Origin of the sequence: Gordonia sp. 135 (genome assembly GCF_009720185.1) — a bacterium.
In the GTDB taxonomy this organism is placed as follows: Bacteria; Actinomycetota; Actinomycetes; order Mycobacteriales; family Mycobacteriaceae; genus Gordonia; species Gordonia alkanivorans.
The window spans coordinates 3274110-3504795 of sequence record NZ_CP046257.1 but is presented as its reverse complement, the minus strand read 5'-3'; the positions used below and the strand labels follow the sequence as shown (position 1 = coordinate 3504795).

The 230686-nt window shown below is 67.7% G+C and carries 215 protein-coding genes, 6 tRNA genes, 1 other RNA gene and 2 pseudogenes (2 of these 224 only partly in view); 147 read left to right on the top strand and 77 right to left on the bottom strand.

Annotation, left to right across the window (positions count from 1 at the left end):
- The 3 genes in view from GKZ92_RS15900 to GKZ92_RS15890 are tightly spaced (at most 3 nt apart) and all read right to left on the bottom strand, a layout consistent with a single transcriptional unit that may run on beyond the window.
- A protein-coding gene (locus tag GKZ92_RS15900) for a glycosyltransferase family 4 protein (protein WP_155225413.1) crosses the window boundary here: on the bottom strand, window positions 1-1102 show its 5' portion. It extends 188 nt beyond the left edge of the window; only the first 1102 of its 1290 coding nucleotides appear in the window; the start codon lies at window positions 1100-1102; its stop codon lies off the left edge, out of view.
- On the bottom strand, window positions 1099-2652 hold the full coding sequence (locus GKZ92_RS15895; RefSeq protein WP_155225412.1) for a 1,4-alpha-glucan branching protein domain-containing protein: 1554 nt from the start codon (window positions 2650-2652) through the stop codon (window positions 1099-1101). Before GKZ92_RS15895 ends, GKZ92_RS15900 begins: the two co-directional genes overlap by 4 nt.
- A gap of 3 nt (window positions 2653-2655) precedes the next feature.
- Entirely contained in the window at window positions 2656-3474 is an 819-nt protein-coding gene (locus tag GKZ92_RS15890; RefSeq protein WP_035751233.1) for a class I SAM-dependent methyltransferase, read from the bottom strand.
- A gap of 231 nt (window positions 3475-3705) precedes the next feature.
- Here GKZ92_RS15890 and GKZ92_RS15885 point away from each other — a divergent pair, with 231 nt between their 5' ends.
- The 11 genes and pseudogenes from GKZ92_RS15885 (at window position 3706) to ligA (ending at window position 14571) form a co-directional block, all read left to right on the top strand.
- Complete coding sequence (locus GKZ92_RS15885; protein WP_035751234.1) at window positions 3706-4491, top strand: electron transfer flavoprotein subunit beta/FixA family protein; 786 nt, start codon at window positions 3706-3708, stop codon at window positions 4489-4491.
- Between the two features lie 52 nt (window positions 4492-4543).
- The gene (locus tag GKZ92_RS15880; RefSeq protein ID WP_035751235.1) at window positions 4544-5500 is read left to right on the top strand and encodes an electron transfer flavoprotein subunit alpha/FixB family protein; all 957 of its coding nucleotides are present in this window, start codon (window positions 4544-4546) and stop codon (window positions 5498-5500) included.
- Window positions 5501-5597: 97 nt separating this feature from the next.
- Complete coding sequence (locus tag GKZ92_RS15875; RefSeq protein ID WP_035751236.1) at window positions 5598-6515, top strand: GNAT family N-acetyltransferase; 918 nt, start codon at window positions 5598-5600, stop codon at window positions 6513-6515.
- Window positions 6516-6529: 14 nt separating this feature from the next.
- A complete protein-coding gene (locus GKZ92_RS15870) occupies window positions 6530-7369 on the top strand; it encodes a lysophospholipid acyltransferase family protein (protein WP_035751361.1) in 840 nt (279 codons plus the stop codon).
- 63 nt (window positions 7370-7432) lie between these two features.
- Complete coding sequence (locus GKZ92_RS15865; protein ID WP_006359407.1) at window positions 7433-7912, top strand: DUF4334 domain-containing protein; 480 nt, start codon at window positions 7433-7435, stop codon at window positions 7910-7912.
- Between the two features lie 125 nt (window positions 7913-8037).
- Window positions 8038-9258: a cysteine desulfurase family protein gene (locus GKZ92_RS15860; RefSeq protein ID WP_155225411.1), complete on the top strand. Its 1221-nt coding sequence runs from the start codon at window positions 8038-8040 to the stop codon at window positions 9256-9258.
- Window positions 9258-10376, top strand: coding sequence for a tRNA 2-thiouridine(34) synthase MnmA (gene mnmA, locus GKZ92_RS15855; protein ID WP_035751239.1), 1119 nt, complete (start codon window positions 9258-9260; stop codon window positions 10374-10376). Before GKZ92_RS15860 ends, mnmA begins: the two co-directional genes overlap by 1 nt.
- Window positions 10322-11389, top strand: coding sequence for a hypothetical protein (locus tag GKZ92_RS15850; protein ID WP_006359404.1), 1068 nt, complete (start codon window positions 10322-10324; stop codon window positions 11387-11389). The genes mnmA and GKZ92_RS15850 overlap by 55 nt, the downstream gene beginning before the upstream one ends.
- A 63-nt stretch (window positions 11390-11452) precedes the next feature.
- Window positions 11453-11836 (top strand): MmcQ/YjbR family DNA-binding protein, encoded by a 384-nt coding sequence (locus GKZ92_RS15845; protein ID WP_006359403.1) that lies wholly within the window; start codon window positions 11453-11455, stop codon window positions 11834-11836.
- A 197-nt stretch (window positions 11837-12033) separates the two neighbouring features.
- Window positions 12034-12402, top strand: a pseudogene (locus GKZ92_RS15840) (MmcQ/YjbR family DNA-binding protein).
- Between the two features lie 84 nt (window positions 12403-12486).
- A complete protein-coding gene (gene ligA / locus GKZ92_RS15835) occupies window positions 12487-14571 on the top strand; it encodes an NAD-dependent DNA ligase LigA (protein ID WP_035751241.1) in 2085 nt (694 codons plus the stop codon).
- Between the two features lie 77 nt (window positions 14572-14648).
- Here the strand turns inward: ligA and GKZ92_RS15830 are convergent, their stop codons facing one another.
- Together GKZ92_RS15830 and GKZ92_RS15825 are read right to left on the bottom strand one after the other, a co-directional pair.
- Window positions 14649-15161: an O-acetyl-ADP-ribose deacetylase gene (locus GKZ92_RS15830; protein ID WP_035751242.1), complete on the bottom strand. Its 513-nt coding sequence runs from the start codon at window positions 15159-15161 to the stop codon at window positions 14649-14651.
- Window positions 15162-15176: 15 nt separating this feature from the next.
- On the bottom strand, window positions 15177-15848 hold the full coding sequence (locus GKZ92_RS15825) for a hypothetical protein (protein ID WP_006359399.1): 672 nt from the start codon (window positions 15846-15848) through the stop codon (window positions 15177-15179).
- Window positions 15849-16034: 186 nt separating this feature from the next.
- Between GKZ92_RS15825 and gatC the strand changes: the two genes are divergently transcribed.
- A complete protein-coding gene (gene gatC / locus GKZ92_RS15820; RefSeq protein WP_006438859.1) occupies window positions 16035-16346 on the top strand; it encodes an Asp-tRNA(Asn)/Glu-tRNA(Gln) amidotransferase subunit GatC in 312 nt (103 codons plus the stop codon).
- Window positions 16343-17848, top strand: coding sequence for an Asp-tRNA(Asn)/Glu-tRNA(Gln) amidotransferase subunit GatA (gene gatA, locus GKZ92_RS15815; RefSeq protein ID WP_035751243.1), 1506 nt, complete (start codon window positions 16343-16345; stop codon window positions 17846-17848). The genes gatC and gatA overlap by 4 nt, the downstream gene beginning before the upstream one ends.
- 2 nt (window positions 17849-17850) lie before the next feature.
- Here the strand turns inward: gatA and GKZ92_RS15810 are convergent, their stop codons facing one another.
- Window positions 17851-19029: an alpha/beta-hydrolase family protein gene (locus GKZ92_RS15810; protein ID WP_308218282.1), complete on the bottom strand. Its 1179-nt coding sequence runs from the start codon at window positions 19027-19029 to the stop codon at window positions 17851-17853.
- Between the two features lie 59 nt (window positions 19030-19088).
- Window positions 19089-19802 (bottom strand): hypothetical protein, encoded by a 714-nt coding sequence (locus GKZ92_RS15805; RefSeq protein WP_230461815.1) that lies wholly within the window; start codon window positions 19800-19802, stop codon window positions 19089-19091.
- A 167-nt stretch (window positions 19803-19969) separates the two neighbouring features.
- Between GKZ92_RS15805 and GKZ92_RS15800 the strand changes: the two genes are divergently transcribed.
- The 3 genes from GKZ92_RS15800 to GKZ92_RS15790 all read left to right on the top strand — a co-directional run bounded on the left by GKZ92_RS15800 (window position 19970) and on the right by GKZ92_RS15790 (window position 23068).
- Window positions 19970-21253, top strand: a complete 1284-nt coding sequence (locus GKZ92_RS15800) for a sensor histidine kinase (RefSeq protein ID WP_075863868.1) — start codon at window positions 19970-19972, stop codon at window positions 21251-21253.
- Window positions 21254-21263: 10 nt separating this feature from the next.
- Window positions 21264-21956 (top strand): response regulator, encoded by a 693-nt coding sequence (locus tag GKZ92_RS15795; RefSeq protein WP_075863867.1) that lies wholly within the window; start codon window positions 21264-21266, stop codon window positions 21954-21956.
- 77 nt (window positions 21957-22033) lie between these two features.
- Window positions 22034-23068, top strand: coding sequence for a 6-phosphofructokinase (locus tag GKZ92_RS15790; protein ID WP_155225409.1), 1035 nt, complete (start codon window positions 22034-22036; stop codon window positions 23066-23068).
- Here GKZ92_RS15790 and GKZ92_RS15785 read toward each other — a convergent pair.
- Window positions 23065-23292, bottom strand: a complete 228-nt coding sequence (locus GKZ92_RS15785) for a PspC domain-containing protein (protein ID WP_005197003.1) — start codon at window positions 23290-23292, stop codon at window positions 23065-23067. The genes GKZ92_RS15790 and GKZ92_RS15785 overlap by 4 nt on opposite strands.
- 134 nt (window positions 23293-23426) lie before the next feature.
- Here GKZ92_RS15785 and gatB point away from each other — a divergent pair, with 134 nt between their 5' ends.
- Window positions 23427-24932: an Asp-tRNA(Asn)/Glu-tRNA(Gln) amidotransferase subunit GatB gene (gene gatB, locus GKZ92_RS15780; protein ID WP_006359390.1), complete on the top strand. Its 1506-nt coding sequence runs from the start codon at window positions 23427-23429 to the stop codon at window positions 24930-24932.
- Between the two features lie 138 nt (window positions 24933-25070).
- Here gatB and GKZ92_RS15775 read toward each other — a convergent pair whose 3' ends face one another.
- Window positions 25071-26174, bottom strand: coding sequence for a PQQ-dependent sugar dehydrogenase (locus GKZ92_RS15775; RefSeq protein WP_006359389.1), 1104 nt, complete (start codon window positions 26172-26174; stop codon window positions 25071-25073).
- 104 nt (window positions 26175-26278) lie between these two features.
- On the opposite strand from GKZ92_RS15775, the gene GKZ92_RS15770 reads away from it, so the two are divergent.
- Entirely contained in the window at window positions 26279-27484 is a 1206-nt protein-coding gene (locus tag GKZ92_RS15770) for a DoxX family protein (RefSeq protein ID WP_230461814.1), read from the top strand.
- A 73-nt stretch (window positions 27485-27557) separates the two neighbouring features.
- Here GKZ92_RS15770 and ilvD read toward each other — a convergent pair whose 3' ends face one another.
- From ilvD to GKZ92_RS15755, 3 genes are all read right to left on the bottom strand, one after another.
- A complete protein-coding gene (ilvD, locus tag GKZ92_RS15765; RefSeq protein WP_006359387.1) occupies window positions 27558-29402 on the bottom strand; it encodes a dihydroxy-acid dehydratase in 1845 nt (614 codons plus the stop codon).
- A 277-nt stretch (window positions 29403-29679) separates the two neighbouring features.
- On the bottom strand, window positions 29680-31023 hold the full coding sequence (mgtE, locus tag GKZ92_RS15760) for a magnesium transporter (protein WP_035751250.1): 1344 nt from the start codon (window positions 31021-31023) through the stop codon (window positions 29680-29682).
- 79 nt (window positions 31024-31102) lie between these two features.
- Entirely contained in the window at window positions 31103-31549 is a 447-nt protein-coding gene (locus GKZ92_RS15755) for a PH domain-containing protein (protein WP_006359384.1), read from the bottom strand.
- Window positions 31550-31883: 334 nt separating this feature from the next.
- Here GKZ92_RS15755 and GKZ92_RS15750 point away from each other — a divergent pair, with 334 nt between their 5' ends.
- From GKZ92_RS15750 to ilvC, 3 genes are all read left to right on the top strand, one after another.
- Window positions 31884-33845, top strand: a complete 1962-nt coding sequence (locus GKZ92_RS15750; RefSeq protein WP_006359383.1) for an acetolactate synthase large subunit — start codon at window positions 31884-31886, stop codon at window positions 33843-33845.
- Complete coding sequence (ilvN, locus tag GKZ92_RS15745; protein ID WP_005199381.1) at window positions 33842-34345, top strand: acetolactate synthase small subunit; 504 nt, start codon at window positions 33842-33844, stop codon at window positions 34343-34345. The genes GKZ92_RS15750 and ilvN overlap by 4 nt, the downstream gene beginning before the upstream one ends.
- 95 nt (window positions 34346-34440) lie before the next feature.
- Window positions 34441-35454 carry a ketol-acid reductoisomerase gene (gene ilvC, locus GKZ92_RS15740; protein ID WP_006359382.1) on the top strand — a complete coding sequence of 338 codons (1014 nt, stop codon included), beginning with the start codon at window positions 34441-34443 and terminating at the stop codon, window positions 35452-35454.
- A 162-nt stretch (window positions 35455-35616) separates the two neighbouring features.
- Here ilvC and GKZ92_RS15735 read toward each other — a convergent pair whose 3' ends face one another.
- Window positions 35617-36282, bottom strand: coding sequence for a S1 family peptidase (locus tag GKZ92_RS15735; protein ID WP_155225408.1), 666 nt, complete (start codon window positions 36280-36282; stop codon window positions 35617-35619).
- A gap of 331 nt (window positions 36283-36613) precedes the next feature.
- On the opposite strand from GKZ92_RS15735, the gene serA reads away from it, so the two are divergent.
- Entirely contained in the window at window positions 36614-38209 is a 1596-nt protein-coding gene (serA, locus tag GKZ92_RS15730; RefSeq protein ID WP_035751251.1) for a phosphoglycerate dehydrogenase, read from the top strand.
- Complete coding sequence (locus GKZ92_RS15725; RefSeq protein ID WP_006359380.1) at window positions 38206-39216, top strand: 3-isopropylmalate dehydrogenase; 1011 nt, start codon at window positions 38206-38208, stop codon at window positions 39214-39216. Before serA ends, GKZ92_RS15725 begins: the two co-directional genes overlap by 4 nt.
- Before the next feature lie 94 nt (window positions 39217-39310).
- On the opposite strand, the gene GKZ92_RS15720 is transcribed toward GKZ92_RS15725, so the two are convergent.
- A complete protein-coding gene (locus tag GKZ92_RS15720; protein WP_155225407.1) occupies window positions 39311-40540 on the bottom strand; it encodes an MFS transporter in 1230 nt (409 codons plus the stop codon).
- A 126-nt stretch (window positions 40541-40666) separates the two neighbouring features.
- On the opposite strand from GKZ92_RS15720, the gene GKZ92_RS15715 reads away from it, so the two are divergent.
- The 6 genes from GKZ92_RS15715 (at window position 40667) to GKZ92_RS15690 (ending at window position 44239) form a co-directional block, all read left to right on the top strand.
- Window positions 40667-41440, top strand: coding sequence for a fumarylacetoacetate hydrolase family protein (locus GKZ92_RS15715; RefSeq protein ID WP_006359378.1), 774 nt, complete (start codon window positions 40667-40669; stop codon window positions 41438-41440).
- Window positions 41437-42261 (top strand): alpha/beta fold hydrolase, encoded by an 825-nt coding sequence (locus GKZ92_RS15710; RefSeq protein ID WP_042376377.1) that lies wholly within the window; start codon window positions 41437-41439, stop codon window positions 42259-42261. Before GKZ92_RS15715 ends, GKZ92_RS15710 begins: the two co-directional genes overlap by 4 nt.
- A gap of 44 nt (window positions 42262-42305) precedes the next feature.
- Entirely contained in the window at window positions 42306-43784 is a 1479-nt protein-coding gene (gene gltX, locus GKZ92_RS15705) for a glutamate--tRNA ligase (protein ID WP_040004213.1), read from the top strand.
- A gap of 86 nt (window positions 43785-43870) precedes the next feature.
- Window positions 43871-43942: transfer RNA gene (locus tag GKZ92_RS15700), tRNA-Gln, on the top strand.
- Between the two features lie 49 nt (window positions 43943-43991).
- A tRNA-Glu gene (locus GKZ92_RS15695) sits at window positions 43992-44064 on the top strand.
- A 102-nt stretch (window positions 44065-44166) separates the two neighbouring features.
- Window positions 44167-44239 (top strand) — tRNA-Glu (locus GKZ92_RS15690).
- Window positions 44240-44360: 121 nt separating this feature from the next.
- On the opposite strand, the gene GKZ92_RS15685 is transcribed toward GKZ92_RS15690, so the two are convergent.
- Together GKZ92_RS15685 and GKZ92_RS15680 are read right to left on the bottom strand one after the other, a co-directional pair.
- Complete coding sequence (locus GKZ92_RS15685; protein ID WP_155225406.1) at window positions 44361-44858, bottom strand: PPOX class F420-dependent oxidoreductase; 498 nt, start codon at window positions 44856-44858, stop codon at window positions 44361-44363.
- 67 nt (window positions 44859-44925) lie between these two features.
- On the bottom strand, window positions 44926-45660 hold the full coding sequence (locus GKZ92_RS15680) for an IclR family transcriptional regulator (RefSeq protein WP_155225405.1): 735 nt from the start codon (window positions 45658-45660) through the stop codon (window positions 44926-44928).
- A 95-nt stretch (window positions 45661-45755) separates the two neighbouring features.
- On the opposite strand from GKZ92_RS15680, the gene leuC reads away from it, so the two are divergent.
- The 3 genes from leuC (at window position 45756) to GKZ92_RS15665 (ending at window position 48646) form a co-directional block, all read left to right on the top strand.
- A complete protein-coding gene (gene leuC / locus GKZ92_RS15675; RefSeq protein WP_035751259.1) occupies window positions 45756-47192 on the top strand; it encodes a 3-isopropylmalate dehydratase large subunit in 1437 nt (478 codons plus the stop codon).
- 50 nt (window positions 47193-47242) lie between these two features.
- On the top strand, window positions 47243-47836 hold the full coding sequence (leuD, locus tag GKZ92_RS15670; protein ID WP_006359372.1) for a 3-isopropylmalate dehydratase small subunit: 594 nt from the start codon (window positions 47243-47245) through the stop codon (window positions 47834-47836).
- Window positions 47837-48019: 183 nt separating this feature from the next.
- On the top strand, window positions 48020-48646 hold the full coding sequence (locus GKZ92_RS15665) for an HU family DNA-binding protein (RefSeq protein ID WP_006359371.1): 627 nt from the start codon (window positions 48020-48022) through the stop codon (window positions 48644-48646).
- Between the two features lie 80 nt (window positions 48647-48726).
- Here GKZ92_RS15665 and GKZ92_RS15660 read toward each other — a convergent pair whose 3' ends face one another.
- From GKZ92_RS15660 to cofC, 3 genes are all read right to left on the bottom strand, one after another.
- Complete coding sequence (locus tag GKZ92_RS15660; protein ID WP_035751261.1) at window positions 48727-49647, bottom strand: NUDIX hydrolase; 921 nt, start codon at window positions 49645-49647, stop codon at window positions 48727-48729.
- A 39-nt stretch (window positions 49648-49686) separates the two neighbouring features.
- Entirely contained in the window at window positions 49687-51882 is a 2196-nt protein-coding gene (locus GKZ92_RS15655; protein ID WP_006359369.1) for an RNA degradosome polyphosphate kinase, read from the bottom strand.
- 136 nt (window positions 51883-52018) lie between these two features.
- Complete coding sequence (cofC, locus tag GKZ92_RS15650) at window positions 52019-52768, bottom strand: 2-phospho-L-lactate guanylyltransferase (RefSeq protein WP_006359368.1); 750 nt, start codon at window positions 52766-52768, stop codon at window positions 52019-52021.
- 125 nt (window positions 52769-52893) lie between these two features.
- Here cofC and GKZ92_RS15645 point away from each other — a divergent pair, with 125 nt between their 5' ends.
- A complete protein-coding gene (locus GKZ92_RS15645; protein ID WP_155225404.1) occupies window positions 52894-53901 on the top strand; it encodes an NAD(P)H-dependent glycerol-3-phosphate dehydrogenase in 1008 nt (335 codons plus the stop codon).
- 36 nt (window positions 53902-53937) lie between these two features.
- Here the strand turns inward: GKZ92_RS15645 and GKZ92_RS15640 are convergent, their stop codons facing one another.
- Together GKZ92_RS15640 and GKZ92_RS15635 are read right to left on the bottom strand one after the other, a co-directional pair.
- Complete coding sequence (locus tag GKZ92_RS15640) at window positions 53938-54576, bottom strand: DUF3515 domain-containing protein (RefSeq protein WP_035751263.1); 639 nt, start codon at window positions 54574-54576, stop codon at window positions 53938-53940.
- Window positions 54577-54585: 9 nt separating this feature from the next.
- Window positions 54586-54879 carry an Lrp/AsnC ligand binding domain-containing protein gene (locus GKZ92_RS15635; protein WP_006359365.1) on the bottom strand — a complete coding sequence of 98 codons (294 nt, stop codon included), beginning with the start codon at window positions 54877-54879 and terminating at the stop codon, window positions 54586-54588.
- A 263-nt stretch (window positions 54880-55142) separates the two neighbouring features.
- Here GKZ92_RS15635 and GKZ92_RS15630 point away from each other — a divergent pair, with 263 nt between their 5' ends.
- The 4 genes from GKZ92_RS15630 to GKZ92_RS15615 are packed head-to-tail and all read left to right on the top strand — an operon-like array spanning window position 55143 to window position 58932.
- Window positions 55143-56216 (top strand): thiamine-phosphate kinase, encoded by a 1074-nt coding sequence (locus tag GKZ92_RS15630; RefSeq protein WP_155225722.1) that lies wholly within the window; start codon window positions 55143-55145, stop codon window positions 56214-56216.
- A 58-nt stretch (window positions 56217-56274) separates the two neighbouring features.
- Complete coding sequence (locus GKZ92_RS15625; RefSeq protein WP_035751374.1) at window positions 56275-57636, top strand: glutamine synthetase family protein; 1362 nt, start codon at window positions 56275-56277, stop codon at window positions 57634-57636.
- A gap of 50 nt (window positions 57637-57686) precedes the next feature.
- Window positions 57687-58208, top strand: coding sequence for a gamma carbonic anhydrase family protein (locus GKZ92_RS15620; protein ID WP_006359362.1), 522 nt, complete (start codon window positions 57687-57689; stop codon window positions 58206-58208).
- A 40-nt stretch (window positions 58209-58248) separates the two neighbouring features.
- Entirely contained in the window at window positions 58249-58932 is a 684-nt protein-coding gene (locus GKZ92_RS15615; protein WP_006359361.1) for a uracil-DNA glycosylase, read from the top strand.
- A 101-nt stretch (window positions 58933-59033) separates the two neighbouring features.
- Here GKZ92_RS15615 and GKZ92_RS15610 read toward each other — a convergent pair whose 3' ends face one another.
- Together GKZ92_RS15610 and rpmB are read right to left on the bottom strand one after the other, a co-directional pair.
- Window positions 59034-59861 carry an enoyl-CoA hydratase/isomerase family protein gene (locus GKZ92_RS15610; RefSeq protein WP_035751264.1) on the bottom strand — a complete coding sequence of 276 codons (828 nt, stop codon included), beginning with the start codon at window positions 59859-59861 and terminating at the stop codon, window positions 59034-59036.
- 117 nt (window positions 59862-59978) lie between these two features.
- The gene (gene rpmB / locus GKZ92_RS15605) at window positions 59979-60170 is read right to left on the bottom strand and encodes a 50S ribosomal protein L28 (protein WP_004023092.1); all 192 of its coding nucleotides are present in this window, start codon (window positions 60168-60170) and stop codon (window positions 59979-59981) included.
- Window positions 60171-60447: 277 nt separating this feature from the next.
- On the opposite strand from rpmB, the gene GKZ92_RS15600 reads away from it, so the two are divergent.
- The 3 genes from GKZ92_RS15600 to GKZ92_RS15590 are packed head-to-tail and all read left to right on the top strand — an operon-like array spanning window position 60448 to window position 65194.
- On the top strand, window positions 60448-62097 hold the full coding sequence (locus GKZ92_RS15600; protein WP_035751265.1) for a DAK2 domain-containing protein: 1650 nt from the start codon (window positions 60448-60450) through the stop codon (window positions 62095-62097).
- Entirely contained in the window at window positions 62094-64349 is a 2256-nt protein-coding gene (recG, locus tag GKZ92_RS15595; protein ID WP_035751266.1) for an ATP-dependent DNA helicase RecG, read from the top strand. Before GKZ92_RS15600 ends, recG begins: the two co-directional genes overlap by 4 nt.
- Before the next feature lie 56 nt (window positions 64350-64405).
- Complete coding sequence (locus GKZ92_RS15590) at window positions 64406-65194, top strand: HNH endonuclease family protein (protein ID WP_035751268.1); 789 nt, start codon at window positions 64406-64408, stop codon at window positions 65192-65194.
- 6 nt (window positions 65195-65200) lie between these two features.
- Here GKZ92_RS15590 and GKZ92_RS15585 read toward each other — a convergent pair whose 3' ends face one another.
- The 4 genes from GKZ92_RS15585 to GKZ92_RS15570 form a co-directional block, all read right to left on the bottom strand.
- Window positions 65201-65371, bottom strand: a complete 171-nt coding sequence (locus tag GKZ92_RS15585; RefSeq protein ID WP_230461813.1) for a hypothetical protein — start codon at window positions 65369-65371, stop codon at window positions 65201-65203.
- A gap of 56 nt (window positions 65372-65427) precedes the next feature.
- Window positions 65428-66033, bottom strand: coding sequence for a mycothiol-dependent nitroreductase Rv2466c family protein (locus GKZ92_RS15580; protein WP_035751269.1), 606 nt, complete (start codon window positions 66031-66033; stop codon window positions 65428-65430).
- A gap of 46 nt (window positions 66034-66079) precedes the next feature.
- Window positions 66080-66484 (bottom strand): DUF302 domain-containing protein, encoded by a 405-nt coding sequence (locus GKZ92_RS15575; protein ID WP_006359353.1) that lies wholly within the window; start codon window positions 66482-66484, stop codon window positions 66080-66082.
- Window positions 66485-66562: 78 nt separating this feature from the next.
- Window positions 66563-68725: an MMPL family transporter gene (locus tag GKZ92_RS15570; RefSeq protein WP_006359352.1), complete on the bottom strand. Its 2163-nt coding sequence runs from the start codon at window positions 68723-68725 to the stop codon at window positions 66563-66565.
- A gap of 179 nt (window positions 68726-68904) precedes the next feature.
- On the opposite strand from GKZ92_RS15570, the gene GKZ92_RS15565 reads away from it, so the two are divergent.
- The gene (locus GKZ92_RS15565) at window positions 68905-69150 is read left to right on the top strand and encodes a metal-sensitive transcriptional regulator (protein ID WP_035751379.1); all 246 of its coding nucleotides are present in this window, start codon (window positions 68905-68907) and stop codon (window positions 69148-69150) included.
- A gap of 119 nt (window positions 69151-69269) precedes the next feature.
- Here the strand turns inward: GKZ92_RS15565 and GKZ92_RS15560 are convergent, their stop codons facing one another.
- Window positions 69270-69506 carry a YgaP family membrane protein gene (locus tag GKZ92_RS15560; protein WP_035751273.1) on the bottom strand — a complete coding sequence of 79 codons (237 nt, stop codon included), beginning with the start codon at window positions 69504-69506 and terminating at the stop codon, window positions 69270-69272.
- Between the two features lie 379 nt (window positions 69507-69885).
- Here GKZ92_RS15560 and GKZ92_RS15555 point away from each other — a divergent pair, with 379 nt between their 5' ends.
- From GKZ92_RS15555 to holA, 14 genes are all read left to right on the top strand, one after another.
- Window positions 69886-71169 carry a glutamate-5-semialdehyde dehydrogenase gene (locus tag GKZ92_RS15555; RefSeq protein ID WP_042376363.1) on the top strand — a complete coding sequence of 428 codons (1284 nt, stop codon included), beginning with the start codon at window positions 69886-69888 and terminating at the stop codon, window positions 71167-71169.
- Window positions 71169-72092: an AAA family ATPase gene (locus GKZ92_RS15550; protein WP_006359348.1), complete on the top strand. Its 924-nt coding sequence runs from the start codon at window positions 71169-71171 to the stop codon at window positions 72090-72092. The genes GKZ92_RS15555 and GKZ92_RS15550 overlap by 1 nt, the downstream gene beginning before the upstream one ends.
- The gene (locus GKZ92_RS15545; protein WP_035751279.1) at window positions 72092-73486 is read left to right on the top strand and encodes a vWA domain-containing protein; all 1395 of its coding nucleotides are present in this window, start codon (window positions 72092-72094) and stop codon (window positions 73484-73486) included. Before GKZ92_RS15550 ends, GKZ92_RS15545 begins: the two co-directional genes overlap by 1 nt.
- Window positions 73487-73516: 30 nt before the next feature.
- Window positions 73517-74206: a nicotinate-nucleotide adenylyltransferase gene (gene nadD / locus GKZ92_RS15540; RefSeq protein ID WP_035751281.1), complete on the top strand. Its 690-nt coding sequence runs from the start codon at window positions 73517-73519 to the stop codon at window positions 74204-74206.
- 21 nt (window positions 74207-74227) lie between these two features.
- The gene (gene rsfS, locus GKZ92_RS15535) at window positions 74228-74590 is read left to right on the top strand and encodes a ribosome silencing factor (protein WP_035751282.1); all 363 of its coding nucleotides are present in this window, start codon (window positions 74228-74230) and stop codon (window positions 74588-74590) included.
- Entirely contained in the window at window positions 74587-75300 is a 714-nt protein-coding gene (locus GKZ92_RS15530; protein WP_006359344.1) for a histidine phosphatase family protein, read from the top strand. Before rsfS ends, GKZ92_RS15530 begins: the two co-directional genes overlap by 4 nt.
- 38 nt (window positions 75301-75338) lie before the next feature.
- Window positions 75339-76046, top strand: coding sequence for a diglucosylglycerate octanoyltransferase (octT, locus tag GKZ92_RS15525; protein ID WP_230461963.1), 708 nt, complete (start codon window positions 75339-75341; stop codon window positions 76044-76046).
- Between the two features lie 59 nt (window positions 76047-76105).
- The gene (locus tag GKZ92_RS15520; RefSeq protein ID WP_006359342.1) at window positions 76106-76966 is read left to right on the top strand and encodes a DegV family protein; all 861 of its coding nucleotides are present in this window, start codon (window positions 76106-76108) and stop codon (window positions 76964-76966) included.
- Window positions 76967-77087: 121 nt separating this feature from the next.
- Complete coding sequence (locus tag GKZ92_RS15515; RefSeq protein WP_075862974.1) at window positions 77088-78095, top strand: ComEA family DNA-binding protein; 1008 nt, start codon at window positions 77088-77090, stop codon at window positions 78093-78095.
- 2 nt (window positions 78096-78097) lie between these two features.
- Window positions 78098-79480: a ComEC/Rec2 family competence protein gene (locus GKZ92_RS15510; protein WP_075862975.1), complete on the top strand. Its 1383-nt coding sequence runs from the start codon at window positions 78098-78100 to the stop codon at window positions 79478-79480.
- Window positions 79481-79539: 59 nt separating this feature from the next.
- Window positions 79540-80286, top strand: a complete 747-nt coding sequence (locus GKZ92_RS15505) for a hypothetical protein (protein WP_075862976.1) — start codon at window positions 79540-79542, stop codon at window positions 80284-80286.
- Window positions 80283-81128 carry a methanethiol S-methyltransferase gene (mddA, locus tag GKZ92_RS15500; protein WP_075862977.1) on the top strand — a complete coding sequence of 282 codons (846 nt, stop codon included), beginning with the start codon at window positions 80283-80285 and terminating at the stop codon, window positions 81126-81128. The genes GKZ92_RS15505 and mddA overlap by 4 nt, the downstream gene beginning before the upstream one ends.
- Before the next feature lie 23 nt (window positions 81129-81151).
- The gene (locus GKZ92_RS15495) at window positions 81152-82708 is read left to right on the top strand and encodes an HD domain-containing phosphohydrolase (protein ID WP_075862978.1); all 1557 of its coding nucleotides are present in this window, start codon (window positions 81152-81154) and stop codon (window positions 82706-82708) included.
- Window positions 82709-82815: 107 nt separating this feature from the next.
- A complete protein-coding gene (gene holA, locus GKZ92_RS15490; RefSeq protein WP_006359336.1) occupies window positions 82816-83784 on the top strand; it encodes a DNA polymerase III subunit delta in 969 nt (322 codons plus the stop codon).
- A gap of 302 nt (window positions 83785-84086) precedes the next feature.
- Here the strand turns inward: holA and rpsT are convergent, their stop codons facing one another.
- Window positions 84087-84347: a 30S ribosomal protein S20 gene (gene rpsT, locus GKZ92_RS15485; RefSeq protein ID WP_006359335.1), complete on the bottom strand. Its 261-nt coding sequence runs from the start codon at window positions 84345-84347 to the stop codon at window positions 84087-84089.
- A gap of 228 nt (window positions 84348-84575) precedes the next feature.
- Here rpsT and GKZ92_RS15480 point away from each other — a divergent pair, with 228 nt between their 5' ends.
- The 4 genes from GKZ92_RS15480 (at window position 84576) to GKZ92_RS15465 (ending at window position 89383) form a co-directional block, all read left to right on the top strand.
- Entirely contained in the window at window positions 84576-85730 is a 1155-nt protein-coding gene (locus GKZ92_RS15480; RefSeq protein WP_006359334.1) for a hypothetical protein, read from the top strand.
- Window positions 85731-85809: 79 nt separating this feature from the next.
- Window positions 85810-87564: a circularly permuted type 2 ATP-grasp protein gene (locus GKZ92_RS15475; protein WP_040004209.1), complete on the top strand. Its 1755-nt coding sequence runs from the start codon at window positions 85810-85812 to the stop codon at window positions 87562-87564.
- Entirely contained in the window at window positions 87561-88538 is a 978-nt protein-coding gene (locus tag GKZ92_RS15470) for an alpha-E domain-containing protein (RefSeq protein ID WP_006359331.1), read from the top strand. Before GKZ92_RS15475 ends, GKZ92_RS15470 begins: the two co-directional genes overlap by 4 nt.
- Complete coding sequence (locus tag GKZ92_RS15465) at window positions 88535-89383, top strand: transglutaminase family protein (protein WP_006359330.1); 849 nt, start codon at window positions 88535-88537, stop codon at window positions 89381-89383. The genes GKZ92_RS15470 and GKZ92_RS15465 overlap by 4 nt, the downstream gene beginning before the upstream one ends.
- 8 nt (window positions 89384-89391) lie before the next feature.
- Here the strand turns inward: GKZ92_RS15465 and GKZ92_RS15460 are convergent, their stop codons facing one another.
- Both GKZ92_RS15460 and GKZ92_RS15455 read right to left on the bottom strand, forming a co-directional pair.
- Window positions 89392-89835 carry a type II toxin-antitoxin system PemK/MazF family toxin gene (locus tag GKZ92_RS15460; protein ID WP_006359329.1) on the bottom strand — a complete coding sequence of 148 codons (444 nt, stop codon included), beginning with the start codon at window positions 89833-89835 and terminating at the stop codon, window positions 89392-89394.
- Window positions 89832-90530: an alpha/beta hydrolase family protein gene (locus tag GKZ92_RS15455; protein WP_006359328.1), complete on the bottom strand. Its 699-nt coding sequence runs from the start codon at window positions 90528-90530 to the stop codon at window positions 89832-89834. The genes GKZ92_RS15460 and GKZ92_RS15455 overlap by 4 nt, the downstream gene beginning before the upstream one ends.
- 50 nt (window positions 90531-90580) lie before the next feature.
- Here GKZ92_RS15455 and lepA point away from each other — a divergent pair, with 50 nt between their 5' ends.
- The 7 genes from lepA (at window position 90581) to GKZ92_RS15420 (ending at window position 99519) form a co-directional block, all read left to right on the top strand.
- Window positions 90581-92467: a translation elongation factor 4 gene (lepA, locus tag GKZ92_RS15450; RefSeq protein WP_035751383.1), complete on the top strand. Its 1887-nt coding sequence runs from the start codon at window positions 90581-90583 to the stop codon at window positions 92465-92467.
- A complete protein-coding gene (locus GKZ92_RS15445) occupies window positions 92468-94519 on the top strand; it encodes a M3 family metallopeptidase (protein WP_006359326.1) in 2052 nt (683 codons plus the stop codon). It abuts the gene before it with no gap.
- Window positions 94520-94532: 13 nt separating this feature from the next.
- Entirely contained in the window at window positions 94533-95438 is a 906-nt protein-coding gene (locus GKZ92_RS15440) for a cation diffusion facilitator family transporter (protein ID WP_006359325.1), read from the top strand.
- Between the two features lie 155 nt (window positions 95439-95593).
- Entirely contained in the window at window positions 95594-96709 is a 1116-nt protein-coding gene (locus GKZ92_RS15435) for a sulfate ABC transporter substrate-binding protein (protein ID WP_075862979.1), read from the top strand.
- Window positions 96706-97587 carry a sulfate ABC transporter permease subunit CysT gene (gene cysT, locus GKZ92_RS15430; RefSeq protein WP_075862980.1) on the top strand — a complete coding sequence of 294 codons (882 nt, stop codon included), beginning with the start codon at window positions 96706-96708 and terminating at the stop codon, window positions 97585-97587. The genes GKZ92_RS15435 and cysT overlap by 4 nt, the downstream gene beginning before the upstream one ends.
- A complete protein-coding gene (cysW, locus tag GKZ92_RS15425) occupies window positions 97584-98522 on the top strand; it encodes a sulfate ABC transporter permease subunit CysW (protein ID WP_035751302.1) in 939 nt (312 codons plus the stop codon). The genes cysT and cysW overlap by 4 nt, the downstream gene beginning before the upstream one ends.
- A gap of 1 nt (window position 98523) precedes the next feature.
- Window positions 98524-99519: a sulfate/molybdate ABC transporter ATP-binding protein gene (locus GKZ92_RS15420; RefSeq protein ID WP_075862981.1), complete on the top strand. Its 996-nt coding sequence runs from the start codon at window positions 98524-98526 to the stop codon at window positions 99517-99519.
- Window positions 99520-99531: 12 nt separating this feature from the next.
- Here the strand turns inward: GKZ92_RS15420 and GKZ92_RS15415 are convergent, their stop codons facing one another.
- Window positions 99532-101559 carry a glycoside hydrolase family 15 protein gene (locus GKZ92_RS15415; RefSeq protein WP_035751304.1) on the bottom strand — a complete coding sequence of 676 codons (2028 nt, stop codon included), beginning with the start codon at window positions 101557-101559 and terminating at the stop codon, window positions 99532-99534.
- 95 nt (window positions 101560-101654) lie between these two features.
- Between GKZ92_RS15415 and GKZ92_RS15410 the strand changes: the two genes are divergently transcribed.
- Entirely contained in the window at window positions 101655-101855 is a 201-nt protein-coding gene (locus GKZ92_RS15410) for a hypothetical protein (RefSeq protein ID WP_035751305.1), read from the top strand.
- A 121-nt stretch (window positions 101856-101976) separates the two neighbouring features.
- Here the strand turns inward: GKZ92_RS15410 and GKZ92_RS15405 are convergent, their stop codons facing one another.
- From GKZ92_RS15405 to GKZ92_RS15385, 5 genes are read right to left on the bottom strand one after another with little or no spacing between them, the layout of a single operon-like run.
- On the bottom strand, window positions 101977-102705 hold the full coding sequence (locus GKZ92_RS15405) for a sirohydrochlorin chelatase (RefSeq protein ID WP_155225403.1): 729 nt from the start codon (window positions 102703-102705) through the stop codon (window positions 101977-101979).
- Complete coding sequence (locus GKZ92_RS15400) at window positions 102702-103997, bottom strand: sulfate adenylyltransferase subunit 1 (RefSeq protein WP_006359320.1); 1296 nt, start codon at window positions 103995-103997, stop codon at window positions 102702-102704. Before GKZ92_RS15400 ends, GKZ92_RS15405 begins: the two co-directional genes overlap by 4 nt.
- A 1-nt stretch (window position 103998) precedes the next feature.
- Window positions 103999-104955 carry a sulfate adenylyltransferase subunit CysD gene (gene cysD, locus GKZ92_RS15395; protein ID WP_372512896.1) on the bottom strand — a complete coding sequence of 319 codons (957 nt, stop codon included), beginning with the start codon at window positions 104953-104955 and terminating at the stop codon, window positions 103999-104001.
- Entirely contained in the window at window positions 104937-105689 is a 753-nt protein-coding gene (locus GKZ92_RS15390) for a phosphoadenylyl-sulfate reductase (protein ID WP_035751308.1), read from the bottom strand. Before GKZ92_RS15390 ends, cysD begins: the two co-directional genes overlap by 19 nt.
- Window positions 105686-107464, bottom strand: coding sequence for a nitrite/sulfite reductase (locus tag GKZ92_RS15385; RefSeq protein WP_035751309.1), 1779 nt, complete (start codon window positions 107462-107464; stop codon window positions 105686-105688). Before GKZ92_RS15385 ends, GKZ92_RS15390 begins: the two co-directional genes overlap by 4 nt.
- 403 nt (window positions 107465-107867) lie before the next feature.
- Here GKZ92_RS15385 and hemW point away from each other — a divergent pair, with 403 nt between their 5' ends.
- Window positions 107868-109079 carry a radical SAM family heme chaperone HemW gene (gene hemW, locus GKZ92_RS15380; protein ID WP_155225402.1) on the top strand — a complete coding sequence of 404 codons (1212 nt, stop codon included), beginning with the start codon at window positions 107868-107870 and terminating at the stop codon, window positions 109077-109079.
- Window positions 109080-109087: 8 nt separating this feature from the next.
- On the opposite strand, the gene GKZ92_RS15375 is transcribed toward hemW, so the two are convergent.
- Entirely contained in the window at window positions 109088-109591 is a 504-nt protein-coding gene (locus tag GKZ92_RS15375) for a type II toxin-antitoxin system VapB family antitoxin (protein WP_006359136.1), read from the bottom strand.
- A gap of 104 nt (window positions 109592-109695) precedes the next feature.
- On the opposite strand from GKZ92_RS15375, the gene hrcA reads away from it, so the two are divergent.
- The 15 genes and pseudogenes from hrcA to GKZ92_RS15300 all read left to right on the top strand — a co-directional run bounded on the left by hrcA (window position 109696) and on the right by GKZ92_RS15300 (window position 124459).
- On the top strand, window positions 109696-110730 hold the full coding sequence (gene hrcA, locus GKZ92_RS15370; RefSeq protein ID WP_006359135.1) for a heat-inducible transcriptional repressor HrcA: 1035 nt from the start codon (window positions 109696-109698) through the stop codon (window positions 110728-110730).
- A gap of 148 nt (window positions 110731-110878) precedes the next feature.
- Entirely contained in the window at window positions 110879-112045 is a 1167-nt protein-coding gene (gene dnaJ, locus GKZ92_RS15365) for a molecular chaperone DnaJ (protein ID WP_006359134.1), read from the top strand.
- Window positions 112042-112791 carry a 16S rRNA (uracil(1498)-N(3))-methyltransferase gene (locus GKZ92_RS15360; protein ID WP_006359133.1) on the top strand — a complete coding sequence of 250 codons (750 nt, stop codon included), beginning with the start codon at window positions 112042-112044 and terminating at the stop codon, window positions 112789-112791. Before dnaJ ends, GKZ92_RS15360 begins: the two co-directional genes overlap by 4 nt.
- Window positions 112788-113582 (top strand): alpha/beta hydrolase family protein, encoded by a 795-nt coding sequence (locus GKZ92_RS15355; RefSeq protein ID WP_035751385.1) that lies wholly within the window; start codon window positions 112788-112790, stop codon window positions 113580-113582. The genes GKZ92_RS15360 and GKZ92_RS15355 overlap by 4 nt, the downstream gene beginning before the upstream one ends.
- 39 nt (window positions 113583-113621) lie before the next feature.
- Window positions 113622-114479: a hypothetical protein gene (locus GKZ92_RS23770; protein WP_230461812.1), complete on the top strand. Its 858-nt coding sequence runs from the start codon at window positions 113622-113624 to the stop codon at window positions 114477-114479.
- A 145-nt stretch (window positions 114480-114624) separates the two neighbouring features.
- Complete coding sequence (locus GKZ92_RS15345) at window positions 114625-115713, top strand: PhoH family protein (RefSeq protein WP_035751387.1); 1089 nt, start codon at window positions 114625-114627, stop codon at window positions 115711-115713.
- Window positions 115710-116291, top strand: coding sequence for an rRNA maturation RNase YbeY (ybeY, locus tag GKZ92_RS15340; protein WP_006356722.1), 582 nt, complete (start codon window positions 115710-115712; stop codon window positions 116289-116291). The genes GKZ92_RS15345 and ybeY overlap by 4 nt, the downstream gene beginning before the upstream one ends.
- 2 nt (window positions 116292-116293) lie before the next feature.
- Complete coding sequence (locus GKZ92_RS15335; RefSeq protein ID WP_006356723.1) at window positions 116294-117721, top strand: hemolysin family protein; 1428 nt, start codon at window positions 116294-116296, stop codon at window positions 117719-117721.
- Window positions 117718-118062, top strand: coding sequence for a cytidine deaminase (locus GKZ92_RS15330; protein WP_035751312.1), 345 nt, complete (start codon window positions 117718-117720; stop codon window positions 118060-118062). The genes GKZ92_RS15335 and GKZ92_RS15330 overlap by 4 nt, the downstream gene beginning before the upstream one ends.
- Window positions 118055-118978 (top strand): GTPase Era, encoded by a 924-nt coding sequence (gene era, locus GKZ92_RS15325; RefSeq protein WP_006356725.1) that lies wholly within the window; start codon window positions 118055-118057, stop codon window positions 118976-118978. The genes GKZ92_RS15330 and era overlap by 8 nt, the downstream gene beginning before the upstream one ends.
- Window positions 118979-119034: 56 nt before the next feature.
- Window positions 119035-120441, top strand: a complete 1407-nt coding sequence (locus GKZ92_RS15320) for a YhgE/Pip domain-containing protein (RefSeq protein WP_155225401.1) — start codon at window positions 119035-119037, stop codon at window positions 120439-120441.
- Window positions 120442-120491: 50 nt separating this feature from the next.
- Window positions 120492-122348 (top strand): annotated as a pseudogene (locus GKZ92_RS15315) (pyruvate kinase).
- A gap of 95 nt (window positions 122349-122443) precedes the next feature.
- Window positions 122444-123259, top strand: coding sequence for a DNA repair protein RecO (recO, locus tag GKZ92_RS15310; protein ID WP_119032744.1), 816 nt, complete (start codon window positions 122444-122446; stop codon window positions 123257-123259).
- On the top strand, window positions 123240-124061 hold the full coding sequence (locus tag GKZ92_RS15305; protein ID WP_006356729.1) for an isoprenyl transferase: 822 nt from the start codon (window positions 123240-123242) through the stop codon (window positions 124059-124061). Before recO ends, GKZ92_RS15305 begins: the two co-directional genes overlap by 20 nt.
- Window positions 124058-124459 (top strand): hypothetical protein, encoded by a 402-nt coding sequence (locus GKZ92_RS15300; protein WP_006356730.1) that lies wholly within the window; start codon window positions 124058-124060, stop codon window positions 124457-124459. Before GKZ92_RS15305 ends, GKZ92_RS15300 begins: the two co-directional genes overlap by 4 nt.
- Window positions 124460-124490: 31 nt before the next feature.
- Here GKZ92_RS15300 and GKZ92_RS15295 read toward each other — a convergent pair whose 3' ends face one another.
- The 6 genes from GKZ92_RS15295 to GKZ92_RS15270 form a co-directional block, all read right to left on the bottom strand.
- Window positions 124491-124922 (bottom strand): Fur family transcriptional regulator, encoded by a 432-nt coding sequence (locus GKZ92_RS15295; RefSeq protein WP_005199285.1) that lies wholly within the window; start codon window positions 124920-124922, stop codon window positions 124491-124493.
- Window positions 124919-125290, bottom strand: a complete 372-nt coding sequence (locus GKZ92_RS15290; RefSeq protein WP_006356731.1) for an ArsR/SmtB family transcription factor — start codon at window positions 125288-125290, stop codon at window positions 124919-124921. Before GKZ92_RS15290 ends, GKZ92_RS15295 begins: the two co-directional genes overlap by 4 nt.
- Before the next feature lie 78 nt (window positions 125291-125368).
- Window positions 125369-126826, bottom strand: a complete 1458-nt coding sequence (locus GKZ92_RS15285; protein WP_419773262.1) for a M28 family peptidase — start codon at window positions 126824-126826, stop codon at window positions 125369-125371.
- Window positions 126827-126949: 123 nt separating this feature from the next.
- The gene (locus GKZ92_RS15280) at window positions 126950-127465 is read right to left on the bottom strand and encodes a MarR family winged helix-turn-helix transcriptional regulator (RefSeq protein ID WP_006356733.1); all 516 of its coding nucleotides are present in this window, start codon (window positions 127463-127465) and stop codon (window positions 126950-126952) included.
- Window positions 127466-127670: 205 nt separating this feature from the next.
- Window positions 127671-129218 (bottom strand): AMP-binding protein, encoded by a 1548-nt coding sequence (locus GKZ92_RS15275; RefSeq protein ID WP_006356734.1) that lies wholly within the window; start codon window positions 129216-129218, stop codon window positions 127671-127673.
- 42 nt (window positions 129219-129260) lie between these two features.
- On the bottom strand, window positions 129261-129692 hold the full coding sequence (locus tag GKZ92_RS15270; RefSeq protein ID WP_006356735.1) for a VOC family protein: 432 nt from the start codon (window positions 129690-129692) through the stop codon (window positions 129261-129263).
- Window positions 129693-129841: 149 nt separating this feature from the next.
- On the opposite strand from GKZ92_RS15270, the gene GKZ92_RS15265 reads away from it, so the two are divergent.
- Entirely contained in the window at window positions 129842-130819 is a 978-nt protein-coding gene (locus tag GKZ92_RS15265) for an NAD(P)H-dependent flavin oxidoreductase (RefSeq protein WP_006356736.1), read from the top strand.
- Window positions 130820-130938: 119 nt separating this feature from the next.
- Here GKZ92_RS15265 and GKZ92_RS15260 read toward each other — a convergent pair whose 3' ends face one another.
- Window positions 130939-131796 carry a MaoC/PaaZ C-terminal domain-containing protein gene (locus tag GKZ92_RS15260; protein WP_006356737.1) on the bottom strand — a complete coding sequence of 286 codons (858 nt, stop codon included), beginning with the start codon at window positions 131794-131796 and terminating at the stop codon, window positions 130939-130941.
- 116 nt (window positions 131797-131912) lie between these two features.
- Here GKZ92_RS15260 and GKZ92_RS15255 point away from each other — a divergent pair, with 116 nt between their 5' ends.
- The 17 genes from GKZ92_RS15255 (at window position 131913) to GKZ92_RS15175 (ending at window position 149072) form a co-directional block, all read left to right on the top strand.
- Window positions 131913-132305: a Zn-ribbon domain-containing OB-fold protein gene (locus GKZ92_RS15255; protein ID WP_006356738.1), complete on the top strand. Its 393-nt coding sequence runs from the start codon at window positions 131913-131915 to the stop codon at window positions 132303-132305.
- A complete protein-coding gene (locus GKZ92_RS15250; RefSeq protein WP_040003884.1) occupies window positions 132302-133510 on the top strand; it encodes a thiolase family protein in 1209 nt (402 codons plus the stop codon). Before GKZ92_RS15255 ends, GKZ92_RS15250 begins: the two co-directional genes overlap by 4 nt.
- Window positions 133511-133550: 40 nt before the next feature.
- Window positions 133551-134696, top strand: a complete 1146-nt coding sequence (locus GKZ92_RS15245; protein WP_006356740.1) for a CaiB/BaiF CoA transferase family protein — start codon at window positions 133551-133553, stop codon at window positions 134694-134696.
- A complete protein-coding gene (locus GKZ92_RS15240) occupies window positions 134693-135868 on the top strand; it encodes an acyl-CoA dehydrogenase family protein (protein WP_155225398.1) in 1176 nt (391 codons plus the stop codon). The genes GKZ92_RS15245 and GKZ92_RS15240 overlap by 4 nt, the downstream gene beginning before the upstream one ends.
- 13 nt (window positions 135869-135881) lie before the next feature.
- Window positions 135882-136835 (top strand): acyl-CoA dehydrogenase family protein, encoded by a 954-nt coding sequence (locus GKZ92_RS15235; protein ID WP_006356742.1) that lies wholly within the window; start codon window positions 135882-135884, stop codon window positions 136833-136835.
- Between the two features lie 67 nt (window positions 136836-136902).
- Complete coding sequence (locus GKZ92_RS15230) at window positions 136903-138120, top strand: acetyl-CoA C-acetyltransferase (protein ID WP_006356743.1); 1218 nt, start codon at window positions 136903-136905, stop codon at window positions 138118-138120.
- A gap of 29 nt (window positions 138121-138149) precedes the next feature.
- A complete protein-coding gene (locus GKZ92_RS15225) occupies window positions 138150-138938 on the top strand; it encodes an enoyl-CoA hydratase/isomerase family protein (protein ID WP_006356744.1) in 789 nt (262 codons plus the stop codon).
- 104 nt (window positions 138939-139042) lie between these two features.
- Window positions 139043-140638 carry a class I adenylate-forming enzyme family protein gene (locus tag GKZ92_RS15220; RefSeq protein ID WP_006356745.1) on the top strand — a complete coding sequence of 532 codons (1596 nt, stop codon included), beginning with the start codon at window positions 139043-139045 and terminating at the stop codon, window positions 140636-140638.
- 3 nt (window positions 140639-140641) lie between these two features.
- Window positions 140642-141778 carry a hypothetical protein gene (locus GKZ92_RS15215; protein ID WP_155225397.1) on the top strand — a complete coding sequence of 379 codons (1137 nt, stop codon included), beginning with the start codon at window positions 140642-140644 and terminating at the stop codon, window positions 141776-141778.
- Complete coding sequence (locus tag GKZ92_RS15210) at window positions 141775-142785, top strand: phosphotransferase family protein (protein ID WP_006356747.1); 1011 nt, start codon at window positions 141775-141777, stop codon at window positions 142783-142785. Before GKZ92_RS15215 ends, GKZ92_RS15210 begins: the two co-directional genes overlap by 4 nt.
- The gene (locus GKZ92_RS15205) at window positions 142782-143168 is read left to right on the top strand and encodes a hypothetical protein (RefSeq protein ID WP_006356748.1); all 387 of its coding nucleotides are present in this window, start codon (window positions 142782-142784) and stop codon (window positions 143166-143168) included. The genes GKZ92_RS15210 and GKZ92_RS15205 overlap by 4 nt, the downstream gene beginning before the upstream one ends.
- A 115-nt stretch (window positions 143169-143283) precedes the next feature.
- Complete coding sequence (locus GKZ92_RS15200) at window positions 143284-144489, top strand: acyl-CoA dehydrogenase family protein (protein WP_006356749.1); 1206 nt, start codon at window positions 143284-143286, stop codon at window positions 144487-144489.
- Window positions 144490-144550: 61 nt separating this feature from the next.
- On the top strand, window positions 144551-145474 hold the full coding sequence (locus GKZ92_RS15195; RefSeq protein WP_006356750.1) for an SDR family oxidoreductase: 924 nt from the start codon (window positions 144551-144553) through the stop codon (window positions 145472-145474).
- Entirely contained in the window at window positions 145471-146727 is a 1257-nt protein-coding gene (locus GKZ92_RS15190) for an FAS1-like dehydratase domain-containing protein (RefSeq protein WP_006356751.1), read from the top strand. The genes GKZ92_RS15195 and GKZ92_RS15190 overlap by 4 nt, the downstream gene beginning before the upstream one ends.
- 9 nt (window positions 146728-146736) lie before the next feature.
- Window positions 146737-147864, top strand: a complete 1128-nt coding sequence (locus GKZ92_RS15185) for an acyl-CoA dehydrogenase family protein (RefSeq protein WP_006356752.1) — start codon at window positions 146737-146739, stop codon at window positions 147862-147864.
- On the top strand, window positions 147861-148634 hold the full coding sequence (locus GKZ92_RS15180) for an enoyl-CoA hydratase/isomerase family protein (RefSeq protein WP_006356753.1): 774 nt from the start codon (window positions 147861-147863) through the stop codon (window positions 148632-148634). The genes GKZ92_RS15185 and GKZ92_RS15180 overlap by 4 nt, the downstream gene beginning before the upstream one ends.
- 186 nt (window positions 148635-148820) lie before the next feature.
- Window positions 148821-149072 carry a hypothetical protein gene (locus tag GKZ92_RS15175; RefSeq protein WP_006356754.1) on the top strand — a complete coding sequence of 84 codons (252 nt, stop codon included), beginning with the start codon at window positions 148821-148823 and terminating at the stop codon, window positions 149070-149072.
- Between the two features lie 15 nt (window positions 149073-149087).
- On the opposite strand, the gene GKZ92_RS15170 is transcribed toward GKZ92_RS15175, so the two are convergent.
- Window positions 149088-151361 (bottom strand): ATP-binding protein, encoded by a 2274-nt coding sequence (locus GKZ92_RS15170; protein WP_155225396.1) that lies wholly within the window; start codon window positions 151359-151361, stop codon window positions 149088-149090.
- Window positions 151362-151779: 418 nt separating this feature from the next.
- Here GKZ92_RS15170 and GKZ92_RS15165 point away from each other — a divergent pair, with 418 nt between their 5' ends.
- The 6 genes from GKZ92_RS15165 (at window position 151780) to GKZ92_RS15140 (ending at window position 158571) form a co-directional block, all read left to right on the top strand.
- Entirely contained in the window at window positions 151780-153165 is a 1386-nt protein-coding gene (locus GKZ92_RS15165; RefSeq protein WP_006356756.1) for a glycine--tRNA ligase, read from the top strand.
- Between the two features lie 147 nt (window positions 153166-153312).
- Window positions 153313-153798: a cold-shock protein gene (locus GKZ92_RS15160; protein ID WP_040003886.1), complete on the top strand. Its 486-nt coding sequence runs from the start codon at window positions 153313-153315 to the stop codon at window positions 153796-153798.
- Window positions 153791-155107 carry a deoxyguanosinetriphosphate triphosphohydrolase gene (locus GKZ92_RS15155; protein WP_006356758.1) on the top strand — a complete coding sequence of 439 codons (1317 nt, stop codon included), beginning with the start codon at window positions 153791-153793 and terminating at the stop codon, window positions 155105-155107. Before GKZ92_RS15160 ends, GKZ92_RS15155 begins: the two co-directional genes overlap by 8 nt.
- A gap of 77 nt (window positions 155108-155184) precedes the next feature.
- A complete protein-coding gene (dnaG, locus tag GKZ92_RS15150; RefSeq protein ID WP_075862993.1) occupies window positions 155185-157110 on the top strand; it encodes a DNA primase in 1926 nt (641 codons plus the stop codon).
- Window positions 157111-157186: 76 nt separating this feature from the next.
- Window positions 157187-157732, top strand: a complete 546-nt coding sequence (locus tag GKZ92_RS15145) for a dihydrofolate reductase family protein (RefSeq protein ID WP_035751317.1) — start codon at window positions 157187-157189, stop codon at window positions 157730-157732.
- Between the two features lie 38 nt (window positions 157733-157770).
- The gene (locus GKZ92_RS15140; protein WP_155225395.1) at window positions 157771-158571 is read left to right on the top strand and encodes an alpha/beta fold hydrolase; all 801 of its coding nucleotides are present in this window, start codon (window positions 157771-157773) and stop codon (window positions 158569-158571) included.
- A gap of 97 nt (window positions 158572-158668) precedes the next feature.
- Here GKZ92_RS15140 and GKZ92_RS15135 read toward each other — a convergent pair whose 3' ends face one another.
- The 4 genes from GKZ92_RS15135 to GKZ92_RS15120 all read right to left on the bottom strand — a co-directional run bounded on the left by GKZ92_RS15135 (window position 158669) and on the right by GKZ92_RS15120 (window position 163922).
- A complete protein-coding gene (locus GKZ92_RS15135) occupies window positions 158669-159814 on the bottom strand; it encodes an acyl-CoA dehydrogenase family protein (RefSeq protein ID WP_035751319.1) in 1146 nt (381 codons plus the stop codon).
- A 48-nt stretch (window positions 159815-159862) separates the two neighbouring features.
- Window positions 159863-161260 carry an MFS transporter gene (locus tag GKZ92_RS15130; RefSeq protein ID WP_051405851.1) on the bottom strand — a complete coding sequence of 466 codons (1398 nt, stop codon included), beginning with the start codon at window positions 161258-161260 and terminating at the stop codon, window positions 159863-159865.
- Between the two features lie 90 nt (window positions 161261-161350).
- Window positions 161351-162925, bottom strand: coding sequence for an AMP-binding protein (locus tag GKZ92_RS15125; RefSeq protein ID WP_035751320.1), 1575 nt, complete (start codon window positions 162923-162925; stop codon window positions 161351-161353).
- 325 nt (window positions 162926-163250) lie between these two features.
- Window positions 163251-163922, bottom strand: coding sequence for a TetR/AcrR family transcriptional regulator (locus tag GKZ92_RS15120; protein WP_230461810.1), 672 nt, complete (start codon window positions 163920-163922; stop codon window positions 163251-163253).
- Between the two features lie 119 nt (window positions 163923-164041).
- Here GKZ92_RS15120 and GKZ92_RS15115 point away from each other — a divergent pair, with 119 nt between their 5' ends.
- The 5 genes from GKZ92_RS15115 to GKZ92_RS15095 all read left to right on the top strand — a co-directional run bounded on the left by GKZ92_RS15115 (window position 164042) and on the right by GKZ92_RS15095 (window position 168672).
- Window positions 164042-164845 (top strand): alpha/beta fold hydrolase, encoded by an 804-nt coding sequence (locus GKZ92_RS15115; protein ID WP_042378798.1) that lies wholly within the window; start codon window positions 164042-164044, stop codon window positions 164843-164845.
- Between the two features lie 70 nt (window positions 164846-164915).
- Complete coding sequence (locus GKZ92_RS15110; protein WP_035752757.1) at window positions 164916-165674, top strand: SDR family NAD(P)-dependent oxidoreductase; 759 nt, start codon at window positions 164916-164918, stop codon at window positions 165672-165674.
- Window positions 165667-167052 carry an amidase gene (locus tag GKZ92_RS15105; protein ID WP_042378795.1) on the top strand — a complete coding sequence of 462 codons (1386 nt, stop codon included), beginning with the start codon at window positions 165667-165669 and terminating at the stop codon, window positions 167050-167052. The genes GKZ92_RS15110 and GKZ92_RS15105 overlap by 8 nt, the downstream gene beginning before the upstream one ends.
- A 10-nt stretch (window positions 167053-167062) precedes the next feature.
- On the top strand, window positions 167063-167869 hold the full coding sequence (locus tag GKZ92_RS15100; RefSeq protein ID WP_051405891.1) for an enoyl-CoA hydratase/isomerase family protein: 807 nt from the start codon (window positions 167063-167065) through the stop codon (window positions 167867-167869).
- Window positions 167866-168672, top strand: coding sequence for a MaoC/PaaZ C-terminal domain-containing protein (locus GKZ92_RS15095; RefSeq protein WP_035752755.1), 807 nt, complete (start codon window positions 167866-167868; stop codon window positions 168670-168672). The genes GKZ92_RS15100 and GKZ92_RS15095 overlap by 4 nt, the downstream gene beginning before the upstream one ends.
- Window positions 168673-168755: 83 nt before the next feature.
- Here the strand turns inward: GKZ92_RS15095 and GKZ92_RS15090 are convergent.
- Window positions 168756-168829, bottom strand: a tRNA-Ile gene (locus GKZ92_RS15090).
- Window positions 168830-168966: 137 nt separating this feature from the next.
- Between GKZ92_RS15090 and GKZ92_RS15085 the strand changes: the two genes are divergently transcribed.
- The 8 genes from GKZ92_RS15085 to GKZ92_RS15050 all read left to right on the top strand — a co-directional run bounded on the left by GKZ92_RS15085 (window position 168967) and on the right by GKZ92_RS15050 (window position 176752).
- Window positions 168967-169662, top strand: coding sequence for a GntR family transcriptional regulator (locus tag GKZ92_RS15085; protein ID WP_035752752.1), 696 nt, complete (start codon window positions 168967-168969; stop codon window positions 169660-169662).
- 64 nt (window positions 169663-169726) lie between these two features.
- Window positions 169727-171148, top strand: a complete 1422-nt coding sequence (locus tag GKZ92_RS15080; protein ID WP_035752750.1) for an allophanate hydrolase — start codon at window positions 169727-169729, stop codon at window positions 171146-171148.
- Window positions 171149-171181: 33 nt separating this feature from the next.
- Complete coding sequence (locus tag GKZ92_RS15075) at window positions 171182-171880, top strand: cysteine hydrolase family protein (RefSeq protein ID WP_035752748.1); 699 nt, start codon at window positions 171182-171184, stop codon at window positions 171878-171880.
- Window positions 171881-171953: 73 nt separating this feature from the next.
- Window positions 171954-173552 (top strand): regulator, encoded by a 1599-nt coding sequence (locus tag GKZ92_RS15070; protein WP_155225394.1) that lies wholly within the window; start codon window positions 171954-171956, stop codon window positions 173550-173552.
- Between the two features lie 217 nt (window positions 173553-173769).
- Window positions 173770-175281 (top strand): IS21 family transposase, encoded by a 1512-nt coding sequence (gene istA / locus GKZ92_RS15065; RefSeq protein ID WP_075863973.1) that lies wholly within the window; start codon window positions 173770-173772, stop codon window positions 175279-175281.
- Window positions 175278-176063, top strand: a complete 786-nt coding sequence (istB, locus tag GKZ92_RS15060) for an IS21-like element helper ATPase IstB (RefSeq protein ID WP_006361228.1) — start codon at window positions 175278-175280, stop codon at window positions 176061-176063. The genes istA and istB overlap by 4 nt, the downstream gene beginning before the upstream one ends.
- A gap of 176 nt (window positions 176064-176239) precedes the next feature.
- Window positions 176240-176312, top strand: a tRNA-Asn gene (locus GKZ92_RS15055).
- A 167-nt stretch (window positions 176313-176479) separates the two neighbouring features.
- A complete protein-coding gene (locus tag GKZ92_RS15050; RefSeq protein WP_127962788.1) occupies window positions 176480-176752 on the top strand; it encodes a hypothetical protein in 273 nt (90 codons plus the stop codon).
- Between the two features lie 171 nt (window positions 176753-176923).
- Here the strand turns inward: GKZ92_RS15050 and GKZ92_RS15045 are convergent, their stop codons facing one another.
- Together GKZ92_RS15045 and GKZ92_RS15040 are read right to left on the bottom strand one after the other, a co-directional pair.
- Window positions 176924-177295, bottom strand: a complete 372-nt coding sequence (locus GKZ92_RS15045; RefSeq protein ID WP_006356768.1) for a hypothetical protein — start codon at window positions 177293-177295, stop codon at window positions 176924-176926.
- Window positions 177296-177395: 100 nt separating this feature from the next.
- A complete protein-coding gene (locus tag GKZ92_RS15040; protein WP_006356769.1) occupies window positions 177396-177785 on the bottom strand; it encodes a winged helix-turn-helix transcriptional regulator in 390 nt (129 codons plus the stop codon).
- Between the two features lie 106 nt (window positions 177786-177891).
- On the opposite strand from GKZ92_RS15040, the gene GKZ92_RS15035 reads away from it, so the two are divergent.
- From GKZ92_RS15035 to GKZ92_RS15015, 5 genes are all read left to right on the top strand, one after another.
- Window positions 177892-178752: an SDR family oxidoreductase gene (locus GKZ92_RS15035; RefSeq protein WP_127962789.1), complete on the top strand. Its 861-nt coding sequence runs from the start codon at window positions 177892-177894 to the stop codon at window positions 178750-178752.
- A gap of 81 nt (window positions 178753-178833) precedes the next feature.
- Window positions 178834-179481, top strand: a complete 648-nt coding sequence (locus GKZ92_RS15030; protein ID WP_127962790.1) for a dihydrofolate reductase family protein — start codon at window positions 178834-178836, stop codon at window positions 179479-179481.
- 52 nt (window positions 179482-179533) lie between these two features.
- Complete coding sequence (locus tag GKZ92_RS15025; RefSeq protein WP_127962791.1) at window positions 179534-180286, top strand: isocitrate lyase/PEP mutase family protein; 753 nt, start codon at window positions 179534-179536, stop codon at window positions 180284-180286.
- Window positions 180287-180342: 56 nt separating this feature from the next.
- Complete coding sequence (locus GKZ92_RS15020) at window positions 180343-180786, top strand: pyridoxamine 5'-phosphate oxidase family protein (protein WP_006356773.1); 444 nt, start codon at window positions 180343-180345, stop codon at window positions 180784-180786.
- Window positions 180787-180828: 42 nt separating this feature from the next.
- Window positions 180829-181659 carry a hypothetical protein gene (locus tag GKZ92_RS15015; protein WP_006356774.1) on the top strand — a complete coding sequence of 277 codons (831 nt, stop codon included), beginning with the start codon at window positions 180829-180831 and terminating at the stop codon, window positions 181657-181659.
- Here GKZ92_RS15015 and GKZ92_RS15010 read toward each other — a convergent pair.
- Complete coding sequence (locus GKZ92_RS15010) at window positions 181598-182872, bottom strand: TetR/AcrR family transcriptional regulator (protein WP_006356775.1); 1275 nt, start codon at window positions 182870-182872, stop codon at window positions 181598-181600. The genes GKZ92_RS15015 and GKZ92_RS15010 overlap by 62 nt on opposite strands.
- A gap of 199 nt (window positions 182873-183071) precedes the next feature.
- Here GKZ92_RS15010 and GKZ92_RS15005 point away from each other — a divergent pair, with 199 nt between their 5' ends.
- The 5 genes from GKZ92_RS15005 to GKZ92_RS14985 all read left to right on the top strand — a co-directional run bounded on the left by GKZ92_RS15005 (window position 183072) and on the right by GKZ92_RS14985 (window position 188386).
- Complete coding sequence (locus GKZ92_RS15005; RefSeq protein ID WP_155225393.1) at window positions 183072-183872, top strand: enoyl-CoA hydratase/isomerase family protein; 801 nt, start codon at window positions 183072-183074, stop codon at window positions 183870-183872.
- Between the two features lie 87 nt (window positions 183873-183959).
- Window positions 183960-185564: a fatty-acid--CoA ligase FadD5 gene (fadD5, locus tag GKZ92_RS15000; protein WP_035752746.1), complete on the top strand. Its 1605-nt coding sequence runs from the start codon at window positions 183960-183962 to the stop codon at window positions 185562-185564.
- Window positions 185565-185742: 178 nt separating this feature from the next.
- Window positions 185743-186873: an NDMA-dependent alcohol dehydrogenase gene (locus GKZ92_RS14995; protein WP_006356778.1), complete on the top strand. Its 1131-nt coding sequence runs from the start codon at window positions 185743-185745 to the stop codon at window positions 186871-186873.
- Window positions 186874-186921: 48 nt separating this feature from the next.
- Window positions 186922-187740, top strand: coding sequence for a serine hydrolase domain-containing protein (locus GKZ92_RS14990; RefSeq protein ID WP_006356779.1), 819 nt, complete (start codon window positions 186922-186924; stop codon window positions 187738-187740).
- Between the two features lie 127 nt (window positions 187741-187867).
- Entirely contained in the window at window positions 187868-188386 is a 519-nt protein-coding gene (locus GKZ92_RS14985) for a DUF3145 domain-containing protein (RefSeq protein WP_006356780.1), read from the top strand.
- A 333-nt stretch (window positions 188387-188719) separates the two neighbouring features.
- On the opposite strand, the gene GKZ92_RS14980 is transcribed toward GKZ92_RS14985, so the two are convergent.
- The 6 genes from GKZ92_RS14980 to aceE form a co-directional block, all read right to left on the bottom strand.
- Window positions 188720-190171 (bottom strand): acyl-CoA carboxylase subunit beta, encoded by a 1452-nt coding sequence (locus GKZ92_RS14980; RefSeq protein WP_006356781.1) that lies wholly within the window; start codon window positions 190169-190171, stop codon window positions 188720-188722.
- Between the two features lie 70 nt (window positions 190172-190241).
- Window positions 190242-191510 (bottom strand): KasA/KasB family beta-ketoacyl-ACP synthase, encoded by a 1269-nt coding sequence (locus tag GKZ92_RS14975; RefSeq protein ID WP_006356782.1) that lies wholly within the window; start codon window positions 191508-191510, stop codon window positions 190242-190244.
- Window positions 191510-191812 carry a meromycolate extension acyl carrier protein AcpM gene (acpM, locus tag GKZ92_RS14970; RefSeq protein WP_005200177.1) on the bottom strand — a complete coding sequence of 101 codons (303 nt, stop codon included), beginning with the start codon at window positions 191810-191812 and terminating at the stop codon, window positions 191510-191512. The genes GKZ92_RS14975 and acpM overlap by 1 nt, the downstream gene beginning before the upstream one ends.
- 124 nt (window positions 191813-191936) lie before the next feature.
- Window positions 191937-192845: an ACP S-malonyltransferase gene (locus GKZ92_RS14965; RefSeq protein ID WP_006356783.1), complete on the bottom strand. Its 909-nt coding sequence runs from the start codon at window positions 192843-192845 to the stop codon at window positions 191937-191939.
- 195 nt (window positions 192846-193040) lie between these two features.
- The gene (locus tag GKZ92_RS14960) at window positions 193041-194315 is read right to left on the bottom strand and encodes a PucR family transcriptional regulator (RefSeq protein WP_006356784.1); all 1275 of its coding nucleotides are present in this window, start codon (window positions 194313-194315) and stop codon (window positions 193041-193043) included.
- 74 nt (window positions 194316-194389) lie between these two features.
- A complete protein-coding gene (aceE, locus tag GKZ92_RS14955; RefSeq protein ID WP_139319590.1) occupies window positions 194390-197284 on the bottom strand; it encodes a pyruvate dehydrogenase (acetyl-transferring), homodimeric type in 2895 nt (964 codons plus the stop codon).
- 141 nt (window positions 197285-197425) lie between these two features.
- On the opposite strand from aceE, the gene GKZ92_RS14950 reads away from it, so the two are divergent.
- The 3 genes from GKZ92_RS14950 to GKZ92_RS14940 all read left to right on the top strand — a co-directional run bounded on the left by GKZ92_RS14950 (window position 197426) and on the right by GKZ92_RS14940 (window position 199127).
- Window positions 197426-198046 (top strand): hypothetical protein, encoded by a 621-nt coding sequence (locus GKZ92_RS14950; RefSeq protein ID WP_040003887.1) that lies wholly within the window; start codon window positions 197426-197428, stop codon window positions 198044-198046.
- 173 nt (window positions 198047-198219) lie between these two features.
- A complete protein-coding gene (locus tag GKZ92_RS14945; RefSeq protein WP_005200172.1) occupies window positions 198220-198648 on the top strand; it encodes a DUF3052 domain-containing protein in 429 nt (142 codons plus the stop codon).
- Window positions 198645-199127 (top strand): peroxiredoxin, encoded by a 483-nt coding sequence (locus GKZ92_RS14940; protein ID WP_006356787.1) that lies wholly within the window; start codon window positions 198645-198647, stop codon window positions 199125-199127. Before GKZ92_RS14945 ends, GKZ92_RS14940 begins: the two co-directional genes overlap by 4 nt.
- A gap of 46 nt (window positions 199128-199173) precedes the next feature.
- Here GKZ92_RS14940 and GKZ92_RS14935 read toward each other — a convergent pair.
- The 4 genes from GKZ92_RS14935 to GKZ92_RS14920 all read right to left on the bottom strand — a co-directional run bounded on the left by GKZ92_RS14935 (window position 199174) and on the right by GKZ92_RS14920 (window position 202262).
- A tRNA-Val gene (locus GKZ92_RS14935) sits at window positions 199174-199248 on the bottom strand.
- Between the two features lie 150 nt (window positions 199249-199398).
- On the bottom strand, window positions 199399-200106 hold the full coding sequence (locus GKZ92_RS14930; protein ID WP_042377151.1) for a CPBP family intramembrane glutamic endopeptidase: 708 nt from the start codon (window positions 200104-200106) through the stop codon (window positions 199399-199401).
- 40 nt (window positions 200107-200146) lie between these two features.
- Window positions 200147-201223, bottom strand: a complete 1077-nt coding sequence (locus tag GKZ92_RS14925) for an NAD(P)H-binding protein (protein WP_075864044.1) — start codon at window positions 201221-201223, stop codon at window positions 200147-200149.
- A 55-nt stretch (window positions 201224-201278) separates the two neighbouring features.
- On the bottom strand, window positions 201279-202262 hold the full coding sequence (locus tag GKZ92_RS14920; protein ID WP_155225392.1) for a helix-turn-helix transcriptional regulator: 984 nt from the start codon (window positions 202260-202262) through the stop codon (window positions 201279-201281).
- 157 nt (window positions 202263-202419) lie between these two features.
- Between GKZ92_RS14920 and GKZ92_RS14915 the strand changes: the two genes are divergently transcribed.
- Window positions 202420-203244 (top strand): maleylpyruvate isomerase family mycothiol-dependent enzyme, encoded by an 825-nt coding sequence (locus GKZ92_RS14915; RefSeq protein WP_155225391.1) that lies wholly within the window; start codon window positions 202420-202422, stop codon window positions 203242-203244.
- A gap of 68 nt (window positions 203245-203312) precedes the next feature.
- Here the strand turns inward: GKZ92_RS14915 and GKZ92_RS14910 are convergent, their stop codons facing one another.
- Both GKZ92_RS14910 and GKZ92_RS14905 read right to left on the bottom strand, forming a co-directional pair.
- Window positions 203313-205337, bottom strand: coding sequence for a protein kinase domain-containing protein (locus GKZ92_RS14910; RefSeq protein ID WP_035752737.1), 2025 nt, complete (start codon window positions 205335-205337; stop codon window positions 203313-203315).
- A 104-nt stretch (window positions 205338-205441) separates the two neighbouring features.
- Complete coding sequence (locus GKZ92_RS14905) at window positions 205442-206269, bottom strand: spermidine synthase (protein WP_127962808.1); 828 nt, start codon at window positions 206267-206269, stop codon at window positions 205442-205444.
- 40 nt (window positions 206270-206309) lie between these two features.
- On the opposite strand from GKZ92_RS14905, the gene GKZ92_RS14900 reads away from it, so the two are divergent.
- Window positions 206310-207287, top strand: a complete 978-nt coding sequence (locus tag GKZ92_RS14900) for a cobalamin biosynthesis protein (protein ID WP_035752734.1) — start codon at window positions 206310-206312, stop codon at window positions 207285-207287.
- Here GKZ92_RS14900 and GKZ92_RS14895 read toward each other — a convergent pair.
- Window positions 207265-208317 carry an SURF1 family cytochrome oxidase biogenesis protein gene (locus tag GKZ92_RS14895; protein WP_230461809.1) on the bottom strand — a complete coding sequence of 351 codons (1053 nt, stop codon included), beginning with the start codon at window positions 208315-208317 and terminating at the stop codon, window positions 207265-207267. The two genes, GKZ92_RS14900 and GKZ92_RS14895, sit on opposite strands and share 23 nt — an antisense overlap.
- 36 nt (window positions 208318-208353) lie before the next feature.
- On the opposite strand from GKZ92_RS14895, the gene GKZ92_RS14890 reads away from it, so the two are divergent.
- A complete protein-coding gene (locus GKZ92_RS14890) occupies window positions 208354-209358 on the top strand; it encodes a zinc-binding metallopeptidase family protein (protein WP_006356796.1) in 1005 nt (334 codons plus the stop codon).
- A 23-nt stretch (window positions 209359-209381) separates the two neighbouring features.
- Here the strand turns inward: GKZ92_RS14890 and GKZ92_RS14885 are convergent, their stop codons facing one another.
- Window positions 209382-209861, bottom strand: a complete 480-nt coding sequence (locus GKZ92_RS14885; protein ID WP_035752730.1) for a low molecular weight protein-tyrosine-phosphatase — start codon at window positions 209859-209861, stop codon at window positions 209382-209384.
- Between the two features lie 52 nt (window positions 209862-209913).
- Window positions 209914-210600, bottom strand: a complete 687-nt coding sequence (locus GKZ92_RS14880) for an HAD-IA family hydrolase (protein ID WP_196222009.1) — start codon at window positions 210598-210600, stop codon at window positions 209914-209916.
- Window positions 210601-210630: 30 nt separating this feature from the next.
- Between GKZ92_RS14880 and cobC the strand changes: the two genes are divergently transcribed.
- The 6 genes from cobC (at window position 210631) to GKZ92_RS14850 (ending at window position 216292) form a co-directional block, all read left to right on the top strand.
- Window positions 210631-211725, top strand: coding sequence for an Rv2231c family pyridoxal phosphate-dependent protein CobC (gene cobC, locus GKZ92_RS14875; RefSeq protein WP_035752728.1), 1095 nt, complete (start codon window positions 210631-210633; stop codon window positions 211723-211725).
- Window positions 211703-212842, top strand: a complete 1140-nt coding sequence (locus GKZ92_RS14870) for a Nif3-like dinuclear metal center hexameric protein (protein WP_035752725.1) — start codon at window positions 211703-211705, stop codon at window positions 212840-212842. The genes cobC and GKZ92_RS14870 overlap by 23 nt, the downstream gene beginning before the upstream one ends.
- Window positions 212843-212944: 102 nt before the next feature.
- Window positions 212945-213682: a zinc ribbon domain-containing protein gene (locus tag GKZ92_RS14865; protein WP_035752722.1), complete on the top strand. Its 738-nt coding sequence runs from the start codon at window positions 212945-212947 to the stop codon at window positions 213680-213682.
- Window positions 213683-213687: 5 nt separating this feature from the next.
- Window positions 213688-214338, top strand: a complete 651-nt coding sequence (locus GKZ92_RS14860; protein ID WP_075864045.1) for a histidine phosphatase family protein — start codon at window positions 213688-213690, stop codon at window positions 214336-214338.
- Between the two features lie 63 nt (window positions 214339-214401).
- An RNA gene (gene rnpB / locus GKZ92_RS14855) (RNase P RNA component class A) lies at window positions 214402-214817 on the top strand.
- Between the two features lie 56 nt (window positions 214818-214873).
- Window positions 214874-216292, top strand: coding sequence for an RNB domain-containing ribonuclease (locus GKZ92_RS14850; protein WP_075864046.1), 1419 nt, complete (start codon window positions 214874-214876; stop codon window positions 216290-216292).
- A gap of 182 nt (window positions 216293-216474) precedes the next feature.
- Here GKZ92_RS14850 and GKZ92_RS14845 read toward each other — a convergent pair whose 3' ends face one another.
- The 3 genes from GKZ92_RS14845 to panB form a co-directional block, all read right to left on the bottom strand.
- Window positions 216475-217968, bottom strand: coding sequence for a CYTH and CHAD domain-containing protein (locus GKZ92_RS14845; RefSeq protein ID WP_006356804.1), 1494 nt, complete (start codon window positions 217966-217968; stop codon window positions 216475-216477).
- Between the two features lie 69 nt (window positions 217969-218037).
- A complete protein-coding gene (gene pip, locus GKZ92_RS14840) occupies window positions 218038-219003 on the bottom strand; it encodes a prolyl aminopeptidase (RefSeq protein WP_035752715.1) in 966 nt (321 codons plus the stop codon).
- 78 nt (window positions 219004-219081) lie between these two features.
- Window positions 219082-219930, bottom strand: coding sequence for a 3-methyl-2-oxobutanoate hydroxymethyltransferase (gene panB / locus GKZ92_RS14835; RefSeq protein ID WP_006356807.1), 849 nt, complete (start codon window positions 219928-219930; stop codon window positions 219082-219084).
- Window positions 219931-220257: 327 nt separating this feature from the next.
- On the opposite strand from panB, the gene glnA (GKZ92_RS14830) reads away from it, so the two are divergent.
- From glnA (GKZ92_RS14830) to GKZ92_RS14815, 4 genes are all read left to right on the top strand, one after another.
- Entirely contained in the window at window positions 220258-221598 is a 1341-nt protein-coding gene (gene glnA, locus GKZ92_RS14830) for a type I glutamate--ammonia ligase (protein ID WP_040003901.1), read from the top strand.
- Between the two features lie 66 nt (window positions 221599-221664).
- On the top strand, window positions 221665-224676 hold the full coding sequence (locus tag GKZ92_RS14825) for a bifunctional [glutamine synthetase] adenylyltransferase/[glutamine synthetase]-adenylyl-L-tyrosine phosphorylase (protein ID WP_155225390.1): 3012 nt from the start codon (window positions 221665-221667) through the stop codon (window positions 224674-224676).
- Between the two features lie 27 nt (window positions 224677-224703).
- Window positions 224704-225654, top strand: coding sequence for an endonuclease/exonuclease/phosphatase family protein (locus GKZ92_RS14820; RefSeq protein WP_035752711.1), 951 nt, complete (start codon window positions 224704-224706; stop codon window positions 225652-225654).
- Complete coding sequence (locus GKZ92_RS14815) at window positions 225651-226310, top strand: biliverdin-producing heme oxygenase (RefSeq protein ID WP_081474291.1); 660 nt, start codon at window positions 225651-225653, stop codon at window positions 226308-226310. Before GKZ92_RS14820 ends, GKZ92_RS14815 begins: the two co-directional genes overlap by 4 nt.
- A gap of 22 nt (window positions 226311-226332) precedes the next feature.
- On the opposite strand, the gene GKZ92_RS14810 is transcribed toward GKZ92_RS14815, so the two are convergent.
- From GKZ92_RS14810 to glnA (GKZ92_RS14800), 3 genes are all read right to left on the bottom strand, one after another.
- The gene (locus tag GKZ92_RS14810; protein ID WP_006356812.1) at window positions 226333-226518 is read right to left on the bottom strand and encodes a hypothetical protein; all 186 of its coding nucleotides are present in this window, start codon (window positions 226516-226518) and stop codon (window positions 226333-226335) included.
- 79 nt (window positions 226519-226597) lie between these two features.
- Window positions 226598-226753: a hypothetical protein gene (locus tag GKZ92_RS14805; RefSeq protein ID WP_006356813.1), complete on the bottom strand. Its 156-nt coding sequence runs from the start codon at window positions 226751-226753 to the stop codon at window positions 226598-226600.
- A 62-nt stretch (window positions 226754-226815) separates the two neighbouring features.
- On the bottom strand, window positions 226816-228249 hold the full coding sequence (gene glnA / locus GKZ92_RS14800) for a type I glutamate--ammonia ligase (protein ID WP_006867852.1): 1434 nt from the start codon (window positions 228247-228249) through the stop codon (window positions 226816-226818).
- A gap of 322 nt (window positions 228250-228571) precedes the next feature.
- Between glnA (GKZ92_RS14800) and GKZ92_RS14795 the strand changes: the two genes are divergently transcribed.
- A complete protein-coding gene (locus tag GKZ92_RS14795) occupies window positions 228572-229075 on the top strand; it encodes a transporter (protein WP_006356815.1) in 504 nt (167 codons plus the stop codon).
- Between the two features lie 82 nt (window positions 229076-229157).
- On the opposite strand, the gene GKZ92_RS14790 is transcribed toward GKZ92_RS14795, so the two are convergent.
- Together GKZ92_RS14790 and lipA are read right to left on the bottom strand one after the other, a co-directional pair.
- On the bottom strand, window positions 229158-229901 hold the full coding sequence (locus GKZ92_RS14790; RefSeq protein ID WP_006356816.1) for a DUF4191 domain-containing protein: 744 nt from the start codon (window positions 229899-229901) through the stop codon (window positions 229158-229160).
- 66 nt (window positions 229902-229967) lie between these two features.
- Window positions 229968-230686: the 3' portion of a lipoyl synthase gene (lipA, locus tag GKZ92_RS14785; RefSeq protein ID WP_006356817.1), read on the bottom strand. Its footprint extends 379 nt past the window's final position; 719 of the gene's 1098 nt are visible here — the last part of the coding sequence; its start codon lies beyond the right edge, outside the window — the gene reads right to left on this strand; its stop codon occupies window positions 229968-229970.

The window sequence follows — 230686 nt, the reverse complement described above, 5'->3', positions numbered from 1 at the left end:
CTGCGGCGCCGGGGTCCGACAGTGTCGCGCGTACTGCGGCAGCGAGCCCGGCGACGTCGGCCGGTTCGAAGGTGAGGCCGGTGTCGGGTTCCTGCACGGCCTCGCCCAGGCCGCCGGCGGTCGAGACGATCAGCGGGATGCCGGTGGCCGCCGCCTCGAGGGCGACGATGCCGAACGGCTCGTAGCGGCTCGGCAAGACGATCGCGTCGCAGCGGTGCATGAGGGTCACCAGCTGGTCGTGGTCGACGGCGCCGATGAACCGCACCGCCTTGCTCACACGATGCTTGCGGGCCTGCTCCATCAGCCACTCTCGCTGGGTGCCGTCACCAGCGATGGTGAGAGTGGTACCCGGGTGGCTCCGACGGATACGGGGGAGTGCGGCCAGCAGGTCCTGCACACCCTTCTCGTACTCGAGGCGACCGGCGAACAACAGTTCCGCCGGTCCGATGGTCCGCGTGCGGGCCGCGAACGGCCATGTGCGGATGTCGATTCCGTTGTGGATCACCGCGATGTCGGCGGCGTCGTAACCGAAGAGTCGGTTCACCTCGTCGCGCATGGATGCCGAACAGGTGATGAGAGCGTCGGATTCGGCGACGAGCCACCATTCGACCGAGTGCACCTGCCGATTGGTGCGGCCGCTGACCCAGCCGCTGTGCCGACCGGCTTCGGTGGCGTGGATGGTGGAAACCAGTGGCACGTCGAAGAATTCGGCCAGCGCGATCGCCGGGTGGGCGACCAGCCAGTCATGCGCGTGCACGACCTCGGGGATCCATCGTGCGGTGGAATCGGCGAAAGCCCGTTCGCCGGCCAGGATCCTGAGCCCGGCACGGATGAACGAGTGTCCCATGGCGAGAGTCCAGGCCATCATGTCCTGACCGAACTCGAACTCCGGCGGGTCCTCGGCGACCGCGATCACGCGCACGCCGTCGACGACGGTGTCGGTCGTCGGATGGCTGACCGCATCGGTGCCCGACGGGCGTCGGGTCAGGACCGCCACATCGTGTCCGGCGGCGGCCATCTCGGTGGCGAGGTGATGCACATGCCGACCCAGTCCGCCGACGACGACGGGTGGGTACTCCCACGACACGAACAACACTTTCATCCGATGCTCCCCTCGGCATCCGCGGTCAGGATCGCGTGCAGACGGCGCGCGTCGAGTGCGGGGAAGAGATTGTCGGCCCGCGCCCAGTTCTGCGCGAGCGCCGCCGCCGCGTCGTCGCGACCACGGAGCGCGGCGTCGCTGATCTCCCGCGTGGCGTGCGCGTGCGTGTGCGCACGGGAGACAGCGTACTGCGCGGCAGTGTCCTTCGACACCATGAAAGGCCAGTCGGAGGACACCGTGAGCAGCGTCTCCCGGACGATCTGATCGGCGACACGGCTGCGCTCTCCGCCACCGGCGAGGAGTTTGGCCACGGCGTCGAGGGCGGTCTCGGTCACCTCCTCGTTGAGGGTGACGAGATGCTGCACCTGTGGACCGTTCCACACGCGCCAGTCCTTACCCGACCCCCACGACGACGCGGGGAGATCGACCGGCTCGCCGACGAGTCCGGATCGCGTTGCGCCGGCGAGGGTTCCGACCTTCACCCCGACCTCGGGCAGGCGACGAAGGACGCGTTCGAGCCAGATCGGACCCTCATGCCACCAATGCCCGAAGAGCTCGGTGTCGAAGGCCGCGACCACCAGGGCGTCGCGGCCGATGCGCGTCGACTCCACGATGAGGCGCTCGCGGACATGCCCGACGAAATCCTCGACGTGTCGGTCGATCACTGCGTCGACGTGTGCCGGGTCGTAGGGCTTCTTCTCGTCGCCCGGCACCGAGCGACCCGTGACGCGGAACCGCTTGAGTCCCGATTCGTGGTCGTAGGTGTGGAAGTCGCGGTAGGCGGCGTGGCCGGGATAGCCCGACTTCGGCGACCACACGCGGTAACTCACCGTGAGGTCGCGTCCATAGGCGATGACACCGCTGTCGCCGACCGGGCGGCCGAGTGCGGTGTCGCCGTGGAGGGTCGGGCCGTCGACCATGAAGTGCCCGACGCCGGCGCTGGCGTACTCGGCTTCCATGCCCGGCGCGAAGGCGCATTCGGGCGCCCAGATGCCTGCGGGGTCGAAACCCCAGCGCGCGTGCGCGTCGTGGAGACCCTCACGAAGGAAGAAGGTCCGCAGGCGTGGATCGAGCAGCGGAGCGAACGGATGCGCGAGCGGTCCGCCGAGGATCTCGGCGACCCCGCTCGAGGCGACGCGACGGATCAGCGGCGAGGCGCCGTGTCGCCACTTCGTCTCGAAGGTCTCCAGTGCTCGCTGGGCTTCGAGGTACTCACGGCGACCGGCGTCGGCGCGGTCGGCATCGTTCGACGTCGCGGCCTCGGTCGCCCGCAGCTGCCAGTCGGCCAGCCATTCGTACATCGACGACGCACAGTGAGGGTCGTCGAGCTGCGCGGCCAGGACCGGGGTGATCCCGAGGGTCAACTGGTCGGTGAGACCGTCGTCGGCGAGGCGCTCGAGGACGTCGAACAGTGGGATGTACGACGACGCCCACGACTGGTAGAGCCATTCCTCACCGACCGGCCAGCGACCGTGATTTGCCAGCCAGGGCAGGTGGGAGTGCAGGACGAAGGTGAACTGTCCCGGAACCTCGGGGGTGCTGATGGTCATTGCTCAGGCCCGGGTCGCCACCGCGAACAGGTCGAGCGAGGCATCGATGTCGGAGTCGCGCGCGTCGAGCACGGCGAAGTCCTCGGCGGCCACCCCGGCGACGTCGTCGACCAGGTCGGCCGGCCACGGTTCGCCGGCGAGGGCACGCTCGATCTGGGCGTCGATCAGCGATCCGCCCCACTTCTCGTCGAGCGCGGTCAGCCGCGGTCCGTGGTGCACGCCGAGCATCGCGTCGAGGGCGAACCCGCCCTCGACGATCAGTGCGGTGAGTTCGGCGGCGTTCAGCTCACGGGTGTGGAACGGGTTGAGAGGGGTGTCGCGGCCGGGGGAGAAGGTGATCCGGTTGGGCGTCGAGATCAGCAGCTCGCCGCCCGGACGCAGCACGCGTCGGCATTCGGCGATGAATGCGGCCTGGTCCCAGAGGTGTTCGATCACCTGGAAGTTCACCACGAGATCCACCGAGGCGTCGGCCAGCGGAAGATCGATCAGATTGCCCTGGTGCACGACGAGCCCGGGGTAGCGGCGACGGGTGTGTTCGACCGCCGAGGTGTCGTAATCGACGCAGACCACCGACGACGCCCCGGCGTCGGCGATCATCGCGGCCCCGTAGCCCTCGCCGGATCCGGCTTCCAGGATCTCGCGTCCCCGGCAGCGGTCGAGGATGTGGCGGTAGGCGATCTCGTGGCGGCGGAACCAGTAGTTCTCCGCGGGGATGCCCGGAACCGTCCGTTCACCGGTCAGCGCCAGCTGTTGGTCGGCGTCGAGGGACTCCAGACCGGTCATCCCGGCCGTCGGCGGAGAACCGAGGTCTGCGTCAGTCATCTGCAAGAGCGTAGGGCATGGGGTCGCGGCCTCCCGGTTCGTCCCGGCGGCGCGACCGACCGAGCGATCGTGCGTGATCGCTGCAGGGTTCCCTGTCCAGGTACGACGCCGGTCCAAAGTGTGAGGTAGTCAATGTTTAGTGAGAACATAGGAGACGCTAAAGTGGTGGAGACCCATGGCCTTACCCGCCGGTAAGTTGCCGAACCCGACGCAGGAGGTCGACGTAGACCAATGACAAACATTGTCGTACTGATCAAGCAGGTTCCCGACACGTGGTCCGAGCGCAAGTTGTCCGACGACGACTACACCTTGGACCGCGAGGCAGCTGACGCGGTTCTGGACGAGATCAACGAGCGCGCCGTCGAGGAAGCGCTGAAGATCAAGGAAGCCGACGGCGGTGAGGTCACCATCCTGACTGCGGGTCCCGACCGCGCCACCGACGCCATCCGCAAGGCTCTGTCGATGGGCGCCGACAAGGCGATCCACATCAAGGACGACCAGCTCCACGGCTCGGACGCGGTCCAGACCGCCTACGTCCTGGCCCGCGCACTGGGCACCGTCGAGGGCGTCGAACTCGTCATCGCCGGCAACGAGGCCACCGACGGCCGCGTCGGCGCGATCCCGGCCATGATCGCCGAGTACCTCGAGCTCCCGCACCTGACCCACCTGCGCAAGCTGACCCTCGAGGGCGAGACCCTCAAGGGCGAGCGCGAGACCGACGAGGGCATCTTCCACGTCGAGGCACAGCTCCCGGCGATCGTCTCGGTCAACGAGAAGATCAACGAGCCCCGCTTCCCGTCCTTCAAGGGCATCATGGCCGCGAAGAAGAAGGAAGTCACCGTCGTCTCGCTGGCCGAGATCGACGTCGAGCCGACCGACGTGGGCCTGGAGAACGCCGGCAGCGTCGTGAACTCCTCCACCCCGAAGCCGCCGAAGACCGCGGGCGAGCGCGTCACCGACGAAGGCGACGGCGGCACGAAGGTCGCCGAGTACCTGGTCGGCCAGAAGATCATCTGATCTTCCCCACCAGTCCATCCGGCGAACCCCAGACATTCAGGAGAAAACCAACATGGCAGAAGTACTCGTGCTCGTGGAGCAGGACGCCGAAGGCGCCCTGAAGAAGGTCACCAGCGAGCTCATCACCGCCGCCCGCGCTCTCGGTACCCCGTCGGCTGTCGTCGTCGGCAAGCCCGGTTCGGCCGACGCGATCATCGACGGCCTCAAGGAAGCCGGCGCCGAGAAGGTCTACGTCGCCGAGTCCGACGACGCGGCCGGCTACCTGATCAACCCGCAGGTCGATGTGCTGTCCTCGATCGCCGAGAGCGCTGCTCCGGCAGCGGTCCTGGTCGCGGCCACCGCCGACGGCAAGGAGATCGCCGGTCGTCTCGCCGTGCGTCTCGGCTCGGGTGTGCTCGCCGACGTCGTCGACGTCAAGGAAGGCGGCGTGGGCATCCACTCGATCTTCGGTGGCGCGTTCACCGTCGAGGCGCAGGCCAAGGGCGACACCCCGGTGATCTCGATCCGCCCCGGTGGCGTCGAGGCCGCTCCGCAGGCCGGTGCCGGCGAGCGTGTCGACGTCGAGGTCCCGGCAGCTGCCGAGAACGCCGTCAAGATCACCAAGGTCGAGCCGAACATCGGTGGCGACCGTCCCGAGCTCACCGAGGCGTCGATCGTCGTCTCCGGTGGTCGCGGTGTCGGTAGCGCCGAGAAGTTCTCGGTCGTCGAGGAGCTCGCCGACGCGCTCGGTGCCGCTGTCGGCGCCTCGCGCGCCGCCGTCGACTCCGGCTACTACCCGGGTCAGTTCCAGGTCGGTCAGACCGGTAAGACGGTGTCGCCGCAGCTCTATGTCGCCCTGGGCATCTCGGGCGCCATCCAGCACCGCGCCGGCATGCAGACCTCGAAGACCATCGTCGCCGTCAACAAGGACGAAGAGGCGCCGATCTTCGAGATCGCCGACTACGGCATCGTGGGCGACCTGTTCAACGTCGCCCCGCAGCTGACCGAAGAGGTCAAGAAGCGCAAGTGATCCGGTAGATCACGCAGTACCCCGGTGGCCCCTGACGTTCGCGTCGGGGGCCACCGTGCGTTCGCGGCCCGTTCACCCGAGGTCGCCGGAGCGGCACGTGTTCATCCGGATCGCCCCGACACGTCACGCGGCCGTGGTCGTGGCGACGCCGGCGGTGGCTTTCATACGGGGCATGAACGCTCTACAGTCCATCGCCACCGCCGCGGCAACCGATTCCGCCGTCTCGGCCACCCTGCTGACCGCCGGACCCGTGCGGGTGCTGGTGTCCGACGACGCGGCCGACATCCTTGCCGCCCAACGACTTCGCTACCGGGTCTTCGCCGATGAGCCCGGCTTCTCCGACCGTATCGGCGACGCGACCACCGGCTGCGACGCCGACCGGTTCGACGAGTTCTGTGAGCACCTCGTCGTGCGGCACGACGACCACGGCGTCATCGGGTGCGCACGGCTGCTGGCACCTCCGCGTGCGATCGCCGCCGGCGGCTGGTACTCATCCACCGAGTTCGACCTGAGTCGATTGGCCGACATCTTCTCCGAGACAGTCGAACTGGGGCGCGCCTGCGTGGACGGCAGGCATCGTGACGGATCGGTCACCGCCCTCATGTGGGCGGCCCTGCTGCAATACATGGATCTCGCGGGCTACCGGTACCTGATGGGTTGCGTGTCGGTGCCGCTGCACAGCCCGGGGGAGTGGATGCCCGGGTCCGTGCTGCGCGCCGTCCGCGACCGCCTGCGCGAGGAATATGCCGACGCCGATCGACGAGTCACCCCGCTGACGCCAGCACGCATCGGTGGGCGGCTCCTCGACGACATCACGCCGTCGGACACCATCGGGATGCCGCCCCTGATGCGCGGATACCTGCGGATGGGCGCCCGTATCTGTGGTGAGCCCGCCGTCGACGACGTCTTCGATGTCGCGGACTTCCTCACCCTCATCGACCGGGAGGGCGCCAACCGGCGCTATCTCGACCGCCTGCGATCGAGTGCCCAGCGTCTCGGCTCGGCAGGGGCCTGACCGCGGTGACCATCATGCCGGTGGAGCGTCACCCGTGGTTCCCGGTGAGCACCTGCGGGCATGCCTGCCTCGGTCCGCGGGCCGAGAGGCGGGCAGCCGACGCCGTGGTCACCGGTGGGCGGTTGTGTCGTCTGGCCGCGATCGCCGGCTGGATCGTCGCGACACCCATTGCCGACGGGACGATGGCGCGGCTCCGGAGGCGGCCCCGACGAGCCCTGCGTGCGCGGGCCGCGGGTCCGCTGCTCGCCGCGCTCGGCATCAGGGTCGTCGTCGACGACCGGCGGAGGGATCCGCGCGCAACCGGACTCATCGTCGCCAACCACATCTCCTTTCTCGACGTCCTCGCGCTGGCTCTCGTCAGCCCGGCACCGGTGGTGGCGAAGTCCGACGTCGTCGACATGCCGGTGGTGGCCGGGCTCGCGCGCCGGTTCGGGGTGATCGCGGTAGACCGTGGGACGCTGCGCGGACTCCCGGCGGCAGTGGGTGAGGTCTCCGCGCGCCTGGCAACCGGATCGTCGGTGATCGTGTTCCCGGAGGGGACAACCTTCTGCGGCCGGACCGGCGGTGCGTTCCGGCCCGCGTTCTTCCAGGCGGCGGTCGACGCCGGGGTGCCGGTGTTCCCGGTTCGCCTACGGTTCCTCGGGCCCGACGGGCGTGCCGCGACGGCCCCGAGCTTCATCGGCGACGACTCACCGCTCGACACCTTGCGCCGGGTGCTGCGGGCCCGCGGACTGACGGTGGTCGTCCGCCTCGAACACGCCGAGGTGCCGGGCGCCGACCGTCGCGAACTGGCCCGGCGTTGCGAGCGTGTGTTGAGCGCCGCGGAAAGTGACATCGAACGTTCTCTGATATAGGTTCCTTCGCAAGCGGCCGCGCACGCGGCCGAGGAGATCGCCGTATGTCGAAGGAGTCCGACGATGACGTCCACCCTGACCCGAGAAGCGGCCCGCGCCAAGTTCTTCGAACTGCGGGAAGCGGAAGGGCTCGTCGACGACGCGGTCCTCGACACCGTGTGGGCAGGACTGGCGACGCTGCGTCCCGAGGAGATGCTCGGCGCCTGGAAGGGCGGTGAGTTCACCACCGGCCACGCCATCAACGGGATGCTGGCGAAGGCCAACTGGTTCGGCAAGACCTTCACCTCGCGCAGCGATGTGCAGCCGCTGGTCTGCCGTGACGAGAACGGCAAGCTGTTCTCCAACGTCAAGCTCGGCAAGGGTGAGGCGAGCCTGTGGGCGGTCGAGTTCCGCGGGGAGATCACCGCGTCGATGGTCTACGACGGCCAGCCGGTCATCGATCACTTCAAGCGCGTCGACGACACCACCGTCATGGGCATCATGAACGGCAAGGGCGGCGTCATCGACGGACGGCACCTGTACTTCTACCTCGAACGCGTCTGAGACGTCCGAGAAGGCGGCCGCGGGGTCTGGTCGGGTGGTCGGGCGCCCGATGACCAGCGCGTGCACACAGCGCTCACAAGTCGCGGAATTTGTCGACGTCCGCCGCGCGTTTATCCTTGCTAGCGATGCCCCTGTCAACCCGAGTGCCGCCGCGCACATCCGTCTACCTCGACCACGCCGCTTCGACGCAGATGCTGCCCGAAGCCGTCGAGGCGATGACCGCTGTCTTCGGTGCCCCGGGCAACGCCTCGTCACTGCACGGTTCCGGCCGAACCGCCCGACGCCGCCTCGAGGAGGCGCGCGAGGCGATCGCCGCGGCCGTCGGTGCACGTCCGTCGGAGGTCATCTTCACCGGCGGCGGCACCGAATCGGACAACCTCGCGATCAAGGGCATCTACTGGGCCCGTCGCCGCGCCGATGAGCAGCGTCGCCGCATCATCGTGTCGGCGGTGGAGCACCACGCGGTCCTCGATCCCGCCCAGTGGCTCGCGGCCGACGCCGGCGCAGAACTCGTGGTGCTGCCGGTCGGCGCCGACGGCGTGGTCTCACCCGCCGAGCTCCGGGCCGAACTCGAGGCAAACGCCGACCAGACGGCCCTCATCTCGGTCATGTGGGCCAACAACGAGGTGGGTTCCATCCAGCCCATCGCCGAGATCGCCGCGCTCGGAGCCGAGTTCGGCGTACCGGTGCACTCCGATGCCATCCAGGCCGTCGGCCACCTGCCGGTCGACTTCGCCGCCAGCGGACTGTCCGCGCTGAGCCTCGCCGCCCACAAGTTCGGCGGTCCGCAGGGCGTCGGCGCGCTGCTGCTCGGCCGCGAGGTCGCCTGCGTCCCGCTGCAGCACGGCGGCGGCCACGAACGGGACGTGCGGTCGGGAACCCAGGATGTCGCCGGCGCCGCCGGCATGGCCGCCGCGCTGACCTGGTGCGTCGAACACCTGGAGGAGAACACCGCCCGCGTGCGCGCCCTGGCGTCGCGGCTCTCCGAGACCCTGCTCGGTGTCGAAGGGGCGGTACGCAACGGCGCCGCACCAGATGCACGGCTTCCGGGAAACGTCCACGTCTCCTTCATCGGCTGCGAGGGCGACTCTCTGCTCATGCTGCTCGACGCCAAGGGCATCGAATGCTCCACCGGTTCCGCCTGCACGGCGGGTGTCGCGCAGGCCAGCCATGTGCTGCTCGCGATGGGGCTCGACATGGCCGACGCCCGGTCGTCGCTGCGGTTCTCGCTCTCCCACACGACCACCGACGCCGACATCGACGCGGTGGCGCAGGTCATCGACGAGGTCGTGGATCGAGCTCGCGCCGCCGGCCTCGTCTCCGCACCCGGCGGAAAGGTCTCGTGATGCGCGTACTCGCAGCAATGAGCGGCGGCGTCGACTCGGCGGTCGCGGCGGCACGTGCCGTCGACGCCGGGCACGAGGTCGTCGGCGTCCACCTCGCTCTCTCCACCGCGCCCGGAGCCCTGCGCACCGGATCGCGCGGCTGTTGCTCGCGGGAGGACGCCTCGGACGCCCGCCGCGCCGCGGACGTGCTCGGAATCCCTTTCTACGTCTGGGATTTCGCCGACCGGTTCAAGGACGACGTCATCGACGAATTCGTCGAGGCCTACGCCGCCGGACGCACCCCCAACCCCTGCCTGACGTGCAACGAGAAGATCAAGTTCGCCGCGCTCGCCGACAAGGCGATCGCCCTCGGCTTCGACGCCCTCGCCACCGGTCACTATGCGCAGCTCGTCGACGGCGAGCTGCGTCGCGCCGTCGACCACGACAAGGACCAGTCCTACGTGCTGGCCGTCCTGACGCGCGAGCAGCTGTCCCGCGCGCTGTTCCCGATCGGTGACACCCCGAAGGCCGAGATCCGGGCGGAGGCGGCACGCCGCGGTCTCGCGGTGGCCGACAAGCCCGACTCGCACGACATCTGCTTCATCCCCAGCGGCGACACCCGCGCCTTCCTCGGTGCCAAGATCGGCATCCGTCCGGGCGCGGTCGTCGACGCCTCCTCCGGCGAGCGCCTCGCCGACCACGAAGGAGTCCACGGCTTCACCATCGGACAGCGCAAGGGCCTCGGCATCGATGCGCCCGCAGCCGACGGCAAGCCGCGCTACGTCACCGAGATCGACCCGGCGTCGGGCACCGTCACGGTCGGCACCGCCGAGGACCTGCAGGTCTGGGGCATCACCGCGACCCGTGCGGTGTGGACGTCGGGCATCACCCCCGACGAGCCGTTCGAGGCCGTGGTCCAGGTGCGTGCACACGGCGGGCTCGCACCCGTCACCGCGACCCCGACCATCGTCGCCGGCGAACCCGCGATCGACATCGCCCTGCACGAACCGCTGACCGGCGTCGCACGCGGTCAGGCCGCCGTGCTGTACCTGCCGGACGCGGAGCACGGCGACCAGGTCGTGGGATGCGGGCGGATCGCGTCCACCTCGTCGCAGCCGACCGCCGTCGCGACTCGGTGACCACACCAGGCCTGCCCACCGGTGTCGGAACCGGCGTGGGCTCGATGCCCGGCACCGATCCGCGCGCGGCGGCCGCCGTGGTCAACGGTGAGCTCGACCTCGCACACCTCGTCGAACTCCCCGGTCGCGGGGCGGGTTCGGATCTGATCGGCCGGATGGCCGCGATCCTCGTGGACCTCCCGATGGACACCGCGACCTGGGGATACCGTCTGGCGCAACGGGAATCGCAACTGACCCGCCGCGCCCGCGACTTCCTCAAGGAGGATCTCGACGTCGTCGAGGAGCTATGGGAGACAGCGGGATTCGTCGGTACCGGGCGTCCGTTCAAGGTCCAGGTCGCCGGTCCGTTCACCACCTCGGCTTCTGTAGAACTGCCGAACGGCCATCGCGTGCTGAAGGATCCGGGAGCGGTCCGCGACATCGTCGCGTCGACTGCCGAAGGGCTCCGTGAACACGTCGGCGAGATCAAGCGCCGCCTCGGCGCACAGGTCGTCGTCCAGATCGACGAGCCGATGATCGGTCGAGTCATCGACGGAACCGTCAAGCCCCTCACCCGGTTCGACCCGATCCGGGCGGTCCCCGCCGTCGAGGCGGCGCGGGCCCTCACCGAACTCATCGAACACGTCGACGCGCCGGTGGTGCTCCACGACTGCAACCGGCCCCGCTGGGACCTCCTCGAACACCTTCGGGGCGTGGCGTACTCGATCGACGTCACCGCACCCACCGACGCCGACCTCGACGGCATCGGGATGCTCATCGACCGCGGGGACATCCTCGTGGCCGGCCGAATCCCGTCCACCGCGCCGAAGCGACCGGTGAACGCCGACACCGTCGCGACCGACCTCGCCGCCATCACCGATCGCATCGGCCTCAGCCGAAAAGTGTTGTCCGAGAATGTTATCGTCACACCGACCTGCGGTCTCGCCGGGGCGTCGGAGAGCTGGGCGAAAAAGGCTCTCGCGGTGACCGCCGAAGCGGGTCAGCTGCTCGGCACCGACCCGACCGCGCTCTGACCTCCTGGAGCCGGTGCCCTGGAAGCTCTGCGGAACGCCGCCTGCCGGAACTATCCTGCGAGGGTGCCGCATCCGATCATGTTCGACGACGCGGACCCGATCCTGGGTCGCGTCCGCGAGATCGCGCTCGCGCTGCCCGACGCCACCGAGGTCGTCGCGCACGGTCGCCCGACGTTCCGGTGCGGCAAGATGTTCGCCAACTACGGCGGCGGCCTCAAGGGTGGCAAGGTCCGCTATGACCAGTCGATCCTGTTCATTCCCGACGAGTCGGAGAAACCGGCCCTTGAGGAGGACCCGCGGTTCTTCGTGCCCGCCTACTACGGCCCCTACGGCTGGCTGGGCCTGATCCTCGAGGACACCACCGACTGGGACGAGGTCGCCGAACTCCTCGACGCGAGCTACCGGCAGGTCGCGCCGAAGCGCTCCCTGGCCAAGCTCGACGGCTGAGGTTCTGTGGATTTGAGGGCATGCCCCGAGACTCTCCCGTGACCGGCGGCGAGGTGCTCGGAAGACTCAGACCCACACATACCCCCGGATTCTCGTCCCCGTGACAGGCACCCGAGGGCAAGTTGCCCTCGACAGTCACTGAGGGGGACGAGATTTCGCGTCCGGCGGAACTATCCTGCGAGGGGCCGCATCCGATCATGTTCGACGACGCCGACCCGATCCTGGGTCGCGTCCGCGAGATCGCCCTCGCGCTTCTCGACGCCACCGAGGTCGTCGCACACGGCCGCCCGACGTTCCGGTGCGGCTAGATGTTCGCCAACTACGGCGGCGGTCTCAAGGGTGGCAAGGTCCGTCACGACCAGTCGATCCTGTTCATTCCCGACGAGGCGGAGAAACCCGCGCTCGAAGAGGACCCGCGGTTCTACGTACCCGCCTACTACGGCCCCTACGGGTGGCTCGGACTGATCCTCGACGGTGACACGGAGTGGGACGAGGTCGCCGAACTCCTCGATGCCAGCTACCGGCACGTCGCGCCGAAACGGTCCCTGGCCAAGCTCGACGGCTGACCCTTCGAGACGCCCTCCGCAGGCTCCGGGCTCCTCAGGGAGCAGAGAGGCGAGCCTGTCCGAGCACTCCGATACCCTCGGGACGTGGCAGAAACAACGGAGTCGGGGGCCATCGAGCAGTCGGGACCCGAGGCAGACCTGCGCGAAGAGTGGGCGGCTCTCGCCGAGGAGATCCGCGACCATCAGTTCCGTTACTACGTGAAGGATGCGCCGGTCATCACCGACGGCGAGTTCGACGAGCTGCTGCGCCGCCTGCAGGATCTCGAGGAGCGCCATCCCGAGCTCGCCACCCCCGATTCGCCGACCAAGCTCGTCGGCGGTGGTTTCTCGACCGCATTCTCCCCGGTCGACCATCTCGAGCGGATGATGTCGCTGGACAACGTCTTCGACTACGAGGAGATGACCTCCTGGGTCGAGCGGGTCAACTCCGACGCCAGCGCCGAGGCCGAGTTCCTCTGCGAACTCAAGATCGACGGCGTCGCGCTGGCGCTGGTGTATCGCAACGGTGTCTTGGAACGCGGCGTCACCCGCGGCGACGGGCGCACCGGCGAGGACGTCTCCCTCAACGCCCGCACCATCGAGGACATCCCGCAGCGCCTCACGGCCTCCGACGAGTACCCGATCCCGGACGTCCTCGAGGTGCGCGGCGAGGTCTTCTTCCGGGGGGAGGATTTCGAGGCGCTCAACGCGTCCCTGGTGGCCGACGGCAAGCCGCCGTTCGCCAATCCCCGCAATTCGGCGGCCGGTTCGCTGCGTCAGAAGAACCCGCAGGTCACGGCTCGTCGCAAACTGCGGATGATCTGTCACGGTATCGGTCACACCGAGGGCTGGCGGCCGGAGTCGCTGCATGATGCGTATCTCGCGCTCGGTGCATGGGGGCTACCGGTGTCGACGCACACCACCAAGGCTTCGGGCGCTGCCGAGATCCTCGAGAAGATCTCCTACTGGGGCGAGCACCGTCACGACGTCGAGCACGAGATCGACGGCATCGTGGTCAAGGTCGACGACTTCACCCTGCAGCGCCGCCTCGGTTCCACCTCGCGTGCACCGCGATGGGCGATCGCCTACAAGTACCCACCGGAGGAGGCCACCACCAAGCTGCGCGACATCCAGGTCGGCGTCGGACGCACCGGTCGCGTCACACCGTTCGCGGTGCTCGAACCAGTCCTCGTCGCCGGCTCGACCGTCTCCCGGGCCACCCTGCACAACGGCTCGGAGGTCAAGCGCAAGGGCGTCCTCATCGGCGACACCGTGACCATTCGCAAGGCCGGCGACGTGATCCCCGAGGTCCTCGGACCGGTCGTCGACCTGCGCGACGGCTCCGAGGTCGAGTTCGAGATGCCCGAGCGCTGCCCGGAATGCGGTACGCCGTTACGTCCGGAGAAGGAATCCGACGTCGACGTCCGGTGCCCGAATCAGGAGAGTTGCCCGGCACAGTTGCGGGAGCGGCTCTTTCACCTCGCCGGGCGCGGCTCTTTCGACATCGAGGCGCTCGGCTACGAGGCGGCGACCGCGCTGCTGTCGGCCAAGGTGATCCGCAACGAAGGAGACCTGTTCTCCATCACCGCCGACGATCTCGCCCGCACCGATCTGTTCACGACGAAGGCCGGCGCGCTGTCGGCGAACGGAAACCGTTTGCTGGCCAACCTCGACAAGGCCAAGGACGTCGCGCTGTGGCGGGTGCTGGTGGGTCTGTCGATCCGCCATGTCGGTCCCACTGCCGCGCGCGCGCTGGCCACCGAGTTCGGCTCGCTGGAGGCCATCGAATCCGCCGACGTCGAACAACTGGCCGACGTCGAGGGCCTCGGCATGACCCTCGCACAATCGATCCACGACTGGTTCACCGTCGACTGGCATCGCGAGATCGTCGAGAAGTGGCGTGCGGCAGGCGTTTTGATGAAGGACGAGCGTGACGAGTCGATCGCGCGAACGCTCGAGGGCAAGACCATCGTCGTGACCGGATCGCTGGTGGACTTCTCCCGTGACGGCGCCAAAGAGGCGATCCTGCAGCGCGGGGGCAAGGCGTCGGGTTCGGTGTCGAAGAAGACCGACTACGTGGTCGTCGGCGATTCGCCGGGAAGCAAGGCCGACAAGGCCGAACAACTCGGCGTCCCGGTACTCGACGAGGACGCGTTCAAGCGACTGCTGGAGACCGGCAGTCCTGAGTAGACGGGGTCACCGCCAGACGCGGCCGGCAGATCGGTGATGCGTTCGCTTGGTAGCACTGCCACGAAGAGCAGGCAGCGTCAACCGTTCAGCGCCTTGTCGAAGGCGCGATATGCCCGCGGGTCGAACAACACGAACCGGATCTCCGTCATCATGGTGTCGGCGGACCGGACCGTGTCGACCGCCCGGCGTGCGCCGTCGTCCATCGGCCAGCCGTAGACGCCGGTCGAGATGGCCGGGAAGGCGATCGTCGATGCACCCAATTCGTCTGCGACACGCAGAGATTCGCGATAGCAGGAGATCAGGAACTCGGAACGGTCCTCGTCGTAAGAGTGCACCGGCCCGACGGTGTGGATGACCCAGCGTGCGTCCAGATCGCCCGCAGTGGTGGCGACCGCCTCGCCGACCGGTAGACCGCGCTTGTAGCGACCGGCCCGGAGGTCCTTGCACTCGGCGAGAATCGCGGGACCCCCGCGACGGTGGATGGCCCCGTCGACCCCGCCGCCGCCGAGCAGCGTCGAATTGGCGGCGTTGACGATCGCGTCGACCGACTGAAGGGTGATGTCTCCCTGCACGAGCGTGATGGAGGTCATGGCTCCATCATCGCGCTATCCGTCGGCGCGCAACACCGTACTGACGATGCCTGCCAGGTAGCCGAGCCGGGCGACCTCGGATGGCCGAAAATCGGGTCCGCCGATGCGGCCGAGCAGGACCGCCTTGTCGTTGGAGCCGATGGGCGCCGCGGCGAGTCGGGTGTCCATGTCCTGCCAGGCATCCGGTACCCAGTCGCCCTCCGCGTCGAGCTGTGCCGCATGCTCCAGCGGGAGCCAGTCGGCCCGGGTGAGCGGGGTTTCCGGCGCCCCGGAGGAACCGAACAGCTGCAGTACGCCGCCGCTGGCCTTGGTGATGACCATCGCCCACGACACCCGCAGTACGCGCGGGGCGTTGTCGACGAGGACCTGGAGCCGGTCGTTGCGCTTGGCGGTGGCGACCTGGTCGACGAGTTCGAGTTCACGATGGGTGTCGAGCACACCGGAGTACGGGCGGATGGAATCCACCCGGACGCCGTTGACCTTCTCGGCGGCCGTGATCAGGCTGTCGGGCAGTGAGCCCGGCGGGACCTCGACGACGAGGTCGTCGACGGCGTAACCGTTGCCGCGTTCGACCACCTCGAGAGACAGGATGTCTGCACCGACCGAACCGAGTTGCACGGCGAGCACGCCGAGACTGCCGGGACGGTCCTCGAGGTAGACGCGCAACAGGTAAGACACGTGGGCCATTCTCGCACTCGTGAGGGTCGGGCGCGCACCGCCGGGGAGGGGCGGACCGAGCCCGGGCGTGCAAACGGTGGCTGAAGTGAGTCGGATCGGCGCGTTCCCATAGGCTGGAGAGGCACATCTGCGTCGCGAAGGCGCCGCGGTGGGCATTCATTCCCGAGCAAGTGATGGTGAGAAAGGGCGATGACGGTGGCTGGCGAACCGAAGTCCATATCGCGAGAAGAGGTCGCGCACCTGGCGCGATTGTCGCGACTGGCGCTGAGCGAGGACGAACTCGATGTCTACGCCAAGCAGCTGGACTCCATCCTGACCCACGTCGCATCGGTGTCCGAGGTGGCTGCCGACGACGTGCCCGGCACCGCCCATCCGGCCGAGCTCGCCAACGTGCTGCGCCCCGACGTCGTCGTGCCCGGTCTGAGCACCGACGCCGCGCTGTCCGGTGCGCCGGCCGTCGAGCAGGACCGTTTCGCCGTTCCGCAGATCCTGGGAGAAGAGCAGTGAGCCCCGCGTCGCACGCCGCAGCGCCTCGTCCCGCCGGTGACCTGACCGGTCTGTCCGCCGCCGAACTCGCCACCAAGATCGCGACCCGCGAGGTCAGTTCGGTGGAGGTCACGCAGGCACACCTCGATCGCATCGCCGAGGTCGACGGTGAGCTCGGTGCCTTCCTGCATGTCAGCGGCGCCGAGGCGCTCGTCGCCGCCAAGGCTGCCGACGATGCGATCGCCTCGGGCGACGCGGTGTCGTCGCTCGCCGGTGTGCCCATCGCGCTCAAGGACGTCTTCACCACCACCGACGCCCCCACCACGTGCGGTTCCAAGATCCTCGAGGGATGGGTGCCGCCCTACGACGCCGCGGTCACCGAACGTCTCCGCGCCGCGGGCATCCCGATCCTGGGCAAGACCAACATGGACGAGTTCGCCATGGGCAGCTCGACCGAGAACTCCGCCTACCAGCTGACCCGAAACCCGTGGGACCCCACCAAGATCCCGGGTGGCTCGGGTGGTGGCAGCGCCGCGGCACTGGCCGCGTACGAGGCGCCGCTGGCGATCGGCACCGACACCGGTGGCTCCATCCGTCAGCCGGCCGCGGTCACCGCGACCGTCGGCGTCAAACCCACCTACGGAACCGTCTCGCGCTACGGACTCGTCGCCTGTGCGTCGTCGCTGGACCAGGGTGGCCCGTGTGGTCGTACAGTTCTCGACACCGCGATGCTGCACGAGGTCATCGCCGGGCACGACCCGCGCGACTCGACGTCGATCAACGTCCCGGTGCCCGACGTGGTCGCCGCCGCCCGCGAAGGTGCCGAGCAGGACCTCAAGGGTGTCAAGATCGGCGTCGTCACCGAACTGCAGGGCGAGGGCTACCAGTCGGGCGTGCTCGACTCGTTCCACCAGGCCGTCAAGCTCCTCACCGAGCGCGGCGCCGAGGTCGTCGAGGTCAGCTGCCCGCACTTCACCTACGCGCTCGGCGCCTACTACCTGATCCTCCCCTCGGAGGTGTCGTCGAACCTCGCACGCTTCGACGCCATGCGATACGGCCTGCGTGTCGGCGACGACGGTTCGCATTCGGCCGACGAGGTGATGGCACTGTCCCGCGAGGCCGGGTTCGGACCAGAGGTCAAGCGCCGCATCATGATCGGCACCTATGCGCTGTCGTCGGGTTACTACGACGCCTACTACGGTCAGGCACAGAAGGTCCGCACCCTGATCTCGCGCGACTTCACCAACGCCTTCGAGAAGGTCGACGTGCTGATCTCGCCGACCACGCCGACCACCGCCTTCCCGATCGGGGAGAAGGTCGACGACCCGCTGGCGATGTACCTGTTCGACCTCTGCACACTGCCGGTGAACCTGGCCGGGATCGGCTCGATGTCGGTGCCGTCGGGTCTGTCCGAGGACGACGGCATGCCCGTCGGCCTGCAGATCATGGCGCCCGCCCTCGCCGACGATCGGCTCTACCGCGTCGGCGCGTCGTATGAGGCGGCTCGCGGCGCGATCATCTGAGGTCATCGCGGCAGGCCGGTAACCCAATGCGCCTGCTCCACCCCGTAGCGGTGTCCGACGCCGGTGGGCCCGTCGAGTGCGGCCAGCAGGTCGACGCTGGTCTGCAGGAAGCTGATCACCGGCAGCCAGGGGACCTGGGGCACCCTCGGTCCGCCGAGTACGGTCCCGTCCGGCGTCGTCGCGGGACGCCACAGCGAGCTGAGCGACCACCGGATCACCGGATCGGTGCGATTGGCCACGACGACCCGCGGTGAGTCCGACTCCGCGGCCACCGTCTCGGCGGGCGGTGCGGTCAGCACGGTCTCGGCGAGCAGTCCCGGGTGGCGGTCCTCGAGCCAGGTGCGGGCGGCGTCGGCGCCGACCGCGCCCAGGCTCTGGCCGTAGAGCACCAGCAGGGGCCGGTCACCAGCGGGTCGGCCCTGCAACACCTCCGCGACCTCGCGAACCAGCGCGATCGACGACTCCGTCGCCGCGGCGTCGTCGGAGATGAACGCCTGCCACGACGGGACGTCGGCGTAGGGGAGCACCAGGATTCGGACGTCGGCGCCGAAGCGGTCGACGAAGCCGGTGACCGCGGCCGGGTCGACCCAGCCCGATCCGGTGGGGACGGCCACGATCACCGCCCGCGCCGACAGTCCGTCGGCGCCCAGCCACGTCTTCACCAATCGTGTTGCCGGACGCTCGAATTCCGGTGCCGAGAGCTCCCCGCGCAGCAGTGTCCCGGATTCGGAGACGGTACGCGGCAGCGGTTGTCCTTCGTCGGCACCCGCAGAGGCTGGGGTGAGGAGGCCCGCGGTGAGCGCGACCGCCGCCGCCGCGATGACCGCGGTGACACGAGGGACGACCACGGTTGCGGCAACGACCGCGACGGGTGCGAGCGTGGCGCCCGCCCACCAGTCGGGGCCGACCGGCAGTGCACCGACGGCAGCACGGATCAGGTTCTGCCACCACACTGCCAGTCCCGCACCGCCGGCCGCGACCAGCACGCCGACACCGAGGACGTCGCGTCGTGTCTGCCCATCCGGTTGCCCGTGGCGTCGGGATACCCATCGCGCCAACAGCATTCCGATGACCGCGCCCAGTGCCGTGACGCCGGTCGTCACGACCGTGGTCGTCATCGCATCGCGCGGAAGTGTGCCAGGGTGGAGGGCGACGAGATATGCGACGACGACGCTGATCACGAGGACAGGGTGAGGCAGGTGTCGCCCGGTGTGCGCCGACGTTGGTGCGGGCGAGGCCATCACGAGAGCTCCTCGGTGGTGGTCCCGGTGCGGGGGTGCCGGTCGACGAGTGCGCGTTCGACCGTGGTGGACACCAGTTGCGGGATCGATTCGTGCCGGGTCGGCGGTCCGCCGAACTGACGCCAGGTGTTCCAGGACAAGCCGATCCGGGCGACGCGTGCCGCGGCGTCGCACGCCGGGTTGCTGCACGAGCGCTGCATCGCGTCGATCAGCATGCGGTCCAGGGCGAACCGCGCCCACGAGCCCAGTGGACGACCGTCGGTGGCCGCCGCGCGCAGCAGGTCGTAACCGAGATCATGTGTGCGGCAGAGCGGTGTGAACCGGTCGGGGAGCGGTACCGGGGAGGAGCAGTCGCCGTTCGGGTCGCTGGGCACACCCGCCACGACGGCCGGCGTGTAACCCATGTGCACGTCGAAGGTCGCGGGCAGGACGCCCATCGTCGTGGCCGGGGCAGGCCCCGTCAGCGCCACGACGGCGGCGGCGTACGGGTTGTCGGCGTCCTCCGGGTCGGGGACGACCACACCCATGGTCGAAATGACGTCACCGGCGACCGCGTGCGCCGTCGACATCCACTGTCCGGCAAGGAGAAAGGTCAGTGTCAGTGCGGCGACCAGCCAGCGGTGCGGACGTCGTGGGCGTGTGCGACCGGCATGATCGGTGAGTTGAGAAGTGTTGGCCGAAGGACATTTCCGCAGTGGACCTGGAGGGTTCATGGGCATTGACGCTAGGGAGCGCAACCGCCTGGCCACATCGCTCCGACGGGCGGTTCCCGCTCACCGGTCGGGGCGGGGATCCGGAGTGCGGACACTACTCGGGAACGAGTGCATCTCCCCCGAAAGTATGAGGACTGCCGGTCCTCACCGGGCCTAGGGTGAACCTCATGTTCGGTTTACGCAAGCATCTGCGCGCGGCCGGCGGCGACTTCGTTGACTGGGCGTCCACCGCGCCCGTCGCCCAGGACCCCGCGGTGCGTGCCTACTTCTCCAAACGGGTCAACTGGTTCTTCTTCGTCGTCGCCTTGATCATGTACTCGATCGCCTGGCCGACGCTGCCCGTCACGCATGCCGTGCCGGTCTTCCTACTGCCTCTTGTCGCGGCGTTCGCGGCACTGCCGATCGCGCTCGCCTGGTCGGCGCCACTGGTCGGCTGGGCGATCTCGGTGGTCTCGGCTCAGGTCATCGGCTTGATCGTGCCGACGCACAGCGGGTGGGAGCTGACCATCCAGGTCACTCACTTCATCGAGTTGCTCGTGCTGACCTTCATGGTCATGCTCCGCTGCCAGTTGCGGTGGATACCGGTGGTGTGGCTGACGACCTCCCTCGTCGTCGCCTATGCGGTTCACCCGGCGTGGATCGTCGGGATCTCGGTGCTCGCGGTGGTCGTGACACTGCTCCGCGGACTGATGGCGTCACGACGGCAACTCGCCGTGCGCACGAAACAGACCGAGGAGGCGGAGGCGGAATCCGCAGTGTTGCAGGAGCGTGCACGCATCGCCCGCGACCTGCACGACGTGGTGGCTCACCGGATGTCGATGGTCGTCGTCATGTCGCAGACCGCGCGGTACCGGATCGACGACGTCTCACCCGCTGCGGCAGCCGAATTCGACGCCATCGCCGACGCCGCCCGGACCTCGCTCGACGAGGTGCGGCAGCTGCTCGGGGTGTTGCGGATCGAGGGTGCCGAGACCGTCGCGGCCCCCAATCCGGGACTGGCGCAGGTCGAATCGCTCGTCGCCGAGACCCGTCGGGCCGGCTCCGAGGTCACCGTGAACCGGGAGGTCGACGATGAGATGGTCGGTGAGTCGGCAGCACTCGTCATCTACCGGATCGTCCAGGAGTCGCTCGCCAACGCCACCCGGCACGCGCCGGGCAGCCGCACCCTGGTGAGCGTCACCCCGGGGGAACGCGGCACGGTCGAGGTGGCCGTGGTCAACTCGGCTCCGACGGCGGCGCCCCTCGGGATCGGCGGTAACGGCGTCGGCATCCCCGGAATGCTCGAACGTGCTCAGGCAGTGGGCGGTTCGCTCCTCGCGGCACCGACGGTCGAGGGCGGGTTCGCGGTGCGCGCGCGTATCCCGGCGACACCGCCACGGGACGGCATCCTGCCCGACGCGGCCCGGTCCGTAACGACGCCGAAGGTCCCCTCACCGGCCTCCGACCAGTAGCGTGTCAGGCGTGCCGATCAACGCGGAACCGCTACAAGCACAGGGCAGCTCCCGCCCGATCACCGTCGTCATCGCCGACGACCAGGCGATGGTCCGACAAGGCTTCTCGGCCCTCCTCGCCGCTCAGTCCGACCTGTCCGTGCTCGGCGACGCCGCCGACGGCGTGGAGGCGGTCGAGGTGTGCAAGCGGGTGCGGCCCGACGTCGTCCTGATGGATGTGCGGATGCCGCGCAAGGACGGACTGTGGGCCGCCGAGCAGATCCTGTTGGCCGGGCTGGAGCCGCCGACCCGCGTGCTGATGCTCACCACCTTCGACATCGACGACTACGTCTACGAGGCGTTGCGGATCGGCGCGTCGGGGTTCCTGCTCAAGGATGCCCCGGCCGACGAGCTCGTGCGCGCGGTGCGGGTGGTCGCCGCCGGTGAGGCCCTGCTCGCGCAGTCGATCACCAAGCGGCTCATCACCGAGGTGACCGCCCGACGTCGACGCCCCGCCCGGAACCCGGCGCTGGAACATCTCACGCCGCGGGAGCGGGAGGTTCTCGACCTGGTGGCCGACGGCAAGTCGAACGCCGAGATCGGCGCCGACCTCTTCGTCACCGAGCAAACCGTCAAGACCCACGTGAGTAGTCTGCTGGGCAAGCTCCGGCTGCGGGACCGCGCTCAGGCGGTCGTCTTCGCCTACGAGAACGGCATCAAGTGAATTCGTGCTCAGCGGGGAGGACACCCGCGCACTAGATTGGGTGTGTTCGTCGCGTTCGAGAGGGAGGGTCTCACCACATGGCCAAGAGATTCGGCATTCTCACCTCCGGTGGTGACTGCCCCGGTCTGAACGCCGTCATCCGCGGTGCGGTGCTCAAGGGTGAAACCGTCTACGGTCACGAGTTCGTCGGCTTCAAGGACGGCTGGGCCGGTCTCGTCTACGGCGACATCATGGAGCTGAACCGCTCCACGGTCCGCGGCCTGTCGCACGAGGGCGGCACGATTCTCGGCACGAGCCGCTTCGGGCCCTACACCGAACCCGACGGTGGGCCCGACACCATCAAGAAGGTGCTCAAGAACCTCGGTATCGACGGGGTCATCGCGATCGGCGGCGACGGCACGGCCGCGGCGTCGAAGCGTCTGTTCGACGACGGCATCAACATCGTCGGCGTGCCCAAGACCATCGACAACGACATCGACGCCACCGACTACACGTTCGGGTTCAACACCGCCGTCGAGATCGCGACCGAGGCCATCGACCGCCTGCGCACCACCGGCAACTCGCACAAGCGATGCATGGTGCTCGAGGTCATGGGCCGCCACGCCGGCTGGATCGCGCTGCACTCGGGTATCGCCGGCGGTGCGCACGTGATCCTCATCCCGGAGAACCCCGAGAGTCTCGACCAGATCTGCGCCTGGGTGACCAGCGTCAAGGCCCGCGGCCGTTCGCCGATGGTCGTCGTCGCCGAGGGGTTCAAACTCCCCGAGATGACGGAGGCGTACTCCACCAAGGGCCTCGACGGCTTCAACCGTCCGCGGCTCGGCGGCGTCGGCGAGGTGCTGGCCCCGCTCATCGAGGAGCGCACCGGCATCGAGACGCGGGCCACCGTGCTCGGCCACATCCAGCGCGGCGGCGTGCCGTCGGCCTACGACCGCGTCCTCGCCACCCGCATGGGTATGGCGACCGCCGACCTGGTCGCCGAGAAGGGCTGGGGTCAGATGGTCGCCCTCCACGGCACCCGGATCGACCGGATCACCTTCGACGAGGCGCTCGGCGAGCTCAAGACCGTCCCGCTGGATCAGTACAAGGAGATCCGGGTCATCTTCGGCTAGACCGGCACGACTGCCGCCGGTTCGCGCGGGATGATGATCCACAGCGCGAGGTAGATCAGGACCTGCGGGCCGGGGAGCAGCATCGACAGCACGAACAGGACGCGGACCAGGGTCGGGTCCCAGCCCCAGCGTTCGGCGATGCCGCCGCAGACGCCACCCAGCCAGGCGTTCGAACGGGAGCGCGTCAGTCGCGGGGCGGACGAAGCGGGCTGTGCGGTGGTCATCGGGGTCTCCCTGCTGATCGAGGTGATGTGGGTCGGTGAACTGATGTCTACGACGGTAGGTCCGTCGACCCGTTCCCGGCATCGGTGATCACCCTGAACGTTCCCCTGGGATATCGCCGCATAAACTGGCAGCCATGACTTCCGCCGCCGTCGAACTGTTGGAGTACGACGAGGTCATCGCCGCTTTCGATCCGGTGATGGGCCTCGAGGTGCACGTCGAGCTGGGTACCGCGACCAAGATGTTCTGCGGATGCCAGACCGACTTCGGCGCCGAGCCCAATACCCAGGTGTGCCCGGTGTGCATCGGCCTGCCCGGTTCGCTGCCGGTCGCCAACGCCAAGGCCGTCGAGTCCGCGATCCGCATCGGCCTGGCACTGAACTGCTCGATCCGGCCGTCGAGCAAGTTCGCGCGGAAGAACTACTTCTACCCGGACCAGCCGAAGAACTACCAGATCTCGCAGTACGACGAGCCCACCTCATACGACGGCTACCTCGATGTCCTGCTCGCCGACGGCACCACGTGGCGCGTCGAGATCGAGCGCGCACACATGGAGGAGGACACCGGCAAGTCGCTGCACATCGGCGGCGCCACCGGTCGTATCCACGGTGCGAGCCACTCGCTGCTCGACTACAACCGCGCAGGCGTCCCGCTCGTCGAGATCGTCACCCGACCCATCGTCGGTGCGGGGGACCGTGCTCCCGAGGTCGCACGCGCGTACGTGACCGCGCTGCGCGACCTGCTCAAGTCCCTCGACGTGTCGGACGTGCGAATGGACCAGGGCTCGATGCGCTGCGACGTGAACCTGTCCCTGATGGCCAAGGGCGCGAGCGAGTTCGGGACCCGTACCGAGACCAAGAACGTCAACTCGCTCAAGAGCGTCGAGATCGCCGTCCGCTACGAGATGCGCCGTCAGGCAGCGATCCTGCAGGCCGGTGGCGAGATCGTGCAGGAGACCCGCCACTTCCACGAGACCGACGGCACCACGTCGGCCGGTCGTCGCAAGGAGACCGCCGAGGACTACCGCTACTTCCCGGAGCCCGATCTGCCTCCGGTGCAGCCGGATGCGGCGTGGATCGAAGAGCTGCGCGCCACCCTGCCCGAGCTGCCGTGGCTGCGCCGTGCCCGCATCCAGGAGGAGTGGGGTGTCTCCGACGAGGTCATGCGCGACCTGGTCAACGTCGGCGCCGTAGACCTGATCATCGCCACCGTCGACGCCGGTGCCTCACCCGAGGCCGCCCGCGGCTGGTGGGTGTCGTTCCTTGCGCAGCAGGCCAATTCGCGGGGCGTCGAACTCGACGGTCTCGCCATCACGCCGGCGCAGGTCGCCGAGATCATCGGACTCGTCGACGAGGGCAAGCTGACCACCAAGCTCGCCCAGCAGGTCGCCACCGCGGTGCTCGACGGTGAGGGCGAGCCGAAGCAGATCGTCGCCGACCGCGGCCTCGAGGTCGTCCGCGACGACTCCGCACTGCAGAAGGCCGTCGACGACGCACTCGCCGCCAACCCCGACATCGCCGAGAAGATCCGCGGCGGCAAGGTCCAGGCCGCAGGCAAGATCGTCGGCGACGTCATGAAGGCCACCCGCGGACAGGCCGACCCGGCGCGCGTCAAGGAACTCGTCCTCGCCGCCTGCTCGTAGACGCCACCTCCGCTGCGAGGCGTGAGGAGCGACAGCGACGACCGGCAGACGTCAGCTCCACCGGCAGACTTCGATCGAAGTCTGCGAGTCGAGATGAGGTTCGCCGGTCATCAGCGCTCAGGGAGCGGTGGCGCCCGGTCAGGTCCGGTCGTTGCCGCCGCCCTGCGGGAGGAAGCGGAACACGCGGTCGTCGGTCGGCTTCGGATTGCCGGCCTGCTTGTTGACCGTGGCCACCTGCAGGAGTCCGTTGGGCAGGGCCGCCATTCGGCCGAGCGCGCCGTAGCGCTTCTCGAGCGCGACGACCGGCGGCGTGATCGTCGGGTCCTCGAGGGTGGGTTCGCGGATGCCCTCGATGCGCTGGGTGCGGGTCGTCGAGACGAAGATGCTGCCGCCCGCGACACCGCATCCGGCGATCTGCGGCTTGTCGGGCCACGTCCACAGGACCTTGGGGCCGCCCTCTTCGATGACCTGCACACGGTCCTCGGTCGCCGTCTGGTCGGCGACATAGATGGTGCCGGAGGACTCGTTGGGGCACAGTGCGACCGATGATCCGAAGCCGGAGGCCAGGATTCGCGGGCGCGGACTGACACCCGAGGTGAACGAGGTCACCAGCAACAGCTTTCCGGCCAGCGACGACGGGTCGTCGGCGGCCGCGGGGTTCCCGGCGTCGCCCGTGGCCACCACGAGTTCGGTGGGCGTGCGGAAATACATCGAGCCCATGTTCCCGGTGGCGCCCTTGGGGATTCCGGTCAGGATCGGCTTCGGCACATCGTCGGGGGCCAGCCGCACGATCCGGTTGTCCGACGGCGTCGTGATCAGTGCGTATATCAGACGGTCCTGGGAGTAGGTGGGGGAGAAGGCGAAATCGATGAGTCCGCCGTCGCCCGAGGCGTCGACGGGTGCCTGACCGAGGACCCGTTCGGGGCCATAACGCTTGGTGGTGATGATCTTTCCGGTGGTGCGTTCGGCGACCACCGTGACCTCGCCCTGCTCGTCACCGGGCATCACCCCGCCCGTCGACGCGAGGCAGGTCGCGATCACCGCGGGGTCGGGGTCGACGCACGGACCGGTGGGCGGTGGCTGGGTGTCCCGCGGCGTCTCCGGCGGCGGCGTCGGCTCGGCCTGACCGCTCGGACGGTTGTTGGGACTGAACGCGCCGGCCTCCCGCTGACGGTCCTGTTCGGTGAAGTTCGCGCAGCCGCCCACGGTGAGCGCGATCACCGCCAGAACGGCCACCAGCATTCGGCCTGTCGGCCGCCCCTTCCACATGGCGTCCACAGTAATGGTGTGCCGACACCCCGCCGGGGTGCGGGGACCGCACCCCGCGAGCCTCTAGAGTCGGGCTTGTGAGCGAACGCGACACGCCGAGCGCCAGGGAGCCCGATACGTCGAGCCCGCCCGCGATGAGCCCCTACGACGAGCCGACCGGCCAGATCCCGGTCCAGGATCATCCGCCGACCCCCGCACCGCGGCCCGAGGTCGATCGCGATGACTTCTACAACCGGCACGCGCGGCGGCCGGCACCGTATGCGCGGGTCGACGACCTGGACGACATCGACCCCGGCGACGTGGAGACCCGACAGACCAAGGGGAGTGCGGACAAGCCGCCGGCCACACCCCTCCCCGTACCCCCGCGCGTCCCGGAATCCTCGAAGGCCCCGGAACCTCCCCGCACGCCGGAAGCCCCGCACGCGTCGGAGCCCGATGTCGAACCGACCGTCGCATTCGAGCGTCGCGCGGCAGCCGGTTCCGACGCCGGCGACATCCCCGCCGACGACACCGCGACCCGGCCCGAACCCGCGTTGCCGCCGGTCGGCGCCGCTCGCTACGACTTCCTCGACGAAGACGACACCGCCGGCCGCCACAGCGCGAACCCGGCCGATTCGAGCGCCGCGGACACCGCCCTGCTCGACGAGGAGCCGGAGCGCAGGAGCCTGTTCGGTCGTCGCCGGAACCGGACTCCCGAGGACGAGTACGAAACCAAATCGGTCGCCGACGACGACCTCGAAGACGCGCTCGCGAAGTCCCGACGCGGCACCCTCGACCTCGGCCTGTTGCTGCTGCGCATCGCGCTCGGCGGTTTCGTCGGCGCGCACGGACTGCAGAAGCTGTTCGGACTGTGGAACGGGCCGCGCCTCAGCGGTTTCGAGCAGATGCTCGTCGACGGCGGATTCAACGCCGACTATGCGCAGATCCTCGCCATCGTCGGCGCACTCGCGGAGACGGTCGGCGGGCTCATGGTCATCCTCGGCCTCCTCACCCCGATCGGCGCCTCGGCCATCCTCGGCACGATGCTCGTCGCCGCGGCGTACCGGGTTTCCGCGGCCGGCGGCTTCGAGTTCTTCGCCGCCGCACAGGGAGCGGAGTACGAGCTGTTCCTTGCGGCCACCGCGGCCGCGGTCATCCTCACCGGGCCGGGCCTGTACTCACTGGACTACCCGCGCGGCTGGGCACGCCGACCCTTCGTCGGGTCGTTCGTGTGGCTGATCGTCGGCATCGGTGCAGCCGTCGCCGTGTGGATCCTGGCGAACGGGACCAACCCGCTGAACTGAGCTCCGCGCACAGACAACAGTGCGGGGTGCGTACCGACATCCGGTACGCACCCCGCACTCTGTGGTTCAGTGGTCAGTCGACCTGACGGACCGCGCCCTTGTCGGCCGAGGTCGCGAGCTTCGCGTAGGCGCGGAGCGCGGTGGTGACGGTGCGCTCGCGGTCCTTCGGCTGCCACGGACGCTCGGAGGCCTCCATCTTCGCGCGGCGCTCGGCGAGCACCTCGTCGTCGACGAGCACCTCGAGGCGACGGGTCTTGACGTCGATGAGGATCTGATCGCCGTCCTCGACGAGTCCGATCGCACCACCCGACGCCGCCTCCGGCGACATGTGGCCGACCGACAGACCCGACGATCCGCCGGAGAACCGGCCGTCGGTGATGAGGGCGCACTTCTTGCCCATGCCGGTGCCCTTCATGAAGGCGGTCGGGTGCAACATCTCCTGCATGCCCGGCCCGCCCGCGGGGCCCTCGTAGCGGACGACGAGCACCTCGCCGGCCTGGATGGTCTTCGACAGGATGACCTGAACGGCCTCTTCCTGGCTCTCGACCACGCGGGCCGGACCCTCGAAGTGCCACAGGTCCTCGTCGATGCCCGCGGTCTTGAGCACGGCGCCGTCGGGAGCGAGGTTGCCGCGCAGGACGCACAGCCCACCTTCGACGGTGTACGCGTGCTCGAGGTCGCGGATACAGCCGCCGGCGGCGTCGGTGTCGAGCGAACTCCAGCGGTTGGCCGTGGAGAACGGGGTCGTGGTGCGCACGCCACCCGGCGCGGCGTGGAACAGTTCGACGGCCTCGTCGGTCGCCTTGCCGCCGCGGATGTCCCAGTCGTCGAGGGCCTGGGCCAGGGTCGGGCTGTACACGGTCGAGGTGGTGTCGTCGAGCAGTCCGGCACGGCGGAGCTCCCCGAGGATCGCGGGGATTCCGCCGGCCCGGTGGACATCCTCCATGTGGTAGTCGGAGTTGGGGGAGACCTTCGACAGGCAGGGAACGTTGCGGCTGATCTCGTCGATGGTCGACAGATCGAAGTCGGCGACCTCGCCCTCCTGCGCCGCGGCGAGGATGTGCAGCACGGTGTTGGTCGAGCCGCCCATCGCGACGTCGAGCGCCATCGCGTTCCGGAAGGCGGTCGGGGTCGCGATGCTGCGCGGCAGCACCGATGCGTCGTCCTCGCGGTACCAGCGGTTCGCGGCGTCGATGACGACCTTGCCGGCGCGCTCGAACAGCGCACGACGCGCCTCGTGGGTGGCCAGCGTGGACCCGTTGCCCGGCAGGGCGAGTCCAAGGGCCTCGGTGAGGCAGTTCATCGAGTTGGCGGTGAACATGCCCGAGCACGAGCCACAGGTCGGGCAGGCGGACCGCTCGACCTCGCTCAGCCCGTCCTCGTCCACGTCGCTGTTCGCGGAGGCGGAGATCGCGGTGATCAGGTCGGTGGGGGCCTGGGCGACGCCGTCGACGACGACTGCCTTGCCGGCCTCCATCGGACCGCCGGACACGAAGACGGTCGGGATGTTCAGGCGCATCGCGGCATTGAGCATGCCGGGGGTGATCTTGTCGCAGTTGGAGATGCACACCAGCGCGTCGGCGGTGTGGGCGTTGACCATGTATTCGACGGAGTCGGCGATGATCTCGCGGGACGGCAGCGAGTAGAGCATGCCGCCGTGACCCATCGCGATGCCGTCGTCGACGGCGATGGTGTGGAACTCACGCGGGACGCCGCCCGCGGCCCGCACTGCGTCGGCGACGATGTCGCCGACATCCTTGAGGTGCACATGGCCCGGCACGAACTGCGTGTACGAGTTGGCGATCGCCACGATGGGCTTGCCGAAATCGTCGTCGGTCATACCGGTGGCGCGCCACAGGGAGCGTGCTCCGGCGGCTTCGCGGCCGACGGTGGTGGTGCGTGACCTCAAGGCTGGCATGGGTTCCTCAATATCGATCGTCGGGTCGGGCAGAGTCGGCGTCGCCGAACGGCTTCGGGCGCTGCTGGGCCGAAGTCGTTCTCCGCGTCGGACTCTTGGCGTCAACACCGCGATCCCGGGGGTTTGTCTCACTCGGGCTGTGTGGTCCCGGGACCTGGGTTGAACGGCGTCGCACGCTGAGGGTGGGCGTCGCGAGTCGCCGAGAGACCAGGCTACTCCGCTGTGACATGCGGAAACAAAACGATTCGGACGTGCCCCCGGTGCTCCGGTGGTGACCTCAGATTCCCAGAACCGCCTTGGCGATGGAGAAGTAGACGATCAGGCCGGTCGCGTCGCAGAACGTCGAGATGAACGGGGTGGAGAAGACGGCGGGGTCCACCCGGATGGATTTCGCGACGAGCGGCATCACGCCGCCGACGGTCGCCGCCATCGTGCAGATCGACACGATCGTCAGCCCGATCACCCCACCGATGTCGACGCCGTAGACCAGTGCGGCGACGGCGAACCCGACGACGCCGAGCAGCGATCCCATGGTCAGCCCGACCCGGACCTCCTTGGCGGCGACCCGGACGACGTCGCGAGTGGTGACGTCGTCGGTCGCAAGGGCACGAGTCACGGTCGTCGCGGCCTGCGATCCGGTGTTGCCGCCGATGCCGGTCAGCAGTGGGATGAACAGCGCGAGGGCGACCTTCTGCTCGAGGGTGCCCTCGAAGATCTCCAGGACGTTGACGGTGAGGATCGCCGACACCGCGAGGACGAACAGCCACACGATGCGGGCGCGGGTGATCGACAGGATCGATGCATGGAGGTACGGCTCGCGGAGCGGCTCGCGGGCGCCGGCACGGGCCTCGTCGGTGTCGCGGGCCTGTTCGACGACCTCGACCGCGTCGTCGATGGTGAGGACGCCGACCAGCCGGTTGTCGCGATCGACGACCGGCATCGCGAGAATGCCGCGGTCGACGCATCGTTGGGCGGTGGCCTCGGCGTCGTCGTCGGCGTGCGCGAACATCGGCCTGCTCATCAGGTCGGCGATGGGTTCGTCGGGTTCCGCGAGGAGAAGGTCGCGGAGGCTGACGACGCCGCACAGGGACCGCGCGACGTCGAGGACCGGCACGGTGTAGATCGTCTCGGCGGCGTGGCCGCGGTCCTTGACCCGGGTGAGTGCGGCACCCGCGGTCTCGTCGCGTCGGGCGTGGACGAACTCGGGACTCATCCGACGCCCGACCGAACCGCGCGGGTAGCCGAGCACGACGGCGGTGACGTCGCGTTCGGCGGGGGTGAGTTGCTGGATGAGTGCGCGGGCGACGCCGGCGGGCAGTTCGTCGAGGAGTTCTGCACGGTCGTCGGGGTCGAGGTGGTCGAACGCCGCCACCACCTCGGCCGTCCCGAGATCGTCGATGAGCCGACGCTGGGAGCCCGCGGAGAGATCGTCGAAGACCTCCACGGCGAGATCCTTCGGGAGGAGACGGAAGGCCACGCCCCGCGCCTGGTGGGACAGACGGTCGAGGAGCGCGGCGATGTCACCGGCGGGCAGTGCGGACAGCGCGGTCGCGGCCGCTCCGAGTTGACCGTCGGAGATCAGGTCGTCGAGTTGGTTCGCGTCGAGCATCGCGTACGTCACCCGACGAGCCTATCGGCTGGTGTCGGTGTCAAAGCCGTTCGCGCAGCGACGATTCTGTGCCGCCGGGGACGGGTCGGGCCTACTTGTCGCGGTTTGCGGCGGCCTCGAACGGATCCGGGATGCGGCCCTTGCTGACCACGTTCAGCACCGGGAGATCGCGAAAACCGATGGCGGGCAACTTGACCCGCTCACCGTCGGGGCGGACCGCACGCACCGAGCTCCACTTGGGGAACTGCAGGCCGGCGATCTCGGACCAGGGGAGTTCGGTCGTGGACAGGGCGCCGACCGCGCGCACTCCGTCCTCGGTGACGACCGTGCGGAGGCGGTGGATCCACATGTACAGAGCCACCGGGGCGACGAAGAGGAAGGCGAACCAGTACGACGCGCCGAGCAGCAGGACCACCACGAGCGCGACCATCGGCACCGTGAAGTAGGCGACACGGTTGATGCGGAAGACCACGGGATAGGGGATCTCCGCCGAGTCGTCGGGTGTCGAGGCGGCGGGGTCGCTGGAATCAGTCGGCACACATCCATTGTGCCAACACGGCCACGGTGAACGCGGCGTCGGGTCTACCGGGCAGTAGTCGGTGAGACGTCCGTCACCACCTGTGCGTTCCCATGATGTGGGACGGCGTGGTCCGGAGTTTGACTCAGAACGACGCACGGTCCTACCGTGATCTACGTGATGACGAACGGGATCCTCGTAGTAATCGGCTGGCGCGTCGCCTGACCGGTCACCTCGCAGACCCCTACCGGCATCGACGCGCCACCCTCGAACAGCGGAAGCTGTCGGGGGTTTTTTCATGTCAGGTAGTCACATCACCCCACCACCGAAATACAGACAAGATGAGGATCGTGCAGTGAGCGCACCAACAGCACGCACCGACGCCGGCCGGAATGAGCCGACGCGCAACGCCGGACTGCGTCAGCAGTCTCCCGCGGCGGGCAACCTCCGTGCGGTAGGTCAGCACACCGTCGCGCCGGAGCGCGTCAGCGGTGCGCAGTCTGTGGTCCGATCGCTCGAGGAGCTCGGGGTCGAGGTCGTCTTCGGCATCCCCGGCGGCGCGGTCCTGCCGGTCTACGACCCGCTGCTGGACTCCACCAAGGTTCGCCATGTCCTCGTGCGCCACGAGCAGGGTGCCGGCCACGCCGCCACCGGCTACGCACAGGTCGCCGGTCGTGCCGGCGTCATGATGGCGACCTCGGGCCCCGGTGCCACCAACCTGGTGACCCCGCTGGCCGACGCGCAGATGGACTCCGTCCCGGTCGTGGCGATCACCGGCCAGGTCGGCCGCTCGCTGATCGGCACCGACGCCTTCCAGGAAGCCGACATCTCCGGCATCACCATGCCGATCACGAAGCACAACTTCCTGGTCAGCCGTGCCATCGACATCCCGAAGACCATCGCCGAGGCCTTCCACATCGCCGAGAGCGGCCGTCCCGGTGCGGTCCTCGTCGACATCCCGAAGGACATCCTGCAGAGCCAGACCACGTTCTCGTGGCCGCCGCAGATCGACCTGCCCGGCTACCGTCCGGTCACCAAGCCGCACGGCAAGCAGGTCCGCGAGGCGGCTCGCCTGATCAACGCCGCCAAGGCGCCGGTCCTCTACGTCGGGGGCGGCGTCATCAAGGCCAACGCCTCCGAGGAGCTGCTCGAGCTCGCCGAACTGACCGGCATCCCGGTCGTCACGACCCTGATGGCGCGTGGCGCGTTCCCCGACAGCCACGACCAGCACCTGGGCATGCCGGGTATGCACGGCACCGTGGCAGCCGTCGGCGCCCTGCAGCGCAGTGATCTGCTGATCACCCTCGGCGCCCGGTTCGACGACCGCGTGACCGGACAGCTCGATTCCTTCGCGCCCGACGCCAAGGTCATCCACGCCGATATCGACCCGGCCGAGATCGGCAAGAACCGTCCGGTCGACGTCCCGATCGTCGGCGACTGCAAGGCGGTCATCGCCGAGCTGACCGAGACGCTGCGCGACGAGCGGGCGACCACCGGCACCACACCGGACCTGTCCGAGTGGTGGACCTACCTCGACGGCATCCGGAAGACGTACCCGCTGAGCTACGACCGTCAGACCGACGGTTCGATGTCGCCGGAGTTCGTCATCCAGGCGCTGGGCAAGGCCGCCGGACCCGACGCGGTCTACTGCGCCGGCGTCGGCCAGCACCAGATGTGGGCCGCACAGTTCATCTCCTACGAGAAGCCGCGCACCTGGCTCAACTCCGGTGGTCTGGGCACGATGGGCTACGCGGTGCCCGCCGCCATGGGCGCCAAGGCCGCCGCACCCGACACCGAGGTGTGGGCCATCGACGGCGACGGCTGCTTCCAGATGACAAACCAGGAACTGGCCACCTGCGCGATCGAGGGCATCCCGATCAAGGTCGCGCTGATCAACAACGGCAACCTGGGCATGGTCCGGCAGTGGCAGACCCTCTTCTACGAGGAGCGGTACTCCAACACCGACCTGGCGACACATTCGCGGATGATCCCGGACTTCGTGAAGCTGTCGGAAGCGTTGGGCTGCGTCGCTTTCCGCGTCGAGCGTGAGGAGGACGTCGACGACGTCATCGCGCAGGCACGGGCGATCAACGACCGCCCGGTCGTCATCGACTTCATCGTCGGCAAGGACGCCCAGGTGTGGCCGATGGTCGCCGCGGGCACCGGCAACGACGAGATCATGGCGGCCCGCAACATCCGGCCGCTGTTCGACGACGACGAGGCGGCTTCCGACCCGGTCGACATCCACGAGACCATGACCAAGCCCGATGCAGCGGCCCCGGCCGACGCGCCGGCAGCGAAGAAGGACCAGAAGTGAGCACCACCCACACCCTCAGCGTCCTGGTGGAGGACCGGCCGGGCGTCCTGGCCCGCGTCTCCGGACTGTTCTCGCGTCGCGGGTTCAACATCGAGTCGCTGGCCGTCGGACCGACCGAGCTCAAAGGGATCTCGCGGATGACCATCATGGTCTCCGTCGAGGACTTCCCACTCGAGCAGGTCACCAAGCAGCTGAACAAGCTGGTGAACGTGATCAAGATCGTCGAGCAGGACCCGGCCAACTCCGTGTCCCGCGAATTGATGATGGTCAAGGTCCGTTCGGACTCGACCGTGCGCACCGAGGTCATCGAAGTGGTGAACCTGTTCCGCGCCAAGGTCATCGACGTGTCGCCGGAGTCGCTCACCATCGAGGCAACCGGTACGTCGGAGAAGCTCGAGGCTTTGCTGCGGATGCTCGATCCTTACGGCATCCGTGAGATCGCCCAGTCCGGCGCCGTTGCGCTCGGACGCGGACCGAAGAGCATGTCGGCCAACCGCTGACCTATACACTCCGCTGGAAACAGCGGCGAGAAATTTAAAAGTCCCTCGGCGAGAGAGAAAATCGCGAGGGGCGCCACATATCGAAGGGAAACAAAGTGGCCATCGAACTGTTCTACGACGACGACGCGGATCTGTCGATCATCCAGGGTCGCAAGGTCGCGGTGATCGGCTACGGCAGCCAGGGCCATGCGCATTCGCTGTCGCTGCGTGACTCGGGCGTCGACGTCGTCATCGGCCTGCGTGAGGGTTCCAAGTCCAAGGCCAAGGCGGAGGAGCAGGGCCTCAAGGTTCTGACCGCTTCCGAGGCTGCTGCCTGGGCCGACGTCATCATGGTCCTCGCACCCGACACCTCGCAGGCACAGATCTTCACCGAGGACATCGAGCCGAACCTCTCCGACGGCGACGCGCTGTTCTTCGGTCACGGCCTGAACATCCACTTCGGTCTGATCAAGGCTCCGGAGAACGTCACCGTCGCCATGGTCGCCCCGAAGGGCCCCGGCCACCTCGTTCGTCGTCAGTTCGTCGACGGCAAGGGTGTGCCCGCGCTCATCGCGGTCGCCCAGGACCCGAAGGGTGAGGGCCAGGCTCTCGCTCTCAGCTACGCCAGCGCCATCGGCGGTGGGCGCGCCGGAATCATCAAGACCACGTTCAAGGAAGAGACCGAGACCGACCTCTTCGGTGAGCAGGCCGTGCTCTGCGGTGGCACCGAGGAACTGGTCAAGGCCGGCTTCGAGGTCATGGTCGAGGCCGGTTACGCACCGGAGATGGCCTACTTCGAGGTGCTGCACGAGCTCAAGCTCATCGTCGACCTCATGTACGAGGGTGGCATCGCCCGCATGAACTACTCGGTCTCCGACACCGCCGAGTTCGGTGGCTACATCTCGGGCCCGCGTGTCATCGACGCCGACACCAAGGAGCGCATGCGCGCCATCCTGAAGGACATCCAGGACGGCACCTTCGTCAAGCGCCTCGTCGCCAACGTCGAGGGCGGCAACAAGGAGCTCGAGGGCCTGCGCAAGCAGAACGCCGAGCATCCGATCGAGGTCACCGGCAAGAAGCTGCGTGACCTGATGAGCTGGGTTGATCGTCCGATCACCGAGACCGCCTGACTCTCTCTGCTCTGACCGCGGGCCCGCACCTTTCGAGGTGCGGGCCCGCCGTCGTCGGAGCGCAAAAGGGTGGGATCACGAGAGGTGCGGCGGGGCAGAAGATGTCCCGGAAATGCACAACGCCCCGGGTGTGAACCCGGGGCGTCGCGAGGGGAAGTTCGATCAGGCGATCGTGAATCCCTTGTACTCGGGGACCGAGGCCACCCGGTTGAGGATCGGCTTGATGTTGGTGCCGGTCTCCGGGCCGAAGCAGCCGAGGAAGTAGTAGGCGTTCACCATGCCGACGAGGCGGTCGCCGACGACGACGGGACTGCCGGAGTCGCCTTCGATCACGCACAGCTGGCTCAGGTGGACGTCACCCTCGGAGAACCAGGCGATACCACAGGTGTTGCCGGTGGTGCGGCCTTCTTTGCACGCGATGGTGGGGAAGCCGATCGGCCGGGGATCGACCGATCGGATCGTCACGCCGCGGACGGTGCGCAGCGGAACCACACGCGAGGCGTCCATCTCGATGATCGCCATGTCGAGGTCGGAGAACGAGTGGGTGATGGTGCCGGCCTGGCCGCGGTCCTGGAAGGTCTCCGAATAGACCTTCTGACCTGGGTTACCGCAGTGTCCCGCGGTGATGCCGATGAGCTTGCCGGTCTTGGAGCGGCCGATCGTCGTCAGGGTGCAGGCTGCAGCGGAGTTTCCACCTTTGAGGACAAGAATTCCCGAGCCGCCCCCGAGGAAGATCTTCGCCGGGGCCGCGACCGCGACGCCCGCTCCCCAGCCGGCGAGCACCGTCGCAGCCAAAACCGCCAACAGTGCCGTCAGCTTCTTCGTCATCCGCTCTCCACTTCTGATTCGCAATGCGCCGAAACGCCTGCCGGAACTGGTCGCGGCAGGCGGTCAAAACACACCGTACCGGGACTCTCCGGCTTCGCTCCTGCGTGGGATCGACCCGCGGTCGGTTTGCAACCCTTCCGTGATGCTTGCCGCAGCGCGTCGTAACCCCCGTCACACTCTACCCAGCCGCACGTACACGGCTCCTCTTTTGGGGTAGACCGCCTGTTCGGGGCCACCTACCAGACCTTTAAGGTGTGATACGGAGAGTCCACGACGCTCCGTCCTGCCGAAGGTGAGAAATCGCACCTGCCCCGAACCTGGAGAAAAGACTGTGAGCTCTGCTGGCCGCCCGGTCGTACTCATCGCCGACAAGCTGGCGCCGTCCACCGTGGAAGCACTCGGTGACGGCGTCGAGGTGCGATGGGTCGACGGCCCGGACCGTCCCAAGCTGCTCGAGGCCGTCGTCGACGCCGACGCCATCCTCGTGCGTTCCGCGACGACTGTCGACGCCGAGGTCCTCGACGCCGGCAAGAAGCTGAAGATCATCGCGCGCGCCGGCGTCGGTCTCGACAACGTCGACGTCCCCGCCGCCACCGCTCGTGGAGTCATGGTCGTCAACGCGCCGACCTCCAACATCCACACCGCCGCCGAGCACGCCATCGCGCTGCTGATGTCGGCGTCGCGCCAGATCCCGGCCGCCGACGCCACCCTGCGTGAGAAGACCTGGAAGCGTTCGGCTTTCAACGGTGTCGAGATCTTCGACAAGACCGTCGGCGTCGTCGGTCTCGGCCGCATCGGTCAGCTGGTCGCCGCACGTCTGGCCGCATTCGAGACGCACATCATCGCGTACGACCCCTACGTCTCGCCGGCCCGCGCCGCCCAGCTCGGCATCGAGTTGGTCACCCTCGACGAGCTCCTCGAGCGCGCCGACTTCATCACCGTGCACCTGCCCAAGACGCCCGAGACCCTCGGCCTCATCGGCGCCGAACAGCTGGCCCGCACCAAGAAGGGCGTCGTCATCGTCAACGCCGCGCGCGGTGGTCTGATCGACGAGCAGGCACTGGCCGACGCCATCAACTCCGGCCAGGTCCGCGCCGCCGGCCTCGACGTCTTCGCGACCGAGCCCTGCACCGACTCGCCGCTGTTCGACCTCCCGCAGGTCGTCGTGACCCCGCACCTCGGCGCCTCCACCAGCGAGGCCCAGGACCGTGCCGGTACCGACGTCGCCAAGAGCGTGCGTCTCGCCCTGGCCGGTCACTTCGTGCCCGATGCCGTCAACATCACCGGCGGAGCGGTCGACGAAGAGGTCGCCCCGTGGCTCGAGGTCGCCCGCAAGGCCGGTGTCCTCGTCGGCGCCATCAGCAAGGAGCCGCCGACCTCGCTGGTCGTCGACGTCCGCGGTGAGCTGGCCGCCAAGAGCGTCGACGTCCTCGGACTCTCCGCGCTGCGCGGTCTGTTCTCGGCCGTCCTCGACGAGCCGGTCACCTTCGTCAACGCTCCGGCCGTCGCCGAGAGTCGCGGCGTCACCTGCGAGGTGACCACCGCTCCGGATAGCCCCAACCACCGCAGCGTCGTCGACGTGAAGGCCGTCTTCGCCGATGGTTCGGTTCACAACGTCTCCGGCGCGCTCACCGAGCCGCGTCTGGTCGAGAAGATCGTCAACATCAACGGTCGCAACTTCGACCTCCGCGCCGAGGGCCACAACCTGGTCGTCAGCTACGCGGATCGTCCGGGCTCGCTCGGCAAGATCGGCACCCTGCTCGGCGATGCCGGGGTCGACATCCTCGCCGCTGGTCTGTCCCAGGACGCCGAGGGCGGCGGCGCGACCATGATGCTGCGCATCAGCAGCGTGCTCGCCGACGACGTCGTCGAGGCGATCGGCTCGGCCGTGGGCGCCACTCTGATCGAGCAGGTGGACCTCTCGTGAAACTCGCAATCATCGCCGGCGACGGCATCGGTCCCGAGGTCATCGGGGAGGCACTCGGCGTCCTCGAGACCGTCGTTCCGTCGGTGAGCACCACCGAGTTCGATCTCGGTGCTCGCCGCTACCACCGCAACGGCGAACTCCTCACCGAGGACGACCTCGAGTCGCTGCGCAGCCACGACGCAATCCTGTTGGGCGCCATCGGCGATCCGTCGGTGCCGCCGGGCATCCTCGAGCGCGGTTTGCTGCTCACCATGCGTTTCGCCCTCGATCACCACGTGAACCTGCGTCCGTCGCGCCGGTACCCGGGTGTCACCTCGCCGCTGGCGGGCGACCCCGAGATCGATTTCGTCGTCGTCCGCGAGGGCACCGAGGGTCCGTACACCGGCAACGGCGGTGCGATCCGCGTCGGCACCCCCCACGAGGTCGCGACCGAGGTCAGCGTCAACACCCGCTTCGGCGTGGAACGCGTGGTGCGCAACGCCTTCGGGCGGGCGCAGCAGCGTCGTAAGAAGCTGACGCTGGTCCACAAGACCAACGTGCTCGGCTTCGCCGGATCGTTGTGGAGCCGCGCGGTCGAGGAAATCGGTGCCGAGTTCCCCGACGTCACCACTGACTACTGCCACGTGGACGCGGCGACCATCTACATGGTCACCGATCCGGGCCGCTTCGACGTGATCGTCACCGACAACCTGTTCGGCGACATCATCACCGACATCGCGGCTGCCGTCAGTGGCGGCATCGGACTCGCGGCGTCGGGCAACATCGATGCCACCGGCGCGAATCCGTCGATGTTCGAGCCGGTTCACGGTTCGGCACCGGACATCGCCGGCCAGGGCAAGGCCGATCCGACCGCTGCCATCCTGTCGACGGCACTGCTGCTCCAGCACCTCGGCGAGAACGACGCCGCGGCGCGGATCGAGAAGGCTGTCGCCGACGACCTCGCCGAGCGCAGCGGACCGGTTGTCACCAGCGAGGTCGGCAAGCGCATCCGCGAACGCCTCTCCTGAGGTTCCGCGAACCAGCACCAACGCATCAACCCACCACCCGGCGATCGGGTGGTGGGTTGATCCGTATGTGCTGAGGTCTGAGGTCGCGGTCAGGTCAAACTCTCACGGGCTCCTCGACGAGGCGCTGTGCGTCGCGCGGGACCAGGGGAGTGGCGACCAGCGGTGCGAGCGCGGTGACCGCGAACGCCGCCGGGAAACCGACCGCTGCGATCAGTGCGCCCAGCACGGGCGTCGTCGCGACGGTGACCAGGTACTGGCCCGTGTTCTGCACCGCGAGTCCGCGTCCGCTCCAGTCGGGCCCGGCGAACTCGGCGATGGCGGTGAACGCCAAGCCGTTGTCGGCCACCGAGATCACGCTCGCCACGGCCATCAGTGCGGGGGCCACGGGGCTGTCGAACCAATCCGCCACTGCGAGAGCGCACATCGATGCGATGCCGGCGACCGCGATGATCCGGATCGGGCGCATCCGGGAGAGCCAGGCGTCCGACCATCGACCCGCGGCGATCCGGCCGAGCGCGCCGACCACCTGTGTCACGGTGATCAGGATGCCGGCGCCGGCCGGCGACCAGTCGTGCGCCACGATCAGCCACGTGGGTACGAAGGTCCACATCATCGACTGCGGTACGACGAGCAGCATGCTGACGGTGTGAACCCGGGCGAGGAACGAATTGCCCCGGTAGGGGTTTCGAGTGATCGCCGGAGCATCGTCGTGGCCGCCGGGTGTCGCCCGGCGCGACGGGTCGCTGATGCCGATCAGCACCGCCAGCAATCCGACGGCGGTGATCACGGCCGGGATGGCCAGTGCCGCAGCGGGTCCGTGGGTGGCGGCGACAACCGGCATGGTCAACGCGCACACCCCGATACCCAGAGGTTGCGCCATCTGCCGAATCCCCATCGCGGTGCCACGCTGATGGGCGGGGAACCAGCCCACCACGATTCGGCCGCTGGCGCCGTTGGCGGCGCCGGAACCGGTGCCGCCCACCAGGAGAGCGGCTCCCACAAGGGCATACGACGCATCCGTGGCCGCAGCAACGGCCGCGCCGGTGGCGCCGACCAGCGAGATCGACAGGGAGATCAGCAGAATCCGGCGTTCGCCGTAACGGTCCAGCAGAATTCCCCACAGGAATGTGGCCATCGTGAGGCCGATGGTGGGGACGGCGGCGAGCGTCGACGCCGCGGTGAGGGTCAGCTCCGCATCGGTGTGCAGCGCGGGTATCAGATACGCGACGCCGCTCACGACGCAGGTGGTCGTCAGCGCGGCGAGCAGTGAGCATCCGAGGATGACCCATCTTCTGGTGTTGGAAATGATGCCGATGTCATCCATCCGAACTCACCCCGCTCTCTACTATCTCATACTATGGGACTTGAGGTTCACATTGTAAGAACGGCGAGGTGGTTCGCCAACTCGGCTCTCAACCGATGGGATCAGTCGGTGCGATAGGGTCTGGACATGCGCTTAGGTCGAATTGCGAGTCCCGACGGAGTGGCCTTCGTGTCCGTCGAAGGGGAGGGCGACGACGCTGTCGCCAAGGAGATCGCCGAGCATCCGTTCGGCACCCCGACGTTCACCGGTCGTTCCTGGAAACTGGCCGACGTCCGTGTGCTGGCTCCGATCCTGGCCAGCAAGGTGATCTGCATTGGCAAGAACTACGCCGCACATGCGGCCGAGATGGGTGGTGAGGCACCGGCCGACCCGGTGATCTTCATCAAGCCGAACACCTCGATCATCGGTCCCGAGGTCCCGATCGTGCGCCCGCCGTCGTCGGAACGTGTGGACTACGAAGGTGAACTCGCCGTCGTCATCGGACGTCCCTGCAAGGACGTCAAGGCCGGCCAGGCCAAGGACGTCATCCTGGGTTACACGATCGCCAACGACGTGACCGCCCGCGATCAGCAGAAGGCCGACGGTCAGTGGACGCGAGGCAAGAGCTACGACACCTTCTGCCCGCTCGGTCCCTGGATCGAGACGTCCTTCGATCCGTCCGACGTCGAACTCGTCACCGAGCTCGACGGCGAGGTCAAGCAGCGCACACGGACGTCGTTGATGCTGCACGACATCGGTGAGATCGTCGAGTGGATCACGCGGATCATGACCCTGCTCCCCGGTGACGTGATCCTCACGGGCACGCCCGAAGGAGTGGGACCCATGGTCGCCGGACAGCGGGTCTCGGTGACCGTCAACGGAATCGGCACGCTCTCCAATCCGGTGGTGGACAAGGCATGACAGCTCCCAGCACGGCACGCGTCAACGGCATCGACATCTCCTACAGCGTGGCCGGGAGCGGCCCGCTCGTCGTGATGGTGATGGGGACCGGAAGTCCCGGTCGCGTGTGGAAGGCCAATCAGGAACCGGCGCTGGTGAAGGCGGGCTACACCGTCGTCACCTTCGACAACCGCGGCATCGCCCCGTCGTCGGAGTGTGCGGAGGGTTTCAGCCTCGACGACATGGTCGCCGACACGGCCGCGCTCATCGAGTATCTGGACCGCGGTCCGGCCATCGTCGTGGGGACCTCGCTGGGCGCCCGGATCACCCAGGAACTCGCACTGGCCCGGCCCGACGTCGTCAAGGCCGCTGTCCTCATCGCCACCTACGGGCGCAACACCCCGCTGCAGGAAGCGATCTCGGCCGGCGAGCGCGCGCTCTACGACAACAAGATCAAGCTGCCGCCGGAGTACGAGGCCGCCATCACGGCTCATCTCAACCTGTCTCCGCACACCCTCGACGACGACCGCTCGGCCCGTGACTGGCTCGACATCATCGGGTTCTCGCCGCAGACGATCACCCCGGGAGTGCGTGCGCAGCTCGAACTCCACCACAAGGAGTCCGACCGGCTCTCGGCGTACCGCAACATCACCCGCCCGACGCTCGTCGTCGGTTTCGCCGACGACCGCACATTGCCGCCGAAGCTGGCTCGCGAGGTGGCCGAGGCGATTCCGGGCGCGGAGTACGTGCAGATCGAACGTGCCGGGCATTTCGGCTATCTCGAACAACCGGCCGAGGTGAACCGCGTGCTCGTCGACTTCTGCGGGCGGTTCCGGGACTGAACGCGCCGGTCAGCGCCTGAGGCGGTTTCGATACCCTGAGGGTCATGACCAGTAGTGAAGCCGTACGAGTCCGATTCTGTCCGTCCCCGACCGGTACACCCCATGTGGGACTCGTGCGGACCGCGCTGTTCAACTTCGCCCAGGCGCGTCACGACGGCGGAACCTTCGTGTTCCGCATCGAGGACACCGACGCCTCGCGCGACAGCGAGGAGTCGTACCAGGCGATCCTCGACGCGCTGCGCTGGCTCGGGATGGACTGGGACGAGGGGCCCGAGGTCGGTGGCCCCTACGGTCCCTACCGTCAGTCGGAGCGTCGTGACATCCATGCCGACGTCGTCGCGCGCCTGCTCGAGGCGGGGGAGGCCTACGAGGCCTTCTCCACCCCCGAGGAGGTCGAGGCGCGGCACAAGGCGGCCGGACGCGACCCCAAGCTCGGCTACGACAACTTCGACCGCGACCTCACCGACGAGCAGCGGGAGGCCTACCGCGCCGAGGGTCGCAAACCGGTTGTGCGCCTGCGTATGCCGGACATCGACCTCTCCTGGGACGACCTGGTCCGCGGTACGACGACGATCAAGGCCGGCACCGTTCCGGACTTCGCGCTGACCCGCGCATCGGGGGACCCGCTGTACACGTTGGTCAACCCGGTCGACGACGCCATGATGAAGATCACCCACGTTCTGCGCGGTGAGGATCTTCTCTCCTCGACGCCGCGTCAGCTCGCGCTGTACGAGGCGCTCATCCGTATCGGTGTCGCCGACTTCGTGCCGAAGTTCGCCCATCTCCCGTTCGTGATGGGCGAGGGCAACAAGAAGCTGTCCAAGCGCGACCCCCAGTCGAACCTCTTCCATCACCGCGACCGCGGATTCATCCCCGAGGGGCTGCTCAACTACCTGGCCTTGCTCGGGTGGGGTTTCTCCAGCGACAACGACGTCTTCTCGCTTGACGAGATGATCGCGGCTTTCGATGTGCGACAGGTCAATTCGAATCCGGCGCGCTTCGACCAGAAGAAGGCCGACGCGATCAACGCCGAACACATCCGCCGGCTCGAACTCGGTGACTTCACCGCGCGCCTCAAGGAGTTCCTGATCGGTCACGGCCACCTGTCGGAGCCGATCGACGATGTGAGTTTCGCCGCACTCGCCGAACTCGTCCAGACGCGCATCCAGGTCCTCGGCGACGCCTGGGACCTCATCAAGTTCGTCTACGTCTCCGACGACGACTTCACCATCGACGAGAAGGCCGCGAGCAAGAACCTGGGCGCCGATGCGGTGGCCGTTCTCGACGCCACGATCGCCGCTGTCGAGCCGCTGGCGTCCTGGACCACCCCGGAGCTGCAGGACGCGCTCAACGCGGCTCTGGTGGACGGTATGGAGCTCAAACCGCGCAAGGCGTTCGGTCCGGTGCGTGTCGCCGTCACCGGTTCGCAGGTGAGTCCGCCGCTCTTCGAGTCGATGGAGATCCTGGGTCGCGACAAGACCCTCGCGCGTCTCGCCGCAGCCCGGGAGATCGCCGGGAAATAGCCCTCTGAACTGCGCGTTTGTGGACTTCCGGTAACCCTTTGCTATTGTCTTCCTCGGCACTTTTCCTCAGGGAAAAGGGAAGTCCATGGGGTATGGTGTAATTGGCAACACAGCTGATTCTGGTTCAGCCATTCTAGGTTCGAGTCCTGGTACCCCAGCGAACTGAAGAAGATCGAGACCGCGAGGTCCGATCGCTGGAAGTTCCTTGGCCCCGTCGTCTAGCGGCCTAGGACGCCGCCCTCTCAAGGCGGTAGCGCGGGTTCGAATCCCGTCGGGGCTACAGAAGCTCCCTCTTCCTGCTCAGTCAGGAGGGGGGAGTTTTTCACTGCAAGGTGAGTGCGGCCGGACCCGTGCTAGGGTCTGGTTCGCCGGAAAGTTCCAGGGCCCCGTCGTCTAGCGGCCTAGGACGCCGCCCTCTCAAGGCGGTAGCGCGGGTTCGAATCCCGTCGGGGCTACAGATGCACCCTCCCTCTGTCCAGCAGGGGGAGGGTGCTTTTTTCTGTGCGACAGAGCAACTCGCCCGTATCGCGATGTGATGATCGCGAGACGGGCGAGTCCGTGAGTGCGGGGATTGGGTTACAGGTACTGCGCGGTGCTTCCCGACGCCGGCATCTCCGGGATGCCGAGCTTGCGATGATCCCACGAGCGGACGCGTGAGGGCACCAGGCGGACGGCCACGCGCTTGTGCATCATCTGCTCGACGAAGGGACGCGACTCCTCGGTGTAAGGGGCCGTGTATCGCTCCCAGACGCTGATCCCTATCTTCAGGCAGGAGTCGGGGTCGTCGAGGATCTCGGCGGTTCCCTCGAAGCTGACGCCGCGCAGTGTGTCGTAGGTGTCGCCGTCCTCGATCATCACCGTGCACCGGTTGTTGCGGCGGAGGTTGACCGCCTTCTGCGACTTGGACTTCGTCTCGAACCAGATCTCGCCGTCGATGACGCCGTACCACATGGCGACGAGGTGGATGCCGCCGTCGGGGCCCGTGGTCGCGAGGGTGGCCGTGCGGCTGCGCGCGACGAAGTCCTCGATCTCGGCGTCGGACATGACGATCTGGTTGCGTTGGTTGACTCCCATGTGACGAAGCTATCCGACGGGCCCGTCACACGGAACGGTCACTATCGGGAGCGGCTGTGAAGGTGACTCAGGCGCGGGAGGTCTGCAGGCGCTTGTGGATCGCGTCTGCGGCGGCGAGGAGATCGGCGGCCCACCGGGCGCCGGGCCGTCGGCCCATGCGGTCGATCGGGCCGGACACCGAGATCGCCGCGACGACGTCGCCGTTGCCGTCGCGCACGGGCGCCGAGACGCTCGCCACGCCCGCGGCACGTTCGCCGGCACTCTGGGCCCAGCCGCGGCGTCGGATCTCGTGCAGTGTCCGTTCACCGAAGACGCTGTCGTGCAGCAGTGCGCGCTGCGTCGCGGGGTCGGCCCAGGCGAGCAGGACCTTGGCCGCGGAGCCGGCGGTCATCGGGAAGCGCGTTCCGACGGGCACGGTGTCGCGGAGTCCGGTCGGCGGTTCCATCGCCGCCACGCACACGCGCTCGGCACCTTCGCGGCGATAGACCTGTACCGATTCGCCGGTGATGTCGCGGAGCCGGGGAAGGACCATCAGGGCCGACTCGGTCACGGGATCGTGGGCGGATGCGGCGAGTTCGCCGAGGACCGGCCCCGGCTGCCAGCGGCCGGTGATGTCGCGGGCGAGGAAGCGGTGGGTCTCGAGACCCACCGCCAGACGGTGGGCCGTGGCACGCGGGAGCCCGGTCCGCTCGCACAACTCCGAGAGGTTGCACGGGGCCTCCGCGATGGCATGGAGCACAGCCACGGATTTGTCGAGTACGCCGATTCCGCTGCTGACTCCGGATGCGCTATCCTTTCCCATAGGACGATACTAGCTGTCCAAATAGTGAGATGCACGTTTCATCGCGAGATGGGCGTGCACCGTCCGCCGAACCCGAGAAGATATCGAGTGCAGCCATGAGCAACAGCCCAGCCCAGCCGCTTACTCTTGCCGAGAAGGTCTGGCGCGACCACGTTGTCGTGCCCGGTGAAGCAGATGCGTCCGGAACCAGGAACCCGGACCTGATCTACATCGACCTCCATCTCGTGCACGAGGTCACTAGTCCGCAGGCCTTCGACGGCCTCCGGTTGGCGGGACGTCCCGTGCGGCGTCTCGACCTGACGATCGCGACCGAGGACCACAACGTCCCGACGATCGACATCGACAAGCCGATCGCCGACCCGGTGTCGCGCACCCAGGTCGACACCCTCCGCAAGAACTGCGAGGAGTTCGGTGTCCGGCTACACCCGATGGGTGATGTCGAGCAGGGCATCGTGCATGTCGTCGGCCCGCAGCTGGGTCTGACGCAGCCCGGCATGACCGTGGTGTGCGGTGACAGCCACACGGCCACCCACGGCGCCTTCGGATCGATCGCGATGGGTATCGGCACCAGTGAGGTGGAGCACGTCCTCGCCACGCAGACGCTTTCGCTGCGTCCGTTCAAGACGATGGCGATCAACGTCGACGGCGAGCTGCCGCCCGGCGTCACGGCCAAGGACCTCATCCTGGCGATCATCGCCAGGATCGGCACCGGCGGTGGGCAGGGATACATCCTCGAGTACCGCGGCGAGGCGATCCGCAAGCTGTCGATGGAAGCCCGGATGACCGTGTGCAACATGTCGATCGAGGCCGGCGCCCGCGCCGGGATGATCGCTCCCGACGAGGTCACCTACGAGTTCCTCAAGGGGCGTCCGCACGCCCCGAAGGGTGCCGAATGGGATGCGGCTGTTGCCTACTGGGACAGCCTGCGCACCGACGACGACGCCGTCTTCGACGCCGAGGTCCACATCGACGCCACCGAGCTGACCCCGTTCGTCACCTGGGGAACCAACCCGGGCCAGGGCGCCCCGCTGGGATCGACCGTTCCGAACCCCGCAGAGTTCGGTGACGAGGTCGCGTCGAGCGCCGCTGCGAAGGCCCTCGAGTACATGGACCTGAAACCCGGTACGCCGTTGCGTGACATCAAGGTCGACACCGTCTTCGTCGGATCGTGCACCAACGGTCGCATCGAGGATCTGCGCGCGGTCGCCGACGTGCTCAAGGGGCGCAAGCTCGCCGACGGCATGCGGATGCTCATCGTGCCCGGCTCGATGCGGGTCCGCGCCCAGGCCGAGGAAGAGGGTCTCGGGGAGATCTTCCTGAACGCCGGCGCCGAGTGGCGTCAGGCCGGTTGCTCGATGTGTCTGGGAATGAACCCGGATCAGCTCGCGCCCGGCGAGCGTTGCGCGTCGACGTCGAACCGCAATTTCGAAGGGCGGCAGGGCAAGGGCGGACGGACCCACCTGGTGTCCCCGGCTGTCGCGGCCGCGACCGCGATCCGCGGGACGCTGTCCGCTCCGGCCGATCTCGGTTGAGTAACCCCCAGACCACATTCCAGACAACTTCCGAACAGGGGCTTTGAAAAATGCAGCCGTTCACCGAACACACGGGCATTGGCGTCCCGCTGCGCCGCAGCAACGTCGACACCGACCAGATCATCCCGGCCGAGTACCTGAAGCGCGTGACCCGCACGGGCTTTGAGGACGGTCTGTTCGCCGGGTGGCGCACCGATCCGGACTTCATCCTCAACAACGAGCCGTGGAGCAACGGCTCGGTGCTCGTCGCCGGTCCGGACTTCGGCACCGGTTCCTCGCGCGAGCACGCGGTGTGGGCGCTGTCCGATTTCGGGTTCCGCGTGGTGATCTCGTCTCGTTTCGCCGACATCTTCCGCGGGAACGCCGGTAAGGCCGGGCTCGTCGCTGCCCAGGTCGAGCAGTCCGACGTCGAATTGCTGTGGAAGCGACTCGAAGAGAGTCCCGGGATGGAAATCACGGTGAGCCTTGTCGATAAGACCGTCACCGCCGGAGACCTCGTGGTGCCGTTGGCAATTGATGACTACACGCGGTGGCGCCTGATGGAGGGTCTCGACGACATCGGATTGACGTTGCGCCAGGTAGACGCGATTTCCGAGTACGAATCGAAGCGCCCGTCGTTCAAACCGAGGACTCTCGCGGACTGACCGGAGACCCTTGTCGGCCGCGCGAACGGCCGGGTCCCGCCGAAGCGGAGACCTTGTGAGCTGACATGCGATTTCGCAACACGGCGTCTTAATTGGCGTGGAAGATGGACGTTTTCAAATTCGACGTTTACCGTGTGTTGGTAGCTGGCCGAAAATCGGTCAGATCAGCTTGCGGAGGTACTCATGAACAAGGCGGAGCTCATCGATGAGCTGACCAAGAAGCTCGACGCGGATCGCAAGACTGCGACTGAAGCCGTCGAGCTCGTCGTCGACACGATCGTTCGCGCGGTCCACAAGGGCGAGAGCGTGACGATCACCGGCTTCGGTGTTTTCGAGAAGCGGAAGCGCGCGCCGCGCGTGGCTCGCAACCCGCGCACGGGCGAGACCGTGAAGGTCCGTGCTACTTCGGTTCCCGCGTTCCGTCCGGGCGCTCAGTTCAAGGCCGTCGTGGCCGGTAAGCAGAAGCTTGCTGCCAGCGGTCCGGCTGTGAAGCGCGGCAGCGGCACCACCACCACGGCGGCCAAGAAGGCGGCCCCGGCGAAGAAGACCGCGGCAAAGAAGGCCACCCCGGCCAAGAAGACCGCGGCCAAGAAGGCGCCGGCCAAGACCACGGCAGCGAAGAAGACCACCGCGGCCAAGAAGGCTGCGCCGGCGAAGAAGACGACCGCAGCAAAGAAGACGACGACCGCGGCGAAGAAGACCACCGCGGCCAAGAAGGCTGCGCCGGCGAAGAAGACCGCGGCAAAGAAGGCTCCGGCCAAGAAGACTGCGGCCAAGAAGGCTCCGGCCAAGAAGTCGACGCGTCGCTGAAAACCGGCCCGGTAGGGCAAACCTCTCAGATCAACCCCTGGTGACTTCCCCGCCAGGGGTTGATCTGTGTCCGGGGGTGCTCAGCCCGGGGGCAGTGGACTCGCGATGTGATCGGCCGCCACGAGCCGGCCGTCGAGAAGAGAGCAGACCCATACGCTGCCCTTGCGGTTCGACGCCTTCGGCAGCGTGATCCCGTCCTGCTCGGCCCACCATTCCATGAGCGGCGGAATCACCTTGCCCTGGCTGCACACCGCCAGGGTGTCCGGCATCTCGGACGCCAGCTCCCGGATCCGGCGTTGTGCCGCCGCCGGATCCGCGCGGTAGACCTCTTCGGAGAGATCCGGCTCGCTCCGCGCCTCGACCTCGAGGCGGTCCCGCAGCGGCTCGAGCGTCTGCTCGCAGCGCACCCGATCTGCGGCGTGAACCCGACGGGCGCCGAAGGCCAGCAGAAGGGGGACGAGCGCCGCCGACTGCGTGCGTCCGACGGCGTCGAGCGGACGGAGGCGGTCGTCGCCCTTGTACTGAGAGCGCCGACCGGCCTTGGCGTGGCGCACCAACAACAGGGTGTGCAGATCGGCCGGCAGCCGCGTGAACTCGCTCAGGATCTCGCGATCCAACTCGTGGCTCAGTGTCTCACGCGCCTTCTCGACCGTGAGCCAGCGCAATTCGTCGACCTCGTCGTCCGGGGTGAACGCAGCGTCGCCACCGCGCGCCGACCAGTAGCGCACGTGTTTGCGACCTGCCTCGACGTCGTAGTGGACATCGCCCAGGTGCCGTCCGAGGACGACGTGTTGTCCGGTCTCCTCGGCGATCTCGCGAACCGCGGTGTCGACGAGGGTCTCGCCCGATTCACCCTTGCCCTTCGGGATCGTCCAGTCGTCGTAGCGCGGCCGGTGGACGACGGCGATCTCCACGTCCTCCGTCGCCGTCGAGCCCGACGTCCCCGGACGCCAGACCACGGCGCCCGCGGCCCACACATCCTTCGGCGGGTTCTTACTCATCGGTGATCACCGTCGGGACGGGGCGCCGAGATCGGCCGGTCACGAAATGGTCTCCGGCCGACGACGATTGCGGCGCATCATCTGCCGCTGGTGATCGCGGACCTCTTCGCCGGCGGCGGGTGAGGCCACCCAGCTACCGTCGGTCTGCAGGACCCAGCAACGGGTGCGGGGGTCGAGGGCCGAGTCGAAGATGTCGCCGAGCTCGCCGGCAAGACGCTTGTCGCGTACGTTCACCATCACCTCGACGCGGCGGTCGAGATTGCGGTGCATCATGTCGGCGCTGCCGATCCAATACTCGTTCTGGGCACCGAAATGCAGGATTCGCGAGTGCTCGAGGAACTGACCGAGGATGGACCGGACGTTGATGTTGTCGCTGACACCTTCCATCCCCGGGCGCAGTGCGCTGATGCCGCGGACCACCACGTCGACCGGAACCCCGTTCTGGGACGCGCGATACAGCGCGTCGATCACCTGCTCGTCGACCAGCGCGTTGGCCTTCAGCTGCACGCGGGCACGATCGTCGCCCGCGCGGAACAGTTCGATCTCGCGGTGGATTCGCTCGATGATGCCCGCCCGGATGCCCTGCGGGGCAACGAGGATGTTCCGGTACTCCTTCTTGCGTGAGTATCCGGTCAGCGTGTTGAACAGGTCGGTCAGGTCCGCGCCGATGTCGGGGGCGGCCGTCAGCAGGCCCACGTCCTCGTACAACCGCGCGGTCTTCGGGTTGTAGTTGCCGGTGCCGATGTGGCAGTAGCGCTTGATCGTCGAGCCCTCACGCCGCACCACGAGACACGTCTTGCAGTGCGTCTTGAGTCCCACGAGTCCGTAGACGACGTGCACTCCCGCCTGCTCGAGTTGCCGGGCCCACTTGATGTTGGCCTGCTCGTCGAAGCGGGCCTTGATCTCCACCAGCGCCACGACCTGCTTGCCTGCCTCGGCGGCGTCGATGAGCGCGTTGACGATCGGGGAGTCACCCGAGGTGCGGTACAGCGTCTGCTTGATCGCGAGGACCTGAGGGTCGGCCGCGGCCTGTTCGATGAAGCGCTGCACGCTCGTCGAGAACGAATCGTAAGGGTGGTGCACGAGGACATCACCCTCGCGCAGCGTGGAGAAGACGCTCTTGGGCGTCTCCCGTTCGCCGAACGCCGGGTGCGTGCCCGGCACGAACGGGCGGTCCTTCAGATGCGGCCGATCGAGGTCGTAGAGCTCGAAAAGCGAAGACAGATCGAGCAGACCGGGCACCTGGATGACGTCGGCCGGGTTCACGTCGAGTTCGCGCAGCAACAGTTCGAGCATGTGCTCGCTCATGTCGTCGGCCACCTCGAGTCGGACCGGCGAGCCGAACCGGCGTCGGGCGAGTTCCCGCTCGAGCGCCTGCAGGAGATCCTCGTCGCGATCTTCCTCTACCTCGAAGTCGGCGTTGCGGGTGATCCGGAAGGCGTGATGCTCAACGACTTCCATGCCAGGGAACAGGTTGCCCAGGTTGGCGGCGATGAGGTGCTCCATGGGGAGGTACACCGCCTGTTTGGGGCGCCCGTCGTCGGCGCCGCGGTACGGCACCAGCTGATCGACCCGGATGAAGCGGTTCACATTGTCGGGGACCTTCACTCGCGCGAAATGCTCGCCGCTCTCGTTGATGTCTTTGACGGTCACCGCGAGGTTCAGCGACAGGCCGCTGATGTACGGGAACGGGTGAGCCGGGTCGACGGCCAGCGGCGTCAGGACGGGGAAGACCTCGTCCTGGAAGTAATCGACCATGCGGGCGCGTTGTTCGTCGGTCAGCTGCGACCAGGAGACGACATAGATGTCGTTGGCGGCCAACGCCGGCCGGACCGAGTCGAGGAAGACGCGGGCATGGCGGTCGGCGATGCTCTGCGTGCGGCCGGCGATGCGCATCAGCTGCTCGCGCGGGGACAACCCGTCGGCGGACCGGACCGACAGACCCGTCTCGTCGCGACGCTTCAGGCCGGCGACCCGGACCATGAAGAACTCGTCGAGGTTGGAGGCGAAGATGGCGAGGAACTTCGCCCGCTCGAGGAGCGGCAGCGAGGTGTCCTCGGCGAGGGCCAGCACACGGGAGTTGAAGTCGAGCCAACTCAATTCGCGGTTCAGGTACCGGTCCTCGGGCAGGTCCGCGGACTCGTCGGGGACGAGGGTTGCGGCCGGCGGTGCATTGGGGATCGGCGTGGTCGTGACCGTTGCGGTGGTCGTTGAGGTGTCGTCGGCAGGGCTCACCCGTCAATCATGGCTCAAACTCACCGCGCTTGGGATGGGTCGGAGGCCGGAACCTCACCGTCGGCGGCACGATGTCCGAATCGGCACGGTGCGACAGGCGAAGTCGCGCACCCTCAGACGTGGCGCGGACCGATCGTCACAGACGACGCAGAGCGTCGGCGGTGTGGGGGCCGAGGCCGAGTGCGCGTGCGGCGTCGAGATCGGTTGCGGTGTCGACGTCCGTACGCAGATCGGTCCACCGCGTGTGCGCGGGGTCGAGTTCGACGGCGCCGGCGGCTCGGTGCGCAGCCGCCGATCCCGGGCCGAAACGCGGTGCGTCGTCGAGCGCGCCGGGGTCGTCGGGGGTGAAGGTGCCGTGCAGCAGAACGGTGCCGGTCCCGTCGCGGTCGGTGAGGAAGCTGAGTCGGTGGGCCGGCGCCTCCTGCAGAACCTCGCGCATCGAGTCGCTGGTGGCAGCGGGCAGATCGGCCTGGACGAACACGACCCGCGTCGAATCCGGCCACGTCTCCCGCGCCCACCGTGCACCGTGACCGAAGGCGACGTTGAGTCCCGGGCCTGCGGGCGGGGAGACCACCTCGGGCAGCCCATGGGTACCGGCGCGTTGCGCGGCGGCGAGCACGTCGTCGTCGGGACTGACGACCACCACCCTCGAGACGCCGGCACCGCGCAGCGCCTCGACCGTGTCGAGGAACATCGCCAGGACCAGCCAGCCGCGGGTCGTCGGATCGTCGTGGCCGAAGGCCGACGCCAGCGTGGCCGCCAGCCTCGACTTCGCGCGATGCAGACTCTTGACCGCCAGCACGGCCGCGACCGTCGCCCCGCCGGCCGCGGGGCTCCCCGAGGCGGCGCTGAGGTCGACGCTCATGTCGACGGCGCTGTGGTCCATGCTGACCATCATGGTCCACCACGGGACCGTGGGTGACATTCCGGGTCGGTCAGAAGTGGACTGGCATTAGGGTGGGCAGGTAGTCGTTCGGTCCGGTGAAACGGACACGGGGCAGGAGGAGTGCGGTGCGCGCGGCGGTCATGGGTGCTGGTTCCTGGGGTACGGCGGTGGCGAAGGTTCTCGTCGACGCGGGGACCGAGACGGTCATCTGGGCTCGACGCCCGGAACTGGCCGATGCGATCAACTCCGAACACGTCAATCCGAACTATCTGTCGGACATCACGCTGCCCGGAGAACTCACTGCGACCAGCGACCCGGTGGCGGCCCTGAGCGGCGCCGACATCGTTGTCTGCGGGGTGCCGTCGCAGTCACTGCGGGAGAATCTCAAGCAGTGGACTCCGCACATCGGCTCCGATGCGTCGCTGGTGTCGCTCGCCAAAGGCATCGAGACCAGCACGCTGCTGCGGATGAGCGAGGTCATCGCCGAGGTCACCGGAGTGGCCGACGACCGGATCGCGGTGCTCACCGGACCCAACCTCGCGCACGAGGTCGCCGAAGGGCAGCCCGCGGCGACCGTGATCGCCTGCACCGACGAATTACGCGCGGTCACCCTGCAGAGTGCTTTCAGCACGCGCTACTTCCGCCCCTACACCAACACCGACGTCATCGGATGCGAGATCGGCGGCTCGGCGAAGAACGTGATCGCCCTCGCGTGCGGTATCGCCAGCGGCGTCGGATTCGGCCAGAACACGCTCGCCACGATCATCACCCGCGGTCTCGCCGAGACCATCCGCCTGGGCGTTGCCGTCGGCGCAGAAATCGAGACCCTCGCCGGACTCGCGGGTGTGGGCGACCTGGTCGCAACCTGCTCGTCCCCGCTGTCGCGGAACCGGAGCTTCGGTGCGCGGCTGGGCGAAGGGGCGACGATGGCCGAGGCGCAGGCGGCCACCAACGGGCAGGTCGCGGAGGGCGTGAAGTCGTGTTCGTCGGTACGCGCGCTCGCCGAGAAGCATCAGGTCCCGATGCCGCTCACGGACGCGGTGCACAAGGTGTGCCACGACGGGCAGTCGGTCGCCGACGCCATCAACTCACTGCTCGGCCGCAGTGCCAAGCCGGAGATCTACCGGGACTGAGCCCGGCGGAGCCGACCCGCGGAATCCGGCGGCAGGTCAGCCGAAGTCGAGTGGGCCGCGTTCGAGTGTCTGGTCGATGAAACCCGAGATGTCGGTGATCGGACCGTTCCCGGCATTCGACGGAACCCACAGCGCGACGTAGGGACGGTGGTCGACGCATACGTAGGCCTGGCCGGAGCCGTCGACGGTGTCGGTGATGAACCACTGCACACCGGCCTGGCCCGCGGCGTGGATCTCCTGGAGGTTGCTCGTCGGGGACAGTTCCGCCGGACGGGTCACACCGCAGCGGAGCGTCAGATCGTCGCCGGACCCCTCCGCGGGCCAGGTCGCGCGGTCCCCGGAGATCTCCTTGCTGCCGAATCCCTCGAACGTCTGCGGCACCGCCTCGAGCAGTCGCGTGCAGTCCGCTGATGCGCTGCCGTCCGCGGCATAGGACTCGACGGGATTCACTGTGTCGGGGCGCAGCGCGGCGAACGCGATGAATCCCGCGATCACCATGATGGGGATGGCGACGAGGGTCGCGATGAGCGCAGGACTCAGCCGGGAGTCGGTGCCGTAGCGCTCGTCGGCGACGGGGTCCTCGGTGGCTGTGGCGTCGTCGCCACGGGCCGGGTCACCGGCGACCGGGTCGTCCACGGGATCCTGCGGGGTGTCATCCGAACCTGCTGACGTCACGCCACCACATTAGGAGCCGTGCACGTCTGCGCCGACGCCGGGACCGGGGAACCGTGACCCGCGGGTGTTGCCGACCACCGAGCAGGTCAGGGTGCGGGTGATCCCGTCGACCTTCTGGATCTGAGGAACCACATTCTCGGTGAGTTGCGTCGCATCGGCGGCATCCACCCGGACGATCACGTCATAGGGTCCGCTGACCTCTTCGGATGAGGCGACCCCCGAGATCTCGGCGATCGTCGCCGCCGCCAGGGCGGCTCTACCGACCTCGGTCTGGATCAGTATGTATGCCTGAACCACGGACATCCTCTCCGTTCGTGCCCCATCGCCGACACGGGCTGTCGAATCCGGCGGCAATGGGTGCTGCGCGGCGAACACCGTTCGCCGTGAGCCCAATACACTGTGGCACACATTGTCACCGACAAACCCGCTCGCGCGCGACTCAAAGCGGACCCGACGAGAGTGAGACCCGACAAGTGACCCCCGAGGAAGTCGGTACCAACGGCCCCGACAACGTCGGTATGGACAGGTCCGACAGCGGTGGCTCAGACGGCCCCGACTCCGTCGGTATGGACAGGTCCGACTCCGTCGGTATCGACAGGTCCGACTCCGTCCGTATCGACAGGTCCGACTCCGTCGGTATCGACAGGTCCGACTCCGTCGGGGAGATCGGCGAGCGGGCGGTGATCGCCGCACTCACCGCGGCAGCGACCGCGGCCGGGTCCGTTGACGACATCGTGATCGGCTCGGGCGACGACGCGGCCGTCCTCGACATCGGCGGGTCGGCGGTCATCAGCACCGACACGGTGGTCGAGGGACGGCATTTCCGGTTCGACTGGTCGACGCCGCAGCAGATCGGGGCGCGGGCGGTGGTCCAGAGTTCGGCCGACGTCGCCGCGATGGGTGGTCGGACGACAGGGCTGGTGGTGTCCATCGCCTGCCCGGCTGCGACTCGAGTGGGCGTCATCCTCGACCTCAACGACGGTGTCGTCGGCGCCGCACATGCGCTGGGCGCACGAGTTCTCGGCGGGGACCTGGTGGCGGCGGAGCAGGTGGTCGTGAGCGTCACCGCGGTCGGGGCGCTCGAAGGTCGACGGCCGGTGTCGTTGGGCGGTGCCCGTCCTGGCGACGTACTCGCCGTGAGCGGTCCCCTGGGTGCGAGCGCCGCCGGGCTCGCGGTGCTGTCGACGCCCGGCGTCGACGATGCGCAGTGGACGGAAGTGGTTGCTCTGCATCGTGTTCCGATGCCTGATCTGAGTCAGGGTCCCGTCGCGGCCGCTGCCGGAGCGCATGCGATGACCGACATCTCCGACGGTCTCGTCGAAGAACTGATCACCATGTCGCGGGCCGCGCAGGTGGCGATGGCCGTCGAGGTCGCCGCGGTGCCGCGACGACCCGATCTGGCCCGCCTGGCAACGGAACTCGGAGCGGAAGTGGACGAATGGGTTCTGACGGGTGGCGAGGATCACCACCTGCTCGCGGCCTTCGACGCCGCGTCCGTGCCCGACGGTTGGACCGTGATCGGGTCGGTCCGCGAGGCCACGTCGACGACCCCGGAGGTGTGGGTCGACGGCCGGCGCGTCGGCGGACCCGACGGACCGGACCTGCACGGGTGGCAGTCGTTCGCCGAGCCGCGCGGATGATGTGCCGAATCCGTACGGTTCCGCCACCGGAACCGCCGCGCTCCACGACACTGTGGACATGGACTCGCGATCCGATTCCGCCGGCGACTCATCGTCGTCGATCCTCCTCGCGACCGTCGTCAACCCGGCCGGACTGACGCTGGCGAAGACGGTCACCCCGGAACGCGTCCCGGTGTTCGCGTCGGTGGGGCTCGGCGCCAGTCCGTCGTGGCATGCCTTCGCGATCGACCAGACCGGAATCGCGTTCAGTGACGAGGTCGGGGTGGTGGGGGACCAGCGCATCCGGATCGATCTCGGCGCGCGGGTGGAGGTGGACCCGACGCTGAGCTGGGCGCCCGGCGAGTTCTTCGGCCTCGCCGGGGATCCGGTGCCGCAGTGCGCCCGTGGCACCCTGCGTCGCGTCGTCGCGGAACTGGCGGATGCCGGCCTGCACGCCATGGTCGGCCACGAACTCGAGTTCGTTCTCCTGGCTGCGGACGGATCGCCGCTGCCGTCCGCTCCGTGGACCCCGTATGGCGCGGTCGGGCTGCTGGAGTACGAGGAGTTCGTGCGGGACGTCCTCGTCTCGTGTCGTGCCGCGGGTATCACGGTCGAACAGCTGCATCCGGAGCATGCGCGTTGGCAGTTCGAGGTTTCTCTGGGGCCGGCGGACCCCATCACCGCCGCCGACCGGCTGGTACTCACGCGGCTCATCATCGGTCGCCTTGCCCGCAAACACGGTCTGCGCGCCGGCTTTTCCCCGAAACCCTTCGTCGACGAAGCCGGATGCGGTGCTCATCAACATGTCTCGTTACACCGTGGAGGTCGGCCCCTGTTCTCGGGCGGAACCGGCGTCGCCGGGATGACGCCAGACGGTGCCCACGCGGTCGCAGGCATCGTCGACGCGCTCCTCGAACTACAGGGTGTGCTGTGCGGATCGGTGGTGTCAGGCTTGCGCATGCTGCCCGGTCAGTGGGCCGGCGCGCACGTCTGTTGGGGCGTGGAGAACCGCGAAGCGGCGGTGCGCCTGGTCCGTGCGGACTCGGCAGACGCGAGTGCCGCTGATGCCCGGCGAGATACATCGGACGTCAGGGGACGGGGTGCCAACGTCGAGGTGAAGATCGCCGACCCGTCGGCGAACGTCTACTTCGCCACCGCCGCCATCCTGGGCGCGGCGGCGGCCGGAATCGAGTGGAAGGCCACCCTGCCGCCCGAGGTCGGCGTCGACCCGCGCACCCGTGCAGCCGGGGAACGAACACTGCTCTCCACCGACCAGAGCGAGGTTGTCGACCGGATGGACGTGTCGCCGCTGCTGCGCGGGATCCTGGGCGACCCGGCGGTCGATGCGCTCGTGGCGGTCCGCCGGTACGAGGTCACCCACATCCCCGATCACACCCCCGAAGCACTCACCGAACGGTTCCGGCTGGCCTGGAGCGTGTGACCGGCGCGGGCGGGCACGGACCGCTGTCCGTACGTGGCTAGAGTCTCCGTATGGCGATCTACGCACTCGACGACCGCGAGCCCGTTCTGGGCAACGACACCTATGTCCATCCCGATGCGGTGGTGATCGGAGCCGTCACTCTGGGTGACGGCGTCTCGGTATGGCCCGGCGCCGTCCTGCGCGGCGACTACGGCACCATCACCATCGGTGAGCGCAGCAACATCCAGGACGGCACGGTCATCCACTGCACCGTCTTCGAACCGACCGTGATCGGCGCCCGCTGCGTCGTCGGACACAACGCGCACATCGAGGGCGCGACCATCGGCGACGACTGCCTCATCGCCTCCGGCTCGGTGGTCCTCAACGGTTCGACGGTCGGCAACGGAGCGATCGTCGGAGCCGGCGCCGTCGTCCCGTTCAAGTTCGACGTGCCGCCGCGCCGCATGGCGCTCGGCGTGCCCGCCCGCCTGCGCGAGAACTACGAGGTCCCCGACGGACACACTGACCTCAACAGCGACATGTACTTCCAGAACGCCCAGTACTACCGCAAGTCGCTGCGGCGACTCGACTGACACGAATGACCGCACCGATGGGACCGATGGGGAGACCGGAGTGACCGCACCGACCAAACCGCTCGCCGAGATCATCGACCCCGGCTGGGCCGAGGCCCTCGCCCCGGTCGAGCCGATCATCACCGAGATGGGCCAGTTCCTGCGCAACGAGATCGCCGAGGGACGCCGCTATCTGCCCGCCGGGCAACACATCCTGCGGGCGTTCACCCGGCCGATCGACGATGTGCGCGTGCTCATCGTCGGGCAGGACCCGTACCCGACTCCGGGACATGCTGTCGGACTGAGCTTCTCCGTGGCCCCCGACGTACGTCCGATCCCGCGGTCGCTGGCCAACATCTACACCGAGTACTGCTCGGATCTCGGATATCCGATGCCGAGCAACGGTGACCTCACCCCGTGGGCGGACAACGGAGTGTTGTTGCTGAACCGCGTCCTGACGGTCGCGCCAGGGGAGCCCGCGTCTCATCGCAAGAAGGGCTGGGAGACGGTCACCGAATGCGCGATCAAGGCACTCGTCGACCGCGACGAACCGCTCGTCGCGATCCTGTGGGGCAAGGACGCCGCCTCGCTGCAGGAGTGGTTGCCGGACGTCCCGACCATCGTCTCCGCACACCCGTCACCGCTGTCCGCATCGCGCGGCTTCTTCGGGTCGCGCCCGTTCAGCCGGGCCAACGAAGAACTCGCCGACCTCGGCGCCGACCCGGTGGACTGGCGACTGCCCTGATCTGGGCTCCCCGAGGTGCGAGGAGCGATAGCGGTGAGCGTCGACGGGCCTGGTGAGAGCGACTTACCAGGCCCGTCGAGGCTCGCTTGCAGCGATGAGAGTCAGCGACTCTTGCCGAACTCCGGCGCGCGCTTGCCCACGAACGCGTCGACCCCTTCGATGCCTTCGGCCAGCCCCGACCGCTCGGAGATGGAGCGACCCTCGAGGGCGAGCTGCTCGATGAGCGAGTTCTCCGACGAGACCGAGAGCAGGTGCTTGGTGCCGGAGTCGGCGGAGCGCGGCCCGGCGGCGATCTTCTCGGCGTTGGCGCGCGCCACGGCCTCGACGTCCTCGTCGGCGACGACCTCGGAGAAGATGCCCCAGTTCAGCGCGTCGTCGGCGGAAAGAACCCGGTCGGTGAGGATGATCTGGCGGGCCCGGGCCGCGCCGACCGCACGGGGGAGGGTCCAGGTGAGTCCGCCGTCGGGGGTGAGGCCGATGCCGCGGTACGCGGGACGCAGCTTGGACGAGGTGCCGCCGATCGCGACGTCGGCGTGCAGGACCAGCGACATGCCGGCTCCGGCCGACCAGCCCTTCGCGGCGGCGACGACCGGGATATCGGCCTCGTACAGGGCCGTCACGAAGGCATGGAAGTTGTCGGCGATCAGGCGCAGGTAGGTGGGGCGATCGTCGGCGGCGGCGAAAGCGCGCACGTTGCCGCCTGCACAGAAGTTCTTGCCCGGACCGACGAGCAGCACCGCGCCCACGTCACGACGGCCACGTGCCACCTCGCGCAGCGCCTGGGTGCCGGCGGCGATCCCGCCGTCGTCGAGGGAGTTGCCCGCGCCGGCAGCCGACACCGCGATCGTCAGGACGCCGTCGGCCTCGCTGACGAGTGTGGGGGCGTCGGGCCGAGTGATTTCCGTGGCAGGGGATTGTGTGGAGGTCATGCGCGAAACATTATCCCGCCCACACCAAAGACCCGACGCCGGGGAGCTTGCGCTCGGTGGCATCGGGTCTTGTGCTCTCGGAACCCCAAGTCACCCGCGTGGCGGGTGACGCGGAGGTCAGACAGCTGCGGTCTTGCCGGCCTTCAGGCAGGAGGTGCAGACGTTCTTACGCTTGCGGTTGCCCGGGGCGACCTCGACGCGAACAGACTGGATGTTCGGGTTCCAGCGGCGGTTGGTACGGCGGTGCGAGTGAGACACCGACTTGCCGAAGCCCGGGCCCTTGCCGCAAATGTCGCAGACGGCAGCCATCGTCGAACTCCCTTGATAGATGAATATGGTCTGGTGGTCAGCCTCTCGGATCGGCACCACCGGAAGGTGTGCGCGTGGACCGAAAGGCAACCCTGCAAGGATAACCAGCTCGGGTGGGCGTGACCAAATCCGGGTCGGACCGCCTCGCCTCGTGGTGCGGAGGTCCCCGGACCGTCGGGGACGCCGAGTAACCTGACACACATCCTTCCGGCAGGTCCCGTCGGCCCGCGACCCAGCCCCGTCGTATGCCCACGTCAGAGCGAGAAAGAGTCACCGCGTGATCGCCCGTACAATCAACCCGCAGCTGCTGCGCGACTGGGCCCGTGTCTGTGTCGACCAGCTCGAGGAGTTCCGCGGTGAGATCAACGACCTCAACGTCTTCCCGATCCCGGATTCGGACACCGGCAGCAACATGCTCTTCACCATGCGTGCTGCCGCGGAGGCTGCCGATGCGACATCGGATGAGGCGTCGTTGCCGCAGGTCGCGCGCGCGATGGCCGACGGAGCGGTGGCGCAGGCCCGCGGAAACTCGGGCATCATCCTGTCGCAGGTCCTCGTCGGCCTGGCCGACGGTGCGGAGATCCTCGGCGACACCGACTCCTTGACCTTCGGTGATCTGGCGTCGCTCGGCCTACGGCTGGGATCACTGGCCGCGACCCGTGCGGTCAGCGAACCCCGCGAGGGCACGGTGCTCACACTGGTGCGGGTGGCCGCCGAGTCGGCCGCGGCGCATGAGAAGGAGACCGCCGCCGACATCGTCCGGGCCATCGCCGACGACTGTGCCGAGGCGCTCGAACGCACACCGGAGCAGTTGTCGGTACTCGCCTCCGCCGGTGTCGTCGACGCCGGCGGTCGCGGCTTCCTGGTGATCGCCGACGCGATGGTCCGGGTGATCACCGGCGTGGCCCACCGCCGGCGCCGCTATCGGGGCATCCTCACCGACAGCGCGACCCTCGGACACGGCGTCGACGACTCGTGCGTGGAGAGCAGCGACCAGGACTTCGAGGTCATGTATCTGCTCGACGGCGCGGCCGGTGACCAGATCGCCCGGCTCCGCGAACGGCTGGACGAACTCGGCGACGCCGTGGTCATCGTCGGCGACAGTTCGAGCCGCGAGGATGAGCGCTTCTCCGTTCACGTGCACACCTGCGAACCCGGTGCCGCCGTGGAGGCCGGCGCGGGACTGGGGCGGTTGTCGGATGTCCGCATCAGTTGTTTCGCGCTGGATGCCATTCGCGCACAGTCTGATTCGAATGAGCCCCCGCCCAAGCACAAGCGTGCGGTGGTTGCGGTCGCATCTGGTGAGGGGGCCGCCGACCTCTTCGCCGAGGCCGGGGCGACCGTACTCCGCGCCGACGACGGGCTGACCGCACACGCGTTGGGGCAGGCGATCCGCGACACCGACAGTGCGCATGTGGTCGTGATGGCCAACGGCGCATTGAGTTCTCAGGATCTCGTCACCGTCACCACCGAGGTGCGTTCGACACGACGGTCGGTCCTGATGCTCCCGACGTCGTCGATGACCCAGTGCCTGGCCGCGCTCGCGGTGCACGACCCGAGCGAGATCCCCGACGTCGACGCCTACGCGATGGCGGAGGCCGCCGCCGGTGCGCGGTGGGGATCGCTGCAACTCGCAACCACCAAGATGATGACGCTGGCCGGGATGTCGGAGGTCGGGGATGTCCTGGGACTCATCGGCGACGACGTCCTGGTGGTGGCGCCCGATCAGACCTCCGCGGGGACCGCGCTCATCGACCTGATGCTCGCGACCGGTGGTGAACTCGTGACCGTGCTCGCCGGTACCGACGTCGACGAGGAGGCGCTCGAGGCCGTCGGCGAGCAGATGCGGCGTAACTACCCGGGCATCGAGCTCGCGGTCTATCGGACCGGGCAGCGCAGCGACCTGCTGCAGGTGGGTGTGGAGTGAACGAACTGGCACTGGCGGATTCGCTGTCCGACGCCCTCGGGTCCAAGCCCGCCGACAAGCTCGCGGGACTCGGCGTGACCACGGTCGGGGAGCTGCTGCGCTACACCCCGCGTCGGTACATCCGTCGTGGTCTCGTGGCCGACCACCAACGACCCGAACCGGGCGAGTGGCTCACCATCGTCGGCCGGATCACCAAGTCCGACCTGATCCAGATGAAGAGTCGCCGTGGCCAGTTCCTGAAGGTCAAGGTCACCGACGACAACGAGGTCTACGAGGCGAGCTTCTTCAACCCGAAGTTCATCCGACATCAGCTGCGCCCCGGTGCCCGGGTGATGATGGCCGGCACGGTCAAGTACTTCCGCGAGCAGATCCAGCTGTCGCATCCGGAGTGGATGATCCTGCCCGACGGCGATCCCGAGATCGAGGACCACGTCGTCGGCTCCAAGATGCTGACCGAGATGTACGCCGTCGAGGAGGAGATCGCGAAAGAGGAGGGTGCTCACCCTCTCGTCGCGATGTTCGACCGCGAGATCCTACCGATGTACCCGGCCACCAAAGAGGTTCAGACCTGGGACATCCTGGGTGCGGTCCGGCGGGTCCTGGACCACTGCGCGCCGATCCCCGACGCCTTGACCGATGCGCAGCGTCGGGAGCGGGGGCTCGTCTCGACCGACGAGGCGATCCGCAAGATCCATCTGCCCGACTCCGAGGACGACGTGAAAGTCGCCTCGCATCGGCTGAAGTTCGATGAGGCGCTGGCGATTCAGACGGTGCTCGCGCAACGACGCCTCGCAGGTCGCAGCGAATCGGCGCCGCCGTGCCCGCACGTGCCCGGCGGTCTCGAGGACAAGTTGCGCGAACGTCTGCCGTTCACGCTCACCGAGGGCCAGGTCGCGGTCGGGGAAGAGCTGGCCGAGGACCTCGCGCTCGCGCAACCGATGTCCCGGCTGCTGCAGGGTGAGGTGGGTTCCGGTAAGACCCTCGTCTCGCTCCTCGCGATGCTGCGGGTCGTCGACAACGGATACCAGTGCGCGATCCTCGCACCCACCGAAGTGCTTGCCGCCCAGCATCACCGGACGATGAAGAAGATGCTCGGTGACCTCGCCGAGGGCGGCGAGTTGACCGCGGCCGACGGGGCGACCCGCATCGCCCTGCTGACCGGGTCGATGAAGACCAAGGGGCGGCGCGAGACGCTGCTCGACGTGGTGACCGGCACCGCGGGCATCGTCATCGGCACCCATGCCCTGCTGGAGGAGAAGGTCGAGTTCTTCGACCTCGGCCTCGTCGTGATCGACGAACAGCACCGGTTCGGCGTCGAACAGCGTGACGTGTTGCGCAACAAGGGCCGTGACGGTCGGATCCCGCACTTCCTGGTGATGACCGCGACGCCGATCCCGCGCACCGTCGCGATGACCGCTTTCGGCGACCTCGAGACGTCTGTCCTGCGCGAGCTGCCCCGCGGGCGCCAGCCCATCTCGACCTCGGTCGTGCCGATGGGTCGGCAGAACTGGGTCGACCGGGTGTGGTCGCGTGCCAACGAGGAGATCGACGCCGGCCGCCAGGTCTACGTGGTCTGCTCGCGCATCGGCGACGACGACTCGCCGGAACCCGAACCCGGCCCCGACGGCGAGAAGGGACCGAAGACGACCTCGGTGGTCGAGCAGTACGAGGCCCTTGTGGCCGGTCCGTTCGCGCATCGCCGGGTCGAGATGCTGCACGGCCGTCTGGCGCCGGAGGAGAAGGCGGAGATCATGGACGCGTTCGGTCGCGGCGAGGTCGATGTCCTGGTGTCCACCACCGTCATCGAGGTCGGTGTGGACGTGCCCAACGCGACTACGATGGTCATCGTCGACGCGGAGCGATTCGGTGTCAGTCAGCTCCATCAGCTGCGCGGTCGCGTCGGCCGTGGCCAGCATGCCGGGCTGTGTCTGCTGATGACCAACAGCAACGAGATCTCCCAGTCGATGCAGCGTCTGCGCGCGGTCGCCGGGTCGAACGACGGCTTCGAACTCGCCCGCGTCGACCTCGAACAACGCCGCGAGGGCGACCTGCTCGGTTCGCTGCAGTCCGGTGTCAACACCTCGCTGCGGTTCCTGTCGCTGCTCGAGGACGTCGAGGTGATCGAAGATGCCCGCGGACTCGCGGAGGACGTCGTGGGCGAGGACATCACGCTGTTGCACCACAGCCCGCTGGCCGATCTCGTCGACGGGATTCTGGTCCCGCAGAAAATCGCGTATCTCGACAAGTCCTGACCGGCGGTCGCTACCCGCTTGTGGAACCGTGCGGGACCGCATTACGTCAAAGTCCCATGGTCCTTCACGAGGCGACGTTCCGTTCGCCGACGCTGCGGCGGTTGCGTATGCGTCTGCGGTGGATCGGCCGGAACGGTTCGGCATCCGGGTCGTGGTCGGCGAGGCAGTGGTGGTTGCTGGTCTTCGCGGTGGTCACGGCGATCGTGGTCGCGGTGGGGTCGGGTGGCTTCGGTCCGCGCCCCGACACCGACCCGCGGGTGCGGGCCACGGCGCGAGAAGCACTGGCGCGCTTGGCGTCCATCCCCGTGTACGCGCAGCGTCCGGACCGCGACGACTACGACCGGAGGGCGTTCGGCTCGGCGTGGACGGATGCGGTGGCCGTGGCCGGCGGTGGCAACGGATGCGACACCCGCAACGACATCCTGGCCCGCGATCTGCAGGACATCCGGGCCGGACCGGTCCCGAGTTGCCCGAGAGCGGTTGTCGCCGGGGAGTTCCGGAGTCCGTACAGCGGCGAGTTCGTTGTGTTCCGTCGTGACCGTGGGGCGTCGACCGTGCAGATCGATCACATCGTGCCGCTGGCCTACGCCTGGGACATGGGCGCGTGGTCGTGGGAATTCGGCCGACGACTCGAGTTCGCGAACGATCCGGCCAACCTGGTCGCCGTCGACGGGGCGTCGAATCAGGACAAGAGTGACTCGGAACCGGCGCGCTGGATGCCGCCGGCGCGCGGGTTCTGGTGTCAGTACGCGATCCAGTTCGTGACCGTCAGCGTGACATACGGTTTGACGATCGACGTGGAGTCACGGGAGGTGCTCGCCGACGCGCTCCGTTGCGCCGGTTGACGTGATTCAGGCGGTTTCGCCACCGGATGCGTTGTGCAGCAGATTCAATCCCACGACGCCGACCAGGATGAGTAAGATGCACCCGAGACGGGCGAGTCCGGCGGGTTCGCGGAGGAACAGCTTGCCGTAGAGGGCGGTTCGGCACGTCCGACACTCCTCACCAACCCGGCTCCACACTCGTTCGTCACCCTAAGTGCGGCCGGGCCGGTCCGCTGGCCGAGCGCTCGACCAGGTCAGGCCGAGAACGTCGGTCGCCCACCCGTGGGACGCTTGAGCTGCGAGAACGCTGAGGTGGCACCGATTGTGGTGATCGCGGAGTAGAGCGCCTGCGCCTCGTCGCCGGTAGGGATGTCGGAGAGCACCGGGCCGAAGAAGTGGGTGCCGTTGATGCCGGTGATGGGGCTGCCGCCGGTCTCTCCCAGTGCTTCCTGGCTCCGCTGGTGCGCTGTTCCCAGTGTGTCGTCCCACGAGTCGTCGTCCATGGCGTCGGCCAATTCGGGAGGGAGCCCGGCCTCGGCGAGGATCTCGGCGACCACAGCGGGGGTCATCTCATCACCGGCGTGGTGGATGCGGCGGCCCATCGCTGTGTAGAGCGGCTCAACCGAATCGGCGCCGTTCTTCGCGATGGCGGCCATGAAGACCCGGCCGAGACGGCGCGAGGTGTCCCATTGCCGGCGCTGCTGGTCCGACGCGGGCTCCCGATCCTCGTTCAGGACGGCCAGGCTCATCACGTGCCAGGCGACGGTGTCATCGTGTCTCTCGGCCTGGTCGGTGAGCCATCGCGATGCGGCCCATGCGAAGGGGCACACGGGATCGAAGTAGAAGTCGAAGCGGGTCATGACAACTCCTGTCGTGTCAGGGGATTCTTTTCCGGGGTCGTCGGGGTCAGGACTGATCCGACAGGGCGTCGATCGCGGCCTGCAGCTTCGTGGCGGCGTCGCGCGCGACGGACTCGAGGTCGGGCTCTCCCGAGACCTGAACCATCAGAGCCGGATTCATCGCCTCCACGAGTGTCGTGCCGGGGTGGTCCGGGTCCGACCGGACGACGACATTGCACGGCAACAACAATCCGATCTGACGTTGGACCCCGAGTGCTCGGTGGGCCAGAGGCGGATTGCAGGCGCCCAGGATCAGGTACGGCTCCATGTCCTCGTCGAGCTTCTTCTTCAGGGTGGCCTGGACATCGATCTCGGTGAGGACGCCGAAACCCTGGTCGGCGAGCGCGGCGCGCGTGCGTTCGACCGCTTCGTCGAAGGGGACGCTCATCGTGGTGCTGAGTGCGAGTGACATTGTCTTCCTTTCATATCGGCCCCGTCCCGGGCCACACGGGTTGTCATCCGTTGGCCCGGGACGGAACCGGTTCGGGGGTCAGTGCGCGAAGCTGATCTTCGGGAGGACGCGACGCAACCAGGCGGGTGACCACCATGCGGCGCGGCCCGTGATCCGCAGCATTGCCGGAAGCAGGGTGAGGCGGATCAGAACGGCATCCAGCAGGACGGCGACACCGAGGATGATGCCCATCTCCTTCGGGGGGAGAGGTTCGGCCAGGGCGAAGGTGAAGAACACCGCCACCATGACCGCTGCCGCGGCGAAGATGATCCGGCCGGAATGGGCCATCCCGTCGACCTGGGCACTTGTTGCGCTGTCGGACCGCTCGAAGTGTTCCTTCGTGGTGGCGAGCAGGAAGACCGTGTAGTCCATCGCGATCGCGAAGATCATCGCGAAGAAGAACACCGGTCCCCACCCGTCGAGGAAGCCCTGGGGTGTGAAGCCCAACAGGTCCGCGAGGTGGCCGTCCTGGAAGATGAGCTTTGCCACGCCGAAGGCAGCTGCCGTCGACAACAGGCTGACCACGGTGCCGATCAGGGCGATCAGCGGTGCCTGCAGCGAGACCAGGAGCAACACGAAGCCCAGGATGAGGATGACGGCGACGACCAGCGGGAAGTAGTCGTTCAGGGCCTGCTGGAGGTCGAGGTTCTCGGTGGGTGCGCCACCGACCAGTGCATCGCTCGGCAGGGCGCCGCGCAGGTCGTCGACGATCGTGCCCATCTGCTCATCGGACGGGTCGACTGACGGAAGTGCCTGCATGAGAACGTAATCGGAGCCGTCAGCGGCGGGCATCGGAGGGGTCACCATCTCGATCCCCGGCGACTTGGAGGCGATCGCGGCGGTCTGCTGCGCCTCGCCGGCGGGTGCGACGATCTGCAGCATGCCGGGTGCGCCCTCGCCCATCTGTGACTGGACGAGTTCGTAGCCCTGACGCACCGGCGCGTCCTCGGGGACGACGGTGATCGACGGCATCGCGACCTTCAGGCCGAACACCGGGATCGACAGCGCGATGAGAACAGCGAGGGAGCCGGCGGCCACCGTCCAGGGGTGACGGTGCAGGAAGAGTCCCCAGCGGGCGAACACGGGTGAACGGTGTTGCTGGCGGCGGGCATACGGCAACGACACCGCATTGACCCGGGGACCCAGCTTGCCCAGTGCGGCGGGCAGCAAGGTCAGGGTGGCGGCCAGGACGAAGACGACGGCGAGCATGATGCCCACGGCCATCGTGCGCACCGCGGGTGCGGGAACCAGCAGCACCGCCGACAGGCTCACCAGGACGGTGATGCCGGAGAGCAACACCGCTTTTCCTGCGGTGTCCATGGTTTCGGCGACCGCGGCACGCATGTCGTCGGCGTGGCCGCGGATCGCATCGCGGAAGCGCGACACGATGAACAGTGCGTAGTCGATGCCCAGGGCCAGGGCGAACATCATGGCGAAGTTGATGGCCCACACGGAGATCGGGGTGACCTGGTTGAGGAGGACCAGTCCGCCCGCGGATGCGACGAGTCCGGCGATGGTCAGCAGCAGAGGGAGTCCGGCAGCGACGAGCGATCCGAAGGCGAGCACCATGATGGTCAGGGTGACGGGCCAGGAGAACAGTTCGGCCTTGATCATCGCGTCGTGATTGGCCTTGTTGAAGTCACTCCACAACGCCGACGCGCCGGTCGGATAGACCTCGACGCCGTTGCCGGACAGACCGGTCAGCTCGTCTTTGTGTTCGTCGACCGCCCGCACCATGTCGTCGGTGTTGGCGGCAGCGCCGATGAGGACGATGCCGGTGTGACCGTCGGGGCTGATGGACATCCCCGGTTGTGGTGGCACGACCTGGGCGAATCGGTCATCGGTCGCCGCGAGTTCGGTGATCTGTCCGACGACGGCCTGGACCGTGGGGCTCTCGACGCGGTCACGGTCGGAGTGGACGACCACCTGGACCGCCGCCGAGGAGTTTCCGCCGAAGTGTTGCTGGGCCAGCTCGCGGACCTGGACGGACTCGGACCCGTTGGCCTGCCATCCGGCGCCGGCGAGGGAGGAGAACACCGAGGGTGCCGCCGCTCCCAGGACCACCAGGAGCAGGACCCAGACGCCGAAAACCCAACGGGCGCGACCCGCCATCGTCGCGCCCCAGCGTCCGAGGAGCCCGGCTGTGGGACCCGAGGTATCAGGTGCTGCTTCGTCTTCGGACAAGGCCGAATTCGACGACATGAGAATCCTTTCGTTTTATACCCCTAGGGGTATCCAATCTGGCGTCGAACATACCCCTGGGGGTATCCTTGGGTCAAGGGGCCGATATCGATCGGTTGCGGAAACGGCGGAATGCCGAGACAGGAGAGGTCGGAGTGACCAGTGATGTGAGGGTCCGTGCGGCCGTCGACGACGAGGCTATGGGTGCTGTCCTGAATCGGCTTCGACGCGCTCAGGGCCAGCTTGCGGGCGTGATCGCCATGATCGAGGCGGGTCGGGACTGCACGGACGTGGTCACGCAGCTCGCAGCGGTGTCACGAGCTCTGGATCGTGCCGGCTTCAAGATCGTGGCGTCCGGGATGCGGCAGTGCGTCGAGGCTGTGGACGGTGAGCGGGCCCCGCTGTCGGAGGCGGAGCTGGAGAAGTTGTTCCTCGCCCTGGCATGAGGGGCGGGCCCGGACGCCCGCCGGGTGACGGTTACGGGAACGGAAGAGGGGGGCCGAGGAATCGGCCCTCCCTCTTCGATGATCGTCGGATGGGTGTTCGCGGGTCGGGTGCTGGGCCCTCAGCGTGGACATGAGGCGCGCGGGAGTCCGGCCTTCGCCATGAGCAGGCTGGCCGGGCACCACCCGACCGCGCTGTAGAGCAGCAGATTTGCGGCCACGAAGAGGGTGAGCACGGTCCACCACGGGGACACCGTCAGCACGAGGATGACGCTGACCGTCACCATCACGCCCGCAAGCGCGGGCACCATCCGCTCCACGGTCAATCGGGGCTGGTGGGTCTCGGTTGTGGGGGTCATGGGTTCTTCTTTCTGTTCCGGGGTCGTCTGACTGTCAAGGGACGATAACTCTGACCAATATACCCCCTGGGGTATAGTTACGGCGAGTGCAGACGAAAGGACTCTCAGAACATGTGTCAACCGGTGACCTGTAGAACGTGTGGCAAGACCACCTGGTCGGGCTGTGGTCGTCATGTCGACGCCCTCAAGCGCCGCGTCCCCGACTCCCAGTGGTGCGACGGGCACGCGAAAGAGTCGTCCCGACGCTCGAAGTGGTGGTCCCGCGCCTGACCGGACCGGATCTCTTTGGGGACGTGCGCGGCCCGGCGCTACTCTTGAGAACGGCATATCTCCCGCGACGACCTCGTCGCGGCGACCACCCGCGAAGTCGAGGAAGTTGATGAGCGCACCCACCGCAGAGCCCTCCGTCGCAACAGGCGAGTCCGACACCGAGAAGGTCGTCCTCGGACTCGCCAGAGCTGCGAAATCGGCATCCCGCTCGCTGGGTGGACTGACGACAGCGGACAAGAATGACATCCTGCTCGCGGCAGCCGACGCCATCGAGGCCGCCACGGAGACGATCCTCGCGGCCAACGCCGAGGACATCAAGCGCGCCGAGGAGGCGGACACCGAGGCGAGCCTGCTCGATCGTCTCCGTCTCGATGCAGCCCGGGTCGTCGGCATCGCGAACGGTCTGCGGCAGGTCTCGGTCCTGCCCGACCCCATCGGTGAGGTCGTCGCCGGCAAGACCCTGCCCAACGGACTCCAGCTCCGACAGCTCCGGGTTCCCCTCGGTGTCGTCGGCATCGTCTACGAGGCGCGTCCCAACGTCACGGTCGACGCGTTCGGCATCGCCTTCAAGTCGGGCAACGCGGTGCTGCTCCGCGGATCGTCGTCGGCTCGGTCGTCGAACGCCGAACTCGTCCGCATCCTGCGGGAGACCCTGTCCTCCAAGGGACTCAGCGCCGACGCGGTGTCGTTGCTGCCCAGCGAAGATCGCTCGAGCGTCACCGCACTCATCCGCGCCCGCGGGCTCGTCGACGTCGTGATCCCGCGTGGCGGTGCCGGACTCATCGAGGCCGTCGTCTCCAACGCGACCGTCCCGACCATCGAGACCGGCGTCGGCAACTGCCACGTCTACGTGCACGCGCTCGCCGACCTCGACGTCGCCGTCCGCGTCATCCTCAACTCCAAGACGCGCCGGCCGAGTGTCTGCAACACCGCCGAGACCGTCCTCGTCGACAAGGCCGTCGCCGCAGACGCGCTGCCCCGGATCACCCAGGTGTTGCAGTCCCAGGGCGTCGTCATCCACGGCGACGAACCCGGCATGGAACCGGCCACCGAGGACGACTGGTACAAGGAGTACCTGTCGATGGACATCGCGCTGAAGGTCGTCGACGATCTCGACGCCGCGGTCTCGCACATCGACACCTACGGCACCGGGCACACCGAGGCGATCATCACCACCGACCTCGCGGCCGCGGACGAGTTCACCCGCCGCGTCGACGCCGCCGCCGTCATGGTCAACGCCTCCACCGCCTTCACCGACGGCGAGCAGTTCGGGTTCGGCGCCGAGATCGGCATCTCCACCCAGAAGCTGCACGCGCGCGGCCCGATGGGCCTGCCCGAACTGACCTCCACCAAGTGGCTGGTCTGGGGCAACGGCCACGTTCGGCCGGCCTGATGACGACCCCTGCCGAGTACACCGCCTCCGGACCGCAGGTCGTCCCGTCGTTCACGTCGGTCGACGACGTCGTCTCGAAGCTGCGTGAGACCGGCTACCTCGCCGACGACGCCACCGCGACGTCGACCTTCCTCGCCGACCGGCTCGGCAAGCCGCTGCTGGTCGAGGGGCCCGCCGGTGTCGGCAAGACCGAACTGGCCAAGTCGATCGCCGCGGCCACGGACGCCGAACTCGTCCGCCTGCAGTGCTACGAGGGCATCGACGAGGCGCGGGCACTCTACGAGTGGAACCACGCCAAGCAGATCCTGCACATCCAGTCCACCGGCAACCGCGCCTGGGAAGAGGCGAAGACCGACATCTTCTCCGACGAGTTCCTGCTGCCGCGTCCGCTGCTGAAGGCGATCTCGCGCGAGGGCCCGACCGTGCTGCTGATCGACGAGGTCGACAAGGCCGACGTCGACATGGAAGGTCTGCTCCTCGAGGTCCTCAGCGACTTCGCGATCACCATCCCCGAGATGGGAACGGTTGCCGCGCAGCGTCGCCCGATCGTGTTGCTCACCTCGAATGCCACCCGTGAACTGTCCGAGGCGCTCAAGCGTCGTTGTCTGTACCTCTACATCGACTTTCCCGACGCCGAGCGGGAGAAGGAGATCCTCGCATCGCGGGTACCGAATCTGTCGGCGTCGCTGAGCGCGGAGCTGGTGCGCATCGTCGGCGTGCTGCGGACGCTGGACATCCGCAAGAAGCCGTCGGTGGCCGAGACGATCGACTGGGCCAACACCTTGCTCGCACTCGGTGCGGGTGAGCAGGCCGACACCAAGCGCGGCGGCCTCGACGACGGCCTCATCGCGCGCACGCTCGGTGTGGTGCTCAAGCACCGGCCCGATCTGAAGACGGCTCTCAAAGAACTCAAGCTGGGCTGATGACGACTCCGCTCGTCGCGCACCTCACCGACTTCGTCGACGAGCTGCGCCGTCGCGGGATCGTCGTCGGGCCGTCGGCCCTGATCGACGCGGCGAGCGCGATGGAGGTCCTCGACCTGTTGGAGCGCTCCCGCCTCCGCGAGGGTCTGGCGACGACGCTGCTCGTCGACAATTCGCATCGCGGGGTCTTCGACCGCGTCTTCGATCTGTGGTTCCCGGTGGGCGCGGGGATGCGCACCATCACCGAGGACCTGCCGCGCGACGAGGACGGCAACCTCGACGTCGAGGCGGTACGGGACGCGCTCGCGGAGATGCTGGCCGACGACTCGGCGGCCGGTGACGGTCGACTCGAGCAGGCGATTGCGATGATCGTCGACGAGCTGGGACGCTATGGCTCGACGAAGGGTGAGGCCTTCTCGGCTTACCAAGCGATCTCCGCGGTGAGCCCGCAGACGCTGATCGCCAAGATCGCCGCGGCGATGGCCGGGGACGGCGAGGGCGACGCGGGCCGGCCGGGCACGGAGCCGCTGTACCGGCAGGCCGCCCGGCAGAAGGCCGCCGATCTGCGGGCCGCGATCGAACGCGAGACGCAGCGTCGGATGGCCGACCGCAACGGCCGTGACAAGGTCGGCGCGTACGCGGTGCCGCCGCTGCCGGAGAACGTCAACTTCCTGTCCGCGGGCGCCAAGGAGCAGGTGGAGATCCGCAAGACCATCGAGCCGCTGGCCCGGCTGCTCGCGGCGAAGCTCGAGACGCGACGACGCCGGGCCCATCGCGGTGCGGTGGACGTGCGCAAGACCCTGCGTGCGTCGATGTCCACCGGCGGTGTCCCGATCGAACTCAGTCACCGCAAGCCGCGTCCCGGCCGCCCGGAGCTGATCATCATCTGCGACGTGTCGGGGTCGGTCGCCGGGTTCAGCCAGTTCACCCTGCGACTGGTGTACGCACTCCGGCAACAGTTCTCGAAGGTGCGGGTGTTCGCGTTCGTCGACACCGTCGACGAGGTGACCGAGTTCTTCGACCACGGCGAAGAGGACTTCGGTGCGGCGATGCACCACATGATCTCGACCGCACGGATCTCGACGCGCGACGGGCATTCGGATTACGGGAACATGCTCGCCGGCTTCGTGGGCGACTATGCGGAGACGCTGACGCATCGGGGAGCGCTGCTGGTCCTCGGCGACGGCCGTAACAACTATCACGATGCGCACGTCGATGCGCTCGCCGAACTCGTCGAACGTGCCCGTCACGCCTACTGGTTGAATCCCGAGGCGAAGGAGCATTGGGGGACCGGTGACTCGGCCGCCACCGATTACGCGGAGGTCATCGACATGTTCGAATGCCGCAATGCGACGCAGCTCGGCACGGTCATCGCCGACCTGCTGCCGATCTGAGCGCGGCGTCACCGCGTAGACTGACCGTCCATGTCAACCGACCGCCATCGTGCGCGCCGCATCGGCGTGATGGGTGGCACGTTCGACCCGATCCACAACGGGCACCTGGTGGCGGCGAGCGAGGTCGCTCATCGCTTCGAACTGGATGAGGTGATCTTCGTCCCGACCGGGCGCCCGTGGCAGAAGCTGGGCGAGCACACGACGGTGAGTCCGCCCGAGGACCGGTACCTGATGACGGTCATCGCGACGGCGTCGAATCCGCAGTTCAGCGTGAGTCGCGTTGACATCGACCGGGACGGCGACACCTACACCGTCGACACGTTGCGCGATCTGCGGAAGCAACTGCCGGACGCGCAGCTGTACTTCATCACCGGCGCCGATGCGCTGGAGTCGATCCTGTCCTGGCAGGATTGGGAGGAATTGTTCGACCTCGCTCGCTTCGTGGGCGTGAGCCGGCCCGGCTACGAGCTCGACGCCACCCATCTGGCCCAGCATCTCGCGCAGATGCCGGACGACACGCTGCACCTGCTGGAGATCCCGGCGCTGGCGATCTCGTCGACCGAATGCCGCACACGTGCGGCGCAGGGTCGTCCGGTCTGGTACCTGGTGCCCGACGGCGTCGTGCAGTACATCGCGAAGAGGAAGCTGTATCGTGCGCCTCGGGCGTCGTCGCCCGGGGTGTCCGCGCCGGGAGCGGAGCGAGCGGGTGTCGAGCCCTGAGGGAATTTCGAGAGGACTTGTGTGACTGCGTCAGCTGAAGCGTTGGAGATGGCCAAGGTGGCTGCTCTGGCGGCCGCGGAGAAGCTCGCCCATGAGGTGACGGTGATCGATGTGTCGGAACAGTTGGTGATCACCGACGCCTTCGTCATCGCGTCGGCGGACAACGAGCGACAGGTCAATTCGATCGTCGACGAGGTCGAGGAGAAGTTGCGCGAGGCCGGGCACAAGCCGCTGCGTCGCGAGGGCACCCGTGAGGGGCGTTGGGCGCTGCTCGATTACGCCGAGATCGTCGTGCACATCCAGCACACCGACGAGCGCCGCTTCTACGCGCTGGAGAGTCTGTGGAAGGACTGCCCGGTCGTCGAGGTCGAAGGACTTACGTGAGCGGGGGTCCCGACACCCACGACACTTCGGTCGAGCGTCTGACCCCGGTCGTCCGGCGGCTGATCCTGTTGCGCCACGGGCAGACCGAGTACAACGCGGGCAGCCGTATGCAGGGCCAGCTCGACACCGACCTCTCCGAGCTGGGTGTGCGGCAGGCGAATTCGGCCGCGAACGAACTGGCGAAGCGGCAACCGCTGGTGATCTGGTCGTCGGACCTGAAGCGTGCCCGCGACACCGCGGAGGCTCTCGCACAGCGGACCGGCCTTCCGGTGACAACCGATGTGCGCCTTCGTGAGACGCATCTCGGCGAGTGGCAGGGTCTGACGCATCTCGACGTCGACGAGGTCATGCCGGGCGCACGGGCGGTGTGGCGCGACGACGCGACCTGGACGCCGCCGGGTGGCGAGAGCCGCGTCGACGTGGCGAGGCGCTCCACTCCGCTGGTCGACGAGCTGATCGAGCAGTTGCCGGACTGGGGTGTCGGCGACAATCCCGAGGCGCCGGTGGTGCTGGTGGCCCATGGTGGGGTCATCGCGGCGATGACCGCGGCGCTCCTCGGTCTGCCGGTGGACAACTGGCCGGTCTTCGGTGGTCTCGCGAACACCAGCTGGGTGCAGCTGTCGGGCCATGGTGTGCCCGGCGACCTTCCGCGGTGGCGGCTCGACGTGTGGAACGCGTCGGCCGAGGACTCGGACCCCGCCGTTCAGTGACCGACGTGAACGGCGGCGCCCCCTCGGGAGAGCGCTGCATGATGGTCCTGTCCGATTCGCTGGCCTACTACGGTCCGGTCGGCGGGCTGCCCGCGAACGATCCGCGGATCTGGCCGTCACTCGTCGGCGCCGACGTGGACCTGCCGGTGAAGCTGTTCGGCCGGATCGGCTGGACGAGCCGCGACGTCTGGTGGGCGCTGACCCAGGACCCGAACATCTGGGCCACCGTGCCGCACACCGATGTCGTCGTGCTGGCGTTCGGCGGCATGGACACGTTGCCCTCGCCGCTGCCGACCGCGCTGCGCGAGCAGATTCGCTACGTGCGACCGAATCGGCTGCGGCAGTTGGTGCGTGACGCGTACTCGTGGGTGCAACCCCGTGGCGCGCGTCTGGGGTGGCCGCTGGCGTTGCCGCCGAAGGTGACCGTCGAATATCTCGAGAAGATCCATGAGGCCCTCTCACAGCTCCGTCCGGATCTGCCGATCGTCGTGTGCCTCCCGCCGACGCACAGCAGCCCGTATTACGGCCATGTCCACACGGGCCGAATTCCGACGACGGCGGCGATGGCGCGGTGGGCGGAGCAGCACGGGTTGCCCTGCGTCGACTTCTATCCGGTGACGCGGGACGCCTTCGAGGATCCGGCGGCGGCGATGAACCCGGACGGCATCCACTGGGGCTTCTCCTGCCATCGTCAGATCGCCGATCTGGTGACGCCCGTGGTCGAGAAGAGTCGGGCGAACACGTAGTCGACGGACGTCGCGACTCCCATGTGAGGTCCGACCGGTGAACCGGCTAACGTAGACGGGTGCCTGTCGTCGTCGTCACAGATTCGTCGTCTCGGTTACCGGAGTCGGTCACCGAGCACTACGGGATCCGGCAGGTCCCGCTACATGTCACGATCGAGGACAAGGACTACCGCGAGGGCGTCGACTACATCCCGGAGGATGTGGTGTCGACACCGGGCGTGACCACCTCGGGTGCCAATCCGAGTGAACTGACGGAGTACTTCGAGTCGGCACTCGAAGCGAGCGAAGGTGCCGGCGTGGTGGCGGTGCACATGTCGCGAAAGCTGTCCGGCACGTGGAGCTCGGCGCGGCTGGCAGCCGAGAAGTTCTCCGGGCAGGTCCGCATCGTCGACTCCCGATCCGTCGGTCTCGCAGTGGGTTTCACCGCCATCGGGGCGGCGCAGGCGGCCGCGAACGGCGCCGACCGGGATCGCGTGTACGAGTCCGCGATCCGGCAGGCCGCGACCGTCGACTCGCTGCTGTGCGTCCAGCAGCTCGACAACCTGCGCCAGAGCGGCCGGATCTCCGCCGCCGGCAGGCTCTTCGGTTCGGCACTGTCGATCAAGCCGATCCTGCACATGGTCGACGGCACGCTCCAGCTCAAGGAACGTCACCGCACCTTCTCCAAGGCGCTCGACAAGATGGTCGACGCGGCGGTCGAATCCGCAGGAGGACGCGCGGTCACGGTCGGCGTCCAGCACTGCGAGACCCCGGACGTCGCGGCGGAAGTCCTCGCCACGCTGCGCAACCGTCTACGGATGGTGACCTCCGAGCTGACCGTCGACCTCGGACCGATCCTCGGCTCCCATGTGGGTCCCGGATCGGTCGGTATCGTCATCGCCTCGCACCTCGACCCGATCGAAGGGCTCGAGGAGAGCTGAGCGCGGTCCGGTCGGGACCTGAATCGGGAATCGGTGCACAGTCTGGTTGCTGTCCACAGATCTCTCGGCTGCGCGCCGGGCCACGTCGATTCGGCACTGAACCGCCCTAGCGTGTGGCGCCATGAGCGCATCAGGACGGCGGAATCCGCTGGACCGTCTGGGACCGGTCGTCGAGCCGCCGGCTCGTCGGGATCTGTCTCCGGCCGCTGCCGAATCCGACCCGCCGCCCGGTGTCGGTGACCCGGGCGCGGCTGTCGCAGTCGAGGAGCCCGCGCATCCCGGTTGGGGGATCGGCGGGATGCCGACGTGGCTGGATGCGCCGCCGTCGCCGTCGCCGTCGCCACCGCGGCGTGGTCGGGTCGGGCGATTCGACGACGTGCTCGACCCGGACGCCGACTCTCCGGGCGGGGACTGGGACGAGGACGACGACCCTGTTGCACGCCGACGCTTTGCCGTGGCACCGCCCGCGGCGATCGCGCTGATCGCGGTCGGGGTGATCGCCTGCGTCGTGGCGGGATTCGGACTGTTCCGCGGAACGGATACGACGCCGGTGGTGGACTTCGGTGCACCCGGACCGTCGTCGACGTCAGAGGTGTCGGCGCCGACTGCCGCGCAACCGAGTACGACGCCGGCGCAGTTGGTCGTGAGTGTCGTCGGCCTCGTGAACAAACCCGGACTGGTTCGTCTGGCTCCCGGAGCACGGGTCGCGGAGGCGATCGAACAGGCCGGTGGCGCCCGTAAGGGTGCGGATCTGTTGTCGCTGAATCTTGCTCAGGTCCTGCGCGATGGCGATCAGGTCCTCGTGGGCTACGCCGGTGGTGAGGGGCAGATGTCGATGCGCAGTGCGGTGGTCGGTGCGGAAGGTGCTGCGCCGGCGCCCGGTCCCTCGGCGGGCCCGGGCAGTCCGCCACCGGCGTCGTCGGCGGCGGAGGCCGGCGGTCGGGTCAACCTGAACACGGCGACCGAGACCGAACTGGATGCGCTGCCCGGGGTCGGGCCGGTGACGGCGAAGGCGATCCTCGACTGGCGAGAACGCAACGGCCGCTTCATGTCTGTGGGTCAGCTCGCCGAGGTGGACGGGATCGGTCCGGCGCGGCTGGCCAGACTTCGTGACCTCGTGACGGTCTGAGGATGGACTTTCGGCTGCTGGTGCCGGCGGTGGTGGTGTGGTCGGTGACGGCGTGCGGTCTGATGGCCCCCGTTGGTGTCGGCGTCGGCATGGCGATCGTCGCGTCACTGGTGGCCGTCGTCGGTGTGGTCGGTTCCCGCCGGTTCGGCTGGGAGTTGGTGGGGCTCGTCGTCGTGGGAGCCGGTCTGGCCGCCGCTTGTGCGGCATCGCTCGCGCTCCGGCAGGAGGCGCGCGCCGACCACCCGCTGGCACACGTGTCGGGCAAGGCGACGGCGGTCATGACCCTGCGCAGCGATCCGACCCCGATCGGACCGGCGAGGCAGGGGCGGATTCGCGTACGCGTAGGCGTCGAACAGATTGGCGGTCAGCGGGTTACGTCCGCGCCCGCGGACCTGCGTGCCGCGGCGCGGGCATGGTCGGGGTTGCTGCCCGGCCAACGGGTTGTCGCGGTCGTGAAGGTACGGCCACCGCCGAGCCGAACGCTCCTCGTCGCATCGCTGACCGCCTCGACTCCGAAGCTGATCGGCGGCCCGCCCGCGTATCAGCGAGTCGCCGGATCGATCCGGCAACGCCTGCAGCTGGTGGCCACCCGCGGCCTCGATCCGGAGGCCGCGGGTCTGCTGCCGGGTCTGGTGCTCGGCGACGAGAGTGGCGTGCACGAGGATCTGCGCGACGACTTCCGCGCCGCCGGACTGAGCCATCTCACGGCGGTGTCCGGGGCGAACTTCGCGATCGTCTGCGGCGCTGCGCTTCTCATCGTCCGGAGCATCGGGGTGCCACCGCGTGCCGCGGCGGTCGTCGGGCTGGTGGTGATCCTCGGATTCGTGATGCTCGTCCGACCCACGCCGAGCGTGTTGCGGGCAGCGCTGATGGGTGCGGTCGGGGTGCTGGCGCTGTTCGCGTCGCGTCGGTCGCAGTCGATGCCGGCTCTCGGGGCCGCGGTGATCGGTGGTCTCCTGTGGTGGCCGGAACTCGCTCTGCAACCAGGCTTCGCGCTGTCGGTGGCGGCCACCTGCGCCATCGTGCTGTGGGCACCGCGGCTGCGGGATCGGTTGCGGGGGTGGCGGTGTCCACCGGGGTTGGCGGAGGTGATCGCAATGGCGGTCACCGCGCAAGTCGTCACCGCTCCGATCGTCGTGCTGGTCACCGGTCAGCTGTCGGTGGTCGGGATCGTCGCCAATCTGCTCGTCGCGCCCGTCGTCGCGGTCATCAGTGTGGTCGGTACCGTTGCTGCCCTCGTGGGTGCGATCGGTCCACCGGATGGGGTCGGCGCGGGGATCGCGGAACTGTTGGTCCGTGCGCTGGGGCCGGAACTGTGGTGGATGATCTGGTGCGCGCACACCCTCGGCGGTCCGGGGTGGGCCAGTGTCGAGGTGTTCGGGTGAGGAGAAGTTGAGGCAGATGCCCCACGCGGGTGAGGCGGGTCGCGGACGACGCTGGGGTCATGAACACACATACACCCCGAGAAGTCGTCACCGAAGCCCGCGCTCACCCACGGCTCGCCGACGGCGATGACGAGCGATTCGCCGGGTACGGCGTCATGGGCCTGCCGTTTGCGTCGAGCCACTATCTGGCCCTGCGCGACATGGTCGCCAGTTCCATCGGACCCGCGTATCGGTCCGTCTGGCATCGAGATCCGCACGGCCTCTGGACGCTTTACACCACAACCGAGCCGGACCAGAGTTGCCCACGCTACTTCGGCGCGGGCGCGACCACACGGCGCGTTCCGTCGATCAATGTCGGATGGGCCGACGACCAGACGTTCGAGGTGACGATGGGCGACACGCTCCGCTGGACGGTGGAGCTGGCCTCGTCACCGGCGACCCGGCTGATGACCACGCTGAGCGGTGCGACGCCCACCGCAGCGTGGCGCAGCCGGACCATGCTGCACGCCGTCGGGCCGATGGCGACGCTCATGCTGCGCGCCGGCCGAATCCGCATGTGCGCCCGGACCCCCAACGGGCCGCAGTTCCGCGGGACACCGCTGTACGTCTGGCGCGTCGCCGACAGCCGGGCGTGGCTGGACGGTGAGACTTTCGGTTCTCCCGCACCACTCGACGAACAGATCAGCATCGGCGACATCCCCCTCCCGCAACGCGGACTGTTCTTCGTCGGCCGATCGGCTTTCGATGCACCCGACGCCGCAAACGACACCACGCACGCCTTCACCGACACAGGAGTACAGACATGACCACGATGGAATCGCCGTCGCCAACGGACACCGCCCCGGCGGCAACCCTTCTCACCCGCACCGTCTACCTCGCCTATGGGGTGACTGCCTACGTCGCCTTCCTGGTGGTGTTCCTGTGGGCGATCGCGTTCGTCGAGAACGCCTCGATCGTCATCGGCGGCGTCGATATCGTGCCGCGGACCATCGATCGTGGCGGGCCGTCGACGGGGGTCGTGGCGGCGGTGGTGGTCGACCTCGGACTGCTGACGCTGTTCGCCGCGCAGCACAGCGTCATGGCGCGCGACGGGTTCAAACGTCGGTGGACGCGCATCGTGCCCCAGCCGATCGAGCGCAGCACCTACGTCCTGGCGGCGACCGCGTGCCTGGCAGCTCTGCTCTGGTGGTGGCATCCGATCACCACCACCGTGTGGGACGTCTCCACATCGGCCTTGCGGTGGGTCCTCGTCGCGGCGTCGTTGTTCGGCTGGGTCCTCGTCCTGACCTCGACGTTCCACATCAACCACTTCGACCTGTTCGGTCTGCGACAGGTGGTCGCCAACGCGCGTCGGCGGCCGCTCCCGCCGTATCGGTTCATCACACCCCTCTGGTACGGAATCGTGCGACACCCGATCTACCTGGGCTTCGTCATCGCGTTCTGGGTGGCCCCGACGATGACCGCCGGACATCTTCTGTTCGCCTGCGCGACAACGGGATACATCTTCATCGGTATCCACTTGGAGGAACGGGATCTGATCCGGGACTTCGGGAACGACTATGTCGAGTATCGGCGTCGCGTCCCGATGCTGGTGCCCGGGCTGCGTGCGCGTCGAGCGTCGGGGCCGGCGCACGCGCGAGTCGCCTGACACCCGAGGCGATGAGCGCGACAATGAACGTCATGAGCCCGCAAAGGGTGCTTCCGCGTCGAGTCGAGGTGCTGGCCGGCCTGTCCGTCGCCATCGACCTCGGACTCGGTCAGCCAGCCGAGCACATGCTGCGGTCGGCGGTCATCGCCACGCGATTGGCGCGCCGGCTGGGGCTCGACCGATCGCAACAGGACACCGTCTACTACGCGACGCTCGTGATGTGGATCGGCTGTCACGCCGACTCCGCCGAGTACGCGCGCTGGTTCGGCGACGACATCGCGGTGCGCCGCGACGCCTATCTCGTCGACTGGTCGGGACTTCCGTATCTGCGTTTCCTCATCGGCAATCTCGTTCGCGGAGAATCACTTCCGCATCGGATGAAGATCATGGCCGAACTCTTCCGGGATTCGCGCGGCAATATCGCGGCACTCGTGCACTCGCACTGCCTGTCGGCGGCTGCGCTGGCCGGCCACATCGGACTGGGTCCCGACGTCGAGCAGGCGATCACCTACACGTTCGAGCGCTTCGACGGGGGAGGGCTTCCCGGCGGGGTGTCCGGTGTGGAGATCCCGATCGAGATGCGGGTGGCACAACTGGCCGACATGGCCGAGGTCCACCAGCGCACGTATGGCGTCGACGGAGCGGTCGCGATGGCGCGGAGCCGGCGGGGAGGGCACTTCGATCCCGACGTCGTCGATGCCTTCGTCGACGATCCCGCGACTCTCTTCCCGGCTGACTCCGACGATCCGTGGGAGCTGGCGTTGGCGATCGCGCCGGATGCCGAGCTCCGTCTCGACGATCCGGGACTGGACCATCTGCTGCTCGCCATCGGAGATTTCGTCGACCTGAAATGTCCCTTCGCGCTGGGGCATTCACGCGGAGTGTCGGCGCTGGCCGAATCGGCTGCGGGGCACCTCGGTGTCGAACGATCGGACATCGACGCGACTCGTCGTGCGGGGTGGCTTCATGACGTCGGGCGAATCGGGGTGTCGAATCAGATCTGGTCGAAGGCCGGGGACCTCACCGCGGCGGAGTGGGAGCGCGTCCGCATGCACCCGTATCTCACCGACCGCGTCCTCACGCGCATCCCGGGTCTCCGGGACGTGGCACGCATCGCCCGGACCCACCACGAGCACCTCGACGGGACCGGCTATCCACTGGGACTCAACGGACCGGCGCTCGGGCAGCCGGAGCGTATTCTCGCTGCCGCAGTCACGTATCGGTCGGCGGTCGAACCCCGGCCGTACCGGGCGGCGATGTCGACGGACGAGGCGGTCGCACGGCTCGAGCGCCGCGCCCATCGCGGTGAACTCGACGCCGACTGCGTCGAGGCCGTTCTCGCCGCCGCCGGACACGCGCGGACCCGGGCGCGGCACAGCGACGCGTTGACGCGGCGGGAGCGGGAGATCCTCGGACTCGTCGCGCGTGGGCTGTCCAACCGGGACATCGCGTCGAAGCTCGTTCTGAGCGAGAAGACGGTGCGCAATCATGTCGAGCGGACGTATACGAAGATCGGGGCGTCGAATCGGGTGGGCGCCAGCCTGTACGCGCTGGAGAACGGGCTCGCGGGGTCGTCGTAGGTCCGTGGTCTGAGAACCGCCCGGCACGGGCCGGGCCGCACGCACGACGCCGGGACCGCCGCCGTAGTCCCCGCAGCCATGTCGGCCCGATCTGGCACGATGAGCACGTGACCGATCGCCTGCACCTGCTCCTCGGAGACGACGACTTCCTGACCGGCCGGGTGATCTCCGCGGTGGCGGAGGCGACGTCGAAGGAGGCGGGCACACCGGTCCCGGTGACCCGGGTGCGTGCGGGTGACGTCAGCGAACACGAGCTCGCCGAGTTGCTGAGCCCGTCACTGTTCGCCGAGGAACGCATCGTCGTCGTCGAGTCTGCTGCCGAAGCCGGTAAGGAGCCGGCGGCGCTCATCGCGACGACGGCCACGTCGCTGCCCGAGGGCATCACGCTGATGGTGATCCACTCCGGTGGGGGACGCGCGAAGTCGATGGTTCCGGCGTTGAAGAAGGCCGGCGCCGTCGAGCACGCGACCACCGCGCCGAAGTGGGCATCGGACCGGATGACCTTTGTCCGCAACGAGTTCCGCTCACTCGGTGTGAAGGTCAGCGCCGACGTCGTCGAGCAGGTCGTCGAGAGTGTCGGTTCCGAACTGCGTGAGCTCGCTGCCGCATGCGCCCAGCTCGTCGCCGACACCGGCGGCAAGGTGAACCGCGAGAGCGTGCAGCTGTACTACCAGGGCCGGTCCGAGGTGACCGGCTTCGAGGTCGCCGACAAAGCAGTCCTGGGGGACCGGGCCGGAGCACTCGAGTCGCTCGCCTGGGCGCTGCACCACGGAGTGCCGCGCGTACTCCTGGCCGACGCCCTCGCCGAAGCCGTCCACGCCATCGCCCGCATCCGGCCGATGGGGTCGATCGACCACTTCGCCGCCGCCTCCGAACTCGGCATGCCGCCGAACCGGGTCAAGAGCGTGCAGGCGAAGGCCAAGGCATGGGACTCGGAGTCGATCGCCCGCGCGGTCGGGGTGGTCGCGAAACTCAACGGCGATGTCAAGGGACAGGCCGCCGATGCCGACTACGCACTGACCTACGCCGTCGCCGCGGTTGCAGATCTCCGGCCGGACGGGCGTCGTCGGAACTGAGTCGGCAGTAGGTATCGGCTACTGCCGACTGGCCGAGTCTCGGTCAGCGGATCGGCGTCGAAACTCGTCCCCCTGACGCGATAGCGGGGGCAATGTGCCCTCGGGCGCCAGTCACGGGGACGACTTCTCACCCAGGCGAGGGGAGCGACTCAACCGCGCGCGGCCGGGCGGACGGTGTCTCTCAGCAGAGAAGAACGACGATCACCCCGGCAACCGCGTGGATGCTACCGGGGTGATCGTGAGTATGAACATATGGCGGCGCGCCATGCGCCGAGGCGACCCGGAGGTCGGAGTGGGTCAGCTCAGAGCTTGTTGACCGCGAGAGCGATGGCCGACTTCTTGTTGGCGGCCTGGTTGGCGTGGATGACGCCCTTGCTGGCGGCCTTGTCGAGCTTGCGGCTCGCAGCCTGACCGAGCTCGGTAGCCTTGTCCTTGTCGCCGGACTCGACGGCCTCGCGGAAGCTACGGATCGAGGTACGCAGGGCCGACTTCACCGACACGTTGCGCTGCCGGTTCTTCTCGTTGGTGCGGTTGCGCTTGATCTGAGACTTGATGTTCGCCACGCGTGTTACCTCTGTCGTTGCTGGTGGATATGTCTGTCTGTTCTGGTCGGGCGGCGGACCGGTTGGCCCGAACTCGCACCGCGCGGCGTCGGCGCGTGAAGGATCTTCACGGCGTCACCGCAACAGCGGACAACTTTACCAGCCGGGATCAGTCAGCCCAAAATCCGTCGTCGGGCCGATGCGCGCCGAAAAGAATCATCGTGGGCAAAAGTCTAGGCTCGAGTCATCATGTCCGTCGTTTACGTACACATCGGCCTCCCGAAGACCGGCACCACGCACCTGCAGGATCGACTCTGGCGCAACCGTGACCTGGCGTTGCAGACGTCCGGGTTGCTCTATCCGGGCAACGTCATCTCCGATCACTTCCACGCCGCGGTCCACCTCCAGCCAGAGCGCTACCTCGACTGGGCCGACCCGGCCTTCTCCGGGGTGTGGCCCAAGCTGCTCGGGCAGATGCGGGCCTGGCCCCAGACCTCGCTGCTGTCGCATGAGCTCTACAGCACCGCGACGAGCGAGCAGATCGAGCGGCTCCTGGCCGATCTGTCGTTCGCCGACGAGGTGCACGTCATCGCAACGGTTCGCGACCTCGCCCGCCAGCTCCCGTCGGTCTGGCAGGAGAACGTCAAGAACCAGCGGCGTGCCTCCTTCGACGAGTTCGTCGACGCGGTCGCGTTCGCGGCGGAATCGAACACGGTGGGTGAGGTGTCCGCGGAGAATGCCGGTCCGCTCGTCGAGGACGAACCGTTCTGGGAGTTCCAGGACCACGTCGGCATCCTCGCCAAGTGGGCGAAGTTCGTCGGACCCGAACGCGTCCACGTGGTGACCGTGCCGCGCGGTCGGCCGGCGCAGGGCGACGCCCTCTGGGATCGCTTCCTCCGCGTCCTGGAGGTCGACGCGGCACCGCTGAACATCCCGGTGCCCAGCCTCAACAGCTCGCTGTCGGCGTCGCAGGCCGAGTTCCTCCGCGGTCTGAACCAGCGCCTGCAGCCGGAGACCATCGAATGGCGCCGGTACGAACGCATCATCAAGGGGCAGGTGATCGGCGAGATCCTGTTCGAGGCGCGCTCGGGCGCGCCCCAGGGGCTGACGGTCAAACACCGGCAGTGGGCCGCCGCGCAGGCGGCCACGATGGTGGAGGCGGTACGCAGCGCGGGATACGACGTCGCAGGCGACCTCGCCGACCTCGAGGTGTCGGCGGACGGTGCCGCCGACGACGCGCCGATGCCCTCCGATCGCGAGGTGCTCGACGTGGCTCTCGACACGATCGCCTCGATGGTCCTCGCCGCGCCGCTGCCCAAGGTCGGACCGCCGATGAAGACGCGCGCAGCCAATGTCCTGCGGCGAGTCAAGCGCCGCGCCCTCGCGATGCGACGTTCGCTCTGAGGCGCCGGCGCATGGCGCGCACGACACGGTCGGCCAACCGTGGTGCCGATTTCGCGGTTATGCGGCACCATGGCAATTTATGACCCCCGCATCGACAAGTGCGCCCGCCAAGAAGGCGCCGCGAAAGTCCGCATCCGCGAAGACAACGACGTCGAGCTCGTCCGGGAAGGCGGCCTCGGGCCGCTCCGGATCGTCGAAGAGTTCGGGGTCAGGAGGCAGATCCCGCAAGTCGAGCGGTGAGGAGAACTTCACCGGGAACTTCGGTGGGTACTCAAAAGGTCCGTACGGCAAGGCATATGACGAGATGTTCGATGCCGCGGGCGATGTGCGCACCCCGTATCGCGGCATCTACAAGGCGATGTCCGACGAGGACTCGTCCGACCTGGTCGAGGCCCGCGTCGAAGCGTTGGGCCGCGCCTACCTCGATCAGGGTGTGACCTTCTCGCTGTCCGGCCAGGAACGCCCCTTCCCGTTGGACATTGTGCCGCGCGTGATTTCGGCCGGGGAGTGGAGCAAGCTCGAAGCGGGTATCACCCAGCGCGTGCAGGCCCTCGAGTTGTTCCTCGACGACATCTACGGTGAGCAGGAGATCCTGCGCGACGGCGTGCTGCCGAAACGGCTCGTCCACTCCTGTGAGCACTTCCATCGGCAGGCAGCAAACATTCGGCCGCCCAACGGTGTTCGCATCCACGTCGCCGGCATCGACCTGATCCGCGACGAGAACGGCGACTTCCGGGTCCTCGAGGACAACCTGCGGTCGCCGTCGGGTGTCTCATACGTGCTCGAGAACCGCCGCGCGATGGCGCGCGTGTTCCCCGACCTCTTCTCCAAACACCGCGTCCGCGCGGTGGCCGACTATCCGAGCCATCTGCTGCGTGCGCTGCGCGCATCGGCGGCGTTCAACGAGGCCGACCCGAACATCGTCGTGCTCACCCCGGGGGTGGCGAACTCCGCGTACTTCGAACACTCGCTGCTCGCACGCCTGATGGGTGTCGAGCTCGTCGAGGGCCGAGATCTGTTCTGCCGCGACAACGTCGTCTACATGCGCACCACCGAGGGCGAACAGCGCGTCGACGTCATCTACCGCCGCATCGACGACGACTTCCTCGACCCGATGCAGTTCCGCCCCGATTCGATGCTGGGTGTCGCCGGACTGCTCAATGCGGCCCGCGCCGGCAACGTGGTCATCTCGAGCGCGGTCGGCAACGGCGTCGGCGACGACAAGCTGATTTACACCTACGTCCCGGAGATCATCGAGTACTACCTCGGTGAGAAGCCGAGTCTGCAGAACGTCGACACCCTGCGCTGCTGGCTTCCCGAGGAGTGCGAGGAGGTCCTCGACCGCATCGACGAGCTCGTCGTGAAACCCGTTGAGGGATCGGGTGGATACGGCATCGTCTTCGGGCCCGAGGCCACCAAGGCGGAGCTGGACACCCTGGCCCGCAAGGTGCGCAACGATCCGCGCGGCTGGATCGCACAACCCGTCGTGCAGCTGTCGACGGTGCCGACGAAGATCGGCAACGAGATCCGTCCGCGTCACGTCGACCTGCGTCCGTTCGCCGTCAACGACGGCGAGTCGGTCTGGGTCCTGCCCGGCGGCCTCACTCGCGTCGCCCTGCCGGAGGGATCGTTGGTGGTGAACTCCAGCCAGGGAGGTGGTTCCAAGGACACCTGGGTGCTCGCCAGCCGGACGTCGGAGGCCGAACGCGAACTCTCCGGCGCGAAGGTGGTCACCACCAGTGGCGTCGCCGCGGCCCGGCCCGCCGACAGCGCCCCCGACCCGGTGCACACCCAGACCCAACAGCAGCAACAGCAGGGCGGTGATCCCCGATGATGTTGGCGCGCAACGCCGAGTCGTTGTACTGGATCGGCAGGTACGTGGAGCGCGCCGACGACATGGCGCGCATCCTCGACGTCGCGATCCACCAGCTGCTCGAGGACACCACCGTCGACGTCGACCAGCAGGCGCGACTGATCATCCAGGTACTCGGGCTCGAGGCGCCGGAGACCGACGAGGAACTCGACGTCTGGTCGCTGACGGAACGCGTGGCCTACGATGCCGACGCGGTCGGGTCGATCGTCGACCTCATCCGCGCGGCACGCGAGAATGCGCGCGGCGCAAGGGAAGTCACGTCGAGCGAGCTGTGGGAGTGTCTCAACACCACCTACAACGGACTCGACGCCGCCGAACGCCGGTCGCGCCGCCTCGGTCCGCACGAGTTCCTCTCGTACGTGAAGAACCGTGCGGCCATGTTCGCCGGCCTCGCCGACGCCACCCTCAGCCACGACGACGGCTACCGCTACCTGCTGCTCGGCCGCTCCGTCGAGCGGGTCGACATGACGATCCGAATGCTGTTGTCGCGAGCGGGGGATCGAACCTCGTCGCCCGCATGGGTCAACGTGCTGGTCTCCGCCGGCGGTCACGACACCTTCCTGCGCACCTACCGCGGCGTCCTCGACGCGGAGAACATCGTCGAGTTCATGCTGCTCGATCGCCTGTTCCCGCGGTCGATCTTCCACGCGCTCAGCGTCGCCGAACGCAACCTCGGGCAGCTCGAGAAGGGTCCCAGCCGCGTCGGAGCCCAGGCCGAGGCCCAGCTGTTGCTCGGTCGGGCGCGGAGCTCGCTGGAGTTCCTCGAGCCCGGCGAGCTGCTCGACGGGCTGCAGGAACGTCTGGTTGATCTGCAGGACACCTGCCGGGCCGTCAACGAGGCGGTCACCAAGCAGTACTTCCATGTGTCGCCGTATGTCTCGTGGGCCGACACCCGCGTCAGCGACGGCCAAGCGATCGAGGAGAGTGAACTGTGAGCTGGCGTCTGCGCGTCGTCCATTCCACCGGTTTCGCGTACAACAGTCCCGTCACCTCCTCGTACAACGAGGCCCGGATCACGCCCCGTAGCGACGCCCGTCAGAACGTGATCGTCAACCGTGTCGAGACCGTGCCGGCCACCAGGTCGTATCGCTACACCGACTACTGGGGTACGGCGGTCACCGCCTTCGATCTCCATGCGCCGCACGAGGAACTCGAGGTGTCGGGGATGTCGGTGGTGGAGACCGAGGCCGGACAGCGACCAGCCGAGGAAGACCAGGTCTCGTGGGAGGACATCCGCAGCGAGGCCGTCATGGATCGCTACGACGAGATGCTCTCCAACACCACCTATGTGCCGAAGAACCGGCAGCTGATCGCGGCGGCCAAGAAGGTCGCCAAGGGGCTCACCCCGGCGGAGACGGTCGAGGCGCTGTCCCGGTTCGTCCATGAGGAGATGGAGTACGTACCCGGCACCACGGGCGTGCACACCACCGCCGTCGACGCCTGGAACGAGCGCAAGGGGGTCTGCCAGGACTACGCCCACCTCACCCTGGTGATGTTGCGCGGCCTGGGAATTCCGGCCCGCTACGTGTCGGGGTACTTGCATCCGAAACCGAATGCGGCGATCGACAAGACGGTCCAAGGCCAGAGCCACGCATGGATCGAGGCATGGACCGGCGGCTGGTGGGGCTACGACCCGACCAACGACACTCCGATCACCGAGCAGCACGTGTCGGTCGGCGTCGGCCGCGACTACGCGGATGTGTCGCCACTCAAGGGGGTCTACACCGGTGGTGGCGCAACGGATCTCGACGTCATCGTGGAGATCACGCGGCTGGCGTAGGGGAGTGCTCAGCGCCAGCCGAAGCGCGACCTGAGTTCGTCGGCGACCGCGTCGAAACGGCGACGGTCGAGGATTGCGCCCTCGCGCCGGATGCCGTCGGCGTCGACGACGAGGACACGGTCGAGGCGGACGAAGCTCGGCCGATTCTGTGAGTCCCAGGTCCCGGTGCCGACGGCGAACCAGTCGTCGTCGTCCCGGTGGTAGTCCTTGCTCGACAGCATCAGACCCAGAACCTCCTCGAAAGTGCCACCGTCGGCGGTCTCGGCGTTGGCGTCGCGGCCCACCACGAGCACCGGGCGGTCCTTGCCCTGGTTGGGGTCGTCCTCGTAGGCGACCCAGGTCCACACGATCTCGCCGGGGTCGGCGTCGCCGTCGAGTTCGGGGTTGTAGCTGATCGTGCGGGCGACCTCGGCGGTGGGACGGAGGCGGGACCGGATGCTGCGGCTCGTCACGGCCGGAATGCTCTCATCAGGAACTCGTCGACCGCGTCGGCGGTCAGCTGCGCGGTCGGCTTCTTCTTCGGGTTGAGGTCGTGACCGACCTTCTCGAGTTCGACGATCCGCGTCGGCGCGTCGATCAGGCCGATCGCCTCGGCCATCTCCTCGGTGGTGCCGAACGGGTCGGTGCTGCCGTGGACGACGAGGGTCGGCACGGTGATCGACGGCAGGTGTTCGGTGCGCAGCCGGTCGGGCTTGCCCGGCGGGTGCAGGGGATAGGAGCTGAGCAGCAGGCCGTCGGCGAGGTCGGTGCCGTCCTCGGCGACCGCCATCGACGCCTGACGCCCGCCGTAGGAGTGGCCGCCGACGAACAGCGGGCCGTCGGACTCCTCGCGGAACGTCGCGCAGGCGGCGCGGATGCCGTCGCGGTCGGCCGGCGACGTCGACGGACTCGGCGGTCCCTTGGGTCGGCGCCGGCGATAGGGGAGGTCGATCCGGGCGACGACGTAGCCGCGCGAACTCAGTTCGTCGGCGAGCGCGCGCAGGATGACCGCGTCGCGGTTGCCGCCCGCGCCGTGCGCCAAGACGATCGTGGCGCGAGGAGTGCCGTCCGGGCGGTGCACGTCGGCGGCGACGTCCTCGGTCTCGACGGTGGCGATGGTGGTCCCTGGCTTTTTCGACTCGGCGGACTCGGCTGTCACGGCTGCCACGGTAGCGCCCCACCATCCGCTTGGGCACCATTCGCGGCGCTCATGAGAACATGGTGGTCAACGTACGTGTCCATCCTCGAGGAGTAGTTCCAATTCCCACCTTCGTCGACACAACCTTCACCGACCCGGCGCGCATCCGGAACTTCTGCATCATCGCCCACATCGACCACGGAAAGTCGACGCTGGCCGACCGGATGCTGCAGCTCACCGGTGTCGTGGAAGAGCGCCAGATGCGGGCGCAGTACCTCGATCGCATGGACATCGAGCGTGAGCGCGGCATCACCATCAAGGCGCAGAACGTGCGGTTGCCGTGGCAGCTCGACGGTGACGACTACGTAGTGCACCTCATCGACACCCCCGGTCACGTCGACTTCACCTACGAGGTGTCGCGTGCGCTCGAGGCGTGTGAAGGCGCGGTCCTCCTCGTCGACGCCGCTCAGGGCATCGAGGCACAGACGCTCGCCAATCTGTACCTCGCGATGGAGAACGACCTCACCATCATCCCGGTCCTGAACAAGATCGACCTGCCCGCGGCCGACCCCGAGCGTTACGCCGCCGAGCTCGCCCACATCGTGGGCTGTGAGCCCGAGGACGTCCTGCGGGTGTCCGGCAAGACCGGCGTCGGCGTCGGCGAACTGCTCGACGAGGTCATCCGCAAGGTGCCCGCCCCCGTCGGGAACGCCGACGCGCCGGCACGCGCGATGATCTTCGACTCGGTCTACGACACCTACCGCGGCGTGGTCACCTACGTCCGTGTCGTCGACGGCAAGATCGTGCCGCGCGAGAAGATCCAGATGATGTCGACCGGCGCGACCCACGAACTGCTCGAGGTCGGCATCGTGTCGCCGGAACCGAAGCCCACCCAGGGACTCGGCGTCGGCGAGGTTGGCTACCTCATCACCGGTGTGAAGGACGTGCGCCAGTCGAAGGTCGGTGACACCGTCACCAGCGCCCGCAACGGCGCGAGCGAAGCGCTGACCGGATATCGCGAACCGCGGCCGATGGTCTACTCGGGCCTGTACCCGATGGACGGTTCCGACTATCCGGTCCTGCGTGAGGCGCTGGAGAAGCTGCAACTCAACGACGCCGCGCTCACCTACGAGCCGGAGACGTCGGTGGCGCTGGGCTTCGGATTCCGCTGCGGCTTCCTGGGTCTGCTCCACATGGAGATCACCCGCGAGCGTCTCGAGCGCGAGTTCAACCTGGACCTCATCTCCACCGCACCCAACGTGGTGTACCGCGTCGTGATGGAGGACGGCTCCGAGCACATCGTCACCAACCCGTCGGACTGGCCGGAGGGCAAGACCCGCCACATCTACGAGCCGGTCGTCAAGACCACGGTGATCGCGCCGAGCGAGTTCATCGGCGCCATCATGGAACTCTGCCAGTCGCGGCGCGGCGAGCTCGGCGGCATGGACTACCTGTCGGAGACCCGCGTGGAACTCCGCTACACCCTACCGATGGCCGAGATCATCTTCGACTTCTTCGACTCGCTGAAGTCGCGCACCCGCGGCTATGCATCTCTCGACTACGAAGAGGCAGGCGAGCAGGAAGCCGACCTGGTCAAGGTCGACATCCTGCTCCAGGGCGAGGCCGTCGACGCGTTCAGCGCGATCGTCCACCGCGACGCCGCCTACGCCTACGGCAACAAGATGGCGCTCAAGCTCCGCGAGCTCATCCCGCGTCAACAGTTCGAGGTCCCGATCCAGGCGGCCATCGGCTCGAAGATCATTGCGCGCGAGAACATCCGGGCGATCCGCAAGGATGTGCTCGCGAAGTGCTACGGCGGCGACATCAGCCGTAAGCGCAAGCTGCTCGAGAAGCAGAAGGAAGGCAAGAAGCGGATGAAGACCATCGGCCGTGTCGACGTCCCGCAGGAGGCGTTCGTCGCGGCGCTCTCCACCGATGCCGCAGGTGACAAACCGAAAGGGAAGTAGATGACGGGGCAGGACAGCGCAACCAATCCGGTACTGGCACAGAGTGATCTGCCCTACGATCTGACGGACTTCGCGTCGATCTCCGACGACGACTTCCTGCCCGCCTTCCGTGAGGCGATGGCGTCGCACCTCGCCGAGGTCGAGGCCATCGCCGCCGATCCCGCGGAACCGACCTTCGGCAACACGATCGAGGCGCTGGAGCTGTCGGGTCGCGACCTGGCCCGCGCGTCGGGCATCTTCTTCAATCTCGTCGGCCCCGACACCAACCCCAAGCGCAACGAGATCTCCCAGGAGCTCTCGACGCTGTTGACCGACCACGGCAACACGATCGCGATGAACCCGGTTCTGTTCGGCCGGATCTCGGATCTCGCGTCCCGCGCCGACGACCTCGACCTGACCGAGCCGCAGCGTCGACTCCTCGACAAGCGGTACCGCGAGTCCGTGCGTGCCGGTGCCGGTCTGCCGGAGGCCGAGCAGGAGGAGATGCGCCAGATCGCCTCCCGGCTCGCGTATCTGACGACCACGTTCTCGCAGAAGATCCTCGACGACACCAACGATTCGGCGGTCCTCGTCGAGGACGCGTCGGACCTCGACGGCTTGTCCGCCGGCCAGATCGCGGCCGCTCGACGCGCGGCGGCCGATGCCGGCCACGAGAGCGGCCACCTGATCACCCTGGAACTCCCGACCAGCCAGTCCGTGCTGACCGAGTTGACGAATCCTGCCGTGCGGCAACGGGTGTTCGACGCGTCGGTGAACCGCTGCGCGCGCGGCAACGACCACGACACCCGGGAACTCGTCCTCGAGATCGTGCGTCTGCGTGCTCGCCGTGCCGAATTGCTCGGGTACCGCGACCACGCCGAGTTCGTGATCGCCGAGCAGACCGCGCCCGACGCGTCCGCGGTCGACGACCTGCTGCGGGAACTCAACCGATCGGCGATGCGTGCCGGGGGTCGGGAACTGACGCGGCTCACCGAGTTCGCCGAAGGCGCCGAGATCGGACCCGCCGACCTGACCTTCTGGCTCGAACGTGAGAAGCAGGCCAAGTCCTCGGTACCGCTCGACGGTTTCGCCGACTACTGCGAACTCGACACCGTCCTGACGCGCGGAGTCTTCCACGCCGCCAACAAGTTGTACGGCCTGACGTTCGTCGAACGGACGGGACTGCCCGTCTATCACCCCGACGTGCGCGTCTGGGAGGTGCGGGACGACTCCGGCACCGGCATCGGACTGTTCCTCGGCGACTTCTACGCGCGGCCGTCCAAGCGCGGCGGTGCCTGGATGAACAACATCGTCGACCAGTCGTCGGTGCTGGAGACCCAGCCGATCATCGTCAACGTCCTGAACCTGACGAAACCCGATGAGGGGCAGCCGTGTCTGCTCACCATCGATCAGCTGACGACCCTGTTCCACGAGTTCGGGCATGCTCTGCACGGTCTGCTGTCGTCAGTGCAGTACCCGTCGCAGTCGGGGACATCGGTGCCGCGTGACTTCGTCGAGTTCCCGTCGCAGGTCAACGAGATGTGGGCCCTCCACCCGGATGTGCTCGCCAACTATGCGCTGCACCACGCGACCGGTGAGGCGATCCCGGCCGAACTGGCCGCCGCCGCACGGGAGTCCGCCGGCGCCGAGACCGCGCACGGGACCATCGAGTACCTCGCGGCGTCGTCGCTCGATCTGGCCTGGCATCGGTTGACGGTCGAGGAGGCCGCGGCCGTCACCGACGTCGAGGCGTTCGAGGCGAAGGCGCTCACCGAGGTCGGCCTGCAGACCGACCTGATCCCGCCCCGCTACCGCAGCGCCTACTTCAACCACATCTTTGGCGGCGGCTACTCGGCCGGCTACTACAGCTACATCTGGTCGGAGGTCCTCGACGCCGAGACCGAACAGTGGTTCCTCGCCTCGGGCGGCCTGGAGCGCGACAACGGGCGACGCTTTGCCGAGGCGACGCTGTCGCGCGGTGACAGCATCGACCCGCTGGTATCGCACGAGGCGCTGATCGGCCGTAAACCGCAGATCGAGCCGCTCCTGCGTCGTCGGGGGCTCGCGGCTTGAGCCGGGTTCGATCATGACAAGGGGACAACGCCACAACCTCGCCCGGTTCGCGGTGCTCAGCATCGTGACCGCGGTGGTCGTGTTCGGCCTCAAGCTGCTGGCCTGGTGGATCACCGGGTCGGTGGGCCTGCTGTCCGACGCGCTCGAATCGATCGTCAACGTCGTCGCCGCCGTGGGCGCGTTCGTCGCACTACGCGTCGCCGCGAAGCCGCCGGACCGGGGGCACAACTTCGGGCACACCAAGGCCGAGTACTTCTCGGCGGTTTTCGAAGGTGTCCTGATCGTCGTGGCGGCGGTGATCATCGTCGTGACCGCGATCGACCGGCTCATCAACCCCCGCGAGCTCGAAGAGATCGGGCTCGGCCTCGGCATCTCGGTGGGCGCCACGGCCCTCAACGCGGCGGTGGGGTTGATCCTCATCCGCGCCGGCCGCAAACACCGGTCGCTGACCCTCGAGGCCGACGGCAAGCATCTGATGACCGACGTGGCGACCACCGTCGGCGTCCTCGTGGGTGTGTTCCTCGTCGCGTTGACCGGCTGGCTGCCCCTCGACCCGCTGATCGCCATCGCTGTCGCGATCAACATCATGGTCGTCGGTACCCGGCTCGTGTGGCGCTCGAGTGCGGGACTGATGGATTCCGCGCTCCCCGCCGAGCAGCGCTCCGCCATCGACGACGTGCTCGACCGGCACCGCACCGACGGCATCGTCTTCCACGACATCCGCACCCGCGAGGCCGGTCACGAACGGTTTCTGCAGCTCCACATGCTCGTGCCCGGCGACTGGTCGGTGCAGCGCGCCCACGATCTCACCGAGGTCGTCGAGGACGACCTGCACGCAGCGGTCCCGGACCTGAACATCACGACGCACGTCGAACCGGTCAACGATCCGCGCGCCTACGAAGACTGGCGGTTGGAGTAGAGGGTCAGGGTGCTCACCGTGTGTGTGCATGGCCTGGGCGGAGTTCAGATCTCGATGATTTCAACTCCGGCGAGGCCCTTGCGGGTTGCTAGCGTGATCCGGTCCCGCCGGTCACCGCCCTGTCCCGACCGGCCCCGCTGAGTCTTGGAGGAAGAGTGAGCGCTGGCCCTGTCACGCCGCGTGGCACCCGGGTGCTGGTGAGCCTTCTGGCGTTGGCGATGGTGTTCGTCGCGGGCTGCGGTGGCGGATCGACCGACGAGCCCGGCGGAGTGGACATCTCCAGCGGCGACCGGCACCTCGATCTGGTCGCCTACGCCGTCCCCAAGATCGGCTTCGACGAGATCATCCCGGCGTTCCGCGACACCCCGGAGGGCCACGGCATCGGCTTCTCGGCGTCGTACGGCGCCTCCGGTGATCAGTCGCGCAAGGTGGCCCGTCGTGTTCCGGCCGACGTCGTCAACTTCTCCGTCGAACCCGACATCACCCGCCTGGTGAAGGCGGGTCTGGTCGACGAGGACTGGAAAAAGCAGGCACCCAACAACAGCACCCCGTTCGGGTCGGTCGTCGCGCTGGTGGTCCGCAAGGGCAATCCGAAGGGCATCCGCGACTGGGACGATCTGCTGAAGCCCGGTGTGCAGGTGGTCACCCCGAACCCCGGCAGCTCCGGGTCGGCGAAGTGGAATCTGCTGGCACCGTATGCCGCGCTCAGCGACGGCGGCCGGGATTCGCAGGCCGGCCTCGACTACGTGGCCAAACTGGTGCGCGACCACATCAAGGTGGTGCCCAAGTCGGGCCGCGAGGCCACCACGGCGTTCGAGCAGGGTCAGGGCGATGTCTTGATCAGCTACGAGAACGAGGCGATCATGCTCGACAAGGCCAACTCCACCGCCGCCCCGAACAGCCAGGTCGAATACGTGATCCCGCCGCAGACTTTCAAGATCGAGAACCCCGTCGCGGTCGTCAACACCTCCGACGACAAAGCGGGCGCACGCTCCTTCGTGGACTTCCTCTTCACCCCGGAGGCGCAGCTGATCTGGGCCGAGCAGGGATTCCGGCCGGTGGACCCCGCGGTCATCGAGGCGACCCGGGATCGGTTCCCCGGTGACATCGCGAAGCTGTGGACCATCGCCGAACTCGGCAAGGTGCTCGGGGAGGGCACCGCCGAGGACAACGACGGCAAGGACCTGACCGGCTGGAAGGCCGTCGACGAGGCGCTGTTCGGCAAGAAGGGCGCCATCACCAAGATCTACGACTCAGGGGGTAAGCAGTGACCTCGGTCGACTCGACGGCCACGGAGACCGGGACACCCGTTCCCGACTCCCGGCCGCCACGCGGGTTCCTCGGACGCTCGCGGACCTTCGCCGGCGTGAGCCCGATGACCATCGGCGTCGCCTGGCTCTGGCTCAGCGTCATCGTGCTGCTGCCACTCGCGGCGATCACCGTGCAGTCCTTCGACGACGGCTGGAGCGGCTTCTGGGAGGCCGTCTCGGCGCCCGCCGCGGTGGACGCCATCTGGATCACCGTGGTCGTGTCCGTCGTCGCGGCGCTGATCAACGTCGTGTTCGGCACGCTGATCGCGTGGGTGCTGGTCCGCGACGAGTTCCCCGGCAAGGGATTCGTCAACGCCATCATCGACCTGCCGTTCGCGCTGCCGACGATCGTCGCCAGTCTCGTGTTGTTGTCGCTGTACGGGCCGAACAGCCCCATCGACATCCAGCTCAACGCCACCAAGCCCGCTCTGGTGATCGCGCTGACGTTCGTCACGCTGCCGTTCGTGGTCCGTCAGGTGCAGCCGGTGCTCATCGAACTCGACGTCGACGTCGAGGAGGCCGCGGCGGTACTCGGCGCCAACAACCTCACGATCTTCCGCAAGATCATCCTGCCCGCGCTGCTGCCGGCGATCCTGATCGGTGCCGGCCTGGCCTTCACCCGCGCCATCGGCGAGTTCGGTTCGGTGGTGCTCATCGGCGGCAACATCCCGGGCGACACCCAGGTGGCCTCGCAGTACATCCAGCAGCAGATCGAGATCGACGCGCCGATCGACGCGGCCGCGATCTCGGTGGTCCTGCTGCTCATCGCCTTCGTCGCACTGCTCATCCTGCGCGTCGCCGGACGGTGGCAGTCCAAGCGGGAGGACGCTGACCGATGAAGGTGTCGAACCCGACCAAGTACACGCTGCGCACCATCGCGCTCGTCTACCTGTTCGTCCTCCTGATGGTTCCGGTCGGCACCATCTTCTACCGCTCCTTCGAACACGGCATCGTCCAGTTCTGGGAGTGGATCACCACCCCGGCGGCCATCTCCGCACTGCAGCTCAGCCTGCTCATCGTCGCCATCGTCGTGCCGCTCAACGTGGTCTTCGGCGTGATCACTGCGCTGGCCCTGGCCCGTGGGCGGTTTCCCGGCAAGGGATTCCTGCAGGCTGTCGTCGACTTGCCGTTCGCGGTGTCACCGGTGGTCGCCGGTGTCGCGCTGATCCTCCTGTGGGGCCACGGCGGCTGGTTCGGCGGCATCGAGAGTCTCGGCTTCCGGATCATCTTCGGCTTCCCCGGGCTGGTGCTGGCCACGCTGTTCGTCACGCTGCCGTTCGTCGCCCGCGAGGTCGAACCGGTGCTCCGGGAGATCGGTACCGAACAGGAAGAGGCCGCCGCGACGCTGGGCGCCAGCAATTGGCAGGTCTTCTGGCGGGTCACCCTCCCGGCGATCCGCTGGGGCCTGACCTACGGCATCGTTCTGACCGTCGCGCGAGCGCTGGGCGAATACGGCGCGGTGACCATGGTGTCGTCGAACTATCCCGGTGTGTCCCAGACGCTGACGCTGCTGGTCCACTCCCGCTACACCGACGACTACAACGAGTTCGGCGCCTACGCGGCCGCGACCCTGCTGATGTTCGTCGCCATCCTGGTGCTCGTCCTGATGTCACTGATCGAGCGCCGCGCCAAGTCCCGTCTCGTCGACGCCAGTGAATCCACCTCGGGCGACGTCGAACTCACCGAGGTCGACCTCACCCCGCCGCACGGGCCGGCATCCGTCGACGCCAAGCAGATCGTCCATCCCAACGCCCAGCACAAGGAAGGCGTGTGACATGTCCATTCAGGTGATCGGCGCAAACAAGCGCTACGGCGACTTCGCCGCCCTCGACAACGTCTCCATCGACATCCCGGACGGTCAGCTCACCTCGTTGCTGGGGCCGTCGGGCTCCGGCAAGTCGACGCTGCTGCGGGCGATCGCCGGCCTCGACACCCTGGACTCGGGCACCGTCCGGATCAATGACAACGACGTCTCGCAGAAGTCACCGCAGAAGCGCGACATCGGATTCGTGTTCCAGCACTACGCCGCGTTCAAACACCTCACCGTGCGCGACAACATCGCCTTCGGCCTCAAGATCCGCAAGCGGCCCAAGAAGGAGGTCGACGCCAAGGTCGACCAGCTGCTCGAGGTGGTCGGACTCTCCGTCTTCCAGCACCGGTTCCCGGCGCAGCTGTCGGGTGGCCAGCGGCAGCGTATGGCCCTCGCCCGCGCACTTGCCGTCGACCCCAAGGTGCTGCTCCTCGACGAGCCGTTCGGGGCCCTGGATGCGAAGGTGCGAGATGACCTGCGCCGCTGGCTGCGTCGTCTCCACGAGGAGGTGCACGTCACCACCGTGCTGGTCACCCACGACCAGCAGGAGGCGCTCGACGTGAGCGACCGCATCGCCGTCCTCAACAAGGGACGCATCGAGCAGGTCGGTACCCCCGACGATCTCTACGACCGTCCGGCCAACGAGTTCGTCGCGTCGTTCCTCGGTTCGACGGTCCGCCTGAACGGCGAACTGGTTCGCCCGCACGACATCCGGATCGGACGCACCCCGGAGATGGCCTCGCCGGCCGCCGACGCATCGCTCGATACCGGTGTGATCAAGGCGACGGTGCTGCGCGTCGTGAACCTCGGCTTCGAGACCCGTGTCGAGCTCGTGGCCGCGACCACGGGCGACGAGTTCGCCGCCCAGATCACCCGTGGCGACCAAAACGCCCTCAACCTGCAGGCCGGGGAGACCGTGTACGCGCGGGCCACCAAGGTCGCCGCGCTGACCGAGGCCTGAGCATCTTGATCGTCAGTGATTCGCCGGCTGGAACGTGTGCTGGTGTTCGGCTTCCTCGGCGCGGATCACGTGCATGACCGCGTTGATCAGCGCGAGGTGGGTGAACGCCTGTGGAAAGTTGCCGAGCTGCTGGCCGGTCTTCGCGTCGATCTCCTCGGCGTAGAGCTTGAGGGGGCTCGAGTAGGACAGGAGTCGCTCGCACAGGGTCTTCGCGCGTGACAGTTCGCCGATCTCGACGAGCGCCGACACAAGCCAGAACGAGCAGATCGTGAAGGTGCCCTCCTCGCCGGTGAGGCCGTCGTCGGTCTCCTCGACCTTGTAGCGCAGCACCAGGCCGTTGTCGGTCAGCTCGTCGGCGATCGCGAGAACCGTTGCGCGGACACGGTAGTCGTCGGGCGGAAGGAACCGCAGCAGCGGCACGAGAAGCAGCGACGCATCGAGCGCGTCGTTGCCGTAGCGCTGGGTGAAGACCCCGCGGTCGTTGACGCCGTGGGCAAGGATGTCGGCCTTGATCTCGTCGGCGATCGCCGCCCACTCGCGGGCGTGCTTCTCCTCGCCGTGCATGGTCGCGAGGCGGGAACCGCGGTCGAGAGCCACCCAGCACATCACCTTCGACGAGGTGAAGTGCTTCGGTTCGCCGCGCACCTCCCAGATGCCGCGGTCGGGTTCGCGCCAGTGCTTGATCGCTTCCTCGACCTGAGCCTTGAGGACGGGCCACAGGGTCTCGGGGACCGCCTCGTGGGACTTGATGTTGAGGTACACCGAGTCCAGCATCGTGCCCCAGATGTCGTGCTGCGCCTGGTTGTACGCACCATTGCCGATGCGGACGGGGCGGGCGCCGTCGTAACCGGAGAGGTGGGTGAGCTCTTCCTCTTCGAGCGTCCGCTCGCCGCCGACGCCGTACATCACCTGCAGGGGATGCCGTTCGCCGTTGGTGATGCCGGAGACGTCGGCGATGAAGGAGAAGAAATCGTCGGCTTCACGATCGAGGCCCAGCGTGTACAGCCCCCACAGCGCGAACGTCGAATCGCGCACCCACGCATAGCGGTAGTCCCAGTTACGTTCGCCCTGAGGGGTTTCCGGCAGCGAGGTGGTCGCGGCGGCCAGGAGCGCGCCGGTCGGGGAGTAGGTGAGTCCCTTGAGGGTGAGCGCGGAGCGTTGCAGATGGGAGCGCCACGGATGGTCGGGGAACGTGCCGATGTTGATCCACTGCCGCCACGACTCGGCCGTGGACCACATCTTCTGGGCCGCCTCGTCCCAGTTCTGCGGTGCAGGAAACCGAGACCAGCTCAACGCGACGAACCGGTTGTCGCCCTCGACGAGACGGGTGCGCGCACGTGCTTCACGGCCCTCGAGTCCGAGACGGAGGTCGGTGGTGAGTTTGAGAGTGGGCATGTCCGCGTCGGACTCGGTGTCCTTGGCGGTCGCGATGGCCTCGCCGTAGGCCGGGCCGGTGTACTCCCACTTGGTCGTACCCCGGTGGTAATCGAACGCCGGTTCACAACTCATGTGCAGTTCGACGGTGCCTGACACACACCGCACCGTGCGGAGCAGGATGTGCTCGGCGTCCCAGTCGGTGGGCGTACGGCGATGAGTGCGGGAGCGTCGCTCGTTGTCGTGCCACGGGCCCATGACCAGGGCATCGCGCACGATGATCCAGCCGGTGTCGGTCTGCCACGTCGTCTCGACCATCAGGCTGCCGGGGAGGTACCGGCGGTCGACGGGCACGCTGACGCCGTACGGCGCGAGGCGGAAGTGGCCGGCGCTCCGATCGAGCACCGCCCCGAACACGCTCGGCGAATCGGGACGCGGCACGCACATCCACTCGACGGAGCCGTTGCGGGCGATGAGGCAGTTGGTCTCGGTGTCGGACAGGAACGCGTAGTCGCCGATGGGGGGAAAGGCGCTCCGGTGCGCCGGGTTGGTCGGCGGCATCGGTGCCGGTCCCGGGACGCTGACTCGTGCGGCGTCGGTGCCGGCGCCCTGTGTGGGGGTCGCGGTTGGCAGGGACGTTACGGTGGAGTCATCTGCAACAGACATGGGATCTATCATTGCGACGGGCGCTGTCCGACGCCAGTCGGCCCGAACGGGGCCGGGCAGACAGATGAACCGAATCGGACGGACGAGGTGATGAGGTGACGGCGTTCTTCGCCTGGTGGGACGGCGTGGAGGAGTGGCTGACCGGCCTGTCCTTCGTTCCGCAGCTCTTGGTCACCGTCGCCGTGGTGATTCCGGTCGCGATCCTGCTCGCCTATGTTCTCAATCTCCTGGTCGACCTGGCGGCAACGCTGTTCGACCGCCGACGCTTCGCCGACGACGATGGGACCGGACTGTGAAACTGATGCGCTCGCCGGTCACCCTCGCGCTGCTGGCGTTGCTGGTCCTCGTCGTGATCGCCTGGCTCGTCACGATGTGAGAAGGCCGTCGGACCCCATCGGGGAACGACCTGACGGGCGGTCAGCGCCCGGCGATCACCGTGCGACGCTGTGCGGCCGTGCGATAGAGGCCGCAGATCCCCTCGACGACGTCGGGGTGCGCGCCGAGCGGTCCGGCCACGAGCGTTTCGTCGGTCAGCGCGTCCAGAGCCGACTCGACCCGCTCGATCAGCAGACCGGCCGACAAGAAGTACGGACTGAGTGCGATGCGCTCGGCACCGACGGCACGGAGTCGACGGACTGCCGTGGCGACGGCGCGGTTGCCCGAACCGAGTTTGGTCGCGAAGACCACCTCGACCGGCCGATGCAGGGACGTGGAGAGTTCGATGGCCCGGCGCCGGACGTGACGGTCGGCGGATTCGTCGGAGGAACCGACCGCCGACAGGATCACGCCGTCGCGCTCGTGAAGCCCGGCTTCGAGCAGACGGTCGGCGAGTGCTGCGGTGAACGACCGGGTGCCGATGACGTCGGTCTGCTGCGCGAACGGCCGGTGCTCGGCGATGATCGCCGGCAGATCGATCTTGTGGTGATACCCGGCGGACAGCAGCAGCGGGACGACGACCGGATCGTCACCGGTCTCGCTCCCGGTCGCCAGGACTTCGCCGACGAGCGGCTCGTCGAGATCGAGGTAGGACAGGACCACCTCGACGCCCGGAAGCCTGACGGCGACGGCGTCGCGCACACGGCGCGCGGTCGCGCCGAAGCGCGGATCGCGACTGCCGTGTGCGACGAGGACGAGAACCGGACTCACACCAACTCTTTGAGGTGCAGCGGCGCGAGTGCGTCGCCCACCAGGCCGGCGGCGAGGGTGTTGCCACCCTGCGGGTCGATCAGCAGGAAGCTGCCCGACTCGCGGTTCACCTGGTAGTCGTCGGCCGGGATGGGCTCGGCGGTCTGTACCGAGATCCGCACGATCTGGTTGAGCTCCACCGATTCCGGGGCCTCCACGAGCGCCAGGTTCTGCTCGTCGAAGAGAGCGTCGAGCCCACCGACGATGGCCTGCGTCGTCTTGGTGCCGTGCTTGAGGAGCAGACGCGCACCGGGGCGCAGCTGCTTCTCGGCGAGCCAGCAGACGGTCGCGGTGAACTGCTGCACCGGCTCCGGGGCGTCGACCGCGGCGGCGATCAGGTCACCGCGCGAGATGTCGACGTTGTCGGCGAGCAGGATCGTGACGCTGCGCCCGGTGTGCGCGGACTCCAGCGGACCGTCGGCGGTGTCGATCTGGCTGACGGTGGTTCGCTGACCCGACGGCAGGACGACGACCTCGTCACCCACCGATACCCGTCCGGCGGCGATCTGACCCGCGTAACCGCGGTAGTCGGGGTATTCCGCGGTGCGGGGGCGGATCACGTACTGCACCGGGAAGCGCAGGCCCACCGGGGCACGCTCGGTGAGGTTGGGGACCGTCTCGAGGTGCTCGATGAGGGTCGGGCCGTTGTAGAACGGGGTGTTCTCCGAGCGGTTCGCGATGTTGTCGCCGTGCAGCGCGGACACCGGGATGGCGGTGACCTGGTCGTCGGACCAGCCGAGCGAGCGGGTCAGTTCGGCGAACTCGGCGGAGATCTCGGCGAACACCGATGCCTGATCGTCGACGAGGTCGATCTTGTTGACCGCCAGCACCAGCTGCGGCACACCGAGAAGGGCCATCACCGCGGCGTGGCGGCGGGTCTGCGAGACGACGCCGTTGCGGGCGTCGACGAGCAGGATCACCAGCTGGGCGGTGGAGGCGCCGGACACGGTGTTACGCGTGTACTGCACGTGGCCCGGGGTGTCGGCGAGCACGAAAGAGCGTGCGGGCGTCGCGAAGTAGCGGTACGCCACGTCGATGGTGATGCCCTGCTCGCGCTCGGCGCGCAGGCCGTCGACGAGCAGCGACAGGTCGGGCCCTTCGAGCCCGCGGTCCACCGATGCTTTGGTCACTGCGTCGATCTGGTCGGCCAGAACGGATTTCGTGTCGTACAACAGGCGGCCGACGAGCGTCGACTTGCCGTCGTCCACACTGCCCGCAGTGGCGATGCGGAGAAGGTCGGGTGCATGTCTCATGTCAGAAATATCCTTCGCGCTTGCGGTCTTCCATGGCGGCCTCGGAGACCCGGTCGTCGCCACGGGTGGCGCCGCGCTCGGTCAGCCGCGACGCGGCCACCTCGTCGAGCACGGCCTCGTTGTCGGCGGCTTCGGAGAGCACCGCGCCGGTCGACGAGCCGTCGCCGACGGTGCGGTAGCGCACCGAGAGACGCTGCAGCTCTTCACCTTCGCGCGGTCCGCCCCAGACGCCGGGGGTCATCCACATGCCGTCCCGCAGGAAGACGTCACGTTCGTGGGCGTAGTAGATCGAGGGGAGCAGAACCTGCTCGCGGGCGATGTAGCGCCAGATGTCGAGCTCGGTCCAGTTCGACAGCGGGAACACACGCACGTGCTCACCCGGGGCGTGACGGCCGTTGTAGAGGTTCCACAGCTCGGGACGCTGACGCTTCGGGTCCCACTGGCCGAAGGCGTTGCGCAGCGAGAAGATCCGCTCCTTGGCGCGCGAGCGCTCCTCGTCGCGGCGACCGCCGCCGAAGACCGCGTCGAAGCGGTTCTCGGTGATGGCATCGAGCAGCGGGATGGTCTGCAGCGGGTTGCGGACGCCGTCGGGGCGCTCGGTGAGCCGGCCGTCGGCGAGGTAATCCTCGACCTTGGCGACGTGCAGGCGCAGGTTGTGACGGTCGACGACGTCGTCGCGGAACTCGAGGACCTCGGGCAGGTTGTGCCCGGTGTCGACGTGCAGCAGCGAGAACGGCAGCGGCGCAGGCCAGAACGCCTTCAGTGCGACGTGGAGGAGGACGGTCGAATCCTTGCCGCCGGAGAAGAGGATCACCGGGCGCTCGAATTCGCCTGCCACCTCACGGAAGACGTGGATGGCCTCGGATTCGAGGGCGTCGAGGGTGGTGAAGTCGTCGGCCTCGGCGGAGACGGTGGTATCGCGGATTGGTTCGGTGACGGTCATGCGTGGAGCCCACATTCTGTCTTGGCGCGACCGGCCCAGCGGCCACTGCGCGGATCGGATCCGGGTTCGGGTTTGGCGGTGCACGGTGCACAGCCGATGGAGGGGTAGCCTTCGTCGACCAACGGGTTGACGAGCACGCCGTTGGAGTCGATGTAGTCCTGCATCGTCTCGTCGGACCACGCTGCGATCGGGTTGATCTTGACCAGCCCGAAGCCCTCGTCGAACGAGATGAGCGGCGCGTTGGCCCGGGTCGGCGCCTCCACGCGGCGGATGCCGGTGATCCAGGCGTCGTAACCGGCAAGGCCCGCCTTGAGCGGCACGACCTTGCGCATGCGGCAGCATTCGCCGGGATCGCGCGCGAAGAGGTTGCGGCCCAACAGTTCATCCTGTTCGGCGACGGTGTGCTCGGGGTTGAGGTTGACCATCCGAACCCCATACACCTGTTCGACGGCGTCACGGGTGCCGATGGTCTCGGCGAAGTGATATCCCGTGTCGAGGAACAAGACCTTGACCGGCTCCCCGTCGAGCAGGTCGCGGTCGATGTTCTTCACCGCGAGGTCGACGAGGGCGGCGTCCTGCATGTTCGACGCGACGACGAAGTTGGTGCCGAAGGTCTCCGCGGTCCACCGGATCAGTTCCTCCGGGGTGGCGTCGGGACCGAGGTCGGCCGCGCCCTTCGCCGCGATCGCCCGGAGTTCGTCCTCGCTGTGGCGGCGGCCGGTGGCCGGTGCCGGGGTGCTGATGGTCATCGGAGAGCCTCCTCGTCGGCGCGAACGGCCCACTGCGCGAACCGTTCACCCTCTTCGCGCTGGTCCACGAAGTTGCGGACCACGCGCTCGATGTAGTCGCCGAGCTCGGTGCCGAGCACCTTGTGCTGGCGCAGCTTGCGACCGAAACCGGAGTCCAGGCCGAGGCTGCCGCCCAGGTGGACCTGGAAGCCGTCGGTCTGGTTGCCGTCGGCGTCCTCGACGAGCTGTCCCTTGAACCCGATGTCGGCGATCTGCGACCGTCCGCAGGAGTTGGGGCAGCCGTTGATGTTCACGGTGATCGGCACGTCGAGGTTCGAGTTGATGTCGGCGAGCCGCTCGTCGAGTTCCGGCGCGAGAACCTGTGAACGCTTGCGGGTCTCGGTGAACGAGAGCTTGCAGAACTCGATACCGCTGCACGCCAGCAGGTTCCGGCGCCACTGCGTCGGCCGGCCGTGCAGGCCGAGCGGCTTGAGCTCGTCGATGAGCCACTCGACCTTGTCGTCGGGGACGTCGAGGACGATCAGCTTCTGGTACGGGGTGAAGCGCACGCGGTCGGAACCGACGGCGGCGACGGCCTCGGCGGTCTTGGTCAGGATCGTGCCCGACACGCGACCGGCGATGGGGGAGAAGCCGATCGCGTTGAGTCCGTTGCGCAGCTTCTGCACACCGATGTGGTCGATCGGGCGTTCGGGCTGCACCGGAGCCGGGCCGTCGATCAGCTTGCGGCCGAGGTACTCGTCCTCGAGGACCTGACGGAACTTCTCGATGCCCCAGTCCTTGATGAGGAACTTCAGGCGTGCCTTGGCGCGGAGGCGGCGATATCCGTAGTCGCGGAAGATCGAGACCACGGCCTCCCACACGTCGGGCACCTCGTCGAGCGGGACCCAGGCGCCGACGCGCTGGGCGAGCATCGGGTTGGTGGACAGGCCTCCGCCGACCCAGAGATCGAGGCCCGGGCCGTGTTCGGGGTGGACGACGCCGACGAAGGCGACATCGTTGATCTCGTGGACCACGTCCTGCTGGCCGGAGATCGCGGTCTTGAACTTGCGCGGCAGGTTCGAGTACTTCGGGTCGCCGATGTAGCGGCGGACGATCTCGTCGATGGCCGGGGTGGGGTCGAGGACCTCGTCGAAGGATTCACCGGCGAGCGGCGAACCCAGCACGACGCGGGGGCAGTCGCCGCAGGCCTCGGTGGTCTTGAGGCCGACGCCTTCGAGGCGCTCCCAGATCGTCGGGACGTCCTCGATGCGGATCCAGTGGTACTGGACGTTCTCGCGGTCGGAGAGGTCGGCGGTGTCGCGGGCGAACTCGGTGGAGAGTTCGCCGAGCGTGCGCAGCTGCGCGACGTTGAGTGCGCCGGCGTCGCAACGCACGCGCATCATGAAGTGCTTGTCTTCGAGGATGTCGATGTTCTCGTCGCCGGTCCAGGTGCCGTCGTAACCCTCGGCGCGCTGTGTGTAGAGGCCCCACCAGCGCATCCGACCGCGCAGGTCCTGCTTGTCGATCGAGTCGAAGCCCTGCTTGGAGTAGATGTTCTCGATGCGGGCGCGGACGTTGAGGGGGTTGTCGTCCTTCTTGACCTGCTCGTTGGGGTTCAGCGGCTCGCGGTAGCCGAGCTTCCACTGACCTTCGGCGCGGCGCTTGGCCGGGCGTGCCTTGCGTGCGGGACGAGCGCGCTTCTCGGTGCCGGCCTCTCCTGCAGCAGCGGGGTTGACGGCATCAGGCTGTGAGTCCGTGCTGGGGACAGCAGCAGGGGCGTCGGTTGTGGACGTCATGAAATCTCCTGTGCCGGCGCACAGGGCCGGCGTTCATTGCACGAAAAAGTGGGCTGAAACGTGCCGGCATCCCTGGGATGCAGGGATCAATCGGGGCCGAGACGTCGCTAGATGCGACAGAAAGCGCTGTTGACGCGCTTGAGATCAATGTGGCGACGCGCTGCGAGCCACACCCCTGGGAAAATCACGAGGTCCATAGTGCCACGATCTCCATCGCCTCGTCTACTTGGGGTTATTTTCCATCATGATGATGGAAACGCCTCTGCGCCGGCGCGACCGAAGGTCTCACCTCGAGTCGGTCGAGGAAACGCGTCGTGGTTGTTCCCGGCCTGAGCCGCGGCGTTGTCCGCCCCGGTCGATCCGGCGATTTCGGTGCTGACGTCGAGGTCGTCATGATGGAACGGTGAAGGTCGACATCGAAGCAGCCACCCCCGGGCTCACCGCGCAGCTCATCGACGGGGCGTGCCGAGACGTCGACCCCGACGTGCCGTTCGGCCTGTACCTGCACGTCCCGTTCTGCGCGACCCGCTGTGGCTACTGCGACTTCAACACCTACACCGCGGGGGAGCTCGGCTCGACGTCGTCGCCGGAGTCCTGGCAGGAGGCGGTCGCCGCGGAACTGGAGTCGGCGGCACGGCTGCTGGCGCCGACCCGGAAGGTGTCGACGATCTTCGTCGGCGGCGGTACGCCGTCTCTCCTCGGCGCCGACGGACTCACCCGGCTGCTCGACGCGGTGCGCGCCAACTTCGACCTCGCCCCCGACGCCGAGGTCACCACCGAGTCGAACCCGGAGTCGACGTCGCCGGCGTTCTTCGAGCAGCTGCGCGGGGCCGGGTTCACCCGCATCTCGCTCGGCATGCAGTCCGCCGCCCAGCACGTGCTCAAGGTCCTCGACCGGGTGCACACGCCGGGACGCGCGGTCGCCGCGGCGCAGGAGGCCCGGGCGGCCGGCTTCGACCACGTCAACCTCGACCTCATCTACGGCACCCCCGGCGAGACGGACGCCGACCTGCACACCACCCTCGACGCCGTGCTGTCCGCGGGCGTCGACCACGTGTCGGCGTACGCGCTGATCGTCGAGGACGGCACCGCGCTGGCGCGTCGAATCCGGCGCGGCGAGATGCCCGCACCCGACGACGACGTGCTCGCCGACCGCTACAAGGTCCTCGATGATCGGTTGGGTGCCAACGGTTTCGGCTGGTACGAGGTGTCGAACTGGGCGCTCGACGACGCTGGTGCGTGCCGCCACAATCTCGCCTACTGGAACAGCTCGGACTGGTGGGGGATCGGCCCGGGCGCGCACTCGCACGTCAACGGGGTGCGCTGGTGGAACGTGAAGCATCCGGCGCGCTATGCGCAGACGCTCGGAGAAGGCGTGTTGCCCGCGGCGTCGTCGGAACAGCTCACCGCCGAGGACCGCCACATGGAGGCGGTCATGCTCACCACCCGACTCCGGACCGGACTGCCGAACGACCTCCTCGACGACGCCGAACGTGCGAACGCCGAAAAGCTCTGCGCCGACGGCCTGCTCGGCTCGACGGGCGGTGCCTATGTCCTCACCGACGCCGGCCGGCTTCTCGCCGACGGTGTGATCCGCCGCGTGCTCTGGGGCTGAGCCGCGGACTACCAGGGCCGCTCGGGGCGCGACGGGCTCGTCCAGCCGGTCGACCGGGCGCCTCGACGATGAGCCCCACCACCGCCAGGGGTTTCGGGAGCGCCACGCGGCGGACGGACCGGTTCGGGCGGGACGTCGACGATGCGGGGACGGGCCGGGATCTCGGCGGTGTCGTCGAGCTGCTCCTCGAGGGGGCGCGCGCCCTCGGAGAGGTCGAGGGCGTCGAGATCGAGGGTGCGGGCGTGGATGATGTTGCGGTTCCGCAGTGCCGAGCGCACCGCGCGGTGGAGTCCGTCCTCGAGGTAGAGGTCGCCCTCCCAGCGGACGACGTGCGCGAAGAGGTCGCCGTAGAACGTCGAGTCCTCGCTGAGCAGCTTGTCCAGGGCCAGCACCTTGGTGAGCGTGATCAGCTGGTCGAGTCGCAGCTGTCGCGGTGGGATCTTGGCCCAGCCCCGCGTCGACAGCTTGTGGTCGGGATAGGGCCTGCCCTCCCGCACCCCCTTGAAGATCATGTGACTCCGCGCCGGTTTCGTAGTATGGACGTACCCAGTATGGGACGTACCCAACTCTATGGCCCAACCCCATGGACCGGGACTCGGATCAGGAGGTGTACCGCGTGTCCACAACGGATGACCGTCGATTCGAGATCCTCCGCGCGATCGTGACCGACTACGTCGAATCGCAAGAGCCCATCGGGTCGAAGGCACTCGTCGAACGGCATCAGCTCGGGGTGTCGAGTGCGACCGTCCGCAACGACATGGCGGTACTCGAGGCCGAGGGGTACATCACCCAGCCGCACACCAGCTCGGGTCGAGTCCCCACGGACAAGGGCTACCGGATGTTCGTGGACCGCATCAGCGAGATCAAGCCGCTCTCGTCGGCGGAACGTCGCGCCATCCTGTCGGTGCTCGACTCCGGCGTCGACCTCGACGACGTGCTGCGACGCTCGGTGAAGCTGCTGGCCCAGCTGACCCGCCAGGTGGCCGTCATCCAGTACCCGGTGCTGTCGGCGGCCCGCGTCCGGCATCTCGAGGTCGTCTCGCTCTCCCGGTCGCGGTTGCTGCTCGTCGTGATCGTCGACAACGGCCGTGTCGAACAGCGGATGGTCGCGCTGAACGAGGACCACGACGAAGAGGACATCAGTCGTCTGCGTGACATGTTCTCCGCGGCGCTGCACGGCAAACGGCTCGCCGAGGCGTCGGCGGCGGTGGCCGAGCTCGCCAACTCGGCACCCGACGACATCCGGGGTGCGGTCCTCAGCATCGCCACCGTTCTCGTCGAGACCCTCGTCGAACGCGGCGACGACCGGCTGGTGCTCGGCGGCACCTCCAACCTGGCGCGGTCGGCGAGCGACTTCACGCCGGTCGTCGGCGGCATGGACACCGTCCTCGAAGCGCTCGAGGAGCAGGTCGTCGTGCTCAAGATCCTCGCCACGACACAGGACATGGGCCAGGTCACAGTGCAGATCGGAGAGGAGACGCAGACCGAGAACCTGCGTGGGACCTCGGTGGTGTCCACAGGGTACGGTGCATCGGGAACCGTGTTCGGCGGCGTCGGTGTGCTCGGCCCCACACGGATGGACTATCCGGGAACCATCGCGTCGGTCGCAGCCGTTGCCAAATACATCGGTGAGGTGCTCGCCGAACGATGACCGCCGCCCCGGCGACGGACGTCAGGTGAGGGCCCCAACCGGTCGACGGCAGAATCGAGTGGTTCCACTGCGTACCGCGCGGACGTGCGTCCACACCGATGGCGCGCACCGCGTGGGCACCAACTGAGACCGAAGGATCACTACAACCGTGGCACGTGACTATTACGCAATCCTGGGTGTGGCGAAGGGTGCCAGTGACCAGGAGCTCAAGCGCGCCTACCGCAAGAAGGCACGCGAACTGCATCCCGACGTCAACCCGGGCATGGAGGACGAGTTCAAGGAGGTCAGCACCGCGTACGAGGTGCTGACCGATCCGGAGAAGCGCCGCATCGTCGACGCCGGTGGCGACCCCCTCGCGGGTGCGGGTGCCGGGGGGTTCGGCGGATTCGGCGGCGGAGGCGGCGGATTCGGCGACGTCTTCGAAGCCTTCTTCGGCAACGGCGGCGCCTTCGGCGGTGGCGGCGGTTTCGGGTCGGGACGCGGTCCCCGCTCGCGCGTCCAGCCGGGTGAGCCCGCGCTCGTCAACCTCAAGCTCGATCTCGCCGAGTGCGCCCAGGGCGTCAACAAGGAGATCACCGTCGACACCGCGATCCTGTGCGACGCGTGCACCGGGTCGGGAACCAACGGCGACAGCAAACCGGTCGCCTGCGACACCTGCCACGGTGCCGGCGAGATCCAGTCGGTGCAGCGCTCGTTCCTCGGTCAGGTCATGACCGTCCGCGAGTGCCCGACCTGCCACGGCGTCGGCGAGGTCATCCCCGATCCCTGCCACAAGTGCGGCGGCGACGGTCGCGTGCGTTCGCGTCGCACCATGACCGTCCGCATCCCGGCCGGCATCGAGAGCGGCATGCGCGTCCGGCTCAGCGGCCAGGGCGAGGTCGGCCCCGGCGGCGGTCCGGCCGGCGACCTCTACGTCGAGGTCACCGAGCGGCCGCACGAGGTCTTCTTGCGCGACAAGGACGACCTGCACTGCACCCTGAAGGTCCCGATGGTCGACGCCGCGCTCGGTGCCGAGTTCGACGTCGAGACCATTCTCGGCGATCCCGTCACCGTCAAGATCGACCCGGGCACGCAGCCCGGCCAGGTGGTCAAGCTGCGCGGCCAGGGTATGCCGCACGTCAGCTCGGGTGTCCGCGGAAACCTGCACGTCCATCTCGACGTGGTGGTGCCGACCAAGCTCGACAGTGCCCAGACCGACGCGCTCAAGAAGCTCAAGAAGGTGGCGCAGGACGAGATCGAGGTGGTCAACACGTCGGCCGCGGCCGCCCCGGGCGGACTCTTCTCACGACTGCGCAACGCATTCGCAGGCAAGTGAGCCCACCGCTTTTCTGGGCGGACTCCGTCCCTGCCCCGGGTGCCGACCTCATCCTCAGCGGGCCGGAGGGCCGGCATGCGGTGACGGTCGCGCGCCTCGGGGTGGGGGAGCGCATCCTCGTCGGCGACGGCGCGGGATCGGTGGCCGGATGCGAGATCCGGGAGATCACCGGCAAGGACACCCTCGTCGCGTCGGTGCGTGAGTTCTCCTTCCAGGCGCGTCCCGCCCCGCAGGTGACCCTTGTGCAGGCCTTGCCGAAGTCCGAACGGTCTGAGCTGGCCGTCGATCTCGCGACCGAGGCCGGCATCGACGTGATCGTGCCCTGGCAGGCGATGCGCTGTGTCGCACGGTGGACGGGCAAGGCGGACAAGGGCGTTGCCAAGTGGCGGGCCGCGGCGTCGGCTGCCGCCAAGCAGAGCCGCCGACCCTGGATTCCCGAGGTCACCGACCTCGCCACCACCATCGATGTCCGCGCGCGGTGCGCCGACGCGGTCGCCGCCGGTGGTGTGGTCGCCGTGCTGCACGAGGAGGCGGCGCGGCCCCTCGCCGAACTGCCGCTCGCCGATGCGAGCGAGATCGTGCTCGTCGTCGGTCCCGAAGGCGGACTCGACGACGCCGAGGTCGCCGACCTGACCGCGCTCGGTGCCCATTCGGTGGTGCTCGGCCCGGAGGTGCTGCGTACCTCGACGGCGGCCGCGGTCGCGCTGGGTGCGATCGGTGTGCTGACCGGACGGTGGTCGCGATGAGTACCGTCCGACGCTGCGCCGTACGACGCACCAAGATCGAATACGGCACCGAGCCTTCCCAATTCGGCCACGTATACCTCCCGCGTGACGGCCTCGACCCCGCGACGCCGGCCCGGGTGGTCGTGCTCGTCCACGGCGGCTCGTGGTCGGTGGAGTACGGTTCGACGATCCAGACCGCAGTCGCCCGCACGATGGCCGAACGCGGTGCGGTCGTGTGGAACATCGAGTACCGCCGCGTCGGGGAACCGGGCGGCGGCTGGCCGAACACCGGGCGCGACGTGGTCGAGGCGATCCGGGCCCTCGACGGCTCGGTGCGCGATGCGCTGCAAGAACAGGACGTCGACCTCCGCGCGATCGATTTCTCCTCGGTCGGCGTCGTCGGGCACTCGGCCGGCGGACAGCTCGCGGTGTGGGCCGTCGGCAAGCTCGGCGCGCGTACCGCATCGACCACCGTCACCACCGTCGTCGCCCAGGCAGCGGTCCTCGACACCGTCTCCGCGGCGGACAAGCAGTCCGTGCGTGACCTGATGGGCCGGCCGTACAGCGAGTCACCTCGTCGCTACGAAGAAGCGTCGCCCATGCTTGCGCCGGTCTTCGACGCGCACGTGGTCGCGATCACCGGTGACGAGGACGACCTCGTCCCCGACGTCGTCAGCCGCCGCTACGTCGACGATGCGATCTCCCGCGGACAGTCGGCCGAACTGATCGTCGTACCCGGTGAAGGTCATGAGGCGTTCGTCGACCCGCGCACCGGTTGTGCGCGGCAGACGATCCGGGTGCTGGGGATCTAGGGATATGGCTTGCCGTCGGAGCGGGCATAGTCACTTGGCATGACCGACCAGTCCACACCGGTACCCGAATGGGCGAGGATTCGCGTCCACACCCGACGGACGTATGTGGCCTTGGCCCTCTTCGGAGCCCTCGGACTGTTCTGGCTGTGGCACCTGGCGCGATCGCTGGCTGACAGTCGCTTTGTGGACGGGGCGTTCTATATGTGCGCGTCGGCGACTTGCGCTGCGGTGCTCTGGGCGTCTGTGCTCGTCTTGAAGAACCGTGCACGGTCCATCGCGGCGCCAGGGACGGCTGATTCGGTTCCGGGTGGGGTTCGGTTCTCGACATCGCGTGGACTTCGCGTGGCCTACCGCATGGCTATGACTTTCATCGCCATCTCGTCCGGCTTGTTCGCCGTCGGTACCTGGCTTGGACAGTTCGACTTCTCGATGAGCTCTGGGCAGAAGTTGATCTTGCCCCTGGCCGCTGCCGCGGTTGCCAGCTACGCGGTTGGTGCGCTGACTTGGTTCGCGGCGGGATTTCTGCGGTATCCCGGCGTTGAGGTTTCCCCAGATGGTCTGTCCACCAACGGGTTTCGGCTGAAACAGACGGTCACGTGGGATGATGTCGCGGACATCGTTCCTCTTGCAGACGGGAAGAACCCGGAGATCGATGTTGTCCTGAAGGATCGTGCACGGGCCGGCGTCGACATTTTCTACCGGGGTCCATTTGCACCGGCGTATCTGCAGGCTCAACGTTCTGTGCGCATCACCGCCGATCTCTTCGCCAGTGGAGCCCTACCCCTGCTGGACTTCCTGGACTACTACGCCTCCAGTCCCGACGATCGTGCCGAGCTGGCCGACGGTCGGGCTCTGCGTCGGTTGGCGTCGATGGGGCAACCGGCAGCGGACCGCTGAGACGGTCCCGAAATATTGCCTGCTGATCGGCTGTTGCATAGCGATACACTGACCACACAACTGCACGTTTCCTTCAGTGAATCCCCACTGTGGGGTGACGGACCCGTGCAGTCCACAACCGCAGACCCCAGGAGTGATTTCATACGTGAGTGACGACAACCCCGACCCGAGCGGGCAATCCAGCCGTACGCAGCCGCGCCGGTCTGGGGTCACATCCAACGTCGAAGTCTCTCCCGGAGTGGTGTTCGGGCTGCTCGGCGCCAGTGACGTCAACCTTCGGACGCTAGAGCAGCTGCTGCCCGCCGACATCCACGTGCGCGGCAACCAGGTGACGCTGACCGGCGAGCCCGCCGATGTCGCCGCCTCCGAGCGTGTCATCGCCGAACTCACCGACCTCGTCGGACGTGGCACCCCGCTCACCCCGGACCTCGTCCGGCACAGCGTGTCGATGCTCTCCGAAGGCGGCCAGGAGTCGCCCGCCGAGGTGCTGTCGCTGGACATACTGTCGCGCCGCGGCAAGACGATCCGGCCCAAGACGCTGAACCAGAAGCACTACGTCGACGCCATCGACAACCACACCATCGTGTTCGGTCTGGGCCCGGCCGGCACCGGCAAGACCTACCTCGCGATGGCCAAGGCCGTGCAGGCGCTGCAGTCGAAGTCGGTCAACCGCATCATCCTCACGCGTCCCGCCGTCGAGGCCGGTGAACGTCTCGGCTTCCTGCCGGGCACGCTGAGCGAGAAGATCGACCCGTATCTGCGACCGCTCTACGACGCCTTGCACGACATGATGGACCCCGAGGCTATCCCGAAGCTCATGGCTGCCGGGGTCATCGAGGTCGCTCCGCTGGCCTACATGCGAGGCCGCACCCTCAACGACGCCTTCATCATCCTCGACGAGGCGCAGAACACGACGAGCGAGCAGATGAAGATGTTCCTGACGCGCCTGGGCTTCGGCTCCAAGGTGGTCGTCACCGGTGACGTGACCCAGGTGGACCTGCCGGGCGGCGCGAAGAGTGGCCTGATGGCGGCGACCGCGATCCTCGAGGGCATCGACGACATCCATTTCTCCCGTCTCACCAGCCAGGACGTGGTCCGGCACCGTCTGGTCGCCGATATCGTCGACGCCTACGGGCGCGCGGAGGAATCCCAGCGGGCCGGTGAACGCATCGACACCGCGATCGGCGGCAACCGCGCGGCGCGTCGTGCGGCTTCTCAGGGGCGTCGCTCATGAGCATCGAACTGGCCAACGAGTCCGGGGTCGAGGTCCCGGCCGAGCTGATCATCGACGCCGCGCGGTTCGCGGTGAACGCGATGGACGTGAACCCCGGCGCGCTGCTGTCGGTCCTCTGCGTCGACGAGGACACCATGGCCGACATGCACGTGCAGTGGATGGATCTTCCCGGACCCACCGATGTGATGAGCTTCCCGATGGACGAGCTCGTCCCGGGCGGCCGTCCCGACGCCACCGATCTCGGTCCGGCGATCCTCGGCGACATCGTGCTGTGTCCCGAGTTCGCCCGGAAGCAGGCTCGCGAAGCGCGGCGCTCCTTCGAGCACGAACTCGCAATGCTCACCATCCACGGCGTGCTCCATCTCCTCGGGTACGACCACGCCGAGCCCGAGGAAGAGCGCGAGATGTTCGGGCTGCAGAACGAGATCCTCGACGCCTTCTACGCCGACCGGCATCGGCGCGCGCAGGATCAGCGCCAGACCGACCGTGATTCGCGGCTGTTGTCCAACATCGGATTCACCGGAACCGAAGCGGGGTCCGGGGACGCGGGGACGACCGGACGGTCCGAGGAGGACTGAGCGTGCCCTCCGACTATTGGTTCATCGTGGCCGCAGTCGTACTGATCGGGCTCGGCGGTTTGTTCGCCGCAGTCGACACCGCGGTCTCGACTGTCTCCAACGCCCGCGTCGACGACATGGTCCGGGAAGGTCGGGCCGGCGCACGCCGCCTCGCGATCATCCTCGACTCCCGCGCCACCTACCTCGGGCTCGTGGTCCTGCTGCGAGTGGCCTGCGAGGCCGCGGCCGCCGCACTGATCGCCGTGGCGGCGACCCGATGGCTCGGCGTCGGTTGGGGTCTCGTCGTGGCGATCACCGCCATGACGGTCATCTCCTATGTCGCCATGGGCGTCGGGCCGCGCACCCTCGGCCGCCAGCACGCGTACACGATCGCGCTGTCGACGTCGTACCTGTTGTCGGCGCTGGGCATCCTGCTGAAGCCGGTGACCCGCCTGCTGATCCTCATCGGTAACGCCCTGACCCCGGGCCGCGGCTTCCGAAACGGCCCGTTCGCCACCGAGATCGAGCTGCGCGAGGTCGTCGACCTCGCCGAGGCGCGGGGTGTGGTGGCCGCCGACGAGCGCCGGATGATCCACTCGGTCTTCGATCTCGGCGACACCAGCGCACGCGAGGTCATGGTGCCGCGGCCGGAGATGGTCTGGATCGAGGCCGACAAGAACGTCCTGCAGGCCACCAATCTCGCGACACGGTCGGGGCATTCGCGTATCCCGGTCATCGGCGAGAACACCGACGACGTGCTGGGGATCGTCTACCTCAAGGACATGGTCCAGCGGACGGTCGCCACGCGGACCGACCCGACCACGCTGCGCGTCTCCGACATCATGCGCGACGCGGAGTTCATCCCGGATTCCAAGCCGCTCGACAAGGTTCTCGCCGACATGCAGCTCACGCGCAACCACATGGCGATCCTCGTCGACGAGTACGGCGGCATCGCCGGGCTGGTGACGATCGAGGACGTCCTCGAGGAGATCGTCGGCGAGATCACCGACGAATACGACACCGACGAACTCGCACCCGTCGAGGATCTCGGCGACGGATCGTACCGTGTGTCGGCGCGCCTTCCTGTCGAGGATCTCGGCGAGCTGTTCGACGTCGAGATCGAGGAGGAAGAGGTCGAGACGGTCGGCGGACTCGTCGCGCTCGAACTCGGCCGGGTCCCGCTGCCCGGAGCCCGGGTCAAGTCGCACGGCCTGCAGCTCGTGGCCGAGGGCGGTCCCAATCGCAAGGGACGCCAACGCATCATCACGGTCCTCGTCACGCGCGTCCCCGGGTCCGGTGCCGACGGCCAGGATTCGCAGCGCCACGAATCCTCCGGTGGGCGAGGGCATTCCGGCCGGCAGGGTCGCCATGACCGCACCGCGGCCCGCGAACACGAGGACGAGGCCCACCGCAACAACCACGAGCAACCGACAGCAAGGATGAATCAGTGACCGAGACCCTCGCCGACGAGGATCAGAAGCTCGTGGTGCTCGCCCGCGGAGCACTCGCGCGTGCCGAGGCGCGTTCCGGAGCGGCCGTTCGTGACGGCGACGGCCGCACCTATGCGGGCGCCGAGGTCCGCACCAAGACCCTCACGCTCAGCGGCCTGCAGGTTGCGGTCGCCTCGGCGATCTCGAGTGGGGCCACCGCCTTCGAAGCGGCGGTGCTCGTCAACGGCGACGCCGACGATCCCGGTCTCGCGACCCTGCACGAACTGAGCCCGCAGGCCTACACGTACGTCACCGATGCCGCCGGCCGGCCGCAGCAGCGACTCGGCGGCGCCGATGTCTGAGTCCGCCCCCGAGTTCCGTTCCGGCTTCGTCTGTTTCGTCGGCCGCCCCAACACCGGCAAGTCGACGCTCACCAACGCGTTGGTGGGGGAGAAGATCGCGATCACCTCCAACCGGCCGCAGACCACACGCCACACCATCCGCGGCATCGTCAACCGGCCCGACGCGCAGCTCATCCTCGTCGACACCCCGGGACTGCACCGGCCGCGCACCCTGCTCGGCAAGCGGCTCAACGAGCTGGTCCGCGACACGTACTCCGAGGTCGACGTGATCGGCGTCTGCATCCCGGCCGACGAGGCGATCGGCCCCGGCGACCGCTGGATCATCTCGCAGGTCCGCGAGATGGCTCCGCGCACCACGCTTCTCGGCGTCGTCACCAAGATCGACCGGGTCGGCCCCGAACAGGTCGCCAAACAGCTCATGGCGCTCTCCGAACTCCTCGGCCCCGACGCCGAGGTGGTGCCCGTGTCGGCCAAGTCGGGCAAGCAACTCGACGTCCTGAGCGACCTGCTCGTCAGCCTCATGGAAGAGGGCCCGGCGTTCTATCCCGACGGTGAGCTCACCGACGAACCCGAGCAGGTCCTCATGGCCGAGTTCATCCGCGAGGCCGCGCTCGAGGGCGTCCACGACGAGCTGCCGCATTCGCTCGCCGTGGTGATCGAGGAGGTCATCGACCGCGAGGACCGGCGACCGGACCAGCCGCCGATGGTCGACGTCCACGCGGTGCTCTTCGTCGAGCGGGACAGCCAGAAGGGCATCATCATCGGGCGCAAGGGAGCGCGCCTGAAAGAGGTCGGTACAGTTGCGCGCGCACAGATCGAGCGGTTGCTGGGGACCAAGGTCTACCTGGATCTGCACGTGAAGGTCGCGAAGGACTGGCAACGCGACCCCAAGCAGCTCCGCCGACTGGGCTTCTAGACGAGAAGATTGACGGCACCGTCCTCGCGGACAAGGGCCGCGGGGGAGGTACGTCGATGGGAACGCACGAGTCGCAGGAGACCTCCGACACAGGTCGCGGAGCGCACGAGGCGCCGGAGGTCGAGGAACCGACCGGACGGACCATCGCCGGGGTGCTCGGATCGCCCCGGTTCTGGCTCGCTCCGCTGATCCTCGTCGCGGTGCTGTTCTCGCTCATGGCCGCGCTGTACATGTCGGCCGTCGTCGACCCGCAGCGCCACCTCCACGACTTCCCGATCGCCCTCGTCAACGAGGACTCCGGCGGCGAGGTGACCGGCGCCGACGGCAAGGCCACCGAGCAGAACTTCGGCGATCAGGTCGCCGACGGCATCATCTCCTCGGCCGCCGACAACGGCATCGTCGTCCGGCGCACCGATCGGTCGACCGCTCTCGGCGAACTGAACAGCGGCAAGGTGTACGGCGTCGTCATCATCGGTTCGAACTTCACCAATCGTGCAGTCGCGCTGGGACGTTCGACGGTGCTCCCGGCGCAGCCGACGCGCCCCGCCATCGACATCTTCATCAACCGCGGGTCCGGCGCCTTCGCGTCGTCGATCACCACGACGTTCGCCGAGCAGGTGACCACGCGGGTCAACGCCGAGGTCGGGCAGCAGCTGACCGCGCAGGTGCGCGAGCAGCTCGACCGCAACGACGTCACGTTCACCGGTGCCGCTCAGCTCGCGCTGGCGAGTCCGGTCGCTGTCTCGGTGTCGGAGCCGACGCCGCTGCCGCAGGGCGCCGGAAACGGATTGTCGGCGTTCTACCTCACGCTGCTCCTGGTGCTGGCCGGCTTCACCGGCGCGATGATGGTGAGCATCGTCGTCGACGGCATGCTCGGTCAGACGCCCATCGAGTACGGCCCGTTCTACCAACTCCGCGAACGTCTCGCGATCAGCCGCTGGGCGACGCTCGCCGCCAAGTGGACCATCATGTTCCTCGTCTCGGTGGTGCTCTCGACCCTGTTCATCGCGGTGGGCTCGTGGGTGGGTACGTCACTGCCGAACGCCTTCGTGCTGTGGCTGATCTCGATCCTCGCGATCTTCGCGGTCGGGGTGAGCGCGAGCGCGATGATGGCCGTGTTCGGCAACGCCGGCCTGCTGTTCAACCTCGTGTTCTTCGTCGTGTTCGGCCTGCCGTCGTCGGGCGGAACACTGCCGCTCGAGGCGAGTCCGCGGTTCTTCGAGTGGATCGCGGCGATCGAGCCGATGCACGTCATCTACCTCGGCGTTCGGTCGGTCCTGTACTTCGACGCCGACCTGTCCGCCGGGCTCGCGCGGTCGGTCGTCCAGTGCTTCATCGGCCTGCTCCTCGGCGTGCTGCTGGGTCTGCTCGGCACCAAGTACTACGACCGCAAGGGTTGGCACCGCTACCCGGGTGGCATGACGCTCCCGCCGAAGCTCGACAAGATCGTCAACGCGGGCTGACCGGGTTCTACGCCCCGCCCCCTTGCGCGGAAACCTGGCACGGTGGATGCATGGGTACGTCGGTGGAGATGTCGATCGCGGAGATGTCGGCCGCTTTGCACGACCTGCGGGACGAGCTCGACCGTGCGGAGGAGCTCGCGGGGCCGCTGATCTCCGCGGTGGCCGAACAGCATCGGCAGAGCGCGCGCAACCTCGTGCACTACGTCACGGTGCGACGGCGGGATCTGCGTCCGCTGCAGTCGTCGATGGCCGCCCACGGGTTGTCGAGTCTCGGCCGGATGGAATCGATCGTCTACTCCTGGATCGAGACGGTCATCGAGACCGTCGACGCCCTCGCCGCAGGCAGACGCAGACACCCGATCTGGGGTGATCTCTCCGACGGGGTACGGGTTCTCGGCGCCAACCGCGACCAGTTGTTGGGCAGCGTGCACCCGGGTGGGGCCGACGACGTGACCGCCGACCGGCCCGGCGACGAGCACGGTAGACGAGCCAGCCGGGTGATGGTCACGATGCCGACCCAGGCCGCCGACGACCCGGATCTGGTGCGACGCATGGGCGAGGCCGGGATGGATGTGGCACGGGTGAACTGCGCCCACGACGGACCCGCCGGATGGGCGCGGATGATCGAGTCGGTGCGCGGACTCCCCGGGCGCGTGCGTGTCGCGATGGATCTGGCCGGGCCCAAACTCCGCACCGGACCGCTCGAGCCGGGACCGAAGGTCGTCAAGGTGAAACCCGTCCGAGCCGACGACGGGACCGTCGAACGCCGATCACGGGTGCGGATGAGTACGACCCCGCCCGATCCCGATCACGCCCTGCCCGACGGCATCGACGCGATCATCCCGGTCGACGACCTCGGCGCGGTGTGCCAGGGCGACCGACTCCGGCTTCGCGACGCACGCGGTCGCCGTCGACGCCTGGACGTCGTCGCGGTGTCCGAGGCCGGGATCGACGGCGAATGCGATCGCACCGTCTACTACCGGACCGGGGCGTCGATCACGGGAAAACGGCTCCGCGGAAAGGCTCTCGTCGTCGGGGATTTGCCGGAGAAGCGCCAGCATCTGCTGATCCGCTCCGGCGACGAGATCCGACTCCAGCGTGACCTCGCGCCCTCACCCGCGACCAGGGTCGGACCACATCGGATCGGATGCGAACTCGGGAACGCCTTCGACGATGTCGAACCGGGGCACCGGGTGCTGTTCGACGACGGGAAGATCGCCGGACGCGTGCGCGAGAGGTTCGACGACGAGATCGTCGTCGACATCGAACGCGCCGGCCCGAAGGGCACCAAACTGCGAGCCGAGAAGGGCGTCAACCTCCCGGACACCACTCTCCACATCCCCGCGCTGACACCGGAGGACCGCGCAGCTCTCGAGTTCGTGGCGACGCACGCGGACATGGTCAACTTCTCGTTCGTCCGGTCGCCGGAGGATGTCGCCGACCTCATCGCCGAACTCGAGCGCCTCGACGCCCGGAACGTCGGGATCGTGCTCAAGGTCGAGACCCGCGCCGCGTTCGAATCGCTGCCGCAGATGCTCTTCGAGGCGATGCGATGGGATGCGGTCGGCGTGATGATCGCGCGAGGGGACCTCGCCGTGGAGGTCGGGTTCGGCCGGCTGGCCGAGGTGCAGTAGGAGATCCTGTGGCTCTGCGAGGCCGCGCACATTCCGGTCATCTGGGCCACGCAGGTTCTCGACGGCCTGGCGAAGAAGGGTGTTCCGTCTCGTGCTGAGGTCACCGACGCCGCGATGAGCCGCCGTGCCGAGGGGGTCATGTTGAACAAAGGTCCGTACATCGTCGAGGCCATCGAGGCGCTCACCTCGATCCTCGACCGGATGGGCGGCCACGTCGAGAAGAAACGGTCGCTGCTGCGTCCGCTCACCTCGTTCGACATCAGCCCGCGCTGACCCACTGCTGCTCGAGTAGACCCGAGCTTGCGAAGGGCGTATCGGAAGGGCATGTCGGGGTCGGCGGTGTCGGTGGACGGTGGGACAATCGGCGGGTGAGGTTCTACCGGGATGAGGCCGTCGTGCTCCGCCAGCACAAGCTGGGCGAAGCCGACCGCATCATCACCCTGCTGACCGCGGAGCACGGGCTCGTGCGCGCGGTCGCCAAGGGGGTGCGCCGGACACGGTCGAAGTTCGGCGCCCGTCTCGAACCCTTCGCCCACATCGACGTGCATCTGTACCCGGGGCGCAGCCTCGACGTCGTCACCCAGGTGCACAGCCTGCACGCCCTCACCGACGCGATCGTCGCCGACTACGGGCGCTACACGACGGCCTGCGCGGTCCTCGAGACCGCCGAGCGGCTGGCGGGTGAGGAACGCGCACCCACCCGCCAGCTGCACCGCCTCACGGTGGGTGCGTTGCAGGCGCTGGCCGAGGACCGTCGGCCGCGGGAACTGATCCTCGACGCCTACCTGCTGCGCGCCATGTACAGCGCCGGCTGGATGCCCGCGCTGGAGGAATGTGCGCGCTGCGCCAACCCCGGTCCGCACCGGGCCTTCCACGTCGCCGCCGGCGGGGCGGTGTGCCTGCACTGCCGGCCACCCGGCTCGGCCACCCCGTCGCCCGGCGTGCTCGACCTCATGGACGCGCTGTTCCGCGGTCAGTGGGAACACGTGGAGGAGTCGTCGAACTCCCTGCGCCGCCAGGCCAGCGGCCTCACCGCCGCGCATCTGCAATGGCATCTCGAACGTCAGCTCCGAACCCTGCCGCTCATCGAACGCACGGCGCCTCATAGGCTGATGGAAACGGGTGTCGAACCAGTGGCGGACGACGGGGTGAGGAGAGTCGACGATGGCGTTGCGGCCGGGTAGTTCGTCGAAGGGACGCAAGCCGACGAGCCCACGTACGGAGGTTCGTGCCCCGGATCCCCATCCCAGCGGTGCTCGGCCCCCGGCCATTCCCGCCCAGTTCGTGCCCAAACACGTGGCTCTGGTGATGGACGGCAACGGGCGCTGGGCCACCGACCGCGGACTGCCGCGAACCGAAGGACACAAGCGCGGTGAGGCCGTCCTGATGGACACCGTCTGCGGCTGCATCGAATTGGGCGTCGGATGGCTGTCGGCCTACGCCTTCTCGACCGAGAACTGGTCGCGCAGCCCCGAAGAGGTGCGTTTTCTGATGGGCTTCAACCGCGACGTCATCCGCCGGCGCCGCGACGAGATGCACGAGATGGGCGTTCGTGTCCGCTGGGCGGGTCGCCGACCCCGACTGTGGCGCAGCGTCATCCGCGAACTCGAGATCGCCGAGGAACTGACCAAGGACAACACCGTGATGACGCTGACGATGTGCGTCAACTACGGTGGCCGCGCCGAGATCGCCGACGCCGCCCGTGAGATCGCCCGTCGCGCCGCACGTGGCGAGATCGATCCCGAGCGCATCACCGAGTCGACCTTCGCGCGTTACCTCGACGAGCCCGACATGCCCGACGTCGACCTGTTCCTGCGTCCGTCGGGTGAACAGCGCATCTCGAACTTCCTGCTGTGGCAGTCGGCCTACGCCGAGATGGTCTACCAGGAGAAGCTGTTCCCCGACTTCGACCGCCGCGACCTGTGGGACGCGTGCCTCGAGTACGCCTCCCGCGACCGTCGCTTCGGTGGGGTGAACCCGTCGTGACCGATGCCGCCGCACTGCTCGAACGTACCGCCGTCATCGTGGCCGAGCTCGGTCCCGTCGACCGACCCGACGCGGAATCGGTTGTGGTGCAGGTCGGTCCGACGCGTGCATCGATCCGGGTGCTGACGCTGTCGGACGGCCTCGACGTCCTCGCCGTGACCCAGATGGTGGCCATGGACCTGCCCAACACCCCGACCCTGCGCGACGACGTGGAGGCCTTCGGCGCTCAGTTGAGCTTCGGGAGTCTGCGTCGGTCCGATCCGGCCGGTGTCACGACAGACGTGTTGCAGTACTACACATTTCCAGCGGGCCGACTCGACGACCTGCCGCTGCTGACGGTCCTGCACATCGTACTCGCCGCCGGGGTCGACGCCGCCGAGCGACTGGTGGCGACGTAGCACTTCCGGACTGAGGTCGCTCCACGCTGCGTCAGTTGCGCTGGCACCCTTGGCAGTTCGCGCACAGGCCGAAGACCTCGACCGTGTGATTGATGTCGGTGAAGCCGTGTTCGGCGGCGATGGTCGCGGCCCACTTCTCGACCGGGTCGGCCTGCACCTCGACGGTGGTTCCGCAGTTGCGGCACACCAGGTGATGGTGGTGTCCCGACGAGCAGTGGCGGTACCGGGTTTCGCCGGACCCGTCCCACAGGACGTCGATCTGACCGGCCTGGCTCAGGGCCTGCAGGTTGCGATACACGGTGGTCAGGCCGATGGACTCGCCTCGGCCCTTGAGGATCTCGTGGAGTTCCTGGGCCGAGCAGAAGTCGTCGGTGCCGGCGAGGGCGTCGGCGATGGCCGCGCGCTGGCGCGTCGAACGGACTCCGGTGACCGGCTGCGGGCCGGATGCCTCGACGCCGGTCATTCGGACACCACCGACGGGCCGCGGTTGGTCTCGTTCGCGTGGACCAGTGCGTCGACGACGATGTGGGCGACGTGGTCGTCGAGCAGTTCGTAGGTGATCTCGCGACCGTTGCGATGGCCGCGGACGACGCCGGCGTCCTTGAGGACGCGAAGGTGCTGGCTGACGAGCGGCTGGCTCAGACCGAGGTGGCCGACGAGTTCGTGCACACACTGGACGCGCTCACGCAGAGAGAGCACGATCGCGACGCGGGTGGGGGAGGCGAGAGCCCGCAACAGATCGGCGGCGGCTTCCCGTGCGGCGGCGTCGGAGTCGTCGGCCGGTCCGGACGCGCCGAACTGCCCGGATCCCTTGATGGGTTCAGCCGACATGTCACTCCTCCCGGAACGCTCGCGTCACAGCACTGCCGCCATTCTAACGGAAATGGTTTTCAATCAGTGACGGCGGAGTCAGCCTTCGGTCCGTTGCCGCCGTTCGACCGACGGAACGCCGTCGGGACCGTTCGTCGCGAGCGCGTAGGCGGCCACCGCGTGGGCGACCGCGGCGGCGTTGACGGCCAGCAGATCGGTGTTGATGTTGTCGATCGTGTCGCGGGGGCTGTGATAGTTCGGATCGAAGGCCACCCCGGCCTCTCCGCCCCACATCTCGGCTTCCTTCTCGCTCTTCTTCCGCTCGGCCCCGGTTGCCACGCCGCCGGCCGGAATACCGACCGCGATGAACGGACCGTAGTCGGATCGACCGTCGAAATCGGCCGCGCCCAGCTGGATTCCCCGGTCGGCGTAGAACTTCGCGAAGACGCGTTCGATGCCGTCGGAACCGGCCGGACCCGCCGCGGCGCCCTTGCGTTCGGAGTCGTCGCCGTCGTAGGTGAAGTACCCGCCGTTGGGGGAGGCGAGCATGTCGAAGTTCAGATACAGCGCGAGGGCGCGTCGTCCGGCGGCGTCGAGACCGCCGACGTACTCGCGGGAGCCGACCAGACCGTCCTCCTCGCCGCCCCAGAACGCGAAGCGCATCCGGTGGGGGACCCGGGGTGACGACCCGAGGCGCAACGCCGTCTCGAGGACCGCCGAACTGCCGCTCGCGTTGTCGTTCATGCCTGGTCCTTCGACGACGCTGTCGAGGTGGGCGCCCGCCATCACGACGTCGTCGGGCGTCCCGGTGCGGGTCTCGGCGATGATGTTGCGGGTCGTGATCGGGGTGGTCTCCGCGTCGACCTCCAGCCGCAGTTGCTCGGCCTCGCGCACCTGGTCGGCGTCGTCGCGTGCCACTGCGAGAACGGGTATGTCCGGCACGTCTTCGGTGCCGAGGGTCAACCCGAACGGCGGCCCGTCCTCGTTGTTCACGATGACGACTCCGACCGCTCCCGCCGACTGAGCGTGGCGGGCCTTGTCCGTGAAGGTGCAGTCACCACGGGTGATCACCGCGAAGGCCCCGCGCGCGTCGGCCGGGAAGTCGGCGGGTGCGCACCCCGCAGCGGCGACGGTCACCGGTTTCGCGGTGACCGGCTCGCGGGTCCCGACCGAGTACTCGAGCACGTGTCCCTTCACGTCGCGGCCGTCGGCGGAGAACTTCACCGACTCGAGGTCGTAGCGCTTGTAGCTGAACTCCGGCGTCGTGACCTCGAACCCGGCGCCGCGCAGTAGTCCGGCTACGTAGTCGACCGAGGCGTCGTAGCCGGGGGTACCCGACGCGCGGGTCCCGCCGTGGTTGTCCGCGATCTGCTGGAAGGCTCGGACGTGCCCCATGACGCGGTCGAGGGTGACCGCGTCGGCCAGACCGGCCGGGGTGACGTCGGTGACCGGTGGCCCGACGGACGGCGTTGAGACCGGGGCCGAGGACGCACTGCGCCTGGGACTCTCCGGTCCGGCGCCGCCGCAGCCGGCGATGGTGACGGCCACGACGATCACCGCCACCAGACGAAGCCCGGCGGACCGACCGGGCCGGTTCCGGTGTCGAGGCGGTGACTTGCTGTGCGCGCTGGGCGCGCACTGATCCGGCCGGGTCACCTTCTGAGCTTCACACCCGGGTTCTCAGGCGTCCCCGGCGCCCTGTCGCATGGCGGTCAGCGCGTCGCGGAGCCGTTTGACGTCTTTCGGAGTACTGCCGGTCATCCCGAAATCGACGCCGGTCAGGCCGCGCGTGGCAGCGGCTACGATCTTTCGGCCCTGGGGGGTGATCGTCACGCAGGTGGCACGACGGTCGGTGGGGTGGGGGCTGCGCTCGAGGAGCTTGCGAGCCTCCAGTCGGTCGGTCGCCAGCGTCGCGGTGGTTGCGTGCACCATGAGGTTGCGCGCCAGGCTGGAGATCAGACGGGTGCCGTGTTCGGATAGTTGCAGTGTCATCAGGAGCAGATAGTCGGTCATGTTGAGACCGTGCTTCTTCAGCTCGGTTTCGACCTCGTCGGCGACGATGCGCTGGTAACGCAGCAAGGAAGTCAGCGTCAGGAAGCGCTGCTCGTCCCCGTCGAGCTTCTGCTGTTCCCAATAGTGGCGTGCCCAATCCACCGGGTCGGTGATCGTGTCCGGCGTCTTCTGCGTGCTCGTCACTGCTCTGCCTCCTGTGGCCTGGTCTCCGCTGTCGGCCGAAAATGAAAGTCTACGCCTTGAGTATCGGAACAGCACAGTGGACGGGTCTGTGTGATCGCGGGAGACGCGACACTCTCGGAGACCCGACCTCCGCGAGGATCGTACGTCGCAGGACCGCGGAATGTCGGGGCCGGCCCGGTCTGCCGGTCACGCCTGGGTGCGATGATCACGATGGGACACGCTGCCGGGCGCCGAGTTCGGTGACGTCGGATGCTTCCCCGGCGGAGAGTCTGCGCATCGCCCGCTTGTCCAGCTTGCCCACCGCCGTGCGCGGCAGCGAGTCGGTGAGATACACCTTTCGCGGGATCTTGTAGCCGGCCAACCGGGTTCGGGCGTGGCGCTCGATCTCCGCCATGCTCAGGGGGTCGCTGGGATCGGCCGGGACGATAAGGGCTGCAAGACTTTCGCCCATCTCCTCATCGGGAACCCCGAAACATGCGACGTCGGCGACGGCCGGATGGTCGGCCAGTACCTGCTCGACTTCGGCAGGGTAGATGTTGACACCCCCGGACACCACCGTGTCCGAGAGTCGGTCGGTGATCCAGACGTAGCCGTCGGCGTCCATGTGCCCGGTCTCGCCGAGGGTGAAGCGCTCCCCGCTGCGCGTTCCGTCGGTGTAGTTGATGCCGTGACCGCTGGTGTCCAGAAACCACAGTGGCCCTTCGGTTCCCGGCGGTGCGGGCCGGCCGTCGGTGCCGGCGACGAACGCTTCGAACGGTGGAACCGCACGGCCCACGGACCCGGGACGTTCGAGCCACTCGGTAGCGCTGATCATGCAGGTGGTGCCGACTTCGCTGGCACCGTAACTCTCCCAGACGATGTCACCGAACCATTCGATAACGGCGCGCTTCACCGGGAGGGGGCACTTCGCGCCGACCTGCAGGACGTGTCGGAGCGAGGCGAGGTCCGCGGCGGCACGACGCTCATCCGGGAGGGCGAGTAGGCGCTGGAAGTGTGTCGGAACCATGATGGTCGAGCCGATCCGGTCGCGTTCGAGGGCGGTCAGTACCGACTCGGCCCGGAACTTGCCGGTGACGGTGACAGGTGTGCCACCCGCGAACAGGCGTGTGCCGGTCAGCGGGCCGGAGTGGTACAGCGGGCCGACCACGAGGTGTCTTCCGAATTGCACCATGTGGTTCCGGCCGAGTCCATCGAGGTGTTCGGCGATGTTGTCGCCGCCGACCCAGGACGTGAACGGCAGTTCGACGCCCTTCGGGCGACCGGTGGTTCCCGACGTGTAGACCAGCGTCCGTCTCGGTGGCATGTCGGTCGGCGGCTCGTCCATACCGTCGCACCAGTCGGACCACGGCCTCACCCCGGCCGGGTGGTCGGCGTCGCCGCCCCACGCGACCACCGTGCGGATCCCGGCGAGACGGGCCGCTTCGGCCGCAACGTGGACTGTCTGCTGGTCGCACAGGATCACTTCCGCCTGTGAATCCTCCAGTATGTGCGCCGTCTCCGTGGCCGTCAGGTGTGAATTCACCGCCACCGCAGACGCGCCACCGAGGATGCACGAGACGTGGGCCAGGAGGGTCTGTGCCGAGTTCGATGCGATGACCGCGACCCGACGCAGCGGACCCAGTTCCGCGCGCGCCAGTGCATTCACCGCCGGCCGCAGCCGCCGGTCGACCTCTGCCCAGGTCAGGGACTCGTCGTCGTCGCGTAGGGCGATCTCGGTGGGTCGTTTCCGGGCGAGCCGACCCGCGAAGGTCACGGCGTCACCGCGGGCGGTCCGGCCACCGATGGCTGGGTTCGGCTACGCGGCGTCATCGCGCTGCACGAACTCGATGGTGTTGCCATCGGGGTCGGTCACGAAGGCGATCCATGTGCCCGACTCGACCTCGAAGGGCTCCTTGAGGACCGACGCGATTCCCGACTCCCGGCAGTCGGCGAGCAGTTCGGCGAGATCGTCCACCGAGATGGTGAGGTAGCGAATCCCGGTGCTCGCGCCGATGCCGCCGACAGCCGCGGTCGAGGCGGGTGCGGTGTCGTACACCAGCATCTTGAGGAGGGCGTCGCCGAGTTGGAAACGGGTGATCGAGACGCCGCCCATGCGAATCCGATCGAGCTCGGGGAGGCCGAGTACGTCGCGGTAGAAGCAGGTCATCTCATCGATGTTCATGGTCACGATGCCGAGATCGACGACTGGTTTGGACAAGGCGGCGGCCATGAATTCCTCTGCTTCCATGAGGTCTGGACTGATCAGTCATACTCCAGTCTACAATAGTAGAGGTATAGAGTACTAGTGGATGCTCGGGAAGCCGTCGGCGGGAGCATCGACCCGCACCCCAAATCGCACGACGGTGTCGTCGAGTCCGTTGTGGCAAGGAGATGTTGATGATGAGAACACGCTTCACCGAGACCTTCGGGATCGATCATCCGATCGTGTGCGGCGGGATGACCGCCGTCGGAAGGGCGGGCCTCATTGCGGCCGTCGCCGATGCCGGTGCTCTCGGCTTCCTGACGGCGCTGACGCAGCCGACCCCCGAGGATCTCGCCATCGAGATCGGCCGGGTTCGCGAGTTGACCGACAAGCCCTTCGGCGTGAACCTCACCATCCTGCCCACGGTGAATCCGGTCCCGTACGACGAGTACCGCGACGCCATCATCGACGGCGGGGTCAAGATCGTGGAGACGGCCGGGGCCAATCCCGAACCGCACATGCCAGCCTTCAAGGCCGCCGGCGTCAAGGTGATCCACAAGGCTGTTGCCGTCCGGCATGCGCTGAAAGCCGAACGTCTCGGGGTCGATGCGATCAGCATCGACGGCTTCGAGTGCGCCGGACACCCCGGCGAGGACGATGTTCCGGGACTGATACTCATCAACGCGGCCGCACGGAAGCTCTCCATTCCGATCATCGCATCCGGCGGCTTCGCCGACGGTGCCGGCCTGGTCGCGGCGCTCGCGCTGGGTGCGGACGCCGTCAACATGGGCACGCGGTTCGTCGCAACCACCGAATCGCCGGTGCATGACAATGTCAAGCAGCAGATCGTCGCCAACGACGAGCGTTCAACCGTCGTCGTTTTCAGGGAGTTCCGCAACACTGCGCGGGTCGCGCGCAACGCGGTCTCGGAAGAGATCGCCGAGATCTCGGCGCGTCCGGGGGCGACGTTCGCCGACGTCGCGCACCTCGCGTCCGGTGAGCGTGGTCGCCGCGAGGTGCTCGACGCCGGGAACATGGATGGCGGGATGTGGTGGGCCGGACAGGCTCAGGGGCTCATCGACGAGGTGCTGTCCTGTCGTGAGGTCGTCGACTCGATCGTGTCGGAGGCCGAGTCGATCATCGGTGACCGTCTGCCGAAGCTGCTGGGATGACCCGGTGGGTCCCGAGGTGATCATGCTGGAGACTTGCTGATCGGCCGTCGGACCGCTCATCACATGACCGCCGCCGGAAGGCTCTTCGCCGGCGGCGGTCACCTGATGTCGTCAGGCTCTCACTTCACGCCTGCGAGGCCGCCGGTGAGCACCTCCTTGTCGTGGCGTCCTCGCATCCGGAAGCCGACAGAGCTCGCGTCGGGACGCCACAGGTCGACGGTGAGCGTGTCGCCGGGCCAGACCGGTCCGGCGAACCGTGCCGACATCGACGTCAGGGTTGCGTCGGGCCCGGCCACGTCCAGAACCGCGCGGCCGGCGAAGCCAAAGGTGCACAGGCCGTGCAAGATCGGCTGGTCCATGCCGGCGCGGGCCGCGAACGCCGGATCCGAGTGCAATGGGTTGTAGTCGCCGGAGAGTCGATAGATCAGCGCCTGATCAGGTCGCGTCTCGTAGGTGAGCGTGGTGATGAGGTCGGGATCGGTGGGGGCCTCGGTGGTCGCCGAGTTCGACCCGGCGAGACCGCGTTCGCCGCCCCAGCCTCCGACGTCGCGAATGAACAGACCGGCTGAGCTGCGCCACAGCGCACGGCCGTCGGTGCCGGTTCCGGTGGTCTGGGCGACAATGAGTGCCGCTTTGCCCTTGTCCCACATCTCGGTGATCTCGGTGACGGCCTGCGCTTCGCCTTCGACGGGGATCTCGTCGAGGATCTCCACTCGCTGTTCGGCGTGCAGCAGTTTCGTCCAGTCGAACCGACCGGCCTTCTTGAGCACGCTGAAGTCGACTCCGAGGGTCACCGGCATGGTCGGCACCATCTGCTGCTCGACACCCTTGGTGTTGTTGGTGGTGAACTGCAGGTCGTCGGTACCGGCGCCCACACCCAGCGCGTACAGCATGCAATCGCGCGAGGTCCACCGGACGGTTCTGGGCTCGCTCGTGGCTCCCAGCGCGTTCGGATCGAAGGGTTGCGACTGCGACATGGCGTCTCCTGATTCGCGGTTGTGGTCGAGATGGTCGTGTAGTAAATACTCTAGTACTATACAGTTTAGTCGGCCAGGTTTTCCTGACCTGGCATCCATCCCTCGAAAGGCGCGAGATGACGCAGACGATTCCGGCGGTCGACTACCTGGTGCTGGGAGACCAACCGCATCTGGTCGCGAACGCATGTGTGCAGTGCGGAGCCCTCTACTTCGACCGTCGCAACGCGTGCGCCAAGTGCTTTGCCACGGACTTCGAGTCCCGGCCGCTCGCCACCGAAGGCGTCCTTCGCGCGTACACGATCGTCCAGCGCGGTGCGAAGAACGGTCCGTTCACCTCTGCGGTGGTCGAGCTGACCGGCGGGGGTGTCGTCAAGGCGAATCTGCTGGGCGTCACCGAGGCCGACGGCATCCGGCCGGAGATGAAGGTCCGGTTGGCGACTTTCGAGGCAGGTACCGATGACGACGGAACCGTCGCCGTCGCTTTCGGATTTGAACCGATCGGAGCATGAGCATGAGTGACAACGTCTGGATCATCGGCACGTCGATGACGAAGTTCGGTCGATTCGCCGACCAGGATCTGCTCGACCTGGCGGCCACCGCGTCGCTCGACGCGCTGGCTGACTCCGGTCAGACCATGGCCGACATGGGAATGCTGGCCCTGGGCAACGTCTACGAGGCGAACTCCCACAACGGCCAGCGTCTGCAGAAGCAGATCGGTCAGACCGGCATCCCCGTCTACAACGTCGTCAACGCGTGTGCCACCGGGGCGACCGCGGTCCGCGTGGCGATGATGGGCATCAAGGCCGGCGAGTGCGACATGGCGCTGGCCGTCGGTGTCGAGAAGATGGGCAAGATGGGCATGCTCGGCGGTGCTGCCCGCAAGGCGGGGGAGAAGAAGATCTTCACTCCCAAGGGCCGCTACGGAGCAGTGGTGAAGACCGAGGGCCTCCTCGGTACCGGTCTGATGCCGGGTGTCTTCGCGCAGGCGGGCACCGAGTACGCGCTCGCCCACGGCGTCACCGCCGAACAGTTCGCGAAGGTCGCGGTGAAGAACCACCTCCACTCGACCCTGAACCCGTTGGCGCAGTACCGAAAAGAGTTCACCCTCGACGAAGTCATGGGCGCCGAGGTCATCAGCCATCCCAACACGCTGCCGATGTGTTGCCCGACCGGTGACGGTGCCGCTGCGGTCGTGTTGGTCTCCGATGCCAAGCTCAAGACCCTCGACCCCGACGTCCGACGCCGCGCGGTCAAGATCAGTGCCTCCGTGATGACCTCGGATCCGTGGGTCGACGGCGGCCAGGTGCAGCCCGACGTCAACACCCTGACCAGGCTCGCGGCCGACCAGGCCTACGAGATCGCCGGCATCGGCCCCGATGATCTCGATCTCGTCGAGCTACACGACTGCTTCGCCACCGCAGAGCTGATCCACTACGACAACCTCCGACTGTGTGAACCGGGTGGCGCGGGCGACTTCATCGACTCCGGCGCCCCGATGCGGGATGGCCGGATACCGGTGAACGTGTCCGGCGGTCTGTTGTCCAAGGGGCACCCCATCGGGGCCACCGGCATCGCGAATCTGTACGAGGTCGCAACCCATCTGCGCGGTGAGGCCGGCGACCGCCAGATCGAGGGCGCCAAGGTCGGCCTGACCCACGTCATCGGCCTGGCATCGGCATGCGCCATCCACGTGCTGGAAGCCCCGGCGGCATGACTCCCGCGACCGTGACCGCCGAAGCCGAGAAGGAGCGCTGATGTCCGGACCGCTCACCGGTGTACGGGTGCTCGAGATCGCCAGTGCGGCACCAGCTCCGTTCGCCTGCATGATGCTGGCCGATCTGGGTGCCGACGTGGTCACTGTGGACCGGCCGGCCAAACCCGGCCGCACCCCGCGGCGGCCCAACGATCCGCTGGTGCGGTCGCGCCGCTCAGTCGTCGCCGACCTCAAGAACCCGGCAGGTGTCGCGACCGTGCGTCGCCTGGCCGCGAACGCCGATGTCCTGGTGGAGGGTTTCCGTCCGGGCGTGATGGAACGCCTGGGACTCGGGCCCGACGATCTCGCCGTCGTCAATCCCGGTCTGATCTTCGCCCGGATGACCGGTTACGGCCAGGAGGGCCCGCTGTCTGCTCGTGCCGGCCATGACATCAACTACATCGCGGTCGCCGGGGCGCTCGAGCCGATCGGGCGAGCCGGTGAACGGCCGCTGCCCCCGCTCAATCTCATCGGCGACTTCGGCGGTGGCGGAATGCTCTTGGCGGTCGGCATTCTCGCCGCACTCCACGAGCGGTCGACTTCCGGTCGGGGACAGGTGGTGGATGCGGCGATGGTCGACGGCGCGGCGTTGCTCACCTCGTTCGTCCACGGGGTGCGGGCGGACGGCCACTGGTCCGACGAGCGGGGTACCAATCTCCTCGACGGAGGTGCCCCGTTCTACGACACCTACCTGACCGCGGACGGCCGCTACATGGCGGTCGGCGCCCTGGAGCGTCGCTTCTATCAGCAACTGCTCACGGGGCTGGATCTCGACGACGATCCGGGCTTGCCGGGCCAGATGGACCGCGACGGCTGGCCGGAGCTGCGCTCTCGGTTCGCTGCCGCATTCGCGACGCGCACCCGCCGGGAATGGACCGAGATCTTCGCCGACCTCGACGCCTGCGTGTCTCCGGTACTCGCGCCGGGAGAGGCGCCCGACGGTGAACATGCCGTTGCACGAACGGGATTCATCGATGTCGGCGGGGTTCGCCAACCTGCCCCGGCACCGCGATTCTCGCGGACGCCTGCCGCGACACCGTCCGCGCCCCGCCTGCCCGGCGAGGACACCGAACAAGTGTTGGCGGACTGGGATGCCGGGGGTCTCGCCGGGGGAATCCTCACCGAGAACGAGGTTGCTGCACCATGACCACCGCAGAGTTGCTGACGGTCCCGAACACCGTCGACGAGGCCCGTACCGGCTTCCGTTCCTGGCTCGACGACAACCGGGAATCCCTGGCGGAGTTCCGCGAAACCGGCGGCGAGCTCACCGAGGTCTTCGAACGGCTCGGCCGACTGCAGCGGATGCTGTACGACGCGGGCTGGATCCGCCTGGGCTGGCTTGAGTCGGCCGGTGGTCTCGGTGGCCGGCCGATCCTGCGCGCCATCATCAGCGAGGAGCTCGCAGCCGCGGGCTACCCGCCGCCGTTCTCCTTCGCCACCCAGGAGGTGCTCGGACCCGCCGTCGCCGAGTTCGCATCCACCGAGCTGGCGGCGACGGTCCTCCCGCGATTGCTGCGCGGAGAAGAGACGTGGTGCCAGGGCTTCTCGGAGCCCGGAGCGGGAAGCGACCTCGCGTCGTTACGCCTCAAGGCCGTCCGGGCCGATGGCGGCTGGCGGGTGTCGGGCGAGAAGATCTGGACGAGCTGGGCACAGCTCGCCGACCGCTGTCTGCTGTTGGCACGGACCGGCTCCCTGGACTCGGGCCACCGGGGCATCTCGGCGTTCCTGCTGGACATGGACACGCCGGGAATCACGGTGAGCCAGTTGCGGAGTATGAACGGTGACGACGAGTTCTGTTCACTGTTCTTCGACAACGTCTTCATCCCCGACGAGCGGGTGCTCGGGAAGGTCGACTGCGGCTGGGCCGTCGCCATGCACGTGCTCGCCGGCGAGCGGGGTGCCGCGGCCTGGCAGCGCCAGATCTGGTTACGCTCCCGACTCGACGCCCTCGCCACCGATCCGTCGGCGAACGTCGACGACGCCGTTCTCGGCGAATCGCTGGAACTGCTCGCCGCACTGAGACTCCTGTCGCGACGCACCGTGCGCCGGCTGTCGGCCGGCGAACCGGTGGGATCTACGACGTCGCTGGACAAGCTGGCCATGTCGACGGCCGAGAGATACCTCTTCGACATCGCGCTGGCCGGAAAGACCGAGGACATCGTCTTCGGCGGTCCAGCGGGCGAGAGTCCGGACATCGAGGTCGATGGGGCCATCTGGCGCAACGACTATCTCTACAGCCGGGCGTCGTCGATCTACGGAGGCGCGGCCGAGATCCAGCGCAACATCATTGCCGAACGCCTACTGGGCTTGCCCCGTTGAGGTTGGAGATTCCATGGACGACGACGACATCAGCCAGATCCGAGAAGCGCTGCTGCAGACGGTCGATGCCGACCCCGCCGCAGCACGCGAAGCGGTCACCGAGTTCGGCTGGGACGAACTGCTCGCCGATCAGGAGGACATCGCGGTAGCTACCTTGCTACCGATCTGGGGCCGGTCGCTGGCCCACGGAAGTCTGCTGACCCCGGTGATGCTCTGTGCCGGAGGTGTCGACTCCCCGACCACGACCCGGATCGTGCTGCCGCGCATCAGCTCGTCCGTCGTGCCGGGCCGATACGACGGTGAACGTGTCGTGGTGGATGGTGTGCTCTCCGCCGGAGACGGGCCCATCCTGGTGCCTGCGGCGTCCGACGGCGACATCGTGTTCGCGGTGTGCGAGACACCAGAGCTGCCGACGGGCGATCCCCTCGACCCGACCGCCGGCTGGACCCGCCTCACCGGGACATTCACTGTGACCGAGCAACTTTCGCCGAGTGGGCACACCCCATCGCAGGCGTGGCCGCTCATGGTGGCGGCGGGCCGGCGTGCCCTGACCTACGAGCTGCTCGGAGCAAGCCGCGCGATGCTCGACATGACGGTGGAACACGTCACGTCGCGGCAGCAGTTCGGTCAGGCGCTCGGTTCCTTCCAAGCGGTCAAACACCAACTCGCCGACGTGCACCTCTGGATCGAGGTCGCACAACTGGCCGCCGACGCGGCGTGGGAAGACCGCGGCGAGGCGTCGGCGGCACTGGCCAAGGCGGCCGGCACGCGTGCCTCCGCCACCGCACGCAAGGTCTGTCAGCAGCTCCTCGGCGGCATGGGTTTCACATGGGAACACGATTTCCATCGCTACCTGCGTCGAGCTCTCACGCTCGAACCGCTCCTCGGTGGAAGTGTCGATCTGCACCGTGAACTCGGTGCCGCCCTCCGCGTCGGCTCGGTCAGTCCCGCGCTGGCGCCCCTGTGACCCCTGATCCCCGAAAACTGAAAGCTGGCAACACGATTGCCGGCTTCCCCGATTGTGAGGAGAACCCATGACCGAAGCATGGATCATCGATGGCGTCCGCACGCCGCGCGGTAAGGGCAAGCCGTCGGGCGCGTTGCACGGCGTGCACCCCCAGGAGCTCCTCGGCGGGCTGCTCCGCGCACTGACCGACCGAGGACTGAACGCCGATGACGTCGCCGACGTCATCATGGGCAACGGCGAACATGCCGGAGACCACGCCAACGACGTCGCACGCTCGGCGGTCCTCACCGCCGGTTGGCCGGTGAGTGTGCCGGGCGTGACGATCAACCGGTTCTGCGGTGGTGGGCAGCAGGCGGTGATGGCTGCGGCCACCGGTGTGCTCGCCGGGTGGCAGAACGTTGCCGTCGCCGGCGGCGTCGAGTCCATGTCGCGGCACAGCTACGGTCAGCCGCTCGATGCGAACAACCCGGTTCTCCGCGAGCGCTACCCGCTCGTCCCGCAGGGGATCTCGGCGGACCTCATCGCCACGCTCGAGGGATTCAGCCGCGCCGACGTCGACGCTTTCGCGGCGCGCAGCCAGGAACTCGCGGCGACCGCGATCAAGGAGAACCGCTTCGCTCGGAGTCTGGTGCCCGTGACCGATGCCGCCGGCACCGTGCTGCTCGACGCCGATGAGCATGTCCGTCCGGGCACGACCGCGGAGTCGCTGGCGTCGCTGCCGGCCTCGTTCGCGCGTTCGGGTGCGAAACCCCGCGACGACCGCAGCCGCTCCTTCGACGACATGTGCCGCGAGGTGTACCCGGAAGTCGGCGAGATCCAGCACGTCCACCACGCCGGCAACTCCTCCGGAGTCGTCGACGGTGCTGCGGCAGTGGTGGTGGCCTCCGACGACTACGCCAAGGCACACGGCCTGACCCCGCGGGCCCGCATCGTCACCGGTGCTGTCCTCGGAGCCGAGCCCGTCATCATGCTCACTGCTCCAGGACCGGCGTCGAAGCAGTGCCTCCGCCAGGCCGGGATGAGCGTGGGCGACATCGACCTGTGGGAGATCAACGAGGCGTTCGCCGCCGTTCCTCTCAAGGTCATCAGGGATCTGGCGATCGACCCCGACCGGGTCAATGTCAACGGTGGCGCCATCGCGCTGGGGCACCCGATCGGGGCCACCGGGGCGATGCTCCTCCAGACCGTCGTCGACGAGCTCGAACGACGCGACCTCACAACAGGTTTGGTGACGATGTGCACCGGCGGGGGCATGGCGACCGCGACCATCGTCGAACGAATCTGAGACGTGCCATACCACCCGCGAGGAGAGTCATGAGTTACCGGACAGTCACCGTCGAGCGGCACGGACATGTCGCCGAGCTGCGTCTAGACCGACCCGACCGCCTCAACGCCTTCGACGACGAACTGGTCAACGAGTTGCCCGGTGTGCTGACCGACCTCGCCCGTGACACCGAGGTCCGCGCGGTGGCGTGGACCTCGACCGGACGGCATTTCTCCGCCGGCGGCGACATGGAGACGATTCTGGCCGGATACGCCGATCTGAACGTGCTGCTGCGCGGCGTCGACGACGGGCGACGGCTGTTCCGCGCCTTCGCGGACTTCCCGAAGCCGCTGGTGACGGCCGTGCAGGGCAGCAGCTTCGGGGTCGCGACCAGTCTGGTCTTCACCTCGGACGCCGTGGTCGTCGCGCCGAAGACGAAGCTGTCCGACCCACATGTCCACATGGGGCTGGTGGCCGGTGACGGGGGAGCGGTGACATGGCCGCTGAGTGCGGGCCTGGCCCGGGCGAAGCGGAAGCTGCTCTGGGGCGAGCCCCTCACGGGACCGGAGGCGGTCGAGCTGGGCCTCGCCACCGACCTCGTCGAGTCCGACGAGCAGCTGCGTCCCCGGGCGTTGGAACTGGCCGGTCAGGTCGGGAGTCTGCCGCCGATCGCCACCCAGCTGACCAAGCGGGCGTTGAACAGGGTCCTGTCCCAGCAGACCGATCAGGTGCTGGACGCGGGCTTCTATCTCGAGGCGTTGTCGAACCGCAGCGATGACGTCGTCGAAGCGGTGAACTCCTTCAAGGAGAAGCGCCCCGGGAACTGGTCGGGAACCTGACTCCGGGCAGAAACGGGCGCGCCGAGCCCAATAGATCTAGTAATAAATACTCTAGTAATCTACTATTGAGTTAGCGCCGGAATGGTGCGGGAGAGTGAGGGAGCATGAGCGCCGAGACCGTTCGGGACCTGGTGTGGGGCGAGGAGGTCGTCGAGGCTGCCTACGCCGGTCATCCGGGGCGTATCTATGCGAAGGCTCCCGGTTCTCTGGTGGACCTTCTGCGTACCGCCGGCCCGTGGAATGAACGCGACTTCCTGGTGCAGCGTGACATGCGAATCGGTCACACCGCGTTCCACGCGGCGATCCCGGCGGCGGCCGCATACCTTGCCGCCCTGGGTGTCTCGCGGGGCGACCGGGTGATGCTACACAGCTACAACCGTCCGGAGTTCGCGCTGGCCACCTGCGCGGTGTGGTGGCTCGGCGCGGTGCCGGTGTACGCCAACCGCTGGTGGAGTGCCGATGAGTCCCGGCATGCCATCGAGGTGTCCGCACCGGTCCTCGTGCTCACCGACACTCCTGAGCTCTTCGGCGACGTCGGTATCGTCGTGCGATCCATCGCCGACCTCACCGCCTGCTGGACGAACCCGGTGCCGCACGAGCCCACCGACGGTGTCGACCTCGACGACCCCGCCCTGATCCTGTTCACGTCGGGTAGCTCCGGTGCCCCGAAAGCCGTTGCGCTGTCGTCGCGGTCGGTGATCACCAACCAGCAGAACCTGCTGGTGCGTTCCCGTCGCCTGCCGCACAACCTCGCGCCGGACACACCGCAGCAGGTTGCTCTGGTGTGCACCCCGCTGTTCCACATCGGCGGGGTGTCCAACATCCTGACCAACCTCCTCATCGGCGGCCGAATGGTCATGACGGCCGGCAAGTTCGACGCCGGTGAGATCCTCCGACTCATCGAAGCCGAGCGGGTGCAGACCTGGGGCGGCGTCCCGACCATGGCCATCCGGCTTCTCGAGCATCCCGACTTCGACGCCCACGACCTGTCGAGCCTGCGCTCGTTCCCGCTCGGCGGCGCACCGCTGCCCCCGGCTCTGCTGGACCGGATGACCACCAAGCTGCCGCAGCTCAAGCGGCGTGGTCTGGCCAACACCTGGGGCATGACCGAGACCGGCGGCTTCATGACGGTCGCCGGCAACGCCGACCTCACCGAACGGCCCGGTACGGTCGGCCGACCGTACCCCGTCGTCGAGGTCCGCATCGACGCCCCCGACGATCGGGGCATCGGGGAGGTGCTCGTGCGTGCTCCCACGGTGATGCTCGGCTACGTCGGTCTCGACGACGGCACCGTCGACACCGAGGGTTGGCTGCACACCGGCGATCTCGGTCACCTCGATCCCGACGGCTATCTCTACCTCGACGGCCGCAGCAAGGACATCGTCATCCGGGGCGGCGAGAACATCGCCTGCGCCCACATCGAGAAGGCGATCCTCGGACATCCCTCGATCGTCGAGGCCGCCGTCTTCGGTGTGCCGCACGACGATCTCGGCGAGGAACTGGCCGCGGTGGTGACCCACCGGGCCGCAGAGCCGGTCAGCGTCGACGACCTGGTCGCGCACTGTCGTACCACGCTCGCGTACTTCGAGGTCCCCACCCACTGGCGGATCGACGACACGCCGCTCCCCACCCTCGCCGGGGAGAAGCTGAACAAGAAGGCCATCAAGGCAGACTTCATCGCCGCCGGCCTGGAAGGATGACCGATGTTCCTCAGCCCGGCTGACGAGTACTTCACCCACCAAACCGCACTGACCCACGCCATGGTGGCGACCAGTGACCCGTCGTGGCGCGAGCGCTACTGGGTCAGCTTCCAGGACACCGAATCAGGCGACACGGTCCTCACCCTCGGGCTGGGGCGGTACCCGAACCAGGATGTCATGGAGGCGTTCGCCTGCTTCTCCAGCGGCGAGCGGCAGACCAACCTACGGCTGTCCCGGACCCTGCTGCCCGACAGCCACGGCATGACCGTCGGACCCCTGTCCTGCGAGATCGTCGAACCCCTTGCGCAACTTCGGTTCACCCTGGACGACAATGATTCCGGCTTGCGTTTCGACATCACCTTCGAGGCGACCTTCGAGCCCATGCTCGAGGGAAGGTTCTTCCAGATCAGTCGCGCGCGTGCGACCTACGACGCCATCCGCTACGTCCAGCACGGCCGGGCGCGCGGCTGGATCGTCACCCCCGACGGCCGCCGTATCGAGGTGACGCCCGACCGCTGGTGGGCCGAACGCGACCACTCCTGGGGGACCCGACCGCTGCCTCGTGCCGAAGGGCAACCGCCGGGGGAGCGGCCGGAGTGGAAGATGCTGATGTTCGCACCGCTGCAACTGCCGGACCTCGCCGTGCACATGTACCTGCAGGAGTCGCGTCCGGGGGAACCGGTTCATTTGTCGGCGAGTGCGATTCGCCCACCCGGCGACAACCGGGAACTACCGCCGATCGTCGCCGTCGAGCACGACCTCAAGTGGGCGGAAGACGCCGCGGCGCCGACCCTGCTCGGCGGACGCGTTGTCCTGACCCTGCTCGGTGGCGAGACCACCGAGCTCGAGATCACCGCGTGCAAGGGGCGGGCTCACCTGCGCGGCGGCGGCTATGAGGGCTGGAACGGCTGGCGGCAGGGTCAGTGGCGCGGAGAACTCACCGCCGAGCACGACGAGTGGGACCTCACCGACCGCGACAACTTCTACCGTTACGCGAAAGCGGGATCGGATCACCTCGTCGAGGTGCGTCACGGCGACGACGTCGGTTACGGCGTCATCGAATACATGGTGCTGCCCGGGTACGGCCGCTACGAGGAGGCACTGCCTCCGCCGCGCGCATCACGGTCGGATTCGCGATGACCGGACTGCGTCCGGGGCTGCTCGAACTCCTCGACGGCACCGGGTTCACCGACGCCGACGACCCGGTCCGCCTCGGCGGTGGCAGTTCTCAGGAGAACTGGGCCTTCGAGGCGATCGCCGCAGATGGTCGCCGTCGCCCGCTGTTGCTGCGACGTGCGCCGCAGAGCGGAGTCGTCGACACCGAACGCGACGTCGAGTACGACCTGCTCCGCCGACTGGCGGGCACCGGGCTGCCCGTCGCCGCCGTCCACGCGCTCGATCCCGACGGCTCACTGATGGGACGTCCGGCGATGGTCGTGGACCGTCTCGTCGGCCGCGCCGACCGCGCGGTGCTGCGCGACCGTGATCCGTTGCGGCTCGGATCTTCCGGACGACTCGCTCTCGCCGAAGCGCTGGCAGATCTGTTGGGTAGGGTGCACCGGCTGGACCCGGTAGCGCTGGGCATACCCGGCATCCTGGAATCGCCCGACGATCCCGGGCGCACTGAACTCGATCGGTGGGAGGCCGAGCTCGACGGCGTCGAACTCGGACCACACCCGGCACTCCGCGAGACGATCGCCTGGCTGCGCGCACACCTGCCGGCTCCGTCGCCGATTCGACTGGTCCACGGCGACTTCCGGCCCGCCAACGTCCTCATCCACGGGTGCGCCATCAGTGGGCTCCTCGACTGGGAACTGGCCCACCTGGGCGACCCGCACGACGACCTCGGCTGGTACACGTGCTCGGTCTACCGGAACGAGCACTTCGTCGACGACCGCTGGGGACTCGACGATTTCCTACAGCGGTGGTCGCAGACCTCCGGGCTGGAGGTGGACCGCGAACGGCTGCACTTCTGGCAGGTCATGACCGCGCTCCGGTTGGCCGTCATCGCACTGACCGGTGTGAAGGCATTCTGCGACGGTGCGACCGACCGTCCGGCCGGACCCACTCGCCGGATCGAGCTGATCGCGCTGCGCGAGACCGGACTGCTCGACGGTTCCGGACATCGGTCAGGAGGACGGTCATGAGACCGCGACCATCAGAGATCATCGCCGGCATCCGTACGGTTCTGAAAGATACGGCCGCCCCCTCGTGCAGCGGCGAACATGCGCGCGCACGTCTCGACGAGATCCGCGCGGTACTGGCGCAGGTCGACTGGGACAACGCAGGATTCGAGCTCGCCCAGCGAACAGATCGACTCGAGGTCGCGTTGCGAGAGGCACGGCGGTGGCTCGACGACGAGCTGCCGCCGAAACCCGAGCAGCGGGAGTACGCCGCGATCGAGCAGCACTACGAGCGGCTCGCGGCGCTCGCGGCGGCGGCCTTGACCACGCTCCGTGAGGCCAGGGATCGCGGCCCGGAAGCCGACGCCGCGACGGAGGCATATCAGGGGTTGTTGCGTTCCCTGTGAGGACTACGGTCCGCCGCCCGAGGGCGTCGGTGTGGTGTCGTCACATCCATATAGTCTAGAACTAAACTATTCGATGATAGTGTAAATCTGAGGTTTCGGTGAAGGTGGTGAGATCATGACTCCGACCATTGATGAGTTCGTCGGTGAGGCAAGGCAATTCCTCGGGGCGGTGACCAGGAAGCAGGGCGGGTCGACACCCGACGCGGCGGCCAAGTCGCGATATGCACTGTTCTCCGGTTCGACCGACGCCGAGTTGACCGCGGCGGTCGACTATCAGCGAGCGGCGTTCGACGCAGGGTTCGGCTGGATCACCGGTCCGTCGGACCTCGGTGGTTCCGGACTGTCGGGTGCCTACGAGAGGGCCTTCGCGGCCGTCGAACGCGAGTTCCCGATCCCTTCGAAGGGGCCGCTGTCGGTGAGCCTGGGCATGGTTGCCCCGACCCTCGCGCAGTTCGGTTCTCCGGAGGCGACGGTTAAGTGGCTCACAGGGTTACGGCGTGCCGACATCATCGGCTGCCAGCTGTTCAGTGAGCTCGCCGCCGGGTCAGATCTGGCTGCGGTGCGCACCAGGGCGGTGCAGGACGAGGGCAGCGGGGAGTGGACGCTCAACGGGCAGAAGGTCTGGACTTCGGGGGCGCACTACTCCGACATCGGGATCGCGCTCACCTGCACGAGCGACGGTCCACGGCACAAGAACATGACCGCCTTCGTCGTGGACATGCGGACCCCCGGCGTCGACGTGCGACCGCTGCGTCAGATCACCGGTGCGGCCGACTTCAACGAGGTGTTCCTGACCGACGTGACGCTGCCCGACTGGTGCCGTCTCGGCGAGGTCGGACAGGGCTGGTCGGTCGCCATCGCGATGCTCATGCACGAACGGAACGCCATCGGGGGATCGTCGAGCGGCGGCAGCGGCTTGTTCCGGATGGACGACCTCGCGGCCTGGATTCGGGATCTCGGTCGCCACAAGGACCCCGCGGTGATCGAGGCCTTCGCCAGGGTCTACTCGGGCGTCACCTCCGCCAAGGCGATGCGCCGCCGAGCCGACGCCAATCTCAAGGCCAACGGCGTTCCGGGTCCGGAGATGTCGCTCGGCAAGCTCGCGCTGACGGCAAATCTGCAGGCGCTCAGCGACCTCGTGACAACCGTGCTGGGTCCGCGCCTGATCGCGGACATCGGCGTACCGCGCACCTATGCCTGGTCGGAGTTCGTGCTCAGCGTGCCGGGGATGCGCATCGGCGGCGGTACCGATGAGATCCACCGCAATACGGTGGCCGAACGCTTTCTCGGTCTTCCCAAGGACAAACCGGCTCGAACCTAGTTGCCGGCAACCGATTTCGTCGCCCCGCATACGGGCGACGACTCACAAGTAAGGAAATTCGATGGGACACCTCGACGGAAAGACAGTCATCGTCACCGGCGCCGGCCGCGGCATCGGACGTGAGCATGCTCTGCTGTTCGCGGCGGAGGGCGCCAACGTGGTCGTCAACGACCTCGGTGGTTCGCAGGACGGCAGCGGCGCCGCAACCGGTCCGGCCCAGGACGTGGTCGACGAGATCGCCGCGGCGGGCGGTCGCGCCGTCGCCAACGGTGACGACGTCGCCGACTCGGCGGGCGCCAACCGGATCGTGGCCACCGCGATCGACACCTTCGGCGGCGTCGACGGACTGGTGAACAACGCGGGAATCCTGCGGGACCGCGTGCTGGTGAACATCGACGACGATGACTGGGATCTCGTACTGCGGGTGAACCTCCGCGGTACCTTCCTCATGACCCGCGAGGTCTCACGCTTCTGGCGCGAGCGGAGCAAAGCCGGCGAGCAGGTTGCCGGATCGGTGGTCAACACCAGCAGCGAATCGGGCGTCTTCGGCAACCCGGGGCAGACCAACTACTCCGCTGCCAAGGCCGCGGTCGCGAGTCTCACCCAGGTCGCCAGCAAGGAACTGGCACGCTACGGCGTGCGGGTGAATGCGATTCTGCCGCAGGCACGGACGCGGCTCACCGAGGGTGCATTCGGCGACGCTCTGGCCGGCAAGGAAGGCGAGTTCGATCGCTTCGACCCGGCCAACGTGTCACCCTTCGTCGGGTACCTGCTCGCGGCGGAGTGCCCGCTCACCGGCGAGGTCTTCCTGGTCGGCGGTTCGCGCGTGCAGCGGATCAAGCCGTGGGCCAAGGATTCGGAGTGGAAGCTCATGACCGACGGTCGGTGGACTCTCGACGCGCTGGCCAAAGCCGTCGCCGACGCCGGCATCCCCAGCGGCGGCAGCACCTGGACCGCCAACCCGGAAAAGGCGGCTGCGAAATGACCACCACCGAAACAACTCCGGCGACAACTGCGGTGTCGACGACGTCTGATGCGGTGGACAAGACCACCGAGGCCAAGATGCCCGAGGCGGTCATCACCGACGAGATGATCGCGTCGATGGAAGCCCGTGCGGGTGTCGACCTCCGGATCGACCACTCGATCAACAACGAAGAAGCCACCCGCATCGCGGTGATCAAGTTCGCCGGCGGGATCGGTGACATCAACCCGTTGTGGACCGACGCCGAGCACGCCGAACGATCCGATTACGGTGCGCCGGTGGCGCCTCCGTCCTTCGTCATCGGGTGCTTCTCCGGCATCCAGTTCGGCTGGCCCGGACTCGGCGCTTTCCACAACGCCACCCAGGCACGTTTCCACCAGCCGGTCTACTGGGGCGACACGATCACCGCGACCTGCCGATACGATGGCTTCACCGGCCCGCGTCCGAGCAAGTTCGCCGGCCGGATGGTGACCGATCACTTCGTCAACACCTACCGCAACCAGCACGGTGAGCTCGTCGCCGAGATCGACTGGCAGGTGGTTAATTTCGAGCGCGGTTCGGCGAAGTCGCGCTCGAAGTCGGCAGTGAAGGACTCGGGCAGGCCGGAACTGGTCCTACCGCATCCGTGGCAGGAGGAGGAGATCCGCGAGGTCGAGGAGCGGGTTCTCGACGAGCAGCCGCGCGGCGCTGAACCGCGCTACTGGGAGGACGTGCAGGTCGGCGACGCGATCCAGACCCTCACCAAGGGACCGATCGGCCTGACCGACGAGGTCGCCTTCATCGCCGGCGGCGGCACCCCGATCCCGCGACTCAAGGCGCACGCCGCCGCACTGGTCGACTACCAGGCGCACCCGGCGTGGTCGTTCCGCGACCAGGTCATGGGATCCAGCGAGCCGATCTACGCGGTCCACTACAACAAGGCGGCCGCCAATGCGATGGGCGTGGCCTTCCAGTACGACGTCGGCTTCCAGCGGCAGTGCTGGCAGACGCAACTGCTCACCAACTGGTGCGGTGACGACGGCTGGGTGCGCGATTGCAGTTCCGAGTACCGGGGCTTCGTTTACCTGTCCGACGTGGTCACCCTCGGCGGCGAGGTCACCGGCAAGTCGGTGGGCCAGGACGGCGAACATCTGGTGGAACTGCGCACCTTCGCACGCAACCAGCGCGGCGCCGATGTCATGCCCGGAACGGCGACGATCGCGCTGCCGACCCGCGACGCGACGTCGCCGGTCGCGCGTCGAGCCCGAACGGACTAGGGGATCGCGATGGCAATCGATGCACAGGAACGTGCGGCTCTGGCCGAGGCGGTGCGCGACGCCTCCTCGGCCGGGCCGCGCGAGTTCCTCGACGATCACGGCCGACCCCAACGGGACGGGCAACTGTGGAAGGTCCTGACCGAGCAGATGGGACTCGGCGGACTGCTCGTCCCCGAGGCTGACGGGGGCGCGGGTGCAGGGGTCGCGGAGCTGGCAGTCGTTCTCGAAAATCTCGGCGCCACACTGGCCGTGGTGCCGGCGCTGTCATCCATCGGCATCGCCGGAACGCTGCTCCGCGTCGCCGGGACCACGCAGGCCCGCGCGATGTCCGTCCGGCTCTCCGAAGACGGGCTGGCCGCGACCGTCTGCTGGCCGGACCCGGCGTCGATGCCACCCGCCGGTGTCTCGGCGACTGCTTGTCGCGCCACCGACAGTGAATCTGTCATCGTCAGCGGACGCGCCGAGTTCGTCCTCGACGGTGCGGACGCAGACGTTGTGCTGGTGCCGGTCACCATCGACGGAACCGACGCGATCGTGGCCGTCGACACGGCGGCGCCCGGCCTCACCCGAACCGCGATGACAGGTCTCGACCTCACCCGGGGAATGGCTGTCGTGGAATTCCTCGATGCACCGGGAACCCTTGTCGCCGACAATGTCTCCCTGGAGACAGCGGCGGATCTGGCGCTTGTGCTCATCGCCGCCGAACAGGTGGGCATCGCCCAGCAATGTCTCCAGGTGGCGGTCGCGTGGGCCAAGGACCGCGTGCAGTTCGACCGTCCCATCGGTCAGTTCCAGGCGATCAAACATCAGCTCGTGGATCTGCTCATGGCCACCGAACTCGCGCGTTCGGCCCTCGATGTGGCGGTCGCGGCTGCCGACGCCTATCTCGCCGCACCATCGGATGCAGTCGCGCGAGAGCTGTCGGTCGCCGCGAGCGCGGCCAAAGCCCGATGTGGTGACGCGGCGATGGTCGTCGCCGACGAGTGCCTGCACATCCTCGGCGGCATCGGGTTCACCTGGGAACACGACGCACATCTGTACCTACGGCGGGCCAAGGCGCTGGAAGTCCTGATGGGCACGCCCGCCGATCACCGGTCGCGATATGCCGTTCTACTGCTGGAGGATTCCGCCCGATGACTGATCCCACTGTCCTGCTCGAGGTCGATGACGCCGGGGTGGCCACCTTGACCTGGAACCGTCCGGACCGCAAGAACGGTCTCAACAAGGACATGGTTGACGAGGCGATCGTCGCCCTGGAACAGGTGTGGGCCGATGACCGCTGCCGCGTGCTGGTGATCACGGGCGCCGGTTCGGCGTTCTGCTCCGGTATGGATCTCGCCGAGAAGATCCTTCCCGACGAGATGACGTTCATGCGTCGGGTCGGTCACCTGTGCACGCTGATCCACGACCTACCGATCCCGGTGATCGCGAAGGTGCGTGGTGGTGCAGTCGGGTACGGCGCGAACCTCGCTCTGTGCGCGGATCTGGTGGTGGCCGGTGAGGACGCGGTCTTCGGCGAGATCTTCGCCGAGCGCGGCCTGTCGATCGACGGCGGGGGCTCGTGGTCGGTTCCCCGGCTCGTCGGGCTCGGCCGCGCAAAGGAGATCATGTTCCTCGCCTCTCGTGTGACCGGGCCCGAAGCGAGGGAGATGGGGCTGGTGAACCGCTGCGTTCCCAATGCCGACGTCGACGCCGTGGTCGGCGACTGGGCGAGGCGACTGGCCGACGGTCCCCGCCGGGCGCTGTCGGTGATCAAGCAGCAACTCAACGCGTCGTTCGAACGGTCCTTCGCCGACGCGATCGAGTCCGAGGCGGTGGGGCAGGCGTACTCGTTCCGCTCGAAGGAATCACGCGAGGGAGCTCGGGCCTTCTTCGAGAAGCGCATCCCGGACTTCCGTTCTTGCTGACGCACGGGCGACGATCCACCGCTGTGGCCGGCTCCGCAATGGAACGATGTGGGACCGATGTGTCGTGATTCACGTGCGCGCAGCGCGTGTGACCCAGCTCATAGGTAGTGACTTAGGTACTTCTGCGAATGGAAACGAGCGTCTCCCGCGACCAAGCTTGTAGGTGGCAACAAGGAGGCCTCAGGAATGAACGCAACGCAGCTAGACGTACTGGAGCGGGTCGCCATCGACGAGTTGGCGGATCGGGTGTGTGGCTCGAACGGCGCGGTGGCCCCGCCCGCCCGGCGGGAATCCATTGGCACCGACATCGGCACGATGCGCCGGCTCGTCGAACTGGGACTGGTCACCGACACTGCGGACGCTGCCTGCGGACGCCGGCACCGGATGACGCCGGCCGGGGTCGAGGCCCTGGCCTATCTTTCCTCGGTGGCCGAGTGATAAACGGCCCAGCAGTCAACCGTCGACGCCGGCGCTGACCCACCGGGCAATCTGGGTTCGGGACCGAAAACCCAGCTTGGTCAGGATGTGGTCGACGTGGGCATCGACGGTACGGGGCGAGATCGTGAGCTTGGTGGCGATCTCCCTGTTCGTCAAACCCTCCGCCACCAATGCGGCGACCTGGTTCTCGCGGCGGGTCAAGACCGACCGAGACGACGCCGTCGAGCGGGTCACGGGAGCGGCACCGGCTCTGCGGGCCAGTCGCACCGCGTCATCGAGCGGCAGGGCCCGGCCTCGGGCGACGGCAGACTCGAAAGTCTCGTCACCGAGGACCCCGCGTAACCGGTTCTCGATGGTGCTCGTGACCGTGCTGAGCGCTGCCTGCGCCAGCTTCATCTGGCTGTGACGGTGCCACACCGTGCGAGCCGCCCCAAGCAGCGTGGCCGCACGTTCGGGCTCGTCCTCGGCCGCGCAGCAACCGATCACCTCGATGCAGACCGCGACCATGCCGGGATAATCGAATGCCTCGTACAACTCGATCGCCGTGAGCATGAACGATTCTGCGGCGACGATGTCGCCCTGATGCCAGCGGAGAATTCCCAGCGGCCCCAGTGCGAGTGCTTTGACCAGATGCGCACCGTGGCGATCGGCGAACTCCAGGCCCCGGATGGCGTACTGCTCGGCCTCGTCGTCCTCGAGGATGAGCGCGTAAAGCGCCGACAGCGGCATGCAGTCGGCGACCACGCCGTCATCCGCCCGGCCCCCACCCGGTTCGACCGCCCGCTCGGCGAGCTCGAAAGCCCGGACATTGTCGTGACGCAGCGACGCCCCCAGAGCGGCCGCGAAACACGCGATGCCGGCGAACCGGCCTATCCCGAGACTTTCAGTCAGGTCGTGATGCTCGTGAAGGTAGGACTCCGCCAGCTCGACTTCGCCGACCAGGAAGCCCAGGACGCTCCCTACGACGAGCGCCTCGGCCCGCGGCTCGGCGGGCTCCACGACCTCCTCGATCGTCCGGCAGGTCCACTGGAAGCCCTCGAGTAGCGTGCCCGACTGCGACCAGTAGGGACGAAGTGCGCGCACCATCGCGGCGGCCGTCGCGGCTTCGGCTGTCTCGCTGAGGCTGAAGCTCAGGGCCTCCCGGAGATTCGCGTGTTCGGCGCGGGTGCTGCGGAACCACTCGATGTCGTCCGGGCTGCAGTAATCGGTGTACGACCGTTCGGCCAGGCGCAGGAAGTAGTCGCGATGCCGGACCCTGATCGCGGGCGCATCGCCGGAGGACTCCAGCTTGTCGAGCGCGTACTGGCGCATCGGCCCGAGCAGCCGGTAGCGTTCTCGTGTGGCATGGTCGTCGACTCGAACGATCATGGATTTGTCGAGCAACCCGATCAACTCGCGAAGCACCCCGGAGCCGGAGCCGGAGCGCAGGCAGACTCCGTCGGCGGTTTCCGCGGTGAAGCCGCCGACGAAAACGGAAAGCTGTTCCCACACCTGGCGTTCTCGCTCGGAGCACAGCTGATAGCTCCAGTCGGCAATGGATTCCACGGTGCGGTGCCGCGGCGTGCGACCCGGTTCGGCCGACGTCAGCAGCGTGCTGTCGCCGAGTCGCGCGGCGATCTCGGCGGGACCGAAGATCCTGATGTTCGCCGCCGCGAGTTCGATGGCCAGCGGCAGTCCCTCGAGCTGGCGGCAGATGTCCTCGATGGCGGCACGGTTGTCGTTCGTGATCCGGAAATCGGGCTGGGCGGCGGAGGCGCGTTCCTCGAAGAGCAACATGGCCTCGCCCAGCCCGCCGGACGATTCGACGGTCAGCGGACTCACCGGAAAGAGTTGTGCGCCTTCGACTCCCAACACGTGCCGACTCGTCGCCAGAATCTTGACGGACGGTGCGGCAGACAGAATCCGACGAACCAGGCCGGAGCAGGCGTCGATGAGGTGCTCACAGTTGTCGAGGACCAGCAGGAGTCTCTTAGTCCGCAGGTGCTCGGCGAGGAGCCCGAAGGCGTCGGCGGAATCGGTGCGAAGCCCGAACATTCCGCAGATGGTCTGGGTCAGCAGGCCGCTGTGGCGGAGGTCGGCCAGCTCGACGACCCAGACGCCGTCCGGGAAATCGCGGCGCACGCTCGCTGCGACTGCCACTCCAAGACGCGACTTGCCGACTCCGCCGACGCCGGTGAGCGTCAACAGGCGTGTGGTTCCGAGGAGCTTCCTCGCTCGGGTCAGATCGTCACGCCGACCGACAAAGCTGGTCAGTTCCACCGGCAGGTTGCCGGTCGGCCGCGAAGTCATCGGCCCAGTATCTCACTTCGCCCGATCGTCCGAGTGGAGCGTCGCGCGCCGAAAACCGGTCCGAGATCCGCGCGCAGCACGGATCGTCCGGGTCGTGGACCCGGTGGGCAGCATGCAGACTTTGTTCGCACGGTGAATAGTTTACAAATCAGATAAATGCGGCCGCGGCGCCGTCGGTCGTCCGGTTGCTGAGCCGACCCGATTCCGGCGGTTGATCGACGCCGTCGACATCGACGTCTACGACCACGGATCGAAGTGTTCTCCGAGGAGGCGTAAACACCACTGCATTCGGGAACAGAGCATGTGCTCGGTAGTCTGTAAGGGTTGCCGTGCGCGCGCCTGACCCCACCCGGTCGCACCGCGCACGAGCAGGACAGTTCAAAAGCCGAATACCTCAACCCGTGGAGAGCAGTTAACCGTGGCCGCCCAGTCCAAAGTGGAATCCGTCGTCAACCTCGCCAAGCGCAGGGGTCTGGTCTACCAGTGCGGTGAGATCTACGGCGGCACCAAGTCGGCCTGGGATTACGGCCCGCTCGGCGTCGAACTCAAGGACAACATCAAGCGGCAGTGGTGGCGGAACATGGTCATCAGCCGTGAGGACGTCGTCGGTCTCGACTCGTCGGTCATCCTGCCGCGCCAGGTCTGGGAGGCGTCGGGCCACGTCGAGGTGTTCACCGATCCGCTCGTCGAGTCGCTGCACACCCACAAGCGCTACCGCGCCGATCACCTGATCGAGGCCTACGAGGCCAAGCACGGCCACCCGCCGGAGAACGGCCTGGCCGACATCAACGACCCGGAGACCGGCCAGCCCGGCAACTGGACCGAGCCCAAGGCGTTCAGCGGTCTGATGAAGACCTTCCTCGGCCCCGTCGACGACGAAGAGGGGCTGCATTACCTCCGTCCGGAGACCGCGCAGGGCATCTTCGTGAACTTCAAGAACGTGATGACCACCGCGCGCAAGAAGCCGCCGTTCGGCATCGCGCAGATCGGCAAGAGTTTCCGCAACGAGATCACGCCGGGCAACTTCATCTTCCGCACGCGCGAGTTCGAGCAGATGGAGATGGAGTTCTTCGTCAAGCCGGGCGAAGACGAAGAGTGGCACCAGTACTGGATCGATCAGCGCTTCAACTGGTACACGAACCTGGGTATCGATCCGGAGAACCTGCGACTCTACGACCACCCCAAGGAGAAGCTGTCGCACTACTCCAAGCGGACCGTCGACGTCGAGTACAAGTTCGGTTTCGCCGGCAACCCGTGGGGCGAGCTCGAAGGCGTCGCGAACCGCACCGACTACGACCTCTCGACCCACAGCAAGCACTCCGGTGAGGACCTGTCGTTCTTCGACCAGGCCACCGGCGAGCGCTACACGCCGTACGTCATCGAGCCGGCAGCCGGTCTGACCCGTTCGCTGATGGCGTTCCTGTGCGACGCCTACACCGAGGAGGAGGTGCCGAACGCCAAGGGCGGCACCGACACCCGAACGGTGCTGCGCCTCGACCGTCGCCTCGCCCCGATCAAGGTCGCGGTCCTGCCGCTGTCGCGCAACGAGAAGCTGTCGCCGAAGGCGCGCGATCTCGCCGCCGAACTGCGCAAGCACTGGAACGTCGAGTTCGACGACGCGCAGGGAATCGGCAAGCGTTACCGCCGTCAGGACGAGATCGGCACGCCGTTCTGCGTGACCGTCGACTTCGACACCCTCGACGACCAGGCCGTGACCGTGCGTGAGCGCGACACCATGAGCCAGGAGCGCGTGGCCCTCGACAAGGTCGCCGAATATCTCGGCGGCAAGCTGCTCGGCGCCTGATCGCCCGCCGCCACACCCGGGTACCGGGTGTGGCGGAACGGTCACGATTCCGCCTGACCTGCTGATGTCTGTCACACTTGATGGCGAGTTGTCGCGCGGAGGAGGGCATGGGGCCGTCATGTGCGCGACGAGAGAGTGAGTGGAGTCGTGTCTGTCAGCGGGAAAGTCGTTCATTACGACGCAAATCGGGGATTCGGGTTCTTGGCGCCGGAGTCGGGCGGTGCCGATGTGTTCCTCCACATCAACGACATCGACATCGACGAGAGCTCGCTGAAGCCGGGTGCCAAGGTGTCGTTCGACATCGAGGAGACCGATCGCGGTTCCAAGGCGATCAACGTCGCCGTGACCGAGGCGGCTCCGGCCGACGATTCGGCAGGTGCGCGTGCGCATCGTCGCGACGAGCACCACGGTCGTGGGGATCGCGGCGATCGGGGCCACCGTCGTGACGATCGTGACGACCGCGGCAGCCGACGCCCGCGCGGCGGCCGCGGTTCGCTCGATGCAGGCGCCTTCACCGAGGAGCTGACCGAGTTGCTCCTCGACGCCGACGACGACCTCACCGCACGCCAGATCGTGGCCATCCGCCAGCGGGTCACCGATTTCGCGGTCGGCCGGGGCTGGGTGCTTGACTAGCACCCAATCCGGTTCCGGCGCTGCCGGCCATGTCCTCCCGGCCGTGGCCGCCTACGGCGACGAGGCCGTCGAACGTTATGTCCCCGAGGGTGCCAAGGTCGCGAGTCTTCCGGGCACCCGAACGGATCATCGCAGCGATTTCGCGCGCGACCGTGCGCGCGTGCTGCACTCTGCCGCGTTGCGTCGGCTGGCCGACAAGACACAGGTCGTCGGACCACGCGAAGGCGACACCCCGCGTACCCGGCTGACTCATTCTCTCGAGGTGGGTCAGATCGGGCGGGGCATCGCCATCGGCCTGGGTGCCGAACCCGACCTCGTCGAACTCGCCGGCCTCGCCCACGACATCGGGCATCCGCCGTACGGGCACAACGGGGAACGGGCGCTCGACGAGGTGGCCGTCGACTGTGGCGGCTTCGAAGGCAACGCGCAGAACCTCCGCATCCTCACGCGGCTGGAACCGAAGCTGCTCGACGCCGACGGCGTCAGTGCGGGCCTCAATCTGACGCGCGCGTCGCTCGACGCGACGCTGAAGTACCCGTGGACGCGGCGTAGTCCCGGCGGAAAGTTCGGCGCCTACGACGACGATGCCGCGACGCTGGACTGGGTTCGCCGGGACGCCCCGGGGGGCCGGAAGTGCATCGAGGCGCAGATCATGGACTGGTCCGACGACGTCGCGTACTCCGTGCACGACCTCGAGGACGGCGTCATCGGCGGTCGTATCGACCTCCGCAGCCTCGGCGACCCGCAGGACCGTCGGGAGATGGCCGAGATCGGCGCCAAGGAATTCCCGGGCCTCGACCCGGAGGCACTCGTCGACGCGGCCCAGCGACTCTACGAGATGGACATCGTGCGGGCGGTCGGCGTCTTCGACGGCACGCTCGACTCCTACGTCGCCCTCAAGCGACTGACCAGTGAGCTCATCGGGCGGTTCGCGTCGGCGGCCATCACCGGCACCCGTGCGGTGGTCGGGGACCGGCCGGTGTCGCGCTACGACGCCGACCTCGAGGTGCCGCCGCTCATCGCCGCCGAGGTCCCGATGCTCAAGACCATGGCGCTGCGGTTCATCTTCTCCAACGAACGCCACAAGTCGACCCAGCAGCGTCAGCGGGAACGCATCCACCGCGTCGCGAACTGGTTCGCCGAAGCCGCTCCCGGCGGACTCGACCCGATCTTCGTGCCCTGGTGGAACGCCGCAACCGACGACGCCGCCCGGATGCGGGTGATCGTCGACCAGATCGCGTCGATGACCGAGGGCCGCCTGGAACGCACCGACAAGCAGAACTCCGGGGCTCAGGCGCACCTGGGGTGAGGTCGGTCGGCCGGGTGCTGTCGGCGTGTGTGAAGCGCCCGGTCATCCCCGCGTCGGGAGGTCACTACACTGGACCCGTGGCAGGCCGAATCCCCGATCGTGACATCACGGCGATCCGTGAGCAGACGAGGATCGAGGACATCGTCGGCGACTACGTCGCACTGCGCCGCGCCGGCGCCGACAGCCTCAAGGGACTGTGCCCGTTCCACGACGAGAAGTCGCCGTCGTTCCACGTCCGTCCCAACCACGGTCACTTCCACTGCTTCGGCTGCGGTGAGGGCGGCGACGTCTACAGCTTCCTGCAGAAGCAGGAGCACGTCAGCTTCGTCGAGGCCGTGGAGCAGCTCGCCGACCGGCTCGGCTACCAGATCAACTACGAGGGTGGCGGCACCGCGATCAAGCGGGACCGTGGCACGCGCGCCCGACTCGTCGCCGCCAACGCCGCTGCTGCGAAGTTCTACCAGGCCGCCTTGCAGACCCCGGAGGCGCAGGCGGCGCGGGACTACCTGTCCGAGCGCGACTTCGACGCCGCGGCCGCCGTCCAGTTCGGCTGCGGATACGCGCCCGCCGGCTGGGACACGATGACCAAGGCCCTGCTGTCGCAGGGTTTCGAGTTCAGTGAGCTCGAGGCGGCCGGCCTGTCCAAGCAGGGCCGCAAGGGCCCCATCGACCGATTCCACCGTCGACTCCTCTGGCCCATCCGCAATCTCGGCGGCGACATCATCGGCTTCGGTGCCCGCAAGCTCTACGACGACGACAACCTCGGAAAGTACATGAACACGCCGGAGACCATGCTGTACAAGAAGTCTCAGGTGTTGTTCGGGCTCGACCACGCGAAGAAGAGTATCGCCAAGGGGCATCAGGTCGTCGTGGTCGAGGGTTACACCGACGTCATGGCCATGCATCTCGCCGGCGTCACCACCGCCGTCGCCTCGTGTGGCACGGCCTTCGGTGAAGACCATCTCGCGCTGATCCGTCGCCTGATGATGGACGACTCGTACTTCCGCGGTGAGGTGATCTACACCTTCGACGGCGACGACGCCGGAAAGGCCGCGGCCCTCAAGGCTTTCGAGGGGGAGCAGTCCATCTCCGGCCAGACGTTCGTGGCCATCGCGCCCGACGGCATGGACCCGTGTGAACTCCGTCAGGCCCGGGGCGACACCGCGGTCCGCGACCTCATCGCTCGCCGGGTGCCGATGTTCGAGTTCGCGATCAAGACACTGCTCACCGAACACGACCTGGACACCGCCGAGGGTCGCGTGCATGCCCTGCGTGACACGGTCCCCGTCGTTGCCCGCATCAAGGACATCGCGCTGCGCGACGAGTACGCCCGACAGCTCGCCGGCTGGGTCGGCTGGGAGGAAGTCAGCCAGGTTCTCGGTCGCGTGCGCGAAGAGGGCGCGAAGATCCGGAAGGCAAAAGGCGGCGGGGATTCCGGGCGCAGTGGCCGGCGCGGTGCTCCGGCACGCAACCGGCCGGAGGCGGAGGCGGCGCCGACGTCCGCACGCCCCCAGCCGAACGACCCGCGGCTGTGGCCGCAGCGTGAAGCCCTCAAGGCTGCGCTGCAGTACCCGGCGATCGCCGGCACCGTCTTCGACTCGCTGCCCGTCGAATGCTTCGACGAACCCGCGTATGCCATTGTGCGGCAAGCGATGATCAGTATCGGCGGCACGTCGTCGGGTCTGGGTGGGGCCGCCTGGGTCGACTCCGTCCGCAACGCCGTCGACGATCCGGTCATCGACCCGCTGGTCACCGAGCTCGCCGTCGAGTCGATGCCCGTCGATGAGGAGAACATCGCGCGCTACATCACCAGCGTCCTCGCCCGGTTGCAGGAGGTGTGGGTCGGTTCGCAGATCGCCGACATCAAGTCCCGTCTACGCCGGATGGCCCCGAGCGACGACCCGGACGGCTACAACGCCGTCTTCGGCGATCTCGTGGCGCTGGAGGCGTATCGCCGCAGCCTGCTGGAGCAGGCACTGGACCCGACGGTCGGCGCCGGCTGAGTCCGACCCTCGACGCGATGAGTTCTCGTCGTTCGCCCGGTCTGTCCATCGACCACGTCTGAACGGAGAACATCACATGGCGACGACGATCTACTCGGCATCAGCATCGCTCGACGGCTTCATCGCCGGTCCCGGCGGCGACATGTCCTGGCTGACCCGATTCTTCGGCGAGGACGCAGCCGAGGGCGGCGACAGCACAGCAGCTCTGCGCCTCCGGGAGGGGACCGGCTCGCTGCTGGTGGGTAATCGGAGCTTCCGGGGCGACGACCCCAACAAGGGCACCGATCGCGAAGGCGCCTTCGAGGGTGAATTCCTGGGGCCGACAGTGGTTCTCACGCACAACCCGCCCGCCGAGCCGGTGGAGGGCGTCACCTTCGTCACCGACCTGGACCGCGCCGTGGAGGAAGCACGGCGCCTGGCGGGCGACGCGTACGTCACCGTCATCGGCGCCGACGTCGCACGCCAGATGATCGACGCCGGACTGCTCGACGAGGTCCTCATCTTCCACGTCCCGGTCTTCCTGGGCGACGGGGTCCGGGTCTTCGATCGACCCGGCGGCGGGGAGGTGCGGCTGACGCGTATCCCCGGCGAGGCCGAGTTCTGGTGCCGCGTCGAGAGGTGAGCGGGGTCGGGTGTCGCGCGGTGTGAGAGGCTGAATTCATGACGACGGTGTCGATCGGCGATCTCACGGTGAGCTACTCGGAACAGGGGGGCGGCGAATCCTCCTCAGCGCCAATTGTTCTGGTGCACGGACTGGGCGAGGACAGCCGTAGCTGGACGCACACGCAGCGCGACCTGGCCGACCTGCACACCTACGCCTACGACCTTCGCGGCTTCGGTTCGACGACGGTCGGGGAGGCCGAGGGGACCCTGGATCAGCTCGGACGGGATCTCGTGGGGTTCCTCGAGACGGTGACCGGTCCCGCGATCGTCGTCGGCTTCTCCGCCGGCGGGACGATCGTGCTCTGGGCCGCTGCCGAACGGCCGGATCTGGTGAGCCGCGCCATCGTCCTCGGTACGTCCTCGGTGGTGGGACGAGCCGCGGCCGAGTTCTACAAGCAGCGCGCCGATCAAGCCGCCGACACCTCGAGCGACGAGTTCCGCACCGCGATGCGCGACGATACCGTCGCCGGTCTGGTGTCCGCTCACGATCGCGTCGACGAGATCACGGCCGGGAGGCTCGAGGCGGTCGGGGACGGTGCCGGCTACGCGAACGCGGCCCGCGCGATGGCGGGAGTGCGCGAGCAGCCCCTGACGCCGAGGCTGTCCGAGATCCGGCAGCATGTCGACGTCATCGCCGCAGACCGAGACGCGCTGTGTCCGGAGAAAGCGGCGAAGATGATCGTCGACGGCCTGTCGGACGTGACCTATCGGGTGATCCCGGATTCCGGGCACCTGATGAACGTCGACAACCCGGACACCGTGACCGCGGCGCTGCGCGAGGCGATCGCCGGCGACTGATCGTCGTCTGGTGGTGGGGAGTGGGGCTCTGACCCGGCAGAGGAGAACGGCGATGCCGTCGAAGCCCGCGACGGATTTCGACGGCATCAGACCGCGGTCACAGACCGAGTGAACGCCCGATGATCTCGCGTTGGATCTCGTTGGTTCCGCCGAAGATGGTGGCACCCAGTGAAACCCGTAGATGCTGGACCATGTCGAACTCGGTCGAGTAGCCGTATCCGCCCATCATCTGCATGCCCTCGATCGACATCGCCTTGGCGACCTCGGTGGCCTTCAGCTTCGCCATCGACGACGCCCGCGACAGGTTGGGGCTACGACCGGGCTCATCGGCTGATTGCGCGACGTCGAACACCATCAGGCGTGCGCACTCGATCTCGGTGGCAAGGTCGGCCAGGCGGTGCTTGATCGTCTGGAACGACCCGACGGCCTGCCCGAACTGACTGCGCTCCCGAACGAAGTTCAGGCAGTCGTCGAACGCGCGCTCGGCGGTTCCGAGAGCCTGCGCGGCGAGGATGAGGCGCTCGGTGTCGAGGCCGGCCATGAGCTGCTTCCAGCCCTGGTCGACCTCGCCGATGACCGCCGAGTCGGGCAGGACGCAGTCGGTGAAGTAGAGGTCGTTGACCTCGGTGCCGTTCATCGTGTCGATCGGCTTGATGTCCAGTCCCTCGGTCCCGGCGGGGACGTGGAACATGGTCAGGCCGTGGTGCTTCTTGTCGCCGCGGGTCGTCCGGGCGACGAGGAGGATGCTGTCGGCGAGGTGGGCGTTGGTGCACCAGGTCTTGGACCCGTTGATGACCCAACCCTGCTCGGTCTTCTCGGCTCGGCAGACGAGTGCCGCCACATCTGATCCCGCACCGGCTTCCGACATCGAGATCGAGAGCGCCACGCCGTCGGCGACCCGACCGAGGACCTGGGTCTTGAGTTCCTCGCTCGCGAACCTGTTGTAGATGCCGGCCGTGATGAGCGTCGTACCGAGCCAGGGGATGGGGGCCATCCCCTTGGCGAGTTCACTCAACAACACGCAGAGATCGACGTGGCTGCCACCAGCGCCGCCGTACTCTTCCGGGACATCGATTGCGGCCCAGCCGAGTTCGGCGACCTTGCGATTCAGTTCCAGGCTGTGGGAGTTCCGGCCGAAGTCGGTGAGCTTGTCGCGCTGCTCCTTCGTTCCGACTTCGCGTCGGCAGAATTCGCGGACCGAGGCTGCCAGGTCTTGCTGCTCGGCGGTGAGAGCGATGGGCATGGGGTCTCCTCGAGATGATCGTGGCGTCGTGGATGATGGCGGGTCGTCTCAGACCCGTTCCGGGGCGGCGGGAGCAGCCGGAACCGTGCGGATCTCGTCCATTTCACCGGAGAGGGGTTCGGGTTCGTTCGCGACCCCGGGCCCGGGCTCCGCGACGGCCTGAGCCCCGCGCCGGGCGGCGGCCGCGGCGACCAGCGAGATCACCGCTGTGACCACCAGGACCGCGGGTAGCGGCCACCAGTGCACCGATCCGTCGGTGGGGACCAGTGCCGCGGCGACGAGCGGTGTCGGAGCGGCCCAAGCGACGCCGGAGAACGCGCTGCACAGTGCGACGCCGCTGTAACGGACCTCGGTGGGGAACAGCTCGGCGGTCATGCTCGAGACGACGGCGTAGGTGGTGGCGTGGCCGAGGACAAGGGCCAGAGTGAAGGCGACCGTCATCAGTGCGACGTTGCCGGTGTCGTAGAGCGCGAAGAGGGGGAAGGCGAACAAGCCGGTGAAGACGACACCTGCGGTGAACATCTTCCAGGCCGAGAACTTGTCGCTGAGCACTCCGACGGCAACCATCGCGAGAAGGTCGACGACCGCGGCGACGAGCAGGATCATCAGTGTGTCGCTACGGGTGAAGCCGTGGGAATCAACCGCCATGGAGAGCATGTAGGTGGTGATCAGGTAGAAGAGCACGATGACACTCGCCTGGAGTCCCACGCCGGCGACAACGCGGCCGGGCATCGTCCGCAACACGTCGAGGACGGGATGTCCCTTGACCTCGCCCTTGTCCTTGACAGCTTCGAACTCCTCCGATTCGGAGACGCCGAGGCGGATGACCATGCCGATCACGACCAGGAGGAATCCGGTGAGGAACGGAATGCGCCAGCCCCAGGACATCAGGTCGTCTTCGGGGAGTTTGGCGACGAAGTACATCACTACGGTCGCGAGGACCAGGGCCAGCGGGCTGGCGATCTGTGGCATGGACCCGTAGAACCGGATTCGCGACTTGGGTGCATTCTCGACGCTCATGAGCACCGCGCCGCCCCACTCGCCGCCGACCGCGACACCTTGCAGGAATCGCAAGGAGGTCAACAGGATCGGGGCCCAGATGCCGATCGCATCCCAGGTGGGCAGCAGGCCGATGAGGCCGGTCGAGCCCCCCATCACGGAGAGCGTGATGATGAGGGTGGTGCGCCGACCGACGCGGTCACCGAGGTGGCCGAAGATGAAGGCGCCGACGGGGCGAGCCAGGAACGCGACGCCGAGGGTGGCGAACGAGGCGAGCAGGCCGACGTTGTCACCCAGGTCGGGGAAGAAGACGGTCGAGAAGACCAGTGACGCCGCGGTTGCGTAGATGAAGAAGTCGAACCATTCGACGGTGGTGCCGACCAGGCTGGCGAGCGCCGCTCGCTTCTGTTGCTTTGTCCCGAAGCTCGGGGAGGTGGTGTCGGTCATCGGTGACCTTTCGGTGGACGACGGGGATGAAGGCCGCGCTGCCGGGGGTGCAGCGGTGCCGGGGGTGGGTGGAGCGGGGGTGGAGCGGGGTCAGGAGGTCGGGAAGAGCGACTTCCGAAGGTCGTTCTTCCGGATCTTTCCGGCGGGTGTCTGTGGCATGGCGTCGACGAGGTGGATGGACTCCGGCCAGAGTCGGCGGGGGACTGACTCCGCACGGAGCCAGTCGACGAGGTCGACGAAAGTGAGGTCCGAACCCGGACGGGGCTCGATGACCGCGCAGATGCGCTCGCCGAGTCGATCGTCGGGTCGTCCCACCACCGCGACCTTGGCGATCAGCGGGTGTTGGATGAGGGCGTTCTCGATGTCGACGGGTGAGATGTTCACACCGCCTCGGATGATGAGGTCCTTGAGACGTCCGGTCAGGCGGAGATAGCCGTCGTGATCGACGACGCCCAGATCTCCGGTGCGGAAATAGCCTTCACGCGTGAAGGATTCGCGGTACAGATCCTCCTGGTTGAGGTATCCGAGAAACAGGGACGGCGTGCGCATGACGATCTCGCCCTCGACGCCGCGCGGGTTGACGACGCCCGATTCCGAGATGGTCTCGAGTTCCACGCCGGGCATCACCCGACCGCAGGTCTCGGCGATGAGTTCGGCGGAGTCGCCGGGCAGGCTCGAGGTGGCTCCGCCTTCGCTCATCGCCCAGATCGATGCGATGTGGGTGTCGGGCAACTCGGTGGTCGCCCGCTCGATCAGGCTCGGAGGAATTGGTGCGCCGCCGCAGACAAAGGTCTTGAGTCCGGCGAGTTTTGGTGTGTCGCCGGTCCATTCGGCGTCGGTGAGGTCCTTGAGGAACGGCGTCGCCGCGACGGTGATACTGCAGGGGTGGGCCTCGACGAGACTCAGTGCGGTGTGGACGTCCCAGTGATCCTGGAGTACGAGTGACGCGCCCGTCAGCAACGACATCCGCGCACCGTGCCAGAAGCCTGTGCTGTGGCCGAGTGGGGACGGCATGAAGATGGCCTCCTCACCGGTGATCCCGTAGCGGTCGATGATCCAGTTGTTGTACGCATCCATGCTCGACTCGGAGTGCGCGATGGCCTTCGACTTCCCGGTGGTGCTGGACGAGAAGAGGATGTGGGCGAGGCCGGCCGGGTACGCCGGCGCGGTCTCCGGTGCTCCGTCGGCCAGGGCCCAGGTGGGGGACTCGTCCTGCTCGCAGAACAGGAACCGGATTCGACGTCCGACGGAACGGGAGATGATGTCGGCCTCGGCGGCGAAGTCACGGCCGCGGTGAGCGCGGGGGAGGGCAACGGCCTTGGCTCCCACCATGTTCGCGACATAGGCGATCGATTCCGGATCGGTTGTCACGGGCAGGGTTCCGGGCACGAGTCCGCAACGGAGCGCGGCCACGTAGGTGACCATCCACTCGGTCCAGTTCGGCAGGCAGATGATCATCACGTCGCCGACTCGCAGGCCTTGTTCATGCATCTCGTCGGCGAGTGCCGATGATGCGTCGGCAAGATCCTGTCGGGTCAGCGTCGCGCCGCGGTCGTCGATGACGGCCGTGCGCTGCGGGTCGCTCGCCACGTCTGCGAGGAACGTGGCAAGGGCGGGTGATCCGGTGACGTGGCGGGAAATGAGAGTGGAAGCGTGGGTGTTCACTGTGTCTCCGTACTGATGGGCTGACGGGGTCATCGGCGGATCGAAAGAGGGGGATGTCTCGATCTTCGATTCCCTCCGGCGAAGAATCAAGAGGGTGACGTCGCTTTTTTGTTAAGAAGTCGTTTCGCGACACTCAACTGCGTAAATCGGGGGATGCGAGAGGTTGGCGTCGCGGTTCACCCATCATGTGACGCAAGCCACGGGAAGTCAAGAGAGTGACGTCGCTTTTTTTGAGACAGCTCCCGAAATCGCTCAAACAACGCGCAGAAGCCCCGGCGGCGGGTGTCCAACCCGGCTCCGGGGCTTCGGTGGGTGCGTCGCGCTGTCAGACCTTGGCTTGGTCGAAAATGGTTGCATACCAAGCAGATGCGGTGATCCGCGCGGCGTCGTCGAGGTCCACGGGGCCGCTGTTGAGTGCTTCCTGGGCGAACCAGACATATGCCGATTGTTCGACCATGCATGCCAGGGCCTCGGTGGCGATGCGTGCGGGGGCTCCGTTGATCTCGGTGATGCCGTGATCTCGCTCCAGGCTGGCGACGAACCTGTCGACGTGTCGGGTCCGCATGAGCCACCAGAAGTCCTGGAAGCGCTTCTCGACGTGCGCGGCCTGGATGAACGCGCGCATGACATCCCGGTTCTCGCTGTACAGGCTCAAATACCCGCGATTCGATTCGACGAGCGACTCCAGGGGACTTGTCCGAAAGCTGTGGTTGCGAGACGCGCTGGCCTCGAACAGTTTCTCGTGCAGGTCCTCGATGACCTGGGCGAAGAGATCCTCTTTGTTCTTGAAGTACCGGTAAAGGCCGCCCATGGAGATCTCGGCCTCGTCGGCGACGTCGCTCATCCGGGCTTCGACGTAACCGACGCGCGCAAAGACGTTGCGGCCGGCGTTGACCAGATGGTCGCGCGTCCGGCGCCCCTTGGGTGTCACGGGTTCAGCGGGCACAGGTGATGTCCTTTGCGTTTGTGCAGGCAACTGACTGTTGAGTACGCCCATGATGACCGATTCGCGACCAAATGAGAAGGACTTACTTAAAAAAGCGACGTCACTCTCTTGACTTTGCCGGGGCCCGAGTGGAGACTTCCGATATGACCACGACGCGAGCAGGAGGACTGATGACCACGGTGCAGATCGGTGACATCACGGTGGCTTACGCGGAGGCGGGGTCCGGCGAATCAGACTCCACCCCAATCATTTTGGTACACGGCCTGGCCGAAGACAGCCGGAGCTGGGCGGATACGCAGCAGGAGCTGGCCGAGTTCCATACGTTCGCGTACGACCTCCGCGGCCACGGCTCGACGACGCCGGGCAACGGCGAGGGATCTCTAGAGCAGCTCGGACGGGACCTGATCGGCTTCATCGAGCAGGTCACCGGCCCGGCGATCGTCGTCGGATTCTCTCTCGGCGGCACGATCGCGCTCTGGGCGGCGGCCGAGCGCCCCGACCTGGTGACCCGACCGATCGTCCTCGGGACGTCGTCGGTGGTCGGTCGGAGTGCGACCGAGTTCTACGCGCACCGCATCGGTCAGGCCTCCGACACCTCGACTTCGGAGTTCCGGGAGGCGATCCGGGACGACACTGCGGCCGCGATCGTGGCGGCGCACGACCGGCTCGACGAGATCACCGAGATTCGCCTCGACGCGATCGGTGCCGGCGCGGGCTACATCAACGCGGCACGGGCGATGGCCGCCCTGCGCGAGAATCCCCTGACCCCCCGGCTCGCGGAGGTCCGCCAGCACGTCGAGGTGATCGGTGCCGACGGTGACACCTTCTGTCCCGAGAAGGCGGCCCGAATGATCATCGACGCCCTGGGCGACGTCACCTACCGCGAGGTCCCGAATGCCGGACATCTCATGAACGTCGACAATCCGGCCGCGGTCGCGACCGTACTGCGCGCCGCCATCCGCGGCGACGAGTGACGTCCCCTCAGCTCTCACGCCCGATCGCTTCATCCCTAGACCAAACGCAGACTCTCAGAGGAGACAGGAAATGACCGAATCCAAGGTCGCCATCGTGACCGCAGCCGCCGGAGCCGGAATCGGTGCGGCGATCGCTCAGCGTCTCGCAACCGACGGCTACGACGTCGTGGTCACCGACGCGCATGAGCGTCGCGCCAAGGAGTTCGCCGAGAAGCTCGGTGAGCAGCATGGACGCGAATTCCTCTCGCTCCCCGTCGACGTCACCAGTGAGGAGGCGATCATCGCCGCCGTGGACCGGGTGATGGCCGACCGCGGCCACATCGACGTACTGGTGAACAACGCCGGTTGGTCCAAGATCGAGCCGGTCGCCGAGATGTCACTCGAGACGTGGCAGAAGTGCATCGACGTCGACCTCACCGGCACCTTCCTGACGATGCGGCATGCGTTGCCGCACATGATCGCCGGCGGCGGTGGCTCCATCGTCAACATCAGCTCGATCTCGGCGTACGAGACCTCCACCGAACACGGCGCTGCCTACTCCGCCGCCAAGGCGGGCATCCTGGCCCTGACCCGTGTCGCCGCAGCGGAGAACGGTAAGGCCGGTGTACGCGTCAACGCCGTCACCCCCGGACTGATCTACAACGACTTCCTGCGCAAGATCTACCCCGACGAGTTCTTCGACGGCTACGCCGAGAACCGCTCGCTCGTCGGTCGGGTCGGCCAGCCCGAGGACGTCGCCAACCTGGTGGCCTTCCTGGCCTCCGACCAGGCCGGCTACATCACCGGTGAGGTCTACGGCGTGAGCGGCGGGGTGCATCCGCATGGCTGATCAGATCATCGAACTCGCCGCCGGCGAACTCACCGCCGCCTACCGGGCGCGAACCCTGAGTCCGGTCGAGGTCACCGAGGCATACCTGGACCGCATCGCGGCGGCCGACAGCGACCTGCGTGCCTTCATCACCGTCACCGACGACCTAGCGCGCGAGCAGGCTCGTGCGTCGGAGGCGCGGTACGCGGCGGGTGCACCGATCGGCCCGCTCGACGGTGTCCCCACGTCGGTCAAGGATGCCTTCTATCTGAGCGGCGTGCGAACCACATTGGGCTCCAAGGTGTATGAGGGTCAGGTCGCGAAGGCGGACTCGGGCGTGGTCCGGCGTCTTCGTGCGGCCGGTGCGGTCTTCACCGGTAAGACCAACACGGCCGAGTTCGGGCAATCGGCGACGAGCGAGAACATGCTCGGCCCGGACACCGTCAATCCGTGGGACGTCTCACGTACCCCTGGAGGATCCAGCGGTGGCGCGGCGGCTTCCGTCGCGGCGCGACTGTCGACGGTCGGCGTCGGCTCAGACGGTGGCGGGTCGATTCGAATCCCGGCTGCGTTCTGCGGGGTATACGGACTCAAGCCCTCGCCCGGGCTCTGCCCGGACGAGAAGGGCTTCCGGGGCATGACCGACTTCGTCAGCGCCGGACCGATGACCAACAAGGTCACCGACGCGCGTGTTGTGCTCGGTGTGCTGGCCGATCGAGAGTACACCCGAAACCAGTTGTCGCGCTTGCGCGTCGGGTACTGCCCACGCCCCGAGGGGCGGGCCGTCGATCCCGGTGTGGTTCGCGGCGTCGCTGCCGTTGCCGTTGCGCTCGGCGAGCAGGGGCACGACATCATCGAGACAGACCTCCCGCTCGACGGATGGAATGAGATCTTCGGGCCGCTCGTTCTCGAGGACGAGCACCGGGAACGAGGACATCTGCTGGCGGATCATGCCGATCAGCTGTCGCGGTATGAACGTTCGTCGCTGCGGGCCGCGCTTGCGCTCGACCCCGCAGATGTCGAGCGCGCCAGGGTCCAGCTTCCCGTCTACCGGCGGCGGATCGCCGCGCTCTTCGAGGAGTTCGACGTACTGCTCACCCCCTCGACGGCCATCCCCGCATTCCCGTTGGGGGAGCGGCCGGCGCAGATCGACGGCGCCGATGTCGACGCGCTGTGGGGCGCATTTCCGTTTGCGGTGCCGTTCAACGTCGCCGGCGCGAGCGCGGCGTCGGTGCCCTGCGGTCTCTCCGACGGATTGCCGATCGGGGCGCAGCTCGTCACCCCGGCCGGTGCCGAGGAACTGTTGCTCGATCTCTCCGAGGACGTGGAGATCGCAGTCGGTTTCGACGGTTCCGCGGTCACCCGGCGATGGACGCCGCAGCCCGCGGCGGCCTTGTGAGGAGGCCGGTATGACCAGCGCGGTGTCGGTAGAGCGGGACGGGAACGCCCTGGTGATCACCATCGATGCGATCGAGCGGCGGAACGCCTTGTCGCGTCCCCTCCTCTACGGCTTGGCGGACGCCATCGCGGGCATCGACGATGACATCACCGGGATCGTGATCACCGGCGCGGGAGAAACATTCAGTGCCGGCGCTGATTTCGCGGAACTGACCGGCACCAGCGCGGATGCCGACTACGACGATGTGGTCGGCGCAGTCGCCGCGGCCGTCACCGGGTCCCCGGTGCCGGTCGCGGCGGCCCTCGAGGGGCCCTGTGTAGGGGCTGCGGCGCACCTCGCGCTCGTATGCGATGTGCGAATCGCGGGGAAGGGTAGCTGGATTCAGGTCCCGGCCGTGCGGCTCGGCCTGCTGTACAGCCCGCAGGCGGTGAAGTGGCTCGCGCGACGCTACCCGTCCGACTCGGTCCGCCGCCTACTGCTCCTCGCCGAGCGTTTCGGAGCGGACGAAGCGCGTCGTGCCGGGTTCGTCTCGACGGTGGTTCCCAACGGCACCGCATGCGATCACGCGGTGACGCTCCTCGGCGCCAACGGAATCGAGAGTCGAGGCGCGATCACGCTCACCAGACAACTCCTCAACTCCGTCGAGTTGGGTGACTACGACGACGCGGTGTGGCAGCAGCGTCGGCGTGAACTGCTCGATTCGCCGGAACGACGCCGCGCCGTGGACGACGCGAAGCTTCGCCACGGTGCCACGAGTCCAGACAACAGTTCTTCTGCCCACAGGCAGGTACACCCCGGAAAGGCGGCGCAACGATGACCTCCACTCTGACTCTGGCGGATCTGGCCGGACTCGACCTCGGCGAACACACCGCGACGTACGACGACACCGCGGCGATCCTGTACGCGTTGTCGGTCGGTGCACGATCGTCCCAGCTCGATCTCGTGTATGAGCGTGACCTGCGCGTTCTTCCCACCTACGGCTGTGCGCTCGGGCTCTGGGCCGTGGAGGCCGCCGGGCGTCTCGGTGCGTACGACCCGAAGCGCTCGCTGCATGCGTCGCAACGACTCGTTGTTCACAAGCCGCTGCCTGCGACCGGGTCCATCACCATGACCGGTCGACTCGCCAACGTCTACGACAAGGGCAAGGCGTCCCTCGTCGAGGTCGAGGTGTCTTCGGAGTACTTCGACGCGTTCTATGGGATCTTCCTGCCCGGAACGGGTGGCTGGGGAGGCGATCGAGGACCGTCGTCGGCTGCGGGGGAGACCCCGGAACTGACGACCGTGACCTCGTTCGAGACGTCGCCGGACCATGCCGCGCTGTATCGTCTCACCGGCGATCGCCATCCGATCCACATCGACCCGGAAGTGTCCGGCGCCAACGGTTTCGAGCGTCCGATCCTTCACGGTCTGTGCACGCTGGGGATCGCGACGGTGGAGATCGCCGGGCACGTCGGTGCACATCCCGCGGAGCTGCGCGAGCTGTCGACGCGCCTCGCCGCTCCCGTGCTGCCCGGTGACACCGTCGACGTCGCCTCCGCCGTGAGCGGTCCGACCGTCCATTTCGAGGGACGGGTAGGCGAGACCAAGGTTCTCGCCGGAGGTACCGCGACGTTCGGCTGAGCCGGCTGATCGCCTGGGGATTCTGCGGCGGCCGCGCCGCGTCGACCGATCGAGGTTGATGCGACGCGGCCGTCTCGAGTCTGTGGGGAGTGCGGGACTTGAACCCGCGACCAATCGATTATGAGTCGACGGCTCTAACCAACTGAGCTAACTCCCCGTGCGGGCACCCGGCCCGCGGGAGGAGATTACCGCACCGGGGATGGGGCACTGCAGCCAACTGCGGCGGAAAACGGTCGACAGTCGACGGCGCTACACTGGCCGAAATCGGACACGGCGCGATGGGAGAGTGTGCGGATGACGGTCGGGGAGGGGTCCCACGGTGGCGGCGAGCTGCCGGAGAGCCTTGTCGACGTGGCCGGCCGCCGTATCCGGGACGCCATCCTCAGTGGCGACCTGGCGCCGGGACAGAAGATCGTCGAGGAGACGCTGTGCGCAGACCTCGGGATCAGCCGGGCCCCCGTGCGTGAGGCGTTGCGGCTGCTCGCGCAGCAGGGGCTCGTCGAGCATCAGCCGCGTCGTGGGGTCCGGGTCGCGGAGTGGTCGCGTCGGGACATCCTGCAGCTGTTCGAGCTGCGTCAGGTGCTCGAGCGGTACGCCGTCGAGGCCGCCCTGCCGTTGACCGATCCGGAGTCGCAGCTCGCACCTCTTCGTGCGGCGATCGACGCGATGCGCCGTGCCCCAGACGATCTCGCACGCGACGACGCCCACCGTCGGTTTCACGCAGCGGTCGTCGGACTCGCCGGGAACCGGCAGCTCGACATCACCCTCGAGCCGATCCTGCTGAAGCTCCAGCTGCCGATGGCGGTCAACCTCCGGACCGAGACCGCCGACCACCACGGACCCGACGACGGGTTCAACCGGCACCAGGCAATCCTCGACGCGCTCGAACGCAACGACGCCGCGGCGGCGATCAGCGCCCTCCATGATCACGGCCACCTCCACTATCTGGATTTGGTGTCGGCGACCGCAGAGCACAAGCACCCTCACTGACCTGCTAACACAATCGACACACGCACGTTCCGCAGACGCCATTATTCTGTCGACAATCGACGGTATGACTCTTTCAGGCGGGCCTACCACAGGTCCCACGGTTGCCGAGATCCTCGACTCGCACCTGCACGGCAGCGGGTCTCCGTCCCGCACCGCGCGCGTGGTCCTCGACGCCATCGAGGCGCGGGGTGACGACGGAATCTGGCTGTCGACGGTGCCGCGCGACGAGGTTCTCGCCGCGGCCGCGGAACTCGAGAACCGACCCGGCGCACGCGATCTACCGCTGTACGGAGTCCCGTTCGGCGTCAAGGACTCCATCGACGTGGCCGGCGTCCCGACCACGCTCTCGTGCCCCGGCTACGCGTACACGCCCGACGCCACCGCGCCCGTTGTGCAGCGTCTGCTCGACGCCGGAGCCCTCTACATCGGCAAGACCAACCTCGATCAGTTCGCCACCGGCCTCAACGGCACACGAACCCCGTACACGATGCCGCGCGGGGTCTACGGCCACGAGATGATCTCCGGCGGTTCGAGTTCCGGCTCGGCGCTCGCAGTTGCACTCGGCGACGTGCCCTTCGCGGTCGCCACCGACACCGCCGGCTCGGGACGCGTGCCCGCCGCGCTCAACGGCATCATCGGATACAAACCGTCGCGCGGACTGATCAGCACCGTGGGGCTGGTTCCGGCGTGCAAATCCCTGGACTGCATCACGGCGATGACCGCGACCGTCGACGACATGGACCGCGTCATGAGCGTGATGATGGGCCGCGACGACGCCGATCCGTGGTCGCGCGACCGGGGGCCCGGATTCGACGGGTCGACGATCACGATCGGTCTCCCGCCGGTGGAGGAGTTGGAGTTCTTCGGCGACGACGCCATGCGGGATGCGCATCTGGCGTTCCGAAACCGCCTGAAGCATCTGGGGTTACCGGGCGGGGTCGAGATCGTCGACGTCTCCCTGGCACCGTTCCTGGCAGCAGGGGAGCTCCTGTACTCGGGTCCGTGGGTCGCCGAGCGGCTCGTCGTGTTCGGGGACTTCCTCGCCGCGAAGCCCGACGAGATCCACCCTGTGGTCCGCGACATTCTCCGCAGCGGCGAGAAGTACACGGCCGTTCACGCTTTCGCTGCGCTGCAGAGATTGCGGGAGCTCAAAGCCGAGGTCGGACGCATCTGGTTGGGGACCGACGTCCTCGTGGTGCCGACGATCGGGCGGACCTTCACCGTCGACGAGGTTCTGGCGCAGCCGATCGCGACCAACACCATGCTCGGCCACTACACGCATTTCGGAAACCTCCTCGACCTCACCGGGATCGCGGTTCCCCAGGGCGTGACCTCCGATGGGCGGCCGCACAGCGCGATGCTCCTCGGGGCCGCGCTCACCGACGACACCGTGCTCCACCTGGCGGCCGCACTGCTCGACGAGCCGCGTGACCGGTCCATGTCATCCAGCGCTGCCCGTACCCCGACCACGCTGCCAGCGTCCTGAAACCCGACAACCACCCGCCCGGGAGGCCACCCGATGTCCGAGACCGTCACCCTCGAGGCACTACCCGGTCCGATCGAACTCGATCTGGACCACACCGCACTGATCATCATCGACATGCAGCGAGACTTCCTGTTGCCGGGCGGTTTCGGCGAAGCACTCGGCAACGACGTCGCGCAGTTGCAGCGCGTCGTCGAACCCCTTGCGGCGCTGCTCGATGCGGCGCGGGCAGCCGGGATGCTCGTCATCCACACCAGGGAAGGGCATCTGCCGGACCTGTCGGATTGTCCACCGGCCAAGCTCCACCGCGGTGCGCCGTCGAAGCGGATCGGCGACCCGGGTGCGTTCGGGCGCATCCTGATCCGCGGCGAGTACGGGCACGACATCGTCGACGAACTCGCGCCGCTCGACACCGAGGTTGTCATCGACAAGCCCGGCAAGGGTGCGTTCTATGCGACGGAACTGTCGAAGGTGCTGGCCGACAACCAGATCACCCAGTTGCTCGTGACCGGCGTGACCACCGAGGTGTGCGTCCACACCACCACGCGTGAGGCCAACGACCGCGGCTTCGAATGCGTCGTCGTATCCGATTGCGTCGGTTCGTATTTCCCCGGGTTCCAGCGTGTGGGTCTGGAGATGATCGCCGCGCAGGGCGGCATCTTCGGCTGGACCGCTCCCGGCGCCGCGATCATCCCGCTGCTGAAAGAGCGGGCGCCCGCGGAACCCGCCGTCTGACATCGACCACTCATCCAGTCGAGACATCGGCGTCTCGTTTTCCCCACCAACCCCCAGTAGCCCGGAGGAATTCATGAGCGCCACCACCGATCCAGCTCCGACCACCGACCCGCCGTCACCGACTCCGACGACGAAGGTCGCCTGGTGGACGCGCGGAGACACCAACGCCTTCTTCGGTCTCGGCTTCAACATCCTGGTCAACGTCCTCACGTTGACCGGCTTGATGATCGGCGTGATCGGCCTCAGTCCCGGCAACGTCCTCGGCACGGTTCTGCCCGCGCTGGGCGTCGCCCTGATCCTCGGCAACCTGTACTACACGTTCCTGGCACGAGGCCTCGCCGCGCGGGAGGGACGCGACGATGTGACGGCCCTGCCGTACGGGCCGAGTGTGCCGCACATGTTCATCGTGGTGTTCGTCGTGATGCTGCCCGTGTATCTGAACACCAAGGACGCCATCCAGGCCTGGCAGGCCGGTCTGGCGTGGGCGTTCATGATCGGCGTCATCGTGATGATCGGCGCGTTCGTCGGACCCTATGTCCGCAAGCTGACGCCGCGTGCAGCGATGCTCGGCACCCTGGCCGGTATATCGATCACCTTCATCTCGATGCGTCCGGCAGGGCAGATCTGGGAGGCCGCGTGGATCGGTCTGCCGGTGCTCGCGATCATCCTCATCGGCTTCTTCACCGATGTGAAGCTGCCGGGCAACGTGCCCGTCGGACTTGCCGCGTTGCTCGTCGGTACGGCGATCGGCTGGGCCGGCGGGTTCATGTCGGTGCCGGACCTCACCGCGGCAGTCGAGGACATCGCGGTCGGCATCCCGGATCAGCGCTTCGACCTGCTGTTCAACGGTCTCGGTGATCTCGCGCCACTTCTTGGCACCGCGATACCGCTGGGCGTCTACAACTTCACGGAGGCGATGAGCAACGTGGAGTCCGCTGCGGCGGCGGGGGACAACTACAACCTGCGCAGCGTGCTGCTCGCCGACGGTGCCGGGGCGTGCATCGGTGCGGCGTTCGGTTCGCCGTTCCCGCCGGCCGTGTACATCGGGCACCCGGGATGGAAGGACGCCGGCGGCCGCGCGAGCTACTCGCTGGCCAGTGGCGTCGCGATCGGTGTGCTGTGTTTCCTCGGTCTGTTCGGGGTGCTGAACTACCTGCTGCCTGTGCCCGCGATCGTGCCGATCCTGCTCTTCATCGGTCTGCTGATAGGCGCGCAGGCCTTTCAGGCCGTGCCGCGTCTGCACGCGGTCGCGGTGGTCGCGGCGCTGCTGCCGAACCTGGCGGAGTGGGGTCGGGGACTCATCGACAACGCGTTGTCGGCAGCGGGTACGACCGTCGACGAGGTGGGCATGGAAGCGATGAACGGCGCCGGCGTGATCTACGAGGGACTCAAGACGCTGGGCGAGGGCGCGGTCCTCGTCGGCCTCATCCTCGGCACGATCGTCACCTTCATCCTGGAGAAGAAGTTCCACTTCGCGGCCATCGCCGCGGCGGTGGGGGCGGTGCTGTCCTTCATCGGGCTCATCCACGCACCCGAGGTGTCGTGGGCGGCCGCGCCGGAGGTGTCGCTCGGCTACCTGTTCTTCGGCGTCGTGTGCCTGGCCTACTGGTTCCTGCCCGGAGCGCGGACGCCGGTGGAGGTCGACGAATCCGACGTCGTGGCCGGTCACTGAGCTCGTAGGATCTGCGGCAGTTGGTTCCGGATATCGGAACCAACTGCCGCAGCTGTCCATGGCCATGAGAAAGTCCCCACTGGTGGCCAGGTCGAGGTCCCCGCTGGTGGCCAGATAAGAGTCCCCACCCTGTGTTCGTCGTGTCGACCCGGAACTGAGGGCCCAGGCGATGACGGTGAAGGTGCCAACCGATCACCATCACCGCCTGGGAGTTCCATTGAAGTCTGCGAAGGACCGTATGGACATCATTTCTGCTTACCGAGAACTCGGAAGCTATCGCGCCGCAGCCGAGGTGTGCGGCACCACCCACAAGACCGTCAAACGTGTGGTCGACCGGTTCGAGGCCGACGATCAACCACCCGATCGCAAGGAACGGGCCCGCAACTACGACACCGTCGCCGAGCTGGTCGCCGAGCGAGTCGAGCGGTCACACGGCCGGATCACCGCCAAACGTCTGCTACCAGTAGCGCGAGCGGCGGGCTATGCAGGCTCGGCCCGCAACTTCCGTCGTCTCGTCGCCCAGGAGAAAACACAGTGGCGCCGTGATCACCATCGTGGGCGTCGCCCGGCAGTGTGGGCTCCGGGTGACTACCTGGTCATCGATTGGGCCGTGATCGGCGGCCTGCACATGTTCTGCGCGGTGTTGGCGTTCTCACGCTGGCGGTTCGTTCGGTTCGCCACCAATGAAACATCCACCACCACACTCGGATTCATCGCTGAAGCCTTTGAGGAGATCGGTGGAGTACCCAACAAGGTACTCGCTGATCGGATGGGCTGCCTCAAAGGTGGAGTCGTCGCCAACGTCGTCGTACCCACCCCCTCGTATGTGCGGTTTGCCACCCACTACGGGTTCGCCCCGGATTTCTGTCACGGCGCCGATCCGGAATCGAAAGGGATCGTGGAGAACCTCTGCGGGTACGCGCAGTCAGATCTGGCGCAACCGTTGTGGACCGAAGCCAAGATCGCCGCTGGTCGTGACGACGTGCAGCTGGATGTGCACGCAGCGAACCGGGCCGCGCGGGACTGGTGTGTCGAGGTCAACACCCGCCGCCACAGCGACACACTGTGCGTGCCTGCTGAGCAACTCGATGTGGAACGAGAAGTGCTGTCGACGTTGCCATCTCTGCGGGCCCAAGTCGGCCCACCGCCGGTCACCCGAAAGGTCGATCGCCTCTCATGTATCCGGTACGCCTCGGCCCGCTACTCGGTACCCAACCGGCTCATCGGCACCACCGTGACCCTCATCCAGGACGGTGAACGGCTCCTGATCGCCGAACCCGCCTCAGGCGAGGTGATCGCCGAACATCTGCTGGCCGCACCCGGAGAGGTCGTCCTCAACGATGACCACTACGGCGGGCCACGCACACCGCCCAGTCGTGCACCACGACCCAAAACCGCAGCAGAGAAGCAGTTCTGCGCTCTCGGTGAGGTTGCTGAGCAGTTCCTGGTCGGTGCCGCCGCGATCGGTAACACCCGCCTAAGCGGTGAACTCGACGACATCCTCGGGCTCGTCACCTCCCACGGCCACGAACAGGTGCTCACCGCCCTGACCAGGGCGGTGGCATTCCGACGGTTCAAGGCCGCCGATGTGCGTTCGATCCTCGATGCCGGAGCCGGCACCCCCAACCCGCGACCGGCCGGCACAGCACTGCTCGGGCACCTGCCTACCGCGCCCACCCGCTCGCTGGATGCCTACAAGCTCGGCGCCGGCGACAAGGAGGTGTCATGACCACCACAACATCGACATCAGTTGCACCAACAGTGCCGCCACTACCGGCCGACCTCGACCAAGCGCTACGCCGATTGAAGCTCGCCTCGATCCGCCGCACCGCACCCGAGGTACTGCTCACCGCGAAAACCCAGCGATGGACACCCGAAGAAGTGCTGCGGACCCTGGTCGAAGCCGAGATCGCCGCTCGTGATGCCTCCAACATCCGCAACCGACTCAAAGCTGCCGGGTTCCCGGTCACCAAAACCCTGGAATCGTTCGACGTGGCCGCATCCTCCATCCCGGCCAACACCTTCGAATACCTATCCTCACTGGAATGGGTTCGAGCCCAACACAATCTGGCCTTGATCGGCCCAGCCGGGACTGGCAAGAGTCACACCCTGATCGGGCTGGGGATCGCCGCAGTACACGCCGGACACAAAGTGCGGTACTTCACCGCCGCCGACCTCGTGGAGACCCTGTATCGCGGACTGGCCGACAACACCGTCGGCAAAACCATCGACACCCTGCTACGCCAAGATCTGCTCATCCTCGACGAGATCGGATTCGCACCACTCGACGACACCGGCACCCAACTACTGTTCCGGCTCGTCGCCGGCGCCTACGAACGCCGCTCTCTCGCGATCGCCAGCCACTGGCCCTTCGAACAATGGGGACGATTCCTGCCCGAACACACCACCGCCGCCAGCATCCTCGACCGGCTCCTACACCACGCCACCATCGTCATCACCGACGGCGACTCCTACCGCATGACACACCGAACGGAGGTACCACCCACCTAGAACATCCCGCACAGGGTGGGGACTTTTACCTGGCCACCAGCGGGGACATCAAACTGGCCGTTGACAGCAGCTGTCTCCTCGTTGACCTGCCGTTTTGTTGTCCGGCGGCGGCATGCGCTAGAGTCTGTCCTCGGTTCAAGTGATGCGCTCACGGCGCTGAACGAGAGCCAGAGCAATCCCCCATAGCTCAATTGGCAGAGCATTCGACTGTTAATCGAACGGTTACTGGTTCGAGTCCAGTTGGGGGAGCAGAACAAGAAGCCCGCCCCTGCGAAAGCAGGCGGCGGGCTTTTTCTGTGGGCTCTCTTGTAGTTTCATGCCGTCGGGTTCCGCACCGCGGTGCAGGTTGCAGGTTGGGTAACTGGTTCGGCTCGCAGTCCAGGTACCCAGTGCGCGATCAGACTAGTCTCAACGGTGTGGCAACGCGTGGGTTCTGGATTGGCGAGATCCGCGCCTCAGATGGTGTCGCTAGAAAGCTACGAACAAAGCACAACCTGTCAGTTGAGGAAGTCCGGGCGGCGTGTGTCCCGAACCAATACGACCGTGCGGGCTGGGAAGTTGACGAGGTGCACGGGGAGAGGCTGCTGGTGGAGACTCATGATGCGGTGGGGTGGATCAGGGTCATACTCCAGCCAATCGATGTCGAAGATGGGATCTGGCAACTACGGACTGCCTGGAGGAGGATGTGAACATGGAGCAGGTAGGCGACGAGTACGACGATGACTTCGAGATGACGGACGAGGAGTTCGACCGTCGGATGGAGGCTGCGGAACCTGTCCGGTTGGTGCCGGGTCCTCGTGAAGTCCGCATCGAGGCTAAATTCCTTGCATCAGGTTGGGGCGGAACGCCGTACCCGCACGCTACCCAAATTGCGGTGCATGAACCTCAATTGGAAGTGACACTGATTCCACAACGATGACGTACTGGCCGGGAACCTTCGCCTCGAAGCCGATCTTGTGAAAGAAGAAACCGGCTCTGGTTCCTGCGGTTGCCACTTCGGGGACGGGGAGCCTGCTAGAGCCGCTCTTTCCGTCAGGTGTGGTGATGGAGACTTCGACGAACTGCGGATTGTGAAGGTCTCCCTCCTCTGCCTGGATAAGCACAATCAGAAGGGTCTCGATTAGATAGCCCCCTGGCGGTTGCCAAAAATCTGTAAGGACGCCCCCGAGTACATATAGCTTGCCGTCAGCGACAGTAGCGGCCTCCGCCAACATCGCACCGGTAACGATCATTCCTCGAGCCTATGGCATATCGGTTGTCCCGGGGTCCATCGCTAGGCATTGTGCCGATAGAACTGCTGCTGCTGCTGCCGGCTCGTTCGCGCTGACCGCCTCAGGCACTCGTCCCGCGCCGCCCGTCGTACTCCGCCTGCGCGTCACGCACCGTCGGCATGTGGCCCTGCAGCAGATCGATCAACCCCTGCAGTTGGTCGGCGACCTGCCTGCCGAGGGGAGTCAGGTCGTATTCGACCTTCGGCGGGATCGCCTCCAGGACCGTCCGCACGATCATGCCGTCGCGTTCGAGGTTCTGAAGCGTCTGCGACAGCATTCGCTCGCTCACACCGTCAACGCGGCGTCGAAGGGCGCTGAATCGATAGTTGCTCTCGCGCAACGCGATCAGGACCAGCGTGCCCCAGCGGCCGGTGACCGTCTGCAGCGTCGACCTCGACGAGCAGTCGCGTGCGAAGACGTCGGCTTCGAGGGTCGGGTCGTGGTCGGACATGACCTCAGGTTAGCGAAGGTCACAGCGACCCGCTAACTGTTCGTATTGCACTTACGAAAAGTAAGTGCGTACAGTCGAGCCCAGTCACGACGAGAGGAAAGACAACATGACCACAGCAGTGACAGGCGCCACCGGACAGCTCGGCGGGCTGGCGATCGGCGAGCTGCTCGCGCGGGGAGTCCCGGCCGCGGACATCGTGGCGATCGTTCGGGACGAGTCGAAGGCTGCCGATCTGGCGTCGAAGGGCGTTCAGATCCGGGTTGCCTCCTATGACGATCCGGAGGCGCTGCGGCGCGCACTCGACGGTGTCGACAAGCTGCTCCTGATCTCGGGTTCGGAGGTCGGACGTCGAGTTCCGCAGCACACCAACGTGATCGAGGCGGCGGAAGCGGCCGGTGTCGGATTGATCGCGTACACGAGCCTCCTCAACGCCGCTACGAGCGGACTCGGGTTGGCGCCCGAACACGTGGCCACCGAGAAGCGACTCGGCGAGTCGTCGATCCCCGCGGTCTTCCTCCGCAACGGCTGGTACTGGGAGAACTACCTGCAGGCCATCAGCCAGGCGGTCTCGTCCGGCGCTTTGTTCGGTGCAGCGGGCGAGGGCAAGGTCGCCGGTGCCGCCCGCGCCGACTACGCGGCTGCGGCTGCCGCAGTCCTCACCTCCGATGCCGATCAGGGTGGCAAGGTCTACGAACTCGGCGGCGATGAGCGACTCACCTACGCCGACCTCGCGAAGGTCATCGGCGAGGTGGCCGGCAAGACCGTTGAGTATCGTGACCTGCCGGAGGCCGACTACGCGAAGGTGCTCGCCGACAACGGCATCCCGGAGCAGTTCGCCGCCGTGCTGGCGGGTTCCGATGCCGGCATCGCCCGCGGCGAACTCGACACCACCTCAGGCGACCTCCAGACGCTGATCGGCCGGTCGTCGACGCCGTTCGCCCAGATCGTGAAGGCCGCCATCGCCTGACGCTGCGCTGCACCGATGAGTCTCGCTGCGGTTTCGAGTCTGTCCTGGTTGGATTGCCCGACGACAACAGGAATGGATGCCATGGCTCAGCTACTCAGGGTGCAGAACTTCGCGGTCTCGCAGGACGGGATCGGTGCCGGTGAAAATCAGACCTTCGAGCGGCCGTTCGGCGACACCGTCGAACCCTGGGAGATGATGTCCTGGGCAGGGGCCACCGCGAGCTGGCCCAACCGCACCGATCCCGGTGGCACCCGCGGACTCGACGACTACTTCACGCGCGACTTCACACACAACATCGGTGCGGAGATCATGGGCCGCAACAAATTCGGGCACCAGCGAGGTCCGTGGGTCGACCATGAATGGCAGGGGTGGTGGGGCGACGAGCCGCCGTTCCACACCCCGGTCTTCGTCCTCACCCACCACCTCCGCCCGTCGTTCACGCTGGGTGAGACCACGTTCCACTTCCTCGACGCCACGCCGGCCGAGGCCGCGGAGAAGGCGAAGGCCGCGGCCGACGGCAAAGACGTTCGGATCGGCGGCGGCGTGAGCACCGTGCGGGAGTTCCTCGACGCCGATCTCATCGACACGCTGCACATCGCGGTCGCACCCGTCACCTACGGAAACGGACTGCGTCTGTGGAACTCGCCCGCCGAGTTGGAGGACCGTTTCGGGCACGAAGTGGTCCCGAGTCCGAGCGGGGTCACCCACCATTTGTTCTGGCGGAAGTAGTTTTTCGCCAACCCCCGGAATGTGCGCGTCGACCGGCGTAGTTGTAGGGGTCATGACGGAACTCGCCGACAAGGCCAAGGCACTGCTCGAACTCCACCGGCCCGGAGACCCGGTGATCCTGCCGACGGTATGGGACGCATGGTCGGCGAATCTGGCGGTGTCCGCGGGATTCACCGCACTCACCGTCGGTAGTCACCCGGTGTCGGACTCGATCGGCAAACCCGACAACGAGGGCATCACCTTCGGGGAACTCACGACGCGGATCAAACAGATCACCGCAGCGGTCGACGTCCCGATCTCCGTCGACATCGAATCCGGCTACGGCGAAGATCCCAAGACGCTGATCGACGGCCTCATCGACGCCGGTGCTGTCGGCCTCAACATCGAGGACACCGTCCACAGTGAGGGCGGGCGACTCCGCGAGGCGCAGGAGCACGCCGACTTCGTGGGCGCCCTGCGTGCGGCGTCGGACGCCACCGATGTCCACGTCGTCGTCAACGCCCGCACCGATCTGTTTCTCAAGCAGGTCGGCGACGAATCCGACCGCGTCGACCGCGCCATCGCGCGGATGAAGCTCTGCGCGGAGGCCGGTGCCGACGTGCTCTATCCCGTCGGTTTCCACGACGACGCCACCCAGAAGCGGCTCGCCGACGAACTTCCGCTGCCGGTCAACGCCATCGGGCACCCGACCAAGAACAACAAGGCGGCACTCGCCGCGCTCGGCGTCGGACGCGTGAGCTTCGGTCCGCTGTTCCAGATGGTGCTCGCCGAACGCGCCGCCGAGGTTCTCGCTCCCTGGAAGTAGGCACGACCGGCGCGAATCGGGCACGAACTGTCGGAGGCCCGGTTTACCGTCGGAATATGGCACTCACCAAGAGCGAACGAGAAGCGTTTCTGGCAGAACCACACGTCGCGGCCCTGTCCGTGGAAGCCGAACCCGAGAGGGCTCCGCTGACGGTGCCGATCTGGTACCACTACGAACCCGGCGGACGACCATGGCTGCTCACCGGCACCGAGTCGCGGAAGCTGAACCTCATCCGGGCGGCGGGGCGGTTCACCCTCATGGTCGACGAGGTGTCGCCGCGCCTCATGTACGTCTCGGTGTCCGGGAATGCCATCGACATGGTCGCCGGAACCCGGGACGACCTGCGCGAGATGGCATCTCGTTACCTTCCGCCGCAGGCCGTCGAACCGTACATCGAGATGGCCGAGAAGGAACACGGTCCGCAGACCAAGGTGTACCTCGACCCTCAGCAGTGGGTGTCGCTGGACCTCGGCAGCCTCGGCGATCTGCCGGCGGTATGACGCCGGACACAGCGCCCACAGCGGCATCGCTACATTGAACCCATGCCGAAGCCCCGTCAGACCTCCGACGCCCCCGACGCCACCACGGTGACGCCCGACGTCGAAGACGGCGTGACCCCGCTCGACGGCGACCACTTCCTGCAGGCCAACCGCACGAACCGGGAGAAGTACCGAGCCGAGGCGGAGGCCAAGGCGGCGAAAGCGGCCCGCAGGGCGGCCCGTCGCGGGGAGGCGGTCGATGCCGACGCCGCGCTCGAGGGCACGATCGACTCCGACGAGACGATCGCGAAGGACCGCTCACCACGCAAGCTCGACCCGGCCGCGGCGTCGGGCAAGAGCGACCGCTGGACCGGTTGGGCGACGAGTCTCGGCAAGAAGACCTGGGCGGTCGTCGCGCTGGTGGCGGTCGCCGTCATCCTCGCGGCGTCGACCGCGGTGTTGGCTGTCGCCTACGTCGATGCCGACCGTCGGGCAGACACTGCGGCCGGGGCGATCGACTCGACGATCCTCGACACCGCACGCAAGTACGCCGCCGAGATCACCACCTACAACTCGGCCGACTACTCCGACCTCGACCGCAGAATCCGCGAGATCTCCACTCCCGCGTTCACCCAGACCTACATCGAGTCCTCGCAGGACGCCCGAAAGGGCTCCACCGAGGCAGCGGCCGTGTCGACCGCGAAGGCCGACAACGCCGGAATCATGTCGCTCGACGACGAGAAAGCCGTCGTGCTCGTGACACTCGACCAGGCCGTCAAGTCGCCGCAGACCGCACAGGAGTTCCCCGACGGGTTCCCGTACCAGACACGCGTCAAGGTGACCCTGGTGCAGCAGGACGGTCGCTGGCTGATGGACGACTTCGCGGTGCTGTAGGGGTTGCGTTCCCGCCCAACAGGATCCGCGCCGACAGCGCCTCGATGCGTTCGGGGGAGGGTTGTGGCCGCAGCCGCGACAGGTCGGTGACGACGTTGAGTGCCGCGTGCACCAGGAATCGCGCGTGGGTGATCGGTAGGTTCGCTCGCTCGCGACTCATCCAGGTCGCCCATTCATCGACGGTGATGCGCTGCTGATGGCGCAGCGCATCCCGGGCCTCGGGGGTGGCGTGTCCGATCTCGGTCTCGTAGACGCTGATCAGATCGGTTGAGCTGCAGGTCAGTCGAACGTATCGGCGCATCATGCCGACGAGTGCCTCGTGCGGCGTCGACGCATCGGCGAGGGCCTCGGCGATGGCGGCCGTGACGCGGTCGGTCGCCCGCCAGAACGCGGCCTCGAGGATCGCGACCTTGCTCGGGAAGTGGCGGTACACGCCGGACGCCGGAAGGCCCGCGGCATGCGCAATGTCCTCGATGGTGACGTCGCGGAAGCCGCGGGCGGCGAACAGGTTGATCGCCTCGGTCAGGATGATCTCGCGCTTCGCCGCCGGTGCGAGGCCGTGAGCGGCGGGAGCCGGCGGTCCCACCGGATCGGGGAGGTCGACGTCGAGCAGGTCGAACGCGGCATCGGAGATGAGGGTGGTGACCTCGCGCGCCGGCAGCGAGGAGTGATGGGTCGTCGGGCTGGCCGCGACGCTGGTCATCGCGGCGACGGTCAGATTGGCGTCGGCATCGCGGAGGTCGGGACGCAGGCGCCGCGCCGCCGCGCGAACACGGCGGTGCTGGTGCACGACGACATCGCGGACGAGGTCCCGGTCGGCCGGTGCGAGGTACCGGGACTCCCACCGGTACAGGCCACCCGTGCGGCGGTTCTCGAAGGAGGCCGCGGTGATCGCCACGAGCAGCTCGCGCAGTTCGTCGTCGCCGCCGGGCTCCACCGCATCGAGCGCCGACCGGAGCGACCGTGCGAGGACAGCGGTGGTCTCGGCGAACAGCGCGTACTTGTTGGGGAAGTGCCGGTAGAGCGCGGGCGCGGAGATCCCGACCGCATCGGCGATGTCGTCGAGGCGAACCGCGTGGTAACCGCCGTCGCTGAACGCCTTCGCCGCAGCGTCGATGATGAGCCGCCTGCGGTCGGTCGGACGGCGTCGTCGAATGCCCGGCGCAACGGTCTGAGACGTGTCAGAGGTCGACGTCCCCGCGCGCACGGTCATGGCGACACACTCTATCCGGATACGATGTTCACACAGGATTTTCGGGGCAATCGTCCGAAAACCCCAGCAAGGGGTATTCAGCGACGCGTATAAGTTAACCAAGATTCTCGTGATCTGCGTCGCACTGTGGTAGTACTCTAGGCGATGGCACAGATCCGAGAATCTGTGTCTATCTGTCCGGTCACGAGTGGGGAGTGCAGTGAGCGACGAGACCAGCCAGGCAATCGTGACCTCGGTCGACGACCGAGGAGTCGCGCGGCTGACGATTTCCCGCCCGGAGAAGATGAACGCTCTCGACACCGAGGCGAACCACGGCATCAAGGCTGCGATGGAGGAGTGGTCGAAGCGCGACGACGTCCGCGTCATCGTTCTCGACGGGGCCGGCGGGAGCTTCAGCGCCGGAGCCGACGTGGTCTCCATCAACTCACAGTCGACAGCCAACGGTTCGTCGGGGCTCGACCCCGACCAGGCTCGCGGGATCATCTCCGTCGGTTCGGAACTCGCCCGCGCGGTCCGCTCATCCCAGGTTCCGGTCATCGCCTCCGCCGATGGACCAGCCGCTGGCATCGGTGCCTCGCTGGCCCTGGCCGCCGACCTCATCTACACGACGAAGCGGTCGTACTTCCTGCTCGCCTTCATCAACATCGGCCTGATGCCCGACGGCGGCGCGTCGATGCTCTTCACCTCTGCAGTGGGCCGGGTCCGCGCCAACGAACTCGCGCTCCTCGGTGAAAAGCTGCGCGCCCCTGAGGCTCTCGCGGCGGGACTGGTCGACGGCGTCTACGACGACCGGCCCGCGCTCGACGAAGTCGTCGACAAGGTAGCCGCGAAGCTCGCCGGCAAGAGTCGGTCCGCACTGCGGCTCACCAAGTCCGCGCTCGACGCCCACACCATGTCGGGCTTCGAGGCCGCGATCGAGCGAGAACTCGAGGGGCAGACCGAACTGCTGCAGTCGCCGGAGTTCCAAGCCGCCATCGCCGCCTTCGCCGGCAAGAAGTGAGCTCGGCACGACGCCGAAACCGCACTCCCGCAGACGCATTCACGACCCACCTTCGTCACGACGACAGACAACAAGGAGACCGATCGTATGACCGCGACCGTCGACACCGTCACCGACCTCGCCACCGAACCGTTGCGCTCACGCCGCAACCACTGGAACAACCAGATCAAGCGCCACGCCTTCATGAACCCCGAGGGCCCGGCCCTGAAGTTCCAGGGCGAGGTCACCACCTGGAAGGAACTCGACGAGCGGACCCGTGCCTTCGCCGCCGCCCTGACCCGTCGTGGCGTCCAGTTCGGTGACCGCATCCTCGTGGTCCTGCTGAACCGCAGCGAATACGTCGAAACGGTGTTGGGCGCCAACCTGATCGGCGCCATCCCGGTGCCGGTGAACATCCGCATGAGCCCGGCCGAGATCGCGTTCCTCGTGAACGACAGCGGTGCCAAGGTGATCGTCACCGAGACGATGCTCGCCCCGCTCGCCGACGCCGTCGCCGCGTCGACCAACGCGATCGACCACATCGTCGTCGTCGGCGGATCGGACAACGACAGCCACCTCGACTTCGAGGCGCTGGTCGCCGAGGACTCCTCGGACCTGCCCGAGATCGACGTCCCCGAAGAGACCGTCGCGCTGATCATGTACACCTCGGGTACCACCGGAAAGCCCAAGGGCGCCATGCTCACCCACACCAACATGCAGGCGCAGGCGGTGACCTGTCTGCAGGCACTGCAGACGCGATCCGACGACATCGGATCGTGCGTCGCGCCGATGTTCCACATCGCGGGACTCGGCGCGATGGCGCCGCTGTTCTACATGGGTGCGCTGTCGGTCATCCATCCGCTCGGTGCCTTCGACCCGAACGACATGCTCGACACCATCGAGAAGGAGGGCACCACCTCGATTTTCCTCGTGCCCGCCCAGTGGCAAGCCGTCTGTGCCGCCCAGCAGGCCAAGCCGCGAGACCTGAAGCTGCGCGTCACCAGCTGGGGCGCCGCCCCTGCCTCGGACACCGTGCTGCGGGCGATGAACGAGACCTTCCCTGACGCGCTCAACGTCGCCGTCTTCGGTCAGACCGAGATGTCGCCGATCACCTGCGTGCTCGAGGGAAAGGATGCGATGAACAAGATCGGTTCCATCGGCAAGGTCGTGCCCGCGGTGACCGCGCGCATCATCGACCCCGAGGGCAACGACGTCAAGCAGGGCGAGGTCGGCGAGATCGTCTACCACGGGCCCAACATGATGAAGGGCTACTGGCAGAACGAGCAGGGCACCGCCGACGCGTTCGCCTGCGGCTGGTTCCACTCGGGCGACCTCGTGCGCGAGGACGAGGACGGCTTCCTCTACGTCGTCGACCGCGCCAAGGACATGATCATCTCGGGCGGCGAGAACATCTACTGCGCCGAGGTCGAGAACGTCCTGTTCGGTCACCCGAGCATCAGCGAGGCCGCCATCATCGGCCGCGCGCACGAGAAGTGGGGCGAGGTGCCGGTGGCGGTCGTCGTCCTGGCCGAAGGCGTCACCGACCTGGCCCTGGCCGACCTCGAGCCCTACCTGAACGAGAACCTGGCCCGCTTCAAGCACCCGAAGGGCCTGGTCATCGTCGACGAGCTGCCGCGCAACGCCGGTGGCAAGGTCGTCAAGCCGACCCTGCGGGCGAGCTACGGCTCCAAGGACGCCGGTCTGGCCGACTGACCGTGTCGAGGTGTCCCGGCGCCGGATTCGGTGATCGGGCGGGTGCCGGTGGCGATGGAACACGGACTAGGACACGTTTCAATTTTGTGATTGAGTGACTACAGTCACAAGCGACGGCAACGTCGCTCGACGGACTTCCCGGGGCGAGTTTGTTGCCGGGTTCGAACGGAGGAGACCAGTGAAGACAAAGGGCGCGCTGCTGCGCGAGCACAACAAGCCGTGGGCGATCGAGGATATCGAGATCGGCGATCCCAAGGCCCACGAGATCAAGATCAAGATGGAAGCGGCGGGCATGTGCCACTCCGACCATCACCTGATGACCGGCGGCATCCCGATGGCCGGGTTCCCGATCCTGGGTGGCCACGAGGGTGCGGGCGTCGTCGCCGAGGTAGGCGAGGGTGTCACCGACTTCGAGGTCGGCGACCACGTTGTGCTGTCGTTCATCCCGTCGTGCGGCAAGTGTCCGTCGTGTCAGTCGGGCATGGCCAACCTGTGCGACTTCGGCGCCATGCTGCTGCAGGGCGAAGCGGTGTCGGACAACACGTTCCGAATCCAGACGGCAGCCGGCGAGAACGTCTACCCGATGACCCTGCTGGGCACCTTCGCGCCCTACATGGTGGTCCACGAGGCGTCGGCAGTGAAGATCGACAAGGACATCCCGTTCGAGGTCGCCGCACTGTGTGGCTGCGGTATCCCCACCGGCTACGGCTCGTCGACCCGCAGCGGTGACGTCCGTCCCGGCGAGGACGTGGCGATCGTCGGTGTCGGCGGCGTCGGTACGGCAGCCCTCCAGGGCGCCGTTATCTCGGGTGCCCGCAACGTGTTCGCCATCGACCCGGTCGAGTGGAAGCGTGAGCAGGCGCTGAAGTTCGGTGCCACCGCGGCATTCGCGTCGGTCGAAGAGGCTGCGATGGCGATCGCGGAGACCACCCACGGCGGCATGTGCCAGAAGGTGATCGTCACCGTCGGCGAGGTCCACGGCAAGGACGTCGATCTGTGGATGGGCATCACCGCCAAAGGTGGCACCTGTGTGCTGACTGGCATGGGCAACATGCTCGAAAGCGACGTGACGCTGAACCTCGCGATGCTGACGCTGCTGCAGAAGAACCTGCAGGGCTCCATCTTCGGTGGCGCCAACCCGAAGCTCGACATCCCGCAGCTGCTGTCGATGTACAAGATCGGCAAGCTCAACATCGCCGACATGATCACCCGCCAGTACCGTCTGGACCAGATCAACGAGGGCTACCAGGACATGCTGGACGGCCGCAACATCCGCGGCGTCATCCGCTACACCGAAGAGGATTGGTGAGCCCTGTGCCCACCGGCCGGTACGCGGGCACGGGTAACGTGACCCGATGTGTCGGTCCTTGAATCTCTGACGGAATGGCCTGTCGACAATGTGTCGGCGGCGATCATCACCCGCGACGGGGTCGCCGAGGAATTCGGCGACCCCGTTCGCGTCTACGAACTCGCCTCGGTCACCAAACTCCTGGTCGCCGAGGCGATTCTGGTGGCCGTCGAAGAGGGAGCGGTCGAACTCGACGATCCGGCCGGTCCTCCCGGGGCGACCATCCGGCACCTCCTGGCACACGCGTCGGGACTCGCCTTCGACTCACGGGACCTCGAGGCCGGGGTGGGGGAGAAGCGCATCTATTCGAGCGCAGGCTTCGAGATCCTGGCCGAGACGGTGGAGCAGGCCGCGGGCATCGGCTTCGCGGAGTACCTGGCCGACGCCGTCTGCGCACCGCTTGGCATGAAGTCCACCGAACTGTACGGGCCCGCCGGGCACGGGGCGCGGTCCACCACCACCGATCTCGCGCATTTCGCGCAGGAACTCCTCGCGCCTCGACTGCTGGCACCGGAGACCCTCGCCGACGCGACATCGGTCCAGTTCCCAGGACTCGACGGCTTTGTTCCCGGCTACGGCAGGCACCGCCCGAACGACTGGGGCCTCGGGTTCGAGATCCGATCGGCGAAGTCCCCGCACTGGACCGGGACGGGCAACTCGCCCCGGACCTTCGGGCACTTCGGTCAGGCCGGCACCTACCTCTGGGTCGACCCCGAGTTGCAGGCGGCATGCGTCGTCCTCACCGACCGGGCCTTCGGGCCGTGGGCGAAACCGTTGTGGAGCGAGTTCAACGACCGGGTCGTCAGTGAACTTTCGTCACAGAAATGAACCTTTCTCGCACGAGAAACTAGCGCAACACGCGCATCATGGGGCACAATGAATCCCACGAGTGTGATATCCGAAGTCGCGAGGTGTGTTGGGGAAGACGTTCCTCGTCGACAACGGAGGTGAAAAGGTGCGCAATCTGAACCAGTTTGCGGACATGACAACAGGAGTGGTCTACATCCACTCGGCGCCGGTGGCGCTGTGCCCACACGTGGAGTGGGCTCTGTCGTCGACCCTGAACGCGCGCGCGAACCTTAAATGGTCGGCCCAGGACGCCGAACCGGGTATGCAGCGTGCAACAGTCGACTGGGCAGGGCCGGTCGGGACAGCGGCACGTCTGGTGACCGCTCTGCGCGAATGGTCGGCGCTGCGGTTCGAGGTCACCGAGAACCCGAGCGAGGGTGTCGACGGCGAGCGCTACAGCTACGTGCCGGGTCTGGGGCTCTGGCGCGGATCGACCAGTGCCAACGGCGATGTCATCATCGGCGAGAACCAGCTGCGCTCGATGATCGAATCGCAGCCCGACAGTGCCGGTCTCGCCGGCGAACTCGAAGCCGCTCTCGGTTCGGCCTGGGACGACGCGCTCGAGCAGTACCGCATGGGCGGTGCCGGGGCCGAGGTCACCTGGTTGCAGCAGCGGGTCGGCTGACCCTTCGAGACGCGCCCTCCGCAAGCTCCGGGCGCTCCTCAGGGAGCGAGGGAGACGCTCCGCAAGCTCCGGGCGCTCCTCAGGGAGCGAGGGAGACGCTCCGCAAGCTCCGGGCGCTCCTCAGGGAGCGAGGCGGCGTCCTCGGTTGTGAGGAACGACACGCCCGGCAGGCACGAGACGAGGTTTCGTCGGCGCAAGAAGTGGGAAACTTCCTGACGCTGCGGAGAATACAGACTTCCCAGGGAGCGCGGTGATTCGTCCCGCGAGCTCAGGGACACACGAGAAACGCCACCGGTGAGAACCGGTGGCGTTCTTCGTGTGTCCGTCCGCTGATCAGAGCGGGATGTTCTTGTGACGTCCGCGTCGAGCGGGGGCGGCCGCGAGTGCCTCGGCGATGATGCTGCGTGTGCGGGCCGGGTCGATGATCTCGTCGACGACGCCGATCGACTGTGCGCGTCCCACACCGCCGGCGATGGCCTCGTGTTCGGCGGCCAGTCGGTCGTGGAGGGCTTCACGCTCGTCGTCGGGTGCGGCGGCGAGGGCCTTCTTGTGCAGGATGCCGACGGCGGCCTTGGCTCCCATGACGGCGACTTCGGAACCGGGCCAGGCGAATACGGCCGTGGCACCGAGCGCCCGCGAGTTCATGGCGATGTAGGCGCCGCCGTAGATCTTTCGCGTCACGAGGGTGACGCGGGGGACCGAGCACTCGGCGAAGGCGTGGAGGAGTTTGGCGCCGCGTCGGACGACGCCGTTCCATTCCTGTCCGACGCCCGGCAGGTAGCCGGGGACGTCGGTGAGGACGATGAGCGGGATGCCGAAGGCATCGCAGAGGCGGACGAACCGGGAGGCCTTCTCGGCGCTCTCCGAATTCAGGCAGCCGCCCATGCGCAGCGGGTTGTTGGCGATCACGCCAACGCTGCGGCCGGACAACCGGCCGAACCCGATCACGATGTTCGGCGCCCACTTCGCCTGCAGCTCTTCGAAACTGGAGATCTCGGTCTCGCCGTCGGCGGCGAGTGCCGTGTCCAGCAGCTTCTCGACGACCGGGTGGACGTCGTAAGCGCGGCGGGCGGATTCGGGCAGCAGGGCCTTCAGGTCGGTGTCACCGGCCGCGGCCAGTTCACGGTTGAAGTGGCCCTGCTGACTGAATGTCGAGACGAGACGTCGCGCGCGCCACAGGGCGTCGGACTCGGAGTCGGCCACGATGTGGCAGACGCCGGACTTCTTGCCGTGAGTGGTGGGGCCGCCGAGCGACTCCATGTCGACGTCCTCGCCGGTGACGCTGCGGACCACATCCGGCCCGGTGACGAAGACGCGACCGGCCGGGGCCATGATCACGATGTCGGTGAGGGCGGGTCCGTAGGCCGCGCCGCCGGCCGCGAAGCCGACGACCACGGAGATCTGCGGGATGTATCCGGAGGCCCGGACCATCGCCTCGAAGACCTGACCCACGGCGTGCAACGCCTCGACACCCTCGGCGAGGCGGGCGCCACCCGAGTGCCAGATGCCGATGACCGGCGCCTGCTCGGAGATGGCGGTGTCGATGGCGTTGACGATGTGAGCACACCCGACGACACCCATGGCACCACCCATGACGGTGCCATCGGTGCAGTAGGAGACCGTGCGAACGCCGTTGACCAGGCCGACCGCGGCCTGGACCCCGGACTTGTCGCGAGGATGCAGCAACGACATGGTGCCTTCGTCGAAGAAGTTCGTCAGCCGCAACAGCGGGTCGCGGGGATCGGCGGCTTCTTCGCGGCCGGCCATGGGAGCCAAGGTCGTCATCGCAGTCTCCTCCAAGGGTGTCGGGCGTGGTTCGTCTCAGGCACTACCGAGATCGGCGGGGAGCCGACGTTCAGTAGCGACCGAAGGCGAGCGCCACGTTGTGCCCACCGAAACCGAACGAGTTGTTGATCGCGTAGTCGATCTGTCCGTAACGGGGTTCACCGTGGACGACGTCGATGTCGCATTCCGGGTCCTGGTTCTCGAGGTTGAGGGTCGGCGGGATGACGCCTTCCTCGACACTCTTGATGGTCAGGACCGACTCGAGCGCACCCACCGCACCGATCGAGTGTCCCAGAGCGGACTTCGGCGCGTAGATCGCAGCATGCTGACCGATGGCAGCGGTGATACCGGCGGCCTCGGCGGTGTCGCCGATCGGGGTCGACGTCGCATGCGCGTTGATGTGGGTGATGTCGGACTTCTGGAGACCGGCGGTCTGCAGTGCCCGCGTCATCGCGCGGGCGTTGCCCTGACCACTGGGGTCCGGGGCAACCAGGTGGAAGCCGTCGGAGGTGATGCCGGAACCGAGCAGGCGTGCGTGGATGCGCGCACCGCGGGCCCGAGCGTGCTCCTCGCGTTCGAGGATGAGCATCGCGGCACCTTCGCCGAAGACGAAGCCGTCGCGGTCCTTGTCGAACGGACGAGAGGCGGCAGCGGGGTCCTCGTTGCGGGTGCTCATGGCACGCATCATCGAGAACGCGGCGATCGGCACCGCGTCGATCTGTCCCTCGACGCCACCGGTGACGACCATGTCGGCGTCACCCATGACGATGTGGCGCCATGCGTGTGCGATCGCCTCGGCACCCGACGAGCACGCCGAGACCGGGGTGATCACGCCCGCGCGGGCGCCGATGTTCAGGCCGACGACGGCGGCCGGGCCGTTGGGCATGGCCATCGAGACGGCCAGCGGGGACACCTTGCGGTAGTTGCCGGTGCCTTCCATGGCCTTGACGGCGTCGATCATCGCGTCGCCGCCACCCTGGCCGGTGCCGATGACCACGGCGAGACGGTCGGGATCGACCTCGGGCTCGCCGGCCTGCGTCCAGAGACGCTTGCTCAGCACGTGGGCGATGCGCTCGACGTAGGCCATCCGACGAGATTCGACTCGCGTGACCTCTTCGGACGGATCCTTCAGCAGCCGACCGCCGATGCGCACCGGCAGGTTGTACTTGGTGATGAAGTCGTCGGTCAGCTCGCGGATGCCCGACTCACCCGCCAGCAGGTTTTTCCACGTCGAGTCGAGATCCTCGCCGAGCGAGGTGGTCGCCACCATGGAGGTGACGACCACGCTCGGGAAGTTCCCACCCAGCGTCGAGTAGTCGCGGAGGGAGGGGGAGCTCATCAGTTCTGGTCTGCCTCGACCTGGGCTTTGATGGCAGCCGCAGCCTCGGGGTTCTCGCTCTCGAGCTTCTGGATGTACGAGACGGCGTCGCCGACGGTGCGCAGACCGGCGAGGTCCTCATCGGGGATCTTCACGCCGTACTTGTCCTCGGTCTGCACCGCGATCTCGACCATGGACAGCGAGTCGATGTCCAGATCGTCGACGAACGACTTCTCCATCGTCACCTCGGACGGCTCGATGCCGGTGACTTCCTCGATGATCTCGGCGATGCCGGCAATGAGTTGTTCCTGGGTGGCAGCCACTGTATGGTTCCCTTTCGTGTTCGGGTTGATGATTCCGGAGCGTCTGACGGACGTGTAGTCCGCGCGCTTGGACAGATCGGCGCCGGGCGCCGATCTTCCGGGGGTCGCGGACTAACCGCGACCGCTATCCAAGTTCTGCGATCTTCGCGATGTCGCGGGGCTCCTTGAGAGCCAGCGATGGGGTGCCTTTCAGCTCACGCTTGGCGATCCCCACGAGCGTGCCCGCCGGTGGCAGTTCCACGACGGCGGTGGCCGAGTTGTCCCGCAGGTACGCCGAGCAGAGATCCCAGCGGACCGGCCTGGTGACCTGGCCTACCAGTTTTGTCAGTGCGTCGACGCCATTCGTTACAGGCTGACCGTCCGAGTTGGACAGCAGCGTGCGATTCGGGTCGGCCGGGGTGATCTTCGCCGCCGCGGCGGCGACCGCGTCCTGCGCCGGGGCCATGAAGTGGGTGTGGAACGCGCCGGCGACCGCGAGCTTGCGGATGCGGGCTTTCTCCGGCGGCGAGGCGATGAGCTCGTCGATCTTCTCGACGGCGCCGGCCGCGACGATCTGACCGACCGCGTTGCGGTTGGCCGGGACGAGCTCGAGCTCCTCGAGGCGGGCGAGTACCGCGGCCTCGTCGCCACCGAGAACGGCGGCCATGGTGGTGGGCACCAGGGCACAGGCCTTGGCCATCTCGGCGCCGCGGATCGCGGCGAGGGTGACGGCCTCGTCGGCGGAGATGACGCCGGTGATGGCAGCGGCGGCGAGCTCACCGACCGAGTGGCCGGCGACGGCCGCGTCCGCGGGCAGTTCACCGTTCTTGCGGACCTCGTCGAAGGCGAGGAGGGCGGCGACGACGACCAGCGGCTGGGTCACCGCGGTGTCGGTGATCTCCTCCGCGGTGGCGGTGGTACCGAGTCTTTCCAAGTCCAGTTGAGTGAGCTTGGACCACGTGGCGATCTGATCACGGGTGCCGGGCAGGTCGAGCCACGGCGTGAGCATGCCGGGTGTCTGGGAACCCTGGCCGGGAGCAAGCAACGAAAGCACGTGACCAGAGAACACCCTTTGCCCGCCCCATGTGGGTGTGGAGAAGCATGAACCTTGATGCCGGGTTTTGTGGGGTTCCCACAAACTTGACCTCAGTGTCACCTGCTTCGTCATCAGGCTGAGATTCGTTACCGAAACGTGCTCTTAAGGCTCCTATCAGCATAAATTGTGAATCGGACATGTTGCCAGTGTGACTCATGGTGCAGGAGGGTCCGATTTGTGCCTTAAGTGTGTCAGACGACCGACAGTCGTCGCGATCCGTAGTACATACGCATCTCGTGGGTTTGTCGGATCGCGGCGTGTGATTTCCGCAATTTTTTTCAGTCTGTACCGGACCGTATTTGGATGTATGTACAGAACGCGCGCGCAGGATTCGACCGATCCGCCAGAGTCGAGGTAGGCCTCGAGCGTCGTGGTCAGTGTGGTGCCTCCCGTGGAGAGCGGACTGACCACCGATTCGACCAGGGCGGCGACCGCCGATTCGTCACCGTTGAGAGCTCGCTCGGGGAGCAGTTCGAGACTGTGGACCGGGCGGGGTGCACTCGGCCAGCCCACCACCGCTTCGATCGCCGCCATCGCCTCGGCGGCGCTGGCATGGGCGCTCCCCAGGTTCGGCATGGTCGGTCCGATGACCACCGGGCCGTCGGCGAAGTGGGAGAGAAGAGCCGAGACGAACTTCTCCGTGGGGCGTGCGGGACCGCTGACGATGGCGACGAGCACCGAACCCTGGACCACCGACAGTGCCGACCGGTCGAAGTGTCTTGCAGTGTTGTGGATGGCCAGCGGCACCGACACGTTCTGTTCGGGTGGCGGGGTCCCGACGATGACCGTCGCCGGGGCGTCGGAGTCCCAGTTCAGGGCTGCCGCGCGGGAGAGGAGCTGGGGGCCGGTGTCGCCGCGGACCACGGCGTCGACGACCAGGGCCTCGAGCCGGGAGTCCCACGCGCCGCGCGATTCCGCGGCTGATGCGTAGATCGCGGCGGCGGCGAAGCCGATCTCGCGCCCGTATCTCAGGACCGACTCGGTGAGTGCGCGGAGCTGGGCGTCGTTGCGAGCAAGCAGCGGCAGCCACTTCTCGAAGAACTCCATGGCCACGCGGACCATCTCGACGGTCTGTAGCAGCGTGATACGTCTGGCAAGGTCCTGCGGCACCACCTGGAACGCCTGGACCGTGAACTTGACGTTGCCCTCGGGGTCCTGGATCCACTCGACGAAGTTCACGACCGCCGTCTGCACGACGAGCTGGACACTCGCGCGCTGCGCGGCGTCGAGGTCGCCGAAGTACGGCAGTTGGTCCTGCATGGAGTGGACCGCCTCGGTGGCGAGGCGTCCGCTGTACTGCTTGACCCGCCGAAGAAGCGTGTCCGGCAGCGCGTCGTGCACGGTGGCAGGGGCCGGTACATGGGCACCCCGCTCACCGAACACGTCAGCCGGCGGTGTTGTGGGCTGATTCACTCGCGCGTCGGACACGTTCTCAATCTAGTCCCCGGAAACCGCCGCGCCGGGATCGCTGGTCTGTCCGGGTGCGGCGGTCCGGTGCCGAACTAGGCCACGCCGGGATCGCTGGTCTGCTCCGGAGCGGCCGCGACGTCGTCGATCTGGTACTTGTCCGCGGCCTGCTTGGCCACCGACATGGCGATGTGACCGTCGCGGGCGAGGGCGACCAGTACCGCGACCACGATCGACTCGGCGTCGACGTTGAAGAAGCGTCGTGCCGCCGGCCGGGTGTCGGAGAAACCGAATCCGTCGGTGCCCAGCGTCAGGTACGTGCCGGGCAGGTAGGCGCGGATCTGCTCCTGGACGCCGCGCATGTAGTCGCTGACGCCGACGAACGGGCCGGCCGCGTCGGCCATCAGCTCGGTCAGGTAGGCGGGTGCGGGCTCGCTGCCCGGATCGCGCAGCGCCTGCCGGTCGGCGCGGATACCGTCTCGGGCCAGTTCGCTCCACGACGTCACCGAGTACACGTCGGCGCCGACGTTCCACTCCTCGGCGAGCAGCTCGGAGGCACGCAGCGCGTCGGGCATGGTGATCCCGGAAACCAGGATGTTGGCCGGGTACTCCTTGTTCTCCGGGGCCTTCTGGAACAGGTAGCCGCCCTTGACGATGCCCTCGTGGTCGACGTGCTCGGGCTTCGCCGGCTGGCTGATCGGCTCGTTGTAGACGGTGATGTAGTAGAAGACGTTCTCCGGGTCCTCGCCGTACATGCGCTTGAGACCGTCGTCGACGATGTGGCCGAGTTCGTAGGCGAACGCCGGGTCGTAGGCGACGACGGCCGGGTTGGTCGCGGCGAGCAGCGGCGAGTGGCCGTCGGCATGCTGCAGACCTTCACCGGTGAGCGTCGTACGGCCGGCGGTCGCGCCGATGACGAAGCCGCGCGCCATCTGGTCGGCGGCCGCCCAGAAGCTGTCGCCGGTGCGCTGGAAGCCGAACATCGAATAGAAGATGTACAGCGGGATCATCGGCTCGTCGTGCGTCGCATACGACGTGCCGACGGCGGCGAAGCTGGCCGCCGAACCGGCCTCGTTGATGCCCTCGTGCAGGATCTGGCCCTCGGAGCTCTCCTTGTAGGCGAGCATCAGCTCGGCGTCGACCGAGGTGTAGAGCTGTCCGTTGCGGTTGTAGATCTTCAGGGTCGGGAACCACGAGTCCATACCGAAGGTGCGGGCCTCGTCGGGGATGATCGGCACGATGCGCTTGCCGATCTCCTTGTCGCGCAACAGATCCTTGAAAACGCGGACCAGTGCCATGGTGGTCGCGACCTGCTGCTTGCCCGAGCCCTTCTCGGTGGTCTTGAGCGCCGACGACGTGTCGGCCTCGAGGACCTTGGCCTTGGTGCGGCGGCTCGGCAGGAAGCCGCCGAGGGTCTTGCGGCGATCCAGCATGTACTGGAGTTCCGGCGAATCCTTGCCGGGGTGGTAGTACGGCGGCAGGTACGGATCCTTTTCGAGCTGCTCGTCGCTGATCGGGATGCGCGTGCTGTCGCGGAAGGCCTTGAGGTCGTCGAGCGTCAGCTTCTTCATCTGGTGGGTCGCGTTGCGTCCCTCGAAGTGCTTGCCGAGCGTGTAGCCCTTGATCGTGTGCGCCAGGATCACCGTCGGCTGGCCCTTGTGGGTCATGGCGGCGGCGTAGGCGGCGTGGATCTTGCGGTAATCGTGGCCGCCGCGCTTGAGGTTCCAGATCTCCGCGTCGGAGAGATCCTTGACGAGCTCCTTGGTCCGGGGGTCGCGATTGAAGAAGTGCTCGCGGACGAAGGCGCCGTCGTTGGCCTTGTAGGTCTGGAAATCGCCGTCGGGCGTGGTGTTCATCAGGTTGACCAGGGCACCGTCGCGGTCGGCGTGCAGCAGCGCATCCCACTCGCGGCCCCAGATGACCTTGATGACGTTCCAGCCGGCGCCGCGGAAGAACGACTCCAGCTCCTGGATGATCTTGCCGTTGCCGCGCACCGGGCCGTCGAGCCGCTGCAGGTTGCAGTTGACGACGAAGGTGAGGTTGTCGAGACCCTCGGTGGCCGCGAAACTCGCGAACCCGCGCGACTCCGGCTCGTCCATCTCACCGTCGCCGAGGAACGCCCAGACGTGCTGGTCGGAGGTGTCCTTGATGCCGCGGTCGTGCAGGTAGTGGTTGAAGCGCGCCTGGTAGATCGCGTTCATCGGGCCGAGGCCCATGGAGACGGTCGGGAACTCCCAGAAGTCGGGCATCAGCCGCGGGTGCGGATACGACGGCAGGCCGCCGCCCTCACCGGCGTGGCTGTGTTCCTGCCGGAAGCCGTCCATGCGGGCCTCGCCGATGCGGCCCTCGAGGTAGGCGCGGGCGTAGATGCCGGGCGAGGCGTGGCCCTGGATGAAGATGTGGTCGCCGCCGCCGGAGTGGTTCTTGCCGCGGAAGAAGTGGTTGAAGCCGACCTCGTAGAGCGACGCCGACGACGCGTATGTCGAGATGTGGCCGCCCACACCGACTCCCGGGCGCTGGGCGCGATGCACCATGATCGCGGCGTTCCAGCGGATCATCTGACGGAAACGGCGTTCGACCTCCTCGTCACCGGGGAACCAGGGTTCCGCCTCGGTGGGGATGGTGTTCACGTAGTCGGTGGAGGTGAGTGCGGGGATCGACACCCGCTTCTCGCCGGCACGTTCGAGGAGCCGCAGCATCAGGTAGCGCGCCCGCCCGGGGCCGGCGGCGTCGAGCAGTGCGTCGAACGAATCGAGCCACTCGGTGGTCTCGTCGGGGTCGATGTCGGGCAGATAGGACGCGACTCCCTCGCGGATGACGCGGACTCGTTGTCCGCTTCGTCCGGCAGCACGTCCGTTGGAGCCCGGGCCGGCGTGCTCGCTCGGAATCGTGTCCTGCGTCGCCTGGTCCATCTGGTCGGTCACGGTGATGCCTACTCCCTCTGACAGGCCGGACTCGGGGTGGTGGTCCGGCTGCATGGCGTATGACACCGCAGCTCTTTGTTGTGCGGTGTCACCCCTCATCGTGCCCCATGTGAGTTGGCTTGGCACTGGGTGGATCTGTGTAGGCTGTCGCGATCGCGGGGGTGCTGTAGCGTCCTTGCAGCGTTACTGATGAGTAGGGGGAAAGCGATGCTGGGCACAGGGGAGGCCAGGCCCGGCCGCAGCGGACATCGGGGTGTCCGGGCGAGCATGACGGTCGGCATGGCATTCGGGGGAATCATGTTGTCGGCGTGCGCGTCCACGGTCGGGGGCGAGGGTGTGGCGGCGCCCGGTGAGGTGGCCGTCTACCGGTCGGAGGTGTCGGCGTCGGCGGCCGCGCAGGTGCGGACCGAAGGCGTCGAACTCTGTCGGGAGTCGATGTCGTCGATGGTCGTGATGGTGCGCGGTTACAACACCTTCATCAAGCGGCTCAACACGACGCATTCGTATCCGGAGGTCGGGGATCTCGCCGACAAGGCGCGCGCGAGTCTGATCGCCGGTGCCGATCAGATCCGTCCGAAGATCACCGCGAGTGCGCCCGTCGACGTCGCGACACCGACGCGGACGTTCCTCGATTCGACGGCGCGTCTCGAGAACGCGATCCGCAAGGAACAGCGCACCGAACTGAACACGGTGTCGGGGCAGTGGACCCGCGACAAGGCGCGCCTGCTCGAGGTGTGCGGCGAGTACACGCCGGTGCCGGCGGCGTCGTCGGCGACGCCCCGTTCCTCGGTCACCACCACTCCGGTGCCGACGAGTCCCGGTCGCTGAGCGGTTCCGGTGGGGTGGTCGGTGAAAAAGAAACGCCCGAAATCGAGTGACGTAGTTCGGCTTGCAATGTGAGGCTCTAGGCTGTTGCCTATGCTGACAAGCGAGTTGGCGTACACAGATGCACACACCGGCGACGGAAAGAACGTCCCATCACCCTCAGGAGGTCACGCGCGGTGGTAGCCGCCACAGACGGTACGGGCAGCAACGCCCAAAAACTGGGCTTGAAGGCCGGCTTGGTCGTGCAGGAAGTCGGCTGGGACGAGGACACGGACGACGAGCTGCGAGCCGACATCGAGGACGCGATCGATGCCGAGATGGTCGATGAGGATGCCGACGACGTCGTCGACGTCGTCGTCCTCTGGTGGCGTGAAGGCGACGGAGACCTCGTCGACGCGCTGATGGACGCCATCGGACCCCTTGCCGAAGACGGATACGTGTGGGTGTTCTCGCCTAAGACCGGCAAGCCGGGATACGTGGATCCGAGCGAGATCGCCGAGGCGGCCCCCACCGCGGGCCTGACCCAGACGTCGGCGATCAGCCTGGGGGATTGGTCGGCAGCCCGACTCGTTCAGCCGAAGGCCCGCTCGGGCAAGAAAGCATGAGTGATGCTCTGCCCACCGCGCCGCTGAGCGTCGGTGACCAGGCACCTGATTTCGAACTCCGGGATCAGAACAATCAGCTCGTGTCCCTGCAGGCGTTGCGCGCCGAGCGCAACGTGCTCGTGGTCTTCTTCCCGCTCGCGTTCACCGGCACCTGCCAGGGCGAGCTCGGTTACATCCGCGACCAGCAGCCACGCTTCGAGAACGACGACGTGACCACCGTGACGATCTCGGTGGGTCCCTCCCCGACGCACAAGGTCTGGTCGGCGGCACAGGGGTTCCTGTTCCCGCTGCTGTCGGATTTCTGGCCGCACGGCGAGGTTGCCAAGGCGTATGGGGTGTTCAACTCCGATCGCGGGTACGCGAACCGCGGCACCTTCCTCGTCAACCGCGAGGGTGTCATCGTCTACGCCGACATGGTCGGGCCGGGCGAGGTGCGGGAGAACAACGTGTGGGACAAAGCCCTGGGCGCTGTTGGCTGATCCATAGCTCCAAGCCGCGCTGGGCGCGGGTTGGAGCTATGAATCGTGGTGCGCGCAAAGGGATTCGAACCCCTGACCGCTGGTGTGTAAGACCAGAGCTCTACCGCTGAGCTATACGCGCGCGGAGTGCCGAGAGTGTCACTCGCGAGAATGAATCTAGCCGGTCGGGACCGATCGCCCAAACCGCGGGGCCGCGACCGGCGAACCTCACTTCGACCTGCAGACTTCGATCGACGTCTGCAGGTCGAGATGAGGTTCGCCGGTCGGCGGCTCAGGCGAAGATCGGCGGAAGGGCAAGTACCATGATCGCGCCCCAGATGACGTGGGTGATCGCGGGCGCGAGGACCCCGGCGGTGCTGCGCCGCAGGATCGCGCAGACGGTACCCAGGACGGCGCCGGCGAAGCCGAGCATCACGTTGCCGCTGGCCATGGTGACGAGCACGTAGATGACCGTCGACACCAGGACCGGGTTGTGGGGGCGCGCCGCCGAGTAGACCGAGCCGCGGAAGAACAGCTCTTCCGCGAGGCCGTTGACCACGGTGATCAAGGTGACGATGGCGAGGCTGCCGTAGTCGGCGAAGGCGAGCACCTTGTTCGCCAGGTCGCTGACCCCGGGGATCATCCGGACGAGCAGGCCGCCGACGACGAAGGCCGCACCGACCGCGAGGCCGACGACGACGCCCAACCCCACCGCCCCGAGACGATCCGGCGGACGGGACGCCGTCGGGCTGTAGGCGCCGAGCCGCAGCTTGCCCGAGGTGAGCGCCCCGACGGTCCACACCGCCGCCAAGGCGACCGTCAGCGGATAGAACGCGGTGTCGCCCGGCTCCACGCGCAACGAGACGCCGAGCACGATGGCCCCGATGACGAGGAAGACACCGACGAGCCAGCGGCGTCGGACGTAGTGGGAACCGGGATCGGGATCACGATCCGCGGCTATGGAGTTGTAGAGGTCGCGCGCCAGTGCAGTCACCAGCAGTCGTCACCACCTAGGTCGGTCGTCAACGGACACGGGTCATTCACGGACGGGTCGGCAGAAGAGCTCCGGCGATCTTCGCCGACACCCGCAGCGTGCCACCGATCGTCCCACCGATGCTGCGTTTGACGCGCAGCCAGTCGCCGCCGGCCCACGCGGGGTCGGTGTCGGCGAGGTGGTGCAGGTCGTGCAGATCGCAGACGGACCGGGGATACGGCGATTCGACGGACGCGCGCACGGCGTCGCGCATCGGTGTCAGACCGCCCTCGGGCGGCGGCACCAGTTCGCGGATGCTGTGCTCCGATGCCGTCATCGAATGGTCCAGCGACGTCACCAGTTCCTCGGTGAGCGACGCCGGGACCGGCACGAACATGCCGCCGAGTCGTCCGGCGAGGCGGGTGCTGACCCCGAATACCGGGAGCCGCAACCGCGGGAAGCGGACCGCGGAGATGTACTCGTGCAGGATCGAGATGTAGCGGGCGTGGTCGGGTCCCGAGATGTCGTATTCACCTGGAGGGAGCGAGGATTCGCAGGCTGCGACCAGGTAGTGGATGGCGTCGCGGATCGAGATCGGGTCCATCTCGTTGGTGATCCAGGCAGGTTCGGGGATCACCGGTAAGCGGTCGGCCATGTAGCGGATGATCTCGAACGACGTCGAGCCGGCGCCGATGATGACCGCCGCACGAAGCCAGACCAGTTCCGGGCCGTCCTCGATGACGAGCCCCTCGGCGACGTCGGCGCGGCTCTGCAGGTGCGACGACAGCTTGGCGTCGCCCGGGACGAAGCCGCCGAGATAGATGATCCGGCCGACGCCGGCATCGCGTGCGGCCTCGGCGACGTTGCGTGCCGCGTCGCGATCACCGCTGGCGAAGTCCGCCTGTCCGATCGCGTGGACCAGGTAGTAGATCGCGTCGAGGTGCCCGGCGTCGGTCATCGCCTTCTTGACCGAGATCGGGTCGTCGGCGTCCATGGCCACCTTGGTGACGTCCGACGACCAACCGAATCGGTCCAGCTTGCGGGTGTCCCTGGACGTGACCACGACCTCGTGACCCTGCCTCAGCAATGCGCATACGAGCCGGGATCCCACGTACCCGGTCGCCCCCGTGATGAGTAACCTCATGCCTCCGACCGTAGAGAAGAATCCGCGATCCGGTCGGAACAGCAGGTCAACACGGTCAGGGCCGGGCGGACATCGCGCGTCGATAACGTTCGGCGACCTGGTCGTGATACTCCGCGACGGCACCCAGTTCGACGCGCAGCTCGTCGGGTTCGAGGACGGTGAAGTCGGCGTCGAAGGCGTACATCCACCGTGCGATCGCCGTCAGTGAGGTGCTGTAGACGGTCACCTCGCAGCTGTTCTCGTCGCCGGATTCCAGGGCACCCCAGTAGTGGTGGATCATCGGCGCGACCTCGTCGAGCGGAAGGTGGACGCGGATCCGCGCGGTCGCCTGTTGCTGCACGGCACCGAGACCACGGGCGACGAAGGCCGCGGCGCCGCCCTCGGGGGGTTCGCGCGGGGTGAATCGGGGGCCGGTGGGGATCTTCGGGTCCATGCGGTCGACGCGGAACGAACGCCAGTCGTCGCGCGCGAGGTCGAAGCCCACGAGATACCAACGGTTTCCGCTGCGCACCAACCGGAACGGCTCGACCTCGCGTCGACTCTCCTCACCGTCGTTGCGCCGGTAGTCGAAGCGCAGGCGTTCGTGGCGGTGGCAGGCCGTGGCGATGTCGGTGAGGCGTTCGGCCGGGACCGCGCTCGTCGGCGCTTCCCGCGGGATGGCCTCGATCCGCAGCGCGTCGAGGCGGTGCTGGAGTCGCGACGGCATGACCTGACGCAGTTTCGCAAGCGCCCCGGCCGATGCCTCGGCCATGTCGGCGACCGCGCCCGTCGTCACCGCGTCGAGCCCGAGCGCGACGGCGAGGACCTCCTGGTCGTCGAGGAGCAAGGGCGGCATCTCCGCGCCGGCGCCGAGCCGATACCCGCCGCGCGCACCGACATTCGCGTCGACGGGGTAACCGAGCTCGCGGAGCTTGTCGATGTCGCGTCGCACCGTGCGGGTCGTGATGTCGAGGCGTTCCGCGAGCTCCTTGCCCGACCATTCCCGCCGCGTCTGCAGCAGCGACAGCAGGGCGAGCAGCCGGGCCGAGGTTTCCAACATGAAGACATCCTGCCGCACGATGCGGACAGATTCGGTCCTCGTTTGGCAGAACGGGGGCGGCTTGTCGCGGTGCGTCAATGCGGCTGCCCCGCTCACCGACCCCGATAAGGTTGGTGCGGTCCGGGTCCCGCCGGGCGCACGACCGCAAGGAGCATCCATGCCGACGACCATTCTGCCGCTCGCCGAGGTCACCGAAGGCCTGATCGCCCAGTGGGCCGCGATCGCCGACGTCGCCGCCGCACTCACCGACGAGCAGTGGTCGGCGGCATCGGTGCTGCCCGGATGGACCAACGCCGACATCGTCGCGCACATCATCGGCACCGAGAGCATGCTCGACGGCCGCGACGTGGAAGCCACCCGCACGGTGAGTGCACTCGACCACGTGCGCAACCCGATCGGCGAGCTCAACGAGAAGTGGGTCGACCACTACCGGCCGAAGCCGCGCGCCGAGGTGCTCGCCGCGCTCGACGAGATCATCACGGTTCGCACCGCGGCACTGCGGGCGATGACACAGGAGCAGTTCGACGCCCCGTCGATGACGCCGGCCGGCGCCGACACCTACGGACGCTTCATGCGCATCCGCATCTTCGACTGCTGGACGCACGAGATCGACCTGCGTGACGGCACCGACGGTTCCGCCGTCACCGACCCCGTCCCCGCGTCGTTGGCGCTGGACGAGATCGGCGCGTCACTGCCGTTCGTCGTCGGCAAGCGCGCCGATGCGCCCAAGGGCAGCAAGGTGCTCTTCGCCATCACCGGGCTGTCCGCGCGAACGGTTCGGATCGACGTCGGTGACCGCGCGTCTCTGGTGGAGGAGTTCGACGGCGGCGACGCGTCGGCCGATGTCCGTCTGCGCATCGACGCCGCGAACCTCGCCCGCTGCGCCGGTGGGCGTCGGGACGCCAGCCCGGACGCGGTGGAGATCGATGGCGACGCCGCGCTGGGGAACGCGATCCTGAACCGGATGAACTACGTGATCTGACCCTCAGCAAGGGGAGAGTGCGGGCTGAGTGTCGGGAAACGGTACTCAGGACGCACTCTGCGATTCGGCTACTCGCCGACCGTCGCCTTCTGGATCAGCAGGTTCTGGTTCGGCGGTCCTGACTGGGCGCCGGGTTTGGTCGGTGTGAAGCCGCCCGCGACGATCTTGTCCAGGACCGCCAGCCCGGACGCGTCCATGGTGCCGACGATCGAGTAGGTGAGCGGGAGGTCGGTGTCGTCGGCGAGCATGAAGAACGTCGTCGATCCGGTGGCGCCCTCGTCGTCGGGGAGATCGAGGATGCCGACGGTGCCGCGCGGGTAGGTGACCTGCGGGATGCCGTTGGTGTCCGTGCCGGCCGACGGTAGGCCCTCGGGGAGTTCGTCGGGGCTGGTCCAACCGGGGTTGGTGCCCTCCTTGCCGCCCGAAGACCCGCAGATCAGGTACTTCGCCGATGCGCGATGGCACTTGCTGCCGTCGTAGAACCCGGACTTGATCAGCGCGACCATCGCGCCGACGTTGCACGGTGCCTCGGCCCGGTTGAGGGTCATGGTGATGGTGCCCTGCGCGGCGATCGGGATCTGTGCGTCCACGGTGCCGGTGTTCGGCTGGGTCGACGCCGGTGCAGGTTGGGTGATGCCGCCGACGACCGTGCGCGTCGGGTAGTCGCACGCGACGGTGCCCGCGGGCATCGCCTGCGACGAGGTGCCCGGTTCCGGCGGATCGTCGCCACCGCCCGACAGCGCGACGACGATGCCGGTGACCGCGAGGGCGATCACCACCACGCCGACCCCGATGGCAATGGCGATGTTGCGGCCGGTCTTCGACTTGCGGGGAGGTGGGGTCGGGGTGCCGCCCCACTGGTTGGGTCCGGACAGCGACTGGGGTCCCGAGAACGACTGGGGTCCCGAGAACGACTGGGGACCGGAGTGCGACTGCGGCCCCGAGAACGACTGTGGCCCCGAAGGGGAAGGCTCCGAATGGAATTGGGGACCTGAGAATCCTTGCGGCCCGAAAGGTCCAGGGGGAGGACCATATCCACCGGCCGAACCGGGAGAGTGCTGCGGCCCGTGGACGTTGGGGCCCGAATTCAGACCGCGGACCATCGTCGGGTCGGATGCCATGGAGCCGCCCGGCGTCGGGTGGGCAGCCGGCGGTTGTGACTGCGGCGGACGCGGGGTGTGGGGCCGCGGGGTCGGGCCCGCGGGTGGAATGGGCTGGGGCACGACCGTCGGTGGGGCCTGCTCGGCCGGAGGTGTCTGCGGTCGGGTTGCCGACGCCGACGGACTGCCCGACAGCGCGTCGGAGGCCGCCTGGATGAGTTCGCGCGCGCTCGGAAAACGCTGCGCGGGGTCTTTGGCGAGACCGCGTGCGATCACCGGGTCGAGTGGGCCGCCTGTCTGAGGGGGTGGCTTGGTGATGTGCGCGGTCATGAGTCCCTGGTCGGTTTTCGCCGGGAACGGGGTCTGGCCGGTGACGCACTCGTAGAGCACGCAGGCGAGGGCGTAGTTGTCCGAACCCGGGCCCGCGGGTTCGTCGCCGAACCGCTCCGGCGCCATGTAGGCCAGCGTGCCGAGTGCGGTCCCCACCTGTGTCAGGCGACTGTCGGTGGCGCCCTGCGCGATACCGAAGTCCACGAGGTAGGCGAAGTCGTCGGCGTCGACGAGGATGTTGTCGGGTTTGATGTCGCGGTGGACGAGGCCGTCGCGGTGCGCGGCGTCGAGCGCTGCCGCGACCTGGCCCAGGATGCGAATCGCCCGGTCCGGCGCGAGGGGACCGGAGTCGAGCACCTTGCGGAGATCCTGACCGTCGACGAGGCGCATGTCGATGAACAGGACGCCGTCCTTCTCGCCCCAGTCGTGGATCGGGATGACGTGCGGATCGGACAGTTTCGCCGCGGTCTTCGACTCGCGCTCGAACCGTTCGCGGAAATCGTTGTCGTGGACCAGATGTGGCGGGAGAACCTTCAGGGCGACGCGTCGTTCCTTGCCGGTGTCGTAGGCCTCGTAGACCTCACCCATGCCGCCGCGACCGAGGAGTCTGTCGATGCGGTACGGGCCCAGCGTGGTGCCCGCTCTCGACGATGGATCGGTCACGTCATCCTCGGTTCTGCGATCGTCAGATCTCGGCCGGCGGTCGAAACCACCCTAACGACTGCCGGGCGTGTTCGTACATCGACCGGACGCGGGACCGGCGACGATCACGGCCGGTCCGCCGCGAGGTCGGAGTCGGCCAGGCCCGGGCCGCGCGCGAAGTCGCGGGCCTTGGCGCCGGAGAGGATCTGCGCAGGTAGCGGATCGCTGAGCAGAGTGCGCACCAGCGTCGCCGACGCGTCGAGCGGGGCGTCGCTGCCGACGATCACGATGTTGCCGGTGCGCCGACCTTTGAACATCGCGGCGTCGGCGATGAGCAGCAGATGGTCGAAGACCGATGCGACGGTGGCGGCCTCGGCGCGCGCGCCCGCCAGATCCCGGCTGTCGCCGCAGTTCGCGAGGTACAGCCCGCCCGGCACGAGCACGTCGTGGACGGCGGAGGTGAACTCACGGGTCGTCAGATGCGCGGGCGTACGGTCGCCGGCGAAGGCGTCGCGCACGATCACCTCGCGCGTGCCCGGCTGCAGTGAGGTGACGACCTCCCGTGCGTCGCCGACCCGGATCCGCAGCTTGGGGGCGCGGGGGAGATCGAACCACTCACGCACCAGGCGGGCCAGCTCGCCGTCGACCTCGACCGCCACCTGTCGGGCATCGGGGTACTGATGGTCGAGGTAACGGGCGAGCGCGCAGGCCGCTCCACCGAGGTGGAGGACGCGCAACCGGTCCGAGGCGGGATGGCGTTCGGCGATGACGGCCGCCATCTGGCGCAGGTACTCGAAGTCGAGCACGGTCGGGTCGTCGGGATCGATGTGCGAACTGTGCGCCCCGTTGACGGTCAGCAGCCAACCGCCGGCGATGGTGTCGCGCGCGAGTTCGGCGACACCGGTGTCGATGACGTGCCGACCCGGGGTCGGTTCCGCGGATGACCTGGCCACGGGTCGAGTCTGGCACGAGCGCAGTCGATACCATCGCGCGGTGCCCCTGACCCGTGAGCAGCGAAACCGACCCGCACGACGAGCCCTGTCGAACACAGCCGGACTCATCGTCGGCTTCCTCCTCGACGAGGCCCTGGGGGACCCGTCGACGGGGCACCCGGTCGCGGGTTTCGGACGGCTCACATCTGTGCTCGAACACCGCATGTACCGCGATTCGCGGGCTGCCGGTGCCGGTCTGGTCGCGGTGGCCGCGGGCGGCGTCGTGGGCGCGGCAGTCGCGGCATCGGCCGGGCGTCGTGCGCCGGCATCGGTGGCGCTGACGGCTGCGTCGACCTGGATCGCGCTGGGCGGGACCTCGTTGTGCCGGGTGGGCGATGCGGTCGCCGACGCCCTCGAGTCCGACGACATCGACGCGGCGCGGGCCCTGATCCCGAGTCTGTGCGGCCGTGATCCGATGTCACTCGACGAGGCCGGGATCTGTCGGGCGGCGCTCGAATCGATCGCGGAGAACACCTCCGACGCGACCGTCGGGCCGTTGTTCTGGGGTGCGGTCGCGGGCGTTCCCGGAATCCTCGGGTACCGCGCGGTCAACACCCTCGACGCGATGGTCGGGTACCGCAACGAGCGCTATCGCGACTTCGGCTGGGCGGCCGCGCGACTCGACGACGTCGCCAACATCCTCCCGGCACGACTCGCAGGCGTATTGATCGTCCTGGTCTCCGGGGCACCCAGGCGTGCCGCCGAAGCGTGGCGTCGTGACAGCCATGCGCATCCCAGTCCGAACGCCGGGGTCGTCGAAGCTGCGTTCGCGGGAGCCCTGGGGGTGCAGCTCGGGGGTCGGACGGTGTACCCGCACGGCGTCGAACAACGGCCGACGCTGGGTTCCGGGCCGGCACCGAAGCCGGCCGATCTACGGGCCGCGGTCACGGTGTCGCGGCGGGTCCAACGGGCGACGGTGGCCGCGTGCGTGGCGGGTTGTCTGCTCCGGGTCGCGGTCAGCCGCCGTAGCGCCGGCTGAGCTTGTCCCGCACGTCGCCGTCCTGACTGCGGGGGTCGGGCGTCGCATCGCGGACGTCGCCGACCGTGTCTTCGGCAACGGGGCCGTGACCGATGCGTCCGACGTTGTGGACCACCGTGGTGCCGCTCGCGGCGCGCAGTTCCTCGCGCATCTGCCGACGACGTTCGGCGCGGGAGGCAGCCGTACTCGGCTGTCCATCGGGTGCGGTGCCCGCGGGACGAGAAGCGGTCTCCGCGTCGGCGACGTCACCGGTCTCGGCGGTGGCCTCCGCCGCGGGAGCTGCCTTCGCGGCGGCGGCGCGTCGGCGTGACCGGATCTCGGCGATCAGGAAGTACAGCACGCCGAGCGGCGCCATGATCCCGAACGCGAGCCACTGCAACCCGTACGAGAGGTAGGGGCCGGTGTCGAGCTGGGGCAGCGGGATCTCACCCAGGGAGCCCGGCTGGTCCGGGGACAGCTGCAGGTAGAAGTCGTCCATCGGAGTGCCGGTCGCGGTCCCGACGAGACCCGGATTGATCGACGGGACCGTCAGCACACCGTTGTCGGCGCGGGAGCCACGGTCGGCGCTGACGCTCTCCGCCGCGCGGATTCTTCCTTCGATGGTCTGTTCACCGGCAGGCGGCGCCGGGATGTCGGGCACACCGCCCTCCACCGGGCGGACGAAACCGCGGTTGATCAGGAGCACGCGATCCGAACCGTCCACCGCGAACGGCGTCAGGACCACCACGGCCGGCCGTTCCTGGATGTTGCGCAGCCGCACCAGGGCCTGCTGGTCCTCCAGGTAGCGTCCGGTCACCTCGACGCCGCGCCACTCGGCCGACGGGTCGAGGGTCGACGAGGGCGCCACCTCGGCCAGCGGCACGGTCTCGAGAGAGGTCGCGGTACGGATCAGATCGTTGCGGCGTTCGGTGTCGGAGTTCTTCCCCAGCTGCCACGGCGCGAGCATGGTGAAGCAGGCCACGGCGAACGCCACGACGACGACGCCGAGGGCAATCCACCCGGGACGCAGGATCGTTCGCAGCACATGCACGATGCCCAGGTTACTCAGCACCTGTAGCGTGATCTAATGCGTGACTTCATCTGTCTGAACTGCGGCCAGCGGCTTTCCTTCGAGAACAGCCTGTGCCTGAACTGCCAGAGCCCACTCGGGTTCTGGCTCGAGTCCCGCTCCATTCAAGTCCTCGACGACAAGGGACGCGCCGAGGTCGACGGCGTCCTCCTCGAGCGATGCGTGAACACCAAGGTCGCGCAATGCAACTGGCTGGTGAAGTGGACCGGCAACCCGGAGCTCTGCCAATCGTGCGAGCTGACGCGCACACGTCCCGGCGACGACGATCCCGAGGCGCTGGTGGTGTTCGGCCAGGCCGAGACCGCGAAGCGGCGTCTCGTCCTCGAACTCACCGAGCTCGGGCTGCCGATCGAGAATCGTGACGAGAATCCCACCACGGGTCTTGCCTTCGACCTGCTCTCCAGCGCGCAACGAAACGTCATCACCGGACACGCCAGCGGCGTCATCACCCTCGACCTCGCCGAGGGCGACGATGTGCACCGCGAGCAGATGCGCGTCGAACTCGACGAGCCGTATCGGACGGTCCTCGGACACTTCCGGCACGAGATCGGTCACTACTACCAGCTGGTCCTGATCACCGACAACCGTCGTCCGCAGTTCGAGGAGCTGTTCGGCAACCCCGACGACGACTATCAGGCCGCGCTCGACCGGCACTACAAGGAGGGTGCGCCCGAGGGGTGGCGGAAGAACTACGTCTCCTCCTATGCCACGATGCACCCCGCCGAGGACTTCGCCGAGACCTTCGCGCACTACCTGCACATCCGGGACACCCTCGACACCGCCGCCGCGTTCGCGATGGCGCCGTCGGGTACGACGCTGGACAGCGTGCCGCCCGGCGACGTGGGATTCGACCGCATCATCGACGAGTGGCTCCCACTGACGTGGGCGCTCAACCAGATCAACCGGTCGATGGGCCACCCGGACCTCTACCCGTTCGTGCTCCCGGCGCCGGTGCTCGAGAAGATCCGCTTCGTGCACAACCTGGTGGCACCGGTCGGCTGAGGCCGGTCCGCAGGGCGTGGTCGTCAGGCCACGCCCAGCTCAATACGCACCCAGTCGATCAGGCCGGGGACGGCGCTCTCGATCTGTTCGCGGGTGGCGACGAAGTCGTCGTTGCCGCCGTAGTAGGGGTCGAGTAGGGCGAGGTCGTCGGCGGGTGCCGACGGATCGAACGACCGCAGCAGTCGTGTCCGGTCGCCGAGCCGCTTGCGCTCGAGTTCCCGCACGTGACCGTCGTCCATCGCCAGGAAGAGATCCGCGTCGAAGTGTTCGGGACCGAGCAGCGCCGCCACGTGGGCGTCGGAGTAACCGTGGGCCAGCAATTCGGTGCGGGCACGGTTGTCGGCCGGTTCGCCGACGTGGAAGCCCGCGATCCCGCAACTGGTGACGCGCACCTTGCCGCCCAGTCCCGCGTCGTCCAGGGCGGTCCGGAAGATGTTCTGCGCCATCGGCGACCGGCAGATGTTGCCCGTGCACACGAAACAGATGTGTAGTTCTTCTGCCACTGGTGTCTACCTCAGCTCGACGTGCCGAACGCTCGGTGGTCCAGGGCGTCGGTCACATACCCAGGACGCCGCGCAATTCGGCTGTGGACTCAACCGCCCAGGCCGCGTCCTGTTCCTCCCCGTGCAGAGAATAACCCCATCTGACCAGGACCGCAGAGATCCCGAAGGCCGCGGCGCCGTGCACATCGTGGCTCCGATCGCCGATCATCACGACCGGCGCGGTGACGTGGCCGGTGTCGGCGTCGACGGGAAGTCCCAGTTCGGCGACCGCATGTGCGACGACGTCGGCCTTGTGGCGACGCGTGCCGTCATCGCTGGCACCGGCGATGTACTCGAAGTGGTCGGCGAGACCGAAGTGTTCGAGGATCCTGCGCGCGGTGGTCTGGTTCTTCGACGTCGCGACCGCCATCGTGCGCCCCGACGCGGAGAGATCGGCCAGGACGTCGGGCATCCCGTCGTAGACCGCGTTCTCCCGCCAGCCGATCTCGGTGTAGCGCTCGCGGTAGGCGCGCATGGCCTCTTCGGCGACCTCGGGAGCGAGTCCCAGTTGGTTGAGGGTGTCGATCATCGGCGGCCCGACGATGCCCGCGACGACCTGCGGATCGGGCTCGGGCGCGTCGACGGCGGCGAGGGCGTGCCGGAAGCTGTTGGCGATACCCGCGAAGCTGTCGGTGATCGTGCCGTCGAGGTCGAAGAGCAGCACGGTGTCGGGATGGCGGGGATCTGGCGGCGTCAACACGCGTCCATCGTGCACGTAAGGTCAACAGACATGACAGCTGGGTATGGCGTCGCATCTTCATCCGACCTGTCCGATCCGGATCGGCACGGCGACCGGGATGCGGCACCCGGGCTCGTGGACTTCGCCGTCAATGTCCGTGGCACGCCACCGCCTTTCGTCCTCGACGCCATCACGCGCGGTCTCGGTGACCTGGCCCGGTATCCCGGCCTCGACGACGAGCGGCGCGCGGTCGACGCCATCGCGGCCACCCACGGTCGCTCGCCCGGCGATGTGCTGCTGCTGTCCGGCGCGGCCGACGGCTTCGAGATGCTGCCGCGACTCGACGTGCGTCATGCCGCGCTCATCCAGCCGTCGTTCACCGAACCGGAGATCGCACTGCGTGCCGCGGGGGTGCCCATCACGCAGGTGACGCTCGACGAGCCGTGGCGGTTGTCCGGGGCGGAGGTGCCCGACACCGCCGACCTGGTGATCCTGGGCAACCCCACCAACCCGACGTCGGTGCTGCACCCGCGGGAGTCGATCGCGGCGTTGCGGCGTCCGGGACGCATCATCGTCGTCGACGAGGCCTTCGCCGATCTCACCCTCGGCGCGGACGGGGAACTCGAACCACAGTCGCTGGCATCGGCCGACTGGCCGGACCTCATCGTGATCCGCAGCGTGACAAAGACTTTCGGCCTGGCAGGGCTGCGCGCCGGATACCTGCTCGCCGCGCCGGAGATCCTCGCGCGGCTGCGGGCGGGGCGGCGGCCCTGGGCGCTGTCCACACCCGCGCTGACCGCGCTGACCGCGTGCCTCGGCGAGGCGGGCTTCCTTCACTGCGCGGAGCAGGCCCGCCGGGTCGCGGCCGAGCGCGCCGAGATGGTCGACGAACTGACCCGGATCGGGCTCGTCGTCGTGGCGGAACCGGCCGCACCATTCGTGCTCGTCGAGGTGCCGCGGGCCACGGAGGTCAAACGGCGTCTCGTCGACCACGGGTTCGCGGTGCGCAGTTGCGCCAACTTCGTCGGACTCGGCGACGACCATCTGCGGCTCGCGGTACGTCCGGTCGAGCAGGTCCGCGCGCTGACCGCGGCGATCGAGCAGGTACGAGAGGAGATGAGGGATGGGAACCGTGTCGACGTCTGAGGGGATCACCGTCGGAGACGTGGTCGACGCCGTCGAACGTGCGTATCCGCCGGCACTCGCCGAGTCCTGGGACGCCGTGGGGCTGGTGTGCGGCGACCGTGCCGAACCGGTGCGTCGGGTCCTGGCGTGCGTCGACGTGACCGACGCCGTCGTCGACGCGGCCGTCGCCGAGAAGGCGGACCTGGTGATCGCCCATCACCCGCTGCTGATGCGCGGGGTCACGTCGGTGGCCGCCGACACCCCCAAGGGCCGCATCGTGCACCGCCTGATCCGCAACGGCATCGCGCTGCTGTCGGCCCACACCAACGCCGACAGTGCACGACCGGGTGTCTCCGACGCACTCGCCGACCTGCTCGGCCTCGTCGACACCGTGCCCATCGAACCGAAATCCGCGGCGCCGCTCGACAAATGGGTGGTGATGGTGCCCGAGGGCAACGTCGAACAGGTCAGTGAGGCGATGTTCGCCGTCGGCGCCGGTGCGATCGGCGACTACCGAGACTGCTCGTGGACGGTCGTGGGCACCGGCCAGTTCGAGGCCCAGGAGGACGCGACGCCGACGATCGGCGAGATCGGCACCCGCACCCACGTCGACGAGGCGCGGGTGGAGATGGTCGCCGACCGGTCCATCCGCGGGTCGGTGCTCCGGGCGCTGCGCAACGCCCACCCGTACGAGGAACCGGCGTTCGACGTCTTCGAGCTCGCCGACCTCGGCAGCGGCCTGGGTCTGGGTCGGGTCGGTTCGCTGCCCGAGCCGATGACGCTGCGTGACTTCACCGCGGTCGTCGCCCGCGCACTGGGTGCGCCGTCGGGAATCCGGGCGGCCGGCGATCCGGATGCACCGGTGCGCACGGTCGCGGTCTGCGGTGGGGCGGGGGATTCGCTGCTCGGGCGCGTGCGCGGGCTCGGCGTCGACGTCTATGTGACCGGCGACCTCCGACACCATCCTGCCGACGAGAGTCTGCGCGACGGTGGGCCGGCCCTCGTCGACGCCGGACACTGGGCCACCGAGTTCCCCTGGTGCGCGCAGGTTGCGGAGCTGGTCCGCAAGGACTGCGACGTGCCCGTGGTGGTGTACGACACGCCGACCGACCCGTTCGGATTGCACAGCTTCGGGTGACGCCCGGAGGGCCGCCTGACCAAAGGCCATCCGCCCGCCGGGACGCCGGGACCAGCCGCGTACGGTAGGGGGACTTCAGAACTTCAGAGAGAGGAGGCCGCAATGAAAGTCGACGCCGGAGTGCAGCGACTGTTGCTCGATCTCGCGGACTCCGATGCCGAGATCAACCGACTCGAGCATCGCCGCAAGAACTTGCCCGAGAACGCCGAGATCGCCGAGCAGGAGAAGGCGATCGACGCTGCCCGTGACGATCTGGTGCGCGCGGAGATCTCCGCCGAGGACCTGAGCCGCGAATACCGCCGCATCGAGTCCGAGGTGACCGGGATGGCCAACCGTGAGGCCAAGGACTCCAAGCAGCTCGCCGCCGGTGGGCTCGCGCCCAAGGCGCTGTCGGAGCTGCAGCACGAACTCGCGGGACTCGGACGCCGTCGTGCGGTCTTCGAGGACGAACTGCTGACGCTCATGGAGCAGCAGGAGGCCGTCGAGGCCGAGCGCGACCGCGCCGCCGCGACGATCTCGCATCTCGAGGAGAAGGTCGCCGACGCTCGGGTTCGCCGCGATGAGTCGCTCGCGACCATCGAAGAGGACATGACGCGCGCCCGCGAGAAGCGGGACACGCTCGCCGGGGAGATCGACGCCGACCTGCTGGCCGTCTACGACAAGCAGCGCGCCAACGGCCGTATCGGCGCGGGACTCCTGCGAGCACGACGCTGCGGTGCCTGCCGGATGGAGCTCGACCGGGGCACGATCGCGTCGATCAGCGCGGCGCTGTCCGACGAGGTCATCCGCTGCGAGGAATGCGGCGCGATCCTCGTGCGGACCGCCGAATCGGGGATCTGACAACTGTGGGCGAGAGGTCGCCGTCCTGGCAGGGGCAGCGGAGTTCGCCGACCCGGTTCATCCTGCTGCGCCACGGCCAGACGGCGTTGTCGGTGGATCGTCGGTACTCCGGACGCGGTAACCCCGAGCTGACCGCGGAAGGTCTGCGCCAGGCCCGCGCGGCAGCCCAGCGGGTCGTCCGCGAGAAGCACATCTCCGCGATCGTGACCTCGCCGCTGAGCCGCGCCCGCGCCACCGCCGACGAGGTCGCCGCGGTGACCGGCGTCGACGTCGTCGAACATCCCGGACTCATCGAGAACGACTTCGGCGAGTGGGAGGGCCTGACGTTCGTCGAAGCGTCGGAACGGCATCCGGAGATCCACCGGGAATGGCTGTCGGACATCACCGTGCCCGCACCCGGTGGCGAGAGCTTCGCGCAGGTCGCCGAGCGGGTCGCGGAGACGAAAGACGATCTGCTGCAGCAGTATCCGGGGCAGACGGTCGTGCTCGTCTCGCACGTCACCCCGATCAAGCTGATGCTGCGTGAAGCGCTGGGCGTCGGGCCGGAGCTGTTGTTCCGCCTCCACCTCGACCTGGCGTCGGTCTCGATCGCCGAGTTCTTCCCCGACGGTGGTTCCGTCGTGCGTCTGGTCAACGACGCCGTGCACTGGCACTGACGGCCCTTGACGCCGTCGGATGATCGGCGGTCGCACGGCCTGCCGTACCCTGGGTTCCGCGAACGAGTCGGCCGGGCGGCCGCGGTGAGCGGAACGGGCGGAAGACCGTCACGCCGCGCACCGAGGAAAGTCCGGACTCCACAGAGCAGGGTGGTTGCTAACGGCAACCCGGGGTGACCCGCGGGACAGTGCCACAGAGAACAGACCGCCGGCCGCAAGGTCGGTAAGGGTGAAACGGTGCGGTAAGAGCGCACCAGCGGCGCGGGTGACCGCGTCGGCTCGGTAAACCCCACCCGGAGCAAGGCCGAAGCACGCACCTCACGGTGCGTGTGCGCGGGCGTTACGAGGGCTGCTCGCCCCAGCCCGCGGGTGGGCCGCTCGAGGTACCCGGCGACGGTGTGCCCAGATGGATGGTCGCCGCCCGCGACGGTCGAGAGACCTCGCGGGCACAGGATCCGGCTTACGCGCCGACTCGTTCGCCTCCGGGTATCGCGCTCCCGGATAGGTCGCGTTCACGCGCGCTAGGGTTCGAGACGTGACGCGCTTCCTCTTCGCCCCTGACATCGACTTCGCCGGTATCCGCGATCAGCTCGGGGTGGACGAGTCCTACGGCGACGACGCGCTGGCCGAGGCGCGCGACTCCGTCGACCGCTTCGCGGATGCGCGCGAGGACCACACCGGCGTCCCGTTCGTCACCATCGACCCGCCGACGTCGCGCGATCTCGACCAGGCCGTCCATCTCGCCGCCGACGGTGACGGGTTCATCGTCGACTACGCCATCGCCGACGTCGCGGCCCTGGTGATCCCCGAAGGCGCACTCGATCAGGAGAGCCGACGCCGCGGGTCCACCGTGTACTTCCCGGACGGCTCGGTACCGCTGCATCCGCGCGAACTGTCGGAGGGCAGCGGATCACTTCTGCCCGAACAAGTTCGGCCCTGCGTGCTCTGGACGATCCGGGTCTCGGGGGACGGGACGGTCGCCGATGTCCAGGTGCGGCGCTCGCGGATTCGGTCCGTCGCCCGCTTCGACTACGCGGGGGTCAGCGCCGACGCCGCGGCCGGCCGACTGCATCCGTCGATCGCGGCGTTGCCGGCGTTCGGTGAGCTGCGGCAGAGCGTCGCGATGGATCGCGGGGCCGTCGAACTCGATCTGCCGGACCAGCAGGTGTCCCGCACCGAGGCGGGCTGGCGGCTGGACCTCGAACCCCATACCCCGGCCGACATGTGGAACTCCCAGCTCTCGCTGCTCGCCGGGATGTGCGCGGGCACGATCATGGCCGAGGCGGGCATCGGACTGCTGCGGACGCTGCCGCCCGCCGATCCCGAAGCGGTCGAGGATCTGCGCGCCGCCGCGAAAGCGCTCGGCGTCGAATGGCCGGACGGCTTGGCGGTGGGTCGATTCCTGGCGGGCCTGCCCGGCGACCGGCCGAGCACGCTCGCCATCCAGTCGGCCGCGAGCGGTCTGATGCGGGGCGCCAACTATCTCGCGCTCGACGGTTCCGACGAGGCGCGTGCCATCCCGGATGACAAGAAGCAGCACGCCGCCATCGCCGGTCTCTACGCCCACGTCACCGCGCCGCTGCGCCGCCTCGGCGACCGGTTCGCGACCGAGGTGTGCCTCGCGGTCACCGCGGGCCGGGAGGTACCCGACTGGGTGATGCGCGCCCTGCCGACCCTGCCCAAGATCCTGCGCTCCGCCGACACCCTCGGCGCGACCGCCGACCGGGCCGGCATCGATCTCGCCGAGGCCGTCATCCTCGCCGACCGCGTCGGCGAACGCTTTGACGCAGTGGTGATGTCGGCGGCCACCGAACGCAAACCCGCCCAGGTGTTCATCGCCGACCCGCCGGTCGTCGCGGGCTGCGAGGGTGACCTGCGTCCGGGGACCCGGCTCGAGGTCGAACTGGCGGCCGCGGACGAGGTCACGCGGACGGTGGGGTTCCGACCCGCGTAGCCACACTTCCCGCGGGAGCGTTTACCGCGCGCGTGACCGTTTCCCTCCCGCGGGTGCTAGCCAATAAGCGGGAAGTAACCAGTCCCGCGGGAGAAAAATGCTTGCGCGGGAGGTGATCTCACCAGGCCATCGTGGCTCGTCGCTTGCGCTCCTCGCACCTCAGGCAGCGGGGGCGGGGCGGGTCAGAGGTCCTTGGCGGCCTTGCGGTACTCGGCGACGGCGCGGTAGGCATCGGCTTCGAGGCGGGCGTCGAGCCGACCGACGATGAACATGTCGGCGGCACCGAGCTTCCCGTCGGCGACGATGGTCGCGAGGTGGTCGCGGTTGATGCGGATGTCGTTGAAGTCGCCGAGGGCGGACTGGATCTTCTTGGCGACCGCGCCGACCTCGCGGTACTTCTTCTTGTTGAGCGGCTCCGTCGCATCGATGCTGTAGCGCAACCGCTTTGCGCGTTTGCGGATCTTGTGCAGTTGCTCCTGCCACTCGGCCGAGCCCTCGGTGAGGTCGGCGAGATCGGCCTGTGCCTTGCGGATGTGCTTGCGGCTCTTGGCGACCGCCTTGTCGACGACGACGGTCGCGGGGAGTTCGGCGTCGGGTCCGGGCGGGGGAGAGGCGATGAGGGCGTCGACGGAGTCGAGGAGGGCGAAGTAGCGCTTCGACGACATCGCGGCGTGCGCGGCGCGGATCGCCCGATCATGGGTCTGGGTCTCGGCGCCGGCGAGCGCGGCGAGCAGTTCCGCGGAGGCGTTCTCGCCGCGGAGCAGGGACTTGTCGAGTTCGAGCTGCACCTCGGAATCCCGTGCGTCACCGAGAATCCGGGCGAGGAGCTTGAGTTCGGCGCCGACGTGGGCGGTGCGCTCGGCGTCGAGCACCGTGGGGTAGCCGGACAGCACGCTGCGGAGTCGGCGGCAGGACACCCGCATCTGATGCACCGCGTCGTCGGCGTCCTCCCGCACGAGCGGGTCGTAGGCGATCAGGCTGTTGCGGTGCAGGGCGATGTCGGTGATGACGAGCTCGAGCGCGGTGGGGCGCTTCGACAGTCGGGGTTTGTGGACGGTCGGCGTCGAACCGATGGCACGAGCCAACTTCGAAGCACTCGACGCCGGTCGGGCGCCCCCGGCGCGCAGGACCTTGTCGGCGGCCTTGAGCAGCTTGGTGGTGCCGCCGGAGAGGAGTTCGAACTCCCACTCCGCCCACTGCTGGGAATGCCCGCCCGGCAGCAACGACTGCGCGGTCACCAGGTCCTCGGCGAGTTCGGCGAGCGGCTCGTCGTCGACGCCGAGCAGGCGCGTCACCGTGCGCGTGGTGGAGATGACGGCGACGGGGGTGAGCCTGCGGCAGCGGGTCAGTGCGAGGACCGGCGTCACCAGGGCCTCGGGGACGTCACCGTCGGCGGGCGCCTCGTCGAAGCCGATCTGGAGTTCGCGACGCGCGCCGGGGATGTCGGTGGGGCGCTTGAGATGCCAGCCCTGATCGGTGCCGCCGGTGCGGCGTCGCATGGTGATCCTGTTGCCGGCGAGATCGAGGTTCTCGGTGTCGAAATAGGTGGCGTCGAGCGAGAACGTCTCGGGTTCGGTCGCGGACACGACTCCGGGGAGCGCCCGCAGGTCCGGGGCCATGTGGCCGGGGTCCACGTCGAACTTGAGTTCCACCTCGACCTGCTCGGATGCGGCCACCTGATCCTCCTGACGCCGACGACACGGTGCAGCTGACTCGAGTCTAGTGACCCCGGGTCCGGCGACGCCTCATTCGGCGAAGCGGTCGGTCGCCTCCAGCAGGTGGTGCCGGATGCCGGTCTCGAAGGAGGCGTGCCCGGCGTCGTCGACGATGCGCAGATCGGCGGCCGGCCAGGCCCGATGGAGGTCCCAGGCGCTGCGCATCGGGCAGACGACATCGTAGCGTCCCTGGACGATGACGCCGGGGATGTGCGCGATGGCGTCGATGTTGTCGAGCAGCTGGCCGTCGTCGAGGAAGCCGTGGTTGACGAAGTAGTGGTTCTCGATCGACGCGAAGGCGAGATCGAAGCGGTGCGCTTCGTCAGGATTCTGTCCCGACTCCTCCTCGGGACGGGGGAGCAGGTAGCTGGTGGCTTGTTCCCAGCCGGTCCACGCGCGGGCCGCGGCACGGGCGACGTCGCGGTCGTCGGAGGTCAGCAGCCGGTGGTAGGCGGCGACCAGGTCGCCGTCGCGCTCGTTCGCCGGGATCGGCTCGAGGTAGGTCTCCCACACGTCGGGGAAGATGTGCGACGCGCCGCCGTTGTAGTACCAGTCGATCTCGCAGCGACGCAGCAGGAAGATCCCGCGCAGCACCAGTTCGGTGACCCGGTCGGGATGCGCCTGCGCATAGGCGAGACCCAGCGTCGAACCCCAGGAGCCGCCGAAGACCTGCCAGCGGTCGATGCCGAGATGGGTCCGGAGCTTCTCCATGTCGGCGATGAGATGCGGCGTGGTGTTGACACTCAGGTCCGCGCCGTCGGCGATGTGCGGCCGGGACTGTCCGCAACCGCGCTGATCGAACAGCACGATCCGGTACTTCGCGGGATCGAAAAAGCGTCGCTGGGCCGGTGACGTGCCACCGCCGGGGCCGCCGTGGACGAAGACCACGGGCTTGCCGTCGGGATTTCCCGACGTCTCCCAGTAGATCTGCTGGCCGTCACCCACATCGAGGTGACCGGAATCGTAGGGCTCGATCTCCGGGTAGAAGTCACGCATGGTCACCGAGCCTAGGCGCAACCGGGATTCCGTAGAAGTTGTGGGGATATGGCGTCCACAACTTCTACGGATCGTCGGTCAGTAGCTGTGCTCGGGGCCGGGGAAGACGCCGCGACGGACCTCGTCGGCGTACTGCTCGGCGGCCGAACGCAATTCGGAGCCCACGTCGGCGAACCGCTTGACGAACTTCGCCGTCTTGCCGTGGGTGAGGCCGGCCATGTCCTGCCAGACGAGCACCTGGGCGTCGGTCTCGTTGCCGGCACCGATGCCGACGGTCGGGATCGTCAGCTTGCGGGTGATCTGACCGGCCAGCTCGGCGGGGACCATCTCCATGACGACCGAGAAGGCGCCGGCCTCCTGGACCGCGATGGCGTCGGCGATGAGCTGGTCGGCGCCGTCTCCACGACCCTGGACGCGGAAGCCGCCGAGGCCGTTGACGCTCTGCGGGGTGAACCCGATGTGCGCCATGACGGGGATACCGGCGGCGGTGAGAGCCGCGATCTGCGGGGCGACGCGCTCGCCACCCTCGAGCTTGACCGCGTGCGCGCCGGTCTCCTTGAAGATCCGGATGGCGTTCTCGAGGGCGTGCTGCGGCCCGATCTCGTAGCTGCCGAAGGGCATGTCGGCGACGACGAGGGCGTGCGGGGCGCCGCGCACGACGGCGCGGATCAGCGGGATCATCTCGTCGACGCTCACCGGGATGGTGGTGTCGTAGCCGAGGACGACGTTGGCCGCCGAGTCACCGACGAGCAGCACCGGGATTCCGGCGGCGTCGAAGATGCATGCGGTCGAGTAGTCGTAGGCGGTGAGCATCGACCACCTCTCGCCCTCGGACTTCATCTGGGCGAGGTGATGGACGCGGGTCACACGGCGCTTGGGAGCGTCGGTGGTGGAGGTGGATGCACCATAGACCGAGGATTCGGACATCGTTGTCTCTTTTCTGCCTCGAGTCCCGGCTGGCCCGGAGGGGCGCGGCGGGTACCCGGGTTGAACACGGACAAGCGCCATTGTGTCACCGCAGATATGTGATGTAACCGTCGCAGGATATGCAATTGATCACATCGAACGGGAGGTGGAGTCGGCCCGATGTGCGGAGGTTGTCGCGGTTCGGAAGCATCCTGGCTGTTCGGAGGCATCCCATCCCGGCTGGCTTGCGTCTCATATGATGGGATGGCCTCGGCAAACGCGCAGGACAGCGAGTTGGTGTTATGCGTGTAACACGGATTTAACAGCCGACTTCTAATGTCGGCGACCATGGATCGCCAAAAGGAATTCGTGCTGCGGACCCTCGAAGAGCGCGACATCCGTTTCGTCCGACTGTGGTTCACCGACGTACTCGGTTATCTGAAGTCCGTGGCGATCGCGCCGGCCGAACTCGAGGGTGCCTTCTCCGAGGGCATCGGCTTCGACGGCTCGGCCATCGAGGGCTTCTCCCGTGTGTCGGAGGCCGACACGGTCGCCAAGCCCGATCCGTCGACCTTCCAGATCCTGCCGTGGACCACCTCGGCCGGCCGCCACCACTCGGCCCGCATGTTCTGCGACATCGCGATGCCCGACGGCACCCCGAGCTGGGCCGACTCGCGCCACGTACTGCGTCGCCAGCTGAACAAGGCAGCCGACCTCGGCTTCAGCTGCTACGTGCACCCCGAGATCGAGTTCTTCCTCCTCAAGGACGCACCGCTCGACGGTTCGGTGCCGACACCGGCCGACTCCGGCGGCTACTTCGACCAGGCCGTCCACGACGCCGCACCCAACTTCCGCCGCCACGCCATCGAGGCCCTCGAGTCGATGGGCATCTCGGTCGAGTTCTCCCACCACGAGGGCGCCCCGGGCCAGCAGGAGATCGACCTCCGCTACGCCGACGCGCTGTCGATGGCCGACAACGTGATGACCTTCCGCTACCTCATCAAGGAGGTGGCCATCAACGAGGGCGTGTGGGCCACCTTCATGCCGAAGCCGTTCAGCGAGCATCCCGGTTCGGCGATGCACACGCACATGAGCCTGTTCGAGGGCGACATCAACGCGTTCCACAATCCCGACGACCCGATGCAGTTGTCGGCCACCGGTAAGAAGTTCATCGCCGGCATCCTGCACCACGCGTCGGAGATCAGTGCCGTCACCAACCAGTGGGTCAACAGCTACAAGCGCCTCATCCACGGTGGCGAGGCCCCGACCGCCGCGACCTGGGGCGGTGCCAACCGGTCCGCGCTCATCCGCCTGCCGCTGTACACCCCCAACAAGGCGTCGTCGCGCCGCATCGAGGTGCGCAGCCCGGACTCGGCCTGCAACCCGTACCTGACCTTCGCGGTCCTGCTGGCCGCCGGCCTGAAGGGCATCGAGGAGGGTTACGAACTCCCCGACGAGGCCGAGGACGACGTCTGGGCCCTCACACCGGCCGAGCGCCGCGCGATGGGGTACCAGGAACTGCCCGGCAGCCTGGCCGAAGCGCTCACCAAGATGGAGAACTCGGAGCTGGTCGCGGAAGCCCTCGGCGAGCACGTCTTCGACTACTTCCTGCGCAACAAGTGGGCCGAGTGGACGGGCTACCGCAGCATGGTCACCCCCTACGAGCTGAAGAACTACCTGCCGCTGTAAGGGCCCGGGCCCTGTCGTTCGGGACCGCGATGTCGTCTTCGGTGGTGAAGCCGCTATTTTTGTGAAGTGACACGACGACCGGGACGCAGCGCGGTACCCAGTGCAGGACGGTTGGGTCTGCTCGACACCACCGCGCCGCAGAATCTCGCCGAACTCGGCTGGAACACGCCCGAGTCCGTCGACGTGCTGTGGGCGTTGTCGCGGGCACCCGACGCCGACCTCGCGCTCCGCACGCTCGTCCGGCTGCGCGGGGCCGTCGAGGGCGAGTGGTCCGAGGTCGACGCGGCGCTGCGCACGAACAAATCGTTCCGGGGTCGGCTCTTCGGTGTCATCGGCTCCTCCGACGCCCTGGCCGATCATCTCGTCGCCGAGCCGTCGACCTGGCGTCTGCTGCTCGCCGACGAACTGCCCGACCGCGACGAGGTCGACCGCCGGATGCTCGACTCCGTCGGCGCCGAGGCCGTGCCGGGTGAGGTCGAGAAGGGCAACCGCGTCTACCGCGCGAAGCTCACCGGACCGAAATCCGTCGTGGCGCTCCGTCTGGCGTACCGCAACCTGATCCTGCAGCTGGCCGCGCACGACGTCGCCTCGACCGTCGAGGACGAACCGGTGATGTGGCTACCGGAGGTCGGCGCCTATCTGTCCGACCTCGCCGACGCGGCGCTGACCGCGGCACTCGCCGTCGCCTTCACCGAGGTGTGCGGCGGCGATCCGATCCCGGTGCGGATCGCCGTCATCGCGATGGGCAAATGCGGTGCGCGCGAGCTGAACTACGTGAGCGACGTGGACGTCATCTTCGTCAGCGACCCGGCCGACGGCGCCTCCTCCCGGATTGCCGGAGAGATGATGCGGATCGGTTCGCTGGCCTTTTTCGAGGTCGACGCCGCATTGCGCCCGGAGGGCAAGTCGGGCACGCTGACCCGCACGCTGGAATCCCATGTCGCGTACTACGAGCGGTGGGCCAAGACCTGGGAGTTCCAGGCGCTGCTGAAGTCTCGCGCGATGACCGGCGACATGGAACTGGCGAACGAGTACATCGCGGCGGTCAAGCCGATGGTGTGGAAGGCCGCCGAGCGTCCCGACTTCGTGCCCGAGGTACAGAAGATGCGACGCCGCGTCGAATCGCTGGTCCCGGAGGGGGAGCGCGAGCGCAATCTCAAACTCGGACAGGGAAGTTTGCGCGACGTCGAGTTCGCGGTGCAGCTGCTGCAGATGGTCCACGGCCGCGTCGACGAGGAACTCCGGGTGATGCCGACGGTCGACGCGCTCGCGGCACTGACCGCGGGCGGTTACGTCGGGCGCGACGACGGCGCCAATCTCAGTGCCTCGTACCAGTTCCTGCGACTGCTCGAACATAGGTTGCAGCTGCAGAAGTTGAAGCGGACCCACCTGCTCCCGAAGCCCGACGACACCGAGGGGCTGCGCTGGCTGGCACGGGCGGCCCACATCCGTCGCGAGGGTGAGCTCGACGCGACCGGCGTGCTGCGCGAACAGATCAAGCACCAGACCCTCCGCGTCCGACGGTTGCACCAGAAGTTGTTCTACCGTCCGCTGCTGGAGGCGGTCACCCGTTTCCGGCCCGACGAGTTGACCCTGAGCGACGAGTCTGCCGAGAGGCGTCTGGCCGCATTGGGTTACGCCATGCCCGACCGCGCGCTCAGTCACATCCGGGCGCTGTCGAACGCACCCGGGCGTCGCGGCCAGATCCAGCTGCTCATCCTGCCGCAGCTGCTCGAACACATCGGTGACACACCGGATCCCGACGCCGGTCTGCTCAACTACCGGCGGCTGTGCGAGGCGCTCGAGGACAAGGACTGGTTCCTGCGTCTGCTCCGCGACGACGGGGTGGTCGCCGAACGGCTGATGAAGGTGCTCGGCACCTCCGAGTTCATCGCGAACATGCTGATGCGCTCGCCCGAGGTGATCCACCAGTATTCCGACGGTCCCGACGGGCCGAAACTGTGCGCCATCCGGCCCGAGGACGTGGCCAAGGGGCTCATCGCCTCGACCGTGCGCCAAGAGGACATGAAACGTGCGGTCGCCGTGGCGCGTTCGCACCGTCGTGCCGAACTCGTCCGGGTCGCGTCGGCCGACGTGCTCGGTCTGATGGACGTGCCGACGGTGTGCAAGGCGCTGTCGAGCGTGTGGTCCGCGGTCCTCAATGCTGCACTCACCGTGGCGATCGACATCTCCGAACGCGATCGCGGGAAGCCCGCACCCGCACGTATCGCCGTGATCGGCATGGGCCGGCTCGGTGGCGGCGAACTCGGGTACGGCTCGGACGCCGACGTGCTGTTCGTGTGCCAGCCCAACCGCGACGCCGACGAATCCGAGGCCGTCCGGTGGTCGCAGACCATTGCCGAAACCGTCCGTTCGGCCCTCGGCAGCCCGAGCGCCGACCCGCCGCTCGAGGTCGACACCGGACTGCGTCCCGAGGGGCGCAACGGCCCGGTCGTGCGAACCCTGGCCGCCTACTCCGCGTACTACGCCCAGTGGGCGCAGCCGTGGGAGGTGCAGGCGCTGCTGCGCGCGCACCAGGTCGCCGGCGACGAGGCGCTGGGCATCGACTTCCTGCACATGATCGATCACGTGCGGTATCCGGCCGGGGGTGTCAGCAACGAGGCCGTCAAGGAGATCCGGCGCATCAAGGCCCGCGTCGACGCCGAACGACTGCCGCGTGGAGCCGATCCGGCGACCCACACGAAGCTGGGCCGTGGCGGTCTCGCCGACATCGAGTGGACCGTGCAGTTGCTGCAGCTGCGCTACGCCCACCGCTACCGCAGTCTCCACAACACCTCGACCCTCGAGTCGCTCGATGCGATCGGTGCCGCGGAGTTGTTGTCGGAGAACGATGTGGCGCTGCTCAAGAATGCGTGGATCACCGCGACCAAGGCGCGCAACGCCCTCGTGCTGGTGCGGGGCAAGCCCGTCGATCAGTTGCCGGGTCCGGGCAAACAGCTGCGTCAGATCGCGTTTGCGGCCGGCTGGCCCCAGGACCAGGCGTCGGAGTTCCTGGAGAATTACCTGCGGGTGACGCGCCGGGCGAAGGCCGTGGTGCTCAAGGTCTTCGGCGCGTAGTCGCGCTTCTGTTGTACGGGGGGACAGGTGAAGAGATTCCTGTGGGTGCCGGCGTACATCGTCGGCTGGGCGATGCTGGCCGGGGTGGTGCTGGCGGTGTGGCTGCACTTCTATCCCTCGCGCGGGAACGTTGCGCTGTATCTGACGAGCGGGGTGGCCTTCGCGCTCGTCCCGGCGCTGGTCGCCATCGCGATCTTCGCGGCGTTGCGCCGCTGGTTCATGCTGGCGATCGCGATCGTCGTATCCGGCGTGCTGGCCTACACCCAGATCCCGCTGGTCGTCCCGGCGAGCGCCCCGCAGGGCGAGGAGTTCACCGTCGTGTCCGCCAATCTGCTCTTCGGCGGCGGTGACATCGGTGCGCTGGAAAAGATCGTGGCCGAGGCCGATCCCGACATGCTTTCGCTGCAGGAGGTGACTCCCGAAGCGCTGCAACGGATTCGCGGCGGCAAGATCGCGCGTCTCCTGCCCAACGAGTTCGCCATCCCGTACTCGTACGCGGCGGGCACCGCGTTGTTCACCAGGGCGACCCTGTCGGATCGGTTCAACATCCCCGACACCATCCTCCACAACCTGCAGGTGCGCACCGACCTGCCCGGCGCACCCGGTACGCACGTGCTGGCCATTCACCCGGCCGCACCGCTGTGGGGGGAGAAGGACGGCTGGTTCCACGACATGGGCATCCTGGCCGACCACTTCGCGAAACTGCCCGCGGGGCGGGTGGTCGCCATCGGCGACTTCAACTCCACCTGGAACCACGCGACCTACCGCAAGCTGCTGACCAACGGGCTCGTCGACGGGACGGACGTGGCAGGCGCGGGCTTCCTGCCGACGTATCCGACGGACACGAGGCTCGGCAACCGTCCGCTCGTCGCCATCGATCGGGTCATCCTGCGCGGATTCGTGGCCACGTCGATGGACAGTCACTACCTGCCAGGTTCCGATCACCGGGCGCTGGTGGTATCACTGATTGCATCATGAGCGCCAGCATCTCCGGTCCCGACACCGCGGGCCCCAGCATTTCCCAACGGCTCCGCGAGGCGACCGCCGTCGCGCACCAGCAGGCCGAGACGGCTCCCTTCATCGACGACCTGATGTCGGGCCGCCTCGACAGCGGCGAGTACCAAAAACTGGCTGTGCAGCTGTACTTCGTCTACGAGGCCCTCGAAGCCGTCGGCGACGACCTGGCCGACGATCCGATCGCCGGAGCCGTGATCGACGACAAGCTGCGTCGGCTCCCGAGGCTCGGTGCCGATCTGGCGTCGTTCGGCGTCGACCCGAGTTCGTTCACCCCGCTGCCGGCCGTCGCCCGGTACGTCGAGGCCATCGAGGCCACGCGAGATGACCCGGCTCGCTATGTGGCACACCACTACACGCGATACCTGGGCGACCTGAGCGGGGGACAGGTCGTGGCCCATCGAATGCGCGAGCACTACGGTGTCGACGCTTCGGCGCTGAGTTTCTACACCTTCGACGAGATCGAGAAACTCAAGCGCTACAAGGATTCCTATCGCGCTCGGCTCGACGCCCTGCCGCTCGACGCCGCTGCCGTGGAACGGCTCGTCGACGAAGCGGTTGCCGCGTTCGGCCACAATCAGGCCGTCTTCGGCGACCTCGACTCGGCCAGCGCCGCCTGACAGCGGAAGTACCTGTTGGGGTTCAGTTCACCTGGAGCTTGACGGTGCGGTCCAGCACGACCTCGTGGAGGTCGTCGTTGCCCTTGACCAATTCGATGCGCAACTGATTGTTGTCGAGTCGGCTGGTGGTGCGAACCACGCGCGGGGTGCCCTCGAGGCTGATGCGGTCACCGGGGACAAGGTCTTCGACATACACATCTCTGGTCATGCGACCAAACTAAGGCCCTACCCTGTGGTACGGCAGAGCAAGAAGTCACATTTGTGCGACACATCACAAAACCCCTTGTTCAGACCCGCGCAATGAGACGTTCGATTCCGTCGAGTGTCACCGTGAGTTCGAGATCCGGTTCCGCGGAGAAGAAGTCGTCGGAGTTCTGCATCGCGGCGTCGTTCTGCATCGCGGCGTCGGCGAACGCCGCGGCGAGCAAATACGCAGACGCCATCGCAGACGACGAACGCCCCGTCCGCGAGAACGCGGACGGGGCGTCGTAACAGAGTGCTTGGATCAGCAGTCGTAGTACAGCGAGAACTCGTACGGGTGCGGACGGATCTGCACCGGCTCGATCTCGTTCTCACGCTTCAGCGCGATCCAGGTCTCGATGAGGTCCTCGGTGAACACGCCACCGGCGGTGAGGTACTCGTGATCCTCTTCGAGGCGGTCGATGACAGCGGCGAGCGAGGTCGGCGCCTGCGGGATCGACTTGGCCTCCTCCGGCGGGAGCTCGTAGAGGTCCTTGTCGACCGGCTCGTGCGGCTCGATCTTGTTCTTGATGCCGTCCAGGCCGGCCATCATCATCGCGGCGAACGCCAGGTACGGGTTGCCCGAGCTGTCCGGGCAACGGAACTCGAGGCGCTTGGCCTTCGGGTTGTTGCCGGTGATCGGGATACGCACACAGGCCGAACGGTTGCGCTGGCTGTAGACCAGGTTGATCGGGGCCTCGTAGCCCGGGACCAGACGCTTGTAGGAGTTGACCGTCGGGTTGGTGAACGCCAGCAGCGACGGGGCGTGGTGCAGGATGCCGCCGATGTAGTAGCGAGCCAGATCCGACAGGCCTGCGTAGCCGGCCTCGTCGTGGAACAGGGGCTTGCCGTCCTTCCACAGCGACTGGTGGGCGTGCATGCCCGAGCCGTTGTCACCGAAGAGCGGCTTCGGCATGAAGGTGACCGACTTGCCGTTCTGCCATGCGGTGTTCTTGATGATGTACTTGAACAGCTGCACGTCATCGGCCGCGTGGAGCAGCGTGTTGAACTTGTAGTTGATCTCCGCCTGACCTGCAGTGCCGACCTCGTGGTGGCCGCGCTCGAGCTCGAAGCCCGAGTTCTGCAGGTTGGTCGACATCTCGTCGCGCAGGTCGACGTAGTGGTCGTATGGAGCAACCGGGAAGTAGCCACCCTTGGGGCGGACCTTGTAGCCCAGGTTGGGGCTGCCGTCGGGATCGCTCGGCGAGGCGGTGTTCCACCAGCCCGACTCCGACTCGATCTCGTAGAAGGTGCCGTTCATCTCCGAGCCGAAGGACACCGAGTCGAAGATGTAGAACTCGGCCTCGGCGCCGAAGAAGCAGGTGTCGGCGATGCCGGTCGAGGCCAGGTAGTCCTCGGCCTTGCGCGCGACGTTACGCGGGTCGCGGCTGTAGGCCTCACGGGTGAACGGGTCGTGGACGAAGAAGCTGATGTTCATCGTCTTCGCCTTGCGGAAAGGATCGATCCGCGCGGTGGCCGGGTCGGGCAGCAGCATCATGTCCGACTCGTTGATCGACTGGAAGCCGCGCACCGACGAACCGTCGAATGCCAGACCGTCCTCGAACACGCTCTCGTCGAACGCCGAAGCGGGGATCGAGAAGTGCTGCATGACACCGGGCAGGTCGCAGAATCGGATGTCGACGTACTCGACACCTTCCTTCTTGATGCCCTCGAGTAGTTCTTCTTTACTGCTGTACACCGTGCGGTGACTCCTTCGTGATCGGGTGGTCAGTGGTACTGACACGCCACACACATCCGCCGCCGAGAAACAGCAGCGGATCTCAGCGGCAACCGTATGGAGGCGAAGTTGCCCAGGCGTCAAGTCCGTGTTTCCCCCGTGTTACACACCGGTGTTCTTGGCAACACACGGCTCATACCTCGGTGAACGCACTCGGCGGATCCCACCCTAGCCCGCTGCGGGCACCGGGGCGGGCGGTAGGGGTAACGGCCCCGACTACGATGGACCCAACGAACGCCGTGGTCGTCGACGGCGAGCCACGGTCGCGAGAGGAGTCATCACGATGGGACGAGTAACCGGTTCCTGGCTGTCGGGACCGCAGATCGGTCCCGGCGACGGCGTCGACAACGATTTCCGCGGTCAGGACCTCGGTCTGCCCGCGTCCGGACCCGGCTCGCTGGCCACCGGGTGGCCGCGCGTGGCAGGCCTGCTCGTCGACTGGCTGATCGCCGGTGGGCTCGCGATCCTGTTCGTCGGATTCGAGTCGTCGGTCCTGGGCACCACCCAGCTCGGCATCTGGTTCGTGATGGGAATCTTCGCGGTCTCGCTGTTCGGCTTCACCCCCGGCCAGTTCGTCGTCGGGATGCGCGTGGCCCGTGTCGACTTCGGGCCCGAGCGCAACGCCGCCGAAGCCGCCGGCAAGGAGAGCCCCGCGTCCGTCGGCATCGTGCGGGCCTTCTTCCGCCAGTTGCTGATGGTGTTCCTGGTGCCGGCCCTGATCAACGACTACAACGGCCGCGCCCTGCACGACCGCGCGACGGGCACGGCGATCGTCCGGACGCGCTGAGCGTTCGGTAAACCCACCACGAATCCGTAAAGCCACCGCCCGTGCGGGCGGTGGCTTTACGGAACAAGGGTGGGTTTGCGAATCAGCCGCGACGACGCGCGGTGCGCTGCATGCTCTTCATCTTCGCGTTGCCGGGCAGCGGGCCCTTGGGCATACCGGGACCGGGAGCCTTGCTGCTGAGCGCGGCGAGACGGCCCTCGAGGGTTTCCATGCGCTTGCGGTCGATGTTGCTGGGCAGCTTGTTGATGTGACGCTCGAGCTTGGACAGCGGGACCTGGCCGTCGTCGTTGCCGACCATGATCTCGTAGATCGGGGTGTCGCCGACGACGCGGGCGGCCTTCTTCTTCTCCTGGTTCAGCAGGGACTTCACGCGGGTCGGGGAGCCCTCACCGACGAGGATCACGCCCGGCTTGCCGATGACCCGGTGCACGGCGTCGAGGTGCGAGGTGCCCGAGACGGCCTGCGCGACGCGCCACTGGCCGCGCATGTTGCCCAGCGCCCATCCGGCGGCACCGGGCTGGCCCTCGGCCTTGGTGTAGACGTTCTTCTGCACACGACGGCCGAACAGGATGAACGCACCGAGCACACCCAGCACGAGGCCGAGCGGGATCAGCAGCCATGGCGAGCCCAGCAGGAAGCCGAGCGCGGTGAACACGGCGATGGACAGCACGATCACACCCACCATGTAGGGGATGAGTCGCTTGTCTTCCTTGCGCTGCATCTGGAACGCCTGCCACAACTGCTGGCGCCGTTCCTTCGATGCAGCCTTGCGGGCCTGCTTCTTAGCGGCCTTTGCTTCCTTGCTCACGGACTGCGCCTTTGCCATACGGCCAGTTTACGTCCGGTCGTCAGGTGACCTGCCGCATGGTCGGCAGGCGGGGTGCGGATGCGGTCAGCGCGCGAGGCGAGCCATCAGGCTGGACGCCTCCTGGCTGGCGGAACCCTCGGCAGCGAGGTGTGCCAGGGCGGGCGAGATCTCGCGGCCGTGATGGGCCATGGCCTGCGCGTACAGGCGGCCGGCGCGATAGGACGACCGCACCAGCGGTCCGGCCATGACTCCGGCGAAGCCGATCTCCTGGGCGAACTCGGAGTGGTCGACGAACTCCTCCGGCTTGACCCACCGCTCGACGGGATGGTGCCGCGGCGAGGGACGCAGGTACTGGGTGATCGTCAAGATGTCGCAACCGGCCTCGTGCAGGTCGATGATGGCCGACTGCACCTCTTCGGGGGTCTCGCCCATGCCGAGGATCAGGTTCGACTTCGTCACCAGGCCGAAATCGCGAGCGGCGGTGATGACCTCGAGGGAGCGCTCGTACCGGAACGCCGGACGGATGCGCTTGAAGATGCGGGGCACCGTCTCGAGGTTGTGGGCGAGCACCTCCGGCCGGGCATCGAAGACCTCGGCCAGCAGGTCGGGCTTGGCGTGGAAATCCGGGATCAGGTTCTCGACGCCGGTACCGGGGTTGAGGCGGTGGATGGCGCGGACGGTCTCGGCGTAGAGCCACGCACCCTCGTCGGGCAGGTCGTCGCGGGCGACTCCGGTGATCGTCGAGTAGCGCAGACCCATGGCCTGGACGCTCTCGGCGACGCGCCGCGGCTCGTCACGGTCGA

Bases quoted from the DNA above. Each gene is read 5' to 3' on its own strand.
- GKZ92_RS15715 (WP_006359378.1), top strand. From the start codon at position 40,667: ATGCGCTTAGGTCGAATTGCGAGTCCCGACGGAGTGGCCTTCGTGTCC.
- GKZ92_RS15415 (WP_035751304.1), bottom strand. From the start codon at position 101,559: ATGTCTGTTGCAGATGACTCCACCGTAACGTCCCTGCCAACCGCGACC.
- GKZ92_RS15040 (WP_006356769.1), bottom strand. From the start codon at position 177,785: ATGTCCGACCACGACCCGACCCTCGAAGCCGACGTCTTCGCACGCGAC.
- GKZ92_RS15110 (WP_035752757.1), top strand. From the start codon at position 164,916: ATGACCGAATCCAAGGTCGCCATCGTGACCGCAGCCGCCGGAGCCGGA.
- GKZ92_RS15245 (WP_006356740.1), top strand. From the start codon at position 133,551: ATGTCCGGACCGCTCACCGGTGTACGGGTGCTCGAGATCGCCAGTGCG.
- GKZ92_RS15685 (WP_155225406.1), bottom strand. From the start codon at position 44,858: ATGGGAGTCAACCAACGCAACCAGATCGTCATGTCCGACGCCGAGATC.
- GKZ92_RS15510 (WP_075862975.1), top strand. From the start codon at position 78,098: ATGGACTTTCGGCTGCTGGTGCCGGCGGTGGTGGTGTGGTCGGTGACG.
- cysD (WP_372512896.1), bottom strand. From the start codon at position 104,955: ATGTGGGCTCCACGCATGACCGTCACCGAACCAATCCGCGATACCACC.
- GKZ92_RS15860 (WP_155225411.1), top strand. From the start codon at position 8,038: ATGCCCCTGTCAACCCGAGTGCCGCCGCGCACATCCGTCTACCTCGAC.
- GKZ92_RS15470 (WP_006359331.1), top strand. From the start codon at position 87,561: ATGATGTTGGCGCGCAACGCCGAGTCGTTGTACTGGATCGGCAGGTAC.
- GKZ92_RS15480 (WP_006359334.1), top strand. From the start codon at position 84,576: ATGTCCGTCGTTTACGTACACATCGGCCTCCCGAAGACCGGCACCACG.
- mnmA (WP_035751239.1), top strand. From the start codon at position 9,258: ATGCGCGTACTCGCAGCAATGAGCGGCGGCGTCGACTCGGCGGTCGCG.
- GKZ92_RS14940 (WP_006356787.1), top strand. From the start codon at position 198,645: ATGAGTGATGCTCTGCCCACCGCGCCGCTGAGCGTCGGTGACCAGGCA.
- nadD (WP_035751281.1), top strand. From the start codon at position 73,517: ATGTCAACCGACCGCCATCGTGCGCGCCGCATCGGCGTGATGGGTGGC.
- GKZ92_RS15105 (WP_042378795.1), top strand. From the start codon at position 165,667: ATGGCTGATCAGATCATCGAACTCGCCGCCGGCGAACTCACCGCCGCC.
- cofC (WP_006359368.1), bottom strand. From the start codon at position 52,768: ATGGACCACAGCGCCGTCGACATGAGCGTCGACCTCAGCGCCGCCTCG.
- GKZ92_RS15270 (WP_006356735.1), bottom strand. From the start codon at position 129,692: ATGGAAGCAGAGGAATTCATGGCCGCCGCCTTGTCCAAACCAGTCGTC.
- istB (WP_006361228.1), top strand. From the start codon at position 175,278: ATGACCACCACAACATCGACATCAGTTGCACCAACAGTGCCGCCACTA.
- GKZ92_RS15225 (WP_006356744.1), top strand. From the start codon at position 138,150: ATGAGTTACCGGACAGTCACCGTCGAGCGGCACGGACATGTCGCCGAG.
- GKZ92_RS15850 (WP_006359404.1), top strand. From the start codon at position 10,322: ATGCGGGCGGATCGCGTCCACCTCGTCGCAGCCGACCGCCGTCGCGAC.
- GKZ92_RS15260 (WP_006356737.1), bottom strand. From the start codon at position 131,796: ATGTCGCAGTCGCAACCCTTCGATCCGAACGCGCTGGGAGCCACGAGC.
- GKZ92_RS23770 (WP_230461812.1), top strand. From the start codon at position 113,622: ATGACCGACCAGTCCACACCGGTACCCGAATGGGCGAGGATTCGCGTC.
- GKZ92_RS15735 (WP_155225408.1), bottom strand. From the start codon at position 36,282: ATGACGAAGAAGCTGACGGCACTGTTGGCGGTTTTGGCTGCGACGGTG.
- fadD5 (WP_035752746.1), top strand. From the start codon at position 183,960: ATGACCGCGACCGTCGACACCGTCACCGACCTCGCCACCGAACCGTTG.
- GKZ92_RS15555 (WP_042376363.1), top strand. From the start codon at position 69,886: ATGAGCGCACCCACCGCAGAGCCCTCCGTCGCAACAGGCGAGTCCGAC.
- GKZ92_RS15140 (WP_155225395.1), top strand. From the start codon at position 157,771: ATGACGACGGTGTCGATCGGCGATCTCACGGTGAGCTACTCGGAACAG.
- GKZ92_RS15390 (WP_035751308.1), bottom strand. From the start codon at position 105,689: ATGACCATCAGCACCCCGGCACCGGCCACCGGCCGCCGCCACAGCGAG.
- GKZ92_RS15515 (WP_075862974.1), top strand. From the start codon at position 77,088: ATGAGCGCATCAGGACGGCGGAATCCGCTGGACCGTCTGGGACCGGTC.
- GKZ92_RS15445 (WP_006359326.1), top strand. From the start codon at position 92,468: ATGACGGGGCAGGACAGCGCAACCAATCCGGTACTGGCACAGAGTGAT.
- mddA (WP_075862977.1), top strand. From the start codon at position 80,283: ATGACCACGATGGAATCGCCGTCGCCAACGGACACCGCCCCGGCGGCA.
- GKZ92_RS15550 (WP_006359348.1), top strand. From the start codon at position 71,169: ATGACGACCCCTGCCGAGTACACCGCCTCCGGACCGCAGGTCGTCCCG.
- GKZ92_RS15895 (WP_155225412.1), bottom strand. From the start codon at position 2,652: ATGACCATCAGCACCCCCGAGGTTCCGGGACAGTTCACCTTCGTCCTG.
- GKZ92_RS15120 (WP_230461810.1), bottom strand. From the start codon at position 163,922: ATGGGCGTACTCAACAGTCAGTTGCCTGCACAAACGCAAAGGACATCA.
- GKZ92_RS15630 (WP_155225722.1), top strand. From the start codon at position 55,143: ATGGACAGGTCCGACTCCGTCGGTATCGACAGGTCCGACTCCGTCCGT.
- GKZ92_RS14975 (WP_006356782.1), bottom strand. From the start codon at position 191,510: ATGAGCTCCCCCTCCCTCCGCGACTACTCGACGCTGGGTGGGAACTTC.
- GKZ92_RS15235 (WP_006356742.1), top strand. From the start codon at position 135,882: ATGGACGACGACGACATCAGCCAGATCCGAGAAGCGCTGCTGCAGACG.
- GKZ92_RS15200 (WP_006356749.1), top strand. From the start codon at position 143,284: ATGACTCCGACCATTGATGAGTTCGTCGGTGAGGCAAGGCAATTCCTC.
- GKZ92_RS14870 (WP_035752725.1), top strand. From the start codon at position 211,703: ATGGGAACCGTGTCGACGTCTGAGGGGATCACCGTCGGAGACGTGGTC.
- era (WP_006356725.1), top strand. From the start codon at position 118,055: ATGTCTGAGTCCGCCCCCGAGTTCCGTTCCGGCTTCGTCTGTTTCGTC.
- GKZ92_RS15545 (WP_035751279.1), top strand. From the start codon at position 72,092: ATGACGACTCCGCTCGTCGCGCACCTCACCGACTTCGTCGACGAGCTG.
- GKZ92_RS15880 (WP_035751235.1), top strand. From the start codon at position 4,544: ATGGCAGAAGTACTCGTGCTCGTGGAGCAGGACGCCGAAGGCGCCCTG.
- GKZ92_RS15590 (WP_035751268.1), top strand. From the start codon at position 64,406: ATGGTCCTTCACGAGGCGACGTTCCGTTCGCCGACGCTGCGGCGGTTG.
- GKZ92_RS14810 (WP_006356812.1), bottom strand. From the start codon at position 226,518: ATGACCAGAGATGTGTATGTCGAAGACCTTGTCCCCGGTGACCGCATC.
- GKZ92_RS15885 (WP_035751234.1), top strand. From the start codon at position 3,706: ATGACAAACATTGTCGTACTGATCAAGCAGGTTCCCGACACGTGGTCC.
- GKZ92_RS15475 (WP_040004209.1), top strand. From the start codon at position 85,810: ATGACCCCCGCATCGACAAGTGCGCCCGCCAAGAAGGCGCCGCGAAAG.
- GKZ92_RS15075 (WP_035752748.1), top strand. From the start codon at position 171,182: ATGTCCGAGACCGTCACCCTCGAGGCACTACCCGGTCCGATCGAACTC.
- GKZ92_RS15565 (WP_035751379.1), top strand. From the start codon at position 68,905: ATGGGTGCTGTCCTGAATCGGCTTCGACGCGCTCAGGGCCAGCTTGCG.
- GKZ92_RS14920 (WP_155225392.1), bottom strand. From the start codon at position 202,262: ATGTTGGAAACCTCGGCCCGGCTGCTCGCCCTGCTGTCGCTGCTGCAG.
- GKZ92_RS15070 (WP_155225394.1), top strand. From the start codon at position 171,954: ATGAGCGCCACCACCGATCCAGCTCCGACCACCGACCCGCCGTCACCG.
- GKZ92_RS14980 (WP_006356781.1), bottom strand. From the start codon at position 190,171: ATGACGACCTTGGCTCCCATGGCCGGCCGCGAAGAAGCCGCCGATCCC.
- leuD (WP_006359372.1), top strand. From the start codon at position 47,243: ATGCAGCCGTTCACCGAACACACGGGCATTGGCGTCCCGCTGCGCCGC.
- GKZ92_RS15010 (WP_006356775.1), bottom strand. From the start codon at position 182,872: ATGACCGTGCGCGCGGGGACGTCGACCTCTGACACGTCTCAGACCGTT.
- GKZ92_RS15220 (WP_006356745.1), top strand. From the start codon at position 139,043: ATGAGCGCCGAGACCGTTCGGGACCTGGTGTGGGGCGAGGAGGTCGTC.
- GKZ92_RS15580 (WP_035751269.1), bottom strand. From the start codon at position 66,033: ATGACCCGCTTCGACTTCTACTTCGATCCCGTGTGCCCCTTCGCATGG.
- GKZ92_RS15100 (WP_051405891.1), top strand. From the start codon at position 167,063: ATGACCAGCGCGGTGTCGGTAGAGCGGGACGGGAACGCCCTGGTGATC.
- cobC (WP_035752728.1), top strand. From the start codon at position 210,631: ATGACAGCTGGGTATGGCGTCGCATCTTCATCCGACCTGTCCGATCCG.
- GKZ92_RS15385 (WP_035751309.1), bottom strand. From the start codon at position 107,464: ATGACGTCCACAACCGACGCCCCTGCTGCTGTCCCCAGCACGGACTCA.
- GKZ92_RS14865 (WP_035752722.1), top strand. From the start codon at position 212,945: ATGAAAGTCGACGCCGGAGTGCAGCGACTGTTGCTCGATCTCGCGGAC.
- GKZ92_RS15035 (WP_127962789.1), top strand. From the start codon at position 177,892: ATGACCACAGCAGTGACAGGCGCCACCGGACAGCTCGGCGGGCTGGCG.
- lepA (WP_035751383.1), top strand. From the start codon at position 90,581: ATGGTGGTCAACGTACGTGTCCATCCTCGAGGAGTAGTTCCAATTCCC.
- GKZ92_RS14815 (WP_081474291.1), top strand. From the start codon at position 225,651: ATGAGCGCCAGCATCTCCGGTCCCGACACCGCGGGCCCCAGCATTTCC.
- GKZ92_RS15250 (WP_040003884.1), top strand. From the start codon at position 132,302: ATGAGCATGAGTGACAACGTCTGGATCATCGGCACGTCGATGACGAAG.
- GKZ92_RS15130 (WP_051405851.1), bottom strand. From the start codon at position 161,260: ATGACCGACACCACCTCCCCGAGCTTCGGGACAAAGCAACAGAAGCGA.
- gatB (WP_006359390.1), top strand. From the start codon at position 23,427: ATGACTTCCGCCGCCGTCGAACTGTTGGAGTACGACGAGGTCATCGCC.
- GKZ92_RS15180 (WP_006356753.1), top strand. From the start codon at position 147,861: ATGACTGATCCCACTGTCCTGCTCGAGGTCGATGACGCCGGGGTGGCC.
- GKZ92_RS15195 (WP_006356750.1), top strand. From the start codon at position 144,551: ATGGGACACCTCGACGGAAAGACAGTCATCGTCACCGGCGCCGGCCGC.
- GKZ92_RS15440 (WP_006359325.1), top strand. From the start codon at position 94,533: ATGACAAGGGGACAACGCCACAACCTCGCCCGGTTCGCGGTGCTCAGC.
- GKZ92_RS15085 (WP_035752752.1), top strand. From the start codon at position 168,967: ATGACGGTCGGGGAGGGGTCCCACGGTGGCGGCGAGCTGCCGGAGAGC.
- pip (WP_035752715.1), bottom strand. From the start codon at position 219,003: ATGCGTGACTTCTACCCGGAGATCGAGCCCTACGATTCCGGTCACCTC.
- GKZ92_RS15095 (WP_035752755.1), top strand. From the start codon at position 167,866: ATGACCTCCACTCTGACTCTGGCGGATCTGGCCGGACTCGACCTCGGC.
- panB (WP_006356807.1), bottom strand. From the start codon at position 219,930: ATGTCCGAATCCTCGGTCTATGGTGCATCCACCTCCACCACCGACGCT.
- GKZ92_RS15030 (WP_127962790.1), top strand. From the start codon at position 178,834: ATGGCTCAGCTACTCAGGGTGCAGAACTTCGCGGTCTCGCAGGACGGG.
- GKZ92_RS15375 (WP_006359136.1), bottom strand. From the start codon at position 109,591: ATGATCTTCAAGGGGGTGCGGGAGGGCAGGCCCTATCCCGACCACAAG.
- GKZ92_RS15145 (WP_035751317.1), top strand. From the start codon at position 157,187: ATGGCGACGACGATCTACTCGGCATCAGCATCGCTCGACGGCTTCATC.
- GKZ92_RS15870 (WP_035751361.1), top strand. From the start codon at position 6,530: ATGCCGGTGGAGCGTCACCCGTGGTTCCCGGTGAGCACCTGCGGGCAT.
- ilvD (WP_006359387.1), bottom strand. From the start codon at position 29,402: ATGCCAGCCTTGAGGTCACGCACCACCACCGTCGGCCGCGAAGCCGCC.
- GKZ92_RS15800 (WP_075863868.1), top strand. From the start codon at position 19,970: ATGTTCGGTTTACGCAAGCATCTGCGCGCGGCCGGCGGCGACTTCGTT.
- GKZ92_RS15115 (WP_042378798.1), top strand. From the start codon at position 164,042: ATGACCACGGTGCAGATCGGTGACATCACGGTGGCTTACGCGGAGGCG.
- GKZ92_RS15175 (WP_006356754.1), top strand. From the start codon at position 148,821: ATGAACGCAACGCAGCTAGACGTACTGGAGCGGGTCGCCATCGACGAG.
- GKZ92_RS15505 (WP_075862976.1), top strand. From the start codon at position 79,540: ATGAACACACATACACCCCGAGAAGTCGTCACCGAAGCCCGCGCTCAC.
- GKZ92_RS14795 (WP_006356815.1), top strand. From the start codon at position 228,572: ATGGGACGAGTAACCGGTTCCTGGCTGTCGGGACCGCAGATCGGTCCC.
- GKZ92_RS15665 (WP_006359371.1), top strand. From the start codon at position 48,020: ATGAACAAGGCGGAGCTCATCGATGAGCTGACCAAGAAGCTCGACGCG.
- GKZ92_RS15660 (WP_035751261.1), bottom strand. From the start codon at position 49,647: ATGAGTAAGAACCCGCCGAAGGATGTGTGGGCCGCGGGCGCCGTGGTC.
- GKZ92_RS14790 (WP_006356816.1), bottom strand. From the start codon at position 229,901: ATGGCAAAGGCGCAGTCCGTGAGCAAGGAAGCAAAGGCCGCTAAGAAG.
- GKZ92_RS15830 (WP_035751242.1), bottom strand. From the start codon at position 15,161: ATGACCTCCATCACGCTCGTGCAGGGAGACATCACCCTTCAGTCGGTC.
- GKZ92_RS15080 (WP_035752750.1), top strand. From the start codon at position 169,727: ATGACTCTTTCAGGCGGGCCTACCACAGGTCCCACGGTTGCCGAGATC.
- GKZ92_RS14950 (WP_040003887.1), top strand. From the start codon at position 197,426: ATGCTGGGCACAGGGGAGGCCAGGCCCGGCCGCAGCGGACATCGGGGT.
- GKZ92_RS15570 (WP_006359352.1), bottom strand. From the start codon at position 68,725: ATGTCGTCGAATTCGGCCTTGTCCGAAGACGAAGCAGCACCTGATACC.
- GKZ92_RS15255 (WP_006356738.1), top strand. From the start codon at position 131,913: ATGACGCAGACGATTCCGGCGGTCGACTACCTGGTGCTGGGAGACCAA.
- GKZ92_RS15355 (WP_035751385.1), top strand. From the start codon at position 112,788: ATGAGTACCGTCCGACGCTGCGCCGTACGACGCACCAAGATCGAATAC.
- GKZ92_RS15620 (WP_006359362.1), top strand. From the start codon at position 57,687: ATGGCGATCTACGCACTCGACGACCGCGAGCCCGTTCTGGGCAACGAC.
- GKZ92_RS15135 (WP_035751319.1), bottom strand. From the start codon at position 159,814: ATGCCCATCGCTCTCACCGCCGAGCAGCAAGACCTGGCAGCCTCGGTC.
- GKZ92_RS15240 (WP_155225398.1), top strand. From the start codon at position 134,693: ATGACCACCGCAGAGTTGCTGACGGTCCCGAACACCGTCGACGAGGCC.
- GKZ92_RS14915 (WP_155225391.1), top strand. From the start codon at position 202,420: ATGCCGACGACCATTCTGCCGCTCGCCGAGGTCACCGAAGGCCTGATC.
- GKZ92_RS15320 (WP_155225401.1), top strand. From the start codon at position 119,035: ATGGGAACGCACGAGTCGCAGGAGACCTCCGACACAGGTCGCGGAGCG.
- GKZ92_RS15400 (WP_006359320.1), bottom strand. From the start codon at position 103,997: ATGAGACATGCACCCGACCTTCTCCGCATCGCCACTGCGGGCAGTGTG.
- GKZ92_RS15265 (WP_006356736.1), top strand. From the start codon at position 129,842: ATGATGAGAACACGCTTCACCGAGACCTTCGGGATCGATCATCCGATC.
- GKZ92_RS15305 (WP_006356729.1), top strand. From the start codon at position 123,240: ATGGCGTTGCGGCCGGGTAGTTCGTCGAAGGGACGCAAGCCGACGAGC.
- GKZ92_RS15805 (WP_230461815.1), bottom strand. From the start codon at position 19,802: ATGAACCCTCCAGGTCCACTGCGGAAATGTCCTTCGGCCAACACTTCT.
- GKZ92_RS15210 (WP_006356747.1), top strand. From the start codon at position 141,775: ATGACCGGACTGCGTCCGGGGCTGCTCGAACTCCTCGACGGCACCGGG.
- GKZ92_RS14805 (WP_006356813.1), bottom strand. From the start codon at position 226,753: ATGGCGTCTGCGTATTTGCTCGCCGCGGCGTTCGCCGACGCCGCGATG.
- gltX (WP_040004213.1), top strand. From the start codon at position 42,306: ATGACCAGTAGTGAAGCCGTACGAGTCCGATTCTGTCCGTCCCCGACC.
- rpmB (WP_004023092.1), bottom strand. From the start codon at position 60,170: ATGGCTGCCGTCTGCGACATTTGCGGCAAGGGCCCGGGCTTCGGCAAG.
- GKZ92_RS15775 (WP_006359389.1), bottom strand. From the start codon at position 26,174: ATGCTGGTGGCCGTTCTGGCGGTGATCGCGCTCACCGTGGGCGGCTGC.
- GKZ92_RS14890 (WP_006356796.1), top strand. From the start codon at position 208,354: ATGCGTGACTTCATCTGTCTGAACTGCGGCCAGCGGCTTTCCTTCGAG.
- GKZ92_RS15020 (WP_006356773.1), top strand. From the start codon at position 180,343: ATGGCACTCACCAAGAGCGAACGAGAAGCGTTTCTGGCAGAACCACAC.
- GKZ92_RS15190 (WP_006356751.1), top strand. From the start codon at position 145,471: ATGACCACCACCGAAACAACTCCGGCGACAACTGCGGTGTCGACGACG.
- GKZ92_RS15825 (WP_006359399.1), bottom strand. From the start codon at position 15,848: ATGGCCCACGTGTCTTACCTGTTGCGCGTCTACCTCGAGGACCGTCCC.
- GKZ92_RS15205 (WP_006356748.1), top strand. From the start codon at position 142,782: ATGAGACCGCGACCATCAGAGATCATCGCCGGCATCCGTACGGTTCTG.
- GKZ92_RS15890 (WP_035751233.1), bottom strand. From the start codon at position 3,474: ATGACTGACGCAGACCTCGGTTCTCCGCCGACGGCCGGGATGACCGGT.
- GKZ92_RS15635 (WP_006359365.1), bottom strand. From the start codon at position 54,879: ATGTCCGTGGTTCAGGCATACATACTGATCCAGACCGAGGTCGGTAGA.
- GKZ92_RS15680 (WP_155225405.1), bottom strand. From the start codon at position 45,660: ATGGGAAAGGATAGCGCATCCGGAGTCAGCAGCGGAATCGGCGTACTC.
- GKZ92_RS15185 (WP_006356752.1), top strand. From the start codon at position 146,737: ATGGCAATCGATGCACAGGAACGTGCGGCTCTGGCCGAGGCGGTGCGC.
- GKZ92_RS15495 (WP_075862978.1), top strand. From the start codon at position 81,152: ATGAACGTCATGAGCCCGCAAAGGGTGCTTCCGCGTCGAGTCGAGGTG.
- ybeY (WP_006356722.1), top strand. From the start codon at position 115,710: ATGAGCATCGAACTGGCCAACGAGTCCGGGGTCGAGGTCCCGGCCGAG.
- GKZ92_RS15295 (WP_005199285.1), bottom strand. From the start codon at position 124,922: ATGACCGGCGTCGAGGCATCCGGCCCGCAGCCGGTCACCGGAGTCCGT.
- GKZ92_RS15045 (WP_006356768.1), bottom strand. From the start codon at position 177,295: ATGATCGTTACCGGTGCGATGTTGGCGGAGGCCGCTACTGTCGCTGAC.
- GKZ92_RS14925 (WP_075864044.1), bottom strand. From the start codon at position 201,223: ATGAGGTTACTCATCACGGGGGCGACCGGGTACGTGGGATCCCGGCTC.
- GKZ92_RS15710 (WP_042376377.1), top strand. From the start codon at position 41,437: ATGACAGCTCCCAGCACGGCACGCGTCAACGGCATCGACATCTCCTAC.
- GKZ92_RS15420 (WP_075862981.1), top strand. From the start codon at position 98,524: ATGTCCATTCAGGTGATCGGCGCAAACAAGCGCTACGGCGACTTCGCC.
- GKZ92_RS15290 (WP_006356731.1), bottom strand. From the start codon at position 125,290: ATGTCGGCTGAACCCATCAAGGGATCCGGGCAGTTCGGCGCGTCCGGA.
- GKZ92_RS15170 (WP_155225396.1), bottom strand. From the start codon at position 151,361: ATGACTTCGCGGCCGACCGGCAACCTGCCGGTGGAACTGACCAGCTTT.
- GKZ92_RS15025 (WP_127962791.1), top strand. From the start codon at position 179,534: ATGACGGAACTCGCCGACAAGGCCAAGGCACTGCTCGAACTCCACCGG.
- GKZ92_RS15865 (WP_006359407.1), top strand. From the start codon at position 7,433: ATGACGTCCACCCTGACCCGAGAAGCGGCCCGCGCCAAGTTCTTCGAA.
- GKZ92_RS15215 (WP_155225397.1), top strand. From the start codon at position 140,642: ATGTTCCTCAGCCCGGCTGACGAGTACTTCACCCACCAAACCGCACTG.
- GKZ92_RS15790 (WP_155225409.1), top strand. From the start codon at position 22,034: ATGGCCAAGAGATTCGGCATTCTCACCTCCGGTGGTGACTGCCCCGGT.
- leuC (WP_035751259.1), top strand. From the start codon at position 45,756: ATGAGCAACAGCCCAGCCCAGCCGCTTACTCTTGCCGAGAAGGTCTGG.
- glnA (WP_040003901.1), top strand. From the start codon at position 220,258: ATGGATCGCCAAAAGGAATTCGTGCTGCGGACCCTCGAAGAGCGCGAC.
- GKZ92_RS15625 (WP_035751374.1), top strand. From the start codon at position 56,275: ATGGACTCGCGATCCGATTCCGCCGGCGACTCATCGTCGTCGATCCTC.
- GKZ92_RS15785 (WP_005197003.1), bottom strand. From the start codon at position 23,292: ATGACCACCGCACAGCCCGCTTCGTCCGCCCCGCGACTGACGCGCTCC.
- GKZ92_RS15230 (WP_006356743.1), top strand. From the start codon at position 136,903: ATGACCGAAGCATGGATCATCGATGGCGTCCGCACGCCGCGCGGTAAG.
- GKZ92_RS15575 (WP_006359353.1), bottom strand. From the start codon at position 66,484: ATGTCACTCGCACTCAGCACCACGATGAGCGTCCCCTTCGACGAAGCG.
- cysW (WP_035751302.1), top strand. From the start codon at position 97,584: ATGAAGGTGTCGAACCCGACCAAGTACACGCTGCGCACCATCGCGCTC.
- GKZ92_RS15560 (WP_035751273.1), bottom strand. From the start codon at position 69,506: ATGACCCCCACAACCGAGACCCACCAGCCCCGATTGACCGTGGAGCGG.
- GKZ92_RS15720 (WP_155225407.1), bottom strand. From the start codon at position 40,540: ATGGATGACATCGGCATCATTTCCAACACCAGAAGATGGGTCATCCTC.
- GKZ92_RS15610 (WP_035751264.1), bottom strand. From the start codon at position 59,861: ATGACCTCCACACAATCCCCTGCCACGGAAATCACTCGGCCCGACGCC.
- octT (WP_230461963.1), top strand. From the start codon at position 75,339: ATGATGGTCCTGTCCGATTCGCTGGCCTACTACGGTCCGGTCGGCGGG.
- GKZ92_RS15015 (WP_006356774.1), top strand. From the start codon at position 180,829: ATGCCGAAGCCCCGTCAGACCTCCGACGCCCCCGACGCCACCACGGTG.